This is a genomic window from Burkholderia sp. SIMBA_051 (assembly GCF_046534915.1).
Taxonomy (GTDB): Bacteria; Pseudomonadota; Gammaproteobacteria; order Burkholderiales; family Burkholderiaceae; genus Burkholderia; species Burkholderia ambifaria.
Genome location: NZ_JAWRXS010000001.1, coordinates 284,823 through 515,508, shown reverse-complemented (window position 1 = coordinate 515,508; position 230,686 = coordinate 284,823). Strand labels below are relative to the sequence as shown.

The 230,686-nt window shown below is 66.0% G+C and carries 197 protein-coding genes, 2 tRNA genes and 2 pseudogenes (2 of these 201 only partly in view); 118 read left to right on the top strand and 83 right to left on the bottom strand.

Annotation, left to right across the window (positions count from 1 at the left end):
- Together SB771_RS02250 and SB771_RS02245 are read left to right on the top strand one after the other, a co-directional pair.
- Positions 1–11: the end of a glycosyltransferase family 4 protein gene (locus SB771_RS02250; protein WP_175659608.1), read on the top strand. Its footprint begins 1,174 nt before the window's first position; the window shows 11 of its 1,185 coding nt (coding positions 1,175–1,185); its start codon lies off the left edge, out of view; its stop codon occupies positions 9–11.
- Positions 11–1,177 carry a glycosyltransferase family 4 protein gene (locus SB771_RS02245; protein ID WP_011660464.1) on the top strand — a complete coding sequence of 389 codons (1,167 nt, stop codon included), beginning with the start codon at positions 11–13 and terminating at the stop codon, positions 1,175–1,177. The genes SB771_RS02250 and SB771_RS02245 overlap by 1 nt, the downstream gene beginning before the upstream one ends.
- A 262-nt stretch (positions 1,178–1,439) precedes the next feature.
- On the opposite strand, the gene SB771_RS02240 is transcribed toward SB771_RS02245, so the two are convergent.
- Positions 1,440–2,675 (bottom strand): MFS transporter, encoded by a 1,236-nt coding sequence (locus SB771_RS02240; protein ID WP_175659607.1) that lies wholly within the window; start codon positions 2,673–2,675, stop codon positions 1,440–1,442.
- A gap of 150 nt (positions 2,676–2,825) precedes the next feature.
- Between SB771_RS02240 and SB771_RS02235 the strand changes: the two genes are divergently transcribed.
- Entirely contained in the window at positions 2,826–3,326 is a 501-nt protein-coding gene (locus tag SB771_RS02235; protein WP_175659606.1) for a winged helix-turn-helix transcriptional regulator, read from the top strand.
- A gap of 125 nt (positions 3,327–3,451) precedes the next feature.
- Complete coding sequence (locus SB771_RS02230; RefSeq protein ID WP_175659605.1) at positions 3,452–3,802, top strand: hypothetical protein; 351 nt, start codon at positions 3,452–3,454, stop codon at positions 3,800–3,802.
- Here SB771_RS02230 and SB771_RS02225 read toward each other — a convergent pair.
- Both SB771_RS02225 and SB771_RS02220 read right to left on the bottom strand, forming a co-directional pair.
- A complete protein-coding gene (locus SB771_RS02225) occupies positions 3,750–4,517 on the bottom strand; it encodes an AraC family transcriptional regulator (RefSeq protein ID WP_175659604.1) in 768 nt (255 codons plus the stop codon). The genes SB771_RS02230 and SB771_RS02225 overlap by 53 nt on opposite strands.
- Before the next feature lie 25 nt (positions 4,518–4,542).
- Positions 4,543–4,884, bottom strand: coding sequence for an FKBP-type peptidyl-prolyl cis-trans isomerase (locus tag SB771_RS02220; protein ID WP_006761935.1), 342 nt, complete (start codon positions 4,882–4,884; stop codon positions 4,543–4,545).
- A gap of 580 nt (positions 4,885–5,464) precedes the next feature.
- On the opposite strand from SB771_RS02220, the gene SB771_RS02215 reads away from it, so the two are divergent.
- Positions 5,465–6,388, top strand: a complete 924-nt coding sequence (locus SB771_RS02215; protein ID WP_175659603.1) for a metal-dependent hydrolase — start codon at positions 5,465–5,467, stop codon at positions 6,386–6,388.
- 435 nt (positions 6,389–6,823) lie between these two features.
- Positions 6,824–8,296, top strand: coding sequence for a sigma-54 dependent transcriptional regulator (locus tag SB771_RS02210; protein WP_175659602.1), 1,473 nt, complete (start codon positions 6,824–6,826; stop codon positions 8,294–8,296).
- A 989-nt stretch (positions 8,297–9,285) separates the two neighbouring features.
- On the opposite strand, the gene SB771_RS02205 is transcribed toward SB771_RS02210, so the two are convergent.
- A complete protein-coding gene (locus SB771_RS02205) occupies positions 9,286–10,068 on the bottom strand; it encodes an ABC transporter substrate-binding protein (RefSeq protein WP_012365606.1) in 783 nt (260 codons plus the stop codon).
- A gap of 234 nt (positions 10,069–10,302) precedes the next feature.
- Here SB771_RS02205 and SB771_RS02200 point away from each other — a divergent pair, with 234 nt between their 5' ends.
- Both SB771_RS02200 and SB771_RS02195 read left to right on the top strand, forming a co-directional pair.
- Complete coding sequence (locus SB771_RS02200) at positions 10,303–10,722, top strand: MbcA/ParS/Xre antitoxin family protein (RefSeq protein WP_006754054.1); 420 nt, start codon at positions 10,303–10,305, stop codon at positions 10,720–10,722.
- 2 nt (positions 10,723–10,724) lie between these two features.
- Positions 10,725–11,420, top strand: coding sequence for an RES family NAD+ phosphorylase (locus tag SB771_RS02195; protein ID WP_175659776.1), 696 nt, complete (start codon positions 10,725–10,727; stop codon positions 11,418–11,420).
- Between the two features lie 57 nt (positions 11,421–11,477).
- Here SB771_RS02195 and SB771_RS02190 read toward each other — a convergent pair whose 3' ends face one another.
- Positions 11,478–12,203 carry a metallophosphoesterase gene (locus SB771_RS02190; protein ID WP_175659601.1) on the bottom strand — a complete coding sequence of 242 codons (726 nt, stop codon included), beginning with the start codon at positions 12,201–12,203 and terminating at the stop codon, positions 11,478–11,480.
- Positions 12,204–12,337: 134 nt separating this feature from the next.
- Here SB771_RS02190 and SB771_RS02185 point away from each other — a divergent pair, with 134 nt between their 5' ends.
- The gene (locus SB771_RS02185; RefSeq protein WP_011660476.1) at positions 12,338–12,991 is read left to right on the top strand and encodes a DUF1345 domain-containing protein; all 654 of its coding nucleotides are present in this window, start codon (positions 12,338–12,340) and stop codon (positions 12,989–12,991) included.
- Positions 12,992–12,997: 6 nt separating this feature from the next.
- On the opposite strand, the gene SB771_RS02180 is transcribed toward SB771_RS02185, so the two are convergent.
- Together SB771_RS02180 and SB771_RS02175 are read right to left on the bottom strand one after the other, a co-directional pair.
- Positions 12,998–13,666, bottom strand: a complete 669-nt coding sequence (locus SB771_RS02180; protein WP_175659600.1) for a glutathione S-transferase — start codon at positions 13,664–13,666, stop codon at positions 12,998–13,000.
- A gap of 122 nt (positions 13,667–13,788) precedes the next feature.
- The gene (locus SB771_RS02175) at positions 13,789–14,499 is read right to left on the bottom strand and encodes a class I SAM-dependent methyltransferase (protein WP_175659599.1); all 711 of its coding nucleotides are present in this window, start codon (positions 14,497–14,499) and stop codon (positions 13,789–13,791) included.
- A gap of 302 nt (positions 14,500–14,801) precedes the next feature.
- On the opposite strand from SB771_RS02175, the gene SB771_RS02170 reads away from it, so the two are divergent.
- The gene (locus SB771_RS02170) at positions 14,802–16,445 is read left to right on the top strand and encodes a DUF3459 domain-containing protein (RefSeq protein WP_175659775.1); all 1,644 of its coding nucleotides are present in this window, start codon (positions 14,802–14,804) and stop codon (positions 16,443–16,445) included.
- Positions 16,446–16,495: 50 nt separating this feature from the next.
- Here the strand turns inward: SB771_RS02170 and SB771_RS02165 are convergent, their stop codons facing one another.
- From SB771_RS02165 to SB771_RS02145, 5 genes are all read right to left on the bottom strand, one after another.
- Positions 16,496–17,080 (bottom strand): thiamine phosphate synthase, encoded by a 585-nt coding sequence (locus tag SB771_RS02165; RefSeq protein WP_175659598.1) that lies wholly within the window; start codon positions 17,078–17,080, stop codon positions 16,496–16,498.
- Between the two features lie 46 nt (positions 17,081–17,126).
- Positions 17,127–18,470: a hemolysin family protein gene (locus SB771_RS02160; protein ID WP_012365614.1), complete on the bottom strand. Its 1,344-nt coding sequence runs from the start codon at positions 18,468–18,470 to the stop codon at positions 17,127–17,129.
- A gap of 76 nt (positions 18,471–18,546) precedes the next feature.
- The gene (locus SB771_RS02155) at positions 18,547–19,326 is read right to left on the bottom strand and encodes a sensor histidine kinase (RefSeq protein WP_175659597.1); all 780 of its coding nucleotides are present in this window, start codon (positions 19,324–19,326) and stop codon (positions 18,547–18,549) included.
- A 67-nt stretch (positions 19,327–19,393) separates the two neighbouring features.
- The gene (locus SB771_RS02150) at positions 19,394–20,317 is read right to left on the bottom strand and encodes a DMT family transporter (RefSeq protein ID WP_175659596.1); all 924 of its coding nucleotides are present in this window, start codon (positions 20,315–20,317) and stop codon (positions 19,394–19,396) included.
- A gap of 39 nt (positions 20,318–20,356) precedes the next feature.
- Positions 20,357–21,214 carry a LysR family transcriptional regulator gene (locus SB771_RS02145; RefSeq protein WP_012365617.1) on the bottom strand — a complete coding sequence of 286 codons (858 nt, stop codon included), beginning with the start codon at positions 21,212–21,214 and terminating at the stop codon, positions 20,357–20,359.
- A 109-nt stretch (positions 21,215–21,323) separates the two neighbouring features.
- Here SB771_RS02145 and SB771_RS02140 point away from each other — a divergent pair, with 109 nt between their 5' ends.
- The 3 genes from SB771_RS02140 (at position 21,324) to SB771_RS02130 (ending at position 24,353) form a co-directional block, all read left to right on the top strand.
- Complete coding sequence (locus SB771_RS02140; RefSeq protein WP_011658272.1) at positions 21,324–21,707, top strand: tautomerase family protein; 384 nt, start codon at positions 21,324–21,326, stop codon at positions 21,705–21,707.
- A 126-nt stretch (positions 21,708–21,833) separates the two neighbouring features.
- Positions 21,834–23,465: a CHAD domain-containing protein gene (locus SB771_RS02135; protein WP_175659595.1), complete on the top strand. Its 1,632-nt coding sequence runs from the start codon at positions 21,834–21,836 to the stop codon at positions 23,463–23,465.
- Positions 23,466–23,513: 48 nt separating this feature from the next.
- Entirely contained in the window at positions 23,514–24,353 is an 840-nt protein-coding gene (locus SB771_RS02130; protein WP_175659594.1) for a TOBE domain-containing protein, read from the top strand.
- A gap of 123 nt (positions 24,354–24,476) precedes the next feature.
- Here the strand turns inward: SB771_RS02130 and SB771_RS02125 are convergent, their stop codons facing one another.
- The 4 genes from SB771_RS02125 to SB771_RS02110 all read right to left on the bottom strand — a co-directional run bounded on the left by SB771_RS02125 (position 24,477) and on the right by SB771_RS02110 (position 27,635).
- Positions 24,477–25,220 (bottom strand): ATP-binding cassette domain-containing protein, encoded by a 744-nt coding sequence (locus SB771_RS02125; RefSeq protein ID WP_138848534.1) that lies wholly within the window; start codon positions 25,218–25,220, stop codon positions 24,477–24,479.
- 94 nt (positions 25,221–25,314) lie between these two features.
- On the bottom strand, positions 25,315–25,992 hold the full coding sequence (modB, locus tag SB771_RS02120) for a molybdate ABC transporter permease subunit (RefSeq protein ID WP_034177091.1): 678 nt from the start codon (positions 25,990–25,992) through the stop codon (positions 25,315–25,317).
- 10 nt (positions 25,993–26,002) lie between these two features.
- Positions 26,003–26,800, bottom strand: coding sequence for a molybdate ABC transporter substrate-binding protein (gene modA / locus SB771_RS02115; RefSeq protein WP_175659593.1), 798 nt, complete (start codon positions 26,798–26,800; stop codon positions 26,003–26,005).
- 136 nt (positions 26,801–26,936) lie between these two features.
- Positions 26,937–27,635: a phosphatase PAP2 family protein gene (locus SB771_RS02110; RefSeq protein WP_175659592.1), complete on the bottom strand. Its 699-nt coding sequence runs from the start codon at positions 27,633–27,635 to the stop codon at positions 26,937–26,939.
- 247 nt (positions 27,636–27,882) lie between these two features.
- On the opposite strand from SB771_RS02110, the gene SB771_RS02105 reads away from it, so the two are divergent.
- The gene (locus tag SB771_RS02105) at positions 27,883–28,992 is read left to right on the top strand and encodes a PHB depolymerase family esterase (protein ID WP_175659591.1); all 1,110 of its coding nucleotides are present in this window, start codon (positions 27,883–27,885) and stop codon (positions 28,990–28,992) included.
- An 81-nt stretch (positions 28,993–29,073) separates the two neighbouring features.
- Positions 29,074–29,250 carry a DUF3563 family protein gene (locus SB771_RS02100; RefSeq protein ID WP_006753395.1) on the top strand — a complete coding sequence of 59 codons (177 nt, stop codon included), beginning with the start codon at positions 29,074–29,076 and terminating at the stop codon, positions 29,248–29,250.
- 108 nt (positions 29,251–29,358) lie between these two features.
- Here the strand turns inward: SB771_RS02100 and SB771_RS02095 are convergent, their stop codons facing one another.
- The 5 genes from SB771_RS02095 to SB771_RS02075 form a co-directional block, all read right to left on the bottom strand.
- The gene (locus tag SB771_RS02095) at positions 29,359–29,778 is read right to left on the bottom strand and encodes an organic hydroperoxide resistance protein (RefSeq protein WP_175659590.1); all 420 of its coding nucleotides are present in this window, start codon (positions 29,776–29,778) and stop codon (positions 29,359–29,361) included.
- 152 nt (positions 29,779–29,930) lie between these two features.
- Complete coding sequence (locus SB771_RS02090; RefSeq protein ID WP_165752729.1) at positions 29,931–30,383, bottom strand: MarR family winged helix-turn-helix transcriptional regulator; 453 nt, start codon at positions 30,381–30,383, stop codon at positions 29,931–29,933.
- A gap of 178 nt (positions 30,384–30,561) precedes the next feature.
- Positions 30,562–31,371, bottom strand: coding sequence for a BPSS1780 family membrane protein (locus SB771_RS02085; RefSeq protein WP_175659589.1), 810 nt, complete (start codon positions 31,369–31,371; stop codon positions 30,562–30,564).
- A complete protein-coding gene (locus tag SB771_RS02080; RefSeq protein WP_175659588.1) occupies positions 31,362–32,360 on the bottom strand; it encodes a homoserine kinase in 999 nt (332 codons plus the stop codon). Before SB771_RS02080 ends, SB771_RS02085 begins: the two co-directional genes overlap by 10 nt.
- Before the next feature lie 107 nt (positions 32,361–32,467).
- Positions 32,468–32,875 (bottom strand): hypothetical protein, encoded by a 408-nt coding sequence (locus SB771_RS02075; protein WP_006753400.1) that lies wholly within the window; start codon positions 32,873–32,875, stop codon positions 32,468–32,470.
- A 140-nt stretch (positions 32,876–33,015) separates the two neighbouring features.
- Here SB771_RS02075 and SB771_RS02070 point away from each other — a divergent pair, with 140 nt between their 5' ends.
- Positions 33,016–34,542, top strand: coding sequence for an AMP nucleosidase (locus SB771_RS02070; protein WP_012365626.1), 1,527 nt, complete (start codon positions 33,016–33,018; stop codon positions 34,540–34,542).
- Between the two features lie 110 nt (positions 34,543–34,652).
- Here SB771_RS02070 and SB771_RS02065 read toward each other — a convergent pair whose 3' ends face one another.
- A complete protein-coding gene (locus SB771_RS02065) occupies positions 34,653–34,931 on the bottom strand; it encodes a hypothetical protein (RefSeq protein WP_011658287.1) in 279 nt (92 codons plus the stop codon).
- Positions 34,932–35,331: 400 nt separating this feature from the next.
- Positions 35,332–36,090: a TIGR00730 family Rossman fold protein gene (locus SB771_RS02060; RefSeq protein WP_011658288.1), complete on the bottom strand. Its 759-nt coding sequence runs from the start codon at positions 36,088–36,090 to the stop codon at positions 35,332–35,334.
- Between the two features lies 1 nt (position 36,091).
- Here SB771_RS02060 and polA point away from each other — a divergent pair, with 1 nt between their 5' ends.
- The 3 genes from polA (at position 36,092) to SB771_RS02045 (ending at position 41,740) form a co-directional block, all read left to right on the top strand.
- Entirely contained in the window at positions 36,092–38,845 is a 2,754-nt protein-coding gene (gene polA / locus SB771_RS02055) for a DNA polymerase I (RefSeq protein WP_175659587.1), read from the top strand.
- 278 nt (positions 38,846–39,123) lie between these two features.
- Positions 39,124–40,458: an NAD(P)/FAD-dependent oxidoreductase gene (locus tag SB771_RS02050; RefSeq protein WP_011658290.1), complete on the top strand. Its 1,335-nt coding sequence runs from the start codon at positions 39,124–39,126 to the stop codon at positions 40,456–40,458.
- Between the two features lie 406 nt (positions 40,459–40,864).
- Positions 40,865–41,740, top strand: coding sequence for a dienelactone hydrolase family protein (locus SB771_RS02045; RefSeq protein ID WP_175659586.1), 876 nt, complete (start codon positions 40,865–40,867; stop codon positions 41,738–41,740).
- Between the two features lie 50 nt (positions 41,741–41,790).
- Here SB771_RS02045 and SB771_RS02040 read toward each other — a convergent pair whose 3' ends face one another.
- Both SB771_RS02040 and SB771_RS02035 read right to left on the bottom strand, forming a co-directional pair.
- Positions 41,791–42,660 (bottom strand): sulfurtransferase, encoded by an 870-nt coding sequence (locus tag SB771_RS02040; protein ID WP_175659585.1) that lies wholly within the window; start codon positions 42,658–42,660, stop codon positions 41,791–41,793.
- 117 nt (positions 42,661–42,777) lie between these two features.
- Positions 42,778–43,884 (bottom strand): aromatic ring-hydroxylating oxygenase subunit alpha, encoded by a 1,107-nt coding sequence (locus SB771_RS02035; RefSeq protein ID WP_006751736.1) that lies wholly within the window; start codon positions 43,882–43,884, stop codon positions 42,778–42,780.
- A gap of 270 nt (positions 43,885–44,154) precedes the next feature.
- Here SB771_RS02035 and SB771_RS02030 point away from each other — a divergent pair, with 270 nt between their 5' ends.
- The 4 genes from SB771_RS02030 to folE2 all read left to right on the top strand — a co-directional run bounded on the left by SB771_RS02030 (position 44,155) and on the right by folE2 (position 48,279).
- Complete coding sequence (locus tag SB771_RS02030; RefSeq protein WP_006760428.1) at positions 44,155–44,448, top strand: exodeoxyribonuclease VII small subunit; 294 nt, start codon at positions 44,155–44,157, stop codon at positions 44,446–44,448.
- Entirely contained in the window at positions 44,445–45,329 is an 885-nt protein-coding gene (locus SB771_RS02025) for a polyprenyl synthetase family protein (RefSeq protein ID WP_175659584.1), read from the top strand. The genes SB771_RS02030 and SB771_RS02025 overlap by 4 nt, the downstream gene beginning before the upstream one ends.
- A gap of 81 nt (positions 45,330–45,410) precedes the next feature.
- On the top strand, positions 45,411–47,315 hold the full coding sequence (gene dxs / locus SB771_RS02020) for a 1-deoxy-D-xylulose-5-phosphate synthase (RefSeq protein WP_175659583.1): 1,905 nt from the start codon (positions 45,411–45,413) through the stop codon (positions 47,313–47,315).
- A 154-nt stretch (positions 47,316–47,469) separates the two neighbouring features.
- The gene (folE2, locus tag SB771_RS02015) at positions 47,470–48,279 is read left to right on the top strand and encodes a GTP cyclohydrolase FolE2 (protein WP_175659582.1); all 810 of its coding nucleotides are present in this window, start codon (positions 47,470–47,472) and stop codon (positions 48,277–48,279) included.
- A 100-nt stretch (positions 48,280–48,379) separates the two neighbouring features.
- Here folE2 and tsaD read toward each other — a convergent pair whose 3' ends face one another.
- Positions 48,380–49,420, bottom strand: coding sequence for a tRNA (adenosine(37)-N6)-threonylcarbamoyltransferase complex transferase subunit TsaD (tsaD, locus tag SB771_RS02010; protein WP_175659581.1), 1,041 nt, complete (start codon positions 49,418–49,420; stop codon positions 48,380–48,382).
- Between the two features lie 122 nt (positions 49,421–49,542).
- Between tsaD and SB771_RS02005 the strand changes: the two genes are divergently transcribed.
- The 6 genes from SB771_RS02005 to SB771_RS01980 all read left to right on the top strand — a co-directional run bounded on the left by SB771_RS02005 (position 49,543) and on the right by SB771_RS01980 (position 56,377).
- On the top strand, positions 49,543–50,769 hold the full coding sequence (locus tag SB771_RS02005) for an NAD(P)/FAD-dependent oxidoreductase (RefSeq protein WP_279607305.1): 1,227 nt from the start codon (positions 49,543–49,545) through the stop codon (positions 50,767–50,769).
- A gap of 106 nt (positions 50,770–50,875) precedes the next feature.
- A complete protein-coding gene (rpsU, locus tag SB771_RS02000; RefSeq protein ID WP_006751743.1) occupies positions 50,876–51,088 on the top strand; it encodes a 30S ribosomal protein S21 in 213 nt (70 codons plus the stop codon).
- A gap of 186 nt (positions 51,089–51,274) precedes the next feature.
- A complete protein-coding gene (locus tag SB771_RS01995; protein ID WP_006751744.1) occupies positions 51,275–51,721 on the top strand; it encodes a GatB/YqeY domain-containing protein in 447 nt (148 codons plus the stop codon).
- A 64-nt stretch (positions 51,722–51,785) separates the two neighbouring features.
- Complete coding sequence (gene dnaG / locus SB771_RS01990) at positions 51,786–53,654, top strand: DNA primase (RefSeq protein WP_175655118.1); 1,869 nt, start codon at positions 51,786–51,788, stop codon at positions 53,652–53,654.
- 88 nt (positions 53,655–53,742) lie between these two features.
- Positions 53,743–56,160 carry an RNA polymerase sigma factor RpoD gene (gene rpoD, locus SB771_RS01985; RefSeq protein ID WP_105831367.1) on the top strand — a complete coding sequence of 806 codons (2,418 nt, stop codon included), beginning with the start codon at positions 53,743–53,745 and terminating at the stop codon, positions 56,158–56,160.
- Positions 56,161–56,298: 138 nt separating this feature from the next.
- Positions 56,299–56,377, top strand: a tRNA-Ile gene (locus SB771_RS01980).
- Between the two features lie 123 nt (positions 56,378–56,500).
- Here the strand turns inward: SB771_RS01980 and SB771_RS01975 are convergent.
- Genes SB771_RS01975 through SB771_RS01965 form a run of 3 tightly spaced genes read right to left on the bottom strand, consistent with a single transcriptional unit; the run spans position 56,501 to position 58,555 of the window.
- A complete protein-coding gene (locus SB771_RS01975) occupies positions 56,501–57,289 on the bottom strand; it encodes a carboxymuconolactone decarboxylase family protein (RefSeq protein WP_244096731.1) in 789 nt (262 codons plus the stop codon).
- Positions 57,267–57,770 carry a cupin domain-containing protein gene (locus SB771_RS01970; RefSeq protein WP_175659579.1) on the bottom strand — a complete coding sequence of 168 codons (504 nt, stop codon included), beginning with the start codon at positions 57,768–57,770 and terminating at the stop codon, positions 57,267–57,269. The genes SB771_RS01975 and SB771_RS01970 overlap by 23 nt, the downstream gene beginning before the upstream one ends.
- Before the next feature lie 17 nt (positions 57,771–57,787).
- Positions 57,788–58,555: a glucose 1-dehydrogenase gene (locus tag SB771_RS01965; RefSeq protein ID WP_175659578.1), complete on the bottom strand. Its 768-nt coding sequence runs from the start codon at positions 58,553–58,555 to the stop codon at positions 57,788–57,790.
- A 251-nt stretch (positions 58,556–58,806) separates the two neighbouring features.
- On the opposite strand from SB771_RS01965, the pseudogene SB771_RS01960 reads away from it, so the two are divergent.
- Positions 58,807–59,010 (top strand): annotated as a pseudogene (locus SB771_RS01960) (LysR family transcriptional regulator); the annotation flags it as partial.
- Positions 59,011–59,316: 306 nt separating this feature from the next.
- Here SB771_RS01960 and SB771_RS01955 read toward each other — a convergent pair.
- Together SB771_RS01955 and SB771_RS01950 are read right to left on the bottom strand one after the other, a co-directional pair.
- Positions 59,317–60,066: a creatininase family protein gene (locus tag SB771_RS01955; protein ID WP_175659577.1), complete on the bottom strand. Its 750-nt coding sequence runs from the start codon at positions 60,064–60,066 to the stop codon at positions 59,317–59,319.
- A 12-nt stretch (positions 60,067–60,078) separates the two neighbouring features.
- Positions 60,079–61,365 carry an MFS transporter gene (locus tag SB771_RS01950; protein ID WP_175659576.1) on the bottom strand — a complete coding sequence of 429 codons (1,287 nt, stop codon included), beginning with the start codon at positions 61,363–61,365 and terminating at the stop codon, positions 60,079–60,081.
- Positions 61,366–61,534: 169 nt separating this feature from the next.
- Between SB771_RS01950 and SB771_RS01945 the strand changes: the two genes are divergently transcribed.
- Positions 61,535–62,458: a LysR family transcriptional regulator gene (locus tag SB771_RS01945; RefSeq protein WP_175659575.1), complete on the top strand. Its 924-nt coding sequence runs from the start codon at positions 61,535–61,537 to the stop codon at positions 62,456–62,458.
- A gap of 342 nt (positions 62,459–62,800) precedes the next feature.
- Positions 62,801–63,685, top strand: coding sequence for a formylglycine-generating enzyme family protein (locus SB771_RS01940; protein WP_244096730.1), 885 nt, complete (start codon positions 62,801–62,803; stop codon positions 63,683–63,685).
- Between the two features lie 42 nt (positions 63,686–63,727).
- Here SB771_RS01940 and SB771_RS01935 read toward each other — a convergent pair whose 3' ends face one another.
- Positions 63,728–64,348 carry a TetR/AcrR family transcriptional regulator gene (locus SB771_RS01935; RefSeq protein ID WP_175659573.1) on the bottom strand — a complete coding sequence of 207 codons (621 nt, stop codon included), beginning with the start codon at positions 64,346–64,348 and terminating at the stop codon, positions 63,728–63,730.
- 230 nt (positions 64,349–64,578) lie between these two features.
- Between SB771_RS01935 and SB771_RS01930 the strand changes: the two genes are divergently transcribed.
- The 6 genes from SB771_RS01930 to SB771_RS01905 all read left to right on the top strand — a co-directional run bounded on the left by SB771_RS01930 (position 64,579) and on the right by SB771_RS01905 (position 72,960).
- Complete coding sequence (locus SB771_RS01930; RefSeq protein WP_208446585.1) at positions 64,579–66,759, top strand: beta-glucosidase family protein; 2,181 nt, start codon at positions 64,579–64,581, stop codon at positions 66,757–66,759.
- Positions 66,760–66,904: 145 nt separating this feature from the next.
- Positions 66,905–68,152, top strand: a complete 1,248-nt coding sequence (locus SB771_RS01925) for an MFS transporter (RefSeq protein WP_175659572.1) — start codon at positions 66,905–66,907, stop codon at positions 68,150–68,152.
- A gap of 31 nt (positions 68,153–68,183) precedes the next feature.
- Positions 68,184–69,671: a sulfatase-like hydrolase/transferase gene (locus tag SB771_RS01920; RefSeq protein ID WP_175659571.1), complete on the top strand. Its 1,488-nt coding sequence runs from the start codon at positions 68,184–68,186 to the stop codon at positions 69,669–69,671.
- Positions 69,672–69,813: 142 nt separating this feature from the next.
- Positions 69,814–70,872: a porin gene (locus tag SB771_RS01915; protein WP_279607302.1), complete on the top strand. Its 1,059-nt coding sequence runs from the start codon at positions 69,814–69,816 to the stop codon at positions 70,870–70,872.
- A gap of 72 nt (positions 70,873–70,944) precedes the next feature.
- A complete protein-coding gene (locus tag SB771_RS01910) occupies positions 70,945–71,304 on the top strand; it encodes a BON domain-containing protein (protein WP_045554954.1) in 360 nt (119 codons plus the stop codon).
- 33 nt (positions 71,305–71,337) lie between these two features.
- Positions 71,338–72,960 (top strand): sulfatase, encoded by a 1,623-nt coding sequence (locus SB771_RS01905; protein ID WP_175659569.1) that lies wholly within the window; start codon positions 71,338–71,340, stop codon positions 72,958–72,960.
- Positions 72,961–73,149: 189 nt separating this feature from the next.
- Here the strand turns inward: SB771_RS01905 and SB771_RS01900 are convergent, their stop codons facing one another.
- From SB771_RS01900 to SB771_RS01885, 4 genes are all read right to left on the bottom strand, one after another.
- A complete protein-coding gene (locus SB771_RS01900) occupies positions 73,150–74,985 on the bottom strand; it encodes a protease pro-enzyme activation domain-containing protein (protein WP_410721759.1) in 1,836 nt (611 codons plus the stop codon).
- A 704-nt stretch (positions 74,986–75,689) separates the two neighbouring features.
- Entirely contained in the window at positions 75,690–77,177 is a 1,488-nt protein-coding gene (locus SB771_RS01895; protein WP_175659567.1) for an efflux transporter outer membrane subunit, read from the bottom strand.
- A 13-nt stretch (positions 77,178–77,190) separates the two neighbouring features.
- Positions 77,191–78,777 (bottom strand): MDR family MFS transporter, encoded by a 1,587-nt coding sequence (locus SB771_RS01890; RefSeq protein ID WP_175659566.1) that lies wholly within the window; start codon positions 78,775–78,777, stop codon positions 77,191–77,193.
- Positions 78,770–79,888 (bottom strand): HlyD family secretion protein, encoded by a 1,119-nt coding sequence (locus SB771_RS01885; RefSeq protein ID WP_175659565.1) that lies wholly within the window; start codon positions 79,886–79,888, stop codon positions 78,770–78,772. The genes SB771_RS01890 and SB771_RS01885 overlap by 8 nt, the downstream gene beginning before the upstream one ends.
- Before the next feature lie 92 nt (positions 79,889–79,980).
- Between SB771_RS01885 and SB771_RS01880 the strand changes: the two genes are divergently transcribed.
- A complete protein-coding gene (locus tag SB771_RS01880) occupies positions 79,981–80,808 on the top strand; it encodes a CerR family C-terminal domain-containing protein (RefSeq protein WP_175659564.1) in 828 nt (275 codons plus the stop codon).
- A 13-nt stretch (positions 80,809–80,821) separates the two neighbouring features.
- Here SB771_RS01880 and SB771_RS01875 read toward each other — a convergent pair whose 3' ends face one another.
- Both SB771_RS01875 and SB771_RS01870 read right to left on the bottom strand, forming a co-directional pair.
- Positions 80,822–83,299: a mechanosensitive ion channel domain-containing protein gene (locus tag SB771_RS01875; RefSeq protein WP_175659771.1), complete on the bottom strand. Its 2,478-nt coding sequence runs from the start codon at positions 83,297–83,299 to the stop codon at positions 80,822–80,824.
- A 154-nt stretch (positions 83,300–83,453) separates the two neighbouring features.
- Entirely contained in the window at positions 83,454–84,413 is a 960-nt protein-coding gene (locus tag SB771_RS01870) for an LLM class oxidoreductase (RefSeq protein WP_175659563.1), read from the bottom strand.
- 1,101 nt (positions 84,414–85,514) lie between these two features.
- Between SB771_RS01870 and SB771_RS01865 the strand changes: the two genes are divergently transcribed.
- From SB771_RS01865 to SB771_RS01850, 4 genes are all read left to right on the top strand, one after another.
- Positions 85,515–86,411: an NAD-dependent protein deacetylase gene (locus tag SB771_RS01865; protein WP_175659562.1), complete on the top strand. Its 897-nt coding sequence runs from the start codon at positions 85,515–85,517 to the stop codon at positions 86,409–86,411.
- Positions 86,408–87,049, top strand: coding sequence for a DUF938 domain-containing protein (locus tag SB771_RS01860; RefSeq protein ID WP_175659561.1), 642 nt, complete (start codon positions 86,408–86,410; stop codon positions 87,047–87,049). Before SB771_RS01865 ends, SB771_RS01860 begins: the two co-directional genes overlap by 4 nt.
- Positions 87,050–87,146: 97 nt before the next feature.
- Positions 87,147–88,559, top strand: a complete 1,413-nt coding sequence (gene gndA / locus SB771_RS01855; RefSeq protein WP_006760524.1) for an NADP-dependent phosphogluconate dehydrogenase — start codon at positions 87,147–87,149, stop codon at positions 88,557–88,559.
- 198 nt (positions 88,560–88,757) lie between these two features.
- Complete coding sequence (locus SB771_RS01850) at positions 88,758–89,102, top strand: DUF4148 domain-containing protein (RefSeq protein ID WP_006754857.1); 345 nt, start codon at positions 88,758–88,760, stop codon at positions 89,100–89,102.
- A 111-nt stretch (positions 89,103–89,213) separates the two neighbouring features.
- Here SB771_RS01850 and SB771_RS01845 read toward each other — a convergent pair whose 3' ends face one another.
- Positions 89,214–89,534, bottom strand: coding sequence for a hypothetical protein (locus tag SB771_RS01845; protein ID WP_011658328.1), 321 nt, complete (start codon positions 89,532–89,534; stop codon positions 89,214–89,216).
- A gap of 413 nt (positions 89,535–89,947) precedes the next feature.
- On the opposite strand from SB771_RS01845, the gene SB771_RS01840 reads away from it, so the two are divergent.
- Positions 89,948–90,679, top strand: coding sequence for a peptidoglycan DD-metalloendopeptidase family protein (locus SB771_RS01840; protein WP_011658329.1), 732 nt, complete (start codon positions 89,948–89,950; stop codon positions 90,677–90,679).
- 48 nt (positions 90,680–90,727) lie between these two features.
- Here SB771_RS01840 and SB771_RS01835 read toward each other — a convergent pair whose 3' ends face one another.
- Positions 90,728–91,366 (bottom strand): Pr6Pr family membrane protein, encoded by a 639-nt coding sequence (locus SB771_RS01835; protein WP_175655095.1) that lies wholly within the window; start codon positions 91,364–91,366, stop codon positions 90,728–90,730.
- Between the two features lie 231 nt (positions 91,367–91,597).
- Here SB771_RS01835 and SB771_RS01830 point away from each other — a divergent pair, with 231 nt between their 5' ends.
- The 5 genes from SB771_RS01830 (at position 91,598) to SB771_RS01810 (ending at position 97,234) form a co-directional block, all read left to right on the top strand.
- The gene (locus SB771_RS01830) at positions 91,598–92,134 is read left to right on the top strand and encodes a cytochrome b (RefSeq protein WP_105831388.1); all 537 of its coding nucleotides are present in this window, start codon (positions 91,598–91,600) and stop codon (positions 92,132–92,134) included.
- 156 nt (positions 92,135–92,290) lie between these two features.
- On the top strand, positions 92,291–92,659 hold the full coding sequence (locus SB771_RS01825; protein WP_138848560.1) for a DUF2946 domain-containing protein: 369 nt from the start codon (positions 92,291–92,293) through the stop codon (positions 92,657–92,659).
- A gap of 83 nt (positions 92,660–92,742) precedes the next feature.
- A complete protein-coding gene (locus SB771_RS01820; RefSeq protein WP_175659560.1) occupies positions 92,743–94,872 on the top strand; it encodes a TonB-dependent copper receptor in 2,130 nt (709 codons plus the stop codon).
- A 229-nt stretch (positions 94,873–95,101) separates the two neighbouring features.
- Complete coding sequence (locus tag SB771_RS01815) at positions 95,102–96,196, top strand: esterase/lipase family protein (protein WP_175659559.1); 1,095 nt, start codon at positions 95,102–95,104, stop codon at positions 96,194–96,196.
- Positions 96,197–96,199: 3 nt separating this feature from the next.
- Complete coding sequence (locus SB771_RS01810) at positions 96,200–97,234, top strand: lipase secretion chaperone (RefSeq protein ID WP_175659558.1); 1,035 nt, start codon at positions 96,200–96,202, stop codon at positions 97,232–97,234.
- A 53-nt stretch (positions 97,235–97,287) separates the two neighbouring features.
- On the opposite strand, the gene SB771_RS01805 is transcribed toward SB771_RS01810, so the two are convergent.
- A complete protein-coding gene (locus SB771_RS01805; RefSeq protein ID WP_138848564.1) occupies positions 97,288–98,811 on the bottom strand; it encodes a PLP-dependent aminotransferase family protein in 1,524 nt (507 codons plus the stop codon).
- A gap of 108 nt (positions 98,812–98,919) precedes the next feature.
- Here SB771_RS01805 and SB771_RS01800 point away from each other — a divergent pair, with 108 nt between their 5' ends.
- From SB771_RS01800 to SB771_RS01780, 5 genes are all read left to right on the top strand, one after another.
- Complete coding sequence (locus SB771_RS01800; protein ID WP_175659557.1) at positions 98,920–100,017, top strand: ABC transporter ATP-binding protein; 1,098 nt, start codon at positions 98,920–98,922, stop codon at positions 100,015–100,017.
- Positions 100,018–100,094: 77 nt separating this feature from the next.
- Positions 100,095–101,141 carry an ABC transporter substrate-binding protein gene (locus SB771_RS01795; RefSeq protein ID WP_006753702.1) on the top strand — a complete coding sequence of 349 codons (1,047 nt, stop codon included), beginning with the start codon at positions 100,095–100,097 and terminating at the stop codon, positions 101,139–101,141.
- Positions 101,142–101,243: 102 nt separating this feature from the next.
- Positions 101,244–102,506: an ABC transporter permease gene (locus tag SB771_RS01790; protein WP_175659770.1), complete on the top strand. Its 1,263-nt coding sequence runs from the start codon at positions 101,244–101,246 to the stop codon at positions 102,504–102,506.
- A gap of 37 nt (positions 102,507–102,543) precedes the next feature.
- Positions 102,544–103,380, top strand: a complete 837-nt coding sequence (locus SB771_RS01785; RefSeq protein ID WP_165752767.1) for an ABC transporter permease — start codon at positions 102,544–102,546, stop codon at positions 103,378–103,380.
- A 213-nt stretch (positions 103,381–103,593) separates the two neighbouring features.
- The gene (locus SB771_RS01780) at positions 103,594–105,003 is read left to right on the top strand and encodes an MFS transporter (RefSeq protein ID WP_175659556.1); all 1,410 of its coding nucleotides are present in this window, start codon (positions 103,594–103,596) and stop codon (positions 105,001–105,003) included.
- Positions 105,004–105,075: 72 nt separating this feature from the next.
- On the opposite strand, the gene SB771_RS01775 is transcribed toward SB771_RS01780, so the two are convergent.
- Positions 105,076–106,815, bottom strand: coding sequence for a protease pro-enzyme activation domain-containing protein (locus tag SB771_RS01775; protein ID WP_175659555.1), 1,740 nt, complete (start codon positions 106,813–106,815; stop codon positions 105,076–105,078).
- Positions 106,816–107,505: 690 nt separating this feature from the next.
- Between SB771_RS01775 and SB771_RS01770 the strand changes: the two genes are divergently transcribed.
- From SB771_RS01770 to SB771_RS01760, 3 genes are read left to right on the top strand one after another with little or no spacing between them, the layout of a single operon-like run.
- Positions 107,506–107,829 carry an ArsR/SmtB family transcription factor gene (locus SB771_RS01770; RefSeq protein WP_175659554.1) on the top strand — a complete coding sequence of 108 codons (324 nt, stop codon included), beginning with the start codon at positions 107,506–107,508 and terminating at the stop codon, positions 107,827–107,829.
- The gene (locus SB771_RS01765) at positions 107,826–108,257 is read left to right on the top strand and encodes an SRPBCC domain-containing protein (protein ID WP_175659553.1); all 432 of its coding nucleotides are present in this window, start codon (positions 107,826–107,828) and stop codon (positions 108,255–108,257) included. The genes SB771_RS01770 and SB771_RS01765 overlap by 4 nt, the downstream gene beginning before the upstream one ends.
- Positions 108,254–108,694, top strand: coding sequence for a DUF1801 domain-containing protein (locus SB771_RS01760; protein WP_175659552.1), 441 nt, complete (start codon positions 108,254–108,256; stop codon positions 108,692–108,694). The genes SB771_RS01765 and SB771_RS01760 overlap by 4 nt, the downstream gene beginning before the upstream one ends.
- A 142-nt stretch (positions 108,695–108,836) precedes the next feature.
- Here the strand turns inward: SB771_RS01760 and acnA are convergent, their stop codons facing one another.
- The 5 genes from acnA to SB771_RS01735 form a co-directional block, all read right to left on the bottom strand.
- Complete coding sequence (gene acnA / locus SB771_RS01755; RefSeq protein ID WP_175659551.1) at positions 108,837–111,554, bottom strand: aconitate hydratase AcnA; 2,718 nt, start codon at positions 111,552–111,554, stop codon at positions 108,837–108,839.
- A 45-nt stretch (positions 111,555–111,599) separates the two neighbouring features.
- Positions 111,600–113,051: a bifunctional 2-methylcitrate dehydratase/aconitate hydratase gene (locus SB771_RS01750; RefSeq protein ID WP_175659550.1), complete on the bottom strand. Its 1,452-nt coding sequence runs from the start codon at positions 113,049–113,051 to the stop codon at positions 111,600–111,602.
- A gap of 31 nt (positions 113,052–113,082) precedes the next feature.
- Complete coding sequence (locus tag SB771_RS01745; protein ID WP_012365675.1) at positions 113,083–113,592, bottom strand: hypothetical protein; 510 nt, start codon at positions 113,590–113,592, stop codon at positions 113,083–113,085.
- A gap of 224 nt (positions 113,593–113,816) precedes the next feature.
- Positions 113,817–114,821: an HpcH/HpaI aldolase/citrate lyase family protein gene (locus SB771_RS01740; RefSeq protein ID WP_011658349.1), complete on the bottom strand. Its 1,005-nt coding sequence runs from the start codon at positions 114,819–114,821 to the stop codon at positions 113,817–113,819.
- Positions 114,822–115,007: 186 nt separating this feature from the next.
- Positions 115,008–115,994: a malate dehydrogenase gene (locus SB771_RS01735; protein ID WP_006754984.1), complete on the bottom strand. Its 987-nt coding sequence runs from the start codon at positions 115,992–115,994 to the stop codon at positions 115,008–115,010.
- A 288-nt stretch (positions 115,995–116,282) separates the two neighbouring features.
- Here SB771_RS01735 and SB771_RS01730 point away from each other — a divergent pair, with 288 nt between their 5' ends.
- The 7 genes from SB771_RS01730 (at position 116,283) to gltA (ending at position 122,293) form a co-directional block, all read left to right on the top strand.
- Positions 116,283–117,107, top strand: coding sequence for a GntR family transcriptional regulator (locus SB771_RS01730; protein ID WP_011658350.1), 825 nt, complete (start codon positions 116,283–116,285; stop codon positions 117,105–117,107).
- Positions 117,108–117,276: 169 nt separating this feature from the next.
- Entirely contained in the window at positions 117,277–117,693 is a 417-nt protein-coding gene (sdhC, locus tag SB771_RS01725) for a succinate dehydrogenase, cytochrome b556 subunit (protein ID WP_012365678.1), read from the top strand.
- 4 nt (positions 117,694–117,697) lie between these two features.
- The gene (sdhD, locus tag SB771_RS01720; protein ID WP_006756688.1) at positions 117,698–118,066 is read left to right on the top strand and encodes a succinate dehydrogenase, hydrophobic membrane anchor protein; all 369 of its coding nucleotides are present in this window, start codon (positions 117,698–117,700) and stop codon (positions 118,064–118,066) included.
- A 3-nt stretch (positions 118,067–118,069) separates the two neighbouring features.
- Positions 118,070–119,845: a succinate dehydrogenase flavoprotein subunit gene (gene sdhA, locus SB771_RS01715; RefSeq protein WP_006754980.1), complete on the top strand. Its 1,776-nt coding sequence runs from the start codon at positions 118,070–118,072 to the stop codon at positions 119,843–119,845.
- A gap of 21 nt (positions 119,846–119,866) precedes the next feature.
- Positions 119,867–120,568, top strand: coding sequence for a succinate dehydrogenase iron-sulfur subunit (locus tag SB771_RS01710; RefSeq protein WP_006479352.1), 702 nt, complete (start codon positions 119,867–119,869; stop codon positions 120,566–120,568).
- A gap of 84 nt (positions 120,569–120,652) precedes the next feature.
- Positions 120,653–120,925, top strand: coding sequence for a succinate dehydrogenase assembly factor 2 (locus SB771_RS01705; RefSeq protein WP_011658353.1), 273 nt, complete (start codon positions 120,653–120,655; stop codon positions 120,923–120,925).
- A gap of 66 nt (positions 120,926–120,991) precedes the next feature.
- On the top strand, positions 120,992–122,293 hold the full coding sequence (gltA, locus tag SB771_RS01700; RefSeq protein ID WP_011658354.1) for a citrate synthase: 1,302 nt from the start codon (positions 120,992–120,994) through the stop codon (positions 122,291–122,293).
- A 90-nt stretch (positions 122,294–122,383) separates the two neighbouring features.
- Here the strand turns inward: gltA and SB771_RS01695 are convergent, their stop codons facing one another.
- On the bottom strand, positions 122,384–123,367 hold the full coding sequence (locus SB771_RS01695) for a helix-turn-helix domain-containing protein (RefSeq protein ID WP_175659549.1): 984 nt from the start codon (positions 123,365–123,367) through the stop codon (positions 122,384–122,386).
- A gap of 71 nt (positions 123,368–123,438) precedes the next feature.
- Between SB771_RS01695 and SB771_RS01690 the strand changes: the two genes are divergently transcribed.
- The 5 genes from SB771_RS01690 to SB771_RS01670 all read left to right on the top strand — a co-directional run bounded on the left by SB771_RS01690 (position 123,439) and on the right by SB771_RS01670 (position 128,427).
- Positions 123,439–123,828, top strand: a complete 390-nt coding sequence (locus tag SB771_RS01690) for a VOC family protein (RefSeq protein WP_126225104.1) — start codon at positions 123,439–123,441, stop codon at positions 123,826–123,828.
- 106 nt (positions 123,829–123,934) lie between these two features.
- Entirely contained in the window at positions 123,935–125,188 is a 1,254-nt protein-coding gene (locus SB771_RS01685) for a DUF1479 domain-containing protein (RefSeq protein ID WP_175659548.1), read from the top strand.
- A gap of 232 nt (positions 125,189–125,420) precedes the next feature.
- Positions 125,421–126,179, top strand: a complete 759-nt coding sequence (locus SB771_RS01680) for a dimethylarginine dimethylaminohydrolase family protein (RefSeq protein ID WP_175659547.1) — start codon at positions 125,421–125,423, stop codon at positions 126,177–126,179.
- A gap of 101 nt (positions 126,180–126,280) precedes the next feature.
- On the top strand, positions 126,281–126,745 hold the full coding sequence (locus tag SB771_RS01675; protein ID WP_165752777.1) for an Lrp/AsnC family transcriptional regulator: 465 nt from the start codon (positions 126,281–126,283) through the stop codon (positions 126,743–126,745).
- A 140-nt stretch (positions 126,746–126,885) separates the two neighbouring features.
- Positions 126,886–128,427, top strand: a complete 1,542-nt coding sequence (locus SB771_RS01670) for an amino acid permease (protein ID WP_175659546.1) — start codon at positions 126,886–126,888, stop codon at positions 128,425–128,427.
- Between the two features lie 190 nt (positions 128,428–128,617).
- On the opposite strand, the gene SB771_RS01665 is transcribed toward SB771_RS01670, so the two are convergent.
- Together SB771_RS01665 and SB771_RS01660 are read right to left on the bottom strand one after the other, a co-directional pair.
- Positions 128,618–129,343 carry a glutathione S-transferase gene (locus tag SB771_RS01665; RefSeq protein WP_175659545.1) on the bottom strand — a complete coding sequence of 242 codons (726 nt, stop codon included), beginning with the start codon at positions 129,341–129,343 and terminating at the stop codon, positions 128,618–128,620.
- Between the two features lie 127 nt (positions 129,344–129,470).
- Positions 129,471–129,803, bottom strand: a complete 333-nt coding sequence (locus tag SB771_RS01660; protein ID WP_175659544.1) for a cupin domain-containing protein — start codon at positions 129,801–129,803, stop codon at positions 129,471–129,473.
- A gap of 246 nt (positions 129,804–130,049) precedes the next feature.
- Between SB771_RS01660 and leuC the strand changes: the two genes are divergently transcribed.
- The 18 genes from leuC (at position 130,050) to SB771_RS01570 (ending at position 148,517) form a co-directional block, all read left to right on the top strand.
- The gene (gene leuC / locus SB771_RS01655; protein ID WP_011658378.1) at positions 130,050–131,459 is read left to right on the top strand and encodes a 3-isopropylmalate dehydratase large subunit; all 1,410 of its coding nucleotides are present in this window, start codon (positions 130,050–130,052) and stop codon (positions 131,457–131,459) included.
- Between the two features lie 3 nt (positions 131,460–131,462).
- Entirely contained in the window at positions 131,463–131,609 is a 147-nt protein-coding gene (locus SB771_RS01650) for an entericidin A/B family lipoprotein (protein WP_011658379.1), read from the top strand.
- Between the two features lie 65 nt (positions 131,610–131,674).
- The gene (gene leuD / locus SB771_RS01645; RefSeq protein WP_006754088.1) at positions 131,675–132,325 is read left to right on the top strand and encodes a 3-isopropylmalate dehydratase small subunit; all 651 of its coding nucleotides are present in this window, start codon (positions 131,675–131,677) and stop codon (positions 132,323–132,325) included.
- 75 nt (positions 132,326–132,400) lie between these two features.
- Complete coding sequence (leuB, locus tag SB771_RS01640) at positions 132,401–133,468, top strand: 3-isopropylmalate dehydrogenase (protein ID WP_175659543.1); 1,068 nt, start codon at positions 132,401–132,403, stop codon at positions 133,466–133,468.
- 119 nt (positions 133,469–133,587) lie between these two features.
- On the top strand, positions 133,588–133,707 hold the full coding sequence (locus SB771_RS01635) for a hypothetical protein (protein WP_006754086.1): 120 nt from the start codon (positions 133,588–133,590) through the stop codon (positions 133,705–133,707).
- A gap of 82 nt (positions 133,708–133,789) precedes the next feature.
- The gene (gene asd / locus SB771_RS01630; protein ID WP_006756674.1) at positions 133,790–134,911 is read left to right on the top strand and encodes an aspartate-semialdehyde dehydrogenase; all 1,122 of its coding nucleotides are present in this window, start codon (positions 133,790–133,792) and stop codon (positions 134,909–134,911) included.
- Positions 134,912–135,177: 266 nt separating this feature from the next.
- A complete protein-coding gene (locus SB771_RS01625; RefSeq protein WP_175659542.1) occupies positions 135,178–137,265 on the top strand; it encodes a FimV/HubP family polar landmark protein in 2,088 nt (695 codons plus the stop codon).
- Positions 137,265–138,077: a tRNA pseudouridine(38-40) synthase TruA gene (gene truA / locus SB771_RS01620; protein ID WP_175659541.1), complete on the top strand. Its 813-nt coding sequence runs from the start codon at positions 137,265–137,267 to the stop codon at positions 138,075–138,077. Before SB771_RS01625 ends, truA begins: the two co-directional genes overlap by 1 nt.
- Positions 138,074–138,775 (top strand): phosphoribosylanthranilate isomerase, encoded by a 702-nt coding sequence (locus tag SB771_RS01615; protein WP_175659540.1) that lies wholly within the window; start codon positions 138,074–138,076, stop codon positions 138,773–138,775. Before truA ends, SB771_RS01615 begins: the two co-directional genes overlap by 4 nt.
- Before the next feature lie 56 nt (positions 138,776–138,831).
- Positions 138,832–140,025 carry a tryptophan synthase subunit beta gene (trpB, locus tag SB771_RS01610; protein ID WP_126225115.1) on the top strand — a complete coding sequence of 398 codons (1,194 nt, stop codon included), beginning with the start codon at positions 138,832–138,834 and terminating at the stop codon, positions 140,023–140,025.
- A 7-nt stretch (positions 140,026–140,032) separates the two neighbouring features.
- Positions 140,033–140,884, top strand: a complete 852-nt coding sequence (locus SB771_RS01605) for a DNA-methyltransferase (protein WP_175659539.1) — start codon at positions 140,033–140,035, stop codon at positions 140,882–140,884.
- 41 nt (positions 140,885–140,925) lie between these two features.
- Positions 140,926–141,744, top strand: coding sequence for a tryptophan synthase subunit alpha (trpA, locus tag SB771_RS01600; protein ID WP_175659769.1), 819 nt, complete (start codon positions 140,926–140,928; stop codon positions 141,742–141,744).
- Positions 141,745–141,810: 66 nt separating this feature from the next.
- Complete coding sequence (gene accD, locus SB771_RS01595; RefSeq protein ID WP_006755101.1) at positions 141,811–142,683, top strand: acetyl-CoA carboxylase, carboxyltransferase subunit beta; 873 nt, start codon at positions 141,811–141,813, stop codon at positions 142,681–142,683.
- 100 nt (positions 142,684–142,783) lie between these two features.
- Positions 142,784–144,094, top strand: coding sequence for a bifunctional tetrahydrofolate synthase/dihydrofolate synthase (folC, locus tag SB771_RS01590; RefSeq protein ID WP_126225118.1), 1,311 nt, complete (start codon positions 142,784–142,786; stop codon positions 144,092–144,094).
- A 29-nt stretch (positions 144,095–144,123) separates the two neighbouring features.
- Positions 144,124–144,981 (top strand): SPOR domain-containing protein, encoded by an 858-nt coding sequence (locus SB771_RS01585; RefSeq protein WP_175659538.1) that lies wholly within the window; start codon positions 144,124–144,126, stop codon positions 144,979–144,981.
- 6 nt (positions 144,982–144,987) lie between these two features.
- Positions 144,988–145,482: a CvpA family protein gene (locus SB771_RS01580; RefSeq protein ID WP_006755189.1), complete on the top strand. Its 495-nt coding sequence runs from the start codon at positions 144,988–144,990 to the stop codon at positions 145,480–145,482.
- A 51-nt stretch (positions 145,483–145,533) separates the two neighbouring features.
- Complete coding sequence (gene purF / locus SB771_RS01575; RefSeq protein WP_011658389.1) at positions 145,534–147,066, top strand: amidophosphoribosyltransferase; 1,533 nt, start codon at positions 145,534–145,536, stop codon at positions 147,064–147,066.
- Between the two features lie 257 nt (positions 147,067–147,323).
- Positions 147,324–148,517, top strand: coding sequence for an O-succinylhomoserine sulfhydrylase (locus SB771_RS01570; protein ID WP_041490157.1), 1,194 nt, complete (start codon positions 147,324–147,326; stop codon positions 148,515–148,517).
- Between the two features lie 95 nt (positions 148,518–148,612).
- Here the strand turns inward: SB771_RS01570 and SB771_RS01565 are convergent, their stop codons facing one another.
- Genes SB771_RS01565 through SB771_RS01555 form a run of 3 tightly spaced genes read right to left on the bottom strand, consistent with a single transcriptional unit; the run spans position 148,613 to position 151,714 of the window.
- Entirely contained in the window at positions 148,613–149,581 is a 969-nt protein-coding gene (locus SB771_RS01565) for an NAD-dependent epimerase/dehydratase family protein (protein WP_175659537.1), read from the bottom strand.
- Positions 149,568–150,614 (bottom strand): GDP-mannose 4,6-dehydratase, encoded by a 1,047-nt coding sequence (gmd, locus tag SB771_RS01560; protein ID WP_006755185.1) that lies wholly within the window; start codon positions 150,612–150,614, stop codon positions 149,568–149,570. The genes SB771_RS01565 and gmd overlap by 14 nt, the downstream gene beginning before the upstream one ends.
- Positions 150,615–150,649: 35 nt before the next feature.
- Positions 150,650–151,714 carry an acyltransferase family protein gene (locus SB771_RS01555; RefSeq protein ID WP_175659536.1) on the bottom strand — a complete coding sequence of 355 codons (1,065 nt, stop codon included), beginning with the start codon at positions 151,712–151,714 and terminating at the stop codon, positions 150,650–150,652.
- Positions 151,715–151,899: 185 nt separating this feature from the next.
- Between SB771_RS01555 and SB771_RS01550 the strand changes: the two genes are divergently transcribed.
- The 4 genes from SB771_RS01550 (at position 151,900) to SB771_RS01535 (ending at position 158,367) form a co-directional block, all read left to right on the top strand.
- A complete protein-coding gene (locus SB771_RS01550) occupies positions 151,900–152,103 on the top strand; it encodes a hypothetical protein (RefSeq protein WP_175659535.1) in 204 nt (67 codons plus the stop codon).
- 104 nt (positions 152,104–152,207) lie between these two features.
- Positions 152,208–154,400 (top strand): hypothetical protein, encoded by a 2,193-nt coding sequence (locus SB771_RS01545; RefSeq protein WP_175659768.1) that lies wholly within the window; start codon positions 152,208–152,210, stop codon positions 154,398–154,400.
- A 41-nt stretch (positions 154,401–154,441) separates the two neighbouring features.
- Positions 154,442–155,908, top strand: a complete 1,467-nt coding sequence (locus SB771_RS01540; RefSeq protein WP_175659534.1) for an oligosaccharide flippase family protein — start codon at positions 154,442–154,444, stop codon at positions 155,906–155,908.
- On the top strand, positions 155,905–158,367 hold the full coding sequence (locus SB771_RS01535; protein WP_175659533.1) for a glycosyltransferase family 4 protein: 2,463 nt from the start codon (positions 155,905–155,907) through the stop codon (positions 158,365–158,367). The genes SB771_RS01540 and SB771_RS01535 overlap by 4 nt, the downstream gene beginning before the upstream one ends.
- A gap of 415 nt (positions 158,368–158,782) precedes the next feature.
- On the opposite strand, the gene SB771_RS01530 is transcribed toward SB771_RS01535, so the two are convergent.
- Entirely contained in the window at positions 158,783–159,958 is a 1,176-nt protein-coding gene (locus tag SB771_RS01530; RefSeq protein ID WP_175659532.1) for an acyltransferase family protein, read from the bottom strand.
- Between the two features lie 45 nt (positions 159,959–160,003).
- On the opposite strand from SB771_RS01530, the gene SB771_RS01525 reads away from it, so the two are divergent.
- Together SB771_RS01525 and galU are read left to right on the top strand one after the other, a co-directional pair.
- Complete coding sequence (locus SB771_RS01525) at positions 160,004–160,315, top strand: hypothetical protein (RefSeq protein ID WP_175658692.1); 312 nt, start codon at positions 160,004–160,006, stop codon at positions 160,313–160,315.
- Between the two features lie 229 nt (positions 160,316–160,544).
- A complete protein-coding gene (gene galU / locus SB771_RS01520; RefSeq protein ID WP_006754479.1) occupies positions 160,545–161,432 on the top strand; it encodes a UTP--glucose-1-phosphate uridylyltransferase GalU in 888 nt (295 codons plus the stop codon).
- Positions 161,433–161,454: 22 nt separating this feature from the next.
- Here the strand turns inward: galU and SB771_RS01515 are convergent, their stop codons facing one another.
- The 3 genes and pseudogenes from SB771_RS01515 to SB771_RS01505 form a co-directional block, all read right to left on the bottom strand.
- Complete coding sequence (locus SB771_RS01515) at positions 161,455–161,811, bottom strand: hypothetical protein (protein ID WP_175659531.1); 357 nt, start codon at positions 161,809–161,811, stop codon at positions 161,455–161,457.
- Between the two features lie 123 nt (positions 161,812–161,934).
- Entirely contained in the window at positions 161,935–163,053 is a 1,119-nt protein-coding gene (locus tag SB771_RS01510) for an acyltransferase family protein (RefSeq protein WP_175659530.1), read from the bottom strand.
- 245 nt (positions 163,054–163,298) lie between these two features.
- Positions 163,299–163,580 (bottom strand): annotated as a pseudogene (locus SB771_RS01505) (hypothetical protein); the annotation flags it as partial.
- A 16-nt stretch (positions 163,581–163,596) separates the two neighbouring features.
- Between SB771_RS01505 and SB771_RS01500 the strand changes: the two are divergent.
- Positions 163,597–164,046, top strand: coding sequence for an HU family DNA-binding protein (locus tag SB771_RS01500; RefSeq protein ID WP_006754477.1), 450 nt, complete (start codon positions 163,597–163,599; stop codon positions 164,044–164,046).
- Positions 164,047–164,673: 627 nt separating this feature from the next.
- On the opposite strand, the gene SB771_RS01495 is transcribed toward SB771_RS01500, so the two are convergent.
- From SB771_RS01495 to SB771_RS01480, 4 genes are all read right to left on the bottom strand, one after another.
- Positions 164,674–164,847, bottom strand: a complete 174-nt coding sequence (locus SB771_RS01495) for a hypothetical protein (protein ID WP_208449631.1) — start codon at positions 164,845–164,847, stop codon at positions 164,674–164,676.
- Between the two features lie 567 nt (positions 164,848–165,414).
- The gene (locus SB771_RS01490) at positions 165,415–165,888 is read right to left on the bottom strand and encodes a VOC family protein (protein WP_105831430.1); all 474 of its coding nucleotides are present in this window, start codon (positions 165,886–165,888) and stop codon (positions 165,415–165,417) included.
- 388 nt (positions 165,889–166,276) lie between these two features.
- On the bottom strand, positions 166,277–167,434 hold the full coding sequence (locus SB771_RS01485; protein WP_175659529.1) for a porin: 1,158 nt from the start codon (positions 167,432–167,434) through the stop codon (positions 166,277–166,279).
- Positions 167,435–167,868: 434 nt separating this feature from the next.
- The gene (locus SB771_RS01480; protein ID WP_011658406.1) at positions 167,869–168,801 is read right to left on the bottom strand and encodes a YihY/virulence factor BrkB family protein; all 933 of its coding nucleotides are present in this window, start codon (positions 168,799–168,801) and stop codon (positions 167,869–167,871) included.
- 139 nt (positions 168,802–168,940) lie between these two features.
- On the opposite strand from SB771_RS01480, the gene fdnG reads away from it, so the two are divergent.
- From fdnG to SB771_RS01445, 7 genes are all read left to right on the top strand, one after another.
- Positions 168,941–172,012, top strand: coding sequence for a formate dehydrogenase-N subunit alpha (gene fdnG / locus SB771_RS01475; protein ID WP_175659528.1), 3,072 nt, complete (start codon positions 168,941–168,943; stop codon positions 172,010–172,012).
- 10 nt (positions 172,013–172,022) lie between these two features.
- On the top strand, positions 172,023–172,937 hold the full coding sequence (gene fdxH / locus SB771_RS01470; protein WP_011658409.1) for a formate dehydrogenase subunit beta: 915 nt from the start codon (positions 172,023–172,025) through the stop codon (positions 172,935–172,937).
- Complete coding sequence (locus SB771_RS01465) at positions 172,934–173,560, top strand: formate dehydrogenase subunit gamma (RefSeq protein ID WP_175659527.1); 627 nt, start codon at positions 172,934–172,936, stop codon at positions 173,558–173,560. Before fdxH ends, SB771_RS01465 begins: the two co-directional genes overlap by 4 nt.
- A gap of 389 nt (positions 173,561–173,949) precedes the next feature.
- Positions 173,950–174,885 (top strand): formate dehydrogenase accessory protein FdhE, encoded by a 936-nt coding sequence (gene fdhE / locus SB771_RS01460; protein ID WP_175659526.1) that lies wholly within the window; start codon positions 173,950–173,952, stop codon positions 174,883–174,885.
- A 76-nt stretch (positions 174,886–174,961) separates the two neighbouring features.
- Entirely contained in the window at positions 174,962–176,398 is a 1,437-nt protein-coding gene (gene selA / locus SB771_RS01455; RefSeq protein ID WP_175659525.1) for an L-seryl-tRNA(Sec) selenium transferase, read from the top strand.
- Complete coding sequence (selB, locus tag SB771_RS01450; protein WP_175659524.1) at positions 176,399–178,324, top strand: selenocysteine-specific translation elongation factor; 1,926 nt, start codon at positions 176,399–176,401, stop codon at positions 178,322–178,324.
- Positions 178,325–178,375: 51 nt separating this feature from the next.
- Positions 178,376–178,471 (top strand) — tRNA-Sec (locus tag SB771_RS01445).
- Positions 178,472–178,581: 110 nt separating this feature from the next.
- Here SB771_RS01445 and SB771_RS01440 read toward each other — a convergent pair.
- Genes SB771_RS01440 through SB771_RS01425 form a run of 4 tightly spaced genes read right to left on the bottom strand, consistent with a single transcriptional unit; the run spans position 178,582 to position 184,667 of the window.
- Positions 178,582–178,896, bottom strand: coding sequence for a hypothetical protein (locus tag SB771_RS01440; RefSeq protein ID WP_175659523.1), 315 nt, complete (start codon positions 178,894–178,896; stop codon positions 178,582–178,584).
- Positions 178,897–178,899: 3 nt separating this feature from the next.
- Positions 178,900–180,342: an efflux transporter outer membrane subunit gene (locus SB771_RS01435; protein ID WP_175659522.1), complete on the bottom strand. Its 1,443-nt coding sequence runs from the start codon at positions 180,340–180,342 to the stop codon at positions 178,900–178,902.
- 4 nt (positions 180,343–180,346) lie between these two features.
- Positions 180,347–183,490 (bottom strand): efflux RND transporter permease subunit, encoded by a 3,144-nt coding sequence (locus SB771_RS01430; protein ID WP_175659521.1) that lies wholly within the window; start codon positions 183,488–183,490, stop codon positions 180,347–180,349.
- Positions 183,491–183,509: 19 nt separating this feature from the next.
- Positions 183,510–184,667, bottom strand: a complete 1,158-nt coding sequence (locus SB771_RS01425; RefSeq protein WP_175659520.1) for an efflux RND transporter periplasmic adaptor subunit — start codon at positions 184,665–184,667, stop codon at positions 183,510–183,512.
- 287 nt (positions 184,668–184,954) lie between these two features.
- Between SB771_RS01425 and SB771_RS01420 the strand changes: the two genes are divergently transcribed.
- The 7 genes from SB771_RS01420 to SB771_RS01390 all read left to right on the top strand — a co-directional run bounded on the left by SB771_RS01420 (position 184,955) and on the right by SB771_RS01390 (position 195,096).
- On the top strand, positions 184,955–186,121 hold the full coding sequence (locus SB771_RS01420; protein WP_175659519.1) for an iron-containing alcohol dehydrogenase: 1,167 nt from the start codon (positions 184,955–184,957) through the stop codon (positions 186,119–186,121).
- Between the two features lie 52 nt (positions 186,122–186,173).
- Complete coding sequence (locus SB771_RS01415) at positions 186,174–187,637, top strand: flavin-containing monooxygenase (protein WP_175659518.1); 1,464 nt, start codon at positions 186,174–186,176, stop codon at positions 187,635–187,637.
- Between the two features lie 13 nt (positions 187,638–187,650).
- On the top strand, positions 187,651–188,634 hold the full coding sequence (locus tag SB771_RS01410) for an alpha/beta hydrolase (RefSeq protein WP_175659517.1): 984 nt from the start codon (positions 187,651–187,653) through the stop codon (positions 188,632–188,634).
- A 160-nt stretch (positions 188,635–188,794) separates the two neighbouring features.
- Positions 188,795–190,417 carry an AMP-binding protein gene (locus SB771_RS01405; RefSeq protein ID WP_175659516.1) on the top strand — a complete coding sequence of 541 codons (1,623 nt, stop codon included), beginning with the start codon at positions 188,795–188,797 and terminating at the stop codon, positions 190,415–190,417.
- A 340-nt stretch (positions 190,418–190,757) separates the two neighbouring features.
- Positions 190,758–192,248, top strand: coding sequence for a flavin-containing monooxygenase (locus SB771_RS01400; protein WP_175659515.1), 1,491 nt, complete (start codon positions 190,758–190,760; stop codon positions 192,246–192,248).
- 45 nt (positions 192,249–192,293) lie between these two features.
- Positions 192,294–193,232, top strand: a complete 939-nt coding sequence (locus SB771_RS01395; protein WP_244096729.1) for an alpha/beta hydrolase — start codon at positions 192,294–192,296, stop codon at positions 193,230–193,232.
- Positions 193,233–193,455: 223 nt separating this feature from the next.
- Complete coding sequence (locus SB771_RS01390; RefSeq protein ID WP_175659513.1) at positions 193,456–195,096, top strand: GMC family oxidoreductase; 1,641 nt, start codon at positions 193,456–193,458, stop codon at positions 195,094–195,096.
- A 545-nt stretch (positions 195,097–195,641) separates the two neighbouring features.
- On the opposite strand, the gene SB771_RS01385 is transcribed toward SB771_RS01390, so the two are convergent.
- The 5 genes from SB771_RS01385 to SB771_RS01365 all read right to left on the bottom strand — a co-directional run bounded on the left by SB771_RS01385 (position 195,642) and on the right by SB771_RS01365 (position 203,442).
- Positions 195,642–196,610: a WD40/YVTN/BNR-like repeat-containing protein gene (locus SB771_RS01385; protein WP_244096728.1), complete on the bottom strand. Its 969-nt coding sequence runs from the start codon at positions 196,608–196,610 to the stop codon at positions 195,642–195,644.
- Positions 196,611–196,629: 19 nt separating this feature from the next.
- Positions 196,630–199,029 (bottom strand): MMPL family transporter, encoded by a 2,400-nt coding sequence (locus SB771_RS01380; protein WP_208446584.1) that lies wholly within the window; start codon positions 199,027–199,029, stop codon positions 196,630–196,632.
- Positions 199,030–199,036: 7 nt separating this feature from the next.
- Positions 199,037–200,743, bottom strand: coding sequence for a DUF1302 domain-containing protein (locus tag SB771_RS01375; RefSeq protein ID WP_175659511.1), 1,707 nt, complete (start codon positions 200,741–200,743; stop codon positions 199,037–199,039).
- A gap of 16 nt (positions 200,744–200,759) precedes the next feature.
- Entirely contained in the window at positions 200,760–202,079 is a 1,320-nt protein-coding gene (locus tag SB771_RS01370; RefSeq protein ID WP_244096727.1) for a DUF1329 domain-containing protein, read from the bottom strand.
- A gap of 382 nt (positions 202,080–202,461) precedes the next feature.
- Complete coding sequence (locus SB771_RS01365) at positions 202,462–203,442, bottom strand: aminotransferase class IV (RefSeq protein ID WP_175659510.1); 981 nt, start codon at positions 203,440–203,442, stop codon at positions 202,462–202,464.
- Between the two features lie 412 nt (positions 203,443–203,854).
- On the opposite strand from SB771_RS01365, the gene SB771_RS01360 reads away from it, so the two are divergent.
- Positions 203,855–205,315, top strand: a complete 1,461-nt coding sequence (locus tag SB771_RS01360) for an aldehyde dehydrogenase family protein (protein WP_175659509.1) — start codon at positions 203,855–203,857, stop codon at positions 205,313–205,315.
- 175 nt (positions 205,316–205,490) lie between these two features.
- On the opposite strand, the gene SB771_RS01355 is transcribed toward SB771_RS01360, so the two are convergent.
- Positions 205,491–206,090 carry a TetR/AcrR family transcriptional regulator gene (locus tag SB771_RS01355; RefSeq protein WP_175659508.1) on the bottom strand — a complete coding sequence of 200 codons (600 nt, stop codon included), beginning with the start codon at positions 206,088–206,090 and terminating at the stop codon, positions 205,491–205,493.
- A gap of 574 nt (positions 206,091–206,664) precedes the next feature.
- Positions 206,665–207,294, bottom strand: a complete 630-nt coding sequence (locus tag SB771_RS01350) for a TetR/AcrR family transcriptional regulator (RefSeq protein ID WP_175659507.1) — start codon at positions 207,292–207,294, stop codon at positions 206,665–206,667.
- A 434-nt stretch (positions 207,295–207,728) separates the two neighbouring features.
- Here SB771_RS01350 and SB771_RS01345 point away from each other — a divergent pair, with 434 nt between their 5' ends.
- The 3 genes from SB771_RS01345 to SB771_RS01335 all read left to right on the top strand — a co-directional run bounded on the left by SB771_RS01345 (position 207,729) and on the right by SB771_RS01335 (position 210,824).
- Positions 207,729–208,586 carry an NAD(P)-dependent oxidoreductase gene (locus SB771_RS01345; protein WP_244096726.1) on the top strand — a complete coding sequence of 286 codons (858 nt, stop codon included), beginning with the start codon at positions 207,729–207,731 and terminating at the stop codon, positions 208,584–208,586.
- Positions 208,587–208,607: 21 nt separating this feature from the next.
- Positions 208,608–209,486, top strand: coding sequence for a phytanoyl-CoA dioxygenase family protein (locus SB771_RS01340; protein WP_175659505.1), 879 nt, complete (start codon positions 208,608–208,610; stop codon positions 209,484–209,486).
- A 189-nt stretch (positions 209,487–209,675) separates the two neighbouring features.
- The gene (locus tag SB771_RS01335) at positions 209,676–210,824 is read left to right on the top strand and encodes an MFS transporter (protein ID WP_175659504.1); all 1,149 of its coding nucleotides are present in this window, start codon (positions 209,676–209,678) and stop codon (positions 210,822–210,824) included.
- A gap of 344 nt (positions 210,825–211,168) precedes the next feature.
- Here the strand turns inward: SB771_RS01335 and SB771_RS01330 are convergent, their stop codons facing one another.
- From SB771_RS01330 to SB771_RS01310, 5 genes are all read right to left on the bottom strand, one after another.
- Positions 211,169–212,437, bottom strand: coding sequence for an aminotransferase class III-fold pyridoxal phosphate-dependent enzyme (locus SB771_RS01330; RefSeq protein ID WP_175659503.1), 1,269 nt, complete (start codon positions 212,435–212,437; stop codon positions 211,169–211,171).
- Positions 212,438–212,738: 301 nt separating this feature from the next.
- Positions 212,739–213,923 carry an acetyl-CoA C-acyltransferase gene (locus tag SB771_RS01325; RefSeq protein WP_175659502.1) on the bottom strand — a complete coding sequence of 395 codons (1,185 nt, stop codon included), beginning with the start codon at positions 213,921–213,923 and terminating at the stop codon, positions 212,739–212,741.
- Between the two features lie 54 nt (positions 213,924–213,977).
- Positions 213,978–215,801 (bottom strand): acyl-CoA dehydrogenase, encoded by a 1,824-nt coding sequence (locus SB771_RS01320; protein ID WP_175659766.1) that lies wholly within the window; start codon positions 215,799–215,801, stop codon positions 213,978–213,980.
- 280 nt (positions 215,802–216,081) lie between these two features.
- Positions 216,082–216,990 carry a phytanoyl-CoA dioxygenase family protein gene (locus tag SB771_RS01315; protein WP_244096725.1) on the bottom strand — a complete coding sequence of 303 codons (909 nt, stop codon included), beginning with the start codon at positions 216,988–216,990 and terminating at the stop codon, positions 216,082–216,084.
- Between the two features lie 641 nt (positions 216,991–217,631).
- A complete protein-coding gene (locus tag SB771_RS01310; protein ID WP_175705233.1) occupies positions 217,632–220,820 on the bottom strand; it encodes a cytochrome P450 in 3,189 nt (1,062 codons plus the stop codon).
- Between the two features lie 165 nt (positions 220,821–220,985).
- On the opposite strand from SB771_RS01310, the gene SB771_RS01305 reads away from it, so the two are divergent.
- Positions 220,986–221,543: a TetR/AcrR family transcriptional regulator gene (locus SB771_RS01305; RefSeq protein ID WP_229082086.1), complete on the top strand. Its 558-nt coding sequence runs from the start codon at positions 220,986–220,988 to the stop codon at positions 221,541–221,543.
- A 313-nt stretch (positions 221,544–221,856) separates the two neighbouring features.
- Positions 221,857–222,618, top strand: coding sequence for a Fic family protein (locus SB771_RS01300; RefSeq protein ID WP_175659764.1), 762 nt, complete (start codon positions 221,857–221,859; stop codon positions 222,616–222,618).
- A 119-nt stretch (positions 222,619–222,737) separates the two neighbouring features.
- On the opposite strand, the gene SB771_RS01295 is transcribed toward SB771_RS01300, so the two are convergent.
- Together SB771_RS01295 and SB771_RS01290 are read right to left on the bottom strand one after the other, a co-directional pair.
- Complete coding sequence (locus SB771_RS01295) at positions 222,738–222,899, bottom strand: hypothetical protein (RefSeq protein ID WP_006753550.1); 162 nt, start codon at positions 222,897–222,899, stop codon at positions 222,738–222,740.
- A gap of 65 nt (positions 222,900–222,964) precedes the next feature.
- A complete protein-coding gene (locus tag SB771_RS01290; protein ID WP_175655040.1) occupies positions 222,965–224,122 on the bottom strand; it encodes a DUF4382 domain-containing protein in 1,158 nt (385 codons plus the stop codon).
- Between the two features lie 369 nt (positions 224,123–224,491).
- Between SB771_RS01290 and SB771_RS01285 the strand changes: the two genes are divergently transcribed.
- On the top strand, positions 224,492–224,704 hold the full coding sequence (locus tag SB771_RS01285) for a hypothetical protein (protein ID WP_175655039.1): 213 nt from the start codon (positions 224,492–224,494) through the stop codon (positions 224,702–224,704).
- A 51-nt stretch (positions 224,705–224,755) separates the two neighbouring features.
- On the opposite strand, the gene SB771_RS01280 is transcribed toward SB771_RS01285, so the two are convergent.
- The 4 genes from SB771_RS01280 to SB771_RS01265 all read right to left on the bottom strand — a co-directional run bounded on the left by SB771_RS01280 (position 224,756) and on the right by SB771_RS01265 (position 228,226).
- Complete coding sequence (locus tag SB771_RS01280; protein ID WP_165752829.1) at positions 224,756–225,058, bottom strand: hydrogenase maturation factor; 303 nt, start codon at positions 225,056–225,058, stop codon at positions 224,756–224,758.
- 86 nt (positions 225,059–225,144) lie between these two features.
- Positions 225,145–225,567: an NUDIX hydrolase gene (locus SB771_RS01275; RefSeq protein WP_105831456.1), complete on the bottom strand. Its 423-nt coding sequence runs from the start codon at positions 225,565–225,567 to the stop codon at positions 225,145–225,147.
- Between the two features lie 97 nt (positions 225,568–225,664).
- Positions 225,665–227,053 (bottom strand): nucleobase:cation symporter-2 family protein, encoded by a 1,389-nt coding sequence (locus SB771_RS01270; RefSeq protein ID WP_175659499.1) that lies wholly within the window; start codon positions 227,051–227,053, stop codon positions 225,665–225,667.
- A gap of 195 nt (positions 227,054–227,248) precedes the next feature.
- Positions 227,249–228,226, bottom strand: coding sequence for a LysR family transcriptional regulator (locus SB771_RS01265; RefSeq protein ID WP_175659763.1), 978 nt, complete (start codon positions 228,224–228,226; stop codon positions 227,249–227,251).
- 133 nt (positions 228,227–228,359) lie between these two features.
- Here SB771_RS01265 and SB771_RS01260 point away from each other — a divergent pair, with 133 nt between their 5' ends.
- The 3 genes from SB771_RS01260 to SB771_RS01250 all read left to right on the top strand — a co-directional run.
- Positions 228,360–229,076: an SDR family oxidoreductase gene (locus SB771_RS01260; protein WP_175659498.1), complete on the top strand. Its 717-nt coding sequence runs from the start codon at positions 228,360–228,362 to the stop codon at positions 229,074–229,076.
- Positions 229,077–229,245: 169 nt separating this feature from the next.
- The gene (locus SB771_RS01255; RefSeq protein ID WP_011658438.1) at positions 229,246–229,581 is read left to right on the top strand and encodes a putative quinol monooxygenase; all 336 of its coding nucleotides are present in this window, start codon (positions 229,246–229,248) and stop codon (positions 229,579–229,581) included.
- Positions 229,578–230,686 carry the 5' portion of an iron-containing alcohol dehydrogenase gene (locus SB771_RS01250; RefSeq protein ID WP_175659497.1) on the top strand. It continues 49 nt past the right edge of the window, so the window shows 1,109 of its 1,158 coding nt (coding positions 1–1,109); its start codon is at positions 229,578–229,580; its stop codon lies off the right edge, out of view. Before SB771_RS01255 ends, SB771_RS01250 begins: the two co-directional genes overlap by 4 nt.

The following is a 230,686-nucleotide window of genomic DNA, read 5'->3' as shown; positions in this document are numbered from 1 at the left end:
AGCAATCGTGATGTCCCAATCTTCCCGGCCGATCAAATCGTTGCAGATCGGCATGCACTGGTTCCCCGAACGTGCGGGCGGCCTCGACCGGATGTACTACTCGCTCGTCGGCGCGCTGCCCGGGGCGGGCGTCGAGGTGCGCGGGCTCGTCGCCGGCTCGCCGAAAGTCGCCGACGACACGGGCGGTGCGATCCAGGGCTTCGGGCCCGCGTCGCAGCCGCTCGCGCGCCGCATGCTCGCCGCGCGCCGCGCGTTGCGCGACGAGATTCGCACTGAGCGGCCGGACGTGATTTCGTCGCACTTCGCGCTGTACACGTTCCCCGGCCTCGACGTGACGCGCGGGATTCCGCAGGTGTCGCACTTCCAGGGGCCGTGGGCCGACGAAAGCCAGGTCGAGGGCGCCGCGTCGCTCGGGCAGCGCGCGAAGCGCTATCTCGAACAGGCCGTCTATACGCGCTCGTCGCGGCTGATCGTGCTGTCGCAGGCATTCGGCCAGATCCTGACGAACCGCTACGGGATCGAACCGTCGCGCGTGCGCGTGATTCCCGGCTGTGTCGATACCGCGCAGTTCGACACGCCGCTCACGCCCAGCGAGGCGCGGCACAAGCTGCAACTGCCGCAGGACCGGCCGATCGTGCTGGCCGTGCGCCGGCTCGTGCGGCGCATGGGGCTGGAGGATCTGATCGACGCGATCGGTGTCGTCAAGCAACGGCATCCGGACGTGCTGCTGCTGATCGCCGGCAAGGGCAAGATCGGCGAGGAATTGCAGCAGCGCATCGATGCGGCGGGGCTGCAGGACAACGTGAAGCTGCTCGGCTTCGTGCCCGACAACCATCTCGCGGCGCTGTACCGCGCGGCAACGGTCAGCGTCGTGCCGACAGTCGCGCTCGAGGGCTTCGGGCTGATCACCGTCGAATCGCTGGCGTCCGGCACGCCGGTGCTGGTTACGCCGGTCGGCGGGTTGCCCGAGGCAGTCGCCGGGCTGTCCGACGATCTGGTGCTGCCGTCGACCGGCGCGGATGCGATCGCGGAAGGGCTCGGCGCGGCGCTATCGGGCGCGATCAAGCTGCCGGACGAAGCCGCGTGCAAGCGCTATGCACGTGAGCACTTCGATAACGCGGTGATCGCGCGGCGGGTCGCCGGTGTGTATGAGGAGGCGATTCGGGCGGCGGGGTAAGCGAACGCGGTGCGCCGCCGGCGGATTGCGGGCGGCGCGTGCGTAGGCGGTCGGGTCGCGAGCCGGGCGCCTGCGCCGGGCATCCAAGCTGGACACCCAAGCTGGACACCCAAGCCGGACACCCAAGCCGGACACCCAAGCCGGACACCCAAGCCGGACACCCAAGCCGGACACCCAAGCCGGCTCGCCCGAATCGGGCGAGCCGGCTTTTTGTCGTTCGCTGCCTAACTCGCCGTGATGAGCACGCCGTTTTCGCCAGGCGTCACGCCAGCTTGCGCGTCACGGCCCAAACAGCGAATGCGACGACGCTGACCGCCGCGCCGAGCCCGCAGACGCCGATCCATCCGGCATGCGCATACATCATCGTCGACGCAATCGCGCCGAGCCCGCTGCCGACCGAATAGAACAGCATGTAGCAGCCGACGAGGCGTGCATGCGCGTCGGGCCGCGCGCTGAGGATCATGCTCTGGTTCACGACGTGGACAGCCTGCCCGCCGACGTCGAGCAGCACGATGCCGACGACCAGCAGCGCGATCGACGTGCCGGCGAACGCGAGCGGCAGCCACGAGAGCGCAAGGAGCGCCAGCGCGACGCCGGTGGCCGCTTCACCGAGCCCGCGATCGGCGAGCCGGCCCGCGCGCGCGGCGGCGGCCGCCCCCAGTGCGCCAACGAGCCCGAACGCGCCGATCTGCGTATGCGACATCGCATGCGGCGGCGCGCTCAACGGCAGGACGAGCGCGCTCCAGAAGATGCTGAACGCCGCGAACATCAGCAGCGCGATCGCCCCGCGCACGCGCAGTACGCGCTCGGTGCGCAGCAGCGTGACCATCGACCCGAGCAGCGCCGCATAGCCGATGCGTTCGCGCGGCGCATCGGTATCGGGCAACAGCCGCGCCAGCGCGACGAGCATCGCGATCGCGAGCGCGCCCGACACCAGATAAACGGCACGCCAGCCGGCGATGTCCGTGACGACACCCGCGAGCGAGCGCGCGGCCAGCAGGCCGATCACGACGCCGCCCTGTGCCGCGCCCACCACGCGGCCGCGCTCGCCGGCACCCGCAAGCGCGGCCGAGCAGGCGATCAGCCCTTGCGTCATCGCGGTGCCGAGCAACCCGACCGCGACCATGCCCGCGAGCAACGCGATGCGCGTCGACGATGCAGCCACGCCGATGCACGCTGCCGTCAGCAGCAGGAGCTGAACGGTGATCAGGCGCTTGCGGTTCAGCAGGTCGCCGAGCGGCACGACGAACAGCAGCGCGAGCGCGCAGCCGAGCTGCGTCGCGGTGATCACGCCGCCGACCGCCCCCTGCGATACGCCGAAGTCGCGGGCGATCGAGTCGAGCAGCGGTTGCGCGTAGTACACGTTCGCGACGCTCGCGGCACAGCAGACGGCCAGCAGCGCGACGCGCGCCGTGGACACGCGTGTGTCATCGGCCGGGCGAGCGGCACGCGATGCCGCGTTCGACGCGACGGTTCCTGAACGACAAGACGATTCCATCAGTTGCCTCACGCAAGTAGTTGCAAATTGAAACTAGTGTGAGTGTAGGAAAAGTAGTTTTAAAATGCAACTTCATGAGGCGGCGGGCGACGGGCCCGCGCACGAATGGCCGGCGCCGGGAAGGCGGCCGGCACGACAGCGGAGAGCAATATGGCCAGGCAGAGAAGTCTTGCGGATTCGCCGTGCCCGGTGGCGCGGGCGACCGATATCGTCGGCGATCGCTGGGCGTTGCTGATCGTGCGCGACGCGTTCGACGGCGTGCGCCGGTTCGGCGATTTTCGCGCGAGCCTCGGCGTCGCGAGCAACATCCTGTCCGACCGGCTCAGGATGCTGGTGGAGGCCGGCGTGTTCGAGGTCGTGCCCGCGTCGGACGGCAGCGCGTATCAGGAATACGCGTTGACGAAGAAGGGCGAGGGGCTGTTTCCGGTGATCGTGATGCTGCGGCAGTGGGGCGAGGCGAACCTGTTCGCGCGCGGCGAGCCACATTCGGTGCTGGTCGAGCGCAAGACGGGCCGCGCGATCCGCAAGCTCGCGCTGCGGCACGACGACGGCCGGCCGCTGAAGGCGGCGGAGACGGTCGTGCGGAAGGTGGGTGACGACGAGGGCGGGACGCGGGGTGAAGGCCAGTCGTGCCGTTCAATCGACGGATGACGCTGCCCGACGCGCAGCCGATGCACCGCGATGCGCATCCGGCCTGATCAGCGTCGCGAGCAACCCCGCTGCGACGAGTAGCGCCGACCGACGCGAGCAGCAGCCGCAGCGACGTCGACGCATCGATGAAATGCAGCGATCCGCAGCCGAACGCGGCGGCGGTTCGTGCGGCCGCGAGCATCGGCATCGTCGGCGAGCCGCGCACAGCGCTGGAACGCATTGCGCTCGAATACCGCGTGATAGTCGGCCCAGCCCGCGATCTCGGAGAAGTACGCGTCGTGCGGCCGAGGTTTCAGGAAGGCATGATGCGTCGATACGGTCGCCGGCTGCGATCCAATGCGATCGATTTGCGCGCGGAAAAGGGGCGGCTTGCCACACCAGGCGACTGCATTACGGCAGGCAGGAACCGTCCGGCGAAATCGCTCAGTGACGTTCGCCGCGCCAGCGCCCCGGCGCGACGCCGAAGCGCTTCGTGAACGCGTGCGTGAAAGTGCTCTGGTCGGCGAAGCCGACCATGCCTGCGATGTCGACGAGCGGATGGCGGCCGTCGGCGAGCAGCACGACGGCGGCGTCGAGCCGCAGCCGCTGCAAATAACGATGCGGAGTTTCGCCGAACGCGTCGACGAACAATTGATGAAACCGCCGCATGCCATAGCCGCAGTGTGCGGCAAGATCGGCGATGCGCAGCGGCTCCGCGAGCCGGGCGCGTAGCCAGCGGTCGATGCGCGCGAAATCGAGGCCCGCCGTAGGCGCGGCGAGGCCGGTGTCGCCGAGCAGCGCATCGCACAGACGCGCGGCGGCCTGCCACTGGAAGCGATGCGCGTGTCGCGCGTCGCCGGCCGGCCCGTCGAGTTGCGCGGCGGCCGCCGCGACCTGCGCGACGAGCGACGTCAGCGCCGGGTCGATCGACACCGCACGCGCGCTGTCGAACAGCCGCTGCGGCACCGCGAGCGACGCGGCGGGCAGGTCGAGCACGAGCTGGCGATTGTCGCCGAGGCCCGCGTAATCGTGGCGCGCGCCGGCCGGAATCAGCCAGGCCGCGTGCCGGTCGATGCGCTGGCCGACGCCGTCCACCGCCATCACCATCTCGCCATCGACGCCGAGCACGACCTGATGAAAGTCGTGCACGTCGGACGCTTCGCACGTGTCGTAACGGCGCAGCGCGATGGCGGGTGACGGGATGCGTTCCATCGGAGGGAGCCGGCCGGCGTCTTCGTCAGACGGCGAGCAGTTCGACTTCGAACACGAGCGTCGCGTTCGGCGGAATCACGCCGCCTGCGCCGCGCGGGCCGTACGCGAGTTGCGGCGGGATCGTCAGGCGACGCACGCCGCCGACCTTCATGCCCTGCACGCCTTCGTCCCAGCCCTTGATGACCATGCCGCCGCCGAGCACGAACGCGAACGGGTCGTTGCGATCCTTGCTCGAGTCGAATTTCTGACCGTCGGTCAGCCAGCCCGTGTAATGGACGCTGACGGTCTGGCCGGCTTGCGCTTCCGCGCCGGTGCCTTCGGTCAGCTCTTCGATTTTGAGGCCCGATGCGGTCGTGGTGACAGACATGACTTCTCCTGAAAGGGGTTGGGTAAAACCGCTATTGTAGGCGAGCGCGCTGCGGGCCGCCCCTGCGCGGCGAAGGCCAATCCGCGTGTCGATCGCGGGTCGCTGGCGAGGCGGCCACGCATCTGGCGAGAAATGCGAATGGAACGCGCGTTTGAATTTTTCGCGAACCGGATCGACGCGGTTGCACCGCGCGAACGGCGCGTGCGTATGAATCGTTGCGACGCGGCAAGCCGGCGTCGCGTTGAACACCACCGTCCCTTCGCGCGAGACGCCCGTCGCACGGCGCTTTCAAGCCGATTACGGCTCGCGTATTGAGCGCCCGCCTGTCGGTCCTACGCCGCCGTGCGCGTTCGAATCGCGGCACGCGCGAACGCCTTCCAAACGTCGTTTTTTCCGCGCTGCCGAGCGCGTCCTGTTTGGAAGCGCGCGTCTACCACGCGGCTTGCGCGCGGCGTCGCCCGGAGCCTATCTTTACAGTTATCGATGGCAAGATTTCGGCGTTGCGCGATGCGCCGCCCGGGCCCGCGCCGGCAAGGCCGCGGCAGTTGCCGGGCCGCCCGAAAACAAGGAGAACGACAACATGAAGTCAGCCGCTTCCGCCACCGCAGCCGAGGTGATGCCGGTGCGCCGCGACCTGCGCTTCGACCTGCCGGTCGAGCGCGCGAAGGACTGGCACGGGCTCGGCCCGCACGTGACGCACTTCTTCAATGCGCTGTCGCTGCTGTTTCCGGCCGGCGAACGCTTTTTCATGGATTCGGTGCGCAACTATCGCGACCGGATCGACGATCCCGTGCTGAAGCGTCAGGTGCTCGGTTTCATTGGCCAGGAGGCGATGCATACGCGCGAGCACGTCGAATACAACGAACTGATGCAGGCGAACCGGCTGCCCGCGCGCAAGCTCGACAAGCGCGTGTGGACGGTGCTCGGCTTCGCGAAGCGCGTGCTGCCGCATTCGGTCCAGCTCGCGCATACGGTCGCGGCGGAGCACTACACGGCGATGCTCGCGGATTGGCTCCTGCGCGACCCGACGCGTCTCGCCGGCTCTGTCGAAGGCTACCGGCAGATGTGGGTATGGCATGCGCTGGAGGAAACCGAGCACAAGGCGGTGTCCTACGACGTGTGGAACGCCGTGATGAAGCCGGGCCTGCGCCGCTACCTGATCCGCGTCGGCGTCTACCTGCTGACGACGCTGACGTTCTGGCCGACCGTGTTCCTGATCCACGTGACGCTGTTGTCGCGCGATCGCGATATCAGGCATCGCGTGCGCGGCATGCTGCGGATGATCGCGTTCCTGTACGGGCCGCGCCGCGGGCTGTTTCCTCGCATCGCGGGTGAGTGGCTGAGCTTTTTGCGGCCCGGCTTCCATCCGTGGGACCACGACAACCGTCATCACCTTTCCCGTGTCGACGGCCTGGTCGCCGCATACGGCGAACACGATGACGCCGCGGCCGGCCGTGGTCGCTCTCATGCCCACGCGCCCGCACCACTCGCATCGGGGCGCTAATCCGCCCGCCGCGCGATGCGGCGCGTGTTGCGTTCGTGCATCAACCCCGTTTAATTGACGATTGACCGGCATCAACCGGAAACGATTGCGCACGCGTTCGCCGGGACGGCCGACCAGCCACGCCGGCGCATGCGGCCGATTCGATTCCGCCTGCCCGGCATCGCATGCCGCCCGGTGCGCCAGCACCGGCGCGGTTCCCCGCGTTCGTGATCTCCGCGGCTTTCTTCCGGGTTCACCCCGCCACCGGGAAAACACCCATCTAGCCGCGCGTCCGCGGCATCGATATACCGTTCATGAAAGGATTCGTTCGGCGCACGATTATCGCCCGGGGGGATTTTATTCGTACGGAAATACGGCCAATATGTCGGTTCGATCGAGGTCCTTCGTACGCGCGGCGAGCCGGCGCACGATACCAACGCCAAGCGGGGAATAACGATGGTTGCAAGGTCACCCGACGCAAACGGGACGGCGGCGCCCGAGATGCCGCTCGTATCCGTTACCGCCCCCGAGGCCGGACGCAAGCTGTTCGTGATCATGCGTTCGCCGGATGAGCCGTTGCTGGCGCAACTGCGCGGGCTCGGCTGGGATATCTCGATCGCCAAGACAGCCGGCGCCGCGCAGAACATGACATCCGGCGTCAACGTCGCCGCCGGGCTCATCGATTTTTCTGGATTCACGTCGCGCGACTATCCCGCGCTGAAGGCGTGCCTGAGCCAGGCGGCGATCGGCTGGATTTCCGTCGCGCAGGCTGGTGTCACGATCAGCCCCGCCGTGCGCGAACTGATCCGCAGCTACTGTTTCGATTACGTGACGCTGCCGTTGCCGCACGAATGGATTTCGCACGTGCTCGGCCATGCACGCGGGATGGCCGCGCTCGATCGCGTCGACGGCGCGGCCTACGCGGCGTCGATCGGCGAGCACGGAATGATCGGCAACTGCGAAGCGATGCAACAGTTGTTCAGCACGATTCGCAAGGTCGCGAAAACCGACGCGAGCGTGTTCATCTCCGGCGAGTCGGGCACCGGCAAGGAGCTGACGGCGCTCGCGATCCACGAGCGCTCGGCGCGCGGCAAGGGCCCGTTCGTCGCGATCAACTGCGGCGCGATTCCGCATCACCTGCTGCAGTCGGAACTGTTCGGCTACGAGCGCGGCGCATTCACCGGGGCGAACCAGCGGCGCGCGGGCCGGATCGAATCCGCGAACGGCGGCACGCTGTTTCTCGACGAAATCGGCGACATGCCGGTCGAAAGCCAGGCGAGCCTGCTGCGCTTCCTGCAGGAAGGGAAGATCGAGCGGCTCGGCGGCCAGGAATCGATTCCGGTCGATGTGCGGATCATCTCGGCGACGCACGTGGATCTCGACGGCGCGGTCGAAGCCGCGCGCTTTCGCGCGGACCTCTATCACCGGCTCTGCGTGCTGCGCATTCACGAGCCGCCGCTGCGCGCGCGCGGCAAGGACATCGACATCCTCGCGCATTACGTGCTGCAGAAATACAAGGCCGACAGCGGCCGCAAGATCAGCGGCTTCACGTCGGCCGCGCTCGACGCGATGCGCCGCTACGAGTGGCCCGGCAACGTGCGCGAGCTGATCAACCGGGTGCGCCGCGCGATCGTGATGGCGGAAAGCCGGCTGCTGACGCCGAACGATCTCGGGCTCGAGACGCCGGGTGAAACGGAGCCCGTCACGCTCGAACAGGCGCGTTCGCTCGCCGAGCGCACCGCGATCGAGAACGCGCTGCTGCGCAACGATCACCGGATCAACAAGGCCGCCGCCGAACTCGGCATCTCGCGCGTCACGCTCTACCGGATGATGATCGAGCACGGGCTCAACGACCACGACAACAACGGCGACAACGGCGGGAAGGACGGTTCGCCGCCCGGCGACGCCGACCACCAGCGCGTCGGCTGAACGGCGGCAGGGAAGCGTTCGCGGTGGGTCCGGGCGCGCGTCCGGCGGCATGTAAAGGGCATGAAACGTTTCCTGTCGGCAGCCACCCGAATAAGCCGGCAAACGCGGCCGGCGGCGTGCCGCCCGCGCCGGCAAAACTTTCCTGATCGTCCGCGCGCCTTGTCCGGCAAGGCAGTGCCGCAGCGCACCCGCGGCCGCCCGCGCGCGACATGTTTCAGTTTCGTAACTTCCTGCGTGTCCCGCCCGGTCCGGCCGCGAGCTTGTCCGACGAAAGCCTTGTGCGGCCGGCTTCATCCGAAGCTGGCCCGCTCCTTGCGCTGATCGAGGTGCGAGAGACGATGATGTGGCGTCCGGCCGGTTCGGCAGCGAACCCAAGAGCCGACAAGGACGCAGCCCACGGGGATGACCGGCGGGACGGGCAGCAAGCACTGCCCGGGTCCGACCGGCAGGGCCGTCGTCGTCGGATCGTCGGGGCACCGGCGAAGTCCGGTTGCCGGCACAAGCAACGGCACGAATACGGGGTAGAAAAATGATGAACGATCGCCAAACGACGCGGCCGGCCAGCCGCGAACGCAATGATTCGACCCATCGCCGGGCGTCCGCGCATCTTGCCGCCGGCCGGCATGCGTCGACAGGCCATCTCTGCGCGCCCGGTGCGAGGCGGATCCGGCTGATACCCGGTCATCCGCGCCGGGCCGGTACTTTTTCGCTGGCCAACCGGATCCGCCAGGGTATGTGCACCCGCGCGCCGGTTCGGCTGCGCCCGCTCTTCGCGTATTGACGTCGCACGCGGGCCATCGCCCGCGGAAGTCAGCGGTTTGCAATCCGAATGAAGCGCGGGATCAGGCGGTGCGGTATCAGGCGGTACGGCGCGGTCGATGAAACCGGCGCGACGGCAAACGTCAGGGAGGCGTTGCCGTCCGGCGCTTGGGGGAGGGGCGGTCCGGCCGCGCGCGACGGGCATCACACCCGTCGCGCGCGACGCCGCTTCAACCGCCGTAGATATCGAAGTCGAAGTACTTCGACGCGAGCCGCTTGTAGGTGCCGTCCTTGACCATGTCGAGGATCGCGCGGTCGATCTTCGCCTTCAGGTCGGTGTCTTCCTTGCGCAGGCCGATGCCGGCGCCGATGCCGAGCACCTTCTCGTCGATGAGTTCGGGCCCGACGAACTGGTAGCCCGCGCCGCGCGGCGACTTCAGGAACCCGATCGCGGCCTGCACCTCGTCCTGCAGCGCGGCGTCGAGGCGGCCCGACGTGAGGTCGGCATACACGCCGTCCTGGTTCTGGTACGACACGACGTTCGCGCCTTGCTTCGCCCAGTACGCCTTCGCATACGCTTCCTGCGTCGTGCCCTGCTCGACGCCGATCGACTTGCCCTTCAGCGATTCGGCCGTCGGCAGCAGCGATGAACCCTTCTTCACGACGAGCCGCGTCGGCTGGTTGTAGATCTTCGTCGTGAAGCCGATCTGCTCCGCGCGCTGCGGCGTGATCGACATCGACGACAGCACCGCGTCGAACTTCTTCGCCTTCAGCGCCGGGATCATTCCGTCGAAATCGTTCTCGAGCCACACGCACTTCGCCTTCAGCCGCGCGCAGATTTCGTTGCCGAGATCGATGTCGAAGCCGACGAGCTTGCCGTCGGGCGCCTTCGATTCGAACGGTGCATAGCTGGCGTCGGTGCCGAAGCGCAGCGTGGTCCAGTCCTTCGCGACGGCGGGGCCCGCCGATACCGCGAGCAGGGCGATCGAAACGGCGGCAATCAGTCTCTTCATGATGGTTCCTTGGCGTGGTCTATCCGGTTCTCGGCGACTCGGTTGCTGTAGACACGCACCGCGTGGCGATGCGCTGTCTGTCCGCACGGCCATTAACGCAGAAAATAAAATATTCGTCCAGAATGGACAAAAAATATCTCTTATCGAAGGAAATGCCGATGTCGGGGGACGACCCTTGCAAAAATACCGAAATGGACTAATCTTGTTAGTGAATTCATTTCGAGACTAACGCTCATGACACAGCCCGCCTTCGATCCGTATTCCGCCCCGCGGCAGGCTTCGGTCGCGCAGATGTCGGCGGCCGGCCTGCGTGCGTTCTTCAACATCGCGCGCGACTGGGAGCTGACGATCGACGAACAGATCGTGCTGCTCGGGTCGCCCGGCCGTTCGACGTTCTTCAAGTGGAAGGCAGCGCCGGAATCGGCGCGCCTGCCGCGCGACACGCTCGAGCGACTATCGCTGCTGCTCGGCATCTACAAGGCGCTGCAGATCCTGTTGCCGCAGCCGGCTGCCGCCGATACCTGGGTCAAGCGGCCCAACGACGCCGCGCCGTTCGGCGGCAAGCGCGCGCTCGACCGGATGCTCGCCGGCAACGTTGGCGATCTGGTCGCCGTCCGGCAATATCTCGACGCGATGCGAGGTGGCTGGGCGTGACGATGCCGATCGAAGCGCAAGCCTGGCCCACGACCGTCGTCGACTGGGCGCCTGCCTATCGCGTGATTCCCACCCGTTTTCCCGCCATCAACCTGTTCGACCGCGTCGCGTCCGCGGAGGATTTCGATGCGCTCTATGCGCTCGAATCGCTGACGAACGACCGCATCCGCAACGAAGTCGGCACGCTCGAACTCGTGCCGCCGGCCGAGCGTCGCTACGGCCAGGGCTGGGGGCCGATCATGGCCGCGTTCACGCACCTGAATCCGCAGGGCAGCCGCTTTTCCGACGGCAGCTACGGCGTGTTCTACTGCGGGCGGTCGCGCGATACGGCGATCGCCGAAACGCGCTATCACAGCGGGCTGTTCATGTCCGCGACGAAGGAGCCGCCGATGCGCCAGCAGATGCGGCTCTACACGGTGTACGCGCACGGCGAGGTCGCCGACGTGCGCACGTGGCCGCAGCGCAGCCCGGCGCTGCTCGATCCGCTCGATTACAGCGCGGGGCAGGCGCTCGGGCGCGCGGTGCGCCATTCGGGCGGCGCGGGAATCGTCTATCCGTCGGTGCGCGACGCAGGCGGCGAATGTCTCGCGGCGTTTCGCACGACGCTGCTGCGCGACTGTCATCACGCGGCGTATCTCGAATACAACTGGAACGGTTCCGCGATCGATGCGGTGTTCGAGTTGAATCAGGTGGGCTAGCGGGGGAGGCTCGCGCGGGCAAACGCGTGCGCGTGCTTCCGCCAAGCCGTTGCCGGCCTACGGCAGCGGCAACTCGCCCGCGTGACGGGCGCGCGCGTCGGCCTGGGTGAGCGACCACATGTCGCCCGTGCGCGGTTCGACGATCGTCAGCCGTCCGGACGGCGCGAAAGCGCCGGTATCGATGAACCATTGCGCGCCGATGCGCTGCGGCGCGCGCACCGGCGTATGACCGGTGCAGGTCAGCGACAGGCCGGCCTGCAGCGCCGGGTCGGCGAGCCCCTGGACCAGGTCGCGCCCCCACATCAGCCGCTCGCGCACGTCGTGCGAATAGTTGCCGGTGTCGAGTTCCGCGTCCGGACCGAAGAACTCCGCATGCAGCACGTTGAAGCGCGCGGCGCCGTCGCCGACCACGCGCACGAGCGGCAGCGCGTCGACGCGCGCCGCATGCGCATGCAGCCGCTCCGGCGGGAGATCGGCGCCCCAGTCGCCGCCGATCCCGCGCCATGCATCGGGCGGCAGCTTGCCGCGCGACACGAGGCTCAGCACTTCTTCGTGATTGCCGCGCACCACATGGCACCACGGGCGGTCGAGCAGCGTGAGCGTGGTTTCGGACGCGGGGCCGCGATCGACGAGATCGCCGACCGAGAACAGCCGGTCGCAAGCCGGATCGAAGCCGATGTCGTGCAGCAGCGCGCGCAGCACATCCACGCAGCCATGCAGATCGCCGACGACGAAGTCGCGGCCGGCCGCGTTCGCGGGATGGTGGCAGAGGGCGGGTGTCATCCCGATATCTTAGGCGCTTGCGGCCATCGCAACGACATGCCGGAATGGCGATAATCGGGGCGCTACCCGCCGGCGACGCGCAGCGGCCCTTTGCGCGCCGGCGGGACCTTTCCATCCGCTTTCGGAATCACACGATGACGCTTTATCCGCAGGTATTACGCAACCGGCCGCGCATGGTCGCCGCCTTCGTCGCGGGCGTGGCGTGCGCGGTGCTGCTGCCGCTCCAGTTGCGGCCGACCGCGCGCGTGCTGATCGGCTGGGATTGCACGGTCTGGCTGTATCTCGTGCTGATGTGGGTGCGCATGGTCACCGCGCATCATCACAAGGTGCGCGAAGTCGCGATCCGCGAGGACGAGAACGCGACGACCGTGCTGACCGTCATCTGCCTCGCGACGGTCGCGAGCGTCGCCGCGATCGCGATCGAGCTCGCGACCGCGAAGAGCGTCGGCTTTCGCGCGGGGCTCGGCCATTACGCGATCACGGCCGCGACGCTGTTCGGCGCGTGGTTCCTGATTCCGACGATCTTCACGTTGCACTACGCGCGGCTCTATTACGGCTCGCCGACCGGCGATCGCTGGCTGCGCTTTCCCGACCGCAACCCCGAGCCCGACTACTGGGATTTCCTGTATTTCTCGTTCACGATCGCGGTCGCGTCGCAGACGGCCGACGTGTCGCTCGCGAACCGCTCCGCGCGCCGCGCGGTGCTCGCGCAGTCGATCCTGTCGTTCTACTTCAACATGGCCGTGCTCGGGCTGTCGATCAACGTCGCGGCGGGGCTGCTGAGCTGACGCGGGTTATTTCAGGAGTTCGTACGGACCGCCGCGCTCGAGCGCGCGGCGGTACGCGGGCCGCGCGTGGATCGTTTCGAGAAAGCGTGCGATCGCCGGATACCTGCCGCCGTCGCCGCGCGCCATCGCGGCTTCGAGCGGGAAGCTCATCTGGATGTCGGCCGCGCTGAAGCTGTCGCCGACGAACCAGCCCGTGCGCGTCAGCGCGCCGTCGATATGATCGAGATGCAGCGCGATCTGCGGATCGACGAAGCCCGCTTGCAGCGTCGCGGCGATCTTGCGCGCGATCGGCCGCGCGAAGAACGGCATCGGCGCATGCGCGATGCGCAACGCGACGAGCTTCAGCAGCAGCGGCGGCATCGCCGATCCTTCCGCGTAGTGCAGCCAGTACGTGTAGTCGTGCCGCTCGGGCGTGCCGCCGGGCGGCGCGAGGCGGCCGTTGCCGTGGCGTTCGACCAGGTACTCGATGATCGCGCCCGATTCGGCGATCGTGCGGCCGTCGTCGGTGACGACGGGCGACTTGCCGAGCGGATGGATCGCGCGCAGCGCGGGCGGCGCGAGCATCGTCTTCGGATCGCGCGCGTAGCGCACGAGCTCGTACGGCACATCCAGTTCTTCGAGCAGCCAGAGCACGCGATGCGAACGCGAGTTGTTCAGGTGATGGACGGTCAGCATGTCGAGGCCGGAAGAGGGGCGGGAACGACATCATACCGAGCGCGGGTGACGCCCGGCACGTCGGGCTGCCGCGCGATGGTCCAGTGCGTCGAGCGGCGCGCGTCACCCGTCGTTGCGCCTCGTCACGAGGCGCGGCGCAACGCGATCCACGCGCCCCAGAACAGGCTCGAGAAAAAGCGCAGCGGCGCATCGAAACCCGCATCGTCCAGCAGGTCGAACACGGCTTCCTCGGAAGCCGGCGGATCGGCGCCCTGCAGGATTTTGGCCAACTGCGCACGCACCGCGTCGGGCGTCGCGCCCTTCATGCGCCAGCGCTGCTGCCACGCATCGAGCAGCCGAGGGTGGTCCGCGTAGCGGCGATGGTTGCCCGCGATCACCAGCGGCGCGCCGGGCTTCAGGCGGCGCGCGATCGCGTCCAGCAGCGCGGCCTTCGCCGTGTCGCCGGGCACGTGATGCAGCACGCCGATCAGCGTCGCGCCGTCGAAGGCCGGCGCGTCGGACAGCGCGTCGATGCCGGCCTCGATGAAGTGCGTGCGGCCGGCGAAACCCGCCGCTTCGACGTTGGCGCGCGCGAGCGCGAGCATCGGCGCGGACGGATCGACGGCCGTGAACCGCCAGCCCGGTTCGAGCGCGGCGGGCACGCAGATTTCCTGCCCCGTGCCGCCTGCACCCACGACGAGGATCCGCGCATCGGCCGCGCCGATCGACGACGCAAGCATGCACGCGGCGAGTTCGTGGCATGCGTCGTAGCCGGCGAGTGCGATGCGGGCCTGTTCGGCGTATTCGTGCGCGCGTGCCGGATCGAACTTCGCGGCGCTGGCGGGGAGTGACATGGCGGATGCCTCGGGTTCGGGCGCGGACGGGGGTGTCCACGCGCATCGCACCGAGCGCAAGCAGCGGTCGGCGGCGCAACAAGGCGAGCGGCCATTCCGGTATGCGGACTACCCGACTCGATGCGCGTCGCACGCAAACGTTGTCGGGGTCGATTCGCATTTAAAAATGTGAGGAATCAATACGTTTCAGAACTGAAACAGGTGCATACTTTTCTTCCCCCCTGCCTGGCCGTCGCATGCCGGGCCCGCTGCGCCGCGCCGTTCGCGCGGCCATGCTGCTCGGCACGCATGAGGAGCGCATGATGTCAGATTGTTCGCACGATCCGTATGCGCAGCACTACATTCACTGCCTGCCGTTCGGCGCGCAGCCCTGCGGCGCGCTCGGCAAGTCGCCGCGCACGCATTTCCGCGTGTGGGCGCCGGCCAGCATGCACGTTCAGCTCGAACTCGATACCGGTAATGGCACGACGCTCGTCCCGATGACGGCCGCCGGTCGGAACTGGTTCGAAGCGTTCGTCGAATGCGGTGCGGGCGCGCGTTACCGTTACCGGCTCGACGATGTCGTGTCGATTCCCGATCCCGCGTCGCGTTCGCAGCCCGACGGGCTCAACGGCCCGAGCGAGGTCATCGATCCGCGCGCGTTCACGTGGCGCAACACGTTCTGGCGCGGACGTCCGTGGGAAGACATCGCGCTGTACGCGATTCGTCCGCACGCGGTGGGCGGCTTCGACGGCGTGCGCCGCCGGCTGCCGCAGCTTGCGCGTCTCGGCGTGACCGCGCTGGAGTTGCTCGCGTCGCCGCACGACAGCCTGCCTTTCGCGCCGCTCGCGGCCGAGGGTGGCCCCGATGCGCTGAAGGCGCTGATCGACGACGCGCACGGCTACGGTCTCGCGGTGCTGCTGGAGCTCGATTACGCACGCTTCGGCAGCGGCACCGACGCACTGCGCCATTACGCGGTGCCGTTCTTCCATACGCGCGACGATCCGCTGCAGGCGCCGCCGCTCGCGCTCGATCATCCGGAAGTCTGCGACTTCTTCTGCGACAACGCGATGTACTGGATCGACGAATACCGTTGCGACGGGCTGCGGCTGCGCGAGGCCGACCGGATCGGCGCGTCGTGGCTGCGCGAGATCGCCGACCGCGTGCGCGCGGCCGTGCCGGCCGACCGGCTGATCCACCTCGTGCTAGGCAGCGAGCGTCATCCGGTGCATCTGGCCGATACCCATTTCGATGCCCAGTGGAACGGTTGCGGCGAACGCGCGCTGCATCGGTTGACGGACCGCGGCACGACAGCGCACGAAGGGATTTCGGCACACCAGTCGATCCATACGCTGGCCCGTGCATTGACCGCGGCCGGCGCGGCGTTCCAGCCGGCTACCACTGGCGACGGCCCCTGCGCCGAAGGGCTGGCGCTGACCTCGCTGGTGCTGTCCGACGGCGTATGGCGCGAGAGCGAGCATGGCGAGCTCGAGACGCCGGGGCTCGCCGCGCTCGCGCTGTCGCTGCTGACGCCGCAGATCCCGCTGATCTTCGACGAAACCGCGCGCGATGCCGATCGGGCGCATTTCGTGCAGTCGGCGCTTGCCGTGCGCGCGAAGCTGATTGCGCCGCGGCTGGCCGATTGTCGGCCGCGGGACGCGCACACGTTGAAGGCGGGCGGTGACGGCGATGCCGATGCGCTGGTGGCGTCGTGGCAGCTCGCCGACGACGAGACGCTGACCATCGCACTGAACCTGTCGCCCGACGCGTTGCCGTTCGATGCGCCGAGAGGGCAGGTCGTGTTCGAGACGCCGGCGCGCGCACGCGACCGGATCGACGAGGGGGATTTGCCGCCGTATTCGCTCGTTGCGTGGCTGACGGGGGACGTCAACCACTACGCGCTCACACACGACGTGCGCCGGCTCGACGACAGCACATGGCGCGGCATGCGCGCCGATCTGAACTGAACGCTTAACGCGCGGAAGGCTGGGCGCTGGCGCGCCCGGCCGCACTCCACTCACCAGAAGCTTCGAATGCCCGCGACGCCATACGCGCCGTGGCGGCGCGCGTCGTCGAGATGCGCGCGCGTCATGCCGCCGAGCGCATAGACCGGCATCACGGCTTGCGCGGCCAATGCCGCGAAGCGCGTCCAGCCGAGCGTCGGCGCGCCGGGATGGCTGAGCGTCGGCAACACGGGCGACAGCGTGACGAAATCCACGCCTGCGCGCGCGGCTAGCACGAGATCGTCGGCCGCATGGCAGGCGGCCGACACGCGGCGCGCGGCCGGCAGCGGCCGTTGTGCGACGGCGCGCAGCGCGGCGCTGTCGAGGTGCCAGCCCGCGCCGTCGAGCTGCATTACGCTGGCCGCGTCGATCGGCCCGTTGAGCATCAGTTGCGCGCCGGCCGCGGTGCAGCGCGCGAGCGCATCGGCGGCCAGCCGCGCGAACGCGGCCGCGTCGAACGATTTCACGCGCAATTGCACGAGCGTCTCGCCGCGCGCGAGCACGGCGGACAGTCGCTCGAGGAACGCCTGGCAATCGGCGGCCGACGCGGACGCCGGCTCCGGCGTGATCACGCAGCAGCGCGGCAGCGTCGCACTCATCGCATGCGGCGAGGGCGGGAAGGGCGTGAAGCGCGAGCGGTGGCCGTCATTCGTCGGCCTCCTTCGCGGTCTTCGGATAGACGCGCACCAGCACGATGCGCGGCCCGTTCATCTTCTTCACGACGACGTCGAAGCGATCGAACGACACGCGCTGCCCTTCGGTCGGCAAATCGCTCAATGCCTGGATCACGAGGCCGCCGACCGATTCCGCGCGGCCTTCGTCGATGTCGATGCCGAGCGCCTGCTCGAGCGACACGACGGGCAGGCTGCCCTTGCCCATCAGCGTGCCGTCGTCGAGGCGGGTCCAGTCCGAGTCGCCCTGGCGGAATTCGTCGTGGATCTGGCCGACCAGCGCGCCGAGCAGGTTGTCGAGCGTCAGGAAACCGATCGGCTTCTCGCCCTTGTTGCCGACCAGCGCGAAGTGCGGCGCGCCCTTGCGGAAGCGGCGGAACAGCTCCAGCGCCGGCGTGTCGGGCTTCACGTACTGCACCGGGCGCACGTAGTCGGACAGGTCCTCCAGCGCCGCGCCCGCATGACGCGCGAGCAGCAGGTCCTTCAGGTGGATCAGCCCGCTGACCTGTTCGCGCGACGCATTCTCGAACAGCGGATAGCGGCTGAAGCGGTGCCGCGCGACGATTTCCATGTTGTCGGGCAGCGGCAGGTCGCGGCGCAGGCCGATCATTTCATGCGCCGGCCGCATCAGGTCCGACACCGTCATCGACGAGAAATCGAGCGAATGCGCGAGCGTGTTCCACTCGTCGTTGGTGTACGTGCCGCGCGCGGGCTGCGCCGTATTGCCCGCGGCGCTGCGGCGGCCGCGCAGGATCAGCTTCAGTTCGTCGGTCGAGTAGTGCGCATCGCCGCCGTGGTCGGCCGACAGCCCCGCGAGCCTCAGCACCGCGTTCGCGCTGCTGTTGAGCACCCAGATCGCCGGATACATCGCCCAGTAGAACGCATAGAGCGGCAGCGCGACCCATAGGCCGACCTTCTCCGACTGGCGGATCGCCATCGATTTCGGCGCGAGCTCGCCGACCACGATGTGCAGGAACGAGATCAGCGAGAACGCGAACACGAGCGAGATCAGGTGCACGATGCGCTCGGACTCCACGCCGATCAGGTCGAGCAGCGGGCCGATCAGCTCCGCGAACGCCGGCTCGCCGACCCAGCCGAGGCCGAGCGACGCGAGCGTGATGCCGAGCTGGCACGCGGACAGATACGCATCGAGTCGACCGTGCACGACGGCGAGGATGCGCCCGCGCAGGCCGTGCTTGCGGGCGAGCGTCTTGACGCGCGTCGCGCGCAGTTTGACGAGGCCGAATTCGGCTGCGACGAAAAACCCGTTCAGGGCCACCAGGAACAACGCGCCGATGAGCGCGAAGATCTGTAACAAAGAATCGCTCCAGTCATGAAAGGCCCAACAGTATAGGGCCGGAAAGGAAGATGTAATGTGCCGGGCGGCCGATGGCTTAGCCCGCCGCCTCGCAGGGAACCGCGAGCGACAGCGTGACGACGGCGCCGTCGGCGAACGCGGCGTGCGTGAAGGTGCCGCCGTGCGCGAGCGCGACACGCTGGCATAGTGCGAGCACCCACGCGACGCGCTTCGCGTCGCGCGAGCGCAGCATCTCGCGACGTGCGAACGCGTCGAACGCGTGCGGCAGCGCCTGATCGGCGAGCGCCGCGGCGCTCACGCCGCAGGTGACATGCGCGACGCACTGCGCACCGTCGCGCGTGCACGCGAACGTCACGCGGTTGCCGGCGGCACTGGCTTCGACGGCCGTCGTCAGCATCGTCCAGAGCGCCTGCGCGAGGCGTTCGCGATCGGCGCTCAGTGACGGCTCGCCGTCGGGCAGCGTCGCATCGATGCTCACCTGCCGGGCGTCAGCGAGCGCGAAGCGCACCAGCGCGAGCGTGTCGTCGAGCAGCGGGCGCAGCGCGAACGGCTGCGCGGTGATCGCGAGCGTGCGCGTTTCCGCGCGCGGCGCGTCGAGCACGTCGTCGATCAGCGCAACCTGCTGATCGATCCCGGTGCGGATGCCCGCGAGCGCGCGCTGCAGGCTCGGATCGGCGTTCGCGAGCTGGCGCTCGAGCACATATGCCCAGCTGTGCATTGCATTCAGCGGGCTGCGCAGGTCGTGCGACGCGGTGGAAAGCGCCTGGTCGCGCAGGAACAGCGCGGCCTCGGCGGCATAGTGCGCTGCGCGTTCGCGCAGCAGGTCGGCGGCGGGATCGACGGGAATGGACGTCACGGAGCTGGTTTGTTGGATGCGGTTGTGATGAAAAACACGCGAATCGTCATTATAGGGATCGCGCGTGTCACGCCGGCAGCGCGTCCTCGTCCTTTTTCCGGGCGTCGCCGTTCGGCAGCAACTGGCACGCGAGCAGCCCGGCCAGCATCAGCGCGCAGCCGACCAGCGCGCGCAGCGTCAGCGTCTCGCCGAGCGCGGCCCAGCCGGCGATCGCCGCGAACACGCCTTCCATGCTGAAGATCACGGCCGCGTGCGCGGGCGCCGCGTCGCGCTGCGCGACGACCTGCAGCGTATAGCCGACGCCCACCGACAGCAGCCCGCCGTACAGCAGCGTCGGCAGCGCGCTGCGCAGCATCGCGACGCTGACCGGCTCGATCACGAGGCCGGCCGCGAGACACACCACGCCGCACGTGACGAACTGCAGGAAGGCGAGCACGAGCGGATCGTGCCGTTTCGCGAAATGGCCGACGGCCATCACGTGCGCGGCGATGATGACCGCGCCCGCGAGCTGGAACCAGTCGCCGTAGAGCACCGAGAAATGCTCGTCGATGCTGAGGAAATACAGGCCGATCGCTGCGAGCAGCGCGCCGAACCACGTGCCGGCGCCGATCCGGTGGCGGACGAACACGCCGATCAGCGGCACGATCACGACGTACAGCGAGCTGATGAAGCCCGCGTTCGCGATGCGCGTGTACTGCAGGCCGAACTGCTGCAGCGAGATCGACACGGCGAGCAGCGCGCCGAGCGCGAGCCCCGGCACCAGCAGCGCTGGTTCGCGGCGAATCGCCGCCAGTTGCGCGCGCGACGCCGGGTTGAACGTCAGCAGCGGGATCAGCACCAGGCCGCCGAGCAGAAAGCGCAGCCCCGTGAACAGGAACGGCCCGATCACGTCGAGGCTCAGCCGTTGCGCGACGAACGCCGAGCCCCAGATCGCGGCGGCGCCGAGCATCAGCAGGTTGGCGCGGAGGTGCTTGCGGGCTTCGGGCTTCATCGAATTCGTCAGAGGATTGCGGGCGGCGAAGCGCGTAGTTTACGCCGAGATTGCAAGACTGTCGGCAAACCTCCGCAAGGCGGCGGCCGCGCGGGTGTCGCGCACCCGCGAATACAGCACGACCTGCGAGTGCGGCAGCGGCGGCAAGCCGAATTTCGCGCCGACGTCGACCAGCGTGCGCGGCGCGACGCGCCGGGCCAGCGGGCAGACCGCGAGCCCGGCCGCGGCGGCCGCCGCGACCGCCGCGACGCCGCCGCCCGTGAAGCGCTCGCGCCACGGCCGCCCCGCGTGCTCCAGCGCGCGCAGCGCGGCGGCTCGCACGCCGCATGGCCCGGCCAGCACCGCGAGCGGCAGCGGCTCGCCCGCGCGCGGCGCCCAGTCGGGCGCGGCAAGCCATGCGAGCGGTTCGGTAAACAGCAGCGTGCCGTCGTCGCGCGGCGGGTCCTCGCCCGGCTCGTGCCGCACGATCGCCGCGTCGAGCCGGCGTTCGTCGTATTGCGCGAGCAGGTTCGACGACGTCCCCAGATGCATTTCCAGCGACAGCCCGGGATCCTGCCGGTGCAGGCTCGTCAGCACGGCCGGCAGGTCGGGCACCGCGACGTGCTCGCTGACGCCGAGCGACAGCCGGTGCACGCCGGCCGAAATCGCGCCGAGCGCATGGTCGTGCGCGTCGAGCAGCGCGCGGGCGGCGGGCAGGAAGTTTTCGCCGTCCGCCGCCAGCTTGACGACGCGCGGCGTGCGCGCGAGCAGCGGCTTGCCGAGGTGCGCTTCGAGCCGCTTCAGCTTCAGGCTGACGGCCGACTGCGTGGTGCCGAGCGCGTCGGCGGCGCGCGTGAAGCTCGCGAGATCGGCGACCAGCACGAACGCGCGCACCGCATCGAGGTCGAGTACTTTCATTTCAGATGTAAATGAATGAAATATGGATAGATGACTGTTCATTATAGTTCTGCGCGCCTAACCTGACGTTGCGTTCCCGATTTTCAACGTCATCGAAAGGAGCAGGACCATGCCATTCACCCGAATCGCAGTGCGCGAAGGCAAACCGGCCGCCTACCGCGCGGCGCTCGTCGACGGCGTGCATCGCGCGCTGATGCACACGTTCAACGTGCCCGAGGACGACATCTTCATGGTCGTGACCGAGCACTCGGCCGAGAACTTCGTGTTCGGCCGCCACTACTTCGACATCGAACGCAGCGACGATCTCGTGATGATCCAGATCACCGCGAACAACACGCGCACGCTCGAGCAGAAACGGGCGCTGTACCGGACCATCACCGAGAACCTCGCGCGGCAGCCCGGCGTGCGGCAGCAGGACGTGTTCATCAGTCTCGTGGAAGTGCTGAAGGAGGACTGGTCGTTCGGCAACGGCATCGCGCAATACGCCGTTTGATGCGCGACAGGGCGGCAGGGCCGGATCGTCGCCCGCGCGTTTTCGCGCCGTGTACTATGGAAGCCGATTCGCGGACGACGCCGGCACGCAGGATGAGCCGGCGCTTCTTCATGTGCGGGAGCCTCCATGTCGCGTGTGCTGGAAATCGTGTTGTGCCTGTCGCTGGATGCCTGGCAAGTCAAGTCGGGAAGCCGGGCCCGTGGCGAGCCGCGCGACTTCGGCGCCGAACTCGTCCGTGCGTGGCGCATCTGTCCGCAGGTGCGGATGCGGCGCGGCCACGAGCGCGTGACGATCGAGCCGTGCCAGGTCGAGGAGGCCGAGCCGAGTCCCGGCGAGTGCTGGTGGACGTGGATCGAGTCGAACGCGCAGGGGCGGCGTGTCGTCGCATCCCGCACGAAGGCATTTGCGCCCGGCGTCATGGCGCGCGAGCGGTTCGACGCCGAGCATGCCGGCATTGCCGTGGCCACGCCGCCCTCAGCGCCGGCGCCGCGCACCGATCCGGAATCGGCGTCGGCCACGGGCGCGGATACGACACCCGGCCCCGTTGACCAAGCGGCCGTCGCCGCATCGTCCGGGCCGGCGCCGTTGCGGCTCGTCGCCGAGCGGCGGCGCGGGCGATGGGCGGACGACAGCGGCGTGGTGGTCGAGATGACGCTCGACGACGTCACGCTGCACGGGGGCGCCGAGCTGCCGCGCCGCCATGTCGAGCTGCGCCTGGCGGCGCCCGACTGGGAAACCGTCCCCGCCCGCACGGCCGCGCTGCGCGCGCTGTTCGCCGCCGCGCGCGAGCTCAGCGGCGCATGGCCCGCGTTCATGCAGCTGACCAGCGTGATCGATCGCGCGTGCGCGGGCGAGCCGGGTGTCACCGGGCCGGTCAAGGCGAAACTCGTCGACCTGACCGGCATCCGCACGCAACGAACCGCGCTGTTCGCGCTGTCCGGCGACATCGCCGCGCAATGGCTCGGCAACGAGGGCGGCGTGCTCGATCGCGACGATCCCGAATTCGTGCACCAGATGCGCGTCGCGCTGCGCCGGCTGCGCACGCTGATGCGCTTCTTTCCGCGCTTCGCGGACGATCAGTGGCAGGAAACCTTCGGTGTCGACCTGCGCTGGCTCGCGTCGCTCCTCGGCACGGTGCGCGACTGGGACGTGTTTTCGACCGAAAGCCTGCCCGCGCTGATCGCGGCCGATGGCGGCAGCGCCGACTGGAACGGCACGCTCGACGCCGCGCGTGCGCAGGCGACGGCGGCGCGCATCGAACTGCGCCAGGCGCTGCATTCGGCACGCTATGCGCGGCTGACGCTCGGCTGGCTCGAATGGCTGAGCACGCTCGCGCTGCCGCCGGCTGCCGGCGACCACGACGCGCCGTCGCTGCGGCGACACGCGACCAAGCGCGTGCGGCGGCTGTTCGGCCATCTGTATGCATCGCCGTCGCTCACGTCGCTCGATACGGCCGCGCGGCACCAGGTGCGGATCGACGCGAAGCGGCTGCGCTATGCGCTCGAATTCTTCGCGTCGCTCGCGTCGCGCCGCACGCGCAACGAAACAGTCAAGACGCTCGCGCGCGTGCAGAGCGTGCTCGGCGAAGCGAACGACACGATTGTCGCTCAGCATCATCTCGAGCAACTGGCGGCACCCACGTATCAGCTCGGTTTCGTACGCGGCTACGGTGCCGCGCTCGAGCAACGCGCGGCGCACGACGCCGAGGCGCTGCTCGCGAGCCTGCGTCCGCCGAGACTCGACGGCAAGCCGCGTTGAGCGGCGCGCGCTCCCTATAATGGCCCCCCGTTTTCTGCAGACCCACCCATGAGCGACACGTCGCCTCCTTCCTCCTCCGCCGGACCGCTCGGACTGGGCGGCGAACTATGGCTGCGCGCCGGCCCGCAGACGCTCGGCGGCGCGACCCGCATCGCGCTGCTCGCGGCGATCGGCGACACCGGCTCGATCACGCGCGCGGCGAAGGCCGTCGGCCTCAGCTACAAGGCCGCGTGGGATGCGATCGATACGATGAACAACCTGGCCGGTGAGCCGCTCGTCACGCGTTCGACGGGCGGCAAGGGCGGCGGGGGCACGACGCTGACGCCGCGCGCGACGTCGCTGATCGCCGCGTTTCGCACGATCGAGCGCGAGCATCGCCGCTTCATCGACGCGGCGAGCGCGGCGGTGTCCGGCTTCGACGTCGATTGGGCGCTGATCGGCCGGATCGGCATGAAGACGAGCGCGCGCAACCAGCTGTTCGGCAAGGTCGAGACGATCGTGCGCGGCACCGTGAACGACGAAGTGACGCTCGTGCTGCCCGGCGGGCAGGTGATCGTCGCGGTGCTCACGCACGAAAGCGCAGACACGCTCGGCCTGGCGCCGGGCACGGATGCGTGCGCGCTCGTGAAGGCGTCGTGGGTCGTGCTGGCGGTCGCCGATGAAGCCGAAGCCACATTGAAGGTGTCCGCGCGCAATCAGTTGCACGGGACGGTCGAAACCGTCGCGGCGGGCGCGGTGAACAGCGAGGTGACGTTGGCGCTCGACGGCGGCGGCACGCTGACGGCCGTCATCACGAACGACAGCGTCGGAGCGTTGCAACTCGACGTTGGCCGGCGCGCGATCGCGCTGTTCAAGGCATCGAGCGTGATTCTCGCGGTGACGGGCTGATCGCGCGCGCGGTTTTCGCTTTCGACGACTGTGGGACGACGACGCGAAACCGGCGCCGCCCGACGTGCACGACGCGCCGCTTTCGATCCCGTTGTTCCAACTTATGCCGCCGTGCGGCTTCCGTCAGGCCCCCGCGTGGCCGCCCGGGCCACGGCCGTCGTGCGCGCCGACGACGCGCGTCGGCCACTCGGCGTGCGGCGTTGCGGCCAGCACGCGCCCTTCGCTCAATTGCACGACCTGGTCGCCGAACGCGGCGACGTCGTCGGGATCGTGCGAGATGAGCACCATCGGGATATCGAGGCGCGCCTGCAGTTCGGCGAGCTCGTGGCGCATGCGCTGGCGCATCGCGCCGTCGATTGCCGCGAACGGTTCGTCGAGCAGCAGCACGTGCGGCTGCGCGACCAGCGCGCGGGCCAGCGCGACGCGCTGCTTCTGTCCGCCCGACAACTGCGATGGAAACTGGCCGGCGAGCGCGTCGAGCTCGAACGCCTGCAGCCAGTACGCGACTTCGGGCGGCACCGTCTTCGCGCGCGGGTTGCGCAGGCCGGGCGTGAGCCCGAACGCGATGTTCTGGCGTACGTTCAGGTGCGGGAACAGCGCGTAGTCCTGGAACAGATACGCGACGCGGCGCGCGCGGGTCGGCACGTCGATGCCGCGCGCGGAATCGAACAGCGGTTCGCCGTTCAGCGTGATCGTGCCTTCGTCCGGCGACAGCAGGCCGGCGATCGCCTGCAGCGTCATGCTCTTGCCCGCGCCGGACGGCCCGAACAGCACGACGCGCTGCGTGGTGGCCGCGAACGACACGTCGAGCGTAAAGCGTCGCTCGGCGCTCGCGTAGGTCTTGCGGATGTCGACGACGACGCTCATGCGGGCCTCCGTCGTGCCGCGCCGCCCGCGCCGCCAACCGCGCGCACAACGGGCACGCGTGTCGCCGCGAAGCGATAACGATGCGATCGGCGCGTCATGTCGGCTGGCTCCGCCCGGCGCGCGACGGCACGAGCCAGCCGGTCGCGAGCAGCACGAGCACGCAGGTGATCGACGTCACCAGCACGAGGAAGTTGGCCGTGCTGTCGTCGCCGGCCTGCACCGCCGCATAGATCGCGACCGACAGCGTCTGCGTGCGGCCGGGCAGGTTGCCGGCGATCATCAGCGTCGCGCCGAATTCGCCGAGCGCGCGTGCGAAGGCGAGCAGGGCGCCGGCCAGGATGCCGCGCGTGGCGAGCGGCAGCGTCACGCGGAAGAACACCGCGGCTTCGCCGAGCCCGAGCGTGCGGGCCGCGCGTTCGAGGTGCGGATCGACACTTTCGAACGCGGTGCGCGCCGATTTGAGGATCAGCGGAAACGCGACGACCATCGACGCGATCACCGCGCCCTGCCACGTGAAGACGAGTTCGATACCGAGCTTGTCGAGCCACGCACCGAACACGCCGCGCCGGCCGAGCAGCACGAGCAGGTAATAGCCGAGCACCGTCGGCGGCAGGACGAGGGGCAGCGTCAGCAGCGAATCGACCACGTCGCGCATCGGCGAGCGCCAGCGCGCGAGCACGAAGGCGGCGGCGACGCCGAGCACGACGTCGAGCGCGGTCGCCCAGCCGGCGACCTTCAGCGACAACAGCAGCGGTACCCACGCGTCCTGCATCATCCCGTGCTCACTTGCCCGCGGGCTTGAAGCCGAACGTCGACAGCACGGCCTGGCCCTGCGGCGACGCGACGAAGTCGATGAACGACTGCGCCTGCGCGGCATGGCGGCTGTCCTTGACCACCGCGATCGGATAGGTGATGGCCGTCTGCGTCGGCACGGTCAGGGCGATCTTCACGCGGCCCGGCATGATCGCCGCGTCGGTGCCGAACACGAAGCCCGCGTCGACTTCGCCGCGCGCGACGTAATCGAGGCTTTGGCGCACGTTCGCGGCCAGCACGCCCTTGGCGCTGACGGCGTCCCACACCCCTGCCGCGCGCAGCGCGCCTTCGGTATAGCGGCCGACCGGCACCGATGCCGGGTCGCCGTACGCGATACGCCTCACGCCGGGCGCCGTCAGGTCGTTCAGCGACGTCGGCGCGGCCGCGTGGCTGTCCGCCGGCACGATCAGCACGAGCGAATTCGCCGCGAAATCGCGGCGTGTGCCGGGCACGATGACCTTTTCGGTGACGGCGCGATCCATCGCCTTCTGGTCGGCCGAAGCGAACACGTCCGCCGGCGCGCCCTTGGCGATCTGCTGCATCAGCACGTCCGACGCGCCGAAATTGAACAGCACCTTGGTGTCCGGATGCTGCTTGTGGTACGCATCGCCGACTGCCTTGAACGCGTTCGTCAGGCTCGCGGCTGCCGACACGACCAGCTCGTCGGCAGCGGAAGCCGGCGCGCTGAACGCGATGCCCGCGGCAAGCGTGGCGAGCGGCAACAGGCGCAGCAGGGTGCGGCGAAGCGGGCGGACGGTTGAGCGCATGGTCGGGTCGTTCGAATGGTTGAAAACCGTAATCGTAATATAGGGGAGGTTATAACGCTCGACATACCGTTCACGCGCCGGGACGCATGAAACCTTCAGACGTGAAACGCGGCGGGAGTGGCGTGCGCGCGGCCCGTCACGCGTGCAGCGACGGCAGTGACAACCCCGTGCGGTGCAGCGACGACGGCTGCGATGCCGGCCGATAGTTCGGATTGGCTTTCCAGCGGGCGCGGACGAACGGCCGCTCGTGCCCCGACAGCTCCAGCGCGACCTTGGTGACCCACTGGTGCGACGGCACCGTGATGCCATGCAGCGCGATCGTGACGAGCGCGAGGCTCGCGATGACCGCCGGCACCGACCAGCGGTGCGGCACCGCCTGCCACGAGCCGGCGATGAACACCAGTGCGGCGATCGCGCCGATGATGCAGCCGGTGATCGATTCGGACGGCGAATGGGCGGCGAGCGCGACGCGCGACACGCCGACCGCGATGCCGGCCGCGAGCCCGAGCGCGATGCCGGCGATCCGCACCGGCGTGCGCGTGCGGATCAGCGCGAGGAACATCGCGACGGGGTAGACCGACGTCGACAGCATCGCGTGGCCGCTGAATCCGGTGAAGTCCCACGCGCGGATCCCGATGCCCCAGCCGAGGAACGCGATCTTGGTGAGCGCGACAACCCCGATCGCGGCCGCGAGCACGCCGAGCCACGCGGCGGCGCGCTGCCACGAGTAGCCGAGCGCGAGCCATACGGCGATCGTGATCGCGAGCGGCAAGGTCAGGCCAGCGCCACCGAACGCGGTGATCGTGATCCACAGGTGAGACGGCAGGTCGAACATCGGGAAGGAACGGGCAGAGGCGGGACAAATGCTTAAATCAACGCGCGAGCCGGGCGGAACGACTACAACGGATACAAGCGGTTAAACCCCAGTATAGCGCCGCGGCCGGTCGAGGCCCGTTTTTTGCGCCGCCGGGAACTATCCGCGCGCAGGAAAAATCCCAGAAACAATGTTATGGTGCATTGCACAAAGTCGAACGATGCATCGAGTATCGTGCCCCTATTTTTCCTGACTGCGAGCCCGATTGATGACCAAAAGTCTGACGAAGGTATGGCTGGGCGGCGTGAAACGCATGCTGTCCCCGGCCGCCAAACGTGGGGCGCGCGATGCACAGCGGATCGCGCGCGATACGCTCGAGGCCGCGGCCTCGAGCGCCGCCACCGATCTGTCCCCGCCGCGCGAGTCGCGCGTGCGGCCGCGCGCGGCTGCATGGGCGGCAGGCGAGTGGACGCGTGGCGAGCATCCAATGGCGCCCGCGCTCGGCCGCCTCGTCCAGCAGCTCGCATACGGGCTTTATGTCCCGCCCGGCCGGCGGCGCGGGGCGATGCCGCTCGTCGTGATGCTGCACGGCTGCCAGCAATCGGTCGACGAGTTTGCGCAGGGCACGCGGATGAACCTGCTGGCCGACAAGCACGGCTTCGCGGTGCTGTATCCGGAGCAGTCGCAGCGTGCGCACGCGCATGGCTGCTGGCACTGGTATGAGGATACCGATCGCGCGGGTCGTGGCGAAGCGGATACGGTCGCGTCGCTCATCGATGCACTGGTCGACGAGCACGGTTTCGACGCATCGCGCGTCTACGTCGCGGGGTTGTCGGCCGGCGCGGGGCTGGCGGCGCTGCTCGCACTGCACCATCCGGATCACTTCGCGGCGGTCGCGCTGCACTCGGGCCCGGCGCTCGGCGAGGCGAATTCCGGCATCAGTGCGATGGACGTGATGCGGCGCGGGCTCCGAGAGAACCCGGCGGCCGTGCTCGACGCGCTGATCGACGCCAGTGCGTATCCGGGCATGCCGGCCCTGATCGTGCAGGGTGACGCCGACCACGTCGTCGCGCCGAAGAATGCGGACCAGCTCACGGTGCAGTTCATGCGCCTGAACGGGCTCGCGGACAGCCGGGGCGCGCTGCGCGGCGGCGAGCGCGTGGAGACGCGCGAGGCGGGCGCGCACATCACCGACGTGCGCCGCGACGGGGAGCCGGTCGTGCGGCTTTGTCACGTCAAGGGGCTCGATCATGCGTGGGCCGGCGGCGACGAAGCCGTACCGTTTCATGCGGCGATTGGCCCCGATGCGAGCGCGATGATCTGGTCCTTTTTCGAACAGAATCGTCGGACTGTGGCGACCGAACGACGCACCGTCTGATCGACGCTAGCCAAGGACTAGGGTTTTCCCTATAATTCGGGAAAACCCTAGTCAAAGAACCCTTGGATTGCGAGATCGACCATGTACCTGCTGAGCCACCTCTTCCTGATGCTGACCAAGAACGCTGAAAAGGCCGCAAAAGAGCGCGCCGACGCGTACCTGTCCGAAGCCACCGACATCTATGACCTCGAATTCCGCATGCGCAAGATCGATCGCGAAGCGGCGATGAACCGTCCGTTCTCGTTCGGCTCGCGTTAAGCAGCGCAGCGCGGGCCGGCTCGTCAGCCGGTCCGGCGAATCACGCAAAAGGGCGTGTGCGGCAAGTAGCCGCACACGCCCTTTTTGCATTCGGCGTCGCGTGGCGCGTCAGATGACCGTCAGGCGTACCGGCACGTTGTTGCGGGTCGCGTTCGAGTACGGGCACACGTGGTGCGCCTTGTCGACCAGCGCCTGTGCGTCGGCCTTGTCGAGCCCCGGCAGCGACATGCGCAATTCGATGTCGAGCCCGAAGCCGCCTGCGTCGTTCGGGCCGATGCCCACTTCCGCGGTGACTTGCGTGTCGGCCGGCAGCGTCTGCTTGTTCTGGCCGGCGACGAATTTCATCGCGCTCAGGAAACAGGCCGAGTAACCTGCGGCAAACAGCTGCTCCGGGTTCGTGCCTTCCGCACCCGTGCCGCCGAGTTCACGCGGCGCGGCCAGCTTCACTTCCAGCTTGTTGTCGGCGGAAACCGCGCGGCCGTCGCGGCCGCCCGTGCTCGTGGCGCTGGTCTTGTACAGAATGTTCATCGTGCAGCTCCTGTCGGAAAAGGGGGAAAGCGGTCCGGTCGAACTGGGATGTCGCCGGCCACGAGATAAATATAGAACACAAATGATTTGTGTGCAAATGAAATTTTGAAGAAAAGGCTGACGCACCGGCCGGCTCGCGACCGGTCGGCTCGTCAGCCTTCGTTGGCGGCCGCCAGCGCGTTGCGCAGCTGCTGGAGATCCGCGCGCAGCCTGACCAGAAACTCGGGGGTTTGCTGCATCGCGCAAAAGAGATCGCCGGGCACCGAGCGCGCCTTGACCTTCAGCGCGCGGCCTTCCGCAGTCAAGCGCACGTTCACGACGCGCTCATCCGTCGCGCTGCGCACGCGCTCGACATAGCCAAGCGCCTCGAGCCGCTTCAGCAGTGGCGTGACGGTGGCCGGGTCGAGGTCGAGGCGGGCGGCGATGTCCTTCACCGCGATGTCGTCGCGTTCCCACAGCACGAGCATGGCCAGATATTGGGGATAGGTCAGCGACAGCTTGTCGAGCAACGGCTTGTACGCCTTCGTCATCGCATGCGAAGTCGAGTAGAGCGCGAAGCAGAGTTGCTCGTCGAGCGTCTGGGGCAGCGGGGGGAGGCGGTCCATGATTCGGGCGGCGCGGCGAACGCGCTAACGATTTGTACGCAAATTATTTTGCGCGCAAAAGATTCGATTGAACAGGGGCAACGCGTAGGGACCGGGTGGCAGCCGGAACCCGCGAAACCGGGGTCGGGCTGGCCGGGAAGGGATGGACGGCCGGCTGCGTGCGCCGGCCGGGTTGGCATCAGCGGCCGGCCGTGGGCGTCGGGGCGCCCGGTTCCTGCACGCCGAAGCAGCCGCGATAGGTCGCGTAGAACGAGCAGTACATCATCGTGACGATGATGATCGTCACCGGCATCATGATCGTCAGCACATAGGCACCGGCGCCGAGCGCCTGCAGCAGCAGCGACAGGCCGAACGACGAGCCGAGCGCGACGCCGAACCACAGCAGCCCGTATACGACGAATGCGCCGCGATTGCGCCAGCAGCTGACGACGCTGAAGAACAGCGCCTTGGCGGGCGGGATGTCGTGCCACGCGGTGAGCACCGGCGCGAACCAGAACAGCATCGCGACCGGCGCGTAGAGCAGGGTGGCAAGCAGCAGCGCGCCGACCGTGCCCTGCGCGGCAAGCGCTTCCGGCGTCGGACTCGTGTCGTTCGTCGCGCCCAGCATCATGTGGAGCAGCCCGCCGCCGTCCACGATGGACGACGCGGCGAACACCGCCACCATCAGCGCGACATAGACGAGGCCGAGGACGAGCAGCCGCTGCGTCGTCGCGGTGCCATACGAGCGGAAGCCGTCGATGAGGATCGTCGGCATCACCGGCTTGCCGGCGACCGTGTCGCGGCACGCGGCCATGAAGCCGACGGCGATGCCGGGGATGAACAGCAGCGGCAGCGCCGCGCCGATCACCGGCACCATCGACACCAGCGTGATGGCCAGCAGGTACGTGAAAAACAGCGTGATGAACGCGAGGGGGTTCCGGCGGAACAGCCAGATGCCTTGGCGGAACCAGACATAGCCCGCTTTCGCGGGTACTTCGATCAGTTGCATGCGGTATGGGTCTCGGGAAGCGCGGGCGTGTGGGCGATACGCTCACGCAGGATGCGTTCGAAATGACCGGGGTCGTGCGGTTTGAGCATTTGGGCCGCGCGCGGCAGGTAGAAGTCGTACAGGCGCGACACCCAGAAGCGGTACGCGCCCGCGCGCAGCATGTCGCTCCAGTGGCGGCGCTCCGCTGCCGTGAACGGCCGGACCGTCTGGTACGCACGCAGCAGCGCGTCCGCGCGCGCGACGTCGAGCACGCCCGTCGCGAGGTCGACGCACCAGTCGTTGACGGTCACTGCGACGTCGAACAGCCATTTGTCGCAGCCCGCGAAATAGAAATCGAAGAAGCCGCCGAGCCGTACGTCATGACCGGTGCCGGGCGCCGCGTGCGCGAACAGCACGTTGTCGCGGAACAGGTCGCAGTGGCATGGGCCGCTCGGCAGCGACGCATAGTCGTCGGACGCGAAGAACGCGGCCTGGTGCGCGAGTTCGCCCTCGAGCAGCGTGCGTTGCGCATCGGAGATGAACGGAACGATCGCCGGGACGTTTTCCTGCCACCACGGCAGGCTGCGCAGGTTCGGCTGGTAGCGCGCATAGTCGCGCCCCGCCAGGTGCAGGCGCGCGAGCATCTGTCCGACCTCGATACAGTGTTCGATCCCCGGCGCGAGTTCGGCGGCGCCGTCGAGCTTCGTGACGATCGCGGCCGGCTTGCCGTGCAGCAGGCCGAACAGCGCGCCGTCGTCGCGCGGGATCGGATCCGGCACCGGCACGCCGTGGCTTGCCAGATGGCGCATCAGGTCGAGGTAGAACGGCAGCTGTTCGGCCGTCAGCTTTTCGAAGATCGTCAGGACGTACTCGCCGCGCGTCGTCGTCAGGAAGAAGTTGCTGTTTTCGATACCGGACGGAATGCCGCGGAACGCCAGCACGTCGCCCAGTTCGTAGTGGCGCATCCATTGCGCGAGATCGGAGTCGGAAACAGCGGTGAAAACGGCCATGCGAGATGCGTCAGGTCAGTTGTCGGCACGCGCGCGGCGTGCGGCGCGACAGGAGGTGAAGGGAGCGCCGGTGCGCCGCGTGGCGACCGACGCGGCGCGGCGGGAAATCAGTAGCGCAGGTTCACCGACGGCAGGCGCGTGATCGGGACGCCCGCGTCGTGCGGCTTCGGCGACGTGTCGGGCGTCGAACTCATCTGGTAGCGCGTGCCGAAGTTCGACTTCACGTTGATCTCGACCGGTTTGCCGCGATCGCGATACTCGGTGACCTCGGTGCCGTTCCTGCTCTTTTCATGGAAGCTCGGCGTGCGGCGAATGTCGGCGAAGTCGACTTTCGACGTGACTTCGGCGCCGGGCCGGTTGATCTTGCGGAGATCGGGCAGGCCGGCGGCTTCGTTGGCCTCGGCCCGCGCCTGCGCGTCGGCGTCGGGCGTGCTGCCTGCGGCGTAAGCGGTGCCGACGGCGGCAAACATGCCAGCAAATGCGGCAGCAGCGGCGACGAGAATGAGCGGCTTCATGATGAGTCTCCAGTGAACCCACCGATTTTAGCAAATACTGGGCGCTGCCCGGCCCTCATGTGCAAGCGACTTGCAAGCAGGCGGCCATGAGCGTGACCGGGTTCCGTGGTAATGTCGTTCGATCAGATGAGGTATCGAAAATGAAGAACGATTTGAGCCGCCGGCACCGGATGCTAATGCCCGAGAGCCCGCCTGTCGAAGCATTCGACGATTCCGTCGCCGCCGTCGCGCGGCTGTCGGCCATCTACGACACCAATACGGGCTTCCTGCGCGACGCGTTCGCGCGTTATCGCCGCCACGAACCGATCACCGAGCACGTGCGCGCGTGCTATCCGTTCGTGCGGATTCGTACCGAGGTCAATACCCACGTCGATTCGCGCCGCTCGTACGGCTTCGTCGCGGGCCCGGGCGTGTTCGAGACGACGGTCACGCGTCCCGACCTGTTCGCGAATTACTATCGCGAGCAGCTGCGCCTGTTGGCGAAGAACCACCATGTGAAGATCGAGATCGGCGTGTCGTCGCAGCCGATTCCGGTTCACTTCGCGTTCCCCGAAGGCATCCATCTCGAAGGCGAACTCGACCGCGACCGCCTGCTCGCGATGCGTGACATCTTTGATACGCCCGACCTGTCGTACCTCGACGACCGCATCGTCAACGGCACGTTCGAGCCGCAGCACGGCGAGCCGCATCCGCTCGCGCTGTTCACCGCCGCGCGCGTCGACTTCTCGCTGCACCGGCTGCGTCACTACACGGCCACGTCGCCCACGCACTTCCAGAACTACGTGCTGTACACGAACTACCAGTTCTACATCGACGAATTCGTGAAGCTCGGCCGCACGATGATGACCGAGAGCGACGATCCCGAAGTGCGCGAGTACCGCAGCCAGTACAGCGCGTTCGTCGAGCCGGGCGATGTCGTCACGTACAACGCGAACCTCGGCAGCGAGCCCGTCGAGGGCGTCGCGCCGCCGCGGCTGCCGCAGATGCCCGCGTATCACCTGAAGCGCGCGGACGGCAGCGGGATCACGATGGTCAACATCGGCGTCGGTCCGTCGAACGCGAAGACGATCACCGATCACATCGCGGTGCTGCGTCCGCATGCGTGGGTGATGCTCGGCCACTGCGCGGGCCTGCGCAACACGCAGCGCCTGGGCGACTACGTGCTCGCCCACGGTTACGTGCGTGAGGATCACGTGCTGGATGCCGACCTGCCGCTGTGGGTGCCGATCCCGGCGCTCGCCGAAGTGCAGCTCGCGCTCGAGCGCGGGGTGGCCGAGGTCACCCGGCTCGAGGGCGCCGAACTGAAGCGCGTGATGCGCACGGGGACGGTCGCGAGCGTCGACAACCGCAACTGGGAGTTGCGCGATCACCGCGAGCCCGTGCAGCGGTTGTCGCAGAGCCGCGCGATCGCGCTCGACATGGAAAGCGCGACGATCGCCGCGAACGGTTTCCGCTTCCGCGTGCCGTACGGCACGCTGCTGTGCGTGTCGGACAAGCCGCTGCACGGCGAGCTGAAGCTGCCGGGCATGGCCGACACGTTCTATCGCGGGCAGGTCGACCAGCATCTGCAGATCGGCGTGAAGGCGATGGAGATCCTGCGCACGAACGGGCTCGACAAGCTGCATAGCCGCAAGCTGCGGAGTTTTGCGGAAGTGGCGTTTCAATAACGCCGCACGCCGCCGCGCCCCAACGACAAAGGCCACACGCGAACCTTCGTTCGCGTGTGGCCTTGTTCGTTGCGCTTCAGTGCGGGCGTACCGGCCCGATGTTCAGTTGCTTAGCACTCGCCTTTCTTCGCGTGTCCCGGCGGGCAGTGATAGCCGCCGCGGCCTTCGTGACCACGATGGCGCTGGTGATCTTCCCACTCGCGGCGTTCCCAGTAGCGACGGCCGTCCCAATAGCGGTCGCCGTGCCAGCCGACGATCACCACGGGCGCAGGCGCGACGACGACCGGTGCGGGCGTGCCGATGTTGACGTCGACGTTGACGGCGTGGGCGAGGCCGGACAGTGAAAGACCGAGGCCGGCGAAGGCAAGGGCAATCAGCGAGCGTTGCATGTTGTTTTCCGTGATGTCGTTGTAAAAGGCCGGCGCGACGCGATGGACGCGAGGGGGGATCGTGCCCACCGGGGGGACGCCACGCCGACGAGATGCAGTGTGCGGGCATCGCGCGAAAAAGGCGAGGCGTGTTTGTTACGGTGGATTCCAGGCCGGCGGCCCGACCCGGATCAATGGCCGGCCGCACGATTTGACAATGACGGGCGCAGGCGCGGAACGGGGCATTCGCGTTGCGCGGCACAGGCTGCCCCGATTTGACATTCGGCGGTGCGTAAACGTGCAGCGGGATTAACGCGGCGTTACAAAATGACACGCGGCAGGTGGCGAAATCGCCATGCCTGCCGCGCGGGGTGCGGATGCGCGATGCCGGCCGTGAGGCCGGCCATCGACATCGATCGAATTACAGATAGAACATGCGGTCTTCTTCAGGCCGCGGCGGCTGGCCGTCGCCGTCCGAGCCTTCTTCCTCGCCGCTGTCCTCGTAGAACGCGAGCACGGCGTCGAGCACCTGGTCGGGATCGTCGATCACCTGCATCAGATTCATGTCTTCCGGATTGATGAGGCCCATCGGAATCAGCTGGTCGCGGAACCATTGCAGCAGCCCCTGCCAGAACGCGCTGCCGACGAGGATGATCGGCACGAGGCGTGACTTCTTCGTCTGGATCAGCGTGAGCACTTCGGACAGTTCGTCGAGCGTGCCGAAGCCGCCCGGCATCACGATCACCGCGTCGGAGTTCTTCACGAACGTGACCTTGCGCGTGAAGAAATGACGGAAGCGCAGCGAGATATCCTGGAAGTGGTTGCCCGCCTGCTCGTGCGGCAGCTCGATGTTCAGGCCGACCGACGGCGCCTTGCCGGCGTGCGCGCCTTTGTTCGCCGCTTCCATGATGCCGGGGCCGCCGCCGGAGATCACCGCGAAGCCGGCGTCGGACAGCTTGCGCGCGATCTGCACCGCGAGCTTGTAGTGCGGCGTGTCGGGTTTGAGACGGGCAGAACCGTAGATGCTGACAGCCGGGCGGATCTCCGACAGGTACTCGGTCGCCTCGATAAACTCTGCCATAATCGTGAACATCTGCCACGATGCGCGCGCCTTCTTGGCCGTCGCGCGTTCTTGATCTGCGAGCGAACGCAGACTCGGAATCACTTTTCTCTTGTTCATAATGCCTGAAGAACGAAATCTGGAAGGTAAGACCCTGCTATTGGTTGACGGTTCGAGCTATCTGTATCGGGCTTACCATGCGATGCCTGATCTGCGTGGCCCTGGCGGGGAGCCGACCGGAGCGCTCTACGGAATCATCAACATGCTGCGCCGTATGCGCAAGGAAGTCAGTGCAGAGTATAGCGCTTGCGTGTTCGATGCAAAGGGCAAGACGTTCCGCGACGACCTTTATGCCGACTATAAGGCAAACCGTCCGTCGATGCCGCCCGACCTCGCGTTGCAGGTCGAGCAGATCCACGGCGCGGTGCGCGCGCTCGGCTGGCCGCTGCTGATGGTCGAGGGCGTCGAGGCCGACGACGTGATCGGCACGCTCGCGCGCGAAGCCGAGCGGCACGGGATGAACGTGATCGTGTCGACCGGCGACAAGGATCTCGCGCAGCTCGTGTCCGACCGCGTCACGCTCGTCAACACGATGACCAACGAGACGCTCGACCGCGACGGCGTGATCGCGAAGTTCGGCGTGCCGCCCGAGCGGATCATCGACTACCTCGCGCTGATCGGCGACACCGTCGACAACGTGCCGGGCGTCGAGAAGTGCGGGCCGAAGACGGCCGTGAAGTGGCTGTCGCAATACGACAGCCTCGACGGCGTGATCGAACACGCGGGCGAGATCAAGGGCGTGGTCGGCGACAACCTGCGCCGCGCGCTCGACTTCCTGCCGCTCGGCCGCACGCTCGTGACCGTCGAGACGGCCTGCGATCTCGCGCCGCATCTCGAATCGATCGAGGCGTCGCTGAAGACGGACGGCGAAGCACGCGACCTGCTGCGCGACATCTTCGCGCGCTATGGCTTCAAGACGTGGTTGCGCGAAGTCGAGAGCGCGCCCGCCGAAGGCGGCGGCGCCGATGCACCGGAGGGCGACCCTGCGCCGGTGATCGCGGCGGACATCGTCCGCGAATACGACACGATCCAGACCTGGGCGCAATTCGACGCGTGGTTCGCGAAGATCGATGCGGCCGAACTCACCGCGTTCGACACCGAAACCACCGCGCTCGACCCGATGACCGCCCGCCTCGTCGGCCTGTCGTTCTCTATCGAGCCGGGCAAGGCCGCGTATCTTCCGGTCGCGCATCGCGGCCCCGACATGCCCGAGCAATTGCCGATCGACGACGTGCTCGCGCGCCTGAAGCCATGGCTCGAATCGGCCGATCGCAAGAAGGTCGGCCAGCACCTGAAGTACGACGCGCAGGTGCTCGCGAACTACGGCATCGCGCTGAACGGCATCGAGCACGACACGCTGCTCGAATCGTACGTGCTCGAATCGCACCGCACGCACGACATGGACAGCCTCGCGCTGCGTCATCTGGGCGTCAAGACGATCAAGTACGAAGACGTGGCCGGCAAGGGCGCGAAGCAGATCGGTTTCGACGAAGTGGCGCTCGAGCAGGCCGCCGCGTATGCGGCCGAGGATGCGGACATCACGCTGCAGCTTCACCAGGCGCTGTATCCGCAGGTCGCGCGTGAAGCGGGCCTCGAGCGCGTGTATCGCGACATCGAGATGCCGGTATCGCTCGTGCTGCGCAAGATGGAGCGCACCGGCGTGCTGATCGACGACGCGCTTCTGCAGGCGCAAAGCACCGAGATCGCGACGCGCCTCATCGAGCTCGAAGGGCAGGCGTACGAACTGGCCGGCGGCGAGTTCAATCTCGGCTCGCCGAAGCAGATCGGCCAGATCTTCTTCGAGAAGCTGCAGTTGCCGGTCGTGAAGAAAACGCCGAGCGGCGCACCGTCGACCGACGAAGAAGTGTTGCAGAAGCTGGCCGAGGATTATCCGCTGCCGAAGCTGCTGCTCGAGCATCGCGGGCTGTCGAAGCTGAAGTCGACCTACACCGACAAGCTGCCGCGCATGGTGAATCCGGCAACGGGCCGCGTGCACACGAACTATGCGCAGGCCGTCGCGGTCACGGGCCGGCTCGCATCGAACGATCCCAATCTTCAGAACATTCCGGTGCGCACGGCCGAAGGCCGGCGGATCCGCGAAGCGTTCATCGCATCGCCCGGCCACCGGATCGTGTCGGCCGACTATTCGCAGATCGAACTGCGGATCATGGCCCACATCTCCGGCGACGCGTCGCTGTTGCGCGCGTTCGCGCAAGGCGAGGACATCCACCGCGCGACCGCGGCCGAAGTGTTCGGCGTGACGCCGCTGGAGGTCAACTCCGACCAGCGCCGGATCGCGAAGGTGATCAACTTCGGGCTCATCTACGGGATGAGCGCGTTCGGCCTCGCGTCGAACCTCGGCATCACGCGCGATGCGGCGAAGCTCTATATCGACCGCTACTTCACGCGCTACCCGGGCGTGGCGCAGTACATGGAAGACACGCGCACGGCGGCGAAGGACAAGGGCTACGTCGAAACCGTTTTCGGCCGTCGCCTGTGGCTGCCGGAGATCAACGGCGGCAACGGCCCGCGCCGTCAGGCCGCCGAGCGCGCGGCCATCAATGCACCGATGCAGGGCACGGCGGCCGACCTGATCAAGCTGTCGATGATCGCGGTGGACGACTGGCTCACGCGCGACCGGCTCGCGTCGCGGATGATCATGCAGGTGCACGATGAACTGGTGCTCGAGGTGCCCGACGACGAACTGTCGCTCGTGCGCGAGAAACTGCCGGAAATGATGTGCGGTGTGGCGAAGCTGAAGGTGCCGCTGGTCGCCGAAGTGGGCGCCGGCGCGAACTGGGAAGAGGCACACTGACGCACCCCCGTGCGATTCCCGCTTCCCGCGGCATATTGTTGCAGGGATGCTGAATATCGAGATGGTTTGCTTGTGGTCAACGCGCAAGCTCCCGGACAATGCAAGTGAGTCAGATCATTGTCGCGGGGGCGGCGCGGCCCGCGTTCCGGAATCGGCGCATCGAAGTGTTTCGAACTGCACATCGATGATGTCCGAACCGGTTAATCCAACGGGCGGCGCGAATGGATGCGTGTGCATCGTCCGGCGGCAGCAGTTTCGAATCGCAAAGGGGGAATCAGATGCATCGGATCATCATCGTAGGCGGAGGCGCGGGCGGCCTGGAACTGGCGACGCGGCTCGGCGACCGTTACGGCGCGCGCGCCAATCGTCCCGCGCGTGCGCTCGTCACGCTCGTCGACCGCAATCCGACCCACATCTGGAAGCCGTTGCTGCACGAAGTCGCGGCCGGCAGCATGGACCCGTTCACGCAGGAACTCGAATACGCGGCGCAGGCGCGCTGGCATGGCTTCGAGTTTCAGCAGGGCGAACTGACCGCGCTTGACCGCACGGCGAAGCGCATCACGCTGTCGCCCGTCAACGACAGCGATGGCGAGGAACTGCTGCCCGCGCGCGATCTGGAATACGACACGCTGGTGATCGCGATCGGCAGCACGACGCACTTCTTCGGCGTGCAGGGTGCGGCCCAGAACGCGATCGCGCTCGATACGGTCGGTGAGGCCGAGCGCTTTCGCAAGCGTTTGATCGCCGCATGCATGCGCGCCGAGCACCAGGCGCCGGCGCAGCCCGCGCCGGGCGCCGCGGCTGAGCCGCGCATCCAGGTCGTGATCGTCGGCGGCGGCGCCACGGGCGTCGAGTTGTCCGCCGAGCTGCGCAATACCGCGCAGGTGCTGTCGGTGTACGGGCTGCACAAGCTCGACCCGCGACACGACGTCGGCATCGTGCTGATCGAATCGGGGCCGCGAATTCTCCCGGCGCTGCAGGAGCGCGTGTCGACCGCGACGGCCGAACTGCTCGAAAAGCTCGGCGTGCGACTGATGCTGGCCGAGCGCGTGACCGAAGTCGCGCCCGGCGTCGTGCACACCGCGAGCGGCAAGGCGGTGCGTGCGGATCTCACGGTCTGGGCGGCCGGCATCAAGGCGCCGTCCGTGCTGTCGAATCTCGATGGCCTGCAGGTCAACAAGCTCGGCCAGCTCGACGTGCGCCGCACGCTGCAGACCTTCACCGACGACAACATCTTTGCGCTCGGCGACTGCGCGGCATGCGCATGGCCCGGCAACGAACGCAACGTGCCGCCGCGCGCGCAGGCCGCGCATCAGCAGGCGAGCTTCCTGCTGAAGGCGATCGGATGCCGGCTCGACGGGCGTCCGCTGCCCGAGTTCACGTATCGCGATTTCGGTTCGCTCGTGTCGCTCGGTCACTTCAGTGCGGTCGGCAACCTGATGGGCGGGCTGATCGGCGGCAACATGCTGATCGAAGGGCTGTTCGCGCGGTTCATGTACATGTCGCTGTACCGGCTGCATATCGCGGCGCTGCACGGCTATCCGCGCATGATGCTCGATACGGTCGCGCACTGGCTGCGCCGCACGACACTGCCGCGCGTCAAGCTGCACTGACCGCGGTTCGTGCACCGGGCGGGCAGGGAATGCGCATCGAGCGCGTTTCCTGCCCGTTGTCTTTTTCGGGCGCAGAATGACTGCCCATGCGCCGCACGTCTTTTCGTTTCAATCCGAAAGCATTCGATCGCGTAGCGGCGCTCGTTGCCCGCATCCCGCACATGGGCGGGGAAGGGCCGGTGGGCGGGCCACCGACACCACGATCGATATGACGGGATCGCACCGTCGTAATCGAGTCTTACACATCTGACAGTTGACGCGACAACGGATTATTGGGCATCTTGTGCGGGTTTCCGCTTGCGGCGGTGTGCCAACCGCCGCGACATCCGCGCCGTCCGCCGGCGCGATGCCCCGTCAGGCCGGATCCGTGGCCGTGACGGCGGCGCCCCATTCGAGGAGTGCATTCATGTTGAAACCCGAAGTCGACAGCCTGGTTCCCCACGTTCCGTTCTCGCGCCGCAAGTTCATGCAGGCCGCGCTGGGCGGCACCTTCGCGGCGGCCGTGCTGCCCGTGTCGGCGCAGACCATCACGACCGACAGCGCCGGGCTGGACGTCGACACCATCGAGATCCGCTCGGGCGACGCGAGCATCCCCGCGTATCGCGCGCAGCCGGTCGACAAGACGAACCTGCCGGTCATCATCGTGATCCACGAGAGCTTTGCCGTGCACGAGCATATCGCCGACGTTTGCCGTCGCTTCGCGAAACTCGGCTATCTCGCGATCGCGCCGGACTTGTTCGCGCGCCAGGGCAATGCGTCGAAGTACCCGACGATCCAGGCGCTCGTCGACAACATCGTCAGCAAGGTGCCGGACCGCCAGGTCACCGAGGATCTCGATGCGACCGTCGCGTGGGCCGGCAAGAACGGCGGCGACCTGTCGCGTCTTGGTGTGACGGGGTTCTGCTGGGGCGGTCGCCAGGCGTGGCTGTATGCGGAGCACAATCCGCACGTGCGCGCGGCCGTGGCGTGGTATGGGTTCGTCGAGGGCAAGACCGACGAGATGACGCCGTTCAATCCGGTCGATCATGCGGCGTTGCTGAAGGTGCCGGTGCTCGGGCTGTACGGCGAGAAGGACACGAACATCACGCAGGCGTCGCTGGCCGACATGCGCAAGGCAATCCAGACCAGCGACTCGAAGCTCGCGCGCCAATCCGAGATCGTCGTATATCCGGATGCCGGTCACGCATTCTTCGCCGATTACCGGCCGAGTTACGTGAAGGGCGATGCCGAGGACGGCTGGAAGCGCGCGATCGAGTGGTTCCACAAGTACGGCGTGATGTAAACGACACGCGGCGGCAAATGCCGCCGCGTCGTCTTGCGCAGTGCCGGTGTTTACGGCGTCGGGCCGGTCGCGATCGGCCGCGACGGATCGGCGCTCCATTCGCTCCACGAGCCCGGATACAGCGATGCGCCATGCAGGCCCGCGACTTCGAGCGCGAGTGCGTTGTGGCATGCGGTCACGCCGGAACCGCATTGCAGGATCACGCTGTTCGGTTCGGTGCCGGCCAGCAGCGTGGTGAACGTCTCGCGCAGTTCGTGGCCGGTCTTGAAGCGGCCGTCGGCGTTCAGGTTGTCCTTGAAGAACCGGTTGCGTGCGCCGGGGATATGGCCGCCGACACGATCGATCGTTTCGTTTTCTCCGCGATAGCGATCGGGCGCGCGCGCATCGATCACGACGCGCTGGGCCGACGTCACGTTCGCGAGCACGGCTGCCGCGTCGACCGTCGATTCGAGCGGCGCTGCCGCCCGGAAGTCGCCGGCGGCCGGGTGCGGCACGTCGGTCGTCAACGGCTGACCAGCCGCTTCCCATGCCTGCAGGCCGCCGTCGAGCACCGCGATCGAGTCGTGCCCGAGCCAGCGCAGCAGCCACCACAGGCGCGCCGCATAGGCGCCGCCGTGCGCGTCATACGCGACCACCTGCTGGCCCTGCTTGACGCCGCGGCTGGCCATCAGCGTCGCGAATGCGTCGCGGGTCGGCAGCGGATGGCGGCCGTTGGTGCCGGTCTTGCGGCCGGACAGGTCGCGGTCGAGATGAAGATATTGCGCACCGGGGATGTGCCCGGCCGCATAGGCGGCTTCGCCCGCGGCCGGATCGGCGAGATCGAAGCGGCAGTCGAATACGGCGACGCTGCCCGGCGCCGCGGCCAGACGTTCGGCGAGATTGGCTGCGGAGATGAGCGTGGTGTAGTGGGTGTGTGGCATGACGGCTCCCTGGAGTGCGAACTGGCCTGATACTCCAAGTCTAAACAAAAAAAGACGGGCCGAAACCCGTCTTTTCATATGCCGAATGCGATGCGGCGCTGAACGCGCCGCGCGCGTTCAAAGATCGCCGAGATGGCGGCGCAGGAACTCGTGGAAGTGCTGCATGCCGTCTTCCATCGGGCTCTGGTACGGGCCGACCTGCGATTCGCCGCGTGCCATCAGTGCACGGCGGCCGGCGTCCATCCGCATCGCGATTTCGTCGTCCTCGACGGCCGTCTCCATGTAGGCGGCGCGCTCGGCTTCGACGAACTCGCGCTCGAACAGCGCGATTTCCTCGGGGTAGTAGAACTCGACGATGTTGGTCGTCTTCTGCGGGCCGCGTGGAATCAGCCACGACACGACGAGCACGTGCGGATACCACTCGATCATCAGGCCCGGGTAATAGACCATCCAGATCGCGCCGAATTCCGGCGGCACGCCGTTGCGGAACTTGAGCACCTGCTCGTGCCACTTCTGGTAGGTCGCGCTGCCCGGTTTCGCGAGGGCGTTGTGCACGCCGACCGTCTGCACGCTGTACCAGTCGCCGAACTCCCACTTGAGATCGTCGCACGACACGAAACTGCCGAGGCCCGGGTGGAACGGGGCGACGTGGTAATCCTCGAGGTACACCTCGATGAACGTCTTCCAGTTGTAATCGCACTCGTGCACTTCGACGTGATCGAACTGATATTCGGAGAAGTCGAAGTGATGCTTCGTGCCGAGGTTCGCGAGATCGCGCGCGACGTTGCGGCCTTCGGCCTCGAACAGCAGCCCCTGCCAGTTCTGCAGCGGGCTCTTGCCGAGATTCAGGCACGGTTTGTCGGGGAAGTGCGGGGCGCCGAGCAGCTCGCCTTCCAGATCGTACGTCCAGCGGTGCAGCGGGCACACGATGTTCTGCGCGTGGCCACGCCCGTTGAGCATGATCGCCTGCCGGTGGCGGCACACGTTCGACAGCAGTTCGATCTGGTTCGTCTGGTTGCGGACCAGCACGCGGCCTTCCTGCTCGGACGGCAGCGCGAAATAATCCCCCGCCTCGGGCACCATCAACTCGTGCCCGACGTAACGAGGTCCTTTCTTGAAGAGGGTTTCGATCTCGCGCTCGAGTAGCGCCTCATCGAAATATGCAGTGACTGGAAGCTGGCTGTGAGCCGACTTCAACTGAAGCGCGTCGCTCAGATTGGACATTCCCACTCCCGGTGTTAGCGTGAAAGCAGTGAACAACCCAACCATCGAAAAATCGATTTAGGGAAACGGGCAATTATACCCGGTTCGCCCCGCAAGGCTAGGATTAAGTGCCTGATTTGTGTCAATTTTTTGTCGGGAGGCACTCGGAAGGCGCACACTGTGCGTCGAAGATGGGGCCGGAATTGTGCCGGGCCCGCCAAGTCGGCAGGTCGGAGAATTCTCTTTTGCCGTAGAATGTCCGACTTGTTTTGAAATTTGACACCCTCGTCCATGGCGAAAACCGCATCCCCAGGCGCCACGCCGCCCGACAATGGCACCGAACCGTTGCCGGACAATTACGAAATGGCGCTCGCGGAACTCGAGACGCTGGTTGCCCGGATGGAAGGCGGCGCGTTGAGCCTCGAGGATTCGCTCGCCGCGTATCGTCGCGGCGCGAACCTCGTTGCGTTTTGCCAACAGCAGCTCGAGAAAGTGGAGCAACAGGTTCGCGTGCTGGACGGCGCGACGCTGAAGCCGCTTTCGTCCGGAACGGCCGCCACGGACGGCGAAGACGACGATCTATGACATTCGAACAATGGATGCGGTCCGTGCTTGACCGTGTCGAGGACGCACTCGGCCACTATTTGCCGGCCGAAAACGTGGTGCCCACGCAACTCCACGAAGCGATGCGCTACGCGGTCCTCGGCGGCGGCAAGCGCGTTCGCCCGCTGCTGTGCCATGCAGCAGGCGAACTGACCGGTGCGACGGAAGCGGCGCGCAACGCGGCGGCGGCGGCGCTGGAGATGATCCACGTCTATTCGCTCGTGCACGACGACATGCCGTGCATGGACGACGACGCGCTGCGTCGCGGCAAGCCGACCGTGCACGTGCAGTACGACGAGCCGACGGCGTTGCTGGTCGGCGACGCGCTGCAGTCGCAGGCATTCGTCGCGCTGACCGACGTCGACGCGCTGTCGCCGGTGCAGCAGGCCGCGCTCGTGCGCGAGCTGGCGCTGGCGAGCGGCTCGATCGGCATGGCCGGCGGGCAGGCGATCGACCTGGCGAGCGTCGGCCTGAAGCTGACGCGCGAGCAGCTCGAGAAGATGCACCGGATGAAGACGGGTGCGCTGCTGCGCGCGGCCGTGCGGATGGGCGCGCTGGCCGGCGAGACGCCGTCGGCGGAAACGCTGGCCGCGCTCGACGTCTACGCGGCGGCCGTGGGCCTGGCCTTCCAGGTCGTCGACGACATTCTCGACGTCACGACCGATTCGGCGACGCTCGGCAAGACGGCCGGCAAGGATGCGGCAAACGACAAGCCGACCTACGTATCGATCCTCGGCCTCGACGCATCGCGCGAGCTCGCAGCCCAGCTGCGCGCGGAAGCACACGATGCGTTGAAACCGTTCGGCGCACGCGCACAGCGTCTCGCCGAACTTGCCGACCTGGTGGTGAACCGGGTCAGCTGACGCGAAGCCCGCCGCTGCGCACACGCTTACGGTGCGTGCAATAGAATGCGGGCGCGTTTGATTTCCTACAATGGAACGACGATGTACGACTTGCTGAAAACCATCGACGACCCGGCGGATCTGCGCCGCCTCGATCGTCGCCAACTCCAACCGCTCGCGGATGAACTGCGCGCGTTCGTGCTCGACAGCGTGTCGAAGACGGGCGGCCATTTGTCGTCCAACCTCGGGACGGTCGAGCTGACGATCGCGTTGCACTACGTGTTCAACACGCCGAACGACCGGATCGTCTGGGACGTGGGCCACCAGACCTACCCGCACAAGATCCTGACGGGTCGCCGCGACCAGATGCATTCGCTGCGCCAGTACGACGGCATCTCGGGTTTCCCGCGCCGCAGCGAGTCCGAATACGACACGTTCGGCACCGCGCATTCGAGCACGTCGATCTCGGCGGCGCTCGGGATGGCGATCGGCAGCCAGCTGAACGGCGACGACCGCTTCTCGATCGCGGTGATCGGCGACGGCGCGATGACGGCCGGCATGGCGTTCGAGGCGATGAACAACGCGGGCGTGTCGGAGGATGCGAAACTGCTCGTGATCCTCAACGACAACGACATGTCGATTTCGCCGCCGGTGGGCGCGCTGAACCGCCATCTCGCGCGCCTGATGTCGGGCCGCTTCTATGCGGCCGCGCGTGCGGGCGTCGAGCGCGTGCTGAGCGTGGCGCCGCCGGTGCTCGAACTCGCGCGCAAGCTCGAGGAGCATGCGAAGGGCATGGTCGTGCCGGCGACGCTGTTCGAAGAGTTCGGCTTCAACTACATCGGCCCGATCGACGGTCACGATCTCGATTCGCTGATCCCGACGCTGCAGAACATCCGCGAGCTGCGCGGCCCGCAATTCCTGCACGTGGTGACGAAGAAAGGCCAGGGCTACAAGCTCGCCGAAGCGGATCCCGTGCTCTATCACGGCCCCGGCAAGTTCAACCCGGCCGAAGGCATCAAGCCGTCGCCCACGCCCGCGAAGAAGACGTACACGCAGGTGTTCGGCGAATGGCTGTGCGATGAAGCCGAGCGCGATTCGCGCGTCGTCGGCATCACGCCCGCAATGCGCGAAGGCTCGGGCATGGTCGAGTTCGAGAAGCGCTTCAAGGATCGCTACTACGACGTCGGTATCGCCGAGCAGCACGCGGTGACGTTCGCGGGCGGCCTCGCGACCGAAGGGCTGAAGCCCGTCGTCGCGATCTACTCGACGTTCCTGCAGCGTGCGTACGACCAGCTGATCCACGACGTCGCGCTGCAGAACCTGCCGGTCGTGTTCGCGATCGACCGCGCGGGCCTCGTCGGCGCCGACGGTGCAACGCACGCGGGCGCGTACGATCTCGCGTTCATGCGCTGCATCCCGAACATGACGATCATGGCCGCGTCCGACGAGAACGAGTGCCGCCAGATGCTGCATACGGCGCTTCAGCAGCCGAACCCGACCGCGGTGCGTTATCCGCGCGGCGCGGGCACGGGCGTGGCGACGGTGAAGGAATTCACCGAGATCCCGCTCGGCAAGGGCGAAGTGCGTCGCCGTACGTCGCAGCCGGAAGGCAAGCGCGTCGCGATTCTCGCGTTCGGCACGATGGTCGCGCCGTCGCTCGCGGCGGGCGAGGAGCTCGACGCGACGGTCGCGAACATGCGCTTCGTGAAGCCGGTCGATGCAGCGCTCGTGCGTGAACTCGCCGAGACGCACGACTACCTCGTCACGGTCGAGGAAGGCTGCGTGATGGGCGGTGCGGGCTCGGCCTGCGTCGAAGCCCTGATGGAGAGTGGGGTTATCCGACCCGTAATACAATTGGGCCTCCCTGACCAGTTCATCGATCACGGCGACCCCGCTAAGCTGCTGGCGCAATGCGGCCTCGACGGCGCGGGCATCGCGAAATCGATTCGCGAACGCTTCCTGAGCCCGGCGGCCGACGTCGCCGGTCAGGCGAAGCGCGTCGCGTAAGCTGGCGCCGCCTGCGGGCGGCGTCGGTGCGACTGGCGCAACCGGTCTACATTGATGCGGAAAACATGGGCCTGCGGGCCCATGTTGCTTTTCCGGCTGCCGCGTGACGCGGCGTGCGCGTCGTCGAACGCGCGGCTTACAAGGATTGAACAAGATGAACCAGATGAATCCCGCCTTCGTGATGCCCGACGTGCAGAGCACGGTGGATACCCGCCAGATTCCGATTCAGCGCGTGGGCGTGAAGGCGGTTCGGCATCCGTTGACGGTGCGCACCGAAAGCGGCGACGTGCAGCCGACCGTCGGCGTCTGGAACCTCGACGTGCATCTGCCCGCCGATCAGAAGGGCACGCACATGTCGCGCTTCGTCGCGCTGCTCGAAGACAGCCGCGAGCCGCTGACGGTCGAGCGCTTCCGCGCGATGCTCGCGTCGATGCTCGTCAGGCTGGAAGCCGAGGCCGGCCGCATCGAGGTCACGTTCCCGTACTTCGTGAACAAGACGGCGCCGGTGTCGGGCGTGCAGAGCCTGCTCGACTATGAAGTGACGCTCGCGGGCGAAAGCCGCAACGGCGAAACGCGCCTGTTCCTGAAGGTGCTCGTGCCGGTGACGAGCCTGTGCCCGTGCTCGAAGAAGATCTCGCTGTACGGTGCGCACAACCAGCGCTCGCACGTAACGATCGACGCCGAGCTCGCGGCCGACCTGCCGGTCGAGGCGCTGATCCGCATCGCGGAAGAAGAGGCGTCGTGCGAGCTGTGGGGCTTGCTGAAGCGTCCGGACGAGAAGTTCGTCACGGAGCGTGCGTACGAAAACCCGAAGTTCGTCGAGGATCTGGTGCGCGACGTCGCGCAGCGTCTCGATGCGGACGAGCGCGTGGTTGCGTACGTGCTCGAAGCCGAGAACTTCGAGTCGATCCACAATCACAGCGCGTATGCGCTGATCGAGCGCGACAAGCGACACGCCGCGTAACGCTGCGTCGTTTTGCCGCTGCAATGAAAAATGGCCGCTCATCGAGCGGCCATTTTGTTTTCTGGCGTGTGCCGGCGCGTAGGGTATCGTGCTGCGCGAATCAGCGTGCGAGCGACGCGAGATCCCAGCGCGGCTTCACCGTGAACGCGTAGTCGGCGTTTGCCTGCTCGGGCCAGCGGCCGAGCCGCAATGCGCCGGCGAGCGCGATCATCGCGCCGTTGTCGGTGCAGAGCGCGAGATCGGGATAGTGCACGTCGAAGCCGCGCTTGGCCGCTGCGGCCGACAGCGCCGCGCGCAACTGGCGGTTCGCGCCGACGCCGCCCGCGACGACCAGGCGCTTGAGTTTCGTCTGCTTGAGCGCGGCGAGCGACTTCGCGACGAGCACATCGACGGCCGCATCGACGAAGCCGCGCGCGAGGTCGGCCTTCGCGCGCTCGAGCGCTTCGCCTTCCAGCTTCGCCGCCTCGAATTTCTTCATCTGCGTGAGCACGGCCGTCTTCAGGCCGCTGAAGCTGAAGTCGAGATCGCCCGAATGCAGCATCGGACGCGGCAGCACGACCGCACCCGGCGTGCCCGTTTCCGCGAGCTTCGACACTTCCGGGCCGCCCGGATAGCCGAGGCCGATCAGCTTCGCCGTTTTGTCGAACGCTTCGCCGGCCGCGTCGTCGAGCGTCTCGCCGAGCGTCTCGTACACGCCGACGTCGGTCACGCGCATCAGTTGCGTATGACCGCCCGACACCAGCAGCGCGCCGAACGGGAACGGCGGCGGCTCGTCGACGAGCAGCGGCGACAGCAGATGGCCTTCGAGGTGATGAATGCCGACGGTCGGCTTGTTCCAGGCGAGCGCGAGCGCATTCGCGATGCTCGCGCCGACCAGCAGCGCGCCGGCGAGGCCGGGGCCTTGCGTGAACGCGATCGCGTCGATGTCGTCGCGGTGCGTGCCGCTTTGCGCCATCACTTCCTCGAGCAGCGGCAGCGCGCGGCGGATGTGATCGCGCGACGCGAGCTCCGGCACGACGCCACCGTATTCGCGATGCATCGCGATCTGCGAATGAAGCGCGTGCGCGAGCAGGCCGCGCTGCGTGTCGTAGAGCGCGAGGCCGGTTTCATCGCAGGAGCTTTCGATGCCGAGGACGAGCATGGGTAAGGGCGGGGGCGCGCGTTGTCGAGCGCGCCGCAGGTAGGTCGACGTAACCGGAAATTATAGCAGGCGGGAGCCTGTCGCCGCCGCGGGCGGCCCGAGCCGGAGGCCGGGCAGGTACAATCCGCGCCATGGAAACTTATGACATCGCCGTGATCGGCGCGGGCGCCGCCGGGATGATGAGCGCCGCGGTCGCCGGGCAACTCGGCCGCCGCGTCGTGCTGATCGACCACGCGCCGCGGCTTGCCGAGAAAATCCGCATCTCGGGTGGCGGCCGCTGCAACTTCACGAATCTCTACGCAGGCCCCGACAACTACCTGTCGTCGAATCCGCATTTCGCGCGCTCGGCGCTCGCCCGTTACACGCCGCGCGACTTCCTCGGGCTGCTCAAGCGCCATCACGTCACCTGGCACGAAAAGCACAAGGGGCAACTCTTCTGCGACCACGGCAGCGACGCGATCATCGACATGCTGAAGCACGAATGCGACGCGGGCGGCATCGCCTGGCGCCGCCCGGTGGTCGTCGACGCGGTGCGCCACGCGGCCGACGGCTTCACGCTCGACACGCAGCAGGCAGGGCCGATCCGCGCACGCGCGCTGATCGTCGCGACGGGCGGCCTGTCGATTCCGAAGATCGGCGCGACCGATTTCGGCTATCGGGTCGCGAAGCAGTTTGGCCACAAGCTCATCGATACGCGGCCCGCGCTCGTGCCGCTCACGTTCGCGCAGCAGGACTGGGAGCCGTTCGCGGCGCTGTCCGGCGTGTCGCTCGAAGTACGCGTGTCGACCGGTGACAAGAAACGCGGCGGCGAATTCGTCGAGGACCTGCTGCTGACCCATCGCGGGCTGTCGGGCCCCGGCATCCTGCAGATCTCCAGTTACTGGCAGTCCGGCGACCCGATTCGCATCGACCTGCTTCCGCAGCGCGACGCGGTGGCCGACCTGCTCGACGCGAAGCGTACGTCGAAGCGCCAGATCGGCTCGCTGCTCGCGGACTGGGTGCCGTCGCGACTCGCGCACGTCTGGCTCGACACGCATCGCGTCGCGGCCGATGCGCGGCTCGCGGACCTGCCCGACAAGACGCTGCGCCAGATCGGCGACGCGCTGTCCGGCTGGACGCTGACGCCGAACGGCACCGAGGGCTACAAGAAGGCCGAGGTGACGAAGGGCGGCGTCGATACGCGCGAACTGTCGTCGGCGACGATGATGAGCGCGCGGGTGCCGGGGCTGTTCTTCATCGGCGAGGCGGTGGACGTGACGGGCTGGCTCGGCGGCTACAACTTCCAGTGGGCGTGGGCGTCCGGCACGGCGGCCGGGCAGGCGGCGGCGGAGTTTGCGCACGACGTCTGAGAGGGCCGCGCAGGCCCGTCGTTGATGGGACCCGGCCCTTAGGCCTTTGTGCGACGCTCTGCTATACTCGTAAATCTTCCCTGCAAACCTTTATTCGTGTCGGATCATGACGATCATTCGCGTTAAAGAAAACGAGCCGTTCGAAGTCGCCATGCGTCGCTTCAAGCGCACGATCGAGAAGAACGGTCTGCTGACCGAGCTTCGTGCGCGGGAATTCTTCGAGAAACCGACCGCCGAGCGCAAGCGCAAGAAGGCTGCAGCAGTGAAGCGTCACTACAAGCGGATTCGCAGCCAGACGCTGCCGAAGAAGCTGTACTGAACGATTGAGCGCCGCGCGGTTCACTGAGCGGCGCACCGGCGACCTCCGCGCGATCGGTGTCGATCAGGGGGCTGCGAGTCGCCGATGCCGGATTCGAGCAACCCGCTTGAGACATAGTCCCAAGCGGGTTTTTGTGTTGACGTCCATTCACGGGCGTCGAAGTCACGTTTCCATCCCGGGTGCAAGATGAGTTTGAAAGAGCAGATCAGCGAAGACATGAAGGCCGCGATGCGCGCGAAGGAAAGCGAGCGTCTGGCGACGGTTCGCCTGCTGCTGGCCGCGATCAAGCAGCGCGAGATCGATGATCAGGTGACCCTCGACGACGCGGGCATCACCGCCGTGATCGACAAGATGATCAAGCAGCGCAAGGACTCGATCAGCCAGTTCCAGGCCGCCGGCCGCGACGATCTCGTCGCGAAGGAGCAGGCCGAACTGACCGTGCTGGGTGCTTACATGCCCGCGCAACTGTCGGACGCGGAAGTGGCCGCCGAAGTCCAGGCCGCGGTCGCGGCAACGGGCGCAGCCGGCCCGCAGGACATGGGCAAGGTGATGGGCGTGCTGAAGGGCAAGCTCGCCGGCCGTGCCGACATGACCGCTGTCTCCGCGCAGGTCAAGGCCGCGCTGTCGAAGTAAAACCCGCTTCCTGGCGCGGCGTGCGCCGGGGCATCGTATTGTCCTTTTTTCGCTCGATCCCACGGTGATTCCGCATTCGTTCCTGCAGGATTTACTGAACCGCGTCGATATCGTCGACGTGGTGGGCCGGTACGTGCAGCTCAAGAAGGGCGGCGCCAACTTCATGGGGCTGTGCCCGTTCCATAACGAGAAGAGCCCGTCGTTTACCGTTAGCCCGACCAAGCAGTTCTATCACTGCTTCGGCTGCGGCGCGCACGGCACGGCGATCGGCTTCCTGATGGAGCACGCGGGGCTCACGTTCCCGGAAGCCGTGCAGGAACTCGCGCAATCGGTCGGGCTGACCGTGCCGCACGAGCCGTCGATGCGCGGCGGCGGTGGGGGCGGCGGCGACTATCCGGCACCCGTGTCGAAATCGGTCGCGACGGCGCTGTCCGACGTGATGTCCGTCGCGTGCGACTACTATCGCAAGCAGTTGCGCGGCGCGACCGTCGCGATCCAGTACCTGAAGAACCGGGGCCTGACCGGCGAGATCGCCGCGCGCTTCGGCCTCGGCTATGCGCCGGACGGCTGGCAGAACCTCGAAACCGCGTTCCCCGACTATCGCGACGAGTCGCTCGTCGAATCGGGGCTCGTGATCGTCAGCGAAAAAACCGACGCGCAAGGCGTCGCGCGACGCTACGACCGGTTCCGCGAGCGGATCATGTTCCCGATTCGCAACGTGAAGGGGCAGGTGATCGGGTTCGGCGGCCGCGTGCTCGGCAGCGGCGAGCCGAAGTACCTGAATTCCCCCGAAACGCCGCTGTTCAACAAGGGCAGCGAACTGTACGGGCTGTTCGAGGCGCGTCTCGCGATCCGCGAGCGCAAGTACGTGCTGGTCGTCGAGGGCTACATGGACGTCGTCGCGCTCGCGCAGCTCGGCTTCCCGAACGCGGTCGCGACGCTCGGCACGGCGTGCACGCCGATCCACGTGCAGAAGCTGCTGCGCCAGACCGATACGGTCATTTTCAGCTTCGACGGCGACTCGGCCGGCCGGCGTGCGGCGCGCCGCGCGCTCGAGGCGTGCCTGCCGCATGCGGCGGACAACCGGACGATCCGATTCCTTTTCCTGCCGTCCGAACATGATCCGGACAGCTACGTACGCGAATTCGGCGCGGACGCGTTCTCCGAGCAGGTCGAACGCGCGATGCCGCTGTCGCAATTTCTGTTGAACGAAGCAATTGCCGGCAAGGCGCTCGATCAACCGGAAGGTCGCGCGAAGGCGCTGTTCGACGCGAAGCCGCTGCTGCAGGCGCTGCCTGCTAATGCGTTGCGCGCGCAGATCATGCACATGTTCGCCGACCGTCTCGATATCCCGTTCGAGGAAGTCGCGGCGCTGTCGGATGTCGATGCACGCATTGCCGCGCCGGCGCGCCACGCGCCCCCGCGCAGCGAGCGGCGACGCGTGACGGACAGCGAAAAGCGGGCGTTGCGTACGCTCGTGATGCATCCGCGGATCGCGTCGCAGCTCGACGACGAGCAACTTGCGACCCTGCGCGCGCTGCCGCGCATCGGCGAGCTGTTCGCCGAAGTCGTCGAGCATGCGCGTGCGCTGGGCGACGGCGCGGAGTTCCGGTTGCTGTCTGACGTGCTGCGCACCTCCTCGAACGGGGCGACTTACGAGGAAATCTTCCGCGAAATTCTGGACTATGATGAAAACGTCCGCGACTTGCTGTTACAGAATCCGGAAGACGAGACGGTGCCTGAGCGGCAGCGCGAACAGGAGCGGATCGCGGGCGAGGAGCTGCAGGCCGCGGTGCTCAAGATGCGTTACGACGCATGCTGCGACCGGCTCGATCGGCTGGCGCGGCAATCCACCTTCACACCCGAGGAACTGGCCGAATTGACGGAATTGAACCAGCAGCGAACCGACATGAAGCGTCGGCTCGGGCTGTAGGCGGCCGGGGCGCCAGGAGAGGGCTCCCCAGCGTGCTATAATATAAGGTTTCCAGCGGTTTGTTTTCCAAGCAGAGGCGAGAATCGCGATGGCAAAGACGACAGGCGGAAAGAAAGCAACGGGCAAGGGCTCGACGGAGCCGACCACGAAGGTCACTGCGGCCAAGTCTGCTTCTTCCACCAGGACAACGTCTTCGGCCACGTCAGCCCCTGCGGGAAAGAAAACCGCGGCCGGCACTGCTCAGGCTGCGCCGGCGTCGGCAGCCAGAACACGGGCTGCCGCCAGACCCGACTCCGGGCCGGCCAAGCCGGCGGCGAAGCGGGCAAGTGCGAAAAGCGCAAGGGACACGACTGCCGCCGCGGACGAAACGGCAGTACGTACTACTCATGCACCCACGGTTCAACCGGCTGTCGTCCAGCAGCCGCGAGTCGATATAGCCGGTACGGCGAACTCCATGACCAAAAAGCTGAACGAAGTATCCGTCGATGACGACGCAAATCAGAGCGACGAGCAGCCCGCACCCGCGGCTGCTCCGGGCAAATCCAAGGTGCGCGATCGTCGCGCCAAGGAAAAGGCGCTGCTGAAGGAAGCGTTCGCGACGAGCACGCCCGGCACGGCCGAGGAGCTCGAAGAGCGCCGCGTGAAGCTGCGCGCGCTGATCAAGCTCGGCAAGGAGCGCGGCTTCCTCACGTATGCCGAAATCAACGACCACCTGCCGGACAACTTCACCGAGACAGAAGCCCTCGAAGGCATCATCGGCACGTTCAACGACATGGGCGTGGCCGTATACGAGCAGGCACCGGACGCGGAAACGCTGCTCCTGAACGACAACGCGCCGGCCGCGTCGTCGGACGATGAAGTCGAGGAAGAAGCGGAAGTCGCGCTGTCGACCGTCGATTCGGAATTCGGTCGCACGACCGATCCGGTCCGGATGTACATGCGCGAGATGGGCACGGTCGAGCTGCTCACGCGCGAAGGCGAAATCGAGATCGCGAAGCGGATCGAGGACGGCCTGCGCCACATGGTGATGGCAATTTCCGCGTGCCCGACGACGATCGCCGACATCCTCGCGATGGCCGAGCGCGTTGCGAACGAAGAGATCCGCGTCGACGAACTCGTCGACGGCCTGCTCGATCCGAATGCTTCGGACTCCGCCGATACGGACGGTTTCTCCGCGAAGGAAGCCGAAGCGATCGAGAACGAGGACGAGGAAGCCGAAGAGGAAGAGGAAGAAGAGGAAGAGGAGGAGGACGACGGTGCCGCACAGGCGTCGGCCAACGCCGCCCAGCTCGAAGCCCTCAAGCGTGCATCGCTCGAAAAGTTCTCGCAGATCAGCGAGTGGTTCGACAAGATGCGCCGCGCGTTCGAGAAGGAAGGCTACAAGTCGAAGGCCTACCTGAAGGCGCAGGAAACGATCCAGACCGAGTTGATGACGATCCGCTTCACCGCGCGTACCGTCGAGCGTCTGTGCGACACGTTGCGTGCGCAAGTGGATGAAGTGCGTCAGGTCGAACGTCAGATCCTGCACATCGTCGTCGACAAGTGCGGCATGCCGCGTTCGGAATTCATCGCGCGCTTCCCGGGCAGCGAGACGGATCTCGACTGGGCCGAGAAGATCACGGCCGAAGGCCATTCGTACAGCGCGGTCCTGGCGCGCAACATCCCGGCGATCCGCGAACAGCAGCAGCGCCTGCTCGACCTGCAGGCGCGTGTCGTGCTGCCGCTGAAGGACCTGAAGGAAACCAACCGCCAGATGGCGGCCGGCGAACTGAAGGCGCGTCAGGCGAAGCGTGAAATGACCGAGGCGAACCTGCGTCTCGTGATCTCGATCGCGAAGAAGTACACGAACCGCGGTTTGCAGTTCCTCGACCTGATCCAGGAAGGCAACATCGGCCTGATGAAGGCGGTGGACAAGTTCGAATACCGTCGTGGCTACAAGTTCTCGACCTATGCGACGTGGTGGATCCGTCAGGCCATCACGCGTTCGATCGCGGACCAGGCGCGCACGATCCGTATTCCGGTTCACATGATCGAGACGATCAACAAGATGAACCGCATCTCGCGGCAGATCCTGCAGGAAACCGGTCTCGAGCCGGATCCGGCAACGCTCGCCGAGAAGATGGAGATGCCGGAAGACAAGATCCGCAAGATCATGAAGATCGCGAAGGAGCCGATCTCGATGGAAACGCCGATCGGTGACGACGACGATTCCCATCTCGGCGACTTCATCGAGGACAACAACACGGTCGCGCCGGCGGATGCCGCGCTGCATGCAAGCATGCGCGACGTCGTGAAGGACGTGCTCGATTCGCTGACGCCGCGTGAGGCGAAGGTGCTGCGGATGCGCTTCGGTATCGAGATGAGCACCGATCACACGCTCGAGGAAGTCGGCAAGCAGTTCGACGTCACGCGTGAGCGGATCCGTCAGATCGAGGCCAAGGCGCTGCGCAAGCTGCGTCACCCGAGCCGTTCCGACAAGCTGAAGTCGTTCCTCGAAGGGAACTGATTTCCAGCGTCTCACTTGCGAACGCCGCCGGTATCCACGTGATGCCGGTGGCGTTTGTCTCCTCTGTCGTCTTTGTTGTTACAATGCCGGCCCGGCTTCGTTGCCGGCGCGACAGGTAGCACGCCTTGCTTCTCATCTGGGCCCCTAGCTCATGCTTGGTTAGAGCAGCGAACTCATAATTCGTTGGTGCCGGGTTCGACTCCCGGGGGGCCCACCAGATTCTCTTCCAGATCATCCCGGGAAGTTGTGCCGTTAAGCATGAGTCGGCCACTCCACCCATCACATTCTGACGAACGGCGACGCCATACCGCGGATCCATGCCGTCGCCATCGGCGCCACATTAGCGTACGGATTTAGCGGCAACCTGCTTATCAAGCGCGTCGTGCGCGCGCGTCGCGCTATCGGCATCCACGCGGTCAGCCAAGACTTGTCCGAGTTGGCGCAGATGGCTTTCCGTGAGGCCGACATTCATGCTGATGCGCATGTGCGCTTGTAATTGCGGCTCCACCCCGGGCATGGCAGCCAACATTGCGACGGTCGCGATTTCGCGGCTCTGCCAATCGAGATTGTCGCGTTCGAAGATGTCGCCGAACAGGTGAGTCTTGAGGTATTCGTCAATCACCGGCGCGAAGTCGAATAGTGGCCCCTTGACCGCGCCACCCGCTAGCTTGGTCTGGTTGGCGGTGCCTGCGGAAAGTAGCGCATCCCCGGTCGGGATCGGACGACTGGGCGCGTGACCCGGTGCATCCTGGACACCACGCTGCCTGCGCGCCTCGAGCACCTTCATCAACTCTCCAAGCGCGTTGAGGCTGCGCGGGAAGCCGGCGTACGCGTAGAGCTGCACCAGGACTTCCCGCATGTCGGTGACGGTCAAGCCGGCGTCCAGCCCTTGATTCAACGCGCCATTCAGCCTGGCAAGATCGCCTTTGGCGGCGAATGCCGCGATCGGGACGATGGCCTGCTGGCGAGTCGACAGTGTTTCCGATGCTATCGATGTGCTTGTCACTTGTTGAGACTCCTGGGTAGTGGGAGCTGCGTGGCATCCTGCCACCAGCAATCCCAAAGACATAATCAAAGCAATGGCTCCATGGCGCCGAATGATTGACTTACCGGGCGTTGTATTGCTCATCCGTCACTTTCTCCAACCACTCGACGTTCTTGCCATCCGCCGTGCCTGTGACAGCGAGGTGCGTCATCGCGTTGGCGGGAGCCGCGCCGTGCCAGTGTTTGACACCTGGCGGGCACCACACGACATCACCGGGATAGAGCTCGCGGATGGGTTTTCCCCATTCCTGCGTATATCCGACGCCGGACACGACGACGAAGTACTGCCCCTTCGGATGGGTGTGCCAAGCCGAGCGCGCACCAGGCTCGAACGTCACCAAACCGCCCGATGCGTTGATGTCTCCGTTGGCCGGCCAAACCGGATCAATCCGTACCTTGCCGGTGAAGTAGGCCGCGGGGCCCGCTATTGAAGGCTGGCTGCCCGGGTGCATGACCTGTTGAGCCGCTGCCGATGCCGGGGCCGTTTGTGGCTCGGCAGCGTCGGTTGCGGCAACATGGCATGCTGCGACGTAAAGGATCGCTTTCAGGAGCGACGAGACTTTCATCTATTCAACCCCTTCGTTCAGCGTGCGGTGTAGCCGCCATCGACCGGCAGTGCGACGCCAACCACGAAGGTGGAGCCGGGACTACATAGCCACAGAACGGCGTCGGCGATCTCCTGTGCCGTGCCGAGTCGGCCAATCGGTACATCCTTCATCATTTCATTCATGACCGCTGCTTCCCCCTTCAGCATATCGACCACCATTGGCGTTTCCACGATACCGGGGCAGATAGCATTGATTCGGATTCCTTGAGATGCGTATTCGAGACTCGCGCTCTTGGTCAGTCCCAGCAATCCGTGCTTTGTCGCGTGGTAAGCCGCTCGACCCGGCACACCAACCAAGCCACCGAGAGACGAATTGTTGACGATCGCGCCATTGCCTTGCGCGCGCATCTGGAGCAGCTCGTATTTCATGCACAGCCACACGCCGCGCAGGTTGATCGCGTTGATGCGGTCGAACACGTCGCTCGAGACGTCAGCAGTTTCGACGGCCGGACTTTGAATGCCGGCATTGTTGAACGCCGCATCCAGGCGCCCGAACGTCTTCACCGTTTGTTCGACGAGCGACTTGACGTAGGCTTCGTCGGAAATGTCGCCGGCCAGGCCGATCACGCGATGGCCCGCCGCCGCAAGTTCTTGCGTCGCTGCATCGAGAACGTCGGCCCTGATGTCCGCGAGGGCGACTGAGGCGCCAGCGTTGGCAAATGCGCGTGCAGCCGCCAGGCCCATGCCGGAAGCGGCACCCGTCACGAGTGCCACCTGGCTGCTGAAGTCGTAGGTGATGGTCATAGTGTGGTTTTCGGAGATATGTGGAACAGGTATTGAGCGTATCGGCAGAGATAGTCGTCGCCGCTCACGTTCCTGATGCCGCTGGCGCCGCATAGCCGGAGCAGCAGACACAACACTGTCAGCGTCACCGGGCAGGACCGGTGAAGCTCATCAATGCCCAACTTGGCCGCCGGCCGAGTAACACGGGATCAGTGAACTTTATTGCTTACGAGACTGGTTCGGTAGATCGTGGAATCGGCATACACATGTGAATCTCTTTCATCAATGTGGAAAGAGATCCTCCGCGACGTGAGCGCAGCTTCGCGAGGGCTGCGGCTCAACGAGGTCCATCGCGCTCGGCACTGAGCCATGCGATGCTCGGTTTGGAAGCCCGCTTGCGCGTACGACTGCTCACGCGCACGACGCGTCGCGTCATCAGCACGGACGTGGGCATACGACTGTCGAACGCGATGGCCAATTGGTGCCGGGGCTTGAGGAATGGTGGCCGCTATTTCCGAACGATCACCTGTATTACGCCAGTCGCCGGCAATTGCCTCCGGCACTTGCATTGGCGATCGACACACTGTGCTGGCGCGAGGGACAGCCAAGCGGACCGAAGCCACCTAGGCGCGCTGGATATTCTGACGAGGCACGGTTCCCGCAATCGCCCAAGCTTCCCGCATCAGGCAATTGACCGTAGCAGGAAGGTTGCCTCGAAATGGTCAATGGCAGTGAAGGCAGCTGGCGCCAGAGAGAATCGAAATGGCGCCAGCGGGTCGGTTTCAGGCGGGCATCGGCTCGCGGCCGAAGGCTTCGAGTTCGCGCGCCAGTGACTGCGCGGCCAGTTCAACCAGTGCGCGGCCTTTTTCGCGCGTGGCCAGACCGGGATCGGAACCGATGCGTCCGTCAGGGAAGCGGGCGCGGAAGTCGAGGGCGTCGCGGATCGGGCCGGTGTTGGCGATCGGCGGCGCGTAGTCGGCCGACTTGATCGAATCGGGGAAGGCCCACTGGGTAATCGCAATCTCGGACGGGGTGGCGTGCGCGCCGTGGCCCGTCGGGAACTGCTCCCGCGCCAGTTCGCCCACGCCTTCAAGATCCCACCAGTTGCAAAGCTTCAGCGCGAAGCCCGCACGGCGACGCGCAAAGCTGGCTTCGGCATAAAGTTCGGAGAACGCAGCATCGATCGATGACACGTTGCCGCCGTGACCATTGAGGAACAGGATTTTCTCGAAACCGTGTGCCGCCAGCGAGCGGGTCCAGTCGCCGATCGCGGCAATGAATGTGGACGGGCGCAGCGAGATGGTGCCGGGAAAGCCGAGGTGATGCTGGGCCATACCGATATTGAACGTGGGTCCCACGAGGATATCGGCGGATTTTTCGGCTTCACGCGCGATGATCTCGGGACACAGCCAGTCCGTGCCAAGCAGTCCGGTGGGGCCGTGCTGTTCGTTGGAGCCGATCGGCACGACGATCGTGCGGCTGCGCGTGAGGAACTGCTCGATTTCGGACCAGGTGGAAAGATGTAGAAGCATGACGACTCCTTGTTACGACTTTGCGGGTAGCTTGTTGGCGAGAATGATCAGTGCAGCGATGATCGGCAGCGTGGCCAGGATCAGCATGCCGAGGTGAAGGTTGCCGGTGGCCGTCTTCGCCCATCCGATGATGGCCGGGCCCCAGAATCCGCCTGAAAGCCCGATCGTGTTGATCAGCGCGATGCCGCCTGCTGCCCCGGGGCCCTTGATGTATTCGGAGGGCATCGCCCAGAACACCGTGTAGGTCATCCACAGTGCGCAGGTACCGAGCGTGAGCAGCACCAGCGATGCGGCGAGATTGCCGTCGACGAGGGTGGACGCGGCCAGCAGCAGGCCCCCGATGGTTGCGGGCACCGCGCTATGGAAACGGCGTTCGCCTGCCCGGTCGGACCGGCGCCCCATGTAGTACATGCCGAACGCCGCTGCAATATAGGGGAGGGCCGAGTACCAGCCGAGTTGTACGGTGTCGCTCACGCCCTGGGCCTTGATGAGGGTCGGCAGCCAGAAGCTGATCGCATAGATGGCGGCGATGATGCAGAAGTACGCGAAGGCCAGCACATAGACCCGGACGTCACGCGCCACCGCCAGGAAAGAGTGATTGTGCCCCGCCGCGGATCCGATCTCGCTCGCGAGCAGGCGCTTTTCCTCCTCGGTCAGCCACGCCGCATCGGCCGGCCGGTTCGGCACGAAGAACAGGGCGAGCACGCCAAGCAGGATACAGGGCAGACCCTCGACCAGGAACATCCATTGCCAGCCGGCCAGTCCGCCGGCGCCCGACAGCGCTGTGATCAGCCACGCCGATACCGGTCCACCGACAATGCCGCCGAGCGGGCCGGCAAGGAACACGACGGCGATGGCGCGCGCCATGCGCTGCGGGCCATACCAGCACGAGAGGTAGTAGATCATGCCCGGGGCAAACCCCGCTTCGAAGATGCCGAGCACGAAGCGCATCGCGTAGAACATCGGCACGTTACGCACGAACAGCATGCAGGCCGAGGTAATGCCCCACAGCACCAGGATGCGGCTGAAGGTCTTGCGCGCGCCGATGCGCGGCAACATCAGGTTACTGGGTATCTCGAACAGTACGTAGCCGATGAAGAAGATTCCGGCGCCCACGCCGTACGCGGCATCGGAGAAGCCGAGGTCGCTTTGCATCTGGAGCTTCGCAAAGCCGATGTTGACGCGGTCGAGGTAGGCGAACAGGTAGCAGCTCAGCAGGAACGGCAGTAGCCGCCAGTTGATCTTGCTGTAGAGGTTTGAGGTGTCGCCTACCGCACTTTCGCTCGGGATTGCCAGCATGCCAGTCTCCAATGTCGTACGTGGTACCGCCCTGATGCATCGGATAGTGGCAGCGCGACGGGCAATCACCAACAGCAACCATGTGCACACTTCGTTGCCTGCAGGGCAACGCATCTGGTATGGTGGCGTCTGGCGATAGTGGCGGTAATCATCGGACGGATGGTTCGACATGCGTGAAATCAATCAGCAGCGGCTGCGCTACTTCCGCGCAGTGCTCGAGCAAGGGACCATCCGCGGCGCCGCCGAGAGCCTGAACACGTCGCCGTCAGTGATTACCCGGCAGATCCGGCTGCTCGAGGACGAGCTTGGCGCGACGCTGTTCGAGCGCCAGGCGCGCGGCGTCAGGCCGACCGAAGCCGCCGCGCACCTGCTCGAGTTCTGGCGCGGCTATCGCTCGCATCAGGAGCGGCTCGAGGATCAGCTCCACGCGCTCAAGGGCCTGAAGCAGGGGCAGGTCCAACTGGTCCTGAGCGAGGGCTATGTGGATGCGCTGGTCAACGAGGTGCTGGCGCCATTCTGTGCGCAGTACCCGTTGCTCGACATCGGCATGGAGATCCTCGGAGTCGATCAGGTGCTCGAAGCCGTGGCGGAAAGCCGCGCGCACCTCGGGCTTGCCTTCAACCCGCCGCCGCACCCCCGTATCGAGTATCTGGCGAGTTCGTCGCAGGCGGTCGGGCTGCTGGTGCGGTCCGACCATCCGCTGGCATTGCGCGGCGGCCCGGCCAGCGTCGAGGACATGTTGTCGTGGCCGCTGGCCATGATGCCGGCATCGTTCGGTGTCGGGCATGCGGCCAAGATGCTCGAATTCGCCGAGAACATTACGATACGGCCGAAGCTGGTCACCAATTCGCTCACGGCGCTCAAGCAGTTCGTCGCCTACGAAAACTACATGACGCTGATCGGCGGCGAATTCGCGGCGTATCGGGAGATCGCCGCCGGCACGCTCACGGTGGTGCCGATCGATCATCCGCTCTTCAAGGGCACCCAGGCGCGGTTGCTCGCGAAGGCAGGGCGGCCGTTACCGGCGGCCGCGCTCAAGCTCCTTGAACATATTCTGCGGGACATGCCGATGTTCGCGCGGGGCGGCGAGTAGGCGAATAAGCGGACAGGTCATCGCCCGGTCGGTTCGGGTGTCGATAGGTGATCGACCGGTCCTTGTCCATCGCTGCAAGCCGCTCGCCGGAATGAAGCAGGATGGGTTGCAGATGCGTTGCCATGCCTGGCAGCGTCATTTTTTACCCCCTTCATTTTTCAGCTTGACTCTCGGTATGCTTGCGTTAGATATTTATCCGATCGGATAAATATCTAACGATGGAGGAGAACGGATTTGAGCGAATCTGATCGATCGACCGCTGCTGGGCGCACGTGTTGTGCTCCTCGGCGCGCGAACTCATGCGAAGGTGTCGCGGCCTCGTCGTCCGAACCCGATCGGCTCGTGCATTCCGCATCGGCCACTGTTCGTCTCCCGCCAGAGAACATCGTCGAGTTCGACGGCGGACCCAGCTGGGTGGGCACCGATGCGCCGGTCATCAAGGCGGATGGCGAGGGGCCGCGTCGAAAGGTGCATCTGAAGCCGTTTGGTATCGAACGGTACGCGGTGACGAACGACCGATTCGCCGAGTTCGTGTCGGCGACCGGCTATCGCACGGATGCCGAGCGATTCGGATGGAGCTACGTGTTCGACGCCTTTCTCGAGCCCGACTGCGTCGCCGAGGCGCCGGCAAACGTACCGTGGTGGCGGTCGGTGCCGGGGGCGTACTGGGCTGCGCCGGAAGGACCGCTTTCGTCGCTCGACGGGCGCGGCATGCATCCCGTCATCCATATTTCCTGGAACGACGCGACCGCGTTTGCACGGTGGTGCGGCGGGCGATTGCCGACCGAGGCCGAATGGGAGCATGCGGCGCGGGGCGGTGCCGATGCCCGACGCTTTCCGTGGGGAGACGAGGAACCGGTGGAAGATGCGCTCTGCTGCAACATCTGGCAAGGCCGCTTTCCCGATCGCTACAGCGGCGGCGACAGAGCCTTCGGAACGGTGCGGGTCGATGCGTTTGCCGCGAATCCGGCGGGCCTCTACAACTGTAGCGGCAATGTCTGGGAGTGGTGTGTCGATGCGTTTCGCGTCAGATCGTTGTCGAGCGCCGGCAAGGCGAGAGATCGGCAGGCGGTCTCGGAGCGGGAGTACACGCTGAAAGGCGGCTCATACCTGTGTCATCGAAGCTATTGCTATCGCTATCGGATCGCGGCCCGAACCGGGCGGCCCACGGATACCTCCGCCGGGCACACGGGATTTCGCGTGGCTTATGATCTGACGCGGAAGTAAGGCCCGGCCCGACGATTTTCCGTCGGGCTCGAGGGCGGGTGGTCAGCGAAAGACGAACGCCAGCACGGCTTCGCAATGGGCTTCCACGGCCTTCTCCCGCAGCGCGTTGATGCCGTGCGCGTATTTGATTTCCGCGGTCAGCAGATACGGGATTTGCGCGATCGCGGTGATCATGTACAGGAGCGTAATGGGATCGATCTTTTCGAGCCCCTTCGTCTGTGCGCTCACGTGCTCGATCAGTGGAATGGTGAGGTTGTGGCGTGGCCGAATGAACGTCTGTGCCATCCACTTCAATCGTTCGGAATCGCGATTGGCTTCCTGCATCATCAGGCGCGCGTGCTCCGGATACTTCGCGCAATACCGGACGTAGTTCCGGATGTACTCCTTCACGACATCGAGCGAGATGCGTCCTACATCCAACCCCGGTGGCTTCGCTTCTTCCATGAAGCGGTCGAAGAGAAAGGTCACGCTTTCCCGCCACAGATTGTCCTTGCTGCCGAAGTAGTAACGAATCATCGCGTGATTGACGCCGGCCACGTCGGCGATATCGCGCACGCTCACCGCATCGAAGCCGCGAGTCGAAAACTGCTCGAGTGCAATGGCCAGAATTTCTGCTCGCGTCTGCCCGCTTCGTTCCTGCTGAGCCTGTCTGACAATCTGCATCGCAACGTTTCCTGAGTCGAGTCATCCGGATTGTGCCTTTCGTTCGAAGGGTTCGCAACGCTGTCACGTGTCCGCATGAATGGCGGCGCGCGTCGTCGGCCTCGCTCGGCGATGCATGCGACCGATGTCGGGGAAAGTCCCAGTGTCCCGGAGACGCATTGCGCTTGACGAGGGTACTGGCGTATCTATAAATTATCCAAGTGGATAGTTATTCAACGAAACGAGTTCTCATGACGCCTGTCGACCGTGATGCCGGTATCGAATTTTCGAATGCGGTGCTTCAACCCTCCTTGTCCTCGCCGATGGCGGAGATTGCCGATCCTGACGAACGCGCGCGGGAAGTCGAAGCCCGCATGACGGACGACGAGCGGTTTTCGATGCTGTACAGCCTGATGGTGCGCATTTTCGGCACGAACGCGCGCGAACCGCGCGTGCCGGCGCATGTCCCCGACATCGGGGGATACGTTCCTGGTGTGCCGCGACTCGGCATTCCGCCTCTGCTGCTGTCCGATGCCAGTCTGGGCGTGCGGGCGACCCATGACGTGAACGAGACGGCCACCGCGCTGCCGGCAGGCCTGGCGCTCGGGGCGACGTTCGATCCAATGCTAGCCACCGCGGCGGGTACGCTGATCGGCAAGGAAATGCGCGAGCGCGGCTTCAACGTCGCACTCGGCTGCGGCATCAATCTCGTGCGCGAGGTGCGCAATGGCAGGAATTTCGAATACCTGTCGGAAGACCCGCTCCTGTCGGGAAAGCTCGGTGCGGGCATGGTGTCCGGTACGCAGGCCGAGGGGGTCATCGCGTTGGTGAAACACGTCTCGCTCAACGCGAGCGAAACGAACAAGTTCTTTCTGGATGCGATCATCGACCCGGCCGCCCATCGGGAAAGCGATCTGCTCGCATTCCAGATCGCGATCGAGACCGGTCGGCCCGGCGCGTTGATGGGCGCATACAATCTGGTCAACGGCGAATATGCGTGCGGTAACAAACATCTCATTCAGGACACCATAAAGGATGCGATGGGGTTCGAGGGATGGGTGATGTCCGACTGGCGCGCGGTCAATAGCTGGGATTACGCGCTCAAGGGCCTGGACCAGCATTCCGGTGCGCAGCTCGACGAATGCGAGTGGTTCAACGAACCATTGCGCCGGGCCTTCGACGAAGGTCGTATCCCCCGGAAACGGATCAGCGAGATGGTGCGACGCATGTTGCGTTCGTACTTTGCGGTGGGCATCGACCGGCCGTCCGCCGCGGAGCCGGTCGACGCGGACGCGCATAACGACGTTGCGCTGGAGATTGCCCGTAAAGGCATCGTCTTGTTGCAGAACCGCGATGCGATGTTGCCGCTGGCCCGGACTGTGCGGCGGATCGCGCTGATCGGCGGCTTCGCGCAGGTTGGCGTCCTGTCGGGATCCGGTTCGAGCCAGGTTCGGCCGCGCGGCGGCTACACGGCGGAGATTCCGTTCAGAAGTCACCCGTTGCTCGGCGCGACGTCGATGTGTTTTTTCGGCCCATCGCCACTCGCGCAACTGCGTGCGCGCCTGCCGGGAGCGACGATCGATTTCGACAGCGGCGCGCATATTGCCGATGCGGTGGCGCTGGCTGAAAAAGCCGACGTCGTGATCGTGAACGCGATTCGACACGAGGGCGAGCGCTTCGATTGCCCCGACATGACGTTGCCGTATGGTCAGGATGACCTGATCGAAGCGGTGGCGCGCGTGAATCCGAATGTCGTCGTCGTACTGCAGACCGGCAACCCGATCGCGATGCCGTGGCGCGACAAGGTGCGGAGCATCGTCCAGGCGTGGTTCCCGGGGCAAGCCGGCGCACAGGCCATTGCCGAAGTGTTGACCGGCGAGGTCAATCCTTCGGGGCGTCTGCCTGTCACGTTCCCCGTCAGCGTCGATCAAACACCGCATCCGCGGTTGCCCGGCGCGGATGTGGAACTCGGCACACCGATTCAGGTGCGTTATCACGAGGGCGCCGAAGTCGGATATCGCTGGTTCGCGCAGCAAGGCGACACGCCGATGTTCGCGTTCGGTCACGGGATGAGCTATACGGACTTTGCGTACAGCGATTTTGCGGTGAGCGGCGGCGACACGGTAACGGCGAGCTTTACCGTCACCAACACCGGCCCGCGAGACGGGGACGACGTTCCGCAGCTTTACCTCACGCATGCGGCCGAAGCGACGCGCATGCGTCTGCTCGGTTTCGAGCGCGTGTGGTTGCGTGCGGGCGCGTCGGTGCGGGTGAGCATGGTTGCTGATCCGCGCTTGCTCGGTTGTTTCGACGCGACAGCGGGGCGGTGGCGCATCGTCGAAGGCGACTATCGGATCGTGCTCGCGCGCTCGGCTGCCCATCACGTCGTCGATGCGACGGTTCGGCTCGAGCATCGTGAATTCGGCAGGTAAGCAACCGGCGCATCGGCTGCGCTGTTTCGGTACGGCGTGCTCGCGTACCGCGCATGGCCGATGGGCGGGGAATTTTCGCATCAGAAATGTACAGGTCGAATGATTCAGGGTGGTTTTTTGCCCAATCGGCTGCAATGGAGACTCTATGGACGAACTCGTGCTTGCGGCGCCCGGCAGGCGCTCCCGCGGACATCTCGGCATTACCCTGACCCTGGCCTTTATCGGCGTCTGGCTTGCATTGATACCGTATCCGATGATGATCCTGCCGATGCTGGCCGAGCGCATCGCGCCAATGGACAAGGCGAATGTGCTTGCGCAGGCGATCGGCGTCGGCGCGATCGTCGGATCGATTGCGCAACCGATCTTCGGATTACTGAGCGATCACACGCGCGCCCGCTGGGGCATGCGCAAACCGTGGATCTTCGGTGGCGCGGTGGCCGGTATGGGCGCGATGGCGATCCTGGCAACGGCTGGATCGCCGGCTCAGCTTGCGCTGGGATGGGCACTGATGGCGCTGTCGTTCAATGCGACCTTGAGCGGGCTCAACGCGATTCTCCCGGATCAGGTGCCGCCCGCCCGGCTCGGATTCTTTTCCTCGATCGTCGGATTCACGCCGCCGATCGGCATTCTGCTGGGCGTGTGGATCGTGCGGCAACTGGCGCCCGATCTCGTGTCCGTCGCGATGTTGCAAGGTGCGATCGCGTTTACCGCCATCACGTGCTTTGTCGTGTTTGCGAATGACCGGAGACTCGAGGAAGGTCATTTCAAGCGGCTGCAATGGAAACGGCTGGCGGCATGTTTCTGGACGAATCCGATCAAGCATCCCGATTTCGCCATCGCGTGGCTATCGCGTGCGTTGGTGCTGTTCGGCGTGAGCTGCCTGCAACACTATCTGATGTTCTATCTGCGCGACCGGATCGGCCTGTCGCAACAGGAAACGCCGCACGCGATGTTCATGTGCCTGCTGGTCGCCACGGCGGCGATGACGGTCAGCGCGTTGCTGTTCGGGCGACTGTCGGACCGCCTGCAACGCCGGAAGGTATTCGTCTTCGTGGCAGGGGTGGGGATGGCGCTCGGTCTGCTGGCCTTGCTGGCCTGCACGACCCTCTCGCAACTGCTGGGCGTGATCGTGTGGATCGGTCTGGCGCAGGGCGCGTATCTGGCCGTCGATCTGGCGTTGGTGACCGAAGTGCTGCCCGATCCCGATACCGCGGCCAAGGACATGGGCGTGTTCCACCTTGCAAACGTGCTGCCGCAATTCGTGCTGTCGCTTTTCGTGACATGGCTGACATTGCCCGGCGGTGCGATCCGTTACGACACGTTGTTCGTGACGGCGAGTTGCGCGACGGCGCTCGGTGCGCTCGTCATCATCTTCATCAAAGCGGTTCGTTGACATCGAACGTCTCTTTATCATCGGATTTGAAATGACCAAGCAGCCCAATTTCATCGTCATCGTCGCGGATCAGCTACGTGCCGATTGCGTGCATGCCGTGCATCCGTCAACCCAGGTCCGGACACCGAATCTGGACCGGCTCGCAGCCGACGGCGTGGCCTTTACGCAAGCGTTCGGACAGCACAGCGTATGTTCCCCGTCGCGCGTATCGTTCCTGTCGGGCCGCTATCCGCATGTTGGCGGTCATCGGACGCTCGGCCACTTGCTCGGCCCGCATGAACCCAATTTCCTGCGCGTCTTCAAGGAAAGCGGCTACCACGTCGCGATGGCGGGTGGCCGTGGCGACTCGTTTGCCGCCGGTGCGACCGAGTTGTCGATGCATGAGCACGGCTTCCTGCCCGAGGAAACGCGGCGCAGCGCCGGCGAATTTCTGCGGAGCAAGACGCAGGGCGACCCGAGCGATCCGATGGTCCGCGCGTTCTATCGCGGGCAGCGCACGCAGGATCAGGCGAATGTCGAATATGACGAAGTAGTGGTCAAGACAGCGGAGCACTGGCTCAAGTCTCCGCCGCGGGAACCCTGGGTGCTGTATGTCCCGCTCTTTGCCCCGCATCCTCCGTTCGAGGCGGAAGAGCCATGGTTCTCGATGTACGACCGCGACACGGTGCCCGAACGTGTCGCCGGAAGCGGGCGCATGCCGGCCTACGTCGACGCGCTCATGAAGGCGCACGGCTGGGATCACATGACCGACGCGCAGTGGCGGGAATTGCGTGCGGTGTATTACGGGATGGTGTCGAGGCTCGACCATCACGTCGGGCGGATCGTGGATGCGGCCCGGCAGGCGACCGAGCCGGAGCGGCTGATCACCACCTTCTTCTCGGATCACGGCGAATATCTCGGCGATTTCGGTCTCGCCGAAAAGTGGCCCTCCGGTGTGCACGAATGCCTGCTGAGAAATCCGCTGATCGTGTCGGGCGGGCCGGCGCCCGGTGTGGCCGGCACCGTCTCCGACGCGTTGGTGGAAATGATCGACGTGTTTCCTACGTTGCTGGATCTGGCGGGTCTCGAGGCCACGCACGCGCACTACGGGCGCAGCTTCGTGCAGTGCCTGCGCGAGACCGGTGCGGCGCATCGCGAGAAGGTGTTCAGCGAAGGAGGATTTCTCGTCAGGGAAGCCGATCATTTCGAGAATGCCGGCTTCCCGTACGACATCAAGGGCACGCAGCAAAGGGAGCATCCCGAGTCGGTCGGAAAAGTGGCAGTCGTTCGCACGCTTGAATGGACTTACGTGTGGCGATTGTACGAAGGGCCGGAATTGTATCGACGGACGACCGATCCGAACGAGACGACGAATCTGGCCGGTATGCCGGAATACGCCGAGATCGAGGCCGATCTGCTCGCGTCCTTGTTGCGTTGGCAAGTCGAGACAGCGGATGTGCTGCCGGCCGGGAAAGGCGCCCGATTCCCGGTCGTCGATTTGCCGCGTCCCGGCGAGTGGCGCGAGCAGCAGGAACGTTGACGGCGCTCAGGTCGCGGGGTTGTCGAAGTCGACAGCTCGGCGACCTGATTTCCAGGTCGGGCGGTGGCATGTGCCAGGCAGTTTTCCGAGTGAATTTTCACGATAAATAATTAATATAACTAATTATTAAATGGAGGAGACAGTGCGGAAAGAAGCTGTAGCGGTGATCGCCATGGTGATGTCGGGGTATACGTATGCGCAATCGAGCGTAACACTGTTCGGAACGGTCGGGGGCGGCGTGCGTTGGACCGACGGGGTACAAGGCGGGCACCAGATCGGGTTCGACAGCAATTCCATTTCGGGCAACTCGTTCGGCATCCGCGGGGTGGAAGACCTGGGCGCGGGATGGCGTGCGATCTTCATGTTGCAAAGCGGTTTCATCACTGGCACGGGCGGCACGAAAGCGTCGAGTACATTCTTTTCCCAGCGCTCCTATGTCGGGCTGGAAGGGGGATTCGGCCGGCTCATGCTGGGGCGTCAACTCAACGCAGCGGAAGACATTGGGGTTCAGCTCGACCCGAATGAGGCCAACGGGCCTTCGCTGGCCACCGTGCCCGGCATTCTGTGGGGCGGGAATTTCTTCACGCTGGACGCGCGCTTCAACAATACGATCAAGTACGTCGGGCGCAGCGGCGGCTTCACGTTGCGGGCGAGCTATTCGCCGGGCGGGGTGGCCGGCAATACGCGGGCCGGGACCAACTTCGCCATCGGCACCAGCTATCAGTTTCGGACGCTGCTGCTGGCCGCCGCGTATCAGAAGACCTACAACGCCAGCGCCTCGCAACACGCGGAGACGGCGATGGGCGGGGCAACGTGGCAGCTCGGGCCGACCCGGATGTATTTGAGCTACAGCGCACTGAAGGTTTCCGCGGCGACCGCGGCCGGCGCGGAACGGCGCGATCACATTCCGTCGGTAGGGCTCGTCTATCGGGTAACGCCCACGCTGCAGTTCACCGGTGCGACCTATTACGACATCGCCAGCAACCTGAAAAATGTCGCGGGCGCCGACGGCCGAAAAATGACGACGTATGCGATGGTCGAATATTTTCTGTCGAAGCGCTCCGAACTCTATGTTGAATTCGACCGAAACGGGTTTTCCGGTGCTTACAAGAAAGATCCCACGAACGTGTCGGCATTGAATCTTCGTCCGGACGGGCGCGCGGTGACCGGTGTTTCGATCGGGATGATCACGCAGTTCTAGATACACATTCGATGGCAAGGTCGTGCTCGAACACGAGGCACGATCGGCGCATCGATTCGACGGGGAGGATGTATGCATGTACGAGTGATGGTGTGCCGGGCCGCTGTGGCAACGGCACTGACGGTGCTGGCCGCGAGCGCGGCGGCGCAGGAGCGGCAGGCGGAACCGGCGCTTTCTTCAATGCCCGCGGCGGCGCCCACCAAGGCGCAAAAGGCGGCGGATCGCCAATTGAGGAAGCGCGTTGCGCGTGCGCTCGGGCGAGCGAAGCGACTCGATGCGAGTCGCTTGCTGATCTTCGTGCGCGGCGATGTCGTGACGCTTTCCGGCGATGTAGCGGATTCGGAACAGAGCGCGTTGGCTATCGCTACCGCGCAGCGCGTGCCGGGCGTCGGCGAGGTGCGCAACCAGCTTCGTATCCGTACACGAAACTGACGAGCATTAATTCTGGAGTGAAATGAGCGAATCATGAAAGCAATTCTTGTGATGTACGACAGCCTCAATCGGCACATGCTCCCGCCTTATGGCAACGAGTGGGTCAAGGCGCCGAATTTCCAGCGGCTTGCCGAGCGGAGTGCGACGTTCGACAACTGCTATATCGGCAGCATGGCGTGCATCCCCGCCCGCAGGGAATTGCATACGGGGCGCTACAACTTCCTGCATCGAAGCTGGGGGCCGCTCGAGCCGTTCGACGATTCGATGCCGAACATGCTTCGACGCGAGGGCATCCATACGCATTTGGCCAGCGATCATCCGCACTATTGGGAAGATGGCGGTGCGACTTATCACACGCGGTACAGCAGTTGGGAGTTCTTTCGCGGGCAGGAGGGCGACCCGTGGAAGGGGCAAATCCGGCAGCCGCCGATTCCGGCGCGGCTCAAGGGGGCGCTGAACGAGAAGGCCGCGCGACAAGATTTCGTCAACCGCCAGTACTACCCGACCGAAGATCTCCATCCGCAAACGCTGACGTTCGACGCGGGCGAGGCGTTCATCCGGGAAAATCACGATGCGGATTCGTGGTTGCTTCAGATCGAGACGTTCGATCCGCATGAACCATTCGCCAGTTATCCGAAATATCGCGATCTCTATCCCCAAACGAATACGGACGCGCATTTCGACTGGCCGCCATACGGTCCGGTATCCGGCAACGAAACCGACGATGACATTCGGCACGCGCGATTCGAATATGCCGCGCTTGTATCCATGTGCGATCACTCGTTGGGGCGGATTCTCGATCTGATGGATGAACTGAATCTGTGGCAGGACACGATGCTCATCGTGTGCACGGATCATGGCTACATGCTCGGAGAGCACGGTTGGTGGGCCAAGACGGCGCAACCCTGGTTCGACGAGCTCGCGCATACGCCGCTTTTCATCTGGGACCCGCGTTCCCGCCGTGCGGGCGTTCGGCGCCAGTCGCTCGTGCAGATGATCGACATCGCGCCGACGCTGCTCGATTTCTTCGGCGTGCAAGCAACGCCGCGCATGCAGGGCGTGGCGCTCGCGAAAACCATCGACGAGGACCTGCCGGTTCGGGAGGCGGCGCTGTTCGGCATGCACGGCGAACACGTCAACGTGACGGACGGCCGTTACGTATATATGCGGTCAGGGCCGGACCCGGACCGCAACGCGCCACTGTATGAATATACGTTGATGCCCACGCACATGCGCGAGATGTTCAGCGTCGACGAACTGCAGGATATCGAGTTGGCACCGCCGTTTCCGTTTTCACAGGGCGTGAGCATGATGAAGATCGCGAGCCGGCCCATTGGATATTCGTATCGTGCCGGAACGCTGCTGTTCGACTTGCAGACGGATCCCGGACAGGCGCAACCGTTGTACGACGACGCCGTGGAGCAGCGCATGGCGACATTCGCTCGGGATCTGATGCGTGCCAGCGACGCACCGGCCGAGCAGTATGAGCGTTTGGGCTTGCCGGCCGCGGGCCCGATCGACCACGATCAACTGCTTGCCCGTGCCCACGCGGATCGATCGGAGGCGCTACGTCTGCATCTGGCCACGCGTGCGCAAGCGATGCGCGCTGAAGTGGAGGGCCGGCGCGTTCGCGCCGAAGCATCGCCGGACCATTGAGCTGTATGTATAGGCGTTGCCGTCCGCAAGAAAGTGCGGCGGTAGCGCGCAACGCACGGTCACCTGTCGCGGCCCGGCGTGGAATGCGAAAAACCCGCGAGGGCTTCACGGCCTTCGCGGGTTTTGTCTTTTCGCGCGGCAGCGCCAGGCTCCGCCGACAGGCGCGGAACCTCGCGCGTCATCCGGCCGTCAGCGCGCGAAATCCGACGTGCCCTGGATGAACGTGTTCAGCTTCGAGATGTTCACGCTGCCGAAGCCCGTCGTCGCATCCCAGCCGGCCTTTGCGTTGTAGCCGTACGATCCGCTGCCGTTGTTGCCGGACGTCACGTCGTGGAGCAGGGCCGCGTTGCTCGGAAAGTACTTGTAGATGCTCGACGCCGGGAAGCCGAGCGCGTTGTTGTTCGCCGATTGCAGCCGCGCCCAGATGCCGGTGAAGATCGGCGCGGCGAGGCTCGTGCCGCCTTCGTTGTTCAGGTAGCCCGAACCCCACAGCGTGTCGGACGTCTGGCCGTTCACCACGAGGATCGCGCCGGTGCGCAGGTCGGCGTCGAAGCCGACGTCCGGCAGCGCGCGCTTGGTCGACCCGGTGAGGCTCGACGATTGCCACGACGGCGCGGCTTCGTATTTGCTGTAGCCGCCGCCCGTCGACCACACGGTGCCCTGCTGCCAGCTCGGATCGTTCCACACGATTTCGCTGTTGTACGTGTTGGTCGACGTATTGGTGAACAGCGTCGTGCCGCCCACCGCGATCACGTAAGGCGACGTCGCGGGTTCGCTCACCGTGTAGGTCGAGCGCGATGGCTTGCCGCTCGCGCATTCGTATGCGCCGTGGTCGCCGGCCGACACCGAAAAGGTCTGCCCCTGCGCGACGGCCTGCTTGAAGATGGTGTCGTCGGTCGCCTGGGAGCCGGTGCTGTACGCGGACGATTCGCACACGCCGAGCGACACGTTGATGACCTTCGCGACGTTGTCGCTCACCGCCTTGTTGTACGCGGCGGTGATCGCCGTGAGCGTCATCGACGGCGCCACGTAGAACACGACCTGTTTCACGCTGCCGCCGGCAGTGCCGACGATCGACTGGCTGTCGAGGTTCCATTCGACGGTGCCGGATGTATCGGTGTACGAACTGCCTGACGGCCCTGTGTGGACGACGCTGCTGCTGATCGTGCCTAGGCCGTTGCTCGCGGCGAACGTGTTGAGGTCGCTGACCGTCTGCGACAGGTCGCCTTCGGAAATGATGCCGACCGTGGTTTGCGAGGCCGTCGGCGTACCGTCGCCGCCATAAAGCGACGAGAACTCGGTCGGATTGTGCGGCACCGCGGATGCGCCCGCCGGGATCGTCAGGTTGCTGGTGTTGCCTTGCGGCTTGCTGCCCGCGCCGGTATGCATGAGCTCGACGTTCTGCAGGCCGAGCACGGCGCCGACGATGCTGCCGATCGCGTTCGGCACCTGCGCGGCGTCGGTGTTTGCGTAGACGCTGCGGCCGTTGTGCGTGAAGCGCTTGAGCGTCGTGCGGAAGGCCGACTTGATCGTTGCCGCGGTGCCGGATGCGGACACGAGCAGGCGGTTCGGCGCGACCACGACGTTGACGAAGCCGGCCTTGCGCAGGTGCGCAACGACGGAGGCGACTTGCTGGTCGGTCGGCGCGTACTGCGCGGCGAACTGCGCCGGCGTGAGGAACTGCTTGTAGTGCGGCGAGCCGGGCGTATGCAGGTCGCGCAGGTATTGGTCGAGTTGCGCTTCGTTGCGCAGGTTCAAACCGAGCACGATGTCCACCGATTCGCCGGGCGCCATCTCGATGGCAGACGCGGCAGCGGCGGCGGTGCTGGCCGCCGGTGCGCCGGCGGTACTGCTGCTTTCACCTTGCTGGACGAGCGGCAGGAATCCCTTGGTGCGCGTTTCCGTCCAGCCGGCGGCCGGTGCGGCATGGACGGCCGTCATGCCGAACGAAGCGGCTGCCGCGGCGGCGAACGCTAGCTTGACGATGCGGATGTGCTTTTGTTTCTTGTCTGCAACCTGATTCATTTTGAATTACCCCTCCGGTTGAACATCGAACGGCATGAACAACAACAGTCGACGGCGGCGCGGATCGTGTGCCGCCGATATCCGCCGCGCTCGCGCGGATGGCGCGAGCACGACGGGGCCTTTCGCCCGAGCCGGAAAGGTGGTGACCTCCGGGAGCGAAATGCTGAATGCCAGGTAGTGGTGGCGCTGCGCCGCGTTGCGGGTCGGCCGCGCGAGCAGGCTTGATGCAGGCGGGATCGCTAGAGCAACAGTTTCGGTGTCCTGCTCATTCGGTTCGGTCCTTCGGCCCGCTGCCGGACGGCAGCTGCCCAATGAAATGCATCGGGATGTTGCATGCACCGACGAACGAGAGACTGTCGGCGGCGAGAACTTCGGTGCGGCGGAAGCGAAATGCGTCGAGCGGAATCGATTGCGTGGTTTGCAATGTGTCAGATTGCTTGCATCGGACGGTATCAAGAACGAAAGTTCGGTGTCAAACTTTTTCTGATTATATGAAACAAAATTAAATGAATTAAGCTGAAATGCTTTTGAAAAGATCGGGGGTGTTTTGTAATTTTCGAAACCCGATTTGGTTGCAATCGCAACTTAATCGACCGAATCATTCGCGGTTCGAATCGTAATGGGCGAACCGTTGTGGAAGAAACATTCGAATCGTCGGTGCCGGCGCCATCAACGAACTTTGCCGGGCGAGCGCCCGGCGCATGTCACCCCGCGTTCGTCTGCCACCCGAGCCCGAGGCTCTTCTGCAGCGATACGTAATCCTTGATGAGTTCGGCCTTTCCAGCGATCACGTTCTGCTGCGCGGCGAGCGCCTCGCGCTGCGTGTCGAGCAGATCGATCGTTGATGCGACGCCCGCGCGATAGCGCTGGTCCATCAACGTGGCCGAATGCGTGGCCGACGTCTGCACCTTGGTAAGCGCGACCACATGTTCGCGCTGGTGTCCGTAGCGCTGCAGCGCCGTGTTCGCGTCCTGCAATGCGCCGAGCACGGCTTTCCGGTAATTCGCCTCCGCTTCGTCGCGCGACGCTTCGGCCGCCCGTACCGCGCCGCGCGTGCGGCCGAAGTCGAGAATGTTCCATTGCAGGTACGGTGCGCCGACCCACGTGAAGTTCTGCTTGCGAAACAAATGGCCGGGGTCCGTCGCGCTGAAGCCGAGATCGCCGAGCAGCGTCACCTTCGGGAAATAGTCGGCGATGTGCTCGCCGATCTGCGCATTGCTCGACGCGAGCCGACGCTCGGCCGCGCGGATGTCGGGGCGCTGCTTGAGCAGCGCGGCCGGATCGCCGACCGGCACGCTGCCGGGTAGCGTCGGCAATGGCGCGCCCGATGCCGACAGCGCGGCATCGAGCGCACCGGGCGCGCGTCCGGTCAGGATCGCGAGCCGGTCGAGCGACTCCGTCACCTGCGCATCGAGCGGGATCAACGACGCGCGCGTGTTTTCGACCTGCGTCGTCAGGCGTTCGATGTCCACATCGGCCGCGACGCCGCGCGCGCGGCGCTGCTGCGTGAGTTCGAGCATGTGCTGTTGCAGTTCGGCCGTGCGCCGCGACAGCGCGAGCCGTTGCTGCTGGTCGCGCAGGTCGACGTACGCGGTCGCCACTTCGGCCGCGATCGACACCTGCGTGTCGGCGAGGTCGGCGTCAACGGCTTCCGCCTGCGCGGACGCGGCTTCGACCGCGCGGCGCGTGCCGCCGAACAGATCGATTTCCCAGGTCGCGTCGAAGCCGGCCGAATAGAGCTGCAGCGGGCCCGAACCGCCCAGCGGCGGCGATGAACCGCCCGACTGGTTCGAGTCGCCGGACGGCAGCAGCGAGCCGAGCGCGCTGAGGTCCGGTTCGCGCGCGCGGATCGCGGCGACGGTGGCCGACGATTTCGGCAACTGCGCGGCGCGCTGTTGCGACAGCTGCGCGCGCGACGCGCGCAACCGGGCCTGCGCGGCCTGCAGATCGGGGTTGTGCGCGAGCGCGGCGGCGATCAGGTCGTCGAGCTGGCGATCGCCGAGCGCATGCCACCACGCACTCGGCGCGGGCGCGGTGGAGTCGACGCCGGTGGCGGGCGCACGCACGAAGGTCGGCGCGTCGGGTGCCGCGGGTGCGCCGCGGTAGTCGGGGCCGACGGTACAGCCGGCGAGCAGGCAAGCGGCTGCGCACAGCGTGAGCGCGGGGCGGCGGGGCAGGGAGAAGAGCTTCATCGTGTAAGGCGGTTCAATGGCCGGACGACATCGGCTGCGGACCGCGCGGCGTCTTCAGCAGCAGCGCGAGCGGCACGCACGCGAGCAGCGCGAGACCCAGCAGGTAGAAGGTTTCGGAATAGGTCATCACGATGGCCTGGATCTGGATCTGCTGCGCGAGCTGGCCGAGCGCACGCAGATGCGAATACGCGAGGTCGCCCGTGTGCGCGAACCAGTTCGCCGCGTAGGCCGACAACCGTTCCTGCCCGATCAGCGAATTGGCGCTGACCGATTGGCGCAGCGCGTCCACGTGGAAGGTCGTGCGCCGGTCGATCACGGTGCCGATGATCGCGAGCCCGATCGAGCCGCCGAGGTTGCGCGCCATGTTGTAGAGCCCGGCCGCGTCGCCCGAGTCCTCGCGCGCGACGGCGGCCATCGACGCCTGGTTCAGCGGCATCATCGCGAGCATCTGCGCGACGCCGCGAATCAGCTGCGACCACACGAAATCATGGCCGACGCTCTGCGCGGTCAGGCCGATGTCGAGCATGCAGCTCAGGCAGAACAGCAGCAGCCCCGAGATCACGAGAACGCGGAAGTCGACCTTGCCGAGCAGGCGCGGCAGGATCGGCATCACGAGAAACGCGGGCAGGCCCGACAGCAGCATGATCGCGCCCGCCTGCTCGGCGTTGTAGCCCGCGACGATCGCGAGGAACTGCGGCAGCAGGTACGACACGCCGTACAGCCCGGCGCCCACGGCGGACACGATCACGATCACGCTCGCATAGCGCGGATTGCGCATCAGCGACAGGCGCATGATCGGCCGCTGCGCGAACCGCTGCGATAACGCGATCAGGATCATCCCGGCGAGCGACACGCAGCTGAGCGTGACGATCATCTGCGACTCGAACCAGCGTTCGCGCTGGCCTTCCTCGAGCACGACGGTCAGCGAGCTCAGCCCGATCGCGAGGCCCGCGATCCCGAGCCAGTCCGCGTTGAAGAACGTGTTCCATTGCGGACGGTCGGAAGGCAGCCCGAACACCAGCAGCGCCATCAGCAGCAGGCACACCGGCAGATTCAGGAAGAAGCACCAGCTCCAGCTGACGTTCTCCGCGAGCCAGCCGCCGAGCACGGGACCGAACAGCGGGCCGAGCAGCACGATCAGCCCGAACAGCGTCATCCCGACCGGCAGCTGCGACAGCGGCAGCCGCGTGCGGATGATGGTTTGCGCGGTGGGGATCAGCGCACCGCCCGTGAAGCCCTGGCCGATGCGCCCGGCGATCATCATCGCGAGTGAATTCGACCAGCCGCACATCATCGAGAACGCGATGAACAGCGCGGCATTCGTCAGCAGGAAGTTGCGCAGCCCGAACACGCGCGTGAGCCACGCGGCGAGCGGGATCATCACGATTTCCGACATCAGGTAGCCGGTCGAGATCCACGTGCCCTCGGTGCCGGTCGCGCCGATTTCGCCCTGGATCTGCGGCAGCGCGGAGTTCGTGATCGAGATGTCGAGCGTCGCCATCAGCGCGCCGAGCGCGCCGGCGGCGACCGCGATCCAGTCGGTGACGCTCGCGCGGCCTTCGTGCGGCGGCGCGGGCGGGGTGGCGGCGGTATCAGCCATGGCGGTTCTCGTTGCCGTCCGGGCGCGTGTCGACGTCGACGGTCACGGACAGCCCCGGCACCAGCATGCGTGGCGCGTGCGCGTTCGCGACGAGGCGGATGCGCACCGGCACGCGCTGCACGATCTTCGTGAAGTTGCCGGTCGCGTTTTCGGGCGGCAGCAGCGCGAATTGCGCGCCGGTGCCCGGTGCGAAGCTGTCGACGGTGCCGCTGAGCGTGTCGTCTGGCAGCGCGTCGACGTGCAGCTCGACAGGCTGGCCGATACGCATCCGGCCGATCTGCGTTTCCTTGAAGTTCGCGACGAGGTAGATCGCGTTCACCGGCACGACGGTCAGCAGGCGCGTGCCGGGCTGCACGTACTGGCCGACGCGCACCGTGCGGTCGCCGACGCGGCCGTCGAGCGTGCTGCGCACGATCGTGTTGTCGAGGTCGAGCCGTGCCTGCGCGGCGCTGGCCTGCGCGGCTTCGAGCTGCGCGCGCGCCTGCTGCAGCTGCGCGGTAAACGACGCGATCTGCGTGCGGGCGGCGGCGATCGACGCAGTGTTCGCGGCGAGCGTCGCGGCGGCCTGGTCGCGCGTGCTCTTCAGGTCGGCCACGCGCTCGTGCGTCTCGGCGCCGGTCGCCGCGAGCGGCGCGTAGCGTGCGTATTCGTCGCTCGCGTGCCGTGCGTTGATCTGCGCCACCTTCGCCTGTGCTTCGGCCTGCTCGAGGTTCGCGCGCTGCTGGCTGATGTCGGCTTCCGCGCGCGCGATGTCGGCGCGGCGCGCGTCGACGGTCGCGGTCGACTGCGCGAGCGCCACCTGGTACTGGCGGACGTCGAGCCGCACGAGCGGGTCGCCGGCCTTGACCACCTGGTTGTCGCGCACGTAGACGTCGGTCACGTAACCGGCGACCTTCGGCGCGGCCGTCATGTTGTCGGCCTGCAGATAGGCGTCGTCGGTGCTTTCGATGAAGCGGCCGACCGTCCACCAGCGGCCCAGCGACACGGCGGCGCCGATGGCCGCGACCACGGCGACGGCGGTCAGGATGCGCCGCCGCCTCGAACCGACGTTGCGTGGCGATGCGGTTCCCTGACGATTTTCTTTCAGTGACGGAGGTTGCGACGTCGACATGAGGTCATCCAATTTATTCCAGGCGGACGAATTATTCCAGTCGGTAAAAATCTGTCAAGTAGAATGTGGTTCGATCGAGTGACGAGGAAGGCATGAACGAAGCGAAGAAGCTGCGCCGTACGTCGACGGGCGGCTACGCGCGCGGCGACGAGACGCGTCGGCGAATCATCGATGCGGCGATCGAGCTGTTCGGCGAACACGGATTCGCGGGCGCATCGACGCGCGACATCGCAGCGAAGGCCGGCGTGAACGCGCCGGCGCTCCAGTACTACTTCGAAAACAAGGAAGGCGTGTACCGCGCGTGCGTCGAGGCGATTGCCGAGATCGGCTGGAGCGTGCTCGGGCCGGCGGTCGAGCATGCGCGTGCGGCGCTCGACGCGGAGGCGGACGTCGACGCGCTGATCGACGCGTTCATCGTCATCCTGCGCACGCTGGCCGACCGGATCTTCACGGTGCCGAAGACGCTGGGGCAACGGATGTTCTTCGCGCGCGAGCAGGTCGGGCAGGAGCCGGCAGGCGCGACCGACATTCTGATGAAGCGCGTGCGCAAACCGTTGAACGACGTGAGCGCCGAACTGGTCGGCCGGATCTCCGGGCGGCCGGCCGACGATCCCGTCACGCGGTTGCGCACGATGAGCCTGTTCGGGCAGTTGACGGTGTTCCACCTCGTGCAGCGCTCGGCACTGCAGTTGCTCGACTGGGACGGGTTCGACGGTGAAGGCGGCGCGCTGCTGATGGCGACGATCGCCGACCAGACGCGCGTGCTGCTCGAACACTGGCATGCGCAGCGCGGTGCCATTATCGACGAAGCGCCGGTCGGCTTACGGCGCGGTGCGGGCGCGAAACGCGCGGCGAAGCCTGCTGCATCGACCGGCGCCGCGAAGCGCGTGCCGCGTGCGAAGAAGCCGGCGGCACGCTGAGCGGCACGCGCGATCAGTTCGGCTTGCGCTCCGGTGGCGGCGCGGGATGCGTGTCGGCGGCAGGCATGTCGGCGGAATCGCCATCGTATTCGGGGCCCACGGGTCGCGAACCTTCGTCATACGCGACGAGGCTGCGCTGCGGATTCGCGATCCGGATCCCGCGTTCGCGGAACATCACCGCGATCCGCCGGTTGAACTCGCGCTGCACGCCCCAGCGCGCCGAGTCCTTGCACTGGATCTGTCCGGCCAGCGCGATCATCGCGCCGTCGACCTGGTCGATGCCCCAGTAGCTGAAATCCGACAGGATGCCGTCCTTGTAATTCGGGTCGTCGCGCAATGCGGCGCCGATCTCTTTCAGCGTCGCGATCGCGAGATCGATGTCCTGCCCGTAGGCGATGCTGACCTTGACGGCCGCGTTGCCGAGCCCGCGGTTCGTGTTGTTGACGGTCGTCACCGAGCTGAACGGGATCGTGTACAGCGAGCCGTCGCCCGCGCGCAGCCGCACGGTGCGGATCGACAGGTATTCGACCGTGCCCGACACGCCGGCGAGCGTGACCCAGTCGCCCACCTGCATCGCGTTCTCCATCAGCAGGAAGATCCCGGTGATGAAATCCTGCACGAGCTTCTGCGAGCCGAAGCCGAGCGCGACGCCAAAGATGCTGGCGCCGGCGAGCAGCGGGCCGATGTTCACGCCGATTTCGCTGAGGCCCGTCAGCACGACGACGAGCGCGATCAGGATGAACAGCAGCGAGCGCAGCATCGGCAGCAGCGTGCGCAACCGCGCCGCGCGCACGAGGTTGCCTTCGCGCGTCCATAGCTGCAGGCGCCGCTCGATCGCGATGTTCGCGGCTTCCCATACGAGCAGCGCGACGACGGCCGCGATCGCGATCGTGATCAGCGCCGACGCGAGCCGATGGCCGATCGTGCCGGTCCCGAACGCATGGAAGATCGGCACGCCCCAGGTCTGCAGCAGCAGCACGACGGTCACGACGGCGATCACCGCCGAAACGATCTGGCGCATCAGCGGGTAGTAGCGGTACGCGTGCAGGTGGACGAGCGTGCGATCGTCGTCGCGGCGCTGGAACAGCCGCGCGAGCGCGCCGAACACGACGATCGACACGATCCGCATGCCGACCATCACGGCGATCGAGCGGCCGCCGAGCGTGATCAGCACGCGGTAGCCGTTGTGAACATCGAGCGCCCACACGAACCACAACGCCATCACGACGAACACCGCCACGGGCGCCCACGCGTCGGCGAGCGCGTTGCCGATCACCGCGAAGGCCGGCCGCTCGTCGCCGGCCGCGCGAATGCGCGCGGCGACCGGCTGGCGGCACCGCAGGATCAGCGCCGAGATCATCAGGTGGCCGACGAGCGCGACGGCTTTCAGCAGCGCGACGTGACCGGCGTCGCTGAGGCCGAAGCTGCCGGCGAGCTCGACCGCGGCGGTGCAGGCGCCGAGGACGATCGCGATGCGCGCGATCGAGCGCTGCGCGAACGCGGCCCAGGCATCGCTGATGTGCAGCAGCCGCAGCTGCGGCGCATCGGGCTGGAAGAACAGCCGGCTGACGATCGTCACAAGGCGGCAGATCACGTAGATGTCGATCAGCGATTCGAGTGCGATTTCGGTCGGCGTGCCGGTGTCGTCGAGCAACGACATCGTCAGGCTCGCGACGCCGACGAACACCAGCAGCGGCACGACCCGCAGCGCGAGGCTGATCAGCGCGCGCGGCATCCGGCGCAGCAGCGTGGTGTTGCGCCGCGCATGGCCGCGGCCTTGCGACGACGTATCGGGCCTGCCGGTGCCGTCCGCCCGGGCGGCGGCGTCGATCGTGGAGGCTGGGGCCGTGTGGTCGTCCGGGGCGGGCGGCTCGGACCCGGCGGGCTCGGCTGGCCCGGCTGGCTCGTCTTCGGCCACGCGCGACGATTCGGCGCGACGCGCGCTCAGGGCGGCCAGCGCGCGCCGCAGGAGCCGCCTTGCGAACCATTCGATGACAAATGCGGGCACGAGCACGGCGAGGATGATCCCGATCGCGCGCGTGAGGTCCGCCCGTGCGTCGGCGCGGACCAGCCGCTCGTGCCACCAGTTGCCCACCGAGCCGACATCGAGCAGCGAGCTCAGCGATTCGCGCAGCGCGCCGCCGATTTGGGCGGCCCAGCGCGATCCCTGCCGGACGACCAGCGACGCGAGCCCGTTCGTCGTCAGCGCGGCGGGGGTGGCGGCAGCCGATGCCGCGCTGGCCGGCGCGGCGCCGCTCGCCGGCAGCGCGGGCGTGCTCAGCACGCCGACGGCCGCGATCGCGCGCAACGTGGTTTCGACCTGTTCGCGCTCGCGCGGATTTTGCAGGACGGAGAGCGCCTGCTGCGCCTGTTGCGGCGTCAGCGCGGGCACGGCGCCGGAGGCGGCCGATGCGGCGGCATGGGCGGGAGCGGCCGCGTGGGCGGCCGAGACGACGGCGGCGAGCAGCCAGCCGAGCAGGAAATGTCGCATGAGTAGGCGTGCGGGCGCGCGTCGAAGCGTGGCCCGCCGGTCTGGACGATGGACGGAAGTTAACATGATCGCGAGCGCCACCGAATAGTTCCGTCGATGAATATTCGATTCGGGCATACCGCACCGGGCATGCTGGATGCGGATTCCTGACGAATCAGCGTTCCTCATCGTGAAAGACCGGCAGCACGTGCTCGGCGATTTCTTCGATGACCTCGCGCACCGGCCGGTCCGAGCCGGGATTCAGCGTGACATGGTGCGTGCCGGCCGCGCGCATGTCCCGGAGAATGCCGATCAGCGCATTGCTTCCGGTTGCGTAACCGAGCGACAGCGCGGTGGCCGGCGCATCGCGATTCGCATCGAGATCGAGCCGCATCGACACGCCGAACGCGCGAAAGGCTGGTTGTGCAAGCCGCTCGACCGCCGCGCGCCACATCGAATGGCGCGCCCGCTGCGTGTCCGGATCGCGGTGGTAGGTCATCCAGCCGATCGCGTTCCGTGCGATCCAGTCGACGCTTTGTCCGCCGGAGCCGACCGCGAGCATCGGCACCGCGTCGTCGCCGCGCGGCAGCAGCGTGAACTCGGGTGCGTCGGGCGGCGTTTCGTCGGGCACCACGCGGGACGGCACGGCGAGCGCGGCCGCGACGATGTCCCAATGCCGGCGATACCGGTCGCGCCGCGTTTGCGCGTCGACGCCGAACGCCGCATATTCGGGCGGCCGGTCGCCGGAGCCGAGGCCGAGGATGAAGCGTCCGCCGGACAGCGTCGCGACCGACAGCGCGCCCTTCGCGACATGCAGCGGATGACGCAGCGGCAGCACGATCGCGCCGCTCGCCAGCACGATCCGGCGCGTGCGCGCCGCGAGCGCGCCGAGCAGCACCCACGGATCGAGATGCCCGACCGGGTCGGGATAGTCGGCGCTGTTCAGCGGCACGTCGCGAATCCACAGCGCGCGAAAACCGAGCGAATCGGCGAGCGTCGCGAGTTCGAGCTGCTCATTGAAATCCGCGACGGTGTGGCCGCTGCGCAGCAGCGGCAACGTCAGGCCGATCGACAGTCGCTCGGCCGAGAAGACGCGATGCGCGACGTCGGCGCGGTCGAAGGCGGGCAGGGGCATGTCGATTCCTTGAAGACGGGGCGACGCGCTCGCGCGCCGTACGGTGTCCGAATGCTAACGTGTTCGCGATGTTCGCGACGCGATCCGCAGCGTCGTGTTGCGCGGAGTGGGACCGAGGCGCTCCGCCACGCGCCGCTCGGTCCGGTGCCGACGACCGACCGCCGCGCGATGAACGAGGCCGGCGTCGGGCGATTGTAAGCAGACCGTCGGCATCGTGCGGGCGCGAGCGTACGGCCGGCGCACGCATCCCCACTCCTGCAACTTCGCCGTCGCTCTCCCGGGCCGTTTCCCGTCGTTTCACTTTCGAAACATTCACGCATTGCCATTGCCGTGCGATTTGCATCGGGGTCGTTTCATCGGCCTGCGCAGCCTTGCGCAGCCTTGCGCAGCGAAGCATGGTGCGCTCCTTGCATATCTGTATGTGCCGTGAGCGCGATCGCGGGCGCAGCAGGGGCCGGGCGATCGCTTCAGTGGGTCGGACGTACAGAAGACGGGGACAACAGAATGAAAACAGACCGAATCGCAACGCGCCGTGTTGCAAACATGAATCGCCGACCTGCCCGTGACTTCGCGTCGCCGTTGATTGCGGCGACGTGAGCGCGCGGCCTTCCATTCCATCCGAACCCACCAGATTCGTTCTGAACGACGACGTGCACGCGTGACGCGCGAGGCCGACGATTGCCGGTCGGTCGTCGGGGATGAACCGCCGGTGCATGCAGATGGCGACCATGACTTCCGGATCATCATGCCGACGCGCGAAACGCGGGCGCACCGCGCCCGACGCATGCGCGTGCGTGCCGCATGCGGTCCAGCGCGGCGATCCGCGCACCAAACAGGAAATAGAAGGTGTAGTTCCGGGGAAAGGTCCGCCGGCCGTGCCGCGGCGGATCCGATGACATTGTGCTGTCAGTTGATCCACTACCCCGATGGATCAATTGTTGAAGCGCCCGTCACCATGTGGTCGATGGGCGTCTTTTTTTGCGCGCCGGTCTCGCGCGCGGACCGCCGGCCCGATCGCGCGGCGTTCTGTATCATGTGCTGGCGCGCTGGCCGCCCGTGCGGTGCACGACCTGCCGCCGCACCCGAACACGCGCCGCCAACATGAACGACACCACCTTGCACGACCCCTCATCCGCCAGCGTCGATCCGGCCGCGCTCGATGCGCTGCACACGTTCGTCGAGCGCCATCCGCGGCTGCTCGTGCTGACCGGTGCGGGCATCAGCACGGATTCCGGCATTCCCGGCTATCGCGACCACAACGGTCAATGGATGCGCTCGCCGCCGATCCAGCTGCACGAATTCCTCGGTTCCGACGCGGCGCGCCGACGCTACTGGGCGCGCAGCATGATCGGCTGGCCGGTGGTCGGGCGCGCGCAGCCGAACCGCTCGCACGTCGCGCTCGCGCGGCTCGGCGGCGCGGGCCGGATCGAGCGCCTCGTCACACAGAACGTCGACGGCTTGCACCAGCGCGCGGGCAGCGGCGACGTGATCGAACTGCATGGCGGCATCAACCATGTCACGTGCCTCGATTGCGGCGCGCATCACGCGCGCGCGACGATCCAGACCGTGCTCGAAACGGACAACCCGGAACTGCTGGGCGCGCAGGCGGAGCCCGCCGCCGACGGCGACGCGCACCTCGAATGGGCCGCGCTCGACACGTTCCGCATTCCGGCCTGCCCGGCCTGCGGCGGGTTGCTGAAGCCGGCGGTGGTGTTCTTCGGCGAGAACGTGCCGCGCGAACGCGTCGTGCTGGCGTCGCAGGCGCTCGATGCGGCCGATGCGCTGCTCGTCGTCGGCTCGTCGCTGATGGTGTATTCCGGCTATCGGTTCTGCGTGTGGGCGCAGGCGCGGAACAAGCCCGTCGCCGCGCTGAACCTCGGCCGCACGCGCGCCGATCCGATGCTGACGCTGAAGGTCGAGGCGCGATGCGCGCCCGCGCTCGACGCGCTGAACGCGCGGCTCGGCGTGTGCGGCGGTGCACCGGAGCACGCATCGTGACCGGGTCGACGTCTTCGCCCGATCCGTCCGCGCGGCTGTCGGCGCCGGCCGCCGAGCGCAATCGCGGGCCGATCCTCGACGTGCTGCGCCGCGTGTTGCCGGCGAGCGGCAGTGTGCTCGAGATCGCGAGCGGTACCGGGCAGCATGCGGTCCATTTCGCGCAGGCGCTGCCGGGGTTGCGCTGGCAGCCGAGCGATCCCGACGCGCACGCGCGCCGCTCGATCGCCGCGTGGGTCGCGCATGCGGGCCTCGCGAACCTGGCCGAGCCGCTGGCGTTCGACGTGCGCGATGCGTCGTGGCCGGCCGCGGCGCTCGACGCGATCGTCTGCATCAACATGATCCATATCTCGCCGTGGGCGTGCACCGACGCGTTGTTCGACGGCGCGTCGCGCGCGCTGCGCCCGGGCGGCGTGCTGTTCCTGTACGGCCCGTATCGCCGCGAAGGCAGGCACACGGCGCCGTCCAACGCAGCCTTCGACCAACAGCTGCGCAGCCGCGACCCGTCGTGGGGCGTGCGCGATCTCGAGGCGGTCGTGGCGCTCGGGCTCGATCGCGGGCTCGACTGCACCGAGGTCATCGAGATGCCGGCGAACAACCTGAGTGTCGTGTTCCGCCGGCTGCCGCACGCGGAGCAATGACACGCCGGCGCGCATCGCGGCCGGGTTTCCACTATCCTTTCGCCTGTGCGCGCGGCCCGGTTCGGGTCGCGCCCCGTTTTTTCCGGAGAATTGAATAATGGGCAAACAAGCCATCGGTGTGATCGGGCTCGCGGTGATGGGCCGCAATCTCGCACTCAATATCGAGAGCCGCGGTCATGCGGTGTCGGTGTACAACCGCAGCCGCGCGAAAACCGACGAACTGATCGCCGAATTCCCCGGTCGCAATCTGGTACCGACCTATACGCTCGAGGAGTTCGTCGCGTCGCTCGAAACGCCGCGCCGGATCCTGATGATGGTGAAGGCCGGCGAAGCGACCGATGCAACGATCGCATCGCTCAAGCCGCTGCTCGAGAAGGGCGACGTGCTGATCGACGGCGGCAATACGCATTTCACCGACACGATCCGCCGCAACCAGGAACTCGCGCAATCGGGCCTGCACTTCATCGGCACCGGCGTGTCGGGCGGCGAAGAGGGCGCGCTGCGCGGCCCGTCGATCATGCCCGGCGGCCAGCGCGATGCATACGACCTGGTCGAGCCGATCCTCAAGCAGATCGCCGCGAAGGCACCGTCGGACGGCGAGCCGTGCGTCGCGTACATGGGCCCGGACGGTGCGGGCCACTACGTGAAGATGGTCCACAACGGGATCGAATACGGCGACATGCAGCTGATCGCCGAGAGCTATGCGGTGCTGAAGGACGTCGCGGGCCTGACCAACGACGAACTCGGCGCGGTGTACACCGAGTGGAACCAGGGCGAACTCGACAGCTACCTGATCGAGATCACGTCGAAGATCTTCGGCAAGAAGGACGACGCAACCGGCAAGCACCTCGTCGACGTGATCCTCGATCGCGCCGCGCAGAAGGGCACCGGCAAGTGGACGAGCCAGAACGCGCTGGATCTGGGCGTGCCGCTGCCGCTCATCACCGAGTCGGTGTTCGCACGCGTGCTGTCGTCGCTGAAGACGGAGCGCGTCGCGGCCAGCAAGATCCTGTCGGGCCCGGCCGCGGCACCGTTCGACGGCGACCGTGCGGCGTTCATCGAAGCGGTGCGCCGCGCGCTGTACCTGAGCAAGGTGATCTCGTACGCGCAGGGCTTCGCGCAGCTGCGCACGGCGTCCGAAGAGTACGGCTGGAGCCTCGACCTCGGGACGATCGCGAAGATCTTCCGCGCGGGCTGCATCATCCGCGCGCGCTTCCTGCAGAAGATCACGGACGCGTACGCGAAGGATCCGGCGCTCGCGAACCTGCTGCTCGACCCGTACTTCAAGGACATCGCCGCGAACTATCAGGCGTCGCTGCGCGACGTCGTGGTGGCCGCGGTGAAGGCCGGCGTGCCGGTGCCGGCGTTCGCGTCGGCGGTCGCGTACTTCGACAGCTACCGCTCCGAGCGGCTGCCGGCGAACCTTGTGCAGGCGCAGCGAGACTTCTTCGGCGCGCACACGTTCGAGCGCACCGACAAGCCGGGCAGCTTCCACGCGAACTGGTCGTAACGGGCTGCGAGGACAGTATTGTTGCGAAATTCTATTCTTTGAGTAGGGTTTTTCGTTCCCGGATCCCGGAATTGTTGGCTCCGCGGAAACAGTGTTTTCGTTCTTTCATGGTTTTCCCTAGGTGATCTCCGGACTAAACTTTGATCAATCGCTGCAGACATGGTGTGTGCGGCGAAGCAAAAAATACCGGAGGTAATCATGAAATCGCTGATCGCAACGTTCGCTGCAGCTGCTGTCCTCGCCGTTCCCGCCGTGTCGTTTGCCCAACAGAACGCGCCCGTCACCCGTGCGCAGGTCAAGGCCGAGCTGGCCGAGCTGCAACAGGCCGGCTACAAGCTGGGCAGCGACCGTACCGACTACCCGGCAGGCATCCAGGCAGCTGAAGCCCGTCTGAGCCCGCAACAAAACGTCGCCGCTGCCGATACGAGCGGCTATGGCGCGCAATCGGCCGCCCAGCAAGAGTCGGGCGCTCCGGCAGCCGCCAAGACCGGCTGGCAAGTGAAGCGCGTGTCGGATGGCGCACCGGTCTACAAGGGTCGTTAATCGCCTTCGATCGCCGGCCGCGTGCGCGGCCTGAGCTGATTCCGAGCAGTACACGCAGCCCGTCGTTCCGCATCACGGAACGACGGGCTGTTTTCATTGGCGTCCGCCGCGTCAGTGCAGCGGCCGCGGACCGCGGCCGATGTCCCGGAACAGCGCCTCGGCCGGTTCGAGCGCCTGCAGCCACGCTTCGTCGTAGCCGCTCAGCGTGTCGAGCGCCTCGCGCAGCCGCTCGATCGCGAGCACCGGCAGCTCGACGCTGTGCCGGGTCGCGCCGCTCAGGTGCGCGACGCTCGCCAGCTGGACGAGGGCGTCCGCGGCTTCGGCGACGTCCGTCGCGAACACCAGGTGCCGGTTGAGCAATTCGACGAGGCCGCTGGAACCGGCGAAATCCTCGGCGTTGAGCTGCACGGACAGAAATGTCGCATTGTTCATGTTGATCTCCTCTTTATTGGCGGATCGTGTGGTGCATCTCGGAGTATAGGAGGTGGCCGGCAACGGGGCATTGGTCGGCCGGCCGCCCCGGTCCAGCCGGCAGGAACCCGCCCGGACGCCCGCGCGGCGCGGCTTGCGGGCCGTCGGCGCGTGGCCGGGGCGATGCAAGATTGTTGCCGGGTCAGGCGCCTGTCGCTGTCCCGACCGCGACAAATGGTATCTTTCACGATCGGGACGACGTGCAAATGGCGCGAAAAGGGGGCCGGTGAGCCCCGTCGCGTCGGCGTCCCGCTGTGGAAACTGACGGCCGCGACAGCGGTCGGATACTGGTTGGTCCGGCCGTGCGGCCGGACATCGTGCGTCGCGTGCCGGAGGGCGGTGGGCGGCGCATCGACGCAAATCCGGGAGGACCCTTGAGAGAAACGATTCCGATCCACGAGGCGCTCGCGCGCTGGTTGCCGCAGGCGGCGCTCATCGTCGCGGCCGCCGCGCTGACGGGCTGTACGATGACGCCGTGGACCGACAGCTGGCAGCCGGTGCGGCCGTCGACGCCCATGTCGGCCGCCACGCCGGGCGTGATCGCCGGCTATTACCGCGTGAATCCGGGCGACACGCTCGCCGGCATCGCCGCCGCCTACGGGCAGCGCGTGCAGGACCTGGCCAGCTGGAACCGCATGTCGCCCAATGACGCCGTGTCGCCCGGCCAGGTGCTGCGCGTCGCGCCGCCGCCTGCCGCGACGTCGCTCGGGCAGCCGTCCACCGCGGCGCAACCGGGCTCGCTGGCATGGCCGGCGACGGGAAGCGTCGCCGCGCCGTTCTCGGCCGGCAGGACGCGCGGCATCACGATCGCCGCGTCGGGCCCCGACCATTCGGTGCGGGCCGCGGCAAACGGGCGGGTGGTCTACGCCGGCTCCGGCGTCAAGGCGTACGGCCCGCTCGTGATCCTGAAGCACGACAACGGGCTCATCACGGCCTACGGGCACAACGGCAGGCTGCTCGTCAACGAAGGCGACGCGGTGCGCGTGGGCCAGCCGATCGCCGAGATGGGCACCGACGCGAGCGGCCGCTCGACGTTCGAGTTCGAGGTCCGGCAGAACGGCAAGGTCGTCGATCCGATGAACTTCCTGCCGCGCAACGGCGGCTGACGCGCCGCATCACGACGTGTGCGCCTAGCGGCGCACACGTTCCCGCCTTCATCCTTCCTTAAGCTCCGTGGCGTCAGACTGTCTCGCATGATTGCCGAGCCAGCGAATGCCCACCGCGAGCCCCGTCGCGCCGAGCGCGATCAGCGAACACTGGATCGCGACCGGCAGATAGCCGTGCGGCCGCGGATCGACGAACGGATACGGATACCAGTTCTCCACCGAGCCGCGCACGAGCGTATAGCCGAGATAGACGATCGGAAAGGCGAGCCATGCGAGCGCGCTGCGCCACGGGATCGGCGAGCGCGGCTCGACGTACAGCCAGTCGCACAGCACCACGAGCGGCACGATCCGGTGCAGGACCCAGTTGTTCAGGGCTGGTGTGACGTGCAGCAGCGCATCGAGCCGGGCGAGCAGCAGCTCGTAGACGATCGCGGTGATCAGCATGTAGAGCACGGCGGCGCCGCGCATCGATTCATAGCGGGGCGAGCCCGGGCGCGTGACGCGCGACAGCCCCGCGATCAGCATGACCGCCGCATACAGGCTGCTCAGTTGGGTGAAGTAGCTGAGGTAGTTGCCGAGATGAAAGGTCGGCATGGCCCAGTAGTCGGCGACGCTGTGCAGCGTGGTCGACACCGCGAGCAACGCGGCGATCAGCCGGTAGGCCGCAACGAAGAACGCTTTGCTCATGATGCCCGCGCAACGTCGCACGAAAGCTTCATCGTGCCACAGCCATCGGCGCGCGCGATGCGGATTTTCCATATGACGGCGCGGTGACGCGTGGCTGCGCGAATTCTTCGGATATTTGATCGGGCCGGGCAACAGCGGCCGCACGCGGGGCTACAATCGGTGCAGCCGCCGGGTACCGCCTGGCGCTGCATCTGCCTGCCCCACATACAAACGAGAAACACGAGACCAAGCATGAGAAACATCCTCGCGAAACAGACGCGCTACAGCTCGCCTGCGATCTTCTTTCACTGGATCATCTTCCTGCTGGTGGCGCTGGCCTACCTCGCCATCGAGATTCGCGGACCGAAAGGCAGCGACAGTCGCGCGTTCTGGATGAACGTGCACTTGCTCGCGGGTACGTCCGTGCTCGTGCTCTCGGTGCTGCGCGTGTTGTGGCGCGTGGTCAGCCGCGTGCCGGAGCCCATCGTGCAGGCGCCGCTGCTCAAGTGGCTGTCGAAGCTCGCGCATGTCGCGCTGTACGTATTCATCATCGCCCAGCCGCTGCTCGGCATCATGATGATCAACATGGGCGGCAAGCCCGTGTCGCTCGACTGGATCGGCGTGTCGTTCACGCTGTTCGGCCCCGACAAGGCGCTGCGGCCGACGATCAAGGAGGTGCACGAACTGCTCGGCAATGCGTTCTACTTCGTGATCGGCCTGCATGCGCTGGCCGCGCTTTATCACCATTTCGTGCGGCGCGACGACGTGCTGCGACGCATGGCGCCGTGATCGCCGCGTGCTGAAGCCGCGCGGCGGCCGGGGGCGCATGGTTGTGTTGACAACCATGCGCCCCCGGTTCGTTTACCGCGATGCGCGGCTGGCCTTCGCGGCGAACCTTCGGTAACATCTCGGCTGTTTTTACATTCCGCTTACGCGTCGCCGCGCATGCTGCATCGACATCGTCATCTGACCGCCTGGCTCGGCGTGTTCGCGATCTGGCTCGCGATCGCGGCGCCGCTGGTGTCGCAGTGGCGCCTCGCACGGGTGGCAACACCCGACGCGATTGTCTGCGGTAGCGAGCATGGCGCGCACCGCGCGCCCGATGCAGGCCACGCGCACGATCCCGCGCGCCATCTCGATGCGTGCGGCTATTGCGGCTTCTTCGCGCACAGTCCCGCGATCGGCGGCGCGGCCGCCGTATCGTTCGCTTTCGTCCCCACCCAGGTCGTTTCCGCCGTCGCGCCGCATGCCGTCGCGTCGCGCGCCACCCCCTATCCGCGCGCGTATCCACGCGCACCGCCCGAGCGCGCCTGACGCGCTGTCTTCCGTTCCATTCATCGCCGACATCCGTGCGGTCCGTCGAGGCCGCGTGGAGGGCGTCACTCGGGCTTTCGATCATGACCATTCCTTCCTTGCGCGCGCCCAGGGCGTCGCGCCATTCCCGTGCGCGGTGCGTGCCGCGCATGCTGAAACTCACCATTCCCGCGCTGGCCGTCGGCGCGATGACCGCGGCGGCCGCCGCTGAAGCCGCACGTGCGGCCGGTGCGCCGACGGACGACGCGGCCGTGCTGCTGCCCCCCGTCGAAGTCGTCGCGTCGCCGCTGACGACACCGCTCGTCATCGTCACGGATCCGAAGACGCCGCGCCAGCCGCTGCCGGCCAGCGACGGCGCCGACTACCTGAAGACGATTCCCGGCTTCACGTCGATCCGCAGCGGCGGGACGAACGGCGACCCCGTGCTGCGCGGGATGTTCGGTTCGCGGCTGAACATTCTGGCGAACGGGATGCCGACGCTCGGTGCGTGTCCGAACCGGATGGACGCGCCGACTTCGTATATCGCGCCGGAAAGCTATGACAAGGTCACGGTCGTGAAGGGGCCGCAGACCGTGCTGTACGGCCCCGGCGCATCGGCCGGCACCGTGCTGTTCGAACGCGTGACGCCGCGCTTCGAGCGCCCCGGCATGCGCTTCGACGGCAGCGTGGTCGGCGGCTCGTTCGGCCGCAACGATCAGAACGTCGACGTGACGGCCGGCACGCCGGACGTCTATGGCCGCGTGAGCGCGAACCACGCGCACGCGCAGGATTACAAGGATGGCAACGGCAACACCGTGCCGTCGCAATGGGACAAATGGAACGCGGATGCGGCGCTCGGCTGGACACCCGACGATCACACGCGCGTCGAACTGACGGCCGGCACCGGTGACGGTTATGCGCGCTATGCGGGGCGCGGGATGGACGGCGCGCATTTCCGCCGCGAGACGTTCGGCCTGTCGTTCGACAAGCGGCATCTCGGCGACGTGCTCGACCGCATCGAGGCGCGCGTGTACTACAACGAAGCTGACCATGTGATGGACAACACCACGCTGCGGCAGCCCGACCCGACCAGCAGCATGCCGATGCGGATGGCATCCGAAGTGCGGCGCCGCACGCTCGGCGCGCGGGCGGCGGCGACGTTTCGTTTCGGCGACGACTTCAAGCTCGTGACCGGCGTCGACGCACAGTCGAACCGGCTCGACGCGCGCTCGGCGATGGGGCGGCAGAACTACGGCGACCAGCCGTGGGATGCGCAGGCGACAATGTGGAATGCGGGCGCGTTCGGCGAGCTGACGTGGTATGCGAGCGATGCGTCGCGCGTGATCGGCGGCGCGCGGGTCGACTACGCGAGCGCCCGGGACAAGCGGGCGACGACGAGCGGGATGATGGCGAGCAAGCCGAACCCGACCTTCGACGACGATCGCGCACGCGTGCTGCCGAGCGGCTTCGTGCGCTACGAGCGCGATCTCGCGTCGCTGCCGGTCACGTGGTATGCGGGAGTCGGTCATGCGGAACGCTATCCGGACTACTGGGAGCTGTTCTCCGCGAAGCGCGGGCCGGCCGGTTCGGTCAACGCATTCTCGGCGGTGCAGCCGGAGAAGACCACGCAGCTCGACATCGGCGCGCAGTACAAGAGCGAGCGGGTCGATGCGTGGGTGTCGGCGTACGCGGGCTATGTGCAGGACTACATCCTGTTCAATTACGCGGCCGGGATGATGGGCCCGACCACGCAGGCGACCAACGTCAACGCGCAGATCTTCGGTGGCGAAGCCGGCGTGTCGTGGCGGCCGGTCGCACCGCTGCGCGTCGAGACGTCGCTTGCTTACGCATGGGGGCGCAACGCGACGAGCGGCGATCCGTTGCCGCAGATGCCGCCGCTCGAGGCGCGCGTCGGGCTCGAATACACGCGCGGCGCATGGTCGGCCGGCGGCTTGTGGCGGATCGTTGCGCCGCAGCATCGCTATGCGTTGAACGAGGGCAACGTGGTCGGCAAGGACTTCGGTCCGAGCGCCGGGTTCGGCGTGCTGTCGCTGCATGCGCAGTACAACGTCAGCAAGAAGGTGCAGATTTCGGTCGGCGTCGACAACGTGCTGGACAAGGCCTATGCGGAACACCTGAACCTCGCCGGCAATGCGGGCTTCGGCTATCCGGCGAATGCGCCGGTGATGGAGCCGGGGCGTACGGCATGGGTGCGCGTGAGCGCGAAGCTCTGATCCACGACGCGTGTGCGATGCAGCATGCACGCGCATCGACGCGACCCCGCCCGAACGGGCGGGGCACGTCAACCGATTAGAGAACCGTATCTAGTCAGGGCGCAAACGTTGGCGACTCGTGATTCACTCCCGCATTCGACGCACACGATGGCCGCGACTGTCGGCAACGTGCCGTGCGCGTCGATCCGATCTCATTCGCACCGGCAGCACAATAATCAGGAGAACAAGCATGGCCAGATCGATGCGTTCCAGGGTGGTGGCAGGGGCAGTGGCATGCGCGATGAGCGTCGCGCCGTTCGCGGGGACGACCGCGATGATGACGCTCGCGACGACGCACGCGGCGATGGCGGCCACCGCGCCGTCGGACGACTACGCGACGACGCGTTATCCGATCATCCTCGTGCACGGGCTCACCGGCACCGACAAGTACGCGGGCGTGCTCGAGTACTGGTATGGCATCCAGGACGACCTGCAGCAGCACGGCGCGACTGTCTACGTCGCGAACCTGTCCGGATTTCAGAGTGACGACGGCCCGAACGGACGCGGCGAACAGTTGCTCGCTTACGTGAAGACGGTGCTCGCCGCGACCGGTGCGACCAAGGTCAACCTGGTCGGTCACAGCCAGGGCGGTCTCACGTCGCGCTATGTGGCGGCCGTTGCGCCCGATCTCGTCGCGTCGGTGACGACGATCGGCACGCCGCATCGCGGCTCCGAGTTCGCCGACTTCGTGCAGGGCGTGCTCGCCTACGATCCGACCGGGCTGTCGTCGTCGGTGATCGCCGCGTTCGTCAATGTGTTCGGAATCCTGACGAGCAGCAACAACAACACGAACCAGGACGCGCTCGCCGCGCTGAAGACGCTGACGACCGCCCAGGCCGCCACGTACAACCAGAACTATCCGAGCGCGGGCCTCGGCGCGCGGGGCAGTTGCCAGACGGGTGCGCCGACGGAGAGCGTCGGCGGCAATACGCACCTGCTGTATTCGTGGGCCGGCACGGCGATCCAGCCGACCGTTTCCGCGTTGGGCGTCACGGGCGCGGCCGACACCAGCACGATTCCGCTGGTCGATCCGGCGAACGCGCTCGACCTGTCGACGCTTGCGTTGCTCGGCACGGGCACGGTGATGATCAATCGCGCGTCGGGCCAGAACGACGGGCTGGTGTCGAAGTGCAGCGCGTTGTACGGGAAGGTGCTGAGCACGAACTACAAGTGGAACCATGTCGACGAGATCAACCAGTTGCTCGGCGTGCGCGGTGCGTATGCGGAAGATCCGGTCGCGGTGATCCGCACGCATGCGAACCGGTTGAAGCTCGCGGGCGTGTGATCGATGACGGCACGTGAAGGACGCGCGCCGCTGGCGCGGCGCGTGGTGGTTTACGGTGCGGTCGGGATGGCGGCGATCGCCGGCGTCGCGATCTGGAGCGGCGCGGCGTCGCATCGCGGTGCCGACATGGCGCACCTGTCGGCCGATGCGGCGGCGCGCGACGGCGGCAGCGCCGCACCGCTGCCGCCCGCACTGCCGGCAAGCGCGGGCCTGCCGTCGCCGCTTGCCGGTTCCAGCGCGCCGCGGCTGCCGCTCGATGCCGGCGGCCATCTCGCGAGGTCGCGCGCGGTTCGCGATTTCTTCGACTATTGCCTGAGCGCGCGGAGCGACCTGAGCGCGACCGCGCTCGATGCGCTCGTCGTGCGCGAAATCGCCGCGCAGCTCGACGGCACGATCGCGCAGCCCGAGGCGCTCGACGTCTGGCATCGATATCGTGCGTATCTCGACGCGCTCGCGAAGCTGCCGGACGCCGGCGCGGTCGACAAGTCGGATCTCGGTGCGCTGCAGCTCGCGCTCGATCAGCGCGTGTCGATCGCGTACCGGACGCTCGGCGACTGGAGCCAGCCGTTCTTCGGCGCCGAGCAGTGGCGGCAGCGCTACGATCTCGCCCGCTTGAAGATTGCGCAGGACCGCACGCTGACGGATGCGCAGAAGGCGGAGCGGCTCGCGGCGCTCGCGCAGCAGATGCCGGCCGACGAACGCGCGGCACGGCAGAAGGCCGACCGGCAGCAGGCCGCGATCGACCAGATCGCGCACTTGCAGAAGAGCGGGGCGACGCCCGACGCGATGCGCGCGCAACTGACGCAGACGCTCGGGCCCGACGCCGCCGCACGCGTCGCGCAGATGCAGCAGGACGACGCGTCGTGGCAGAGCCGCTACGCCGACTATGCGGCGCAGCGCGCGCAGATCGAAGCGGCCGGGCTGTCGCCGCAGGATCGCGACGCGCAGATCACCGCGCTCAGGCAGCGCATGTTCTCGAAGCCCGGCGAAGCAGTGCGAGCGGCGTCGCTCGACCGCGGCGCGGCTGCCGCGCGATGACGAACGATGGCGCATGATGGCGCACGCCATCACGCCATCACGCCATCACGCCATCACGCCGCGCGCGTGAAGTGCCGCGGCAGGTGCTGTTCGATGGTCGCCGCGAGCGTGTCGAACGCGGGGCCGATGCCTTCGTGCGCGACGCATGCATAGCCGAGAAGCAGGCCGCGGCGTGCCGTGTCAAGCCGGCTGTAATAGCTGGTCAGCGGGCGCACGATCACGCCCGCGTCGAACGCGCTTTGCGTGACCGCGCGATCGTCGCAAGCGTCGGGCAGGCCGAGCACCAGATGCAGGCCGGCTTCGTCGCCCATCACCGGCAGCGCGTCGCCGAAGCGCGCATGGATCGCATCGATCAGCAATTGCCGGCGCTCGCCGTACAGCGTGCGCATTCGTCTGACGTGCGAAGTCAGGTGCCCGTCCATGATGAACTCGGCGAGCACGGCCTGCTGCATCAGCTGGCCCTCGCGATACAGCTCCGACAGCCCGGTGCGGAACGTGTCGACCAGATGCTCGGGCACGACCATGTAGCCCATCCGCAGGCCCGGGAACAGCATCTTGCCGAGGCTGCCGACGTAGATCACGCGGCCGCCGTCGTCGAGCCCCTGCAGCGACGCGAGCGGGCGGCTGCCGTAGCGGAATTCGCTGTCGTAGTCGTCCTCGATGATCCAGCAGCGGTGCCGGCGCGCGTATTCGAGCAGCATCCGGCGCCGCGCGAGGCTCATCACCATCCCGAGCGGATACTGGTGCGACGGCGTGACGAGCACGAGCCGCGGCGGCTGCTGCATGTCGGCCGCGCTCGGATCGATGCCTTCCTGGTCGACCGGTACCGGCGTAAGCGTGAGGCCGGTCGCCTGCAGCACGCTGCGCACGCCCCAGTAGCACGGCTCCTCGACCCACGCGCGATCGCCGATGTCGGACAGCAGCCGCACCGCAAGGTCGATCGACTGGTGGATGCCGGTCGTGATGATCACCTGATCCGGCGAGCATTTGACCGAGCGCGCGACGCGCAGGTAGTCGGCGAGCGCGCGGCGCAGCGGCCGGTAGCCGCCGCCCGGCGCATAGGTCAGCAGCTCGGGATTCGCTTCCTTCCACAGTCGCGCCTGCAGGCGGCTCCACGTGCGGCTCGGGAATTCCGATACGTCCGGCACGCCCGGCATGAACGCGCCCCATTGACGTCGCGACACGCCTGCGTGCTCGATCAGCTGCCGGCCGCGCATCGACAGGCCGCCGTGCGCGTCCGGCTGCGGCGGTTCGTCGGCGGCTGACGGCGGCGGCGCGGCGCCCGGCGCATGGATCACGGCGGCGTCCGGCCGCGTGTCGGCCACGTAGGTGCCGCTGCCGGTCGTCGTCAGCACGTAGCCTTCGGCGGTGAGCTGGTCGTACACGTGCAGCACGGTATTGCGCGCGATCGACAGGTCGGCCGCGAGCGTGCGCGAACTCGGCAGTTTTGTGCCCGGCCCCAATTCGCCGGTCAGGATGGCCTGCTGCATCAGCTGCAGCAGCTGCCGGTACATCGGTTCGGGCGAGCTGCGGTCGATCCGGCCCGATAGCCAGTCAGCGACGATGACGGTGTCCAAAGTGGTCCCACGCGGAATATTGAAATGGTTCCCTATTGTAGGACCGTGCGCGCCGTATAGTGAATCTCATCTCATAATCAATTGTCGCGCAGCAAGGGGACAGCCACGATGAAGTCCGATGATGTGATCGTCAGCTTTCGCGGCGTGCGGAAGACCTACGACGGGGAGACGCTGGTCGTCAAATCGCTCGACCTCGACATCCACCGAGGGGAATTCCTGACGCTGCTCGGGCCGTCCGGCTCGGGCAAGACCACCTGCCTGATGATGCTGGCGGGCTTCGAGTTTCCGACGGGCGGTGAAATCTGGCTCGACGGCGAACTGCTGAATACCGTGCCGCCGCACAAGCGCAACATCGGCATGGTGTTCCAGAACTACGCGCTGTTCCCCCACCTGACGGTCGAGCAGAACGTCGCGTATCCGCTGACGGTGCGCAAGCTGTCGGCCGCCGAGCGCGCGGAGCGCGTCGCGCATGCGCTGAAGATGGTGCAGATGGAACGCTTCGCGAAGCGCTATCCGGCGCAGTTGTCGGGCGGCCAGCAGCAGCGCATCGCGCTCGCGCGGGCCCTCGTGTTCGAGCCGAAGCTCGTGCTGATGGACGAGCCGCTCGGCGCGCTCGACAAGCAGTTGCGCGAACACATGCAATACGAACTGAAGGCGCTGCACGAGAAGCTCGGCGTGACCTTCGTCTACGTGACGCACGACCAGGGCGAGGCGCTGACGATGTCCGATCGCGTCGCCGTGTTCGACAAGGGCATCGTCCAGCAGCTCGATACCGTCGATTGCCTGTACGAATCGCCGTGCAACGAATTCGTCGCGAATTTCATCGGCGACAGCAACCGGCTGCGCGGCACCATCGCGCGCGTCGACGGCGAGTTCTGCGAATTCCGGCTCGACGACGGCACGCAGCTCGTCGGGCGTCGCATCGGCGATGCGGCCGCAGGCGCGCCGGCCGTCGCCTGCATCCGCCCCGAACGCATGAGCCTTGCGGCCAACGGTCACGCGAATGGTGCCACCGCCAACCGCGTGACCGGCGAGGCGCGCAGTCTCATCTATTTCGGCGATCACGTGCGCATGCGCTGCGCGCTGCCGGGCCAGGAGGAATGCTTCGTGAAGGTGCCGCTCGGCACGGATGCGCTCCACGCGTTCGCGCCCGGCGCACCGGTCGCGCTCGCCTTCGCGCCCGAGCACCTGCGCGTATTCGCGTGACACCGGGTTTCACCGTTTTTCCGTAGCACGTCGTCAACAACAAAGCCCATTTCCACCACGAGAGGAGAGGAACCATCATGAACGGAGCAAGCTCAACCGCACGTCGCACCGCGCTCGCACTGGCACTGGCTGTCGTCGGCGCATCGGCCACGGCGGCCGAACTCACGGTCGTCAACTTCGGCGGCGCGAACGGCGACGCGCAGAAGGCCGCATTCAACCAGCCGTTCGAGAAGGCGACCGGCAACAAGGTCACGGCCGTCGAGTACAACGGCGAGCAGGCGAAAGTGAAGGCGATGGTCGAGGCGAAGCACGTCAACTGGGACGTGGTCGAAGTCGAATCGGGCGACCTGAACCGCGGCTGCGACGAAGGGCTGTACGAGAAGCTCGACTGGTCGAAGATCGCGAAGAAATCCGACCTGATTCCAGAAGCGCCGCAGGTGTGCGGCGTCGGCTTCTTCGTGTGGTCGACCGCGCTGTCCTACAACGCGGACAAGCTGAAGTCCGCGCCGACCGGCTGGGCCGATTTCTGGAACGTGAAGAAATTCCCCGGCAAGCGCGGCATGCGCAAGGGCGCGCGCTACAACCTCGAGTTCGCGCTGATGGCCGACGGCGTCGCGACGAAGGACGTGTACAAGGTGCTCGGCACGAAGGCCGGCCAGGACCGCGCGTTCAAGAAGCTCGACGAGCTGAAGCCGTACATCCAGTGGTGGGAAGCCGGCGCGCAGCCGCCGCAGTTCCTGGTGGCCGGCGACGTCGTGATGTCGACCGCGTACAACGGCCGTATCGATGCCGCGCAGAAGGAAGGCAAGAACCTGAAGGTCGTGTGGAACGGCAGCATCTACGACCTCGACTACTGGGCGATTCCGAAGGGTTCGCCGAACAAGGCGCTGGCCGAGAAATACATCGCGTACACGCTCACGCCGAAGCCGCAGCAAGGGTATGCGCAGCACATCGCGTACGGGCCGACGAACGTCGCGGCGATCAAGTCGCTCGACGCGAAGACGCTCGCGAACCTGCCGAACTCGCCGGCCAACGGCAAGAACGCGGTGCTGGAGGACATCGGCTTCTGGACCGACCACAGCGACGAGCTCGAGCAGCGCTTCAGCGCGTGGGCCACGAAGTAAGCGTCTTCAGGCTGTCCTGATGCAACCTGCCGCGCGACGCGCCGAACGCGTCGCGCGGCATTCCGCCGGATCGAGCCCGGCCGGAGAGAACCGTTGAACACGATGACGATCGCTCCTTCCTCGCCGTCGACAGCCGCGCTCAAGCGCGAACTGAAGGCCGCCGAGGCCCGCAAGCGCACGATGGCGCTGCTGCTGGTCGCGCCGCTCGCGATCTTCCTGCTGCTCATCTTCGTCGTGCCGATCGGCACGCTGCTCACGCGCGCGGTGCAGAACCCCGAGATCGCGACCGCGTTGCCGAAGACAGTCGCCGCGCTGTCGGGCTGGGACCGCAAGGCGCCGCCCGCCGACGCCGCGTACGTCGCGCTCGCGGCCGACATGACGAAGGTCGCCGACAGCGAGGCGATGGGCGCGCTCGCGCGGCGCCTGAACACCGAGATTCCCGGCTACCGCTCGCTCGTCGCGAAGACGGCGCGTGCGATGCCGCTGAAGGGCGACAACGATGCCGGCGCGGCGCTGACGCCCGCGCAAACGCGCGCGAAACTGCTCGACCTCGATGCGCGCTGGGGCGATGCCGCGTACTGGCAGGCGATCGCGAAGAACGGCAGCCAGGTGTCGCCGTTCTACCTGCTCGCCGCGCTCGACCACAAGGAGGACGGCTTCGGCCGGATCGTGCAGGCCGATCCCGACCAGTCGATCTATCTGTCGATCTTCGGCCGCACGTTCGTGATCGGCGTCGCGGTCACGCTGTTCGCGCTGCTGCTCGGCTATCCGCTCGCCTACTGGATCTCGACGCTGTCGGATCGGCGCGCGAACCTCGTGATGATCCTGGTGCTGATTCCATTCTGGACGTCGGTGCTGGTGCGCGTGGCCGCGTGGATCGTGCTGCTGCAAAGCGAGGGGCTGATCAACACGGCGCTGATCGGCAGCGGGCTGATCTCGCATCCGCTGGCGCTGCTGTTCAATCGCGTCGGCGTGTACATCTCGATGACGCACATCCTGCTGCCGTTCATGATCCTGCCGCTCTACAGCGTGATGAAGTCGATCCCGCCGACCTACCAGCGCGCGGCCGTATCGCTCGGCAGCCATCCGTTCGCGGCGTTCTGGCGCGTGTACGTGCCGCAGACCTATCCGGGCGTCGGCGCGGGCGCGCTGCTGGTGTTCATCCTCGCGATCGGCTACTACATCACGCCCGCGCTGCTCGGCGGGCCGAACGACCAGATGGTCAGCTACTACGTCGCGTACTTCACGAACGTGACGATCAACTGGGGCATGGCGTGCGCGCTCGGCGGGCTGCTGCTCGCGGCGACGCTGGTGCTGTATGCGGTGTACGGGCGCTTCACGCGCTCGAACGTAAGCCTCGGCTGAGCGCCGGGCACAGGGAAACGGGAAGGGGATGTCGACCATGAAACTCGCCAGGCCGCTGTTCGCGCCGCACATGTCGTTCGTCGAACGCGCGTGGTATGTCGCGCTGCGCGTACTCGTCGTGCTGACGCTGCTGTACCTGATCCTGCCGGTGCTCGCGATCGTGCCGCTGTCGTTCTCGTCGAGCACGTTCCTCGTCTATCCGATCCCCGGCTTCTCGACGCGCTGGTACGAGAACCTGATCGCATCCGACGAGTGGCGGATGGCCGCGAAGAACAGCTTCATCGTCGCGCCGTCGGCGACCGTCGTCGCGACCGTGCTCGGCACGCTCGCCGCAATCGGCCTCACGAAGGCGGACTTCCGCGGCAAGGGGCTGCTGATGGCCGTGCTGCTGTCGCCGATGATCGTGCCGGTCGTCGTGGTCGGCGTCGGCATGTACCTGTTCTTCGCGCCGCTCGGGCTCGCGAATACCTACACGGGGCTGATCGCCGCGCACGCGGCGCTCGGCGTGCCGTTCGTCGTGACGACGGTCGCCGCGACCCTGCAGGGCTTCAACCAGAATCTGGTGCGTGCGAGCCTGTCGCTCGGCGCGAATCCCGTCACGACGTTCTTTCGCGTGACGCTGCCGGTGATCGCGCCGGGCGTGATGTCGGGCGCGCTGTTCGCATTCGCGACGTCGTTCGACGAAGTCGTCGTCACGCTGTTCCTCGCCGGCGCGGACCAGACGACGCTGCCGCGCCAGATGTTCACCGGCATTCGCGAGAACATCAGCCCGACGATCGCTGCGCTCGCGACGATCCTGATCATCTTCTCGACGAGCCTGCTGCTCGCGCTCGAATGGCTGCGCGGACGCAACGCGCGACGTGCGGTGACGTAACACGATCGTTGTGCCCTCAACGATGCCGCGCGCCCGGCGCGGCATCCCGAAGCTTTCGTTTCGCTGACTGACGGCGCGCTTGCCTGCAGGTTCGATGCGGCTCTGTAACAATACGGGTCGCGACGGTACGTGAACCGGTTTCACCGCATGGCATGCGCCGCCGCGCCGCTCAATTTCGCGACGCCGCGCGTCGCTCGTCAGCCGAGCCTCATCTTGTCCGAATTCGCTTCCCCCGCCGGCGCCCGGGAGCCGGCCGTCAACTGGCGCGCGATGTCCGCCGTGCTGCTGGCCGTCGCGCTCGCGACGCTCGACACCGCGATCGCGAACACCGCGCTGCCCGCGATCGCCGCCGACCTGCATGCGTCGCCGGCCGCATCGGTGTGGATCATCAACGCCTACCAGCTCGCGATGGTCGCGACGCTGCTGCCGTTTGCGTCGCTCGGCGACATCGTCGGCCACAAGCGCGTGTATGTCGCGGGCCTCGCGGTGTTTACGCTCGCGTCGCTCGGCTGCTCGCTCGCGTCGACGCTGCCGCAGCTGACGGCGGCGCGGATCGTGCAGGGCTTCGGCGCGAGCGCGATCATGAGCGTGAACGTCGCGCTGATCCGCAACCTGTTTCCCGCGCACCGGCTCGGGCGCGGCGTCGGCTTCAATGCGCTCGTCGTCGGCGTGTCGTTCGCGGTGGGGCCGACGATCGCGTCGTTGATCCTGTCGGTGGCCGCCTGGCCGTGGCTGTTCGCGGTGAACGTGCCGCTCGGCGTGCTCGCGCTTGCCGTCGCGATTCCGTCGCTGCCGCAGTCGGCGCGCGGCAAGCATGTGTTCGATCCGCTCGCCGCGCTGTTCAACGTGATCACGTTCGCGTCGCTGATCTTCGCGCTCGGCGAATTCGCGCAGCGCGGGCCGCTGTCCGTCGTGCTCGCGGCGGCCGCGGTCGCGCTCACGTTCGGCTGGCTGCTGATCCGCCGCCAGGCCGGGCACCCGGCGCCGATGCTGCCGGTCGACCTGTTCCGCCGGCCGGTGTTCACGCTGTCCGCGCTGACGGCCGTATGCGCGTTTGCCGCGCAGGGGCTTGCGTTCGTATCGCTGCCGTTCTACTTCGAAACCGTCCTGCATCGCAGCGCGGTGGAGACCGGCTTTCTGATGACGCCGTGGTCGGCGGTCGTCGCGCTGGCCGCGCCGATCGCGGGCCGGCTGTCCGACCGTTATCCGCCCGGGTTGCTCGGCGCGATCGGGCTCGCGCTGCTGAGCGCGGGGATGGTGGCGCTCGCCGCGCTGCCGGCTGCGCCGAACGTCTTCGACATCGGCTGGCGGATGATGCTGTGCGGCGCGGGCTTCGGCTTTTTCCAGTCGCCGAACCTGAAGGCGCTGATGTCGAGCGCGCCGCCCGAGCGCAGCGGCGGCGCGAGCGGGACCACCGCGACCGCGCGGCTGATCGGGCAGGCGACCGGCGCGGCGCTCGTCGCGCTGTCGTTCGGCATCGCCGGACGCCACGGGCCGACGCTCGCGCTGATGCTTGGTGCGGGCTTTGCCGGCGCCGCGAGCGTCGCGAGCGGGTTGCGGCTCTTCGCGCCGTCGCATCGGGCCGGCGCGCCGGTGCCGGTGAAGGAGCGGGCGACGGAGTAGCACACCGAAGCCTGGAAATCCTTCGGCCGGCGCGCGCCGAACCTCCGCCGCGTGCCGGCCTTCGCGTCACGCTCAGAAGCCGCCCGTCTGGATCAGCTTGTTGAGGTTCGCGATGTTCAGGCTGCCGAAGCCGGTCGTCAGATCCCGGCCGCTGCCTGCGTTGTAGCCATACCCCTGATAGCCGTTGTTGCCCGATACGACGTCATAGCGCACGAGCGACGGGTTCGACGGAATGTCCGCATAGAAGTTGCCGGCCGGGAAGCCCAGGCCCGTGCCGTTTGCCGCGAGCAGACGCGCCCAGAAGCCGGTGAAGATCGGCGCGGCGAGGCTCGTGCCGCCGATCTGCTGCAACTGGCCGTAGTTGTAGATGTATGCGCCCGTGCCTTGCGCGGCGTCGAACGATACATCGGGCAACTGACGGTTGCTGCCCGACTGCCACGACGGCGCCGGCAGGATCGAGCTGACGCCGCCGCCCGTGGCCCACAGCTTGCCGTTACCGTCGAGCCCCTCGTTCCACACCGTCTCGTTCGAGAAGGCGCCCGCGGACGTCGTGTACAGCGTCGTGCCGCCGATCGCGAGCACGTGCGGCGACGCGGCCGGCCACGACACCGTGTAGTTCCCGCCGTCCGGATAGCCGCGGTTGTTGCACTCGTACACGCCTTCGTCGCCCGACGACACCGAGAACGTCTGCCCTTGCGCGGCGGCCGTCGTGAAGATCTGCTCTTCGGCGTCGAGCGTGCCGTCCGCGTTCGCGTCGGTCTCGCACCAGCCGAGCGACACGTTGATCACCTTCGCGGTGTTGTCCGACACCGCGCGGTTGAATGCCTGCGTGAGCCCCGTGTTGCCGGCGGCGTTCAGGTCCGCCATGTAGAACACGAGCTTGCCGACCTGGCCGCCGGCCGAGCCGACGATCGACTGACTGTCGAGATCCCATTCGCCCTGGCCGTCCTGGTCGTCGCTGTAGCTGCCGCTCGTGCCGGTGCCGTTGGTCTTGACGGTCTGGGTCGTGACCGTGCCGTAACCGTTGCTCGACGTGAACTGCCTGAGGTCCTGCAGCGTCTGCGACACGCCGCCGATCGTGATGATGCCGACGGTCACGCCGGCCGCGGTCGGCACGCCGGTCGCGTTGTAAAGGCCCGGGAATTCCTTCGGATAATGGCCGGTGGCCGTGCCGGCGGCGAGCGCCTGCGGCTTCGCGACGTTGCCGATGCGCAGCAGCGGCCGTGCGCGCGCGACGTTCTGCAGCCCGAGCACCGAGCCGACGACGTCGCCGAGCGCATGCGGCACCTGCGCGGTCGATGCGTTCGCGAAGCCGGAGCGGCCCGCGTACTCGAAATGCACGAGTGACGTGTTGAACGCGGTCTTCACCGTGCCGGCCGTGCCGTGCGCGGACACCAGCAGCCGGTTCGGCGCGACTTCGATGTTCACGAAGCCGCTCTTGCGCAGATAGTCGACGACCGACTTGACCTGGGCTTCGGTCGGCGCGTAGCCGGCGAGGAACTGTTCGTGCGTGAGGTACTGGCGGTAGTGCGCGTTGCCGGGCCGGTTCACGTCATGCGCGAGTTGCTTGAGCTGCGCGGCGTTGCGCAGCTTCAGGCTGACGACGATGTCCGTCGTCTCGCCGGCCGCGAGTTCGAGCGACGGCGCCGCGCTGCGCGCCATCAACTGCGGGCCGGTCAGAAAGGCTTTCGTATGGGTATCGACCCAATCCGTCGCCGCATGGGCCGCAGTGGCGGCGAACACGAGCGGTACCGTGCACGCGAGGTGGCGGGGCGACGGAAGGGGCAGCGCAAAGCAGGTGTTCCTTTTCATCGGGAGTCCTTTTGAGGAGGGACGACGTTGCTGGAACCCCCGGCCCTTGTGGGGCCGCGAGCGGTGACGAGCGTAGGGCGTCGGTGCCGTTCGGGTAGCTGCCAGTTTCCATAGCTGTCAGATCTGACATCGGCTTGCTCGCACGCACTCGCCACGTCGCTCGTGCAGGCGGCCGCAGCCCCGATGAAGGGAACCGGTTCGCGGCGCGCCCGCGCGACGGTCGACGACGTTTGAACGCACGCGTCGTTCGTTGCCGTGCCGGAATGCGCGCGATTGCGGAGCGCAGCGCCGCGCGAGCGTATTGGCCGCGATCAGGCCTGCTCGTGTCGTGTGTCGCACTATGTGGTCAAGTGCTGCCGCGGCACTCACGCGACGACGTCCGGATGCGCGGATGCACGAAAACGGGGCCGGTCGATCGCGCGCCTTTCCCGAACTGTGGAACAGCGCGTTGCCGAGTCTTGCAGCGTGCTTTCGGTTCTCGAGCCGGGTGAGCCGATTAGAGGAAGGGCTCGAATTCATGCGGCGACGCGCGCTCGAGGTTCCTCGCGCGCCGGTGCGTCGCCGTTCGGCCGGCTGCCCGCAGACGCATACCCGAAAGGATCCAACGACGCTCCCCGCGAAATTCCTCCTTGACGCGGACCATTGCGCGGCTATCCTTCAATCCATAACCATCGAGTTATTGATTGAAACATGCAAAACACTCACGACCTGCTGTTCAGGACGCTTGCCGATCCGACGCGCCGCGCGCTCTTCGAGCGGCTGTGCGAGGAGGGCGAGCTGACGGTGGCCGCGCTGACGGCCCATGCAGGCGTGTCGCAGCCGGCGGTATCGAAGCATCTGGGTGTACTGAAGCAGGCCGGGCTCGTCAGCGACCGTCACGCGGGCCGGCAGACGCACTACAGCGCGCAGCCGCAGGCGCTGACTCCGTTGATCGACTGGACCAGCCAGATGGCAGGCTTCTGGCAGAACCGGTTCGACGCTCTTGAAGATCTGCTCAACAGGATGGATCAATGAACCAGCCCACTTCCGAAACACGCACCGTCGTCGTCGAACGGGAACTGTCGCATTCGCCGGAGAAGATCTGGCGCGCGCTCACGCAGCCGCACCTGATCGAGGCGTGGCTGATGAAGAGCGATTTCGAGCCCGTCGCGGGTCGCACGTTCAGCTTTCACGCGGACTGGGGTTCGGTCGACTGCACGTTGCTGACGATCGAACCGGAGCGTGTGCTGTCCTACACGTGGGCCGCGTATGGCCTGGAAAGCGTCGTCACATGGACGCTCACGCCGACGCCGGGCGGCACGCTGTTGCGCATGGAGCAGGCCGGATTCCGCGCCGATCAGGAACAGGCATACCGCGGTGCGCAGCATGGCTGGGTGCGGTTCTTCGACTCGCTCGAACAGGTGGTTGCGCGTGCCGATGAAGACGAGGAGGGCCGGGCATGAGCGCATCCGACCCGGGCCTGCCGCCGTCGGCCCGCATCGACGCACTGATCGCGGGGATCGCCGACTGGCGCGGCAAGACGTTCGCCGAGGTGCGCGAGACGATCCTCGCCGTCGACGACGGCATCGTCGAGGAATGGAAATGGATGGGCAGCCCCGTGTGGGAATGCGACGGGATGATCGCGGTCGCGAACGCGCACAAGGGCAAGGTGAAGCTGACCTTCATGCACGGCGCGCACCTGCCCGATCCCGACGGGCTGTTCAATGGGGGCCTCGACGGCAATGCGCGCCGCTCGATCGATTGGCTCGAAGGCGACAAGCTCGACAAGCGGGGGCTGAAGCGCCTCGTTCGCGCGGCGATCGACTACAACCGCGCGCACCTGAAGAAGAACGCGCGCGGCGGCGCCGGCGCGAAGGCGCGAGCCGACAAGGCCGCCTGACGCACCGGCGCACCGGCGCACGGCCCGGCCGCCGCCTTCCCGGCGCCGGCCAGCAGACGAAAAAAAGCCCGACACGAGGTCGGGCATTCAAATCGGCCGCAACCGCCGCGAGGCGGCTGCGGCACCTGCAAAAGCAGGACGCTTACGCTGCCAGCAGCGAGCGCAGCACGAACGGCAGGATACCGCCGTGCTTGTAGTAGTCGACTTCGATCGGCGTATCGATGCGCAGCAGCACCGGCACGCGCTGCGTTTCGCCGTTCTTGCGGTGGATCACGAGCGTGACGTCCTGCTGCGGCTTGAAGTCGTCGCCGAGACCTTCGATGTCGTAGGTCTCTTCGCCGGTGATGCCGAGCGACTGGACGCTGTCCGCACCCTTGAACTGCAGCGGCAGCACGCCCATGCCGACCAGGTTCGAGCGGTGGATGCGCTCGAAGCTGCGTGCGATCACGGCCTTCACGCCGAGCAGTTGCGTGCCCTTCGCGGCCCAGTCGCGCGACGAGCCCGTGCCGTACTCCTCGCCCGCGAACACGACGGTCGGCGTATCGGCGTCGACGTAGCGCATCGCGGCGTCGTAGATCGACAGCTGGTCGCCGCTCGGCTGGTGGATCGTCAGGCCGCCTTCGACGCGCGAGCCGTCTGCCTTCACCGGGATCATCAGGTTCTTGATCCGGACGTTCGCGAACGTGCCGCGCATCATCACGTCGTGGTTGCCGCGGCGCGAGCCGTAGCTGTTGAAGTCGGCCTTCTGCACGCCGTTCTCCTTCAGCCACTTGCCTGCCGGCGAGTCTTCCTTGATCGAGCCTGCCGGGCTGATGTGGTCGGTCGTGACCGAGTCACCGAAGATGCCCAGTGCGCGCGCGCCCTTGACCGTCGGGATCGAATCGGCCGGCTCCATCGAGAAGTCGTTGCCGAAGAACGGCGGCTCCGCGATGTAGGTCGACTTCGGCCAGTCGTAGACCTGGCCCGTTTCGCCCTCGATCTTGCTCCACAGGTCGCCCTTCTTGGTCAGCTTCGAGTAGTTGTCCTCGAACTTCTTCGGGTCGAGCGCGAACTTGAGCAGCGCGTGGATTTCCTCGCTCGTCGGCCAGATGTCGCCGAGGTAGATGTCGTAACCGTCCTTGCCCTTGCCGACCGGCTCGGTCATCAGGTCGCGCGTGATGTTGCCGGCGATCGCGTAGGCGACGACGAGCGGCGGCGACGCGAGGAAGTTCGCGCGGATGTTCGGGTGGATACGCGCTTCGAAGTTACGGTTGCCCGACAGCACGGCCGCCGCGACGATGTCGTTCTTCGTGATCGCTTCGTTCAGCTCCGGCGTCAGGTCGCCCGCGTTGCCGATACAGGTCGTGCAGCCATAGGCCGCGACTTCGAAGCCGAGCTTCGACAGGTAGGGCAGCAGGCCCGTCTTCGTCAGGTACTCGGTGACGATGCGCGATCCCGGCGCGAGCGAGGTCTTGATCTTCGGGTCGACAGTGAGGCCGGCCTCGACGGCCTTCTTCGCGAGCAGGCCGGCGGCCAGCAGCACGCTCGGGTTCGACGTGTTCGTGCACGACGTGATCGCGGCGATCAGCACGTCGCCGTTCTTCACGTCGACGCCGTTGCTCGTCGTGTACTGCGTGTTGAGTTCTTCCGCCTTCTTCGCGAAGCCGTTTTCCGCGACCGGCTTCGAGAACAGGTCGGTGAACGTCGACTTGACGTTGCCGATCTCGATGCGGTCCTGCGGGCGCTTCGGGCCGGCCAGCGACGGGGCGACCGTCGCCAGGTCGAGCGTCACCGTCTTCGTGTAGTCGATGTCGCCGGCCTGCGGAATGCCGAACAGGTTCTGAGCCTTGAAGTAGTTCTCGAACGCGGCGATTTCCGCCTTCGTGCGGCCCGTGCCTTCGAAGTAGTCGATGGTCTTTTCGTCGACCGGGAAGAAGCCCATCGTCGCGCCGTATTCCGGCGCCATGTTGCCGATCGTCGCGCGGTCCGGCAGCGACAGCGACTTCGTGCCTTCGCCGAAGAACTCGACGAACTTGCCGACGACCTTCTCCTTGCGCAGCATTTCGGTGATCGTCAGCACCAGGTCGGTGGCCGTCACGCCTTCGCGCAGTTTGCCCTTCAGCTCGACGCCGACGACGTCCGGCGTCAGGAAGTACACCGGCTGGCCGAGCATGCCGGCTTCGGCCTCGATGCCGCCCACGCCCCAGCCGACCACGCCGATGCCGTTGATCATCGTCGTGTGGCTGTCCGTGCCGACGAGGGTGTCCGGGTAGTACACGGTGTCGCCGCCGTTCGCCTTCTTGTGGACGCCGCGCGCGAGATACTCGAGGTTCACCTGGTGGACGATGCCGACGCCCGGCGGCACGACCTTGAACGTGTCGAACGCCTGCATGCCCCACTTCATGAACTGGTAGCGTTCGTTGTTGCGCTGGAATTCCAGCTTCATGTTCAGGTCGAGCGCGTCCTTCTGGCGGAAGTAGTCGATCTGGACCGAGTGGTCGACGACGAGATCGACCGGCACCAGCGGCTCGATCTTCTTCGGGTTCTTGCCCGAACGCTCGGCGACGCCGCGCATGGCCGCGATGTCGGCGAGCAGCGGGACGCCCGTGAAGTCCTGCAGCACGACGCGCGACACCACGAACGGAATCTCGTCGACGCGCTTCGCGGTCGGCTTCCAGTTCGCCAGCTGCTCGATGTGTTCCTCGGTGATCTTCTTGCCGTCGTAGTTGCGCAGCACGGACTCGAGCACGATACGGATCGACACCGGCAGGCGCTCGATCTTCGTCTTCAGTTCCTTGCCGAGCTGCGGCAGCGAGTAGAACTTGCCTTTGCCGGAACCGCTGTCGAATTCCTTGAGGGTCTTGTGGAGATTGTGGGCCATGGTGATTTTCCTGGGTTTAAGGCTAGGAAACAAAGAGTCCTGCGGCTATATCACATACAAGTCGACGTATTCATCGACCGGCATTGCTTCGAGCGTTGCCTGGTCCAGCGACACGTCGAGAATCGCTTGTTGCTGCTTGGCCGGAAAGCGGCGGGCGAGGTTGGTCCTGAACTTCTCGACCAGCAGCGGGATGCCGTCCGTGCGGCGCCGCCGATGGCCGAGCGGATATTCGATCGCCACTTCGGCAAGCTTCGACCCGTCCGCGAATTCGATCGTCAGCGCATTCGCGATCGATCGCTTGGCCGGGTCATGGTAATCCTTCGTGAACTGCGGATCCTCGACGCACACGGTTTTCGCGCGCAGCGCGTCGATGCGCGGATCGGCGGCGACCGCGTCTTCGTAATCGGCCGCGGTCAGCCGGCCGAACAGCAGCGGCACGGCGACCATGTACTGGATGCAGTGATCGCGATCGGCCGGATTGGCGAGCGGGCCCTGCTTGTCGATGATGCGCAGCGCGGCCGCGTGCGTGCGGATCGTGATCCGGCTGATGTCGTCGGTCGTGCGGCCCGTCGCGGCGAGCTGGGCGTGCAACTGCAGCGCGGCCTCGGCGGCCGTCTGCGCGTGGAATTCGGCCGGAAACGCGATCTTGAACAGCACGTTCTCCATCACGTACGTGCCGTACGGGCGCTGGAAGCGGAACGGCTGCCCGTCGAACAGCACGTCGTAGAAGCCCCACGTTTTTGCGGTGAGCGCCGACGGGTAGCCCATTTCACCCGTTTTCGCGATCAGCGCGAGGCGCACCGCGCGGGACGTCGCGTCGCCTGCCGCCCATGACTTGCGCGAACCGGTGTTCGGCGCGTGGCGGTAGGTGCGCAGCGATTGGCCGTCGACGAATGCGTTGGATACCGCGTTGATCAGCTCGTCGCGCGTGAGCCCGAGCAGGCGGCCCACGACGGCCGTCGACGCGACCTTCACGAGCAGCACGTGGTCGAGCCCGACGGCGTTGAACGAATTCTCGAGGGCGAGGCAGCCCTGGATCTCGTGGGCCTGGATCATCGCGACGAGCACGTCGCGCATCGCAAGCGGCTGCCTGCCGGCCGCGACGGCCGTGCGGGACAGCCAGTCGGCCGTCGCCAGGATCCCGCCGAGATTGTCGGACGGATGACCCCATTCGGCGGCGAGCCAGGTGTCGTTGAAGTCCAGCCAGCGGATCATCGCGCCGATGTCGAACGCGGCCTGGACGGGATCGAGCTGGAAGGACGTGCCGGGCACCTTCGCGCCGTTCGGCACGATCGTGCCGGGCACGACGGGACCGAGCAGCTTGGTGCAGGCGGGATAGGACAGCGCCTCGAGTCCGCATCCGAGCGTGTCGATCAGGCAATGACGCGCCGTCTCCAGCGCGAGCGCGCTGTCGATGCCGGTGTTCAGCACGTAGTCGACGATATCGACGAGTACCGTATCCGGAGCAGGGCGGACGTTGGAGACCGGGGCGGACATCGAGGGGCCGGGAGCGGAAAAACGCGCGCGCTTAGTTCGTTGCCGGCTTCAGCTCGTTCGACTGCGTCGGTGCCGCGGTGCCTTGCGCCATTTCCGGCGTCACGCATTCGTCCGCGAGGCGCTCGCCGCCGTTTGCGTCGGAGAACAGCATCGCCTTGGTCGGGATCACGACCAGCTTGAGGCCGGCTGCCGGATCGTAGAACGTGTCGGCGCCCGTCGTCGTGGCTTCGCGCGGCAGCTTGTAGTTCCGCTTCGCCCAGTGAACCGTGACGAGCTGGTCGCGCTTCATGTCGCCGGCGAGGTCGAACGACAGACCTTCCTTACAGGACCACTTGACCGCGCCTTCCGGTACCGAGTCGACCTTGGCAGCCGCGCGTGCCTGCGCCTTCTTGCTGCGCGGGATGATGCGCTTGGCCGGCGCCGGGCGCTTGGCCGTCTTCTTCGCGGTCGTCGCCGTACCCTGGGCGAACGCGCTCGGAGCCGACACCAGCATCGTGGCGGACAACGCGCCGATGGCGGTAGCGATCAGGAGTTTCTTCATGGAGTCAGAACCTTTCGATTATCAGTTGACAAGGGCCGGCAATCGGAAACCGCCGGCCGGTTTGAAACTGCACGCGCCCCGGAAGCGCGCAGCGGCCGCTATTTTCACCTATTTGGCCGCGCAAATTTCAGGTTTTCGGGCTCCGTTACGTTTTTTGTCGTTTCGCAAACCTGTGTCGGGTTCACGCCCCGGCGATTCGATGAAATGCGTGTGTCGGCGCGCGCTCACCGCGCGTCTCCGGCGGCCGGGCCGAACAGCGGCGCGGCCTCGGCCGGCACCGGCTGGCCGGTCGCCCGCGCGCGGCGCAGCACCGACCAGTAATAGCGGTAGCTCGCGCGGTCGTGCAGCGTATCGCCGTGGCGCGTCGGGCCCCAGTCGGCGGCCTGCGCGGCCAGCAGGATCTCGGCGGCCAGTGCGACTTCATCGGTGCGCGGCGCGAATGCGTCGACGATCGGGCGGATCTGCGCGGGGTGGATGCTCCACATCCGCGTGAACGCGAACTCGTCGCGTGCGCGGAGGGCGTCGCCGGCGACGATCGCCATGTCGCGCACCTCGGTTGTGACATTGTGTGACGGTGTCTTGCCGTGCGCGTGGCAGGCCGCGGCGATTTCCAGTTTCGCGCGGCGCACGAGCGGGTGGTCGAACTGGCCGGGCGAGCGCATCGCCGCATCGGGAATCGCGCCGTGATGGGCGGACACGAAGTCCATCAGCCCGAAGCTCAGCGTGCCGACGAGCGGCAGCGCGGCGAGGGCGGCCGCCTGCGCGAGCGCGCCGTGCGTCTCGACCAGCACGTCGACGGGAATCGGCTGCGCGAGGCCGAGCTCGCGGCGCGTGCCTTCGATGAACGCGACCATCTCGGCCGCGTCGGCGGCGCTCGCGATCTTCGGCAGCGTGACGTAGGCCGGTGCGCGCGCGGCGCGCAGCACGATGCGCACGTCGTCGCGCCAATGGGGATGGGAAAAGTCGTGGATGCGGACGCCGACCCGCCCGAAGCGGTTCTCGGCGCTGCCGAGGAGCTCGGCGACGAGCTGCGCGTGCGCGGCTTCCTGGCCGACGGCCGCGCCGTCCTCGCAGTCGAGCGTGATGTCGAACACGGGGCCGAGTTCGGCCTGGAGCGCGAGCGACTTGCGCATCAGCTTCTCGCTGCCCGCGTAGTGATCGCAGCAGGGCAGGATCGCGGGCGGCGACGCCCCGTCGTACAGCACTTGTGCAGGAGTGAGCGCGGACATCTCTTCTACGTCAAGGAAGCGGGCAACGTGGAGAAAATCGGATTCGGGCACGTTCTGGGCCGGCGCGCGGGGCGCGTGAGCGGCAAAACGTGCGCGGATCGGATCGGGCGGCGGGGCCGGCTGCCGGCCCGCCGCCCGTGCCGTGACCAGCCCGCCCGGAGGCGGCCCGGCCATCATGCAGCCTGCTTAGTTCTTCAGCAGGTGGGCGACGCCGTCGCGCTCTTCGAGCAGCTCGGCCAGCGTGCCGTCCATCTTCTCGCGCGAGAACGCGTCGATTTCCAGGCCTTCGACGCGCTTGTACTCGCCGTTTTCGCATACGACCGGCACACCGTAGATGATGTCTTCGGGGATGCCGTACGAGCCGTCCGACGGGATGCCCATCGTGACCCACTTGCCGTTCGTGCCGAGGACCCAGTCACGCACGTGGTCGATCGCCGCGTTGGCTGCCGACGCTGCCGACGACAGGCCGCGCGCTTCGATGATCGCCGCGCCGCGCTTGCCGACGGTCGGGATGAACGTGTCGCGGTTCCACACGTCGTCGTTGATCAGCTTCAGCAGCGACTCGCCTTCGGCGGTCGCGAAGCGGAAGTCGGGGTACATCGTCGGCGAGTGGTTGCCCCACACGGCGAGCTTCTCGATCGATGCGACCGGCTTGCCCGACTTCGCGGCGAGCTGCGACAGCGCGCGGTTGTGGTCGAGGCGCAGCATGGCCGTGAAGTTCTTCTTCGGCAGATCCGGCGCCGACTTCATGGCGATGTACGCGTTGGTGTTCGCCGGGTTGCCGACGACCAGCACCTTCACGTCGCGGCTCGCGACTTCGTTCAGCGCGGCGCCCTGGACCGTGAAGATCTCGGCGTTCGCCGACAGCAGGTCCTTGCGCTCCATGCCCTTCGAGCGCGGACGTGCGCCGACCAGCAGAGCGACGTCTGCATCCTTGAATGCAACCTTCGGATCGTCGGTGATCACGACGCCCGCGAGCAGCGGGAACGCGCAATCGTCGAGCTCCATCACGACGCCTTTGACGGCGGCTTGGGCTTGCGGGAGGTCGAGCAGTTGCAGGATGACCGGCTGGTCCTTGCCGAGCAGGTCGCCGTTCGCGATGCGGAACAGCAGGGAGTATGCGATTTGACCTGCGGCGCCGGTGACGGCAACGCGCTTTGCGGGCTTAGCCATTGAAAATCTCCAGGACGGGTGAAGCGGTGGACGCTAGGCAAAACGCCATTCTATGCGCGTTACGCGTAGCGTTGCATTGAAGCAGGGCGGAGGACTCGCGAATGGCACACGCGGTGAACCTGGAGACGGCCGTGGCACGTAGCCGGGGACGCATTTTGCACCCGCGAACCCTTGCTCGCCCCGGAGTGTAGGAGCCGGCTGGCCCAAAGTCAAACGGTATCATATGTCTTATATAAGACAGATGTTTTGCGGAATTTGAGTGGACGAAAAAGCGCGGTTTGTGATGAAATGCGCGCCATGACATCGAACCAGGCGAACAACGCGAATCCAACCGGCGCAGGCGGCCCAGGGCAGCCGGGCGCGGGCGATTCCGCGCCGGCGCCTGCCGCTTCGCCGTCCCCGACCTTCAGCCCGTTATACCAGCAGATCAAGTCATTGATCACGCAGAGTCTCGAATCCGGTGAATGGAAGCCGGGCGAGATCATCCCGAGCGAAGTGGAGCTCGCGGCCCGCTATAAGGTCAGCCAGGGCACCGTTCGCAAGGCGATCGACGAATTGGCCGCCGAAAACCTCGTGGTCCGGCGGCAGGGCAAGGGGACGTTTGTTGCGACGCACAACGAGGATCGCGCGCAGTTCCGCTTCCTGCGGCTGCTGGCCGACGACGGTGCCGAGCATCCGCACGTGAGCCGGCTGCTCGAGTGCCGGCGCCTGCGCGCGCCGGCCGAGATCGCGCGGCAGCTCGACCTGAAGCCGGCCGACCCGGTCGTGCAGGTGCGGCGCCTGCTGGAGTTCGATAGCGAAGTGACGGTGCTCGACGAGATCTGGCTGCCGGGCACGATGTTCCGCGGGCTCACGTTCGAGCGGTTGAGCGAATACAAGGGGCCGCTCTACGCGATGTTCGAGACGGAGTTCGGCACGCGGATGATCCGCGCGACGGAGAAGATCCGCGCGGTCGCGGCGGAGCCGGCGGTGGCCGACCTGCTGCACGTGCCGGCGGGTTTTCCGTTGCTGTCGGTCGAGCGCGTGTCCTATACGTACGGTGACCGGCCAGTGGAAGTGCGGCGCGGCTGGTATGTCACAACCGGGTACTACTATCAGAATGACTTGAGTTGACGGTGTTCGGCTCGGGCCGGGTGCATTCGCGTTCCACACGCGCGCGAAGCACGTTTTGGGCCGCCTTTGTTCGTGTTCGCGCAACTATCCAGAGCAGACTTTCGCTGCAGCGCGATATAAAAAGGCGCTAAAATCGCGGATTAGTGTGACAACATAGTAGGGGTCTAGCATGACTGACGCAGTAAGAAAGCCGAGGCCGGAATACCGGAACATCGGAATCGGCGACATCACGTTGAAATACCGCATGCCTCTGGCTGCGATATTGTCGATTCTCCACCGAGTCAGCGGCGCGCTGCTGTTCCTGTTCCTGCCGTTCCTGCTGTTCCTCTTCGACCAGAGCCTCACCTCCGAGCTCAGCTTCGAAGTCTTCAAGGCTTTCCTCTCCAACATCGTCGTCAAGCTGATCGTCCTCGCGTTGTCGTGGGCGTTCCTCCACCATTTCTGCGCCGGCATTCGCCACCTGCTGATGGACGTCAACCACGACGCCGTCTCGAAGGAAGGCGGCAAGCGGACGGCAGTCGTCGTCTTTGTCGTCTCGATCGCGCTGACGATCGCCATGGCACTCAAACTGTTCGGAGCGTTCTAAGAAAATGGCAGCCAATAACCGAATCGGCTCGAAGCGCCTCGTCGTCGGCGCTCACTACGGCCTGCGCGACTGGCTCGCGCAACGCGTCACCGCCACGATCATGGCAGTCTACACGGTCATTCTGCTCGCGCTGTTCTTCGGCGCGCATGACTTCTCGTACGAAGGCTGGGCGTCGATCTTCTCCGCGCAATGGATGAAGCTCGCGACCTTCGTGACGCTGCTTTCCCTCTTCTACCACGCATGGGTCGGCGTGCGCGACATCTGGATGGACTACGTGAAGCCCGTCGGTGTGCGCCTGCTGCTGCAATCGCTGACCATCGTCTGGCTGCTCGCATGTGCGGGCTACGCCGCGCAGATTCTCTGGAGAGTGTAAAGAATGGCTGCAATCAAAACTTCCCTGCCGCGCCGCAAGTTCGACGTGGTGATCGTCGGCGCGGGCGGCTCGGGCTTGCGCGCAGCGCTGCAACTGTCGCGCGCGGGCCTGTCGGTCGGCGTGCTGTCGAAGGTGTTCCCGACCCGTTCGCACACGGTGGCCGCACAGGGCGGCATCGGCGCGTCGCTCGGCAACATGAGCGAAGACAACTGGCACTTCCACTTCTACGACACGATCAAGGGTTCCGACTGGCTCGGCGACCAGGACGCGATCGAGTTCATGTGCCGCGAAGCACCGAACGTCGTGTACGAACTGGAACACTTCGGCATGCCGTTCGACCGTAACGCGGACGGCACGATCTACCAGCGTCCGTTCGGCGGCCATACCGCGAACTACGGCGAGAAGCCGGTCCAGCGCGCTTGCGCGGCCGCCGACCGTACCGGTCACGCGCTGCTGCACACGCTGTACCAGCAGAACGTCGAAGCGAAGACGCAGTTCTTCGTCGAATGGATGGCGCTCGACCTGATCCGCGATGCGGACGGCGACGTGCTCGGCGTGACGGCCCTCGAGATGGAGACGGGCGACGTCTACATCATGGAAGGCAAGACGACGCTGTTCGCGACGGGCGGCGCAGGCCGGATCTTCGCGGCATCGACCAACGCGTTCATCAACACCGGCGACGGCCTCGGCATGGCCGCGCGTTCGGGCATCGCGCTGCAGGACATGGAGTTCTGGCAGTTCCACCCGACCGGCGTGGCCGGCGCGGGCGTGCTGATCACCGAAGGCGTGCGCGGCGAAGGCGGTATCCTGCGCAACGCGAACGGCGAGCGCTTCATGGAACGCTACGCACCGACGCTGAAGGATCTGGCGCCGCGTGACTTCGTGTCGCGTTCGATGGACCAGGAAATCAAGGAAGGCCGCGGCGTCGGTCCGAACAAGGACCACGTGCTGCTCGACCTGTCGCACATCGGCGCCGAGACGATCATGAAGCGTCTGCCGTCGATCCGCGAAATCGCGCTGAAGTTCGCGAACGTCGACGCGATCAAGGAACCGATCCCGGTCGTCCCGACGATCCACTACCAGATGGGCGGCATCCCGACCAACATCCACGGTCAGGTCGTCGGCACGTCGCGCGATCACAAGGAACCGGTCAACGGCTTCTACGCAGTGGGCGAATGCTCGTGCGTGTCCGTGCACGGCGCGAACCGCCTCGGCACGAACTCGCTGCTGGACCTCGTGGTGTTCGGCCGTGCGGCCGGCAACCACATCGTCGAGCACGTGAAGAACCAGAAGGAACACAAGCCGCTGCCGGCCGATGCAGGCGAGTTCTCGCTGGCACGTCTGAACAAGCTCGACAAGTCGTCGTCGGGCGAATACACGCAGGACGTCGCGAACGACATCCGCGCGACGATGCAGAAGCACGCGGGCGTGTTCCGCACGTCGGCGCTGCTGAAGGAAGGCGTCGAGCAGATGGCCGGCCTCGCGGCACGCGTGGAAAGCATCCATCTGAAGGACAAGTCGAAAGTGTTCAACACCGCGCGCGTCGAAGCGCTCGAGCTGGAGAACCTGATCGAAGTGGCCCGCGCGACGATGGTGTCGGCGGAAGCGCGCAAGGAAAGCCGTGGCGCACATGCCCACAGCGACTACGAACACCGCGACGACGACAACTGGCTGCGCCACACGCTGTGGTACAGCGAAGGCGATCGCCTCGACTACAAGCCGGTTCAAATGAAGCCGCTGACGGTCGAATCCGTGCCGCCGAAGCCGCGCACGTTCTAAGCCGAGTCAAAGGAATCCGAAATGGCAAAACGCATTTTTGAAGTCTACCGCTACGATCCGGACAAGGACGCGGCGCCGCGCATGCAGACGTACGAGCTCGAGATCCAGCATGAGCGCATGCTGCTCGACGCACTGGTCAAGCTGAAGGCACTGGACGAGACGCTGTCGTTCCGCCGTTCGTGCCGTGAAGGCGTGTGCGGTTCGGACGCGATGAACATCAACGGCAAGAACGGTCTCGCGTGCCTGACGAACCTGAACGACCTGCCGCAGAAGATCGTGCTGCGTCCGCTGCCGGGCCTGCCCGTCGTGCGCGACCTGATCGTCGACATGACGCACTTCTTCAACCAGTATCACTCGATCAAGCCGTACCTGATCAACGACGCGCCGCCGCCGGAGAAGGAACGCCTCCAGTCGCCGGAAGAGCGCGACGAGCTCGACGGCGTGTACGAGTGCATTCTGTGCGCGAGCTGCTCGACGTCGTGCCCGAGCTTCTGGTGGAACCCGGACAAGTTCGTCGGCCCGGCCGGCCTGCTGCAGGCTTACCGCTTCATCGCGGATAGTCGCGACACGGCCACCGGCGAGCGTCTCGACAACCTGGAAGACCCGTACCGTCTGTTCCGTTGCCATACGATCATGAACTGCGTCGACGTTTGCCCGAAGGGCCTGAACCCGACGAAGGCGATCGGCAAGATCAAGGAACTGATGGTTCGCCGCGCGGTTTAACATGATGACCCCCAAGCTCACTTTGTTCGCCGCCCCCCGAGGGGGCGTCGACACCCTTGGGGCGGCCCGGCGGGTGTCTTTGTGATGAGCGACGATTCGCATCAATCCGACCCGCACCGTCGCGCGCGCCTTCGCTGGCGCGCGCGGCGGGGTCTGCTGGAAAACGACATCATCTTCGAGCGTTTCTTCAGCAGATACGAGCATGACCTCACCGATGCAGACGTAGGCGCGTTGTCGCGCCTGCTCGATCTGAGCGACAACGACCTGATGGACTTGCTCCTCGCGCGCAAGGAACCAGAGGGCGACCTAGACAGCCCGGAAATTCACAGGCTGTTGGAGATGCTGCGCAACGTGTAACGCCAAGGTGTAGCGCGTTGTGCCCGTTATCGAATCCCGTTTCTTTATTTCGATTGAGGATGTGCCATGACTCCGTCTGATGTTAAAGCCACGCTATCGTTCAGCGACAACTCGCCGAGCGTCGAAATGCCGATCTACAAGGGGACGATGGGCCCGGACGTAATCGACATCCGCAAGCTGTACGGCCAGACCGGCAAGTTCACTTACGACCCGGGTTTCATGTCGACGGCAGCTTGTAATTCGGCGATCACGTACATCGACGGCGACAAGGGCGAACTGCTGTACCGCGGCTACCCGATCGACAACCTCGCGCAGAACGCCGACTTCCTTGAGACCTGCTACCTGCTGCTGAAGGGCGAGCTGCCGAACGCGGCGCAGAAGAAGGAATTCGTCGACACCGTCACGAAGCACACGATGGTGCACGAGCAGATGCACTTCTTCTTCCGTGGCTTCCGTCGCGACGCGCACCCGATGGCGGTGCTGGTGGCGGCCGTCGGCGCGCTGTCGGCGTTCTATCACGACTCGCTCGACATCAACGATCCGCGTCACCGTGAAGTATCGGCGATCCGCATGATCGCGAAGCTGCCGACGCTCGTCGCGATGGCGTACAAGTTCAGCATCGGCCAGCCGTTCGTTTATCCGAAGAATGAACTGTCGTACAGCGCGAACTTCATGCACATGATGTTCTCGAATCCGTGCGAAGAGTACAAGGTCAACGACGTGCTCGTGCGCGCACTCGACCGTATCCTGATCCTGCACGCCGATCACGAACAGAACGCATCGACGTCGACGGTCCGCCTGGCCGGTTCGTCGGGCGCGAACCCGTTCGCGTGTATCGCTGCCGGTATCGCGTGTCTGTGGGGCCCGGCGCACGGTGGTGCGAACGAAGCCGCGCTGAACATGCTCGAGCAGATCGGTTCGCCGGACAACATCCCCGAATTCATCAAGCAGGTGAAGGACAAGAATTCGGGCGTGAAGCTGATGGGCTTCGGCCACCGCGTGTACAAGAACTACGACCCGCGTGCGAAGCTGATGCGCGAAACGTGCTACGAAGTGCTGAACGAACTGGGCCTGCACGACGACCCGCTGTTCAAGCTCGCGATGCAGCTCGAGAAGATCGCGCTGGAAGACGAATACTTCGTGTCGCGCAAGCTGTACCCGAACGTCGACTTCTACTCGGGCATCGTTCAGCGCGCGCTGGGCATCCCGACGTCGATGTTCACGTGTATCTTCGCGATGGCACGTACGGTCGGCTGGATCGCACAGTGGAACGAAATGATTGCGGATCCGGAGCAGAAGATCGGCCGTCCGCGTCAGCTGTTCATCGGCGACGCGCCGCGCGAAGCGAAGCCGATCAACGCACGTTAAGTCGTGCGCGGCGCGAACGGCCGTCAGGCCGCTCGCGTCCGGCAATCGCAACGCCCCGACACCCCGGTGGGTCATCCCGCCGGGGTGTTTTCATTTGTGCGGCCGGCGTTGGCCATGGCCCGGTCCGGTCCCGCGTTCCAGCGACGGCGGCCGCGTGTCGAGCGGCGGCGTGTCGGCATCGGGCGCGTGGCCGTGCTGCGCGAAGAATTGCCGGTACGCGCCGGGCGTCATCCCGCGCGCGGCGAGGAACTGGCGGTTGAAGTTCGCGGCATTCGGAATGCCGCAGCGTGCGGCCACCGTCGCAATCGGCCAGTCAGTGCCGACCAGGTGGCGGCACGCATGCGCGAGCCGCAACCGCTGCACGTAGCGGCCGACGCTTTCGCCGAGGTGTCGCACGAACAGCCGCTGCAGCGTGCGCTCGGACATGTGTGCGACGGCGGCGAGCGCGTCGATGCGCAGCGGCTCGTGGAAGTGCCGGTCGATCGCGTCGAGCACGCGATCGAGGCGCTCGGCTTCGGGCGCGGCCGAGTCGGCCGATGACGTGGCCGTGTCGGCCCGCTCGTAGGCCTGCGCGGTGGCGAGCGGCTCGCCGCCGGCTTCCGCAAGGTCGGCGAGCGTGTCGAGTGCGGCCGCGAGGCGCACGCGCGGCGAAGGGTCGAGCAACCGCGGCAGTCGCTCGCGCATCGCGCGGGCCGTCACGGCGTCGAAGGCGAGGCCGGGCGCCGCGCGCCGCAGCAGCGAGCGCAGCGGCGCGTACTCGGGACAGCAATCGGCCACGCGCCGCGCCCAGTCGCCGTCGAACCAGACGACGAGCGCGACTTCCGGCGCGTCGCGATCGATGCGCGCGTTCGACGACCACGTATGCGGCAGGTTGGGCGGCACGAGCACCAGGTCGTCGTCCGTGTAGCGGGCGACGTGATCGCCGACGAAGCGTCGGCCGCGACTGTTCAGTGTCAGCGTCAGTTCGTACTCGGGATGGCGATGCCATTCGAACGGAATGCGCACGAGCTGGCGGTGGTACACGCGGATCGAACAGCCGGGGGCGAACGCCACATGCTCGTACTGCGGTTTCAACGCGACCTCCGGTCGAGCGCGGCACCGCGCCGTGGCATGATCGTGATCGATCTTCACGACGGAGCGATGCCATGTTTTCACATGTTTGCGTGGGCGTGCGCGATACCGCGCGCGCTTACGACTTCTACGCGCCGCTGTTCGCGGAACTCGGCCTGCGTCTGAAGTTCAGCGAACCGGACGGCTGGTCGGGCTGGATGCCGGCCGACGTCGACCGGCCGCTGTTCTTCTTCGGTAGGCCGCTCGACGGCCGCGCGCCGGAACCGGGCAATGGCCATACGATCGCGTTCGACGCGCAAACGCGGGCGCAGGTCGACCGCTGCCATGCGCTTGCGCTGCAGCACGGCGGCACCTGCGAAGGGCCGCCGGGCCTGCGGCCGCACTATCACCGCGACTACTACGGCGCGTATTTCCGCGACCCGGACGGCAACAAGCTGTGCGTGGTCTGCCATCGTCCCGAGTAGCGGTTGTCAGGATTGTATCGATTGTTGGCTGGATAGTGTCGATCGCAACCGTGCGCCGGCCGTACGCTGAGCACTCGTCACGACACGATTCCATGAGGAGACAGCGATGCACCTGACGATCGACGATTTGCCGGCCGCGATCCGCGCGGCGAAAAGGGCGCTGCGCGCCGACCTGCCCGGATACGCGGCCACGTTCCGCGAACTGGAGGGCGATATCGCGCGGCAGGTCGACGCGATCCGCCGTGCGCACGCGCACGGCCATGACGTGATTCCGGTGCTGCGGTTCGCGGATATCGCGAACGGCACCGTCGATCCGCAGGCGATCGCCGCGATCCGCACGCACGGTGCGGCGGTGATTCGCGGCGTGTTCGACGCGGCGCAGGCGCGTGACTGGAATGACGAGATCGGCGCGTACCTGGATGCGAACCGCTTCGCCGAGCGGCTGGCGGCGCGTGCCGAGGATCGCTACTTCGGCAACCTCGCGTCGGGCAAGCCGCAGATCTACGGCGTCTACTGGTCGAAGCCGCAGGTGGCCGCGCGCCAGTCGCCGGCGCTCACGCAGGCACGCGTGTTCATGAACCGCCTGTGGCGGCATGCGGACGGCCAGCGCACGCACTTCGATCCCGACCGGGTGCCGGCCTACGCGGACCGGATTCGCCGCCGGCCGCCGGGCTCCACGTCGCTCGGGCTGTCGCCGCATGTCGACGGCGGCTCGGTCGAACGGTGGCTCGGCGCGAATTTCCGGCAGGTCTATCGCCACGTACTGCGCGGCAAGTGGCGCGATTACGATCCGTTCGACGCCGCGTTTCGCCCCGATGTCGAGGAGATTCCGTCGCCGGCCGTATGCTCGATGTTCCGTACGTTCCAGGGCTGGACCGCGCTGACGCCGCAGGGGCCCGGCGACGGCACGCTGCAGCTGATTCCGGTGGCGAACGCGATGGCGTACGTCGTGCTGCGCGCGCTGCAGGACGACGTCGCCGACGACGATCTGTGCGGCGCGCGTCCGGGCCGCGCGCTGTCGATCCTGCCCGAATGGCATGCGCTGCTGCTCGACGCGCTGGTGCCGATTCCGCACATGGAGCCCGGCGATGCCGTGTTCTGGCACGGCGACGTCGTGCACGCGGTCGAGGATGCGCATCGCGGCAGCGGCGACAGCAACGTGATGTACATCGCGGCCGCCCCCGATTGCGCGAAGAACGACGCGTACCTGCAGCGCCAGCGGCTCGCGTTCCTGCGCGGCGAAAGCCCGCCGGATTTCCCGGCCGATCATTTCGAGGTCGAATTCGACGGACGGGGCGGCGAGGGCGACCTTACGGCGCTTGGACGCGCGCAAATGGGGTTCGAGCCGATCGCTGCATGACGGATGCGGCGGACGCAGTGGACGCGACGCTCCGGCACGCGGCATCAGTCGATCGCGCCGCTTGCGCCGGCCGTCTGCCGAATCCGCTGCGTTCCGCGTTCAATTCGACGCGATCGGCTGCGGGCGTGCCCGAAATCGACGCGAATTGCGCAAATTGGCTTCCGATAATGGTCCGGACACAACGCAGCCGCCCCGTGCACCGCACGGGGGCAGCGTGACCATGGAGGAGTCGATGCAATTCACGCAAGCGATCGTTCGCCGTCCCGCGCCGTCCTGTGGCGCGGGTCTTACCACCGCCACGCTCGGCGCGCCCGACTACGACAAGACGCTCACGCAGTTCCATGCATACTGCGACGCGCTGCGCGGGCTCGGCGTCGAGCTGACCGAGTTGCCGCCGCTCGACGCGTTCCCTGATGCGCATTTCGTCGAGGACGTCGCCGTCGTGACGCCCGAATTCGCGGTGATCACGCGCCCCGGCGCGCCTGCGCGGCGCGGTGAGACGGTGCACATCGAAGCCGCGCTCGGCGCGCATCGCGACCTGCTGCCGATGCAGGCAGGCCGTCTCGACGGCGGCGACGTGATGCTGGTCGGCAAGCGCTTCTACATCGGCCTCACGGGCCGCACCGACGCCGAAGGCATCGCCGCGTTCGAAGCGCTGGTGTCGCGCTACGGCTATTCGGTCGTCGCGGTGCCGGTCGCCGCGGGCCTGCATCTGAAGTCGGTCGTCAACGCGCTCGGCGACGACACGCTGCTCGTGACCGAGGCACTGGCCGCACATCCGGCGTTCGCCGACTATCGCCGGATCGCGATCTCGGCCGCCGACGAATACGCGGGCAATACGCTGCGCGTGAACGGCACGCTGATCACGCCGGCCGGCTATCCGCGCGTGCACGACGCGATCGGCTCGCTCGGGCTGCCGCTGCACGTGATCGACACGAGCGAGTTCCGCAAGATGGACGGCGGCCTGACCTGCCTGTCGCTGCGGTTCTAGCCGATTGGCGCGCGGCCGCTTCGGCCGGATAATGTGGCCCCCGCGCGGAAACGGAGGAGACGTTCCGCGCACCAGCCACGACCCGACCGGAGCGAACGCGGATGACCGACAAGAAGATGCAGCTCGACAAGATCGACCTCCGGATCCTCGACATCCTGCGTACCGACGGACGGATTTCGTACCGCAAGCTGTCGGAGCTTGTGAACCTCACGCCGCGTCCGTGTCAGGCGCGCGTGGAGCGGCTCGAGGCGCTCGGCGTGATCGAAGGCTACCGCGCGGTGATCAAGGCGCCGCGCGCGACCAAGCCGATCGTCGTGATCGCGCAGATCGTGCTCGCCGATCACGGGCGTTCGCAGGCCCCGTTCGAGGACGAAATGCGGACCAATCCGGCTGTGCTCGACTGCTGGCTCGTCAGCGGCACGTTCGATTTTCTCGTGCGGCTCGCATGCGAGGATCTCGACGAATACCGGCGGATCGCGAACGTGTGGCTGGAAAGCCCGCGGTTCCGGATCGAGAAGATCGTGACGACCGCCGAGCTGCAGGCGATCAAGCGCAGCATCGTCTGACGCGTCAGTGCGCGTCGGGGGCCGCCGGCATCGGACGCGCGGCCCTGCGGACAGAACCGGTTCTCGAAGCGAATAACCGGGCCGATCGATTGGTATTCCGAATCAATTCGAGCGGCCCGATTCCAACCAGGGTGAATACTATGGATGCTTTGCAAGCGGCAGCGCAGACGGCCGCGCCGTCCGGGACGGCGCTCAAACGCCGGCTGCAGGGCCGCCACATCGCGATGATCGCGATCGGCGGCTCGATCGGCACGGGGCTGTTCGTCGCGTCGGGCGCGTCGGTCGCGCAGGCGGGGCCGGGCGGCGCGATCGCCGCGTATGTCGCGATCGGGCTGATGGTCTATTTCGTCGTCACGGGGCTCGGCGAGATGGCCGCGCTGATGCCGGTGTCGGGCTCGTTCGCGATCTACGGCGAGAAATACGTCGACGAAGGCTTCGGCGTCGCGCTCGGCTGGACCTACTGGTACAGCTGGGCCGTGACGATCGCGATCGAGCTGGTCGCCGCGCAGATCGTGATGCGCTACTGGTTTCCCGCGATACCGGGCGTATGGTGGGGCGCCGGGTTCCTGGTGCTGATCTTCCTGCTGAACACGCTGTCCGTGCGCGGCTTCGGCGAATCGGAATACTGGTTCTCGCTGATCAAGGTCGTCACCGTGATCGCGTTCATCGCGGCCGGGTTGCTGATCGCGGCCGGGCTGCTCGGCAACGGGCAGCCGGTCGGCTGGCGCAACTTCAGGACCGGCGACGCGCCGTTCGTCGGCGGCATGCACGCGATGATGAGCGTCGCGCTGATCGCGGGCTTCTCGTTTCTCGGCACCGAGCTGGTCGGCATCACGGCCGGCGAATCGGAAAACCCGCGCAAGACGATCCCGCGCGCGGTGAAGCAGATCTTCTGGCGGATCATGCTGTTCTACGTGTTCGCGATCTTCGTGATCGGCCTGCTGGTGCCGTACACCGATCCGAACCTGCTGAAGAGCGACGTGACCGATATCGGCGTGAGCCCGTTCACGCTCGTGTTCAGCCACGCGGGCTTTCCGCTCGCGGCCGGCGCGATGAACCTCGTGATTCTGACGGCCGTGCTGTCTGCCGGCAATTCCGGCACGTATGCGGCCACGCGGATGCTGTACAACCTCGCGGCGGAGGGCCGTGCGCCCGCGATGTTCGCGACGCTGTCGCCGGGCGGCGTGCCGCGCAACGCGCTGTACGCGACGATGGCGGTGGGCGGGCTGTGCTTTCTCACGTCGCTGACCAACAACCAGAGCATCTATCTGTGGCTGCTCAATACGGTCGGCATCACCGGCTTCATCGCGTGGCTCGGCATCGCGGTCTGCCATTACCGGTTCCGCAAGGGCTTCCTGAAGCAGGGATACCGGCTCGAGCAACTGCCGTATCGCGCGAAGTGGTTTCCGTTCGGGCCGCTGTTCGCGATCGCGATCTGCATCGTGATCTCGCTCGGGCAGGACTACCAGGCGTTCTTCGCGGCCCGCATCGACTGGCTGGAAGTGCTGTCGATCTATGTGTGGATCCCGTTGTTCGTCGCGATCTGGTGGGCGTATCGCCGCGTGCGCAAGAGCCGGCTCGTGCGGTACGAGGAGATGGATATCGGGCCGTGGCTCACGCGCTCGGTGGAGGCCGTCGACGCGGCGCTCACGCAGCACGGGCAGCACGGGCAGTCGCGCTGATGCGGCGGGCGTGCGCCGCCGTTGCGCGAGCATTACGCACGCGCCGGCCTCGCGATCGCGGTCCACGAATGGCGCGGGACGCGGGCCGACGGTGAAGGGCGGCGCTCGACGGCCATGTTCCTGCGTGAAGCGGCTGGCCTGACCGTGCGGCGTCATCGTCACGAGACGCCGGTCCGCGCGTGCATCGACGCTACTTGTCCAGCTCCGGATAGTGCCGGAAGATCCCCATGTCGTTGAACGGGATGCGGCGCTTGGACTCGAGATAACGCACGACGGGCGGATGCTGCGCGACGCGATCGTGCAGGCCGACGAGTCCCTCGACCTTGCGCTCCGCGCGCTTCATCGCCTTCGGAAACGCGTAGCGCAGGCCTTCGATCAGCTGGAATATCGACAGGTCCGCGTAACTCAGCGCGCTGCCGGCGAGATAGCCGCCCTTGTGCGGATTCTGCTCGCGCACGCGATCGAAGTAGCCGAGGTATTTCGGCAGCCGGTGCGCGAGGAAGTCGGCCGCGCGTTCGGCGGCCTCGGCCTTCTGGTCCTCGTAGTACAGGCCGCTGCCGATCGGGTGATGCGTGTCATGGATCTCGGTGACGAAATCGGCGACGGTCAGCTGGAGCTGATGCACCCACAGTCGCCCGGCTTCGTCATCGGGCGCGAGCCCGAGCCGCGCGCCGAGAAACAGCAGGATGTTCGCGACCTGCCCGACGACCACGTCGCCAGCCTTCAGGAACGGCGGCGCGAACGGCACGCATTCGTCCTTCGTGCTGTCCATCATGCGCATCATTGCAGACACGCCCATGCCGCGCCCCGATTCGCGCGCGACGTCGACATAGTCGGCCTCGGCCGCCTCGAGCGCGAGCCGCACGTATTCGCCGCGGCCCTGGATTTCGGGCCAGTAATAGAGTTCATATCGCATGCATTGCTCCTGTCCGGTCGATGCGGCGGGGGTGCGCGCATCGTGGTTGGCGGGGCGGGCGGCCGTGCGCCGCCCGTTGCGAATAGACAGTCTAGGAGATCGAGCGGGAAGTGCCGCGCGCGTCGCGTCACGCGCCGCGCTCGCCGCTTTCGCCGCCTTCCGGGCCATGGAAGAACACCCAGGTCGAGAAGTCGTCGGAGAAGCCGGCGAAGCGGTGCGCCGCGAACGCGGGCACGAACAGCACGTCGCCGGCCGCGACGCCGCATTCGCGTCCGTCGAGGACGAACCGCGACGTGCCCGCGGCAATCACGTAGACCTCGTCGCGCGTATGCGGCGTTTGCAGGTCCTCCCCGCGCGGCCGGTACAACTCGATGTCGAGCGTGCCGTGGCGAAACAGTGTCGTGAACAGCGTGCCTTCAGCGTCGAGGCGGGCGAGCGAGTCATGGATGCCGAGCTTCATCGTCTTGGGCTCCGGGTCCGGATCGTGGTCGTGGGGACGTTCACACGTGCGTCGTCCCATCGTATGCCGGAATCCGGCCCGGGGTGAACGCCGTTTGCCGGGTAATGCCGATACAGGTATTGGCACTACCAGCCAAACCACTGTTTTTAATGGGTTTTTTCGCGTCGCGCCTGCGCCGCGGCCCGTTCTGCGTGGCATAATCGACCGCATCCGCAAGGCTTGTAGTCACAACGACCCCGCATACCCATGGCACAGACTCTCTACGACAAACTGTGGAATACCCACGTCGTCCACACCGAGGACGACGGCACGGCATTGCTCTATATCGACCGTCAACTGCTGCACGAAGTCACGAGCCCGCAGGCATTCGAAGGGCTGAACGTCGCGCATCGCCCGGTGTGGCGCATCAGCGCGAACCTGGCCGTGTCGGACCACAACGTCCCCACCACGGATCGCAGCCACGGCATCGCCGATCCGGTCTCGAAGCTGCAGGTCGACACGCTCGACGCGAACTGCGACGCGTTCGGCATCACGCAGTTCAAGATGAACGACGTACGCCAGGGCATCGTGCACATCATCGGGCCGGAGCAGGGCGCGACGCTGCCGGGCATGACGATCGTCTGCGGCGATTCGCACACGTCGACGCACGGCGCGTTCGGCGCGCTCGCGCACGGCATCGGCACGTCGGAAGTCGAGCACGTGCTCGCCACGCAAACGCTGCTGCAGAAAAAGAGCAAGAACATGCTCGTGAAGGTCGAGGGCGCACTGCCGCGCGGCTGTACCGCGAAGGACATCGTGCTCGCGATCATCGGCAGGATCGGCACGGCCGGCGGCACGGGCTACGCGATCGAATTCGGCGGCTCGACGATCCGCGCGCTGACGATGGAAGGCCGGATGACCGTCTGCAACATGGCGATCGAAGCCGGCGCGCGCGCGGGCATGGTCGCGGTCGACGACACGACGATCGACTACCTGAAGGGCCGTCCGTTCGTGCCGACCGGCGCGGAATGGGACCAGGCCGTCGAGTACTGGCGCGAATTCAAGTCCGACGAAGGCGCGCAGTTCGACCGCGTCGTCGAGCTGAACGCGGCCGAGATCGTCCCGCAGGTCACGTGGGGCACGTCGCCGGAGATGGTCACGTCGATCGACGGTCGCGTGCCCGATCCCGAGCGCGAGAAGGATCCGGTCAAGCGCGACGCGATGGAGCGCGCGCTGGCCTACATGGCGCTCGAGCCGAACACGCCGATGGAGTCGATCAAGGTCGACAAGATCTTCATCGGTTCGTGCACGAACGCGCGCATCGAGGACATCCGCGCGGCCGCGTATGTCGTGAAGAAGCTGAACCGCCGCATCGCATCGAACGTGCGGCTCGCGATGGTCGTGCCGGGCTCGGGCCTCGTGAAGGCGCAGGCCGAGCGCGAAGGGCTCGACAAGGTGTTCACCGATGCGGGTTTCGAATGGCGCGAGCCGGGCTGCTCGATGTGCCTCGCGATGAACGCCGACCGGCTCGATCCGGGCGAGCGCTGCGCATCGACGTCGAACCGCAACTTCGAAGGCCGGCAGGGCGCGGGCGGTCGCACGCACCTCGTGAGCCCCGCGATGGCGGCGGCGGCGGCGATCGAAGGCCACTTCGTCGACATTCGCCAGCTGGGGTAACGCGTGACGGCATCGAAGCTCATCGCGCGGCTGGTTGCCGCGCTGGCGCTCGCGGGGCTGGGCTTCGGCCTCGCGGGCTGCAATACCGTCCGAGGCTTCGGCCAGGACGTCAATGCCGCCGGCAACGCGCTGCAGCGCGCCGCGGACTGACGCCCGCCAGGAATTTGTCGATGTGCGCCGGCTGAATGCCGGCCCTTCAACCGGATAGACGGATCATGGAAAAATTCACAGTGCATACCGGCGTCGTGGCGCCGCTCGATCGCGAGAACGTCGACACCGACGCGATCATCCCGAAGCAGTTCCTGAAGTCGATCAAGCGCACGGGCTTCGGTCCGAATGCGTTCGACGAATGGCGTTACCTCGACCACGGCGAGCCGGGCCAGGACAACTCGAAGCGCCCGCTGAACCCGGACTTCGTGCTGAACCAGCCGCGCTACCAGGGCGCATCGGTGCTGCTCGCACGCAAGAACTTCGGCTGCGGCAGCTCGCGCGAGCACGCGCCGTGGGCGCTGCAGCAGTACGGCTTCCGCGCGATCATCGCGCCGAGCTTCGCCGACATCTTCTTCAACAACTGCTACAAGAACGGGCTGCTGCCGATCGTGCTGACCGAGCAGCAGGTCGATCATCTGTTCAACGACACGTATGCGTTCAACGGCTATCAGCTGACGGTCGACCTCGACGCGCAGGTCGTGCGCACGGGCGACGGCCGCGAGTATCCGTTCGAGATCGCCGCGTTCCGCAAGTACTGCCTGCTGAACGGCTTCGACGACATCGGCCTGACGCTGCGTCACGCGGACAAGATCCGCCAGTTCGAAGCCGAGCGGCTCGCGAAGCAGCCTTGGCTCAACAACAAGCTGGTCGGCTGAGATTGCCTCCGGGCGGGCGCGCATGACGCGCGCTCGCCGACCCGCCACCACCACCTACCCAGTCAGGAATAACGCATGAAGATTGCAGTGCTGCCCGGCGACGGCATCGGTCCGGAAATCGTCAATGAAGCCGTCAAGGTGCTGAACGCCCTCGACGAACAGTTCGAACTCGAGCAGGCGCCGGTCGGCGGCGCGGGCTACGAGGCGAGCGGTCATCCGCTGCCGGACGCGACGCTGAAACTCGCGAAGGAAGCGGACGCAATCCTGTTCGGCGCGGTCGGCGACTGGAAGTACGACTCGCTCGAGCGCGCGTTGCGCCCCGAGCAGGCGATCCTCGGGCTGCGCAAGCACCTCGAGCTGTTCGCGAACTTCCGCCCGGCGATCTGCTATCCGCAGCTCGTCGATGCGTCGCCGCTGAAGCCGGAACTGGTCGCGGGCCTCGACATCCTGATCGTGCGCGAACTGAACGGCGACATCTATTTCGGCCAGCCGCGCGGCGTGCGCGCAGCGCCGGACGGCCCGTTCGCCGGCGCGCGCGAAGGCTTCGACACGATGCGCTACTCGGAGCCGGAAGTGCGCCGCATCGCGCACGTCGCGTTCCAGGCCGCGCAAAAGCGCGCGAAGAAGCTGCTGTCGGTGGACAAGTCGAACGTGCTCGAAACGTCGCAGTTCTGGCGCGACGTCATGATCGACGTGTCGAAGGAATACGCGGACGTCGAGCTGTCGCACATGTACGTCGACAACGCGGCGATGCAGCTCGCGAAGGCGCCGAAACAGTTCGACGTGATCGTGACCGGCAACATGTTCGGCGACATCCTGTCGGATGAAGCGTCGATGCTGACGGGCTCGATCGGCATGCTGCCGTCGGCGTCGCTCGACAAGAACAACAAGGGTCTGTACGAGCCGTCGCACGGTTCGGCACCGGACATCGCGGGCAAGGGCATCGCGAACCCGCTGGCGACGATCCTGTCGGCCGCGATGATGCTGCGCTACTCGCTGAATCGCGCCGAGCAGGCCGATCGCATCGAGCACGCGGTGAAAACGGTGCTCGAACAAGGCTATCGCACGGGCGACATCGCGACGCCGGGCTGCAAGCAGGTCGGCACGGCGGCGATGGGCGATGCGGTTGTCGCCGCGCTGTAACGCGCATGGCAATGACGTACGGCAGTTAATGTAGAAAGGGCGCGAACGGGCCATGAAATCGGCCGGTTCGCGCAGGGTTGGCCGTTGTGCGGCCAACCGGCTTTGTGTAGACTCGAACGATGGCGCTGATTTCCCTGATCTCCCCGGTCCTGAAACTCCACGGCAACATTGCCCGTGCGGGTACGCGCGCCATCGTCATCACGAAAACCATTACCACGAAAACGATCATTAAACGCTGATCGTCCGTCGTGCCCGCCTGTTTCCCCGCGCGGTCACGCCGGGGGCGGAAATGGCGGGGAAGCTCCATTCAAAGGGTTAGTCATGAACGTAGGTCTCGTAGGTTGGCGCGGCATGGTCGGCAGCGTGCTGATGCAACGCATGCAGGAAGAAGGTGATTTCGACCTGATCGAACCGGTGTTTTTCAGCACCAGCAATACGGGCGGCAAGGCGCCGTCGTTCGCGAAAAACGAGACTACGCTCAAGGACGCGACCAACGTCGACGAGCTGAAGAAGTGCGACGTGATCATCACGTGCCAAGGCGGCGACTACACGAACGACGTGTTCCCGAAGCTGCGCGCGGCCGGCTGGAACGGCTACTGGATCGACGCGGCGTCGTCGCTGCGGATGAAGGACGACGCGGTCATCATCCTCGATCCGGTCAACCTCGACGTGATCAAGGACGCGCTCGTCAAGGGCACGAAGAACTTCGTCGGCGGTAACTGCACGGTCAGCCTGATGCTGATGGCGCTGGGCGGCCTGTTCCGCGAGAACCTGGTCGACTGGATGACGGCGATGACCTACCAGGCCGCATCGGGCGCGGGCGCGCAGAACATGCGCGAACTGCTGTCGCAGATGGGCGCGCTGCACGGCGCGGTGCAGGAACAGCTCGCCGATCCCGCTTCCGCGATTCTCGACATCGATCGCCGCGTGCTCGCGACGATGAACAGCGATGCGATGCCGACGAGCCACTTCGGCGTGCCGCTCGCCGGTTCGCTGATTCCGTGGATCGACAAGGATCTCGGCAACGGGATGTCGAAGGAAGAGTGGAAGGGCGGCGCGGAAACCAACAAGATCCTCGGCAAGCCGGCGATGGGCGAGCCGGGCTCGATCCCGGTCGACGGGCTGTGCGTGCGGATCGGCGCGATGCGCTGCCACTCGCAGGCGCTGACGATCAAGCTGAAGAAGGATGTCCCGCTCGACGAAATCAACGGCATCCTCGCGTCGGCGAACGACTGGGTGAAGGTCGTGCCGAACGAGCGTGAAGCGTCGATGCGCGATCTGTCGCCGGCGAAGATCACCGGCACGCTGACGGTGCCGGTCGGTCGCCTGCGCAAGCTCGCGATGGGCGGCGAATACCTGTCGGCGTTCACGGTCGGCGATCAGCTGCTGTGGGGCGCGGCCGAGCCGCTGCGCCGCATGCTGCGTATCCTGCTCGACAAGTAAGGATTCGCGCGTGAAGCGAGACGCCTGCCAGCCCCTTGCGGGGCGGCAGGCGTTTTTCATTGGTCGGCGCCGGGCATGAGCGGCCGCATTCGTCGGCGATGAATTCGGCCGGAACGCGATCCTGTGAAGTAAACTATGCGGTTACGACGCGCAGAGTCGCCGAAAGCGTCGCGTTCTGCGCGACGCTTTTGCATTTCTGCGGCGACTTTATTGACGCTTCCCTACGCGAATCCGAGCCGCGCCCGCGCGCGGCGATTGAGCCTACGATGTCCCGAATTTCCTTGTTTCCGCGTCAGTCCCGTCTGTCGCGCGCCGTACGTGGCGCGCTGGCGATCCTGGCGCTCGGCACGGCCGTGTCGGCCTGGGCGGCCGACACCGGCGAGCTGGCGGCGTCCGCCGCCGGCGGCCCCGCGCCGCTCAATGTGACGGTCCAGCCGGGCCAGTCGTTGAACGACCTCGCGAAAGCGGCCACGCAGTCGCACGACCCGGCCGTGCTCGCGCGCGCCGGCCGTGCGCTGTTCGACGCCAATCCGCAGGCATTCATGAAGCGCGACCCGAGCCGCCTGAAAGTCGGCGCGACGCTGACGGTGCCGGCGCTCGATGCGACGGGCGCGGCGCTCGCGCCGGCTGGTGCGTCGAGTGCGTCCGGTGCATCGGCGGTGTCGGCGCCAGCGTCGGCGGCAGTAGCCGCGTCAGGTACGGCTGCGGCCGCAGTCGCGCAGCATGGTGCGTCCGCACCGCGCTCGGGCTCGGCCGTGCAAGGCGCACCGGCCGCATCGGCTGCGCACGCGGCGCCGGTCAGCAGTGCGAGCGTCGCGGTGGCGGCAGGGGCGTCGGCGCCGATCGGCGCATCCGCCGCGCATGGCGCATCGACGGTTGAATCCGTTCAGCCGGCAGCGCCTGCGGCCGGCGCAAGCGGGCCGCACGTGTGGAGCGGCGCGATCCAGTCCGCACCGTCGTCCGCGAGCGACGCCGCTGCGCAGGTCGCACCGGGCGGCGCGGCGCAAGGCATGCACGAACCGTCCGCGGCGGCACCCATCGCGGGCGCGTCGCAGCCACGGCCGTCGAGCCTCCAGCAACTGCTCGCGCTGAAGAACCGCGTGCTGATGGAACTGCAGAAGCACGGGATCGGCAAGCCGGCCGACACGAACAACGTTGCACCGGCGCGCGCGCCGGCTCCGGCGCCCGCCGCGCCGCGCCCCGCCGCGAATGACGCAGGCGCATCCGCTGCCGCGTCCGCATCGGCCGCGAGCGAAGCGGCATCCGGTGTGGTCGCCAGCGCGGTGCAGCCGGCATCGGCGCCCGTGCAGCCGGCTGTGCCGGTTACGCCCGCCGCACCCGCGCGCGGTGCGGCACAGATCGACTGGCGTCCGACAGCAATGGCCGGTGGGGCCGTGCTCGTTCTCGCGGCCTGGTTCGCGTGGCGCAAGCGCCGCAAAGCGCGGCCTGCCGATGCGATCGCCCCGGAATCCGGCGGAGCGGCTGTCGTCGATGCCGGCGCATCGTCGTCGCCTGTCGAACCGTTGCCGCCGATCCTTCCCGAGACGCCGCTCGCACGCGACGCCGCGGCCGATGTGAACCTGATCGCGGCTACCGCGGCAGCGGCGGGGGCCGTCGACACGCATGAAGCCGAGGTCGCGTCGCCGCCGGAAACCGCGAAGCCGCACGACGATCAACCGGAAGCACCGTCCGCGCACGCCGCGCTCGAGCGCGACGCAGCGCCGGCCTCGCACGACGTGAAGCCCGTCGCGGAAGCTGCCGCGGACGAGCCGCTGAAAACGCCTGCGGCGCCGTCGACGAACGACGCGCAGCACGCGGCGCTGATGCAGAACGCGATCAGCGCGCTCAACAGCCTCGACATGCCGTTGCCGCCGCGTCAGACGGACGAGCCGGCCGCACGGGAAGGGCAAGCCGAAAGCGAAAGCGAGAAAATCGCAACTAACGGTCAATCCGCGTCACACCCGCCGGTTGGCGCGAGCGATCTGTCACCGGAACACCCGGCCGACCAGGACGACGAGTTCGATTGGGATCCGGATGCGGCGACGCCCGCACCGCACGCGGGCGGTGCATCCGCGCCGTCGTCGCTGCCGCCGCTCGGCGGCGCGCAGTTCGGCGCGTTGAAACTGGATTTCGATCTCGACCTGCCGTCCGCGCCGGGTGCCGCGTTGCCCGCGCTGACGCCGGAAGAGCTCGCGCGCATCGCGCGCAACAAGCTGGATCTCGCGTCGGAGTACGTCGAACTGGGCGACCTGTCGGGTGCGCGCACGCTGCTGCAGGAAGTGATCGACGCGAACGACGCCGCCACGCGCGACGAGGCGCGTGCGCTGCTCGCGAAACTGGCGGACGAGGCGTAATGCGGATCGCGCTGGGAGTTCAGTACGACGGCGCAGCGTTCTGTGGCTGGCAGGCGCAGCCGCACGGCAAGACCGTGCAGGACGCGCTCGAGCGCGCGCTCGGCGAATTCGCGTGCGTGCCGTTGCACACGACGGTCGCGGGGCGCACCGATACGGGCGTGCACGGGCTCGGGCAGGTCGTGCACTTCGACACGGACCTCGACCGCACGGATTTCTCGTGGGTGCGCGGCACCAACGCGTTCCTGCCGTCGACCGTTTCCGTGCAGTGGGCGAAGCCGATGCCGGACACGTTCCATGCGCGTTTCGCGGCATTCGAACGCACCTATTACTACGTGCTGTACGTGCATCCCGTGCGCTCGCCGATGCTGGCCAGCCGTGCGGGATGGATCCACACGCCGCTCGACGACGACGCGATGCGCGCCGCCGCCGCGCACCTGATCGGCGAGCATGACTTCTCGTCGTTCCGGTCGTCGGAATGCCAGTCGAAGACGCCGGTCAAACACCTGTATCAGATCGATGTGCGGCGCGCCGGCCACTTCATTCATTTCCGGTTCCGCGCGAACGCGTTCCTGCACCACATGGTGCGCAACCTGATGGGCTGCCTCGTCGCGGTCGGGCGCGGCCGCTATCCGGCGGACTGGCTCGCCGACGTGCTGGCCGGGCGCGACCGCAAGCTCGCCGCGCCCACGTTCATGGCCGACGGGCTGTATCTTGCCCATGTCGGCTACCCGGCGGAATTCGCCGTCCCGCCCGCGCAACTCGGCAGCGTGCCGTGGAGCAGCGTCTGGGCCGATCTGGACCTACCATCATGACGGATCACGCCGTGCCTTCTCCGACCTTCGCCGCGACCGGCCTCGCGCCGCGCACGCGCATCAAGCTGTGCGGCCTGTCGCGCCCCGAGGACGTGCTGCACGCCGCGGCACTCGGCGCCGACGCGATCGGCCTGGTGTTCTACCCGAAGAGCCCGCGCGCGGTGTCGATCGCGCAGGCGGCCGAACTGGCGCGCCTCGCGCCGCCGTTCGTGTCGGTGGTCGGGCTGTTCGTGAACGCGACCGAAGCCGAGATCGGCGCAGTCGTGCGCGAGGTGCCGCTCACGGTGCTGCAATTCCACGGCGACGAGACGCCCGAGCAGTGCGACGCGCTCGGCCGCGCGGCCCGCCTGCCGTGGTTGCGCGCGGTGCGCGTCGGCCCCTCGACTCAGCCGTCCGATTTGGTAGAATCGGCACTTCATTATTCGAAAGCGCGCGGCCTCCTGTTCGACACCCTGGTGCCGGACTACGGCGGTAGCGGCAAGGTCTTCGATTGGTCTCTTATTCCCGCAGAGCTCGCGCATCGGGCCGTTTTGAGTGGTGGCTTGAGCGCGCAAAACGTCGGTGATGCGATCCGCCAGTTGCGCCCGTTTGCTGTCGATGTCTCGAGTGGCATCGAAGTGGAGGGCGCGAAGGGCGTGAAGGATCACGCCCGGATGGCGGCGTTCGTACGCGCGGTGCGCGAAGCGGACGCCCGGTGATGCAAGAAGGTGCGCCCCCCGAACGCGGGGCGCGCCGACCAATCGAGAGTGACACCATGTACAACCTTCCTGATGATCACGGCCATTTCGGCCCGTATGGCGGCGTGTTCGTCGCCGAGACGCTGATTCACGCGCTGGACGAACTGCGCGCCGCGTATGAAAAATTCCGGAACGACCCCGATTTTGTCGCCGAATACGAGCGCGAACTGAAGCACTTCGTCGGCCGTCCGTCGCCGATCTATCACGCGCAGCGCTGGAGCGAGACGCTCGGCGGCGCGCAGATCTACCTGAAGCGCGAAGACCTGAACCACACCGGCGCGCACAAGATCAACAACGTGATCGGCCAGGCGCTGCTCGCGAAGCGCATGGGCAAGAAGCGCGTGATCGCCGAGACGGGCGCCGGCCAGCACGGCGTCGCGACGGCCACGATCTGCGCGCGCTTCGGGATGGAGTGCATCGTCTACATGGGCGCCGAGGACGTGCGCCGCCAGGCCGCGAACGTCTACCGGATGAAGCTGCTCGGCGCGACGGTCGTGCCGGTCGAATCGGGTTCGCGCACGCTGAAGGACGCGCTGAACGAAGCGATGCGCGACTGGGTCACGAACATCGAAAGCACGTTCTACATCATCGGCACGGTCGCGGGCCCGCACCCGTATCCGGCGATGGTGCGCGACTTCCAGCGCGTGATCGGCGACGAGTGCAAGGTGCAGATGCCGGAACTCGCCGGCCGGCAGCCGGACGCGGTGATTGCGTGCGTCGGCGGCGGCTCGAACGCGATGGGCATCTTCTACCCGTATATCGACGACACGTCGGTGCAGCTGATCGGCGTCGAAGCGGCCGGCGACGGCCTCGACACCGGCCGTCACGCGGCGTCGCTGATCGCCGGCAGCCCCGGCGTGCTGCACGGCAACCGCACGTACCTGCTGCAGGACGACAACGGCCAGATCATCGAGACGCATTCGGTGTCGGCCGGCCTCGACTATCCGGGTGTCGGCCCCGAGCACGCATGGCTGAAGGACAGCGGCCGCGCGCAATACGTGCCGATCACCGACGAAGAGGCGCTGAAGGCGTTCCACGACTGCTGCCGGATCGAGGGGATCATCCCCGCGCTCGAGTCGAGCCACGCGATCGCGTATGGCGTGAAGCTCGCGCCGACGTTGCCGAAGGACAAGATCCTGCTCGTCAACCTGTCGGGCCGCGGCGACAAGGACATGCACACGGTCGCCGAGCGATCGGGCATCGCGCTCTGACCGACCGATGCGTGACCTGATCGAAGAACCGGGCGGCGGCGCCGCGAGCGAAGCGGAGGCGGGGCAGCCCGCCGTCGCCGTGCCGTGCGCACTGCCGTCCGGGATCGAACTGCACAACCGCGATTTCATGACCGAAGCCGCGCGCCTGCCGGATGCGTCGATCGACCTGATCGTCGCCGATCCGCCGTACGGGCTCGGCAAGGACTACGGCAACGACTCGGACAAGCGTTCGGGCGACGACTTTCTCGCGTGGACGCGCGAGTGGCTCGAGCTCGCGATTCCGAAGCTCAAGCCGAGCGGGTCGATGTACATCTTCTGCACGTGGCAGTACGCGCCGGAAATCTTCAGCTTCCTGAAGACGCAACTCACGATGGTCAACGAGATCATCTGGGACCGGCGCGTGCCGAGCATGGGCGGCACGACGCGCCGTTTCACGTCGGTGCACGACAACATCGGCTTTTTCGCGGTTTCCAAAGCGTATTACTTCGATCTCGATCCGGTCCGCATCCCGTACGACGCCGACACGAAGAAGGCCCGCTCGCGCAAGCTGTTCGAAGGCAGCAAGTGGCTGGAGATGGGCTACAACCCGAAGGACGTCTGGTCGGTCTCGCGCCTGCATCGGCAGCACGCGGAGCGCGTCGATCATCCGACCCAGAAGCCGCTGGAAATCATCGAGCGGATGGTGCTCGCAAGCTGCCCGCCGGGCGGCCGCGTGCTCGATCCGTTCATGGGCAGTGGCACGACCGCGGTGGCCTGCGCACGGCAGGGGCGCGACTTCGTCGGCTACGAGATCAACGAAAGTTATTGCGCGATCGCGCACGAGCGCGTGAACGCGCTCGCCGTGCAGGTGTGCGCGTGAGTCGCGCCGCCGCAATGCCGATCGCAACTAGGAAAATTGCCATGTCCACCCGTATCCAGCAGACCTTCGCCGCACTCGCCGAACAAGGCCGCAAGGGCCTGATCCCGTTCATCACGGCCGGCGACCCCGATCCCGCAAAGACGGTCGAGTTCATGCACGCGCTCGCCGAAGGCGGCGCCGACGTGATCGAGCTCGGCGTGCCGTTCTCGGACCCGATGGCCGACGGCCCGGTGATCCAGCGCTCGTCGGAGCGCGCGCTCGCGCGCGGCGTCACGCTCAAGAGCGTGCTCGCCGACGTGAAGCGCTTCCGCGACACCAACCAGAACACCCCCGTCGTGCTGATGGGCTATGCGAACCCGATCGAGCGGATGGGCGTCGACGCGTTCGCGGCGCAAGCGCAGGCAGCCGGCGTCGACGGCGTGCTCGTGGTCGACTATCCGCCCGAGGAAGCCGGCGTGTTCGCCGAGAAAATGCGTGCCGCGCAGATCGATCCGATCTTCCTGCTCGCCCCGACGTCGACCGACGAGCGCATCGCCGACGTGGGCAAGATCGCGAGCGGCTACGTGTATTACGTGTCGCTCAAGGGCGTGACCGGCGCCGGAAATCTGGATGTTTCGAGCATTGCGGGTAAAATCCCGGCCATCAAGTCGCGCGTGCCGGTTCCGGTGGGCGTCGGCTTCGGCATCCGCGACGCCGAAACGGCGCGCGCGGTGGCCGAAGTGTCGGACGCCGTCGTGATCGGCAGCCGCCTGGTGCAGCTGCTCGAGAGCGCCGCGCCGGAAGGCGCCGCCGCCGCGCTGAAGACATTCATCGCCGAGCTGCGCGCCGCCCTGGACGGCGCCGGCAAGACGGCGCGATAAACACAACACAGGCGGCGGGAACGGGCCGGTCGGCCCGCCCCGCCACGGAACAGGAAACCATACACGATGAGCTGGCTCGACAAACTGTTGCCGCCGAAGATCAAGCAGACCGACCCGAAAAGCCGCAAGGGCATTCCGGAAGGCCTGTGGGTCAAATGCCCGTCCTGCGAGGCCGTGCTGTACCGCAACGACGTGGACGCGAACCTGCATGTGTGCCCGAAGTGCGACCACCACATGCGCATCGGCGCGCGCGAGCGCCTCGACGGGCTGCTCGATCCGGAAGGCCGCTATGAAATCGGCCAGGAAATCGTGCCGGTCGACTCGCTGAAGTTCAAGGACAGCCGCAAGTACCCCGATCGTCTGAAGGAAGCGATGGACGAGACGGGCGAGACCGACGCGATGGTCGTGATGGGCGGGGCGATCCACACGCTGCCCGTGGTCGCGGCCTGTTTCGAGTTCTCGTTCATGGGCGGCTCGATGGGTTCGGTCGTCGGCGAGCGCTTCGCGCGCGGCGCGCAGAACGCGCTGGAACAGCACGTGCCGTTCATCTGCTTCACGGCGTCGGGCGGCGCACGGATGCAGGAAAGCCTGCTGTCGCTGATGCAGATGGCGAAGACCACCGCGATGCTGACCAAGCTGGCCGAAGCCAAGCTGCCGTTCATCTCGGTGCTGACCGACCCGACGATGGGCGGCGTGTCGGCGAGCTTCGCGTTCCTCGGCGACGTCGTGATCGCGGAGCCGAAGGCGCTGATCGGCTTCGCCGGCCCGCGCGTGATCGAGCAGACGGTTCGCGAGAAGCTGCCGGAAGGCTTCCAGCGCGCGGAATTCCTGCTGACGACGGGCGCGATCGACATGATCGTCGACCGCCGCAAGATGCGCGACGAGATCGCGCAGCTGCTCGCGCTGCTGCAGCGACAGCCGGCCGACGCGCTGGCCTGATCGGCGCGGCGTTGTGACCTGCGCGCGTCGCCCGGCTGAACCGCCGGGCGGCGCGTTTCGTTTTTTGGCGTAGTGGCGGTACCGATTCAGATTTGATCCGATGAGCACTTTTCCCACTCTCGACGCGTGGCTTTCGCATCTCGAACGCGCGCACCCGGTCGGCATCGACATGGGCCTCACCCGCATCGGGCAGGTCAAGGCCGCGCTGCAGCTCGAATTCGCGTGCCCCGTGATCACGGTCGGCGGCACGAACGGCAAGGGCTCGACCTGCGCGTTCCTCGAGGCGATCCTCGTTCACGCGGGCTACAAGGTCGGTTGCCACACGTCGCCGCACCTGCTCGAATTCGCCGAGCGCGCGCGCGTGAATGGCCAGCAGGTCAGCGATGCCGACCTGCTGCCGCACTTCGAGGCCGTCGAAGCGGCGCGCACGTCGCTGCCCGAGCCGGTGTCGCTCACGTACTTCGAATTCACGACGCTCGCGATCCTGCATCTGTTTGCGTCGCGCGGGCTCGACGTCGTGATCCTCGAAGTCGGCCTCGGCGGCCGACTCGACGCGGTCAACATCATCGATACCGACTGCGCGATCGTCACGAGCATCGACATCGACCACACCGAATACCTCGGCGACACGCGCGAGAAGATCGCGTTCGAGAAGGCGGGCATCTTCCGCGCGGGCAAGCCGGCGATCTGCGGCGATCCTGCCGTGCCGAACACGCTGATCGACCATGCCGCCGCGATCGGTGCGGACCTGTGGCTGGTCGGTCGCGATTTTCGCTATGAAGCGCAGCCGGGCGCGGAGCGCCAGCAATGGAGCTACCTCGGCCGCGACAAGCGCTATCCGGCGCTCGCGTACCCGGCGCTGCGCGGCGCGAATCAGCTGATCAATGCGTCGGCCGCGCTGGCCGCGCTCGAGGCGCTGCGCCCGGTGCTGCCGGTGTCCGCGCAGGACATTCGGCTCGGGCTCGCGAACGTCGAGCTGCCGGGGCGCTTCCAGGTGCTGCCCGGCAAGCCGGCGATCGTGCTGGACGTCGCGCACAACCCGCATGCGGCGGCCGTGCTCGAGCAGAACCTCGGCAACATGGGCTTCTTCCCGTACACGTACGCGGTGTTCGGCGCGATGCACGACAAGGACATCGACGGCGTGCTGCGGCACCTGGCGGGGGAGGTCGACCACTGGTGCGTGACCGACCTGCCGCTGCCGCGTGCGGCGCGCGCGGAGCAGCTCGAAGCCGCGCTGCGCAAGGCCGGCGTGGAAGACGGGCCCGATTCGAGCGTCACGCGGTTCGCGTCGCCGGCGGAAGCATTTCGAGATGCACTAAAAAGAGCATCCGAGAATGATAGAATCGTGGTTTTCGGCAGTTTCCATACGGTGGCCGGTGTGATGGCCTACCGGAAATCGCAGCAACACTGACTGTCGGGCAGTTTCGGACTCAGCCATTCATGGGAATTTTCTCGTTCGGCAAGAAAGACGACGACGCGCCCACCCGGCGCGGCGGTCGTACCGGGGCCTCCCGGAACGTGCGCACGGAGCGCACTGAACGCGTCGAGCGACGCACGCGCCGCACCGAGCGTCCGGAATCGGACGCACTGCTTCTCGATCCGACCCTTCCTGAAAAGCAACGCGCCCGCCGGCGTCTCGTCGGCGCAATCGCGCTCGTCGTCGGCGCGGTGATCGTGCTGCCGATGGTGCTCGATTCGCACCCGAAGCCGGTGACGGACGACATCGCGATCGATATTCCGAACCGGCCCGCGCATCAGGCGGTCGCGCCGCGTGACGACGATGCGGCCGACGTGCAGGCAGGCGTCGCGCACGACGAGCCGCCGGCTTCCGATGTCGCGGTGGCGGCCGCGCCCGCACCGGCGCCGAAGGATACGGCCAAGCCGGCCGCGAAACCCGCTGCCACGACCTCGACGACCCCGACGACCACCGCGAGCGTGACGCCGCCGAAGCCCGCTGCCAAGCCGGCCGCCCCTGCGGCGAAGCCGGTCGCGCCGAAGCCGGCGCCGGCACCCGCGACGGTCGCGAACGCCGACGCCGCGACCGACAGCGGCGACGCGTCGTCGCCGGCATCGCCGGCCGGTGCGCGCTTCGCGGTGCAGCTCGGTTCGTTCAAGGACGACACGACGGCCCGTTCGTGGGCCACCAAGTTGAAATCGGCGGGTGTGCCCGCATATGTCGAGCATCGCAAGCAGGCGGACGGCAGCACGGCTACACTGCTGCGTGCCGGCCCGTTTGCGGATCGCGCGGCGGCGTCAGCCGCGATCGCGAAGGTGCGCGAAGCCGGACTGACGCAGTAACGTGCGATGCTGACGGCTTTCGACTACGCTGTATTGGCGGTAATCGCGTTGTCTGCGCTGCGTGGCGCATGGCGCGGTTTCGTCTCGGAGATTTTCGGGTTGATCGGCTGGATCGTGGCGGTCGTGATCGCCGCACGCTACGTCGGGCTGGTGGTGCCGTACATTCCGGCGAACTGGCCGGGCGGCGCGCTCACCCAGTGGGTGCTCGCGTTCGCGCTGATCGTGATCGGCGTCGTGTTCGTCGCGGGTGTCGCGAACGCGCTGTTGTCGCGGATCGCGCAGGCGACGGGCCTCGGTGGAGTCGATCGCTCGCTGGGCATGATGTTCGGGCTCGTCCGCGGCTGCGTGCTGGTGGTGCTGCTGGTCGCGGCGGCCGGGCTGACCGAATTGCCCAAACAGGATTTCTGGCGCAATGCGCTCTTGCGTCCTTTCGCCGAACAGGGCGTGCACGAGCTGAAGCAGCTCCTGCCCGACGGCATGGCCCAGTACGTGCGCGTGTGACGCCGCGGCCGGGCAGGACGGAACCGATTTTGTCATCTTGAAGGACATGCCATGTGCGGCATCGTAGGTGTTATCTCCCAATCCCCCGTCAATCAGCTGATCTATGACAGCCTGCTGCTGCTGCAGCATCGCGGTCAGGACGCAGCGGGCATCGCGACGGCGGACGGCAGCAATTTCCACATGTACAAGGCGAACGGCATGGTGCGCGACGTGTTCCGCACGCGCAACATGCGCAGCCTGCCCGGCACCTTCGGCATCGGCCAGGTCCGCTATCCGACGGCCGGCTCGGCGTCGAGCGAAGCCGAGGCGCAGCCGTTCTACGTGAACGCGCCGTTCGGGATCATCCTCGCGCACAACGGCAACCTGACGAACTGGGAACAGCTGAAGGACGAGATGTTCCGGATCGATCGCCGGCACATCAACACCAATTCCGACAGCGAAGTGCTGCTCAACGTGTTCGCGCACGAGCTGCAACTGTCGACCACCGGCCTCGAGCTCGATCCGGCTGCCGTATTCAAGGCGGTCGCGGGCGTGCATCGCCGCCTGGAGGGTTCGTATGCGATCGTGTCGCTGATCGCCGGCTACGGCCTGCTCGCGTTCCGCGATCCGTTCGGCATCCGCCCGCTGTGCCTCGGCAAGCTCGAAACCGAACACGGCACCGAATGGATGGTCGCGTCGGAGTCGGTGGCGGTCGAAGGCATCGGTTTCGAATTCGTCCGCGACGTGCAGCCGGGCGAAGCGATCTTCATCGACAAGGCCGGCAACTTCCACAGCCAGCAATGCGCGGAGCAGCCGACGCTGAATCCGTGCATGTTCGAGTACGTGTATCTCGCCCGTCCGGATTCGTGCCTCGACGGCGTGCCCGTCTACAACGTGCGCCTGCGCATGGGCGACTACCTCGCCGAGAAGATCAAGCGCGAGCTGCCGAACGTGCCGATCGACGTCGTGATGCCGATTCCCGATTCGTCGCGTCCGGCTGCAATGCAGGTCGCCGCGAAGCTCGGCGTTGAGTATCGCGAAGGCTTCTTCAAGAACCGCTACGTCGGCCGCACCTTCATCATGCCGGGCCAGGCCGTGCGCAAGAAGTCGGTGCGCCAGAAGCTCAATGCGATGAGCATCGAGTTCAAGGACAAGAACGTGCTGATCGTCGACGATTCGATCGTGCGCGGCACCACCTCGCACGAGATCGTGCAGATGGCGCGCGATGCGGGCGCGAAGTCGGTGATCTTCGCGTCGGCGGCGCCGCCCGTGAAGTTCCCGAACGTGTACGGCATCGACATGCCGACGCGCGGCGAGCTGGTTGCACACGGCCGCACCGACGAAGAAGTCGCGAAGATCATCGGCGCCGACCACCTGATCTACCAGGACGTCGACGACCTGCGCCGCGCGGTGCGCGACATCAACCCGAAGCTCGAACGCTTCGAGGCGTCGTGCTTCGACGGCAACTACATCACCGGCGCCGTGACGCCCGAGTACCTCGATGCGATCGAGCGTGCACGCCTCGCCCCGGCGTCGCAGGCCGATCGCGACACGGCCGGCGACACCGCGCGTTCGCAGATGAACCTGCAGCTGTCGGTCGAGTGATGCCGGCGCATGCTTCCGACGAAGCGTGCTAGGATGTGGCCTTGCGTCGATTTGATTCAGCTTGCGGACGCGGGGCGACTTCCCAAAACAGCTAAAGCGAAGGCCGGCGAAAGCCGGCCCGAGTCGATCGCTGTCGTACCGCACCGAAGCCCGCTGATGCCGACGCATAGCGGGCTTTTTGTTTTGGCCTGGTTTTTGGCTGGGTTCGCGTCCGATGCATGATCCGCGGCGCGCCCCTCGAATACGGAAAACGGAACATGGACGACTCCCTCAATTTCGACACGCTCGCCGTGCGCGCGGGCACGCTGCGCAGCAGCGACTTCAACGAGCACTCGGAAGCGCTGTTCCTCACGTCGAGCTTCTGCTTCAAGAGCGCGGCCGAGGCCGCCGAGCGCTTCGCGAATTCGGAAGACTATTTCACCTATTCGCGCTTCACGAACCCGACCGTCACCATGTTCCAGGATCGTCTCGCCGCGCTCGAAGGCGGCGAGGCCTGCATCGCGACGGCGTCGGGCATGGCCGCGATCATGTCGGTCGTGATGTCCGCGCTGCAGGCGGGCGATCACCTCGTCAGCTCGCGCAGCCTGTTCGGCTCGACGCTCGGGATGTTCTCGCAGATCTTCAGCAAGTTCGGCATCACGACGACCTTCGTCGACCCGACCGACCTGAACGCATGGCAGGAAGCGGTGCGGCCCGAAACGAAGATGTTCTTTCTCGAAACGCCGTCGAACCCGCTGACCGAGCTCGCCGACATCGAGGCGATCGGCAAGATCGCGAAGGCGGCGAACGCGCTGTTCGTCGTCGACAACTGTTTCTGCAGCCCGGTGCTGCAGCAGCCGCTGAAGCTCGGCGCGGACGTCGTGATGCACTCCGCGACGAAGTTCCTCGACGGGCAGGGCCGCGTGCTCGGCGGCGCGCTGGTCGGCTCGAAGGCATTCATCATGGGCAAGGTGTTCCCGTTCGTGCGCAGCGCGGGCCCGACATTGTCGGCGTTCAACGCGTGGGTGCTGCTGAAGGGGATGGAGACGCTGTCGCTGCGCGTCGAGAAGCAGTCGGCGAACGCGCTGGAAATCGCGCGCTGGCTCGATTCGCATCCGGCCGTCGCGCGCGTGTTCTATCCGGGGCTCGAATCGCATCCGCAGCATGAGCTCGCGAAGCGCCAGCAGAAGGCGGGCGGCGCGATCGTCTCGTTCGAGCTGAAGGGCGACACGCCGGAGCAGCAGCGCGCGAACGCGTGGCGCGTGATCGACAGCACGAAGCTGATCTCGATCACCGGCAACCTCGGCGATACGCGCACGACGATCACGCATCCGGCGACGACGACGCACGCGCGCATCACGCCGGAAGCGCGTGCGGCCGCGGGCATCACCGAAGGGCTGATCCGCCTCGCGGTCGGCCTGGAGGATGCGGGCGACCTGCGCCGCGATCTCACGCGCGGCCTCGAGGGCTGAGCGCGGCGGCAGGTTTTTTCACGGCCGACATGACAACGGGCCGCTCGATAGAGCGGCCCGTTGTCTTTTGGGCGGTGACGCGTGCGTTGCCGGAATCAGCCGGCCTGCCCGGCGGGCTGCGGCACGTCGCGCATCGCTTCCATCATCCAGCGCAGCGTGTCGTCGAGCGGCGTGACGGGCAGTTCGCCCACCGCGCGCCGCAGCTTGTCGCGCGACCCGCTCAGGCGCTTGACTTCGTTGTGCCGCACGAAACGCGGATCGATCGTCACGTCGATCACGTAGCCGGCGATCCGCGACAGCATCGCCAGCACTTCCTTCAGCGAATACGCGCGCTCCGAGCAGACGTTGAACGTCTCGCCGGCCGGGGCCGCCTCGAGCAGCTTCAGATAGGCGGCCGTCACGTCGCGCACGTCGGAGAAATCGCGGCTCACGTCGAGATTGCCGAGCGAGATGCGCGGCGCATTGCGCGCATAGTGCGACACGAGCTTCGGCAGCAGATAGGCGTCGTCCTGGCCGACGCCGGTGTAGTTGAACGGCCGCGCGATCACGATCGGCAGCTGGTCGGCCCACAGCTTCGCCGCGTATTCCATCGCGAGCTTGCTGACCGCGTAGTCGTTCGCGGGCGCGGGCGGGGTCGCTTCGTCGAGCACGCCGGCCGTCGAATTGCCGTAGACGTTCGCGCTGCTGGCGAGCAGGACCGCCGACGGACGGTGGTCGAGGCCCGTGAGCGCGGCCAGCAGGTTGCGCGTGCCGACGATGTGGACCGCGTAGGTTTGCGACGGCTCGTCCTGCGCGACATGCGCACGCGCGGCGAGATGCACGACCGCATCGGGCCGCGCATCGGCGGCCGCCGCGCGCATCGCGTTCGCGTCGAGCAAGTCGACCGGCAGCAGCGTGCAGTTCGCGAACGCCGGATCGTCCGGCCGCGCCGCGCCGGGCGCCACGGTGCCCCACACGTCGTAGCCCGCGGCTTCGAGGCGCCGCGCCATGTAGCGGCCGGTGAAGCCCGTCAGGCCCGTGACGAACGCACGGCGTGACGGGCGTCCGGCTTCAGTACGTGTCATGGTGACGATTCCGCGTCAGATCGGCTTCGACCATCATCTGGCAGAGCTGCTCGAGCGTCGTCTCCGGCGCCCAGCCCAGCTTGCTTTTGGCCTTGTCGGCGCAGCCGATCAGCAGGTCGACTTCGGCGGGGCGGTAGAACTTCGGGTTCACTTCGACGAGCACGTTGCCGTTCGACGCGTCGATGCCGCGTTCCTGCTCACCCTTGCCGGTCCATTCGAGCTGGTAACCGGCGGCCGCGAACGCCATCCGCACGAAGTCGCGCACGGTCTCGGTGCGGTTGGTCGCCAGAACGTACGTATCGGGTTCGTCGACCTGCAGCATCCGCCACATCCCTTCGACATACTCGAGCGCGAAGCCCCAGTCGCGCTTCGCGTCGAGGTTGCCGAGCTCGAGCTTGGTCGCCTTGCCGAGCCGGATCTTCGCGACGGTGTCGGTGATCTTGCGCGTGACGAACTCGCGGCCGCGCAGCGGCGATTCGTGGTTGAACAGGATGCCGCTGCAGCCGAACAGATCGTAGGACTCGCGGTAGTTCACGGTCATCCAGTGCGCGTACAGCTTCGCGACGCCGTACGGGCTGCGCGGGTAGAACGCGGTCGTTTCCGTCTGCGGGATCGCCTGCACCTTGCCGAACATCTCGGACGTCGACGCCTGGTAGAAGCGCGTCTTCGGGCTCACCACGCGAATCGCCTCGAGCAGGTTCAGCGGGCCGATGCCGGTGACTTCGGCGGTCGTCGCCGGCTGGTCGAACGACACGCCGACGAAGCTCTGCGCGGCCAGGTTGTACAGCTCGTCCGGTTGCGTGCGTTCGAGCAATCGCAGGCTGGAGCCGGCATCCGTCAGGTCGTGCTCGACGAGCGACAGGTTCGGGTGCGTGTCGACGCCGAGTTCGGCGATGCGCCAGAAGTTCACCGAGCTGGTGCGGCGGTAGGTGCCCGTGACCTCGTAGCCCTTGTCGAGCAGCAGCTTGGTCAGATAGGCGCCGTCCTGCCCCGTGATCCCCGTGATGATGGCCTTCTTGCGGTTTTGGCTCATGGCAATGTCCTGGTCGAAACGATGGATTGAGAAAGTCAGGCGGTCGTGCGCGCGGCGGCGGGCAGCGTGTTGCGCGTCGGGCCGCGTGTCAGGCGTCGCTCGAAGCCGTACCAGCTGAGGGTGGCGTAGGCAAGCGTGATCGCGAGGGCGAGCGCGGCCGTGACGAAGCGGTTCAGGTGCAGCGGCCAGAGCGCGTACAGCACGCTCAGGTGAATCAGGTAGACGGTGTAGCTGACGGTGCCGACGTACACGAGCAGCGGGTTCGTCAGCACGCGTTGCACGAGGCCGCGTCCGCGCAGCGCGATCACGACGATCGACGTGCACAGCAGCAGCGAGATGCTGTAGAGCGCGGCATTCGAGATCGGCGTGTTCGCCGCGCGAAAACGCGGGAACGACAGGTGCAGCCAGCCGAGGATCGCGAGCGACACGAGCGCGCCGACGATCGCGAGCGGATAGAACGGGTCCAGCGCGCGCCGGTCGCGGCGCAGCACGATCGCGAGCAGCGCGCCCGCGGCGAGCAGGTCCATCCGGAACGGCGTCAGGTAGTAGATCGGCCAGAACGAATCGAACCACGGCGTCGCGATCGCGCGCAGCACGGGCGCCGCGACGATCAGCGCGGCGGCGATCCACAGCAGCGCGCGCTCCGAACACCACAGCACGACGAACGGCCAGAAGATGTAGAACTGCTCCTCGACGGCGAGCGACCACAGCACGTTCAGGCTGTCGTGCCCGATGCTGCCGAGCGACAGCCCGATGTTGGTCGAGAAGAACGCGAACCACGGCCAGTGCGGCAGCCAGCTCGCGCCGAACAGCAGCGTCGACACGACGAGCAGCAGCACGTACGGCGGCAGGATCCGGCGCACGCGGCGCGCGTAGAAGTGGCTGAAGTACGACTGCCCGCGCGCCTTGCGATCGAGCAGGATGCCCGTGATCAGCAGGCCGCTCAGCACGAAGAACAGGTCGACGCCCATCCAGAGCGGCGCCTTCAGCGCGTGTTGCAGGAACACGGCGCCGACGGCGATCGCGCGCAGCCCGTCGAGCTGCACGATGCGGCCGTGTTGCGGCGGGGCGAGGTCGGCGGTGCGCGAGATGCCCGTCATCGCGCCGCTCCTTCGCGACGCGCGGCCGGTGCCGTGGCGCGTCGTGCATCCGATGCGTGAACGTAATCCATGCGTTTGAATGAAATATTGAATCGAAATCGATTCTAGGGAAAAGAAATCGGCAAAAAAACGCATGTCATTTATCCGGCCGAAAACCTTCGAATACCGGTCATTTCAATCGCGGCATGAAAGGTTTGCAGTCCGGGCGCTCCGACGGGCGGGCCGGGGCGGCATTTTCTACGGATCGGCGCGTGAAAGGCGGTCGTTATTTCCGCTTTGTGGCGGCTATTTCGCGCTGTTCCGGTGCGATATTTCACGCGGAAACATCCCCAAATATTTCCAAATTTCTTGTGATTATTTTTGCTTGTAACCTGCATCGCGACGTTTGAAACCCATTTAGTGACAGGGCACCCGGGCACGCAGTCCGCCGTGGTGCCCCGTTGCTGTTGCATCGAGTCTGGAGAGCGCATTGCGACGTCTGATTCTGGTTGGCATGACGGTATGCGCGGCGCTGTCCGTGAGCGCCGCCCCGGCTGAAACCGTGTTGCCCGCGACCACGTCGTGGATCGGCAACACGTTCGGCTATGGCGACGGCAGCTGGACGCAGATCGACATTCGCGCGATCGCGGTGACGCCCGACGGCAAGGTGTATACGAACGCGCCGTGGGACGAGAGCGGCGCCGAGGCGAGCGTCTACCAGGACGGCAAGATGCTCGGCTTCGCCGGCGGCACGCACGGCTGGGGCAACCTCGGCGGCAACGCGGTCGCGGTGAACGGCAAGTACGCGTATGTCGCGATCGGCGTCGGCAACGAGCGCGGCCATCTGCAGTCGCCCGGCATCTGGCCGGACAAGGGCAAGCAGTGGTTCGGCATTTCGCGGCGCACGATCGGCGACATGAAACAGCCGGCGCCGTTCCGCGCGGCGCCGCAGGTCGCGCCGGGCGGGCGTGCCGATGCCGGCCGCGCGCGGATGGCCGCGAGCTTCATGGTGATGAACGAGGTGGCGGCCCCCGCCCGCTCGGAAGTGGGCGAGGCGAAGGCCGAAGTGGGCGGCCTCGCGGCGGACGACAAGACGCTGTTCGCGACGAACCCGTCGCATGACGAAGTCGACGTGTTCGACGCCGAGACGATGCAGAAGAAGGGCACGTGGAGCGCGCACGAGCCGGGCCGCATCGCGCTGGCCGGCGACGGCACGCTGTGGCTGCTCACCGACACCATCAGCGGGCCCGCGCGCCTCGTGCACGTGCGCGCGGACGGCCGCAAGCTCGACGACGCGCCTGCGCTGCCCGAAGGCACCGAAGCGATGGACGTGGCGGTCGATGCGAAAGGACGCGTGCTGGTGGCGGACAACGGTCCACGCCAGCAGGTGCTGATCTTCTCGAAAGGCGGCAAGGGCTATGCGCCGTCCGGCACGCTCGGCGAGCGCGGCGGGATCTTCGCGGGCCCGGTGCCGGGACGCCCGGGGCCGCAGCGCTTCAACGGGCTGACGGGCGTGGGCGTCGATCGCGCGGGCAACGTGTACGTGTCGATGAACGGCATCGGGCCGCGTCACGACACGATCGGCGCGGGGCTCGGCGCGGTGCTCGAGAGCTACACGCCGGACGGCAAGCTGCGCTGGCAGGTGCAGGGGCTGCTGTTCGTCGACGGCGCGTGGATCGATCCCGCCCGGCCGAACAGTGTGTATACGGGCAACAAGCGCTTCGAGCTCGACCTGTCGAAGCCGCCGGGCCAGGACTGGAAATACGCCGGATTCCTGTCGAACCGCTTCAAGTATCCGGACGATCCCGTGTTCCACACGGACCAGTATCCGGGCATGCCGTTCGCGCGGCGCGTCGACGGCCGCACGTTCCTGTACCTGACCGACATGTACGCCGACCACCTGAAGATCTACCGCTTCGACGCGAAGCGCGACGGCGAGGTCGCGATTCCGTCGGGCCTGATCGCGGGCCGCGCGCGGCCGGTCGACAAGGTGCCGAACAAGCCGCCGGGCGGCGACTGGCTGTGGCGCGACGCGAACGGCAACGGCCGGCTCGACGCCGACGAATTCACGATCAACACGACCGGCAAGGCAAAGGCGGGCGGCTGGGGCTGGTGGGTCGACACGAAGGGCGACATCTGGCGCACGAGCGACGTGCGCGGGATCCATCGCTTCAGCTACGGCGGCGTCGACAAGGCCGGCAACCCGATCTACTCGTACGACAAGGTCACGACCTATCCGATGCCGCAGCCGTTCACGCAGCTGCGCCGTTCGATCTACGAGCCGCAGACGGACACGCTGTACGTGACGGGCTACACGGCCGACGCGCCGCCGCAGCCGGGCATCAACAAGGAAGTCGGCCGCGTGCTGGTGCGCTTCGACAAGTGGTCGACCGGCTCGCCGGTCGTGCGCTACACGGTCGCGCTGCCGTGGCAGCTCGATGCGAAGCCGATCCTCGACCTGATCGGGATCACCGTCGAGGGCCGCTACATCTTCACGGTGGAGCCGGTCGGCAAGATCCACGTGTATGACAAGGAAACCGGCAAGGAAGTCGGCGTGATGAGCCCGGGCGCCGAGGTCGGCAAGGCGTCGGGCTGGGTCGACGTGCCGTTCGGCATCAGCGCGTTCCGGCGCGAGAACGGCGAATACCTGGTGTTCGTCGAGGAAGACGCGCGCGGCAAGGTGCTGATGTATCGCTGGAAACCGTGACGCGACGCACCGTCGTCGTCGCCGTCACACAAGGTAGAAGCATGGACAAAGGCATACTCAAGAACGTTTCGATCAACTTCATCGGGCTGATCCTGCCGACCTTCGTGTCGCTGGTGACGGTGCCCGCCTATATCCACGCGCTGGGTGTCGAACGCTACGGCGTCGTCAGCCTCGTGTGGACGCTGATCGGCTATTTCGGGATCCTCGATCTCGGGATGAGCATGGCCGCGCAGAACCACATCTCGAAGGCGCTCGCGAGCGGCAACGCGGACGAAAGCGCGCGGGTCTTCTGGAGCGCGTTCTGGCTGAACCTCGGCACCGGCATCGTCGGCGGCTTGCTGATCTATTTCGGCGCGTTCGTCTACACCGCGTATTTCACGAAGGCATCGGCGGCGATGCAGCACGAGGTGTATCTCGCGCTGCCGTGGCTCGCGCTCGCGATTCCGCTCGCGAACGTGTCGTGGGTGTTCGCCGGCGCGATCAACGGCGCCGAACGGTTCGGTGTGTTCAACACGAACCAGACGATCGGCACGTTCCTGTTCCAGCTGCTGCCGCTCGGCGCCGCATGGTGGATCGCACCGAACCTGCAGACGGTGCTGGCGGCCGCGGTCGTCGCGCGGCTCGTCGCGGCGGTGATGCTCGGTCACGCGAGCATCAAGGTGCTCGGGATCCGGCGCATCGACCCGCCGCAATGGGGCACCGCGAAAGGGCTGTTCAACTTCGGCGGCTGGATGCTGATCGCGAGCACGACGAGCATGATCGCCGACACGCTCGATCGCGTGATGCTCGGCGCCGGCATGGGCGCGAAGTTCGTCACCTACTACACGGTGCCGCAGAACCTCGTCACGCGCCTGAACATGCTGCCGAACGCGCTGGTGCGCACGCTGTTCCCGCGCCTGTCGGCGGTCGGCCGCGATCACGCCGACACGCTCGCGCGCCAGTCGCTCGAATTCCTGAACGGCGTGTTCACGCCGGTCGGCATCGTCGCGATCTTCGCGCTCGCGCCGTTCCTCACGCTGTGGGTCGGCGCCGATCTCGCCGCACATTCCGCGCCGGTCGGCCGCGTGCTGGTGATCAGCGTATGGCTCGTCGGCCAGGCGAGCGTCACGCGCATCCTGATCCAGTCGCAGGTCAACCCGGCCCGCGCGGCGTTCGCCGGGCTCGTCGAGATGCCGTTCTTCGTCGGCGGCCTGTGGTTCGGCATTCATCACTTCGGGCTGATCGGCGCGGCGGTGGTCGTTGCCGCCCGCGCGCTGGTCGATTACGGCGTGCTGCTTTACCTGTCGGCAATCCGGATGCGCGCGATCTTGCTCGACATGCTCGCGCATCTCGCCTTCCTGCTCGCGAGCCTGTTTCTCGCGCAAGCGTGGTCCGGGCTCGGCGAGTCGATCGGCCTTTGCGCGGTCGTGCTGCTGCTGAACCTTGCGTGGTCGCTCACGATGACGCCGGGGCTGCGCGCGCTCGTGCGCGACCTGTTCGTCCGTCTCAATGCGAGGAAAACGATATGAATCGCGATCTGGCGGAACACGCCATCCTGAACGTGGCCACGGCGGACGCCGCCGTGGCCGAAGCCGGCGGCGCCACCGCGCTGCGCCGGACCGAAGCGGCCGCGCCGGCGGGCGCACGCGATGCGTCGCGTCCGCTGCGCGTGGCGATCGTCCACGACTGGCTCGTCACGTACGCGGGCGCCGAGCGCGTGCTCGAACAGATCGTCGCGTGCTTTCCCGACGCGGACCTGTTCAGCCTCGTCGATTTTCTCGACGATCGCGCGTTCGTGCGCGGCAAGCCGGTGACGACCTCGTTCATCCAGAAACTGCCGTTCGCGCGCACCAAGTACCGCAGCTACCTGCCGCTGATGCCGCTCGCGATCGAGCAGCTCGACGTGTCGGACTACGACCTCGTGATCTCCAGCAGCCATGCGGTCGCGAAGGGCGTGCTGACCGGGCCGGACCAGATGCACATCAGCTACGTGCATTCGCCGATCCGCTATGCGTGGGATCTGCAGCACCAGTATCTGGAACAGTCGAACCTCACGCACGGGCCGAAATCGCTGCTCGCGCGGATGATCCTGCACTACATCCGCAACTGGGACACGCGCACCGCGAACGCGGTGGACGGGTTCGTCGCGAACTCCGCGTTCATCGCGCGACGCATCCGCAAGGTGTATCACCGCGACGCGGCGGTGATCTTCCCGCCGGTCGACGTCGACGGCTTCTCGCTGAACGAGGTGAAGGACGATTTCTACCTGACCGCGTCGCGGATGGTGCCGTACAAGAAGATCGACCTGATCGTCGAGGCCTTCTCGCGCACGCCGGAACGCAAGCTCGTCGTGATCGGCGACGGCCCGGAGATGCAGAAGATCCGCGCGAAGGCCGGCCCGAACGTCGAGATCATGGGCTACCAGCCGTTCGCAGTGCTGCACGACCGGATGCGCCGCGCGAAGGCATTCGTGTTCGCGGCCGAGGAGGATTTTGGGATTTCGGTGGTCGAGGCGCAGGCGTGCGGCACGCCCGTGATCGCGTACGGCAAGGGCGGCGCGCTCGAAACCGTGCTCGAGCCGCGCTCGCACGCGAACCCGACCGGCCTGTTCTTCGACGAGCAGACGCCGCACGCGATCGTCGCGGCGGTCGACGATTTCGAGCGCGCGCCGCAGCGTTTCACGCCGCACGCGTGCCGCGCGAATGCGGAGCGCTTCTCCGCCGACACGTTCCGCCGGCGTTTTCTCGACTATGTGGAGGCCGCGCTGCCCGGCGCGACCGCGCAGCGCGGCAGCGCCGCGCCGATGCCGGCCGCGCACGGTCCGGCGACGCTGGTGCTGGACCAGAGCGGCGTGCTCGGCGGCGCGGAGCTGTCGCTGCTGGAGATCATGAAGCACATGCGCGCGAACGCCGACGTGCTGCTGTTCGACGACGGCCCGTTCCGCGCGGCGCTCGACGAGATCGGCGCGCGCGTCGACGTGCTCGACCAGGGCGCGCTCGCCGGGGTGCGCAAGCAGGGTGGCGTGTCGGTCGGCGCGTTGAAGCGGCTCGCCGGGCTGGTGCGCGACGTCGCACGGCGCGCCCGCCGCGCCGAGGTGATCTACGCGAACACGCAGCGCGCGATGGTGGTCGCGGCGCTGGCCGGGCGGCTCGCGCGCAAGCCGGTGGTGTGGCACCTGCGCGACATCGTCAGCGGCGACCATTTCGGCAGCAAGCAGCTGATGGCGATCAAGTATTGCGCGCGGTTCGGCGTCACACGCGTGATCGCGAATTCGGATGCGTCCGCGCAGGCGTTCCGCGCGCTGACCGGCTTCACGCCGCAGCACGTCGACGTCGTGTTCAACGGCATTTCGGCCGAACCGTTCGATGCGCTGGAACAGGCCAGCCAGGCCGCGCTGCGCGCGCGCTTCGGGCTGCCGGAGCACGCATGGCTGGTCGGCTCGTTCAGCCGCCTCGCGCACTGGAAGGGGCAGCACCTGCTGCTGGAGGCGGCGGCACGCCATCCCGACATGCACGTGGTGCTGGTCGGCGCACCGCTGTTCGGCGAAGACGAATACGCGGCGCAGCTGCACGAGATCGTCGCGCGTCACGGGATGGGCGACCGCGTCCACTTCCTCGGGTTCCAGCGCGACGTGGCCGCGTGCATGAAGGCGGTCGACGTGGTCGCGCATACGTCGATCACGCCCGAACCGTTCGGGCGCGTGATCGTCGAGGGGATGCTCGCGCGGCGGCCGGTGGTCGCCGCGCGCGCGGGCGGGGTCGTCGAGATCATCGAGGACGAGGAAAACGGGCTGCTCTGCGAGCCGGGCAACGCGGCCGCGCTGGCCGATGCGCTGGGCAGGCTGAAGCACGACACCGCGCTGCGCGAGCGGCTCGTCGCGAGCGGGCGGGCGACTGCGGTGCGCCGGTTCGGCACCGAAACCTATGTGGAGCGGGTCGAGAAGATTCTCGCGGATACGGCGAAGGCCGCGAAGGCGAAGAAGCGGTAGGCGCGGTGCGCTCCGACGCGCGATGCGTCGGGAAACGAGCCCTCATGCGGTGTCGTGCTGCATGGGGGCTTTGCTTTTGGGGCGCGTGTCGCTCGGTTGGGCGATGGGGGTCTCGATGGGCCGATGCGGCGTTCGCGCACGGATCACCCGAACGCGGCTGTCGCCCGCGCCGTGATCGCTTGACGGAACGCCCTGAGCGGCGCCGTGCGGTCATGGCGCGTAGCTGGCGAGGGGTTGGCGACGCGACGGTAGTGCGGCCGCCCAGACGGCCGTCTGGCTCGATTGGGATGCTTGCGTACCGGGTGCCTGCCGTGACTCGGCGCGCGAATGGATGCCGGCGGTCCGTCCCGCCCATGAAAAAGCCCCCGCGCGGCCTGAGGCCGGGCGGGGGCGATGAGCGCGGGAGCGACGCCGCTCAGACGGCCCGTTCGGGAGCCGGCGCGACGACGCGAGCGCTGCGCGTCGGCTTCAGGCTCGCCGACCACATCATCGCCGGGCGTTCGAACAGCCGGTAGAACACGTAGGCGACCGGAATCGCGGCGGCCATGAACGCGAACGACGGCCAGATCGACAGTTGCAGTTCGGAATGGAACAGCACCGAGCCGAGGCACACGAACAGCGGCAGGTGGATGAGGTACAGCGAATAGCTGAAGTCGCCGAACCAGCCGAGCACGCGCAGCAGCGGCGTCGGGCGCGGCGGGCACGCGAGCGCGCGGTACAGGAAGCACGCGAAGCCGGCCGCCCACAGCTGGAATGCGCCGTACTGGCCGATATGGAACGCGCCGCAGCCCGCGGCCAGCAGTACGGCGGCCGCGACGTACCACGCGCGCGACGGCACCGCGGCCGGGCCATGTGCCGGCTGTGCGCGCACGTCGGCGATCCACGCGCCGATCGTCCAGGACAGCCAGTACGACGTGAAGAACTGCAGGTCGTGCCGTTCGAGCAGCCATGCCGACGCGACGTTGACGAGCGCGACGGTTGCCACGATGGCCGGCATCCCGATGCGCCGGCGCAGCGCGAACAGCAGCGGATAGATCGCATAGAACTGGACTTCGAGCGACAGCGTCCACAGTGCGCCGTTTGACCCGTACGTATAGCCGGCGACGCCCTGCAGCGAGAACAGGTTCACGAGGAACGCGGTGAGGCCGACGTCGCGGATCTTGTGGCTGACGGGCGCGATCTGCAGGCTGACCGCGTCCATCGCGAGCGTGAACAGCAGCGCGGCGAGCAGCACCGGGTAGATCCGCGCGAAGCGGCGCGCCCAGAAGTTCGTGGCGTCGAGCCGGTACGCGGGGTTGGCCGCGAGCTTGAGCGCCGCGTTGCGGTGGATGCAATAGCCGCTGATCACGAAGAAGATCGGCACGCCGGCGGATCCCCACGCGAACGGGAAGGTCAGGTAGCCGACGATCACGCTCGGGTCGAGCGCATGACCGTAAGCGCGATGGAAGCTCTGCATGCCGACCCAGACGACCTGGCGGCAATGGAAATAGGCGACGAGCAACGCCGCGAACCCGCGCATCGCGTCGATCACGTGTTCCTTGTGGTCGGCGACGGGCGGCGCGGTCAAAGGCGATCCGCTGGAAGCTTGCATGCGATTCGAGTCCTTGCGACGGATGAAGGGGATGGTCCAATCGTAATGCGCAAGAATTCGATCGAATCAATAAAAAAATCCGGCCGCGAAATAATGGTATTTCAGATAGTGGTTTTAGCCGGCTCTGAAAGCGGTTTGGCAGCCGCTACAATTATTTGCGGATTTTTTTCTGATAGTTTGAAGCTCCAGTTGATTGAAGCAAGGAGCGGCAAGATGGACATGCATTGGATCGCTAGCGCGGCTGTACTGCTGGTCATGGCCGTGCTGTCGGCGTACCGCGAGGCGCTGCAGAACGAGCCGATTCGCCCCGGTCTCGAGCGGGGCGGCGTCCCGTTTATCGAGGAATTCGATTCGTAAGAATTTGTATCCGGAAAATCGGTAATTTGTTTCTGCTTCGGCAATCGGGTCGGCAATATCGACCGAATCAGCGGATTATCTATTATTACGGAAACATGGGCAATCGTTCCATATCGAAAATGAGCGGAGTGGAATTGGCTGTACCGTCGATTCTCGATATGCCGTTCGGAAAACAATCGCGCCGGGTCGCAGGGCGACGCGGCGCAGTCAACGCAATCAGGATGCGAACATGTTGAAAGTTACCAGGGCCGTGTTTCCCGTTGCCGGTCTCGGCACGCGGTTCCTCCCGGCAACGAAGGCGAGCCCGAAGGAAATGCTGCCCGTCGTCGACAAGCCGCTGATCCAGTACGCGGTCGAGGAAGCGATCAACGCCGGTATTACCGAGATGATCTTCGTGACGGGGCGCAGCAAGCGCGCGATCGAGGATCACTTCGACAAGTCCTACGAGATCGAGGCCGAACTCGAGGCGCGCGGCAAGGAAAAGCTGCTCGAACTCGTGCGCGGCATCAAGCCGAGCCACGTGAACTGCTTCTACGTGCGCCAGCCGGAAGCGCTCGGTCTCGGCCATGCGGTGCTGTGCGCGGAAAAGCTCGTGCACGGCGAGCCGTTCGCGGTGATCCTCGCCGACGACCTGCTGCACGGCGAACAGCCGGTGCTCAAGCAGCTCGTCGACGTGTTCGACCACTATCACAGCTCGGTGATCGGGGTCGAGACGATCCCGCGCGAGGACAGCCGCTCGTACGGCGTCGTCGAAGGCCGCGAGTGGGAAGAGGACATCATCAAGCTGTCGGGCATCATCGAGAAGCCGGCGCCGGAAGACGCGCCGTCGAACCTCGGCGTGGTCGGCCGCTACGTATTCATGCCGACGATCTTCGATCATCTGCGCAAGCTCAAGCCGGGCGCCGGCGGCGAACTGCAGCTGACCGACGCGGTTCAGTCGCTGCTCGCCAACGAGCAGGTGCTCGCGTATCGCTACTTCGGCACGCGTTTCGATTGCGGCAGCAAGATCGGTTATCTCAAGGCGACTGTCGAGCTCGCGCTCCAGCATCCGGAAGTGAGCCGCGAATTCGAGGCGTACCTGCGTACCTGCCTGCCCGCGCTGGCTGCTGTCGCATAAGCAGCCACGCTGCTCCGCTGTTTCAGGTGGTGGTTGTTCCGTTGGCCCCGGCTGCCTTGTGCGCCGGGGCTTTTTTGCGTGTGGGCGAAGCGCGAGGGGCGCGCGGTGCGGAGTAGTCGGCGCGGTTGAAGGCGAGATCGAACCGGGGCGTGCGTGGCGATTCCGGTGTGCCGTAACGTGCGATCCGATTTTCGCGTGCGCGCTGCTTAGTGCGTTGGCTGCCGGACGCCGTGGCGATGAAACCGGCGCTGACGTGCCGCTTGCGCGCGGCTTCAGGGACGAAGATTGCGCGGGCGATAGCCGTCGTTGATGCTGGGTCGGTGTGTCGCTTCCCGGTGGATGTCGACGAAGCGCCACGTTGGCGCAGCGGCACTTTCATCCGCCGATGTGATGCGTGTTCCCGAAGGACGAACGTGGCTGGCGGCCGCACCGTTTCGGTGCCCGGCGTCGCGGGCCCCAAGCATGTTTTTCCGCTTGCGTCGCGCGCGGACGACTGTTCCGGTCAGCGCGGCGACGTGCTCGGCCGCGCGACGAAGTAGCGGGCCAGCATCGCAGCGATTGGCTTCTTGAAGTCGAGCAGGCGCCTTTCGAGATAGCGCCACGACAGATGGGCAAGCAGCACCGCGAGCGCGAACTGCAGCAGTTCGGGCAGCGCCTCCCGGACGATGCCGGGCATCGGCACGTGTGCGAACAGCGCGGGCATCTCGCCGAAACGTGTCGGAATCAGGTTGTGGAACAGGTAGAAGCCGTAGCTGATCGTGCCGAGATAGACGAGCGGCGCACGGTCGAGCAGCGCCACCGCCGGATGGTCGGGCTCGGTGACGATCCACAGCATCAGCGCGCCGAGCGACACGGACAGCCCGAGATCGACGAGCCCCGAGACGATGTCCGGCAGCGCCGTGAACGCGGGCAGCGTGAGGAAGAACACGACGCCGACGGCTGCGAGCCAGCCGGGCGGAATGCGGCGGACGACGGTCGGGCCGCGATCGGCGAGTGCCATCGCACCGACGCCGCCCAGCGCGATCAGCGCGAAATTCCACGGGGAAAACGCGTAGATCAGCACCGGCGACGCGTCGAGCGCGTACAGCGCGAGATGCGCGAGCGCGCACAGCGCGACGGCCGCGATGCCGAGCGCGACGTGGCGCGCGGCCGGCACCGCGAGCAGCGTGAGCGGCGCGATCAGATAGAACTGCTGCTCGACCGCGAGGCTCCAGAAGTGCGACGTGGAGCCCGGCCAGCCGTCCTTGACGACGCCGATCCAGTAGTTCGACAGGAACGCGGCGTGCCACGGTAGCCCGAGATTGACGCCGCGCTGGTAGAACAGCGCGTGCGCGATCGCGAGCGCGGCGAGCAGCAGGTAGTAGACGGGAAAGATCCGCAGCGCGCGCTTCGCGAGGAACAGCGCGAGCGCGTGGCGGCGACCCATCGTGCCGCATTCGATCGCCTGACGGTTGCGATGCAGTTCGCCGACGATCAGGAATCCGCTGATGAAGAAAAACGTCCACACACCGAGCTTGCCCACGTCGACAGCGAGGACGTGGCCCTTGTGGGACAGGAAAACGAGGATGACGGCGATGGCTCGCAGGCCGTCGAGTCCTTTGACGTATCTGACTTCGCGCATGAAGACATCCGGGGCACTGAGCGAGGTCAGTATAGGTGTGCAAATATCGAACGTAATTCGCGTTCGGGCGTATACGTAGAGCTGTTTTTCGATGTCAGGGTCTGTTTTCGCATGGAACGCACATGCGAATGCCCGAAATCGCTCGCAGGGCAAGAAGTGAGGAGCGCCGTTTGGCCGAGCCAAACAAGCGACGAGCGACGCCGCCATGCGGGCGATTTCGGGCATTCCCGTGGAGTGGATTTTTTACTTGGGGTTGCCGCGAGAACGGCCGCTCGCCGCGTTGCGATCCTTGCGAATACGTCCAGTATTCGCAGCGTCACGCGCCTCGCGAGCGGCCGTTCTCGTGGCAACGCATGTGCGTTCCATGCGAAAACAGACCCTGCAGCGTCGATGAAGTCGGTCGCGCGCAACAAAACCTGCGGGAAACCCCGCGAAAACGCATAAAAGTACTGCACGAAGCGTCGAGGCGCTTGTAGAATCCGGCGTTGAAGCGCGCGCGTTGCACGCTTCGTGTATCCAACGACCACACCTGGTAGGAGAAACATGGCGACTTCCGCAAAAAAGGTGGCCAAGAAGGCTGCCGCACCGGCCACCAAGAAAGTGGCTGCAAAAAAGGCTGCGCCCGCGAAGAAAGTAGTGGCCAAGAAGGCTGTCGCGAAGGCAGCACCGGCTGCTCCGACGCCGCTGAAGGACAAGTTCACGAAGGCATCGCTCGCAACGCACATCGCTGAGCGTGCAGCTGTCGAAGTGAAGGCGGTCAAGGCAGTGCTCACCGCACTCGAGAACGTCGTGCTGGGCTCGGTTCACAAGAAGGGCGCAGGCGAGTTCACGCTGCCGGGTCTGCTGAAGATCACGGCGCAAGTCGTGCCGGCGAAGAAGAAGCGCTTCGGCAAGGATCCGTTCACGGGCGAAGAGCGCTGGTTCCCGGCAAAGCCGGCCAGCGTGCGCGTGAAGGCACGTGCGCTGAAGAAGCTGAAGGACGCGGCTGCGTAATGCCGCGTAACGGCCGCCGAATGCAAGTCGGCGACCGTTGCGATGTCCGACGGTCCCCGTACGCGAAAGCGTGCGGGGATTTTTATTGCGCTGCGCAAAGCGCGCGGGGGTGAGGTTGGGGGGCGGGGATGCGGCATGACGTTGGTGCGTATCCCGTGCTGCGGGCCGTTCATGCGGACGGCAGGATCGCTGTGTGCGTCCATGCGTGCGTGCGTGCGTGCGTGCGCGCGGCGCACAGCTTTGCAGCGTTGCGCCTCGCGCAAGTCTCGCGTCATGAACGCGGCGAATCGTTCCCGTCGAGTTGCCGGCCAGCTGGCTGCCGCGTGCGCTGCGATCGAATGGCCTCTCGGCACGACGCTGCTGCCGATGCATCTGTTCGGCTAAGCGCTCGACGGCGGGTGAAACCGCGCAGCGAGATCGACCTGCTGATGACGATTGCCGCATCGCCGGGCGAAGCGGTATGGCGTGCGCTGGTCGAGTTGCTCGGTGTGTCGGCGTTGCCGGCGAGCACGCGCACATGCGCGCGCTGGAAGCGACGATCGTCATGCGCGGCGACGTGGCGACGTGGTGCCGTGGTGTCATCCGGCCCGACGCGCGCTCCACTTCGGCGCGTGGCTGCGCGGCGAGCTACGCGCGGGCATCGTCGAGTCGCCGTGCGTCGGTCACGATCTCGCGATCCTGTTGACGAAGATCCGGCGGCACGACGTTGCGCTGCTCGGGTCGCGCGCGGCCGCGTGGTTCGAGCCGGCGCCCGCGCGCGACTTCGTCGCCGCGCTGCTGGCCACCGTCGCGCAGTGGCAACCCGAGTGGGACTGGCGCGGCGGCGAATACGCGGGCGTGCTTGCGCACGCATCCAGTAAAGCGCCGCAACCGGCAGGATCGCGCCGAAGGACTTCGCCGCGGCGGAGGTACTGGCGCGCTTGCCCGGACGCGTGCCGACCCGTTCTGTCTCCGCGCGCACTGTCTATCAGCACGGTGACGGCGCAGATGAACTGCCGTCACCCGAACCGGTCGCCGCATTCGTGTGCGGGGCGTGACGGATCGTCGAAGCGATGCTGTCGACGTAGCGGTGTACGAACGGCCGCGACCTTGCGATTGCGTCGCGGCGCGATGCAATCCGTCGCAGGACGCGATCATTGCGCGGGCCGCACGCGCGCGATGAACGCACACCCCGAGCGCACACCCCGAGCGCACACCGCACACCCCGAACGCACACCCCGAGCGCATGCCCCGAGCGCATGCCCCGAACGCATGCCCCGAACGCATGCCCCGAACGCACGCCCCGAACGCACGCCCAACGCACGCCCGAACGCAGCGCCACAAACGCCCCAGCCCCCCGCGAACACCGGCGCGACACCCGTACCTTCGTCAGCCCGCCGTGCCCGCGTACGCGGCCTTCAGCGCGGCGACGTCGAACTTCGTCATCTGCATCATGGCCGCGGCCACACGTGCCGCCTTGACCGCGTCGCGGTCGGTCATCATCGGGATCAGTGCATCGGGCACGATCTGCCACGACACGCCGAAGCGGTCCCGCAGCCAGCCGCAGCCGTCGGCCGTGCCGCCGTTGTCGAGCAGCGCGCTCCAGTAACGGTCGAGTTCGGCCTGGTCGGCGCAACTGACCATCAGCGAAATCGCGTGGTTGAACGTCTCGGTGCGCGGGTGGCTCATCGCGGTGAACGGCTGTCCGAACAGTTCGAACTCGACCATCCGGGTGCCGCTGGTGCCGGGCACCGCCGTGACGCGCACGACGCGCGAGTTCGGGAAAATGTCCGTGTAGAAGGCCGCTGCTTCTTCGGCTTCCGTCGCGTACCAGAGGAACGGCGTGATCTTCTGAATCGTCATGGAGCGTCTCCTGTCTGCTGTCGGTGAGGGACGGCCAATCTGCATGCCGTCATCGATACGACGAATGAAGCGTGTCGAAATCGACATGTCGAAGCATACGTGCTTCACATCGGAGGATCAGGGAATCGGGAAGTCAGGAAAGCGGCGCATCCGAGTCGACAGCGCGAGGCGTCCGGCATGCATCCAAAGGGGCTTCCCGCGCGCGACAGGGGCCCCAGGCGCCGCTCGCGACCGGTTGCCGTATCCGAGGGCCCGGCAGCGGTCGTAGCCCGTCACGACGCCGCCGGCAATGGACGAAAAAAAAACCAGCCAGGGCCGAAGCCGATGACTGGTTTTGCAGTTCGGCGGCATGGCGTCGAAGACGCCATGCACACCGGAAACGTACTTCTTAGAACTTGTGACGAATGCCGAGTGCGACGAGTTCGGCCGAGCTCTTGCCGGCGAAGCCGTACGAAGCGATCGACGCTTGCGCGCTTTGCTGCACGCCGTCGACGAGCTGCGTACCGCTCGCGTGCTGGTATGCGCCAACCAGGTAGATGTCCGTGCGCTTCGACAGCGAGTAGTCCGCGCCGACACCGACTTGGTGGTACTTCGCCTTCGTGTCGCCGCTGGCTCGCGTGTACGAGTAGCCGAGGCCCAGCAGCAGCGGCGGCGTGACCTGGTACGTCACGAACGCGCGGCCCGTGTTGTACTTTTCGGTCGAACCGAAGCCCGAGAATGCATCCGGCTTGTACTGTGCGTTGCTGTAGCCGAGGCCGAACGTCACCGGGCCCAGTGCGTACTGACCTGCGACTTGCGCGATGGCGATCGACTTCGCCGTTGCGTAACCCGAGTTGATCGGGCCGTCGAAGATCGCGTCCGACGTCGTCGAACCCCAGCCTGCGCGGCCGACAGCCGTCGTCGGCGACGGGTTGGCTGCGTAGAAGTAGCCTGCTGCAACGCCGACCGGGCCGTTGTTGTAGGCAGCCGCGACCGACCACGTCTGGCCCGAACCCGTCTTGCCTGCAACGCCGCCGAGGGCGTACATGCCTTCGACCTGGAAGCCGCCCCAGACCGGCGACGTGTACTTGATTGCGTTGCTGACGCGCAGCGAGTTGTCGTTGTTGTCGACGTCGCCCGGCGTTGCCATCACGCTGCCGAAGTAGTTGTCAGCCGTGACTGCCTGGACCAGGTCGACCAGCGGGTCGTACTGGCGGCCGAGCGTCAGCGTACCGTACTGGTCGCTCTGGAGGCCGACGAATGCCTGGCGACCGAACATGCGACCGCCTTGGTTCAGGTGGCCCGTGCCCGGATCAAAACCGTTTTCCAACTGGAAGATCGCCTTCAGGCCGCCGCCGAGGTCTTCAGCACCTTTCAGGCCCCAACGGCTGCCTTGCAGGTTGCCCGACAGCATTTGCCACGAGTTGTTGGCTTGACCGTCGTTGCCGTGCACCCATGCGATCGACGTGTCGATCACGCCGTACAGCGTCACGCTCGACTGAGCATGAGCAGCGCCGGCGGCGCCCAGCAGGGCGAGCGAGAGGGTCGAGAGAGCGAGTTTCTTCATCGTTGAGTATCTCCACGCAAATGATTCGTCATTCGTTATTTGTTGCGGATTGGAGAATAGCTCAGTGCCAACCATGCAAGAAAGCTTAAAAAATAAAGTGTCTCGAAAAGGTAACAGCAGGAAAAAGTCTATATATATCAAGCACATCAAAGACCGTTCCTCTTTTTGAAACAGTTGACATTTGTTGCGGCGCGATTGTTGCAGTGGGCGATGCGCTCGGCAGCGGAAGGGCGAATTTCGTGGGGTGGCACGCAGAAATCGAGGAGAGCAAACGTTTGCCGTTGCAGCGGCCAAACCGGGCCGATGCAAAAATCGCATCAACACGCGTGAACGCGCGGCGCGGCCGGGTGATTGCGAAAAGGAACGCGGTGGCGTAGGGAGTCGATGCGGCGCGCGAGAGGCGCGGCCGCATGCGAGGCAAGCTGCGCTGAGTATCAGTCGTCGCGTGTGCGATCGGCGGTGGGATCCATCGGCGCGGGCACGCCGGCAGCATTGCGTGCGCCGCGATGCGCATCGCCGCGCGCGGCCGCGAATTCCGCGCCGAGCAGCAGCACGGCTGCCGAGAAGTACAGCCACATCAGCAGGACCGCGAACGATCCGGCCGCGCCGAATGCACTGGCCGTGCCGGCCCGCGCGAGATACAGCGCGAACAGCTTCTTGCCGCCGGAGAACAGGATCGCGGAGACGATCCCGCCGATCACCGCGTCGTGCCATGCGACGTGCGCGTCGGGCAGGAACTTCATCAGCACGGCGAACGCGCCCGCGAGCACCGCGACGCCGACGACGAGCTGCAGCACGTTGGTGATCGCGACGTATGGAGAATCGCCGAGCAGCCATGTGCCGATGAACGTGATCACGGTATCGAGCACGAGCGACACGATCAGCAGGAAGGCGACGCCGAGCACGAGCCCGAACGAGATGAGCCGCACCCGCACGAGCCCGAGCATGCTCGACCAGCGGTTTTCCGAGTTCGGCCAGATCACGCTCAGCGCCGTGTTCAGCGACGCGAAGGTCGCCGATGCGCCGATCGCGAGCGCCGCGAACGAGATCAGCGTCGCGATGCCGCCGCGCTCGCCCGCGCGATGCGCGTTCTGCACGATCGTCTGAATGCTGGCCGCCGCATCGTCGCCGATCAGTTGGTGGGCCTGCTCGAACACCTGGCCGCGCGCGGCCTCGTCGCCGTAGAACCAGCCGGCCACGGCGATCACCATCACGAGCGTCGGCGCGAGCGAGAACGCGGAAAAGAACGCGATGCTCGCGGCCATCGCCGAGCAGCGGTGGGAAGAGAAACGCTTGAATGCATTGAGCGCCCAGTTGGCCTGCTGTTGCGCGAGGCGGGTCGCTTCGGATGTGATCTGTCGTTTCATGACGGTTCGGTTGCGCGCTGATCGCCGGACATTGGTGGATCAGACAAATCGGTATTGATCCGAGGATTGCATCATAGTTGCGCTCAATGTCTATAATCCTTTCAGTTTCTCCTTACCCCACAAAGACGCCGAGACCATCATGCTACAAATGTCACGGCGCCAGTTCCTGAAGGTGACGGCCACGTCGCTTGCCGGATCGAGTCTTGCCCTGCTGGGCTTTTCTCCGACCGAAGCGCTTGCCGAAGTCCGACAGTACAAGCTGGCGCGCACCGTCGAAACCCGCAACACCTGTCCTTATTGTTCAGTGGGTTGCGGCATCCTGATGTACAGCCTCGGTGACGGCGCGAAGAACGCGCAGCCGAGCATCATTCATATCGAAGGCGATCCCGACCATCCCGTCAACCGCGGCACGCTGTGCCCGAAGGGTGCGAGCCTGATCGATTTTATCCACAGCCCGAGCCGCCTGACGCATCCCGAATACCGGGCGCCGGGCTCGGACAAGTGGGAGCGCATTTCGTGGGGCGATGCGCTCGACCGGATCGCGAAGCTGATGAAGGCCGATCGCGACGCCAACTTCGTCGAGACGGCGGAAGACGGCGCGAAGGTCAACCGCTGGCTGACCACCGGCATGCTGGCCGCGTCGGCGGGCAGCAACGAAGTCGGTTACCTGACGCACAAGGCTGTCCGCAGCCTCGGGATGCTCGTATTCGACAATCAGGCGCGTGTCTGACATGGCCCGACGGTGGCAGGTCTTGCCCCGACGTTTGGCCGTGGAGCGATGACGAACCATTGGGTCGACATCAAGAACGCGGACGTGATTCTCGTGATGGGCGGCAATGCAGCCGAGGCCCATCCGTGCGGTTTCAAGTGGGTAACGGAGGCGAAGGCGCACCGCAAGGCGCGGCTGATCGTCGTCGACCCGCGCTTTACGCGTACGGCCTCGGTGGCCGACTACTACGCGCCGATTCGCACCGGCACCGACATCGTCTTCCTGGGCGGCGTCATCAACTATCTGCTGACGAACGACAAGATCCAGCATGAGTACGTGAAGAACTACACGGACTTCTCGTTCATCGTGCGCGAGGATTTCGCGTTCAACGACGGCATCTATTCCGGCTATGACGCCGAGAAGCACGCGTATCCGGACAAATCGAGCTGGGACTACGAGCGCGGCGACGACGGCTTCGTGAAGGTCGACCCGACGCTGCAGCATCCGCGCTGCGTGTACAACCTGATGAAGCAGCATTACGCGCGCTATACGCCGGACATGGTCCAGCAGACGTGCGGCACGCCGAAGGAGAAATTCCTCAAGGTGTGCGAGATGCTCGCGACCACGGCCGTTCCCGGCCGCGCCGGCACGGTGCTGTACGCGCTCGGCTGGACCCACCACTCGATCGGTGCGCAGATGATCCGCACCGGCGCGATGGTGCAGCTGCTGCTCGGCAACATCGGCATCGCCGGCGGCGGGATGAACGCGCTGCGCGGCCACTCGAACATCCAGGGCTTGACTGACCTCGGGCTGATGTCGAACCTGCTGCCGGGTTACATGACGCTGCCGATGCAGTCCGAACAGGATTTCGACGGCTACCTCAAGAAGCGCACGCAGCAGCCGCTGCGGCCCAACCAGCTGAGCTACTGGAAGAACTACAAGGCCTTCCACGTCAGCTTCATGAAGTCGTGGTGGGGCGATGCGGCGACCGCCGAGAACAACTGGGGCTACGACTACTTGCCGAAGCTCGACAAGCAGTACGACCTGCTGCAGGCGATCGAGCTGATGAATGAAGGCAAGATGAACGGCTACATCTGCCAGGGCTTCAACCCGCTCGCGGCGGCGCCGTCTAAGGTGAAGACGGCCGCCGGGCTCGCGAAGCTGAAGTGGCTCGTCATCATGGATCCGCTCGCGACCGAGACGTCCGAGTTCTGGAAGCATCACGGCGACTACAACGACGTCGACTCGTCGAAGATCCAGACCGAGGTGTTCCGTCTGCCGACCACCTGCTTCGCGGAGGAAGACGGCTCGCTCGTGAGTTCGAGCCGCGTGCTGCAATGGCACTGGAAGGGCGCGGAGCCGCCGGGCGAGGCGAAGAGCGATCTCGAGATCATGTCGGGGCTGTTCCTGCGCATGCGCAAGATGTACCAGAAGGACGGCGGCAAGTATCCGGACCCGATCGTGAACCTCACGTGGCCGTATGCGAATCCGGAAAGCCCGACGCCTGCCGAGATCGCGATGGAGTTCAACGGGCGCGCGCTCGCCGATCTCCTCGATCCGAAGGATCCGACGAAGACGCTCGTGAAGAAGGGCGAGCAGCTCGCCGCGTTCGCGCAACTGAAGGACGACGGCACGACCGCGAGCGGCTGCTGGATCTTCTGCGGTGCGTGGACGCAAGCCGGCAACCAGATGGGTCGGCGCGACAACTCCGACCCGACCGGCATCGGCCAGACGCTGAACTGGGCGTGGGCGTGGCCCGCGAACCGCCGGATCCTGTACAACCGCGCATCGTGCGACGTGAGCGGCAAGCCGTTCGATCCGACCCGCACGCTGATCGGCTGGAACGGCAGCGCGTGGAAGGGCGCCGACGTGCCGGACTTCAAGGCGGACGAATCGCCCGAGACCGGGATGGGGCCGTTCATCATGAATCCGGAAGGCGTCGCGCGCTTCTTCGCCCGCGCGGGGATGAACGAAGGTCCGTTCCCCGAGCACTACGAGCCGTTCGAGACGCCGCTCGCGGCGAACCCGCTGCACCCGAACAACCCGCAGGCGCTGAACAATCCGGCCGCCCGCGTGTTCCCGGGCGACCGCGCGTCGTTCGGCAAGGTGTCCGAGTTCCCGCACGTCGCGACGACGTACCGGCTGACCGAGCATTTCCACTACTGGACCAAGCATGCGCGGCTGAACTCGATCATCCAGCCCGAGCAATTCGTCGAGATCGGCGAGGACCTCGCGAAGGAAGTCGGCGTCGCGCACGGCGACCGCGTGAAGGTGTCGTCCAAGCGCGGCTACATCGTCGCGGTCGCGCTCGTCACGAAGCGGATCAGGCCGCTGATGATCGAGGGCAAGAAGGTCCAGACGGTCGGCGTCCCGTTGCACTGGGGCTTCAAGGGTCTGACGAAGCCCGGCTATCTCGCCAATACCCTGACTCCGTCCGTAGGCGACGGCAACTCGTACACACCGGAATTCAAGTCGTTCCTGGTGAAGGTCGAAAAGGCGTAAGGGGAAAGAGATGGCATTGCAATCGCTGGATATCAAGCGCGTCTCGGCCACCACGACGCCGCCGCCCACGGCGCGCGAACCGGTGACCGGGAGCGTCGCGAAGCTGATCGACGTATCGAAGTGCATCGGCTGCAAGGCGTGCCAGACGGCATGCATGGAGTGGAACGACCTGCGCGACGAGGTCGGCACCAACGTCGGCGTGTACGACAACCCGGCCGACCTGACCGAGCACTCGTGGACGGTGATGCGGTTCTCCGAATACGAGAACCCGGCCGGCGACCTCGAATGGCTGATCCGCAAGGACGGCTGCATGCACTGCGAGGATCCGGGCTGCCTGAAGGCATGCCCGTCGCCGGGCGCGATCGTGCAGTACAACAACGGGATCGTCGATTTCCACGAGGAGAACTGCATCGGTTGCGGCTATTGCGTGACCGGCTGCCCGTTCAATGTTCCGAGGATTTCGAAGAAGGATCATCGCGCGTACAAGTGCACGCTCTGTTCCGACCGCGTCGCGGTCGGCCAGGAACCGGCCTGCGTGAAGACCTGCCCGACCGGCGCGATCGTGTTCGGCACCAAGGAGGACATGAAGCAGCACGCGGCCGAGCGGATCGAGGACCTGAAGGAGCGCGGCTTCGAGCATGCGGGGCTGTACGACCCGCAGGGCGTCGGCGGCACGCACGTGATGTACGTGCTGCACCACGCGGATAAACCGTCGCTGTACCACGGGCTGCCCGACGATCCGTCGATCAGCCCGATGGTGAGGCTGTGGAAGGGGATCGCGAAGCCGCTCGCGGTCGCCGGCATCGCGCTGACCGCGCTCGCCGGATTCTTCCACTACATCCGCGTCGGTCCGAACGAGGTCACCGCGGAAGACGAGGCCGCCGCCCGCGACGAGGCGCGACGCATCGAGGAGGACGCAAAATGAATCACGACGACCCCAACCTGATCGTCCGCTACACGGCGAACGAGCGCACGAACCACTGGATCACCGCGATCACCTTCGTGCTGCTCGCGTTGTCCGGGCTCGCGCTGTTTCATCCGTCGATGTTCTGGCTCACCGCGCTGTTCGGCGGCGGCCAGTGGACGCGGATCCTGCATCCGTTCGTCGGCCTCGTGATGTTCGTGTCGTTCGCGATTCTCGTGGTCCGCTTCTGGCACCACAACGTGCTCGACGCGGACGATCGGCAGTGGCTGAGGCAGATCGACGACGTGGTGACCAACCGGGAAGACAGGCTGCCGCCCGTCGGGCGCTATAACGCCGGACAGAAGCTGCTATTCTTCACGTTGGTGGCGTGCCTGCTGCTGCTCCTGCTGTCGGGGATCGTGATCTGGCGGCGCTACTTCTCGTTCTACTTCCCGATCGGGGTGATCCGCGCGGCCGCTGTCGTGCATGCCGTGGCGGCTTTCGTGCTGATCGTGAGCATCATCGTGCACATTTACGCGGCGTTGTGGGTGAAGGGTTCGATCGGCGCGATGGTGCGCGGCACCGTCACGCTGGGCTGGGCCCGCAAGCATCACCCGAAGTGGTTCCGTGAAAGCGTGAAATAACGCACCGGAGCGGAACGGTTCGCCGATTGCGGCGTACCGTTTCGCCACCCGCCGGAATCGCCAGAAGCGCCGATTCGTCGGCGCTTGTTTGGGGGCTGTTTGCGCATGGAACGCGCATGCGAATGCCCGAAATCGCTCGTAGGGCAAGAAGTGAGGAGCGCCGTTTGGCCGAGCCAAACAAGCGACGAGCGACGCCGCCCTATGAGCGATTTCGGGCATTCCCCTAAAATAGATTATTGGTCACGGGTTGCCACGAGAAGGGCCGCTCGCCACGTTGCACTCCTTGCGAATACGTCAGTATTCGCGGCGTCGCGCGCCTCGCGAGCGGCCCTTCTCGTGGCAACGCATGCGCGTTCCATGCGCAAACAGCCCCCTTGGAAGACATATTTGTGACACAACGCATTCTCGAACCGACCGAGATCTCGGCGCTCGATCATTCGGCCATTCCGCGCTTTCGCCTGCCAGAGCGCGCCACCGTGTTTTCGGCGCGCGCCGCGCGGCTGCGCAAGCTGGCCGACCTGAACCCGATCAGCGGCTACCTGCGGCTCATGGCCACGGTGGCCGATGCCCAGCATGCGACGCTGCAGACGCTCGAGCTGCCGCTGCCGTCGAAGGAAGCGATCGCACGTGCGCAGCAGCATTCGATGCCGCTCGTGCCCGCGCTCGGCGGCGAGCGCGATCCGCGCTGGCGCGCGGTGCTGTATGAGCTGCTCGACCGCGTCGAAGGCGCCGGGCTCGTCAACCCGCAGCTCGCGAAGCTGCTCGACCGGCTGCGCCTGATGGCGCCCGCCGAACTCGATGCGCAGGCCGAGGCGATCCTCGCGCTGCGCTTCGCCGAGGTCGACCCGGCTACCGCGCCGTTCCTGATGGCCGCGCTGCAGGTCGTCTGGACCGATCTCGCGAGCCGCATCGCGCCGGCCGAGATCCCGTATCTCGACCAGCCGGGGCTATGCCCCGTGTGCGGCACGCATCCGGTCGCGAGCGTCGTGCGCGTCGGCGGCCAGTTCCAGGGCTACCGTTTCCTGCAGTGCGGGCTGTGCACGACCGAGTGGCACATGGTGCGCACGAAATGCTCGCACTGTGACTCGACCAAGGGCATCGCTTACCACGGGATCGAGGGCGGCAGTGAAGCCATCAAGGCCGAATCGTGCGACGAATGCAAGACGTATCGCAAGATCGGCTACCAGGAAAAGGACTACGAGTTCGAGCCGCTCGCGGACGATCTCGCAAGCCTCACGCTCGACCTGCTGATGAACGAAGCCGGCTACCAGCGCAGTTCGCCGAACCCGCTGCTGTGGCCGGACATGTCGCGCGAAGCGGATTGACGGCAGGCAGCCGGGGCGGGCGCGCGAGCACCGGCGCCGGCGGCCGCCCCCCTCATGGAAATGGAGCCACCCCTACGTGAGCGAACCGGGTTTGAATGAACTGAATGCCGTCCTCGCGCGCGTACCGTCGGTCGAGCGCGTGCTGTCGTCGGCGCCGCTGCAGCCGCTGCTCGCCGACTATGGCCGCACGCGCGTGCTGAACGCGGTGCGCGCCGAACTCGAACGCTGGCGTACCGCCGCGCAGCAGGATCCGGCGGCGGCCGAGCCGCTCGACGAGCAGCGTATCGCGGCTGCCGTCGCCCGCACGCTGGCCGCGCGGAGCGCGGGTGCCGTGCGCGCGGTGTTCAACCTGACGGGCACCGTGCTGCACACCAATCTCGGGCGCGCGCTGTTGCCCGACGACGCGGTGCGCGCGGTGGTCGACGCGCTCACCCAGCCCGTGAACCTCGAATTCGATCTCGCCACCGGCCGCCGCGGCGACCGCGACGATCTGATCGACGATCTGCTGTGCGAACTGACCGGCGCGCAAGCCGCGACCGTCGTCAACAACAATGCCGCGGCCGTGCTGCTGACGCTGTCGGCGCTGGCAACGAAGAAGGAAGTCGTCGTGTCGCGCGGCGAACTGGTCGAGATCGGCGGCGCATTCCGCATTCCGGACATCATGAGCCGCGCCGGTGCGAAGCTGCATGAAGTCGGCACGACCAACCGTACCCATCTGCGCGACTACGCCGAGGCCATCGGCCCGCGCACGGCGATGCTGATGAAGGTGCACTGCAGCAATTACGCGATCAGCGGCTTCACGAAGGAAGTGACGCTGGCCGAACTCGCGCCGCTTGCGCGCGAGCACGGGCTGCCGGTGGCGGTCGATCTCGGCAGCGGCACGCTCGCCGATCTGTCGCAATGGGGCCTGCCGCACGAGACGACCGTGCAGGAAACCATCGCGGCCGGCGCGGACCTCGTCACGTTCAGCGGCGACAAGCTGCTCGGCGGGCCGCAGGCCGGCCTGATCGTCGGCGATCGCGCGCTCGTCGCAAAGATCAAGAAACATCCGCTCAAGCGCGCGCTGCGCGTCGGCAAGCTGACGCTCGCCGCGCTCGAACCCGTGCTGCGGCTCTACCAGGCACCGGAATTCCTGTGCGAGCGGCTCACGACGCTGCGGCTGCTGACGCGGCCCCAACGTGACATCGCCGAGGCCGCCGAACGCGTGCGGCCGGCGTTGCAGGCCGCGCTCGGCAGCGACTTCGACGTGCGCGTCGAGCCGATGTTCAGCCAGATCGGTAGCGGTGCGCTGCCGCTCGACCAGTTGCCGAGCGCCGGGCTCGTCGTGCGCACGCCGGACGGCAAGCGTGGCGGCCGTGCGCTCGCGCAGCTCGAGAAGCGGCTGCGCGAATGGCCGCGTCCGGTGATCGGCCGTGTGGCCGACAATGCGCTGCGACTCGATCTGCGTTGCCTCGAAGCTGCCGACGAAGCGACATTCGTCGCGCAATGCGTGCGGATCGAAAAGGCCCACTGAATGATCGTCGGGACTGCAGGACATATCGATCACGGCAAGACGACGCTCGTGCGGGCGCTGACGGGCGTCGACACCGACCGCTTGAAGGAAGAGAAGGCGCGCGGCATCTCGATCGAACTCGGCTATGCGTATACGCCGCTCGAGAACGGCGACGTGCTCGGCCTGATCGATGTGCCCGGCCACGAGAAGCTGGTTCATACGATGGCGGCCGGCGCGTGCGGAATCGACTTCGCGCTGCTCGTGATCGCCGCCGACGACGGCGTGATGCCGCAGACCCGCGAGCATCTCGCGATTTTGCAACTGCTCGGCGTGACGCATGGCGCGGTCGCGCTGACGAAGTGCGATCGCGCCGACGCCGCACGCGTGGCGGCGGTGCGCGACGAGATCGCCGCATGGCTGCACGGCTCGACGCTCGATGGCGCGCCGATCTTCGAAACCTGCGCGACGCGCGAGGACGATCCGGGCGTCGCCGCATTGAAGCGTTTCCTCGCCGATGCGGCGCTCGCGTGGCGCGCGCGCCGCGACGATGGCCTGTTCCGGCTCGCGGTCGATCGCGTGTTTACGCTCGCCGGGCAGGGCACCGTCGTGACGGGCACCGCGTTCGCGGGCCGCGTGGCGACCGGCGACACGCTTGCGGTCGTGCGCACCGGCGCGGCGGCGCGCGTGCGCAGCATTCATGCGCAGAACCGACCGGTCGACGCAGGCCGCGCGGGCGAGCGTTGCGCGCTGAACCTGGCCGGCGTCGACAAGGCGGACGTCGAACGCGGCGATACCGTCGCGGATGCGCGGCTCGTCGCGACGTCGCCGCGGCTTGACGTTGAACTGACGCTGCTGGCCGATGCGGGACTCACGCTGACGCACTGGGCGTCGCTGCACGTGCATCTCGGCACGCTGCATCGCGTCGCGCACGTCGCGCTGCTCGACGGCGATACGCTTGCGGCCGGCCAGAAGATGCGCGTGCAACTGGTGTTCGACGAACCCGTGTTCGCGCTGCCGGGCGATCGCTTCATCGTTCGCAATCCGCAAGCGACGCGCACCGTCGGCGGCGGCCGCGTGCTCGACCCGTTCGGTCCCGCGCGCAAGCGCCGCACGCCCGCGCGCCGCGCATGGCTCGACGCACTGGCGGCATGGCTCGACGAAGGGCGGCTCGATGCGCTGCTCGCGCAGGCGCCGCTCGGTATCGCCCGAACGATGCTCACGCACCTCACCGGGTATGCGCCCGACGTGCTCGCGTTGCCGGACGATGCGCTCGCGATTGGTCAGCGCGACGCCGCGTCGAACGACGGCACGGTGATGGCGCGGGCGCACTGGCTGGCGCTGCAGGCGCGCACGATCGACACGCTGCGCGCGTATCACGAGCGCGTGCCGGACGAGCAGGGGCTCGACGCGGCACGTCTGCGGCGGATGGTGGCGCCGCTCGTCGGCGATGCGCTGTGGCGTGCGCTCGTCGATGCGCTGGTGGACGGCGGGGAGGTCGCGCGTAGCGGGCCCTGGCTGCATCTGCCGTCGCATTCGGTGAGTTTCGATGCGCGCGAGGAAGCGCTGGCGCGGCAACTGCTGCCGCTGATCCACGCCGGGCGCTTCGATCCGCCGTGGGTCCGCGATCTGGCGCGCGACACGGGCACGGCGGAGGAGGCTGTGCGGGCGCTGCTGCGCAAGCTCGCGCGGCGCGGCGATGTGCAGCAGGTCGTGCGTGACCTGTTCTATCACGCGGATATCGTGCGCGAGCTGGCCGGCCTCGTTGCGGATCTCGCGCCGACGCGCGGCGGCGGGCTCGATGCAGCGACGTTTCGCGACGCGACAGGGCTTGGCCGCAAGCGTGCGATCCAGATTCTCGAATTCTTCGATCGGGTTGGGTATACTCGCTTCCACCGCGATCTCCACTTCCTGCGGCCTGACAGCGGTTGGGCGAGTATTCAGGCGTAACGCGCTCGGCGTTCTTCTCGTTCTTGTGGTTCTTGTGGTTCTTCTCTCGTCGGAAGGCATTCGTATCCGGTGGTACGGCTGGACTTCAAATCCAGTTGGGGGTGTCAGACACTCCCGGGTCGGTTCGACTCCGGCTGCCTTCCGCCATTTCGCACTTCCACCACTCTCCGATCGTCTGGTATTGCGACCTCCATGATTGATGTCGGCAAATGCGCTGTCTCCGACGCACGGGCGGCGGCGAATGCCGGACAAGCGGGCTACCCCTCCTCTTGGTGAGCCCGTTTGGCGAGCCCGATCACCGTCGAGACGAGTACGATCAGCAGCACGAAAGCAAGGACCAGATAGCTCGGCGCATCCCGGCTCACGCCCGCGAGTGCGTGGTCGGCGACCGCGGACGCGGTTACAACGTTCAGGCCATAGACGATGAACCATCCGTTCAGAATCGCCAGGGCGATGGTGACCGTCAGCAATACGAAGCGAGCGTGATCGGGCGGCGGCCCGGCGGCGTGGTGCCTGTGCCGCCGGACTCGATCGTGTTTTTGATCGTCGTGAATGAACGAGCGATGACGCAAGGCTCAGCTGTTCGGAACGCTGTTGCCAGAACGCACGTCGACGTCCGTCAGGCCGCCCCCGAGCGCCTTGTAGAGCGCGACCGCGTTGTCCAGTTCAGCGTTGCGCAGATCCAGCAATGCCTGACGCGCGGCATACAGCTGCCGCTGCGAGTCGAGCAGTTCCAGCCGATCCTCGATGCCGGCGCGATAGCGCAGGTTCACGAGATCGGTGCGGCGCTCGGCGCTCTTGACGACCCGGGATTGCGCGTCGATCTGGCGGCTGAAGGTCTCGCGCCCGGCGAGGCCGTCGGCCACTTCGCGGAACGCGGTCTGGATCGCGCGTTCGTACTCGACCACCGCGCTGGACTTGCGCACTTCCGCGAGATTCAGTTCGGAGCGCAGCCGGCCGCCCTGGAAGATCGGCAACGTGACCTGCGGCGCGAAGCTCCACACGCGCTGGCCGCCGTCGAACAGGCTGCCCAGCCCCGGGCTGAGGAAGCCGATCGACGAGGTCAGCGACAGGCGCGGGAAGAACGCCGCGCGCGCCGCGCCGATGTCGGCGTTGGCGGCGACGAGATTCTGCTCGGCCTGCTGGATGTCCGGCCGGCGGTACAGCAATTCCGACGGCAATCCGGCCGGCAGTTGCGTCATCACCGGCTGGCGTTCCAGCGACAGCGGGTCGGGCAGGGTCTTCGGCAGGTCGGTGCCGACCAGCAACCGTAGCGCGTTGCCCGCCTGCTCGACGGCGCGCGAGCGCGCTTCGAGATCGGCGCTGGCGCTCGCGACCTGGCCTTCGGCCTGCGCGATGTCGACGCCGCTCGCCTGGTCCGCGAGCTTGAGCCGGCGCGCGAGATCGAGCGACTGGCGCCAGTCGTTCAGCGTGCGTTCGGACAATGCGCGCTGTTCCTGCGCGAGGCGCTCGGCGAAATACGCGTTGGCCACGGAGCCGACGAGCGCGATCTGCACCGCGCGGCGGCCGTGATCGGTCGCGAGGTAGCGCGCGAACGCCGCATCGGACAGCGACTTCACGCGGCCGAACAGGTCGATCTCGAACGCGCTGACGCCGACGTTCACGCCGTACTGGTTCTGCGTGTTTTCGAGCAGCGGCGGGTTCGATTGCGAGTCGGCCGCCGTGCGCTGGCGCGTGAAGCTCGCGCCGGCGCCGATCGACGGCAGGCGCGCGGAACGCTGGATGCCGTACTGCGCTTCGGCAGCCTGGACGTTCAGCGCGGCCAGGCGCAGGTCGCGGTTGTTCTCGAGCGCGAGCTCGATCAGGCGCTGCAGGCGACGGTCGCCGAACATCGTGCGCCAGCCGAGATCGGCCGCGTTCGCGTGCTGGTCGGCCGCGGCAGCGGTCGTATAGGCGGTCGGCACCGGCATCCCGGGCTTGACCAGCTTCGGCGCCATCGAGCACGCCGACAGCGCGAGGGCGGTGGAAACCGCGGCGGAAAGAATAAGCAATCGCATGGCATCAACCTTCTTGTTCGTGGGTCACGGCGGCGGGCTTCTTGCGGGGTGCCAGCCATGCCGAGATGCGTTCCTGGATGCTCATCACGAACACGAAGAAAACCGGGACGAAGAAAATGGCCAGCACGGTGGCGGTGATCATGCCGCCCAGCACGCCGGTGCCGATCGCGTGTTGCGTCTCGGAGCTGGCGCCGGAGGCGATGACGAGCGGCACCACGCCGAGCCCGAACGCGAGCGACGTCATCAGGATCGGGCGCAGGCGCAGCTTCGACGACTGCACGGCAGCCTCGATCAGCCCCTTGCCTTCCTCGCGCAACTGCTTCGCGAATTCAACGATCAGGATCGCGTTCTTCGCCGACAGGCCGATCACGGTGATCATCCCGACCTTGAAGAACACGTCGTTCGGCAGTCCGCGGAGCATCACGGCACCGAGTGCACCGATCAGGCCGAGCGGCACCACCAGCATCACCGACAGCGGAATCGCCCAGCTCTCGTAGAGCGCCGCGAGCACGAGGAACACGACGACCATCGACAGCGCCATCAGCATCGGCGCCTGCGATGCCGACTCGCGCTCCTGCAGCGACTGGCCGGTCCAGGCGACCGAGAAGCCCGGCGGCAACTGCGCGGCCAGACGCTCCATCTCGGCCATCGCCGCGCCGCTGGAGTAGCCGGGCGCCGAACCGCCGGAGATGCGCGCGGACGGGTAACCCTGGAAGCGCACCATCTGGAGCGGGGCTTCCGACCAGACCGGACGCACCACTTCGGACAGCGGCACCATGCCGCCGGTCGCGTTGCGCACGTAGAGCTTCATCACGTTTTCGATCTGCATGCGTGCCGGCGCATCGGCCTGGATGATCACCTGCTGCATGCGGCCCGCGTTGGGAAAGTCGTTCACGTAGGTCGACCCCATCGCGGCCGACAGCGTGTCGCTGATGGTCGTGAACGACACGCCGAGCGCTTCGGCCTTCTCGCGGTCGATGTCGAGCTTCACGCTCGTACCAGTGGGCAGGCTGTCCGGATAGACGCCGGTCACCACCTTGCTTTGCGCGGCCAGTTCGAGCAGCCTGGTTTCAGCCGCCTTGAGCACCGCGTAGCCCTGGTTGGCGCGATCCTGCAGGCGCATCGTGAAGCCCGAGCTGGTGCCCAGCCCGTCGATCGCCGGCGGCAACAGGCTCATGACCGTGCCTTCGGTCACGCCGCCCATCGCTGCCTGCGCGCGCATCGCTTCGTCCAGCGTGGATGCACCGCCGCGCTTGTTCCAGTCCTTCAGCACCGCGTAATTCAGTGCCGCATTCGAGCCGAGGCCGGAGAAGCCGTAGCCGATGATGGAGATGCTCGACTCGATGGCCGGACGCGATGCGAGATGCTTCTCGAGCGCCTTGACCACGTCGCCGGTCCGCTCGACGGTCGAATCCGCCGGGAGCAGGAAGCCGGTCATGAAGTAGCCCTGGTCTTCCTCGGGCAGGAACGACGACGGCAGCATCCGGAAGCCGAACACCAGCGCGGCGGAAATCGCGACGAACAGCAGCATCACGCGCCCGGTGCGGCCGACCAGCCGGCCGACGCGTGTCTCGTACCATTGCGTGAGGCGGTCGAAACGGCGGTTGAACCAGCCGAAGAAGCCGCGCTTCTCGTGGTGCCCGTGTTCGACCGGCTTGAGCATCGTCGCGCACAGGGCCGGCGTCAGCGTCAGCGCGAGCAGGGCCGAGAACATGATCGACACGGCCATCGACAGCGTGAACTGCTGATAGATCACGCCGACCGAACCGCTCGACATCGCCATCGGCAGGAACACGGCCGTCAGCACCAGCGTGATGCCGATGATCGCGCCGGTGATTTCCTTCATCGCCTTGATCGTCGCGTCCTTCGGCGACAGGCCTTCTTCCACCATCAGGCGTTCGACGTTCTCGACGACGACGATCGCATCGTCGACGATGATGCCGATCGCGAGCACCATGCCGAACATGGTCAGCACGTTGATCGAGAAACCGGTCATCAGCATGACCGTGAAGGTGCCGAGCATCGCCACCGGCGCGACGATCGCCGGGATCAGCGTGTAGCGCACGTTCTGCAGGAACAGGTACATCACCAGGAACACGAGCACCATCGCCTCGAGCAGCGTGTGAACGACCTTCTCGATCGAGATCTTCACGAACGGCGCGGTATCGAACGGGATCGAGTAGGCCATGCCGGACGGCATCGTCCTGGCGATCATGTCCAGTTGCTCGCGCACGGCCTCCGCGGTCTTCACCGCGTTGGCGCCCGGCGCCAGCTGCACGCCCGCGAAGGTGGCGGGTTTGCCGTTCTCGCTGTTGACGAAGGTGAACGCTTGCGGGCCGAGTTCGACCCGTGCGACGTCGCCGAGCACGACCTTCGAGCCGTTCGCATTCGCGCGCAGCACGATCTTCGCGAACTGCTCCGGCGTCGTGAGCTGCCCTTGCGCGGTGAGCGGCACCGTGACGCGCTGCCCGGACAGCGCGGGCGCCGCGCCGAGGCTGCCCGGCGCGATCTGAACGTTCTGCTGGCTGACGGCCGTCGTCAGGTCGTTCATCGACAGGCCGTAGGTGATCAGCTTCTGCGGATCGACCCAGATGCGCATCGCCTGTTCGGAGCCGAACAACTGCACCTTGCCGACGCCTTCGACACGTCGCAGGTCCTCGACGACGTTGCGCGCCATGTAGTCGGCAAGCGCGTTTTCGTCGTAGCGGCCGCTGTCCGACTTGAGGCCGACGAACAACAGGAAGCCCGTGGCGGCCGACTGCACGATCACGCCGTTTTGCCGCACGACGGGAGGCAGGCGCGGTTCGACCGACTTGAGCTTGTTCTGTACTTCGACCTGCGCCATCGCCGAATCGGTACCGGGCTTGAAGGTCGCGGTGATCTGCGCCTGACCGGAGGTATCCGCCGACGATTCGAAATACAGCAGGTTTCGCACGCCGGACAGCTCGCGCTCGATGAGGCTCAGCACGCTGTCGCTCATCGTCTGCGGCGTGGCGCCCGGGTAGGTGGCGGTAATGGTGACGGTCGGCGGCGCGACCGACGGGTAGCGCGCAACCGGCAGTTCGGGAATGGCGATCAGGCCCAGCAGGATGATGAAGAGGGCGATCACCCATGCGAAGACCGGGCGCCGGATGAAGAATTGGGACATGACTTGAGGCTCCCGTGACTCAGTGCGCGGAAGCGGTTTTGACCGCCTCGGGCGCCTTCCATGCGGTCGCCGTCACGGTCGCGCCGTCGCTCAGGCGTTCCATGCCTTCGACGACGACCTTCTGGCCTGCCTGCAGGCCCGACTTGATGCGGTAGCTGCGGTTCGTCAGCTCGCCCACCTCGACGGCCTTCAGATGCGCCTGGCTCTTCGCGTCGAGCACCCAGACCTGCGGCTTGCCGCCTGCGCGGACGATCGCCTGTTGCGGCACGGTCAGCGCGTTGTCATAGTGCCCACGCGGGATGCGGGCACGCACGTACATGCCGGGCAGCAGCTCGCGCTTCGGGTTGTCGACCAGCACGCGCAGCAGCACGTCGCCGGTGCCCGGGTCGACGTTGACGCCCGAGAACAGCATGCGGCCCCTGACGTCGTAGCGCGAGTCGTCGCCGCGCAGCACGTCGACCGGCAGGCCATTGCCCGTCGCGTCCGGCTGGGCCGCGAGGGCGCCGCGCAGCGATTCGAGCGAGGCGGCCGGCTGGCGCACGTCGACGTATACCTGATCGATCTGCTGGATGCGTGCCATCGGCTGGCTGTCGCTGCTCGCGACCAGCGCGCCCTCGGTCACGAGCGCCTGGTCGATGCGGCCCGTGATCGGCGCTTCGACGGTCGCGAACTTCAGGTCGAGCTGGCGTCGTGCGAGCGTCGCGCGGGCCTGTGCGACGTCGGCGGCGGCCTGGTCGCGTTGGGACACCGAGTCGTCGTACACCTGCCGGCTGATCGCGTCGGCCTCGACCAGCGGTTTGAGCCGCGTCGTCTGCACCTTGGCCCGTTCGAGCGCGGCTTGCGCGCGTTGCAGGGCCGCCGCGGCCGTATCCATGTCGGCCTTGAACGGTGCCGGGTTGATCTGGAACAGCGGCTGGCCTGCCCGCACTTCCGTGCCTTGCTCGAACAGCCGTCGCTGCACGATGCCGTTGACCTGGGGTCGGATCTCGGCAATCCGGACCGCCGCGACACGGCCGGGCAGGTCTTCGGTCAGATCGAGGCGCGAGGCGGCCAGCGTCATCGCCGCAACCGGGGTGGCCGGCGCGGCGGCCTGCTGTTCGGCGGGCCCGCAGCCCGCCAGCATTGCCGCCGCCAGCGCGCATACGGCGCCGTAGCAGCGTCGTTTGTGATTTTTCATGTGGACTCCTTGGGACGCGGGCGACGATGGCCCGCATTGTCGGTTCGAGGACGGCGTCGACGGTGCCCGCGTCGCAGCCCCGTGCAACTACTGAGTTGCCGCAAGTTTTCGGTTGTGATCAAATGACCATGTCAATTGACCAAGGGCGCGTAGTCTATCCCAAAACCGGAAGTCTCGTTCTCAGGGGCATGTGCATGCCGGGAGTGTTCGGCGGAAGCGGAGGGGAGGCGACGACAGTACAGGTGTGCCCGGATCTAACCGCCAACGTCCGCATGAAGGAAACGTCAATGGAAATGTCCCCGCAGTCGATGCTCTTCGAAACCGTTCCGTCAATTCTTCAGGAGTGGGGCTGCGTGCGCCGCTTGGGTCAAGTAATGGCGGCATGGACGGAGCGCCGCAATGTCCTGATCGTTACCGACGCAGGGCTGCACAAGGCGGGCGTGCTGGAGCCGGCGAAAGCGTCGTTGGCGGCCGGGGGATTCCGTGTGGCCTTGTTCGACGAGGTCGTGGCCGACCCGCCCGAGATCGTGGTATCGCGCTGCGTCGCGTTCGCGCGCAGTGCAGAGGTAGACGTCGTCATTGGCTTGGGCGGTGGCTCGTCGATGGACATTGCAAAACTGGCTGCCGTCCTGATCGTCTCGCAGCAATCGCTCGCGGACATGTACGGAATCGGCAACGTTCGGGGCGCACGCCTGCCATTGGTGCAAATCCCCACGACGGCTGGCACCGGGTCGGAAGTCACCAACATTTCCATCGTTTCGGTAAGCGAAACAAACAAGATGGGGATCGTGTCACGTCAGCTGTATGCCGACCGAGTGATCCTGGACGCCGAACTGACTGTCGGTCTGCCGCGCAGTCATACGGCTGCGACCGGCATCGATGCGGTGGTCCACGCCATCGAGGCGTATACCAGCAAGCACAAGAAGAATGCGATTTCCGACGCGCTGGCGCGGGAAGCACTGCGTTTGCTGGCAAACAACCTGATCCCGGCTTGCGAGAACGGCGAAGATCAGCGTGCGAGGGAGGCCATGCTGCTCGGCGCCACCCTGGCGGGGCAAGCGTTCGCCAACGCGCCGGTGGCCGCGGTTCATGCACTGGCGTATCCGTTGGGCGGCCATTTCCACATCCCGCATGGTTTGTCGAACGCATTGATGCTGGCCCCCGTCCTGCGTTTCAACGCGGAAGCGGCCGCTCCGCAATATTCGGAACTGGCAGACGTCGTAGGGGCGGATGGAAACGGCGATGCCCACGCGCGCACGACCGCATTCATCGGATTCGTGACCGACCTGATCGAACGATCCGGCGCACCGCGACGCTTGCGCGACGTGGGCATCACGCGTTCGAGCCTGCCGACACTCGCGGCGGATGCGATGAAGCAGCAGCGCCTGCTGCAGAACAATCCGGTCGTTGTCACGGATGCCGATGCGTTGCGCCTGTATGAGCAGGCCTATTGAACCGACGCAGGCCGATCCGTCGTCGCCGTAACGTTAATGGAGAGAGTGCACCGTGAACACTGTAGAAAAGGTTGAGCATCACGAGGTCGTCATTCTGGGTGCCGGCTTCGGCGGCCTTGGAATGGCGGCCCGCATGAAAATCGCGGGTATCGACGACTTCGTCGTGTTGGAGAAGCGTCCCGAGCTCGGTGGCGTCTGGCTCGACAATTCGTATCCCGGCGCGGCATGCGATACCGAGTCGCACCTGTATTGCTACAGCTTCCATCCGCACTTGCGCGTCAGCGCGATGTATGCCGGCAGAAACGAACTGCTCAATTACCTGAAATCGCTCGCCGCGCGGTTCGGGCTGGCAGACCACCTGCGGTTCAATCGCGAGATTTGCCGCGCGCAATGGGATGCGGCTGCGCGCCTCTGGCGGTTCGAGCTGGACGACGGATCGCGGTTGACCGCTCGCTTCTTCGTGCCGGCGTGGGGACAACTGAACCGGCCGATGACGCCGGCGGTGCGCGGCCTGGCGAGTTTCAAGGGCGACACCTTCCACTCCGCGCAATGGCGGCACGATGTGGACCTGAGCGGCAAGCGCGTGGCGAGCATCGGCAACGCCGCGAGCGCGGTGCAATACGTGCCGGCGATTGCGCCGAAGGTCGCGCAGCTTACGGTGTTCCAGCGCAGCGCAAACTGGATCATGCCGCGCAACCAGATCATCTTCTCGAAAGAGCAGCTCGATTCGTACGAGCAGGAGCCTCGTCTCTTCGAGGAGAGCCGGAAATCGCTGCACGCGTTCCGCGAGTCGGGATTCGAGCGCACGCGGATGGGTTCCAATGCGCAGACGGAAGGCAAGAGCCTCGCGTTGGCGCATCTTCATCGGCAGGTGTCCGACCCGGTACTGCGCGAGAAGCTGAGGCCGGACTATGAATACGCATGCAAGCGGATCCTGCGGTCGGACGACTACTACCCGGCGCTCATGCGTGAGAACGTCGCGCTCGAAACGGCAGGTGTGGAGGCGTTCGTCGAAGACGGTATCGTGACGCGGGACGGCCGTGTTCTGCCGTTCAACGTGGTCATATTCGGCACGGGCTTCGAGAGCCAGGCATTCCAGGGCAGCCTGCAAGTGCGCGGCACGAGCGGCACGCTGGCGCAGGCGTGGGAACACGGGCCGGAGGCCTATCTTGGCATCACGGTGCCGGGCTTTCCCAACATGTTCATGCTGTACGGGCCGAACACGAACCTGAACCACAACTCCATCGTGTCGATGCTCGAGATCCAGCAGAACTACATCATCGATGCGATCGGCGGCATGGCCGCGGCGGGTATCGGCGCGGTCGACGTCGACAGGGCCGTGTTCGACGAATACAACGACAAGCTGCAAGCGGCGATGGCCGGCTCGGCGTTTTCCGCCGGCTGCTCGAGCTGGTACAAGAACGCGCAGGGCAAGGTGATCAACAACTGGCCCGGCACGGTGGACGAATACCGTGCCGCGACGCAGTGGGATCAAAGCGTGTTCGGTACGCTCTGAGCGGGGGATGCGCATGACATCGATGCCGTGGTTGCCGCTGACGGAAGTGGCCGACGATGCCCGGGACGCCGTGCGGACGTTCCGCGAACTGGGCGGACGGCACTACGGCAGCTTGCCCGTGGATCAATCGCGCGCGAACTTCGAGCGTGCGTGCGAACTGAACGGCCTCGTGGGTGACGACGCGGTGACTCATGACGACATCGCGGTTCCCGTCACGGGCGGCAGCATTCGGGTACGGCTCTATCGCCCGCGCAATGCGGCGGGTATCGGCTGCGATCCGCTCGTCGTGTTCATTCACGGCGGCGGGTGGGTGATCGGAAGCGTGGACACGCATGACGGCATTTGCCGTCATCTCGCACGGCATGGCGGGTGCCCGGTCGCGTCGGTGGAGTACCGGCGATCGCCGGAGCACCGGTGGCCGGTCCCGCTCGAGGACTGCGAACGGGCGTTGGACTATCTGATTACACACGCCCCGGCGCTCGCGATCGATGCGTCCCGGGTGGTGCTGGCCGGCGACAGCGCCGGCGGCAACATGGCGACGATCATCGCGAATGCGGGATCGGCGGCGCGCACCGCGATCGTCGGGCAGCTCCTTTTTTATCCGGTGACGGACCTGACCGCATCGCTGCCGTCATATCGACGGATTCAAGGCGGATTACCGCTGGTGTCCGAATCGATGCGCTGGTTCCGCGACCACTACGTGCCGGCCGGCACGCCGCTCGATCTTGCGCGCCTGTCTCCGCTGCTGCATGCGGAGGGCCGGCGGCAGCCGCCGATGTTCATTGCAACCGTGGGGCTCGACCCGCTGTGCGACGAGGGCGTGGCATATGCATCGTGCGCGGCGCGTGCCGGCAGCGAAGTCGAGCATCACCATCTGCCCGCGCATCATCACGGCATCGTGACCGCGGCCCGTCATATCGCGACAGCGCGCTATTTGCTGGAACGCGCCGCCGCCTTCGTTCGGCGGCTGGCCGAAAGGGGCAGTGTCGGCGTCTGACGCTTGGGTCCGCGCATTGCCGTGCGAACAATGCGGCTTGCGACGGATCGGCAGGACAGCGCAGCGCTCTCGCATCGTTCGACGCGCGCCGGCGTGCCCGACGTGCGTCCAAGCGCGAAGCATCGCGCGATCATTCAAAAGAGGACAGAGGAGATTCGGTATGGAAAAGATCTGGCTTGCTTCCTATCCGCCAGAAGTGCCGGCAGAGATCGACTGCAGCGCGTATCGATCCGTCAGCGAATTGATCGACGCAAGCTTCGACAAGTTTCGCGAAAGCCCCGCGTTCGCGTGTGACGGCACGCTGATCACGTATGGTGAACTCGACGCGATGTCGCGCTCACTGGCCGCGTGGCTGCAATCGCGAGGGCTCGAGCGCGGTGCGCGCGTCGCGATCATGATGCCGAACGTGCTGCCTTACCCGGTGTCGATCTGTGCAGTCCTGCGCGCCGGCTACGTCGTCGTCAACGTCAATCCGCTTTATACGCCCCGCGAGCTGGAACACCAGCTGAACGATAGCGGCGCCGAGGCGATTATCCTGCTCGACAGTTGTGTTGCGACGCTGGACGCCATCATCGCGCACACGCAGGTGAAGCATGTGCTGGTCGCCACGCAGGGCGGCCCCACCGCGACGACGCAGGCGCCGGGCGCGCATACGACATTCGACGACGCGATCGCGGAGGGCCGCGAGCGCCCGTTCGTGCCGGCTCGCCTGTCACCGGACGACATCGCGTTTCTCCAATATACGGGCGGGACGACCGGCGTGTCGAAAGGGGCGACGCTGTTGCATCGGAACATCGTCGCGAATGTATTGCAGGCGGACGTCTGGCTCGAGCCCGCGCGCAGTTGGCGCCCCGACGTGAAGCAGTTCATCACGGTGGCGGCCCTTCCGATCTATCACATCTTTGCGCTCAACATCTGCTGCCTGTCGACGATGTACACGGGCGGGATGTGCGTGCTCGTTCCGAACCCGCGCGACATCGGCGGGATGATCGCGTCGCTCGCCGGATACAAGATCACCACCTTCCCGGGCGTGAACACGCTGTATAACGCGATGCTCCATCATCCCGACTTCTCGCGTCTCGATTGCTCCAATCTGCTGCTGGCCAACGGCGGCGGGATGGCCACGCAGGAAGTCGTCGCAAAGCGCTGGAGGGAAATGACCGGCGCGCCGATCATCGAAGGATACGGGCTGTCCGAGACATCGCCGTGCGTGACGGTCAACCCCGTTGCACGCGGCGAGTTCAACGGCACGATCGGCCTGCCGTTGCCGTCCACCGACATATCGATCCGGGACGACGACGGCAACGAACTGCCGCCCGGACAAGCCGGCGAGCTGTGCATCCGCGGCCCCCAGGTGATGGCGGGTTACTGGCGGCGGCCGGACGAGACCGCGAAAGTGATGACCGCGGACGGCTTCTTCCGGTCGGGCGACATTGCGTCGATCTCGGCGGACGGCTTCGTGCGAATCGTCGACCGCAAGAAGGACATGATTCTCGTGTCCGGCTTCAACGTCTATCCGAACGAGATCGAAGAGGTCGTCGCCAAACACCCGGGCGTTTACGAAGTCGCGGCGATCGGCGTACCCGACGAGCACTCGGGAGAGGCCGTCAAGCTGTTCGTGGTCAGGAAAGCGCCCGAACTGACGGCCGAGGACCTGATGGCGTTCTGCAAGGGCCAGCTGACCGGCTACAAGCGTCCGAAAAGCATCGAGTTTCGCGACAGCCTGCCAAAAAGCAACGTCGGGAAAATCCTTCGGCGCGAGTTGCGGGTGACGAACGCCTGACGCGATGAGCCGCACCGATTCCCGTAGCTCGCGCTGCGGCTTGCTCGAACGATCGTGTAATGGAAAGCCCTGATTCAAATTGCTGTTCGACTGCATAGACTGGGAACCATTGAACTTGGTCAAGTGACCATGTTCGAGATGACGAAACAAATCGGAATACGTATCGCCGTGGCCCGCTTGCCCGTCGGTCGGGTGGTTCGGCGATCTTCCCGGGTTTGGCGCGTGATCGCTGGCATGCACTGGTGAGCGTCTTCGTGCCTTACGGTCAAATGACCAAGTCGTGTGATCTTGCCGCGCGGCGTGACGGATATCTTCAATAACTGGTCATCGGAGGGATCTCATGACTGAGAAACAAACAGCTGCGTGTTCGCATGAGCACGTAGATGTACTAATCATTGGAGCGGGAATCTCGGGGATCGATGCAGCATGCCATCTCCGCATGAACCTGCCGGGGCGCTCGTTCGCCATTCTGGAAGCCATGGACGGATTCGGCGGGACCTGGTGGACGCATCGTTACCCCGGCGCACGGTCCGACAGCGACCTGTACACGTACGCATTCGGATTCCGCCCGTGGCAGGGCCGCTCGATCGCGACGGCGGAGGAGATCCACGGCTATCTCGGCGAAGTCATCGACGAGTATGACCTCGGTTCGAAGATCCACTACGGGCATCGGGTTCAAACGGTGAACTGGTCGAGTGAACACAAGCGCTGGACGGTCGAGGTGTCGCGCAACGATACCGGCGAACGTTTCACGATGACCACCGGCTTCCTGTGGCTGGGCGCAGGGTACTACGACCATCGTCAGGGCTTTACCCCCAAGTGGAACGGGTTCGATCGTTTCAAGGGAACGGTCGTTCATCCGCAGCACTGGCCCGAAGACCTCGACTATGCCGGAAAGCGCGTGATCGTCATCGGCTCGGGCGCAACCGCCGCGACGCTGGTTCCGGCACTGGCCGGCACCGCGGCGCACGTGACGATGCTGCAACGGTCGCCGACGTTCTTCACGGCGGTGCCGTGGACCCACCAGCTGGACGCAACGCTTCGTGAACTCAACCTTCCCGACGAATGGCGCTCGGAGATTCTGCGGCGCGCGCACCTGAAGCAGACCTTCGACCTGATCAACCTGTCCACGGCGAACCCGGACGCGGTGCGCGACTGGCTGATCAACGAGACGCGGCAACAGCTGCCGGAAGGGTTCGACGTCGACAAGCATTTCAATCCGAGCTATCGCCCGTGGCAACAGCGCGTGGCTGCCGTCCCCGACGGCGATCTCTTCGCGGTCATCCGGGACGGGAAAGCATCGGTCGTGACCGACACCATCGAAGCGTTCGACGAAAGCGGCATCACGCTGGCATCGGGCGAACACCTCGACGCGGACATCGTCGTGACGGCCACCGGCTTCGACATGAGCGCTTTCGGCCAGATCGCATTCCGGCTCGATGGCGCTCCGGTCGACATGAGCAAGCGCGTGTCGTACCGCGGGATGATGATCGAAGGTATCCCGAACATGGCGTTCGTCTACGGCTACTACCGTTCGAGCTGGACGCTGCGTGCCGATCTCGTCTGCGAATTCACGTGCCGTGTACTCGCGCATATGGACAAGGTCGGCGCGAAGACGGTGGAGCCGCGCCTGCGTGACGAAGACGCCGACATGCAGCGGCTGCCCTGGACGGATCCGAACAACTTCAATGCCGGGTACGTGATGCGCTCGCAACACCAGATGCACATGCGCGGCGATCGCATGCCGTGGCAGCACCACTTCGAGTACGAGGAAGAGCGCAAGACCATTCCGGAGCTGAGCCCGGACGCCGAAGTCCTCGTGTATCGCTGATCCCCGCCCAACGTTCGATTACAAGGTGATGTCATGGCACTCGATTTGCATCTCGCGGGTTTTCTCGAATCCTTTGCCGGGTCCGGCGCGAAACCCTTGCCGCAGTCCACGCCGGAAGAAGCGCGCGGACTGATGCTGCATCTGGCGCGCGCCGTTCGCGCACCGGAAGCCGTGGTCGATCTTCACCGCGTGGAAGACCTGACCGTTCCCGGCGCGGCCGGCTCGCTGCGCGCACGGCTCTATCGTCCGAGCGCGGAGCGCCATCTGGCGACGGTCGTCTATCTCCACGGCGGCGGGTTCGTCATCGGCGATCTGGATACGCACGACAACATTTGCCGGGAGTTGGCCCGCGGCGCGAACGCGGTCGTGGTCTCGGTGGACTACCGCCTGGCGCCCGAGCACCGGTATCCGGCCGCGGCGGACGACGCGATCGCCGCGACCAGATGGGTGATCGCGAACGCGGGAGAGCTCGGCGGAAGCGACGTCGTGGCGGTGGCCGGCGATAGCGCCGGCGGCAATCTGGCGGCCGTCGTGACGCAGCAACTGCATGCCGACGGCATTTCGCTGGCCGCCCAGTTCCTGATCTATCCGGCGGTGGCGGGAGATCGCTCAGGCTTTCCGTCCTTCACGGAAAACGGTGAAGGCTATCTGCTCGACCGCGAGACGATCGCGTGGTTCGAACGGCATTACGTGGCCGACGGGACGAACCCGCAGGATGCACGGCTCGCGCCGATCCACGCGAAGGACCTCGCGGGGTTGCCGCCGGCGGTCATCGTGACCGCCGAATATGACCCGCTGCGCGACGAGGGCGAAGCATACGGCCGCTTGCTTCACGCCAGCGGCGTCAAGGTCGACACGATCCGGTCCGACGGCATGCTGCACGGCTTCTTCGACATGGGCGCAATCTCCCCCGGCGCGCAGACGTGGATCGACAAGGGCGTCGCAAGTTTCCGGAAGTTGCTCGACGGCGCGCAGCACCGTTGATACGTCGGCGGTCGCGATCTGAATCGCGCTTATCGCCATTCCGTGGCCGCATGCGGTTCGATGGGGGATCTCCATCGTTGCCGATGCGGCCACACAGTTCTGATGCGTGACGGAATGAAGCCGATCGCACACCGGCTCGAGGGAGTTGCGACGCGAGCGGCGGAATCGATGCATCAGATAGTTGCTTGTGAAGCGCTCAGGCATCTATCCAGGACACAGACCCGTGAAGAACTCATTCGATTATCTTGTTGTAGGCGGCGGCTCGGCAGGCAGTGTGCTGGCCTCGCGCCTGACCGAAGACCCCGATGCGACGCTCTGCCTCTTCGAAGCGGGCGGCACCGGCAACGGATGGCCGATCAACGTGCCGGCCGCCCTGGTGCTGATGATCCCGTCCCGGCTGAACAACTGGGCGTTCGAAACCGTGCCGCAGAAAGGGCTGCAGGGGCGGCGCGGCTATCAGCCGCGCGGCAAGGCATTGGGCGGATCGTCCGCGATCAATGCGATGGTGTACACGCGCGGCCATCATGCCGACTACGACGACTGGGCCGCGCTCGGCAACGAAGGCTGGGGCTGGAACGACGTCTTTCCGTACTTCAAGCGAAGCGAGCATAACGAGCGCCTCGGCAATGACTGGCATGGGCGCGGCGGCCCGCTCTGGGTGAGCGACCTGAGGACGGACAATCCGTTCCAGGCGCGTTGGCTGGAGGCCGGACGGCAGTGCGGCCTGCCCATCACGGACGACTTCAACGGTGCGGAGCAGGAAGGCGTCGGCATCTATCAGGTGACCCAGAAGAATGGCGAACGCTGGAGTGCCGCGCGTGCCTATCTGTTTCCGCACATGAACGCGCGCGGCAATCTGACGGTGGAAACCAATGCGCAGGTCCGGCGCATCGTGTTCGACGGCAACAGGGCCGTGGGCGTCGAAGTCACCCGCGCGGGGAATGTCGAGACGGTCTGGGCGAAAAAGGAGGTGATCCTTTCGGCGGGTGCATTTCAGTCGCCGCAGTTGCTGATGCTGTCCGGTATCGGTCCGAAGGACGAACTTCAGCGTCACGGGATCGACGTCGTGGCCGATCTCCCGGGTGTGGGGCAGAACCTGCAGGACCACCCGGACTTCGTCGTCAGCTACAAGACGAACAGCCTGGATGCGCTCGGCATATCGGTACGCGGTGGGCTCAAGACACTGGCCGACATCAGGCAATACCGGAAATCGCGCAGCGGTACGCTCACCACCAATTTTGCCGAAGGCGGCGCGTTCCTGAAGACGCGTCCCGATCTCGAGCGGCCGGACGTGCAGATGCACTTCGTCGTCGGCCCCGTCAGCGATCACGGACGCAAAATGCATCTGGGACACGGCATCTCCTGTCACGTATGCGTGCTGAGGCCGAAGAGCCGCGGATCGGTGAAGCTGCGCAGCGCGGATCCGCTGGATGCGCCGCTGATCGATCCGGCATTCCTCGATCACAGGGACGATCTCGACGTTCTCGTCGAGGGATACAAGCTGACGCGGCGCTTGATGGCGGCGCCGGCCATGTCGGCGTTCGTGACGGAAGATCTGTATGCGTCCCGGTCGCGCTCGGACGAAGACATACGCGCGCTGCTGCGCGAGCGGACCGACACCGTTTACCACCCGGTGGGAACGTGTCGCATGGGGAACGACGCGCTCGCCGTCGTCGACGCTCAATTGCGCGTGCGGGGCACGGAGGGCCTGCGTGTCGTCGATGCGTCGATCATGCCGACGCTGGTTGGGGCAAACACGAACGCGCCGACGATCATGATCGGAGAGAAGGCGTCGGACCTGATTCGGGGGATCTCGCGATTTTCCGGCGGCCATGCCGCAGTGAAAGCCGGAATTGGCGTTTGACGATCCTTTCTCGCGCCGGCATGCGTCGGCACGAAAGCCTCGATCGTGCACGGACGTTGCGGCAGCGTCGCATGCGCTGCAACGTCCGCTGTCGGAAGGCCCATCAACTCATCGCTCAGCCGATCAACCCCGATCGGCGTGCCCCGGCCCGGCTGACGACATGGGTTCGTCATCGGCTTCCATGCCCGAATGGCTTCAGCGCATCGTGCCGAGCGCCATCTTCAATTCGTCGTGTCATGTACTGGCGCCTGGAACGCTATCCGGCGCTTGAGCGCGGTCCGCAACACGGTCACGCGCCCGTAACGATGTGATATAGAGCACGGCTGACAGGAGGATGGGTCGTCGTTGGGCAATCAGCGGCAAGCTTCGCGGCACGCAGACAGCACTTCGTCCACATGCCGCTTCCGCATCGGGTTCTTCTCGTATCCGCGACACGCGCGCCCCGTCGCGCGATGACTACACCATCTGTCTCGGGCGGGACGACGTCGACGCAGCGAGCCGCGCTTTTCCATCGCGGCCCGCTGCGCCGATCGGACATCGAGTCGTTACCGCGAGATCGCCCCGTCGCGAGAGAAAACCAGCCATTTGTCGCCAGGCGACGGGAGTGCGGCCGTGTAGGTCGTCCCGGTGTCGGTATGCACGCGCTTGAATGTCTTTCCGTCATCGGCGCTTTGTGCCTGCACCCCGTCGACACCCACGGCCAGCACGGTCGAGCCGCTGGACGTGAGTGCGGTGATCGAGTTCCTGGTATCGAGCGCTGCGCGTGACCAGGTGTGGCCGTTGTCGTCGCTTCGCATCAACGTGCCGCGCAGTCCGCCGACTAGCAGCACACCGTCGGGCAGCGCGACGCCGCACCAGAACGAGCCCTTGTAACCGGTCTCGATCGTCTCCCACGTATTGCCCTTGTCCTTCGACACGAGGAGATGCCCTTTCTCGGCGGTCGCGAAAATATCGCCGTTGCCGTTCGAAAAAATACCGAACAGGTTCAGGTCGGACTTCTTGCCGTTCGGAAGAACGGGTTCCTTTTTCGTCCAGGTCTTGCCGCCGTCGTCGGTGACGAGGATCAGCGACCAGAGCCCGACGGCCACGCCGTGGTTCGCATCGACAAAGTGAACGCCGAAGAGGGGGCGATCCTCGGTCGCCGCGAGCCGCTGTAGCTGCCAGGTCTCGCCGCCGTCGGTGGTCTTCAGGATCGCGCCCCAGTGGCCGACGGCCCAGCCCGTGTTGGCGTCGATGAAGCTGACCGACGTCAGCGTCGAGCTCACGGGTACGGCCTTGGCCTGGCGGTACGTCGCGCCGCGGTTGTCGGACAGCAGGATGATGCCGTTCGCACCGACGCTCACGACCCGCGGCCCCGCCCACGTTGCATCCAGCACGGCCGACTGCGTCGCAATGCTCGACTGGACGGCCGGCACGGCTTTGAGTTCCGGTGCGGATACCGCGCATTGCATGCCGCCCAGCAGTGTTGCGCCGACGACGATAGCAGCCGAAATGGCGCGCATCTTGTGATTCATGATCGTGGAATCCTCTTCTTCAATGAGCGAGCAGGCCGGGGGCGCGCGCGGGCCGGCGCCTCGGGAAGAGGCGCTCGAGCCACACGGCGAAGGCGGGCAGCACGGTCATGGCCATGACCATATTGACGATGAACATGAATGCCAGCAGCTTGCCCATGTCCGCCTGAAACTTGAGCTCGGAGAACGACCAGGTGGCCACGCCGATCGCGAGCGTGATGGCCGTGAAGATGGTCGCCGTGCCGATCTCGAGGATCGATTGTTCGAGCGCCTTGACGATTCCCACGCCGTTGGCCAGATGCAGTTGCAGCCGGTTGTAGATATAGAACGCGTAATCGACACCGATGCCGACCGCGAGCACCATCACCGGCAACGTGGCGACGGTCAGGCCGATCTGCAGCTCCTTCATGAACCAGTACCCGATGAACGTGCCGATCGTCAGCGGCAGGCAGCAGGCGAGCACGGCGCGCAGGTCGCGGTACGTGACGAGCACGAGCAACACGATGGTCGCGTACACGTAAAGCATCATCGGCAGCTCGCTGCGCTCGATTTCGTCGTTGACCGCGGCGAGAACGCCGGCGTTTCCGGACGCGAGCCGGATCTTCACGCCAGGCAGCTTGTTCGTGTCGCGAAAATGCTTGGCGGCGGTGATCACCTGATTGATCGTCGTTGCCTTGTGGTCGGCCAGATAGATGTTCACCGCGGTCATGCTGCAGTCCTTGCGCATGACGCCCGGCGTGCGGGCCACCTCGCCGGCCAGCGACGAATAGTTGTCCGGATCGATCGGGATCGCCGACATCTTCGGGTTGCCTTCGTTGTACCCCTCGTTGTATTGACGCAGCAGCGAAGAAAACGACACGACCGACAATACGCCGGGAACGGCGCGCATCGACCACACGAAGCGATCCTGATACGCACCGATCTCCACGTTGTTGCACGACTGCGGCGGCGCCTCGAAGACGATGGACATCCAGTCGAGGCCGACGTCGTAGCTCGATGCGATCGACACCGAGTCCTGGTTGAAGCGGGCATCCGCGCGCAGCTCCGGCGCGCCTGCCTGCAGCGTGCCGACTACGCGGTCGCGGCTTTCCCACGCGGCCACGCAGAAGACCACGACGGCGGCCAGCAGGATGATCGCCGCGTTGCGGGGAACCGCGACTTTCGCGAGCACGCGCAGCACGCGGCCGCGGCGGGCGGCATGCAGCTCGGCGTTCTTCGCATAGCCGGGGTCGACCTTGAGCAGGGACGCGGCCAACGGAAGCATCACCAGATTCGTGACGATCTTGTACGCGACGCCGAGCGAAGCGGTGATCGCGAGCTCGCGGACCATCGGAATCGGGATCAGGATCAGCGTGACGAAGGACACGAACGCGGTCACCAGCGCGAGCGTTCCGGGAATCAGCAGCCCGCTGAAGCTGGATCGGGCGGCCTGCTCGACGGACTTCCCGTGCGAGATCTCGCGAACGATGAAGTTGATCTGCTGGACGCCGTGTGACACGCCGATCGCGAACACGAGGAACGGCACCAGCACGCCCAGCGGGTCGAGTCCGTAGCCGAGCAGATGCAGCGTGCCGAACTGCCAGACGAGCGAGACGAGCGAGCAGGTCAGCGGCAGAATCGTCAGGCGCACGGAGCGGCAGTACCAGTAGACAGCCAATGCGGTCAGCAGCAGCGCGATCGCGCAGAACTTCAGGACGGACGATGCGCCGTTCGCGATATCGCCGATCTGTTTCGCGAAACCGATGATCTGGATCTCGTAGTTCGCGTCTTCGAACTTCGATCGCAATTGCGATTCGAGCGCGCGGTCGAATGCGACGTAGTCGACCCGCTCGCCTTTCGCGTCCAGCTCGTTGAGGTCCGCGGTGACCATCGCGCTGGTCTGGTCGCGCGACACGAGATTGCCGACGAAACCGCCCTGCGCAGTCGAGCGCGAAATGGCGCTGACCGTGTTGCCGTCGAGTTGATCCGGCGTCACGGTGCCGGGAATGAGTGGGTCGGCCCGGAAGCCGTCTTCGGTGATCTCGTTGACGAATGAATTGGGCGTCCAGAGCGATTGAACGCTGCTGCGCGAGACGTTCGGCAAAAACGTGACCGCCTGCGTGACGTCGTAGAGCCGCTTCAACGCGGCGGGCGTCCAGATGCTGCCATGGCGCGCCTTGACGACGACGATCAGGCGATTGGCACCGAGCAGGTCGCCGCGATACTGGTTGAAGGTTTCCGTGTATTCGTGGCCGAGGGGAAGCTGCTTCTCGAATCCCGCATCCATGCGAAGCTTCACGGCGAAGCAGGCCATGACGACCGTGAACAGAACCAGAAGTGCCAGAACGAGCCGCCTGTGACCGAACAGCGCATTTTCCAGCGTATGAAGCATTCTCAGCAGCTTGCCGGGTCGGGCTGCGTCGGAAACAGGCGTTTGATTCATATTGACCTCAGAAATTGCGAGATGCGACGACAGCCACGAAGTCCCTGTCACGTAGCGGGTTGGCCAGCGGGTTGGTCGGGCCCATGAAGCGCGTGTAGTTCAACGCGACCTGCCAGTTCGCCGGGTTCTGTATGAAATTCACATACAGGTTCATCGCCGTCACGCCGCGCATGAACTGGGCGTTCACGTTCGGCGTATTGCCGAACAGGCCGTACCGGACGTATATCCCCGGATTGACCTGCCACCCGGGAATGACGGTGCCGTCGTAGACCCAGTTGAAATCGACGTCGATCCCGCCGGAGTATTTCGTGCCCTGTGCACTACCCGGCGAGTTGAGTGCGCCGGTCGCGAACAGATCGTTGAATTCGTTCCCCCACAGCAGCGCACCGGGAGAAATCGGCGAGCCGCCATAGTTCTTGTGAAGCCCCGGATAGGCAATGATCACCGTCTCGGTCGTCAGCGTGGCGGTCTGCGCGCCGAGCAGCTTGAGGAATGCGCCGGAATTGCCCGGTTGGAGCGAGTAGAGGGTAGTCAGGTGCCACTGGAAACGCTTCTCGTCGACCCAGCAGTTGCCGCCTTGCGCGACGCATCCACTGGCCGGATTCAGCGGAACGGCGTCGCGCGGACGGTACGAGAGCTCGGTGCCGATCGCCCAGTCGCCAACCGGGAAGTTCGCGCTGACACCGATCATGTGGCGGTCTTCAGGAAACCTGAAGACGGTCCCACCCGTCGAGCTCAGCGACACCTGCGGAAACTTGTCGTGGTACGCGATCGTATAGAAGCCGAGATTCAGATCCGTTCCCGCGGGCTGATAGCGGACGGAGAAACCGTACTGCCCGCCGTTCTTCGGATGCACGGTGGCCACGCCATATGCGTTGTTGCCGGGCCCGACGATCTGGTTGGACCAATAGCTGCCGACCGGGGGCAGATAGTTCTGGTTCCAGTTGCTCTGGACGTACCCTTCGACGTTCACGCCGTGGCCCAGGCCGGACGCGACGCTCAGTATCGGGGCCGGCAGGATGATTTCCTTGACCTGTGCGCCGGGCTGCGACGCGCGATTCACGTCGATCGCGTTCGTCGCGTTGATCCCGCCGACTTCCCAGATGCTTTCGCCCCAGCTGACGACCTGGTTACCGACGCGGATACGCGTGATCTGGTCGCCGACGTTGAACTGCTTGCTGACCCACAGGTCGAGCAGGCGCGGCTTGAAGCGGATGTTCTTCTCGGCATTGGACGGGAGTCCGCCGCTCAGGCTCGGCGCAGGATTGTAGAAGAGATCCTGCCCGCTGGTCGCGCCGGACGTGCGGGTGCCGGAGTAGTCGTATTGCCAGGTGCCGCGCGCCATGAACGTCAGCCCCTGCGACGGCATCTTCAGCAGCAGCTCGTGGTTGCCCTTGAGATAGCTGGTGAACGGATCGCCCTTCTTGTAGTTGATGTCGCCTTGATCGGAGAGCCCGCTCAGTTGACCGAGCCGGCCGCCACCGGTCGGTGCACCGGTGGCCGCGTCATAGGTCGGCGAGACGAGATTGCTGCTCGGCGACGCGGTTCGAATTCCGACGCCGGCCGACACCGTCGAATCGAAACTGCCTTCGACATTGCCGATCGTGAACGTGAAGGCGTGCGCGCTGCCGCACCCGAGGGCGACGAGCGCCGAGACCGCCGCGCGTACGAACGCCACACTGGAGCGGGGCTGAAATGAGGAGGGGGTAGCCATTTTGTGTCGGCACCTGTCAACGCTCGCTCAACGCGCGAAGATTGTCGGCGTTGTAGAAGCTCGGCTTGTAGTGTTGGTCCGCCGACGAATCGACCGACCATTTTGCGTCCCGCCCGGCCGCGAGCATCGAACCGTCCACGAGGTACCGGCCGTCGACGAGGTTGTATTGAGCGAACGCGAGCGTGTCGCAGCTTCCCGTCTCGTACACCGGAATGATGTAACCCTCGCGGACTTTCGAGATGTTGCCCTGCGCGTCGTAGTCCACCGCGCCGAGGTAGCTCCAGCTGTCTTCGTCGACGTAGAACAGGCGCTTCGGCGCGGTATGGCGCATGCCCTGCTTGACCGTGGCTTCCACGACCCACACGCGGTGGAGTTCGTAGCGGCGCTTCGACGGATTCACGAAGTCCGGGCCATACGCGTCTTCGAATTTGTCGGAGAAGTCGTACATGCCCAGGTCGTTGTAGGTCACGATCATTTCCTTCTTGCCGAGCAGCTTCCACGAGAAGCGGTCGGTCTGCCCGGAGAAGACCATCGCTTCGTCTATGTTGTACTGGTTGTCGAAGCCGATCTGCGGTGCGTCGTAGGCGTACGACGGCATGCGGCGGGTACGGCGCTGGCCGGGGAAGTAGTAGAAGACTTCGGTCGGCTTGCCGGCGTAGGTCGTGAAGATCGCGGCCTGGCCGGCAATGGCGGCCGGCGACTTGTACGCGTAGTACGCGTTGCCTTCGACCTGGTTGACCTTCGCGAACGTCGTGCCGGATTTGTCGCCCCACGGCTGGTAGATCCACGCGTCCGACACGTTCTTGATCCAGTCGGACGCACCCCTGCGCGGCGAGACGACGGTGATGATGTCGCGCATCTCGACGCCGCCGCCGCGGTAATGCAGCTTCGCGTTCCACATCACTTCCGCGCCGGTCTTGGGCGCGGGGAACGGGTAGCCGGGCAGGCGGGCATCGGCAAGTTCAGAGCCGTCCGCTGACATCTTCGCGAAGCCCACGTTGTTCTTCGTGTTCTCAGCGACGAAATCCGGGACGCCGCAGGTGCGCCGCGACGCATAGACCGGCATCGTGAAGCCCTTCAGGTTCTTCAACAATGCGATCTGGCCGGGATTGAGCTTGTCCGCGTATTTGTCGACATTGCTGGCGTCGATCGTGTACAGCGGCTTGTCGGACTTGTATTTGAAGAAATCCGCGCGGCGCTTGCCGAACGTCCAGCCAGACCCGACGTTGCCGACCGGCGCCCATGCGGGAATGCCGCTGGCGGTGCCGGTGATCTCGGCGCCGGACGGCGTATGAGACGAGTCCAACCCTTCCGCAAACGCGCTGGTCAAAGTCATCGCGACCGCGGAAGCGAGAAGCGACGATTTCGCTGCCGATCGAACGAGCGAAGCGGATTGTTTGAAAGAATGCGTCTTGACCACATCAATCTCCTTGACCTTGACCGGGTAACGTGCGCCCGTCAAAAGGGTTGGGCATACGCGAACGCATGCGAACGTAGCGATTTCCGTCGCAATTGATTCGTAACGTGTGTTTTACCGTCTTTTGCATGAATCAACCGGCCCGTTCATACGTGTTGCATCGGTGCCGGGTTGTCCGGCACACCTGATGGCGTGCCGGACGGTGTGTGCTGCATGCAGCTGGCTTTCGTTTACCGAAGCCGGGTACGGTCTGCTCGACCGGCGCGGCTCCGTACGCGTGCCACCGTCGGGTGGCGTCGGCTTATGCCGCGACCGACGACAAGTATTCGGCCGGCTGCGCGTGCCAGCCTGCCCAGCGCTTCTCCCAATACAGGTTGTGAATCTTCTCGGAGATCGGGCCGGGGCCGCTGCGATTGCCGAGCGGCTGATCGTCGATCGCGCTGACGGGCATGATCCCGCCCGCGGACGACGACGTGAACGCTTCATCGGCTTCGCGCAACTGGGTCGCGGTGTATGTGCCGATGTTCACCTTCAGGCCGAGCTCGGCGGCGATGTCGAACACGCTCTGGCGCGTGATACCCAGCAGGCAGCCTTCGGCAGGCGTATAGAGCTCGCCGTTCTTGATGAAGAAGATGTTCGCGCCGGCCGCTTCGGTGAGGTTGTCGTGTTCGTCGACGAGCACGGCCCAGTCTTTTTCCTGCGTCATCGCTTCGAACAGCGCGAGCTTCATGTCCATCCAGTGGAAGTTCTTGGCCGTCGGGTCGACCGCTTTCGCGGAGATTCGGTTGTATCGCTTGCTGACCAGCAGGTTCGAGCCGCGCGTGCGGATCTCGTCGTCCGCCTGGAAGAAGAACGGCACCGCGAACGCAAACATCGCGTTCTTCATCGCGCTGCGGTCGCGGCGATCGACACTCAGCGGGCCGCGGGTGACGCACCACCACACGTATGCGTCTTTCAGGCCGGCGTTGCGCACGAGGTTGTGCAGGATTTCCCTGACCTGGTCGCGATTGAACGGATTCTCGAGGAAGAACTTCGCGGCCGACTCTTCCATGCGGGTGAGGTGATCGTCGAGCCGGAAGAAGTTGCCTCGCGACACGGTGACCACATCGTAGGCGGCGTCGGCATGCAGGAAGCCGGCGTCGACGAGCGGGACGGTCGCTTCGGTGATGGGGACATAGTTGCCGTCGCAGAAGGCGCTGCCGTCCGCGTAGCGGGGTTCATGCGGTGCACGAGCATGCAACGGGTGCTCATGCATGATCTGCTGGACTTGGATGATTGCCATGGTAATTACCTTTCGCTCCCGTGGGAGAGTTGCCGTTCGGCGTTGATGTCAGAAAGCGACCGGGTCGCGGTGCGCTACTTTGCGGATGGCTTGCTGCCTGGCTATCCGGCTGAAAGTCTGCCACATGACTTGATCAAATGACCGTGTAGTAGAAAAGTATTGCTCGAAAAATGCGTTGTCGATGAAGGTTAACCCTCTGTGATGGGCGACCGACGCGCGAGCGGGGCAGCCTTCAGCCCGACGTTCGGCAAACGTGCAGCGAGCGTCTTACTCCGCGTCGCTTTTGGCAATGCTGATTATTACGTAGTCTAGTGACTTGGACAAATGATCAAAAAAGGCGATAGTATCGGTCGTCCCGGGCGATTCCGAAGACTGACGACATGCCCGAGATCAACTGACATGGAGCGAGCTGATGGCGATTTTTGAAGCAGATCATCTCCGCCGGGCGTTCATCGGCGGGCGATGGGTGGAGCCGGTGAACGGGGGGATCGAACAGGAAATCATCGATCCGGCGACGGGCGAAGTCTCGGGCGTTTTGCTGTTCTCCGACGAAGCGGACGTGGACCGGGCCGCGAAGGCGGCGAGCGACGCCTTCGCCACGTTCTCGAACACGCCGCTGGTCGAGCGGCTCGAGCTGCTCGAGGCCGTGATCGGTGTATACACCGAGCGGATGCAGGATATGGCGGATGCAATCACGCTCGAGATGGGTGCGCCGATGGATGCGATTTCCCGTCCGCTTCAGGCGGCGCTGGGGCTCTGGCATCTTCATACGACGCTGGAAGTCGCCCGGCAATACCCGTTCGATCGAATCCAGCGCACATCGCGTATCGTGAAGGAGCCGGTAGGGGTGTGCGGATTGATCACGCCGTGGAACTGGCCGATGAACCAGGTCATGTGCAAGGTCGCACCGGCGCTGGTGGCGGGTTGCACGATCGTGCTGAAGCCGAGCCAGAATGCACCGTATTCGGCCATCGTGCTCGCCGAGATCCTCGAGCAGGCAGGGGTGCCGGCCGGGGTCTTCAATCTCGTGCAAGGCTCGGGGCAGCGCCTCGGGCGGGCCATCGCTTCCAGTCCGCTCTTCGACATGGTGTCGCTGACGGGGTCGACGAGCGCGGGCGTGGAGGTGGCCCAGGCCGCGGCGACGACGATCAAGCGGGTGACGCTGGAGCTCGGCGGAAAATCGGCGAACATCATTCTGGACAGCGAAAACTTCGCGCACGGCGTCACGCATGGCGTGCTGCAAATGATGGCCAATTCCGGCCAGACCTGTACCGCGCCGTCGCGCATGCTGGTGCCGGCGCATCGCCTCGACGAGGCGGAAAGGATCGCAGCGGCCGCGTGTGCGCAGGTCGTGGTCGGCGATCCGCGCGACCCGCGCACGACGATGGGCCCCGTGGCGAACCGGCGTCAGCATCGCAAGGTGCAGGAGATGATCCAGGCGGGCATCGACGAGGGCGCACGGCTCCTGTCGGGCGGGCTAGGCAGTCCTGCGGGACTCGAAAGAGGCTACTACGTGAAGCCGACCATCTTCAGCCGCGTGAACAATCGCATGAGGATTGCGACGGAGGAGATTTTCGGTCCCGTCCTCGTCATCATTCCCTATCGGGACGAATCGGACGCCGTCGCCATCGCCAACGACTCGCCGTACGGTTTGTCCGGCTACGTCTATGGTGACTCGATCGAGCAGGCGGAGCGGGTCGCCAGACAATTGCGGACGGGGATGGTGCATTTGAACGGTGCGGCCGTCGACATCGCGGCGCCGTTCGGCGGTTACAAGCAGTCCGGCAACGGGCGCGAATGGGGCTACGCCGGCATCGAGGAGTTTCTCGAGACGAAGTCGATGTTCGGCGCGGCGCCGGATGCGGTCAACTGACGGGAATCGAAGACGGGCGCCCATGTCGGGTGGGTGCCCCGTGTCAAGCCGCCGCCCATCTACGAAGCCGCGACGATGTCGCGGGCTGCCTTCCGGCGCGGTGTTGTGCGGGCGGGCATCGTAGCGGCCTTGCCACGCTGTTGGCCTTCGGTGCACCGGCGCACCGTGCCGATTTTCAGGCGCGTTCCGTCGAGTTCACGAGGGAAGCGGCCAACGCTTCCAGGGCTGAACTCGCGCTATCCAGATTCGCGCGCAGCCTGCCGATATTCGGTTCGGCCTGCCAGCTATTCAGCAATCCGTCGACCAGGATGATGCTCATTCGGGCGACGGGTTCGATCACGTCAGGGCTGACGTGCGGGGCTTGCTTGCCGATATAGGCGACCATGCGTTCGACAGTCTGGATATAGGTCTTCAACGCGAAATCCGGACGATGGCGTTCTGCCCACTGGATCAGTTCAGATTGCGCTCGCGCGTACGATGGATGCTGAACGAGCCATTCGACGGTCTTGCGCAACTGCCATCCTGCGAGTTCGCCGAAAGACCGGAATTCACCATGAGCGGGCGTGTTCGTCGCGAGAAGATCGAACAGCGATTCGTACACCGCGTTGAACAGATCGTCCTTGGTATGAAAGACATAATGGAGGGAGGCGAGCGGGCAGCCTGCGGCTTCGGCAATGCGCCGCGTGGTGGCGCCAGCGACACCGTGCGCGGCGATGACCTCCACAGCAGCGTCAACAAAATCTTGTCGCCGCAACGCAGCGCGAATTCTTGCCATTGGTAAGCTCCGGTACCCGAAAATCCTCGTCAGTGATGTCTTGTGGGCGTGTAGCGCTCATTCGCGATACGTGGTCAAGTGACCATGACGCGGGTGAATTATGTCGGCTTCTTGAAAGTTTGTCCATGGGGCGGCCAGCTTCAGGTTCTGGTTCCGCGAATATCCCGCTCGCGTTGAATCACGGGCGAGAAGCGTATTCCGTTGACTTGATCATTTGACTAATAAAACGTTAGGCAGGCGGCCATTTGCTGTCGATGGAGGTAAACCCGTGCGCGAGGCTCGACGCTCGCCTGTGATGTCACGTTTCCGTGAGGATCGAAGCGAGAGAGGGGGAGCGATTTGTCTGGAATGCCTGCGGCGCCGATAACGCGCGTCGCGCTCACCACGCCGGGGGCGCGAGCGATGGTTCTTCAAGGCGCCCTTGAGCAGGGCTCGCGTGCGTGCGCGGCGGCGGCATGGGATGAAACTGTCGGCATCATGCGCCGCGCGTCGGGTGGAGGCGCCGAACAGATGATGCGAACGTCGCGGCAGCGAGGTTGTCGGGAAGCGAACGCGTTGGCGACGCGGCAGAAGCTTACTGCTTGCGCGCCGTCTTGCGAGCGGCCTTCGCAGCGGGCCGAGCTTCCGAAAGCGTTGCCGCATAGGCGGCCAGCATCTTGCTCGCGTGATCGACATCGGTCGCCAGGCGTTTCGAGTCTTCCTGAGCGAACCAGGAAAAAAGCAGCCCGTCGGCCAGGGCAATGGTCAGTCGCGCGACGGCATCCAGCGCTTTGGCATCGGGGCGCGGCTCGGCGGAGGACAGGTAGGCGCGCGCGCCTTCCAGCGAGATACGCAGGGCGCCGACGGCCACGTCGGGCTGATGCCGCAGCGCCCATGTATACAGTTCCGACTGGGTCTTCGCGTAGGCCGGGTTGGCTTCGAACCAGGCCATCACCGAGCGCAGATTGAATTCCGCGAGGTCGGCCAGGCTGCCATGCTCGGGCGCGTCCGGGCTGTCCGAGCGGATCAGATCGATCAGGGACTCGTAGACGGCGAGTAACAGCTCGTCCTTCGAGTGGAAGACGTAGTGCAACGAAGCAAGCGGGCACCCCGCCGCTTCGGCAATGCGACGGGTCGTGGCGCCCTTCACACCGTGCTCTGCAATCACCGCGACAGTCGCCGCCACGAGGTCCTGGCGGCGGACTTCAGCCCGTACTCGCTGCATAGGCCAGCGCTCCGTTTTATGTCTTCGTTCAAGGATGCTACCCGCGCCGGGTAGTCGAATCGCCCGATATTAGCATGACGATGGGCGGGCTTTGGAAAGCCACGGAACGCATCGTCCAGCACGGATGTTGCATCGGACGCGGCGTGGAAAACATGGTGCGCCGGTTCGTGACGGGCATGACTGTGGCGCTCCACGCAGGGAAGCGGCGCACGGCGCGACGATGCTGGCGCGGCGCTGCGCAGCGCCGCTGCGGGGGCCCGCTCGACGCGTTCATCGGGCAGCTAATGGAAACCCCGTATTCCCAATGTCATTTCGAAGCATAAGACTCGTGCCTGCTGATATGGTCATTTGATCAAGTCTAATGACCTTGTGGGTCGGGCTGAGTGAGGGCTGCCTCCCGGCAACGTGATAAACGACATCGAAAAGGTATGCGAATGAGCAATTTGATTGCCGTCCTCGGCCTGGGCGCGATGGGATCCGCGATCGCTGTCTCGCTGATTGGACAGGGCGAGGACGTCGTCGTCTGGAACAGGAAATCCGGAAAGGCTCAACTCATGGCCGAGCTGGGCGCACGGGTGGCCGACAGTGCGACGGCAGCCTGTGCGCAGGCGGACGTGATCGTCATCGTGACTGCAACGCCGGTCGACCTCGCGGCGGATTTCGACGAACTCGGCGAACGCCTGCAGGGAAAAACGATCGTCAATCTGGCAACGGGGCGTCCGTCCGAGGTCCTGACGCTGGATCGAATCGTAAGCCGCGCCGGCGCGAAATTCATCAGCGGAACCATCCAGTGCTTCCCGCCCGATATCGGCGGCGAGCGCGCATCCATCCTCCTGGGTGGCGACGAGGCTGTCTGGAACGAAGCCGAGTCCGTCGTTCGAAAGATCGCGCCGCAATCCGTCTACGTCGGCACACGGCCCGATGTACCGAATGTGCTCGACGCCGGGTTGACGGGCACGTTCGTTTTTGGCGCCGGCTCAGCCTTCCTGGAAGGTCTCCGGTTCGTCGTGGATTCAGGCATGTCGATCGACGAGATTCGCGGCCTGATTCCCACCTACATCGCCGGTCAGGTGCACTTCATCGAAGGCCTGTTCGAATCCGTGGCGGCTTCCGACTATCAGCCAAGGGGCGCGAGCCTGGACGTCTACGCGCGGGCGGTCGACCTGTTCCGGCAGGCACAGGAAGATGCAGGGTCGCCGCCACGCATCCTGACAGCATTACGCGAGCGCGTCCGGTCATCCATCGCGCAAGGCGATGGTGAACGCGGATACGCGGCACTTTTCAATCATTGATACTTGTTGGAGGAAATCATCATGTCGTTGCAACGCCTTTCGAGAGATAGCACTCCTGACGATCTGGCGAACGCGGTTCGCCAGGACGGCGGTGCGATCGTCAAGAATTTCACCGGTTCCGACTTGCTCGCGCGTATCCAGCGTACGCTCTTCGATACGCTCGAGTCGGCTCCGAACGGCGTAGACGAATACTTTGCCGGTACGCAGACGCGCCGCGTGTCGCGTCTGTTCGCGCGTACCGACTGGATGGCCGAGGTCGCGTTGCATCCGCTTTACCTGGGCGCCGCGCGCAGCATTCTGCAAACGCCGATCAAGATCTGGAGCGGCGAAAACCAGGTCGATATCGCACCCGATATCCAGGTGGGCGTGACGCAGGCCATTCAGATCCTGTCGGGCCAAGGCCAGCAGCCGTTGCACCGCGACGATTCCGTATGGCTGTGGCGACACCCGAACTATGGGCGTGAAGCACGCTTCCAGGTGATGGTCGCGGTATCCGACTTTACGGAGGAAAACGGCGCGACCCTGGTCATTCCGGGCAGCCACAAGTGGGATGACGAGCGCATGCCCAGGCAGGAGGAAGCGATTCCCGCAGTGATGTCCGCCGGCGATGCGCTTTTCTTCATCGGCTCGACTTATCACGGTGGCGGAAAGAACGTCAGCAATGCGCCGAGAACCGGCCTGACGATGTCGTATGACCTGGCGATCCTCCGGCAGGAAGAAAACCAGTATCTCACGCTGCCGATTGAACGCGTGAAGCGCTACCCGGAAGAACTGCAGCGGTTGCTCGGCTGGACGTACGGCACGACGTTTGCCGGCTTTGTCGAGCGTAACGGACAGATGTCGGACCCGAATGACCTGCTGAAAATGAAGGATTTCCTCGAGGTCGGGCATTTCGACTAACGAGGACGTGGCGGGGTGGGGTTCCCCCGGTAACCGGATGGCAACCGGGCGATTCCATCATGCGAGCGTCATGCGATTGTTTGGTGATGCGAATCAGTCCTCTGAACAATGCATTCATGAAGGCGAGCTGGAGAGCGATTCGACGCGTCGACGCGATTCCGCACTCGTGCAAGCGATAGGGAGTAGATCGTGAATTACGAAATCAACGGAATCCGGAAAATCGCGCTGCTCTATACCGGAGCCGTGGTCTGGACGCCAAGCTACCTGCTTCCGTTCAACATCGAAGAGTCGATGGCCCGGTTCGGGCTGTCCGAAAGCAGCGCCGGGTGGCTCGCGTCCGCGGTACTGCTCTGCCTTTCACTGTCCATCGTGATCTTCGGACGACAGATGGCGACGTTGAACAAGCGAACGGGCGCGCTCGTTGCGGCGACGCTCGCCGTGCTGTCGACCTGCGCGATGTTTTCGAATGATTTCCACCTATTCGTCGCGGCAAAGCTGGTGCTCGGCGTCGCGCTGGGCGTCAGTTGCGTTTGTGCATACGGCGTCATTTCACACGTCAGGCACCCGGAGAGGATCGCCGCGCAAGTGGCCGTGGCGATGGCCGTCATATTTTCCGCAGCGATGTACGTGGTACCGATCGCGATCGCGAAGATCGGCAATATCGGTGTCGATGCCGTCCAGTTCGCCATCGTCATCGCGGCGCTGTTTTTTGGCGCGTTCATGCATCCTGCGGTGAACGCAGCCGAGGAAAACGTCGCGAAGGATGCGATCAAATCCAACGACGTCCGCGCGATGCTGATCAGCGCATTTTTCATTTACGTGTCGCAGACGGCGCTGATGGGATTCGCCGCGGAAGTGGCCGCAACCCGGGGCGTTGCAGCGGAGCAGCTCGGCATCCTGTTCATGGTCAATGCCGCTGCGCAATTGCCGGTTGGGGTAGCGGTCAACTGGTTGGGCGACCGCTTCGGCTTGTTCAAGCCGATCGCCTTCGGACTCGCGCTGTTGATCGCATGCAGCCTGGGCATGTATTGCGTGGGCGGCCGATGGGCGTTTCTCGTGTCGACGGCGCTCATCAGCGCCGGTGCGACGCTGGTCGCCCCTTATATGGTGGCCGCGCTCTCGAAAATGGATGCCAGCGGAAGAAGCACCGCGACCTGCGCGTCGGCAATCAATCTTGGCTTGGCGGTCGGCCCCGCGATTGCCGGCACGGTGTTCGGCGTGGCAGGTTTGCGCGCGGTCGGCTGGCTTTCCGTCGGGCTGCTGCTCGTGCCGATTTTCCTGACCAGTGTTGCGATCCGGCAGCTCAAGTCGCGACATGCCCGGCCCGCGATCGCTTGACGCGACAGGCCAGGCAACCGCGTTGCCCGCCGAGCTCGCGCCGGCCGCTGCGCGCGTTGGTGCGGTACCGGCCGCCCGGCATAGTACTACGCGTATGGTGCGCTGGGGCGTGCGCAGGAACAGCAAATGAACCTCGATCGACGCCATAGCCTTGGCAGCCTGCGACGAAATCCGCTGTAGTCGGGGAGACCCCGCCGAAGTGCCGCTCGTCCTGCGTACGAGGCGAAGGGGCGACTACCGACGGTAGGGGTGGGCGGTCGATCGAGAGAGGCCGTGCGCGCCGGGCGAATCCGCCCGACAGTGCGGCCTTCAACCGTCGGTCGAAGGCCTGCGAAACATCAAGGTCAACGCTGCACGGTGTCCAGAATATCGAGACGATTCAATGCGACCGACTTCTGTTTGAGTGCGCCGAACGCCGCTTCGGTCGCCTCGAGCGTACGCGCGATGTCTTCGTCAGTGTGGCTCGCCGTGAAGAACATGTTGTGCCACGGGTGAAGATAAGCGCCGTTCTTGACGACTTCCGAAGCCCATGCCCGGCCGCGGGACACGAGCTCGTCGTCACCTGCGAAAAGCATCTGGGGCATCACGCTCGGGCCGGTCTGCTTGAGCTCGAAGCCATGCCGCTCCGCTTGTTCGGCGATGCCGGCGCGTAACGTGTCCGCCAGGCGCTTCGTGTGTTCGAGGTAGTCGGTCTCTCTGACCAGGCGCAGCGTTTCGATGGCAGCGGCCATCGGGACGGCGGACAGCCAGTAGGAGCCCGTGACGAAAATGTTCGTCGCGGCCTCCCGTGCCTTGTCGCAACCCAGGACCGCGGCGATCGCATAGCCGCCGCCAATGGCTTTGCCCCAGCAGCTGAGGTCCGGGTGCACGCCCCAGTCCGACCATGAACAATCGCGCGAGAGGCGCAGCCCAGTACGGACCTCGTCCACGACCAGAAGCGCTTCCTGTTCATCAGCGAGGCGGCGGCATGCGTGGGCATACTCGACCGACGGAAAGAACTGGTCGAAAAGCACTTCGTGACGGAACGGCGTTGCGTAGATGGCCGCCACGTCACCGTCCACGCTCTTGACGGCGGCGTCGAGACTCTCGATATCGTTGTACTCGAAGTAGGCGACGTGTGCGCGATCTTCCTTGGTAATGCCCGTCGTATACGGCACGTTCCACGGCGACGCGCCATGGTACGTGCCGCGCGCGACGAGAATCTTCCGCTTGCCGCGATAGGCTCGCGAGATCACCATGGCCATCGAAGTGGCATCCGAGCCGTTCTTGCAGAACATCGCCCAGTCGGCGTGGCTGACCTGTCGAGTGAGCGCCTCGGCGAGCTCGACCATCACCGCGCTCGGGCCCGTAGCCGTGTCGATGTTCTGCAACTGAAGGGCCGCCGCGCGCTCGATCTGCTCGTTGCCGTAGCCGAACAGATTCGTGCCGTAACCACACACGTAATCGATGTACTGGTTGCCGTCGACGTCCCAGAGATAGGTTCCCTTCGCTTTTGCAAAGTACAACGGGAAGTCTTCCGTCAAATACTTGACGCTCTGGTGACCATACATCCCGCCCGGGATGACTTTTTCGGCTCTTGCAAACCACTCGTCCTTCCTCGCCAGCCTGTCCATGCTCGACTCCTTGTGAAAGATTCGTTTCAGGCAATACCAGATTGACATTCGATCAATTGAATTGGTCGATTGACTTTCATAACGCGAACTACCGGGGCGAGTCGTAATGCTCGATGTGGTAAAGAACCATGAGTCCCGGGCTGAATACGAACAGTATCCCGGCGACAAGCGAGAGTAAGATGAGTAAGCGCTTCGCCATGATCAGCCTCCGCGGTTGATGAGCTGAGTTGGAAAATCGATTGTTCGCGAACATGCCGGGAGCGTGAGGCGATGCCCGTATTCGCGGGAAACGAGCATTGCGTCAGACCACTTCGAACAGGCCGGCGGCACCCATTCCGCCTCCCACGCACATCGATACGACGACGTAGCGTGCGCCGCGCCGTTTGCCTTCGATCAGTGCATGACCGACCATGCGCGCGCCGGTCATCCCGTACGGATGGCCGATGGAAATGCTGCCGCCGTTGACGTTGTATCGCTCGGGATCGATGCCGAGCTTCTCGCGGCAGTACAGCGCCTGGCACGCAAACGCCTCGTTGAGCTCCCACAAGCCGATGTCGTCGGTCTTCAGCCCATGAAGCTTCAGCAGCTTGGGAATCGCGTAGATCGGGCCGATGCCCATCTCCTCCGGCGCATTGCCGACGACGGTCATCCCGCGATAGATGCCGAGCGGCGCCGCGCCGATCTGCTGGGCGGTTTTCCCGTTCATCAGGACGCACGCGCTTGCACCGTCCGAAAGCTGGCTCGCGTTGCCTGCCGTCACGACGCCGCCGTCGACTACCGGTGCGAGAGACGCAAGCGATTCGAGCGTCGTGCCGGGACGATTGCCTTCGTCCTGCGTGAGCGTGACCTCATGCTGCGACGTCTTGCCGGTCGCTTTGTCGACGACCAGCTTTCGTGTCGTGATCGGGACGATTTCGCTTGAGAAGCGACCCGCGGCTTGTGCGGCGGCAGTGCGCAGCTGGGAGTCGACGGCGTACTGATCCTGGACGTCCCGGGAGATCCCGTACTTGCGGGAAACGAACTCGGCGGTCTCGAGCATCGGCATGTAGGCCGCCGGTTGCAGGGCCAGCACGTTGGGATCCTGGTCGGCGCGCGTCCACTCGAAGTAGCGCGTTTGCACCGCCGAGATATTTTCCTGGCCGCCCGCAACGACGACCTCCATCCCGTCGTACATGATCTGCTTGGCAGCCGTCGCGATCGCCATCAGGCCCGATGCACATTGCCGGTCGAGCGTTTGCGCAGCGACGCTGGGTGGCAATCCGGCTGCCAGCACACCATGTCGTGCGATATTGCCGCCGGCGGTGCCGGCGTTGAGGACCGAACCGATCACGGCGTCCTCGATGCGATCGGGCTCGATGCCGGCACGCAGCACCGCATGCCTGATCGCGTGCCCGAGCAGCGTGGGCGAGTGCGTGAGGTTGAACGCACCGCGATAGGCCTTGCCGATCGGCGTGCGCGCGGTGGAAACGATGACTGCATCACTCATTATGCATTCCTTATAAATCAGGCGGAGAAATGAAATGGAGACATTGCGTACGGGTCAGAACCAATGTTCCGGGATAGTGAGCGGGGTCGTTTCGACCGGATCGAGAACGGCGAGCCACGCGGCGACCTTGGGCATTTCCCATCCGAAGAAGTAGTCGCATGCGGCGAGTTTGCCGCGGTGGAAGTCGGTTCCCGTCGGGCCGCTTTCGAGCGCGCTGGCCACGATTGCCTGATCGAGCCAGAGCCAGCCGACCACGACATGCCCGAATGCTTCGAGATAGGCAGCGGCGTTCGCCAACTGGACATCGGGATCGTCGAGCCGGTGCAACGCATCGGTGACGGTACGGATGCGCTCCCAAGCGGCTTTGAGCGTACCGGCATGTCGCTGGAACGAACCGGCCGACTGCGCGCGCGATACCGTCGCGGCGATTTTTCTGTCGAGCGCCGCCATGGCGACACCGCCGTTTGCGCGTGTTTTGCGGCCCAGCAGGTCGAGCGCCTGAATGCCGAACGTGCCTTCGTGGATCGGATTGAGGCGGTTGTCGCGATAGAACTGCTCGACGTTGTACTCGCGCGTGTATCCATACCCGCCGTGAACCTGAATGGCGAGATCGTTGGCGACGAGGCCCCATTGCGATGGCCAGCTCTTGACGACGGGGGTGAGCAGGTCGAGCAGGCAATGGGCTTCTTCGCGGCCGTCGGCGTCTTCCACCGACTGGATATCGTCGCTCAGACGCGCCGCGTAAAGGCACAACGCAAGCGCGCCCGACACATACGCTTTCTGGGCCAGCAGCATGCGCCGGACGTCGGCATGACGGATGATCGGGATCTGCGCGGAGGCAGGCGATCGGTCGCCGCGCGGCCGCCCCTGCACGCGCGTCTTCGCATAATCGAGCGCGTGCAGATAGCCCGTATAACCGATCGCGGCGGCGCTGAGGCCGACGGAGATACGCGCCTCGTTCATCATGTGGAACATATACGCCAGCCCCTTGCCGGGCTCGCCGACGATCTCGCCGATCGCGCCTGCCTCGCCTTCCGGCAGGTAGCGACCCTCGCCGAAATTGAGCAGGCAGTTCACGGTGCCGCGATATCCCATCTTGTGATTGATGCCTGCCAGCGCGACATCGTTTCGCGGGCCCGGCAGGTCGTCCGGGCCGATCAACTTGCGCGGAACCGTGAAGAGCGAGATGCCCTGGGTGCCCGGCGGAAGCTGGCCGCGCTCATCAGGAATTTTTGCCAGCACCAGGTGAACGATATTCTCGGCAAGCTCGTGATCGCCGCCTGAAATCCACATCTTGTTGCCGAACAGGCGGTAGCGGCCGTCCTTGCTCGGGACCGCACGCGTGCGGATGTCGGCAAGGCTCGACCCGGCTTGCGGTTCCGACAGGCACATCGTGCCGAAGCACCGACCTTCCGACATGGCCTTCACGTAGTGCTCCACCCGCTCCCGTTCGCCGTGGGCCATGAGCAGATTGGCATTGGCGATCGTCAGAAACGCGTAGCCCGCGGTACCCGGATTGGCTGCGAGCAAATACGCCATACCGGCCCGCTCCACGGTGCTCGGCAGGCTCATGCCGTTCCACTCGCCGGGGAACGACGCGCTGATCAGGCCGGCGTCCGAAAATGCGCGCAAGGCGATGCCGACTTCCGGATTGATGGTGACGCGCTCCCCGTCGAATGCGGGTTCGTTGCTGTCGTTCTTCTTGTTATGCGGCTTGAAGAGATCCGTGGCGAGCGATTCGTAGACATCAAGCACGGATGTATAGTCAAAGCGGTCTTGCCCCGCATATCGTGGCCTGCCGGCAAGAGAATCGACCTGCAGCCAGTCGAAAAGAATGAACTCCACGTCGCGACGGGAGAGGGTGAGTTCGCTAGTCATGAAATAGAGCGGGTGGGTTTCGGTTGGCTTCGCAATCTGCAGGACAAAAACTTCGGGTTCCGAATAACTGTCACCGGAAATCGGCCCCCCGGCATGGCTGTGCGTGATGGTGTTCATTGCCACGACCGCGCTGCCGGACGGTACAGCACAACACGATTGGTCAGGTCAACGGTCATGGGTTGTCTCGTCGATGGTGACGGTGTAGTACGTCGCGCATCCGCGTGAAGAAAGTCGGAGCCGAACGGTCCGAACCCGTCCGTATGCACGTTGTGTGTGCGGCTCAAAGGCCGAGGTGCGTTGCAATATCGTCGTAGTTGACTTGCCACAGGCCCGGCGTGCCAGCCGGATATTGGGAGCGGAAGCCGATGATTCGCTGCACGCGTTTGGACAGGCTTCTCACGATGTCCATGTCGACGATGAACGGATACGCTTCCTCCGGCGTCAGGTAGGACGGTTGCATCGGCAGCGTGAGCCCGCGTCGGCGCTCGTTCTTCGTCACGTTGGCGCCGCCGCCGTGGATCACTTTTCCGCTGAACAGCAACGCGTCGCCGGCATCCATCTCGGCGGCAATGGTCATGTCGGGCGTGCCCCTGCTGTCGAAGTAGTCCTCGTCCCAGTTCTGGCTTCCGGGAATGATTCGGGTGGCGCCGTTTTCCTCGGTGAAGCGCGTGAGGGCAATCATCAGGTTCGTAAACACCGTCGGCCCGTTGACGCCGAGCGCGCATAGCGGCGGGAAGTTGCCGACATCGCGATGCAGCATTTGCGCGGTGTTGCCCGGGCCGATGTCGATCACCTGTGCAGTCGACAGCCACCAGTCGCCGGACTCTTCACGGTATAGCACCTCGCCGAGTTCATGGAAAAGGTCGTCGTCGAGCACGCCGCCGAAGGTCTTGCTGTGCGTGATCATGTTCGTCAGGCGCTTCGTATGCGCGCCGTGGAATGCCTTGATCAATTCATGGTCGTGCGACGACCCTTCGCGAAGCCCTTCGAGCGGGCCGTCGACTTCGCGATTGATGTTCGCGACTTGTTCTTCGGACAGGTAGCCCTTGATCCGGACGCCGCCGTATCGATTCATCAGCGACACGATTTCCTGCGCGCTGGTCGTCTTGGGGACGATGGGGAGCGTGTCTTTAATGTTGCGGCTATTTGCGCTCATTGTTTCCTCGACGTGGTGGGACGGGTCAGTCAAAGCAGCGTCGCTTTCCGAACCCGGCATTCGGGACTAAAGTTGAATGTTTGACTTGATCATTTGACATTGTATGTTTCGGCTTTGTGCGGCTGATTCCGTTCCCGATGGTCAACCGAGCGCACGCTCGTAACACCTCTGTCTCCACAGCCCCACGGTTCGACAGCCAGCACATCGTGCCGGATACGATGGGGCCGCCGGGTTATCCGATGCGTTGGGGTATTCGCATCAAACATGGTCGTATGATCAAGTCAAATGACGATGAAAAGTTATCATCATGTCCCACCAGGGTCGATCATGGTTAACCCGTTCGCTTTCCGAATGATTCGGCCGGTGTACGACACGAGCCGATGGATGTGTCGGAAAGAGGGACAAGGCCATCCGCTGAACGCGGTGCGAAGGATCGGTCGCGGCGGCCGGCGTGCATGTGCGACGGCGGCGCCGTGTCGAATGGAAAGGAAGGATTGCCCATCCGGTTCGGTCAGTGATCGACCGGAGCCGGATGGGAGGAGGCGAAGGCGAGGGGGGCCAGCCGGGGGGAATCGGGAGGCTAGTCGAGAGAACGGGGGAAAACCGGGGCGGAGTCGTTCAAGTGCGCGTCGGCTTCCGCCAGACAACCGCGATCCGCAGGGCCGTCGTGCGCATCAGGCGAACACATCGGCAACATACCGGCCATGCTCGCGCTCCATCGTGTCGATCCATGCGCCCGCGTTCTCGTCGTTCTCGCCGGTTGCATCCTGGTAGATCCGACCGAGCGTGGCCCGCACGGCCGGAGCCATGTTCTTGCCGTCCCCGCAGACATAGACGGTCGCGCCTTGAGCGAACAGCGCGGCGACTTTCTCGCGCTCGAGCCATACCTTGTCTTGAACGAAGCGAGCGCCTTGCTCCGGGCGGTTCGAATAGGCCGGCATCACGTCGACCACACCGCGGTTCGCCCACTCGTCGAGCTCGTCGCGATAGAGAAAGTCGACGTCCGGGTCGTCGATCCCGAAGAACAGCAACGACGGGCCGACGTTCTCTCCCCGCTCTTTCTGTAGCGCACGCTCTTGCAGAAAGCCGCGGAACGGGGCGATACCGGAACCCGCGCAAATCATGATCATCGGAAGACCCGGTTCGGCCGGTGGCCGAAAGCGCGCATTCGACGGCCGGACCGCAACGGACACACCGTCCCCCGCGTCGAGTCGCGCGAGATACGACGACGCGACCCCCTCGTGGCGGCCGTTGCCCGAGAGCGCGGGGGCATCGACCACGGCGACCGTCAGTGTCACGTGATCCGCTTTCCAGAGCGGCGACGACGAGATCGAATACTGGCGTGCTTTCAGCGCGGGCAGCATGTCGAGGAACTTGTCGAACGGCAAATCGACGGACCCGAAGCGTTCGAGCAGATCGATGACGGTGGTTCGCTTTTCCAGAATCTCGCATTCGAACGCGCCGGCCCCCAGGCGCTCGAGCTCGACTTTCTCTGGTGGGCAGCGCGTGGCGGCGGCCAGCGTCGATACCTGCGAGCGGGTGGCCGGCACGCCAAGTTCGACGTAGCTCGACAACAGCTCGCCGCAACCGATGGCCTGGCCGAGCGGCAGGCGGGGATTGCTCGATGCCCCTTCGATGACCACCTGCGTGTCCCAGCTCAACCGGAATCGGCGCAATACCCGATCGACGTTGCGTTTCGCGTTGCGGGGCAGAACGGCCAGGTAATCGCCGGCGCGATAGGTCATCGTTTCCGGCAGCTTCAGTTCGATGTGCTTCTTCGAGCGGCTTCCCGGCGCGCTAATATTTACCAGCTCTCGATTGTCGGTCACGATTGCGAGCGTCATGGCGTCAACGCTGAGCAATTTCTCGCGAACGTTATCGAGGAAGTTGACGCTGAGTGCGGGATGGCCATTTTGCGCAACCGGCGCTTCCTTCCCGAAGCTGATCGCAAAGCGGTTCCAGAGCTCGGCATACCATCGGTCGAACTCGCCAAAGAAGTCCCCGCCCGAATCGAGCTCGCCGCGGGCGTGAACGCGCGTGGCGCCCGCTTTCTCGAAGGCTTCGTCGACCCGCTTCGGAATCGCCTGATACGTTCTTGCCCACTGCTTGTTGCCGCATCCAAGCACGGCGAACTTGACGCCGTCCAGCGCGCCTGGGCCCATCGCCTCGATATATGGCAGAAACGCTCTCGCGTTGTCCGGCGGCTGGCCTTCGTAGGAAGCCGTGACGACAACGATGGCGGGGAACCCGTCGATTTTTCCCGCGAACGCATCGAGCGGGGCGCAGGTGGCATGAAAGCCGTGGCGGCCTGCGTCGCCTGCGATGCGCCGAGCAAACGACTCCGACGAACCCGTGTTCCCGCCAAACAGCACAAGCATCTTCGACGCGTCGTTGTCGGCGATCGACGTAGCGTGGTCGACGCTCGGGCGTTGGGCGCTCGCGTGGACGCGAAGCGTGTCGCTCGACACCTTGCGCGCACTTCGCGCGCGCGGCCGCACGTTGATACGCAGACCGGTGGGCTTGAGCGTGAGGGTTTCGGCGACTTTCAGCTCATAGTCCGGATCGGCAAAGGAGAAGTCGAATCGCTGAAGCAGCATGATCAGAACGAGGTGGGCTTCCTGCATCGCAAACGGCCGGCCGATGCAGGCGCGCGCACCATTGCCGAACGGTTTCCACGCGTTCGGCGGCAGCTTTTCCGCATGCTCCGGTGCAAATCGCTCCGGACGAAACGCCTCGACGTCGTCGCCCCAGACGCTGGTATCGCGATGCAGCATCGGCGTCAGGATCATGATGATGTCGTCAGGAGAAACGGCATATTTCCCGCCGAACGTGGTGTCGGCGAGCGGCGTGACGGCGAAGGCCGGGGCCGTCGGCCAGATCCGCAACGTTTCCATCAGGATCTGCTCGATGTAGCGCAGTCGCGCCAGATGCTCGATCCGCGGGGTGTCGTTGCCGACGACCTCGTCGACCATGCTCCGTGCTCGTTGCAGTACGTCCGGGTTCTTGAGGAGGAAATAGGTGGCAAAGGACAGGAGCCCGCTCGTCGTCTCGTGCCCCGCGATCAGGAACGTGATCATCTGGAAGACGATATTCTCGTCATCGAGCTTTTCTCCCGTCACGGGATCGACGCCGTTCAGCATCCGGTCCAGCAGGTCCATCGCTTCTTCGTTGTCGTGCGGATGCTTGCGCCGGTCTTCGATCATCCGGGTCGCGAGCGATCGCATGACCTCGATATCCGCGTCGAACTTCCGGCTCCGGTTAACCATCAGTTTCGACACCAGCTTCGGCCGCAACTCGCGCTTGCCGGCCTCGCTGAGCGTGTTGACCATGGCGTCCACGAACGGATGCTGGTCTTCGCGGTAGAAGCTGTTGAAACGGCAGTCGAACGCACACAGCGCGATCGTATCGAGTGTCAGGCGCGTCATGTGATCGGACACATCGACAGCCGTCTCGGGGCCGAATCGTTCCCAGTAGAGAAACATTTGATCGGCGATGTCGACCATCTTGTCGAACATCGACCAGATGCTGAGAGGCCCGAATGACTGCATCAGCACACGATGCGCCTTTGCCCAGTTCGGTTCATCGCCGAATGCCGTGAACAGCCCATCGCCGATCGCCGGTCTCAGTTCGAGCAGGGACTGGTGCACGGACTTCTGAAACCTGCTTTCGTCGCACACCTCATCGACGAGTGCTTGCCCGCTGACGACGTAGTAACCTTGTCCGAACACCTCGAACCAGTAGACCGGCCCGTACGTTCGCGCGAGGTCCATCATCTTGGCGAGCGGCGATGGCCCGATGACTTCCATCAGGTGACCGATGATGGGCTTCAGCGGCGGTTGCGGGACGAGGGCAGAGGATTTCATTTCAATAACCTTTCACGAGGACATGTCGAAGCGTCGCATCTCAATCTATTGAACGAATGTAAAATAGACAAAAGGACGTGTCCAGATTTTTTTATGCCACCTGACGTAAGCCCTAATCCCGCCGATCCTCGCTTTCAGCGCAGTTACGATGCCCTCGTCCGGGCCGTGACGGAACTGCTCGACGAGGCGCCGTTGAGCAAGCTCAGCATCGCTCAACTGGTGCAGCGTGCAGGCGTCGCTCGCCCCACTTTCTATCAGCACTTCCCGGACCTTCAGGCTGCCGCTCAGCGGGCGGCGCTGGTGAGGCTCGAGAACGCATTCGCGTTCGTCGAGGAGCAGGGCAAGCTGCTGAATCCGTCGAACGTCGCGTTCATCAAGTCGATGGAAGTGGAAACGGCGCTGATCCTCCAGCATTTGCAGGCCCATCAGTCTTTCTATCTGACCGTATTCAACGACGCGGCGACATCGGCTTTTTTCGATGATCTCGTGACGTTCGTCGCGGGCCGCATCCTTCCACCCTATGAAGGAATCCGAACGGAAGCGGAAGGGGATTGCCTGACCGTATTGGGCGGTGGCCTGGTCTGGACGGCGGTTCATTGGCTTCGCCAGGGCCCGACGCGCGAGCATCCGGAAGCAATGGCCAAGCGCATGGCCAGGACAGCGGCGACGATCCTCGACGCTTTCGATCTGACTCAAGGGTTCGCGCAGGCGGATTCAAATTAGCTGCGGCGGCGCGGGAAATCGACTCCACCGTTGGTTGAGCGCCGATTCGCCATGTGCGCGACGTGCAGCATCGTAGCTATCTGCAATTGGGGGGCTCACCTGGCGGGTGTCTGCGAGCGATGGTTGGCATCGGCTGCCTTCGGCCATTTGGTCTGCCAGTGGCCGACTTTCCAGCGATATCCCGCCATTTCCGATTCCGAACGACGGCCAGATCATGTCTGTCTGCCGTCTCGTTTCACGACCCGCATCGATGACCGCTTGATCGTCCCCATTGGGGATTAAAATGGCGCTTATCGATCGTAATGGTGACTTCATGGATTCATCGGTACCACGCCTGCTGGAAGTCGTCGATGCCGACAAGGCAACGCTGGACGCGGTTCGTCCGCTTCCGCCGCATACGCTTGCATCGCTACGCGAGAAGCTGATGCTGGAGTGGACGTATCATTCGAACGCGATCGAAGGCAACACGCTCACGCTGCGTGAAACGAAGGTCGTGCTCGAAGGCATCACCGTCGGCGGGAAGTCGCTGCGCGAGCATTTCGAGGTCACGAATCATCGCGACGCGATTTTCTATGTCGAGGAAATCGTCGCCAGGCAGGAGACGCTCTCCGAATGGCAGATCCGGAATATTCACGGGCTGGTGCTCAAAGGAATCGACGATGGCGAGGCCGGGCGTTATCGCCGCGAGAACGTCGTGATCGCCGGTGCAAGCACGACACCGCCGGATTTCCTGCATCTGCCGGCCGAGATGGCTGCACTCATCGAGTGGGATGCGCAGGCTGCGGCGATGCATCCTGTCGCGCGTGCCGCCGAATTGCACACGCGGTTCGTGAAGATCCATCCGTTCGTCGATGGAAACGGGCGAACGGGGCGGCTGTTGCTCAATTTCGAGTTGATGAAGTCCGGCTATCCGCCCGCGATCCTTCGGAAGGAAGATCGACTGGCTTACTACGACGCACTGGACGAAGCCTGTATGACCGGCGACTACAGCGGCATTACGCGCCTCGTGGCCGAGTCCGTCCTGCGTGCGCTCGATGTCTACCTCGCAGTACTCGGGCTGCGCACGCAAGGTTAGTTCGACTCCGGCTGCCTTCCGCCAACACGGAATCCAGTCAACCGCCGCATGCGCCATCCCGCTTCCCGCGCCAACGCACGCACCATGAAAAAGGCCCGCTTTCCGCGGGCCTCATGCAATCAGCAATTGCCTTTCTTCGCCTGTCCGGGCGGGCAGAACCCGTTGCCCGGGCCGCCCTGCGGCGCGACGACGACCGGCGGACCCGGAACGTATGCGACGCATCCACCGAGTGCGCCCACCACGCTCGCCGCGGCGAGCAGTGCGATCACCCCTTTCTTCACTTCGTTCTCCCGTTATTGAGGAAAGGGCCGCGAGGCCCTTTCGTTGAATGCTGCCGACGTGTCCGTCAGAAGCTGAAGTTGACGTTCGACTGGCTCGTCGTGGCGTTGACGTTCGTCGATTGCGTTGCGCCCGATGCCGCATCCGCCTCGATCGTATATTGTGCCGCGGCAGCCGGCGATGCAGCCAGCGCGACCGGCAGCGAGCCGGAGTACGTACCGACGATCGGTGCGGCCGTGGGCACGTTCAGCGCATAGGCGCCGGTGTCCATGTTCGCGTTGATCGACGTGATCTCGTACGCGCGGGCATCGACCGTCTGCAATGCCCGAACCAACGCGTCGGCGCTTGCCGTCACCGTGCCGCTGACCGAGCTCATCGTCGAGGCCGGCAGCGTGATCGGCGCGTTCGACGCCGACACGGCGGTGGTCGTGTTCACCACGACCGGCACCGTGCGCACGATGCCCGACGCGAAGTTGTTCTGCACGATCACGACGTCGTAGTTACCTTGCGTCGAACTCTGGATCAACGGCGACAGCACGAACTTCCCGGTGCTGTCGGCGACGGTGCCCCTCACCACCTTGCCACCCTGTTCCGCATACACGGTCGCGCCGGCTTCGGCTGGTGCGACATAGCCGGAGATCGCGCCGCTCACGACGGTCGGGATCGCGGTGACGACCGGCTTCAGCGCATACGTGCCGTTGCCGCGCTGAACGATCGACTTGCACGCGTTGAAGTCGAGCACGAGGTCGACGAGCGTGTTCGCTTGCACCGTGAATGGCTGGATGATCTTGTAGCCGCTTTGCGTCGCGCTCGGCGTTGCAAGCGCCTGCTCGGTGCCGCCGGTCGGAACGACCGAGTTCGCGAGGCTGTTGCCCTGGTTCGGCGCGAGAACGAGGCGGATCTGCTGATACTGGCCGGCCGGCAGCGCGGTCTGGCCGATATCGGCGAGGACGCCGTTGGTCAGCGACAGCAGGTCGATCTTGCGCGGTGTCGCCAGCGTGATCGTCGACCAGCCGGCATCGTTATCGGAAGCATTCGTATTCGCATTGACGCGAACCTGCGAGACGGTCACGTAGATATGGTCGAATCCGCATGACGGCGCATCGGTCATCGCGACATGCAGCGTGCCGGTCTGCGCGCCGCCATCGTCGCCGCCGCCGCAACCTGCCAGCGCAAACGGCACCATGGCCGCGCACAGTGCGGCCTTCCAGAAATGGTTGTTCATGATTTTGCCCCCTCCAATCTGATTGTGGATGCAACCAAGCATAGCGGCCGGGAATGCCCAAAGTGTGGACAGGTTTGAAACGAACCGTAAATTGTGCGTCGGAGCGTAAGGAGTGCTGCCGGCCGGTTGCGAATGGCGATGCAACAGGGGAAAGCTGCTTGGAGAGCAGCCGAATTTTCGCCATTCATCTGACGAAACGGAGCGAGCCGCGACGCCGCGCGACGCCGTCCGATTGCGTTCGCGAAAAACTTGATGGGGAAAAGCACCGAACCCGTTTGAATTTTTTCCTCGCTATAGTCTAGGCACGGACGGTAGGTGCACGTGCGATGCGCCGATACCGCTCAGGCAATAACCGTAGACGGGTGCTGTATGAAAAACACAATCGAAAAGACCACCGGACCGGTGTGGGGTGTGGCGGCAGGGGTATTCCTGGCTGCCGCAGGACTGAGTCTCGGCATCTTCCCGAAATCGCTGAACAGCGCGGGAACCGCAAACGACTTCATTGCATCCGGCGTCGCGATGATGGGTATCTTCCTCGTCGTCTATTCCACGCACGAACTGCGAAGAAAGCGCCTGCACTGAGTGCCGGCACGCCGGCCGATCCGTCCGGCACGTTCAAGGCCGACCACCGGCTCAGGAACGCGCGCGCCCGTCGGCGGAGCCGCGATCGACCAACAGATCGTCGACGATGATTTCGCCGGCCGCCCGGCCTGCGCGCAACGCATTGAGCGTGCTGCCGAACAGGCGGCCGCCATCGTCCGCGAGGCGGACCGGCGCGAGCAGACGCGGCGCGCTGCCGGCCGTGCGCACCTGCACGACCGCGACGAACCCGAACCGTAGCGTGTCGGGCGGTGGCGCGTGGTCGCGCGGTTTGTCGAGCCGGAATTCGCAGCGGACGTCGATGGTGTATCCGCGGTAGGTGTACGCACTGTTCATCTGCAGCTCGCTCGGAAGGGAACGCGACGACGGACCGTGGGCGCATCATATCGGCTCGTGCGAGCCGCTGGGGGTGGGGTGTCTACCTACTTGAGGAGTTCGTGCCGGTAGACGAGCTCGACGATGCGCTTCGTCGGAATGCTCGCGCGCACGCCATCGACGCTGTCGATGCGAAACCACTTGCACTTCTGGATCTCGTTGCTCGCTTGCGGCGTCTGGTCCGGGCCGACTTCGGCGAAGAACACGTGATGGACCTTCGCGAGCCCGGTGAACTGCATCGAGTAGACGAGATCCTGGCCGGTGATGCCCGTCTCTTCCTGCAATTCCCGATGCGCGGCTTCGAGCGGCGTTTCTCCGCGCTTGATCGTGCCGCCCGGCAGCGCCCAGCGCGATGTCGCGCGCGCCACGAGCAGGACCTGTTCATCGCGGTAGCAGACGATCGTCGCCCGTTCCTTGATCGGGACGGCACTGGCTTCCGGCGGCTTCGTGGAGAGGGGAGCTTGGGGCATGGACCGATTCTAGCGAGTGTCTAGCGCCCGGCCAAGCCGGAGCATCGAGCGCGACGCGGCCCGCCCGCCGGGTCGCGTCGTCATGGAGCCGCCAGCGTTACTTCTGTTCCGGCAAGAACCAGTTCATCACGAGCGCACAGATGCCGCCCGTGGCGACCCCCGATTCCAGCACGTTCTTCAGTGCATGCGGCAGGCTGTTCAGAATGTCCGGCACCTGCGACACGCCGAGGCCGAGCGCGAGCGACACCGCGATGATCAGCAGCGCGCGGCGATCGAGCTGGATGCCGGACAGGATGTTGATGCCCGACGCGGCCACCGCGCCGAACATCACCATCGCCGCACCGCCGAGCACGGGCTCCGGCACGGCCTGCAGCGCGCCCGCGACGACCGGGAACAGGCCGAGCACCACGAGCATGCCGGCGATCCAGATGCCGACGTGGCGGCTCGCGACGCCGGTGATCTGGATCACGCCGTTGTTCTGCGCGAAGACCGAGCTCGGGAACGTGTTGAACACGCCGGCCAGCAGCGAGTTCGCGCCGTTCACGAGCACGCCGCCCTTGATTCGCCGCATCCACACCGGCCCTTCGACCGGCTCCTTCGAGATCTTGCTGGTGGCGGTGACGTCACCGATCGCTTCGAGCGACGTGACGAGGTAGATGATCAGCATCGGCACGAACAGCGACCATGAGAAGCCAATGCCGAAGTGCAGCGGCGTCGGGACCTGGAACAGCGCGGCCTGATGCACGCCGGTGAAGTCGAGGCGGCCGAGCACGGCGGCCGCCGCATAGCCGATCACGAGGGCGATCACGAGCGCGGTGCTGCGCACCCACACGATCGGCACGCGGTTCAGCAGGATGATCGTGCCGAGCACGACACCCGACAGCGTCAGGTTCTGCGCGCTCGCGAACGTGCCGTTGGCCATCGCGCCGTAGCCGCCGCCCATGCTGATGAGGCCGACCTTGATCAGCGTGAGGCCGATCAGCAGCACGACGATGCCGGTGACGAGCGGCGTGATCAGGCGCTTCACGAACGGCAGGATGCGCGACACGGCCATCTCGACGAACGAACCGGCGATCACGACGCCGAAGATCGCGGCCATCACGGTCTCGACCGGCGTGCCCTGCTTGACCATCACGCTGCCGCCGGCGATCAGCGGGCCGACGAAGTTGAAGCTGGTGCCCTGCACGATCAGCAGGCCGGCGCCGAGCGGGCCGAAGCGCTTGCACTGCACGAAGGTGGCGATGCCGGAAATCACGAGCGACATCGACACGATGAGCGTGGTGTCCCGGCTCGATACGCCGAGCGCCTGGCAGATCAGCAGGCCGGGTGTGACGATCGGCACGATGATCGCCAGCAGGTGCTGCAGCGCGGCGACGAAGGCGACCATCGGCGCGGGCCGGTCATTGGGGCCATAGACGAGGTCGTGCGACGGATCGGCGTCGGCGGCGCCGGGGGAGGCGGATCGGGCGGGGGAAGCGGGTTGCATGGCGAGCGGGCCGGACAAGGTGGAAAGTGCGGCATTTTAGCCGATGGCCCCTGCTGCGCGGCCCGGGCGCGATGCAGGGGTCGGGAGGCGGGAAGGCGGCACCGGATGCGTGCCGCCAAGCACGCGGCGGCGAGCTTGTGGATCGTCGGCTGGCCGCTGCCTGCGTCGAGAGCGTTTCGCGCGGCTCGCGGCGCTTCAGCCGACGCCGCGCGGTTTCGTGCCGCGCGCCGGCGCGCGTGGGGCGCGGGCCGCCGGATACGCGCGCCGGCACACGTCGATGACGGCATCGCGCAGACGGCGATGGACGGGGTCGCCGTGCATGCGCGGATGCCATAGCGCGGAGATCAGAATTTCGGGCAGCCGGACCGGTATCGCGAAGCTGCGCAGCCCGAGTGCGTCCACGAGCCCCGGCGTGAACGCGTTGCCGAGGCTCGAGCGCGGCACGAGCGCAATCAGGTCGGTGCCGGCCGCGACGCGCATCGCATCGGGATAGCCGGGCACCACGACCTGCACGGTAGGGGCGACGGCGGGCGTGTCGGCCGCATCGTTCGTCGGGCCGCCGAAGTCGCCGAGTTGCGCGGAGATCACATGACGGCAGGCCGCGTAGCGCGCGGGCGTGATTCTGGCCGCCGCGAACAGCGGATGTCCGGCGCGTGCCACCGCGACGTGCGAGTCGTGAAAGAGCTCGCGCGTGTGCAGCTCGGGGGCGTCGTCGCCGCGCTTGCCGATTTCCAGGTCGACCGTGCCGTCGCGCAGCGGCCCCGGATCGCGGTCGGGCTTGGGGACGAAACGCACGCGCACGCCGGGGGCGATGTCGCCGATCGCGGCGACCACCGGGCCGGCGAGCATGTCCATGAACGATGCGGCCGCGCGGATGGTGAACGTGGACGACAGCGTCGTCATGTCGATGTCGGCCGTGGCCGGCCGAAGCACGGCACGCGCATCGACCGCGACGGCATGCACGCGATCGCGCAGTGCCGCCGCGTGCGGCGTCGGCACGAGCTTGCGTCCGGCGCGCACGAGCAGGGGATCGCCGGTCGCGGTGCGCAGCCGCGTGAGCGTGCGGCTCATCGCGGAGGTGCTCAGTCCGAGCCGGCGCGCGGCCCCGGTCACGCTCCCTTCGGTGAGCAGCACGTCGAGCGCGGTGACGAGATTCAGGTCGATGTCTTCCATCCGGACAGCATACGACATCGCGCGAAGTGACATGGCGTTTGATGCAACCATGGATTGAATTCGGTGCGTCTGGTGCATCCGATGGTGCGCGCCTATAGTGGCCGGATCACGGACTTCGGCAAAGGGGGAACCCATGCAATCGACTGAATCGAACTCCAGCGCACCCTCGATCCTGCTCGTCGCGGCCTCGCGCGGCCTCGGGCTCGCGATGGCGGAGCAATTCCTGAACAAGGGCTGGCATGTCACCGGCACCGTCCGCGCCGGATCGGGGCGCACGAAGCTGCATGCGCTCGCCGAGCGCTTCGGCGAACGGCTCGAGATCGACACGCTCGACATCTGCGAGCCGGACCAACTGGCTGCGTTGCGCGCGCGCCTGTCGGGCCGGCGCTTCGACATGCTGTTCGTGAATGCCGGCACGACCAACGATCCGAACGAAACGATCGGCGAAGTCACGACGGACGAGTTCGTGCGCGTGATGATCACGAACGCGCTCGCGCCGATGCGCGTGATCGAGGCGTTGCAGGATCTCGTGCCCGAAGGCGGCCTGATAGGCGCGATGTCGTCGGGGCAGGGCAGTGTCGCGAACAACGTGAGCGGCATGCGCGAGGTCTACCGCGGCAGCAAGGCCGCGCTGAACCAGTTCATGCGCAGCTTCGCGGCGCGCCAGGCCGCGACGCCGCGCGCGATGGTGCTGATGGCGCCGGGCTGGGTTCGGACGGAACTCGGCGGCCCCGATGCGCGACTGACGATCGACGAAAGCGTGCCGAGCCTCGTCAACGTGCTGATCGGCAAGCAGCGGCGCGCGGGGCTCGAGTACCTCGATTACCAGGGGCGCACGGTGCCGTGGTAGTGGCCGACGCGCTGCGCATGCCGCGCCGATTCAATACAATGCGACGTCGAGGTGCTGGCGCCGTGTCGGGCAGCCGGGCGCCCCGTTCGATGAGCGGTATCGACCGGCGACCGCGCATCGTGGAATGACGTCCCGCCCTGACGGGCCGCTGGCGAATACGGAGCGCAGCATGAACGAACCCTACCTGCAGGTCATCGCCCATTTCTTCGCGAAACCCGGCAACGGCGACCGCGTGATCGAACTGCTCGCGGAACTCGCGCCGCTCACGCGCGCCGAGCCGCAAAACCTCGACTACGCGTACTTCCGCTCGCCGGTCGAACCTGACCACATCGTGATCCTCGAGCGTTACCGCGAAGCCGACGGCCTCGACGTGCATCGGGAAACGCCGCATTTCCAGCGGATCGGTGTCGGCGCGATCATTCCGTTGCTCGATCGCCGCGACGTGACGTGCTACATGGTGCAGCCGGACACCGGCACGGCGACGCCACCGGGAGGCACCCGATGAACCCGTTTCAATTCCGTACCGTTCCGACGCAGATCGTCGAATTCGGCGCCGCGCGCCGGCTCGGCGCGGTGTTGCGCGAACGCTTTCCGACGCTCGCGCGACTGTGCGTCGTCACCGACGCGTTCCTGCATCGCAGCGGCGTGCTCGCGCCCGCACTGGCGAGCCTCGCCGCGCACGGCTGGCAGGTGACCGTGATCGACGACGTGATCGCCGATCCGCCCGAACACGTGGTGCTGGACGCGACCGCGCGGGCGGTGGCGGCCGACGCGGAGATCGTGCTCGGCCTCGGCGGCGGTTCGTCGATGGACGTCGCGAAACTGATCGCCGCGCTCGCACCGGGGCGGCAGGCGCTGGCCGACATGTACGGCGTCGACAAGGTCGCAACGTCGCGGCTGCCGCTCGTGCAGATGCCGACCACGGCCGGCACCGGCTCCGAAGTGACGGCGGTGTCGATCGTCACGGTCGGCGAGGCGCGCAAGATGGGCGTCGTGTCGCCGCACCTGTTCGCGGATGTCGCGATCCTCGACGCCGAGCTGACACTCGGGCTGCCGCGCGCCGCAACGGCCGCGACCGGCATCGACGCGATGGTGCATGCGATCGAGGCCTATACGTCGTCGCGGCTGAAGAATCCGGTGTCCGACATGCTGGCCGTGCAGGCGTTGACGCTGCTGTCGCGCAACCTGCTGAAGGCGTGCGACGACGGCGGCGATCGCCACGCGCGCGAAGCGATGCTGGTTGGCGCGATGTTTGCCGGCCAGGCCTTCGCGAATGCACCAGTCGCGGCCGTGCATGCGCTGGCCTATCCGGTCGGCGGCATTTTTCATGTGCCGCACGGGTTGTCGAACGCGCTCGTGCTGCCGCATGTGCTGCGCTTCAACGCATCGGCCGCCGCGTCGCTGTATGCGGAGCTCGCGGCGATCGTCGCGCCGTCGGCGACGGGCAGCGACGAAGCGAGGACGCACGCGCTGATCGACGAGATCGATCGGCTGATCGTCGCGACGGGCATCCCGCGCACGCTGCGCGAGGTCGGCATCGGCGAGAGCGACCTGCCGCGCATGGCGTCGGATGCGATGTTGCAGACGCGCCTGCTTGTGAACAATCCGCG

What these genes read in the sequence shown, in the direction of transcription:
- SB771_RS02245 (WP_011660464.1), top strand. Translation starts at nt 11, where the DNA reads ATGTCCCAATCTTCCCGGCCGATCAAATCGTTGCAGATCGGCATGCAC.
- SB771_RS02240 (WP_175659607.1), bottom strand. Translation starts at nt 2,675, where the DNA reads ATGGAATCGTCTTGTCGTTCAGGAACCGTCGCGTCGAACGCGGCATCG.
- SB771_RS02235 (WP_175659606.1), top strand. Translation starts at nt 2,826, where the DNA reads ATGGCCAGGCAGAGAAGTCTTGCGGATTCGCCGTGCCCGGTGGCGCGG.
- SB771_RS02230 (WP_175659605.1), top strand. Translation starts at nt 3,452, where the DNA reads ATGAAATGCAGCGATCCGCAGCCGAACGCGGCGGCGGTTCGTGCGGCC.
- SB771_RS02225 (WP_175659604.1), bottom strand. Translation starts at nt 4,517, where the DNA reads ATGGAACGCATCCCGTCACCCGCCATCGCGCTGCGCCGTTACGACACG.
- SB771_RS02220 (WP_006761935.1), bottom strand. Translation starts at nt 4,884, where the DNA reads ATGTCTGTCACCACGACCGCATCGGGCCTCAAAATCGAAGAGCTGACC.
- SB771_RS02215 (WP_175659603.1), top strand. Translation starts at nt 5,465, where the DNA reads ATGAAGTCAGCCGCTTCCGCCACCGCAGCCGAGGTGATGCCGGTGCGC.
- SB771_RS02210 (WP_175659602.1), top strand. Translation starts at nt 6,824, where the DNA reads ATGGTTGCAAGGTCACCCGACGCAAACGGGACGGCGGCGCCCGAGATG.
- SB771_RS02205 (WP_012365606.1), bottom strand. Translation starts at nt 10,068, where the DNA reads ATGAAGAGACTGATTGCCGCCGTTTCGATCGCCCTGCTCGCGGTATCG.
- SB771_RS02200 (WP_006754054.1), top strand. Translation starts at nt 10,303, where the DNA reads ATGACACAGCCCGCCTTCGATCCGTATTCCGCCCCGCGGCAGGCTTCG.
- SB771_RS02195 (WP_175659776.1), top strand. Translation starts at nt 10,725, where the DNA reads ATGCCGATCGAAGCGCAAGCCTGGCCCACGACCGTCGTCGACTGGGCG.
- SB771_RS02190 (WP_175659601.1), bottom strand. Translation starts at nt 12,203, where the DNA reads ATGACACCCGCCCTCTGCCACCATCCCGCGAACGCGGCCGGCCGCGAC.
- SB771_RS02185 (WP_011660476.1), top strand. Translation starts at nt 12,338, where the DNA reads ATGACGCTTTATCCGCAGGTATTACGCAACCGGCCGCGCATGGTCGCC.
- SB771_RS02180 (WP_175659600.1), bottom strand. Translation starts at nt 13,666, where the DNA reads ATGCTGACCGTCCATCACCTGAACAACTCGCGTTCGCATCGCGTGCTC.
- SB771_RS02175 (WP_175659599.1), bottom strand. Translation starts at nt 14,499, where the DNA reads ATGTCACTCCCCGCCAGCGCCGCGAAGTTCGATCCGGCACGCGCGCAC.
- SB771_RS02170 (WP_175659775.1), top strand. Translation starts at nt 14,802, where the DNA reads ATGTCAGATTGTTCGCACGATCCGTATGCGCAGCACTACATTCACTGC.
- SB771_RS02165 (WP_175659598.1), bottom strand. Translation starts at nt 17,080, where the DNA reads ATGAGTGCGACGCTGCCGCGCTGCTGCGTGATCACGCCGGAGCCGGCG.
- SB771_RS02150 (WP_175659596.1), bottom strand. Translation starts at nt 20,317, where the DNA reads ATGAAGCCCGAAGCCCGCAAGCACCTCCGCGCCAACCTGCTGATGCTC.
- SB771_RS02145 (WP_012365617.1), bottom strand. Translation starts at nt 21,214, where the DNA reads ATGAAAGTACTCGACCTCGATGCGGTGCGCGCGTTCGTGCTGGTCGCC.
- SB771_RS02140 (WP_011658272.1), top strand. Translation starts at nt 21,324, where the DNA reads ATGCCATTCACCCGAATCGCAGTGCGCGAAGGCAAACCGGCCGCCTAC.
- SB771_RS02135 (WP_175659595.1), top strand. Translation starts at nt 21,834, where the DNA reads ATGTCGCGTGTGCTGGAAATCGTGTTGTGCCTGTCGCTGGATGCCTGG.
- SB771_RS02130 (WP_175659594.1), top strand. Translation starts at nt 23,514, where the DNA reads ATGAGCGACACGTCGCCTCCTTCCTCCTCCGCCGGACCGCTCGGACTG.
- SB771_RS02125 (WP_138848534.1), bottom strand. Translation starts at nt 25,220, where the DNA reads ATGAGCGTCGTCGTCGACATCCGCAAGACCTACGCGAGCGCCGAGCGA.
- modB (WP_034177091.1), bottom strand. Translation starts at nt 25,992, where the DNA reads ATGCAGGACGCGTGGGTACCGCTGCTGTTGTCGCTGAAGGTCGCCGGC.
- modA (WP_175659593.1), bottom strand. Translation starts at nt 26,800, where the DNA reads ATGCGCTCAACCGTCCGCCCGCTTCGCCGCACCCTGCTGCGCCTGTTG.
- SB771_RS02110 (WP_175659592.1), bottom strand. Translation starts at nt 27,635, where the DNA reads ATGTTCGACCTGCCGTCTCACCTGTGGATCACGATCACCGCGTTCGGT.
- SB771_RS02105 (WP_175659591.1), top strand. Translation starts at nt 27,883, where the DNA reads ATGACCAAAAGTCTGACGAAGGTATGGCTGGGCGGCGTGAAACGCATG.
- SB771_RS02100 (WP_006753395.1), top strand. Translation starts at nt 29,074, where the DNA reads ATGTACCTGCTGAGCCACCTCTTCCTGATGCTGACCAAGAACGCTGAA.
- SB771_RS02095 (WP_175659590.1), bottom strand. Translation starts at nt 29,778, where the DNA reads ATGAACATTCTGTACAAGACCAGCGCCACGAGCACGGGCGGCCGCGAC.
- SB771_RS02090 (WP_165752729.1), bottom strand. Translation starts at nt 30,383, where the DNA reads ATGGACCGCCTCCCCCCGCTGCCCCAGACGCTCGACGAGCAACTCTGC.
- SB771_RS02085 (WP_175659589.1), bottom strand. Translation starts at nt 31,371, where the DNA reads ATGCAACTGATCGAAGTACCCGCGAAAGCGGGCTATGTCTGGTTCCGC.
- SB771_RS02080 (WP_175659588.1), bottom strand. Translation starts at nt 32,360, where the DNA reads ATGGCCGTTTTCACCGCTGTTTCCGACTCCGATCTCGCGCAATGGATG.
- SB771_RS02075 (WP_006753400.1), bottom strand. Translation starts at nt 32,875, where the DNA reads ATGAAGCCGCTCATTCTCGTCGCCGCTGCTGCCGCATTTGCTGGCATG.
- SB771_RS02070 (WP_012365626.1), top strand. Translation starts at nt 33,016, where the DNA reads ATGAAGAACGATTTGAGCCGCCGGCACCGGATGCTAATGCCCGAGAGC.
- SB771_RS02065 (WP_011658287.1), bottom strand. Translation starts at nt 34,931, where the DNA reads ATGCAACGCTCGCTGATTGCCCTTGCCTTCGCCGGCCTCGGTCTTTCA.
- SB771_RS02060 (WP_011658288.1), bottom strand. Translation starts at nt 36,090, where the DNA reads ATGAACAAGAGAAAAGTGATTCCGAGTCTGCGTTCGCTCGCAGATCAA.
- polA (WP_175659587.1), top strand. Translation starts at nt 36,092, where the DNA reads ATGCCTGAAGAACGAAATCTGGAAGGTAAGACCCTGCTATTGGTTGAC.
- SB771_RS02050 (WP_011658290.1), top strand. Translation starts at nt 39,124, where the DNA reads ATGCATCGGATCATCATCGTAGGCGGAGGCGCGGGCGGCCTGGAACTG.
- SB771_RS02045 (WP_175659586.1), top strand. Translation starts at nt 40,865, where the DNA reads ATGTTGAAACCCGAAGTCGACAGCCTGGTTCCCCACGTTCCGTTCTCG.
- SB771_RS02040 (WP_175659585.1), bottom strand. Translation starts at nt 42,660, where the DNA reads ATGCCACACACCCACTACACCACGCTCATCTCCGCAGCCAATCTCGCC.
- SB771_RS02035 (WP_006751736.1), bottom strand. Translation starts at nt 43,884, where the DNA reads ATGTCCAATCTGAGCGACGCGCTTCAGTTGAAGTCGGCTCACAGCCAG.
- SB771_RS02030 (WP_006760428.1), top strand. Translation starts at nt 44,155, where the DNA reads ATGGCGAAAACCGCATCCCCAGGCGCCACGCCGCCCGACAATGGCACC.
- SB771_RS02025 (WP_175659584.1), top strand. Translation starts at nt 44,445, where the DNA reads ATGACATTCGAACAATGGATGCGGTCCGTGCTTGACCGTGTCGAGGAC.
- dxs (WP_175659583.1), top strand. Translation starts at nt 45,411, where the DNA reads ATGTACGACTTGCTGAAAACCATCGACGACCCGGCGGATCTGCGCCGC.
- folE2 (WP_175659582.1), top strand. Translation starts at nt 47,470, where the DNA reads ATGAACCAGATGAATCCCGCCTTCGTGATGCCCGACGTGCAGAGCACG.
- tsaD (WP_175659581.1), bottom strand. Translation starts at nt 49,420, where the DNA reads ATGCTCGTCCTCGGCATCGAAAGCTCCTGCGATGAAACCGGCCTCGCG.
- rpsU (WP_006751743.1), top strand. Translation starts at nt 50,876, where the DNA reads ATGACGATCATTCGCGTTAAAGAAAACGAGCCGTTCGAAGTCGCCATG.
- SB771_RS01995 (WP_006751744.1), top strand. Translation starts at nt 51,275, where the DNA reads ATGAGTTTGAAAGAGCAGATCAGCGAAGACATGAAGGCCGCGATGCGC.
- rpoD (WP_105831367.1), top strand. Translation starts at nt 53,743, where the DNA reads ATGGCAAAGACGACAGGCGGAAAGAAAGCAACGGGCAAGGGCTCGACG.
- SB771_RS01975 (WP_244096731.1), bottom strand. Translation starts at nt 57,289, where the DNA reads ATGAGCAATACAACGCCCGGTAAGTCAATCATTCGGCGCCATGGAGCC.
- SB771_RS01970 (WP_175659579.1), bottom strand. Translation starts at nt 57,770, where the DNA reads ATGAAAGTCTCGTCGCTCCTGAAAGCGATCCTTTACGTCGCAGCATGC.
- SB771_RS01965 (WP_175659578.1), bottom strand. Translation starts at nt 58,555, where the DNA reads ATGACCATCACCTACGACTTCAGCAGCCAGGTGGCACTCGTGACGGGT.
- SB771_RS01955 (WP_175659577.1), bottom strand. Translation starts at nt 60,066, where the DNA reads ATGCTTCTACATCTTTCCACCTGGTCCGAAATCGAGCAGTTCCTCACG.
- SB771_RS01950 (WP_175659576.1), bottom strand. Translation starts at nt 61,365, where the DNA reads ATGCTGGCAATCCCGAGCGAAAGTGCGGTAGGCGACACCTCAAACCTC.
- SB771_RS01945 (WP_175659575.1), top strand. Translation starts at nt 61,535, where the DNA reads ATGCGTGAAATCAATCAGCAGCGGCTGCGCTACTTCCGCGCAGTGCTC.
- SB771_RS01935 (WP_175659573.1), bottom strand. Translation starts at nt 64,348, where the DNA reads ATGCAGATTGTCAGACAGGCTCAGCAGGAACGAAGCGGGCAGACGCGA.
- SB771_RS01930 (WP_208446585.1), top strand. Translation starts at nt 64,579, where the DNA reads ATGACGCCTGTCGACCGTGATGCCGGTATCGAATTTTCGAATGCGGTG.
- SB771_RS01925 (WP_175659572.1), top strand. Translation starts at nt 66,905, where the DNA reads ATGGACGAACTCGTGCTTGCGGCGCCCGGCAGGCGCTCCCGCGGACAT.
- SB771_RS01920 (WP_175659571.1), top strand. Translation starts at nt 68,184, where the DNA reads ATGACCAAGCAGCCCAATTTCATCGTCATCGTCGCGGATCAGCTACGT.
- SB771_RS01910 (WP_045554954.1), top strand. Translation starts at nt 70,945, where the DNA reads ATGCATGTACGAGTGATGGTGTGCCGGGCCGCTGTGGCAACGGCACTG.
- SB771_RS01905 (WP_175659569.1), top strand. Translation starts at nt 71,338, where the DNA reads ATGAAAGCAATTCTTGTGATGTACGACAGCCTCAATCGGCACATGCTC.
- SB771_RS01900 (WP_410721759.1), bottom strand. Translation starts at nt 74,985, where the DNA reads ATGAATCAGGTTGCAGACAAGAAACAAAAGCACATCCGCATCGTCAAG.
- SB771_RS01895 (WP_175659567.1), bottom strand. Translation starts at nt 77,177, where the DNA reads ATGAAGCTCTTCTCCCTGCCCCGCCGCCCCGCGCTCACGCTGTGCGCA.
- SB771_RS01890 (WP_175659566.1), bottom strand. Translation starts at nt 78,777, where the DNA reads ATGGCTGATACCGCCGCCACCCCGCCCGCGCCGCCGCACGAAGGCCGC.
- SB771_RS01885 (WP_175659565.1), bottom strand. Translation starts at nt 79,888, where the DNA reads ATGTCGACGTCGCAACCTCCGTCACTGAAAGAAAATCGTCAGGGAACC.
- SB771_RS01880 (WP_175659564.1), top strand. Translation starts at nt 79,981, where the DNA reads ATGAACGAAGCGAAGAAGCTGCGCCGTACGTCGACGGGCGGCTACGCG.
- SB771_RS01875 (WP_175659771.1), bottom strand. Translation starts at nt 83,299, where the DNA reads ATGCGACATTTCCTGCTCGGCTGGCTGCTCGCCGCCGTCGTCTCGGCC.
- SB771_RS01870 (WP_175659563.1), bottom strand. Translation starts at nt 84,413, where the DNA reads ATGCCCCTGCCCGCCTTCGACCGCGCCGACGTCGCGCATCGCGTCTTC.
- SB771_RS01865 (WP_175659562.1), top strand. Translation starts at nt 85,515, where the DNA reads ATGAACGACACCACCTTGCACGACCCCTCATCCGCCAGCGTCGATCCG.
- gndA (WP_006760524.1), top strand. Translation starts at nt 87,147, where the DNA reads ATGGGCAAACAAGCCATCGGTGTGATCGGGCTCGCGGTGATGGGCCGC.
- SB771_RS01850 (WP_006754857.1), top strand. Translation starts at nt 88,758, where the DNA reads ATGAAATCGCTGATCGCAACGTTCGCTGCAGCTGCTGTCCTCGCCGTT.
- SB771_RS01845 (WP_011658328.1), bottom strand. Translation starts at nt 89,534, where the DNA reads ATGAACAATGCGACATTTCTGTCCGTGCAGCTCAACGCCGAGGATTTC.
- SB771_RS01835 (WP_175655095.1), bottom strand. Translation starts at nt 91,366, where the DNA reads ATGAGCAAAGCGTTCTTCGTTGCGGCCTACCGGCTGATCGCCGCGTTG.
- SB771_RS01830 (WP_105831388.1), top strand. Translation starts at nt 91,598, where the DNA reads ATGAGAAACATCCTCGCGAAACAGACGCGCTACAGCTCGCCTGCGATC.
- SB771_RS01825 (WP_138848560.1), top strand. Translation starts at nt 92,291, where the DNA reads ATGCTGCATCGACATCGTCATCTGACCGCCTGGCTCGGCGTGTTCGCG.
- SB771_RS01820 (WP_175659560.1), top strand. Translation starts at nt 92,743, where the DNA reads ATGACCATTCCTTCCTTGCGCGCGCCCAGGGCGTCGCGCCATTCCCGT.
- SB771_RS01815 (WP_175659559.1), top strand. Translation starts at nt 95,102, where the DNA reads ATGGCCAGATCGATGCGTTCCAGGGTGGTGGCAGGGGCAGTGGCATGC.
- SB771_RS01810 (WP_175659558.1), top strand. Translation starts at nt 96,200, where the DNA reads ATGACGGCACGTGAAGGACGCGCGCCGCTGGCGCGGCGCGTGGTGGTT.
- SB771_RS01800 (WP_175659557.1), top strand. Translation starts at nt 98,920, where the DNA reads ATGAAGTCCGATGATGTGATCGTCAGCTTTCGCGGCGTGCGGAAGACC.
- SB771_RS01795 (WP_006753702.1), top strand. Translation starts at nt 100,095, where the DNA reads ATGAACGGAGCAAGCTCAACCGCACGTCGCACCGCGCTCGCACTGGCA.
- SB771_RS01790 (WP_175659770.1), top strand. Translation starts at nt 101,244, where the DNA reads ATGACGATCGCTCCTTCCTCGCCGTCGACAGCCGCGCTCAAGCGCGAA.
- SB771_RS01785 (WP_165752767.1), top strand. Translation starts at nt 102,544, where the DNA reads ATGAAACTCGCCAGGCCGCTGTTCGCGCCGCACATGTCGTTCGTCGAA.
- SB771_RS01775 (WP_175659555.1), bottom strand. Translation starts at nt 106,815, where the DNA reads ATGAAAAGGAACACCTGCTTTGCGCTGCCCCTTCCGTCGCCCCGCCAC.
- SB771_RS01770 (WP_175659554.1), top strand. Translation starts at nt 107,506, where the DNA reads ATGCAAAACACTCACGACCTGCTGTTCAGGACGCTTGCCGATCCGACG.
- SB771_RS01765 (WP_175659553.1), top strand. Translation starts at nt 107,826, where the DNA reads ATGAACCAGCCCACTTCCGAAACACGCACCGTCGTCGTCGAACGGGAA.
- SB771_RS01760 (WP_175659552.1), top strand. Translation starts at nt 108,254, where the DNA reads ATGAGCGCATCCGACCCGGGCCTGCCGCCGTCGGCCCGCATCGACGCA.
- acnA (WP_175659551.1), bottom strand. Translation starts at nt 111,554, where the DNA reads ATGGCCCACAATCTCCACAAGACCCTCAAGGAATTCGACAGCGGTTCC.
- SB771_RS01750 (WP_175659550.1), bottom strand. Translation starts at nt 113,051, where the DNA reads ATGTCCGCCCCGGTCTCCAACGTCCGCCCTGCTCCGGATACGGTACTC.
- SB771_RS01745 (WP_012365675.1), bottom strand. Translation starts at nt 113,592, where the DNA reads ATGAAGAAACTCCTGATCGCTACCGCCATCGGCGCGTTGTCCGCCACG.
- SB771_RS01740 (WP_011658349.1), bottom strand. Translation starts at nt 114,821, where the DNA reads ATGTCCGCGCTCACTCCTGCACAAGTGCTGTACGACGGGGCGTCGCCG.
- SB771_RS01735 (WP_006754984.1), bottom strand. Translation starts at nt 115,994, where the DNA reads ATGGCTAAGCCCGCAAAGCGCGTTGCCGTCACCGGCGCCGCAGGTCAA.
- SB771_RS01730 (WP_011658350.1), top strand. Translation starts at nt 116,283, where the DNA reads ATGCGCGCCATGACATCGAACCAGGCGAACAACGCGAATCCAACCGGC.
- sdhC (WP_012365678.1), top strand. Translation starts at nt 117,277, where the DNA reads ATGACTGACGCAGTAAGAAAGCCGAGGCCGGAATACCGGAACATCGGA.
- sdhD (WP_006756688.1), top strand. Translation starts at nt 117,698, where the DNA reads ATGGCAGCCAATAACCGAATCGGCTCGAAGCGCCTCGTCGTCGGCGCT.
- sdhA (WP_006754980.1), top strand. Translation starts at nt 118,070, where the DNA reads ATGGCTGCAATCAAAACTTCCCTGCCGCGCCGCAAGTTCGACGTGGTG.
- SB771_RS01710 (WP_006479352.1), top strand. Translation starts at nt 119,867, where the DNA reads ATGGCAAAACGCATTTTTGAAGTCTACCGCTACGATCCGGACAAGGAC.
- SB771_RS01705 (WP_011658353.1), top strand. Translation starts at nt 120,653, where the DNA reads ATGAGCGACGATTCGCATCAATCCGACCCGCACCGTCGCGCGCGCCTT.
- gltA (WP_011658354.1), top strand. Translation starts at nt 120,992, where the DNA reads ATGACTCCGTCTGATGTTAAAGCCACGCTATCGTTCAGCGACAACTCG.
- SB771_RS01690 (WP_126225104.1), top strand. Translation starts at nt 123,439, where the DNA reads ATGTTTTCACATGTTTGCGTGGGCGTGCGCGATACCGCGCGCGCTTAC.
- SB771_RS01685 (WP_175659548.1), top strand. Translation starts at nt 123,935, where the DNA reads ATGCACCTGACGATCGACGATTTGCCGGCCGCGATCCGCGCGGCGAAA.
- SB771_RS01680 (WP_175659547.1), top strand. Translation starts at nt 125,421, where the DNA reads ATGCAATTCACGCAAGCGATCGTTCGCCGTCCCGCGCCGTCCTGTGGC.
- SB771_RS01675 (WP_165752777.1), top strand. Translation starts at nt 126,281, where the DNA reads ATGACCGACAAGAAGATGCAGCTCGACAAGATCGACCTCCGGATCCTC.
- SB771_RS01670 (WP_175659546.1), top strand. Translation starts at nt 126,886, where the DNA reads ATGGATGCTTTGCAAGCGGCAGCGCAGACGGCCGCGCCGTCCGGGACG.
- SB771_RS01665 (WP_175659545.1), bottom strand. Translation starts at nt 129,343, where the DNA reads ATGCGATATGAACTCTATTACTGGCCCGAAATCCAGGGCCGCGGCGAA.
- SB771_RS01660 (WP_175659544.1), bottom strand. Translation starts at nt 129,803, where the DNA reads ATGAAGCTCGGCATCCATGACTCGCTCGCCCGCCTCGACGCTGAAGGC.
- leuC (WP_011658378.1), top strand. Translation starts at nt 130,050, where the DNA reads ATGGCACAGACTCTCTACGACAAACTGTGGAATACCCACGTCGTCCAC.
- leuD (WP_006754088.1), top strand. Translation starts at nt 131,675, where the DNA reads ATGGAAAAATTCACAGTGCATACCGGCGTCGTGGCGCCGCTCGATCGC.
- leuB (WP_175659543.1), top strand. Translation starts at nt 132,401, where the DNA reads ATGAAGATTGCAGTGCTGCCCGGCGACGGCATCGGTCCGGAAATCGTC.
- SB771_RS01635 (WP_006754086.1), top strand. Translation starts at nt 133,588, where the DNA reads ATGGCGCTGATTTCCCTGATCTCCCCGGTCCTGAAACTCCACGGCAAC.
- asd (WP_006756674.1), top strand. Translation starts at nt 133,790, where the DNA reads ATGAACGTAGGTCTCGTAGGTTGGCGCGGCATGGTCGGCAGCGTGCTG.
- SB771_RS01625 (WP_175659542.1), top strand. Translation starts at nt 135,178, where the DNA reads ATGTCCCGAATTTCCTTGTTTCCGCGTCAGTCCCGTCTGTCGCGCGCC.
- truA (WP_175659541.1), top strand. Translation starts at nt 137,265, where the DNA reads ATGCGGATCGCGCTGGGAGTTCAGTACGACGGCGCAGCGTTCTGTGGC.
- SB771_RS01615 (WP_175659540.1), top strand. Translation starts at nt 138,074, where the DNA reads ATGACGGATCACGCCGTGCCTTCTCCGACCTTCGCCGCGACCGGCCTC.
- trpB (WP_126225115.1), top strand. Translation starts at nt 138,832, where the DNA reads ATGTACAACCTTCCTGATGATCACGGCCATTTCGGCCCGTATGGCGGC.
- SB771_RS01605 (WP_175659539.1), top strand. Translation starts at nt 140,033, where the DNA reads ATGCGTGACCTGATCGAAGAACCGGGCGGCGGCGCCGCGAGCGAAGCG.
- trpA (WP_175659769.1), top strand. Translation starts at nt 140,926, where the DNA reads ATGTCCACCCGTATCCAGCAGACCTTCGCCGCACTCGCCGAACAAGGC.
- accD (WP_006755101.1), top strand. Translation starts at nt 141,811, where the DNA reads ATGAGCTGGCTCGACAAACTGTTGCCGCCGAAGATCAAGCAGACCGAC.
- folC (WP_126225118.1), top strand. Translation starts at nt 142,784, where the DNA reads ATGAGCACTTTTCCCACTCTCGACGCGTGGCTTTCGCATCTCGAACGC.
- SB771_RS01585 (WP_175659538.1), top strand. Translation starts at nt 144,124, where the DNA reads ATGGGAATTTTCTCGTTCGGCAAGAAAGACGACGACGCGCCCACCCGG.
- SB771_RS01580 (WP_006755189.1), top strand. Translation starts at nt 144,988, where the DNA reads ATGCTGACGGCTTTCGACTACGCTGTATTGGCGGTAATCGCGTTGTCT.
- purF (WP_011658389.1), top strand. Translation starts at nt 145,534, where the DNA reads ATGTGCGGCATCGTAGGTGTTATCTCCCAATCCCCCGTCAATCAGCTG.
- SB771_RS01570 (WP_041490157.1), top strand. Translation starts at nt 147,324, where the DNA reads ATGGACGACTCCCTCAATTTCGACACGCTCGCCGTGCGCGCGGGCACG.
- SB771_RS01565 (WP_175659537.1), bottom strand. Translation starts at nt 149,581, where the DNA reads ATGACACGTACTGAAGCCGGACGCCCGTCACGCCGTGCGTTCGTCACG.
- gmd (WP_006755185.1), bottom strand. Translation starts at nt 150,614, where the DNA reads ATGAGCCAAAACCGCAAGAAGGCCATCATCACGGGGATCACGGGGCAG.
- SB771_RS01555 (WP_175659536.1), bottom strand. Translation starts at nt 151,714, where the DNA reads ATGACGGGCATCTCGCGCACCGCCGACCTCGCCCCGCCGCAACACGGC.
- SB771_RS01550 (WP_175659535.1), top strand. Translation starts at nt 151,900, where the DNA reads ATGAAAGGTTTGCAGTCCGGGCGCTCCGACGGGCGGGCCGGGGCGGCA.
- SB771_RS01545 (WP_175659768.1), top strand. Translation starts at nt 152,208, where the DNA reads ATGACGGTATGCGCGGCGCTGTCCGTGAGCGCCGCCCCGGCTGAAACC.
- SB771_RS01540 (WP_175659534.1), top strand. Translation starts at nt 154,442, where the DNA reads ATGGACAAAGGCATACTCAAGAACGTTTCGATCAACTTCATCGGGCTG.
- SB771_RS01535 (WP_175659533.1), top strand. Translation starts at nt 155,905, where the DNA reads ATGAATCGCGATCTGGCGGAACACGCCATCCTGAACGTGGCCACGGCG.
- SB771_RS01530 (WP_175659532.1), bottom strand. Translation starts at nt 159,958, where the DNA reads ATGCAAGCTTCCAGCGGATCGCCTTTGACCGCGCCGCCCGTCGCCGAC.
- SB771_RS01525 (WP_175658692.1), top strand. Translation starts at nt 160,004, where the DNA reads ATGCGCAAGAATTCGATCGAATCAATAAAAAAATCCGGCCGCGAAATA.
- galU (WP_006754479.1), top strand. Translation starts at nt 160,545, where the DNA reads ATGTTGAAAGTTACCAGGGCCGTGTTTCCCGTTGCCGGTCTCGGCACG.
- SB771_RS01515 (WP_175659531.1), bottom strand. Translation starts at nt 161,811, where the DNA reads ATGAAAGTGCCGCTGCGCCAACGTGGCGCTTCGTCGACATCCACCGGG.
- SB771_RS01510 (WP_175659530.1), bottom strand. Translation starts at nt 163,053, where the DNA reads ATGCGCGAAGTCAGATACGTCAAAGGACTCGACGGCCTGCGAGCCATC.
- SB771_RS01500 (WP_006754477.1), top strand. Translation starts at nt 163,597, where the DNA reads ATGGCGACTTCCGCAAAAAAGGTGGCCAAGAAGGCTGCCGCACCGGCC.
- SB771_RS01490 (WP_105831430.1), bottom strand. Translation starts at nt 165,888, where the DNA reads ATGACGATTCAGAAGATCACGCCGTTCCTCTGGTACGCGACGGAAGCC.
- SB771_RS01485 (WP_175659529.1), bottom strand. Translation starts at nt 167,434, where the DNA reads ATGAAGAAACTCGCTCTCTCGACCCTCTCGCTCGCCCTGCTGGGCGCC.
- SB771_RS01480 (WP_011658406.1), bottom strand. Translation starts at nt 168,801, where the DNA reads ATGAAACGACAGATCACATCCGAAGCGACCCGCCTCGCGCAACAGCAG.
- fdxH (WP_011658409.1), top strand. Translation starts at nt 172,023, where the DNA reads ATGGCATTGCAATCGCTGGATATCAAGCGCGTCTCGGCCACCACGACG.
- SB771_RS01465 (WP_175659527.1), top strand. Translation starts at nt 172,934, where the DNA reads ATGAATCACGACGACCCCAACCTGATCGTCCGCTACACGGCGAACGAG.
- selB (WP_175659524.1), top strand. Translation starts at nt 176,399, where the DNA reads ATGATCGTCGGGACTGCAGGACATATCGATCACGGCAAGACGACGCTC.
- SB771_RS01435 (WP_175659522.1), bottom strand. Translation starts at nt 180,342, where the DNA reads ATGCGATTGCTTATTCTTTCCGCCGCGGTTTCCACCGCCCTCGCGCTG.
- SB771_RS01430 (WP_175659521.1), bottom strand. Translation starts at nt 183,490, where the DNA reads ATGTCCCAATTCTTCATCCGGCGCCCGGTCTTCGCATGGGTGATCGCC.
- SB771_RS01425 (WP_175659520.1), bottom strand. Translation starts at nt 184,667, where the DNA reads ATGAAAAATCACAAACGACGCTGCTACGGCGCCGTATGCGCGCTGGCG.
- SB771_RS01420 (WP_175659519.1), top strand. Translation starts at nt 184,955, where the DNA reads ATGGAAATGTCCCCGCAGTCGATGCTCTTCGAAACCGTTCCGTCAATT.
- SB771_RS01410 (WP_175659517.1), top strand. Translation starts at nt 187,651, where the DNA reads ATGACATCGATGCCGTGGTTGCCGCTGACGGAAGTGGCCGACGATGCC.
- SB771_RS01405 (WP_175659516.1), top strand. Translation starts at nt 188,795, where the DNA reads ATGGAAAAGATCTGGCTTGCTTCCTATCCGCCAGAAGTGCCGGCAGAG.
- SB771_RS01400 (WP_175659515.1), top strand. Translation starts at nt 190,758, where the DNA reads ATGACTGAGAAACAAACAGCTGCGTGTTCGCATGAGCACGTAGATGTA.
- SB771_RS01385 (WP_244096728.1), bottom strand. Translation starts at nt 196,610, where the DNA reads ATGAATCACAAGATGCGCGCCATTTCGGCTGCTATCGTCGTCGGCGCA.
- SB771_RS01380 (WP_208446584.1), bottom strand. Translation starts at nt 199,029, where the DNA reads ATGAATCAAACGCCTGTTTCCGACGCAGCCCGACCCGGCAAGCTGCTG.
- SB771_RS01375 (WP_175659511.1), bottom strand. Translation starts at nt 200,743, where the DNA reads ATGGCTACCCCCTCCTCATTTCAGCCCCGCTCCAGTGTGGCGTTCGTA.
- SB771_RS01370 (WP_244096727.1), bottom strand. Translation starts at nt 202,079, where the DNA reads ATGACTTTGACCAGCGCGTTTGCGGAAGGGTTGGACTCGTCTCATACG.
- SB771_RS01365 (WP_175659510.1), bottom strand. Translation starts at nt 203,442, where the DNA reads ATGGCAATCATCCAAGTCCAGCAGATCATGCATGAGCACCCGTTGCAT.
- SB771_RS01360 (WP_175659509.1), top strand. Translation starts at nt 203,855, where the DNA reads ATGGCGATTTTTGAAGCAGATCATCTCCGCCGGGCGTTCATCGGCGGG.
- SB771_RS01355 (WP_175659508.1), bottom strand. Translation starts at nt 206,090, where the DNA reads ATGGCAAGAATTCGCGCTGCGTTGCGGCGACAAGATTTTGTTGACGCT.
- SB771_RS01350 (WP_175659507.1), bottom strand. Translation starts at nt 207,294, where the DNA reads ATGCAGCGAGTACGGGCTGAAGTCCGCCGCCAGGACCTCGTGGCGGCG.
- SB771_RS01345 (WP_244096726.1), top strand. Translation starts at nt 207,729, where the DNA reads ATGAGCAATTTGATTGCCGTCCTCGGCCTGGGCGCGATGGGATCCGCG.
- SB771_RS01340 (WP_175659505.1), top strand. Translation starts at nt 208,608, where the DNA reads ATGTCGTTGCAACGCCTTTCGAGAGATAGCACTCCTGACGATCTGGCG.
- SB771_RS01330 (WP_175659503.1), bottom strand. Translation starts at nt 212,437, where the DNA reads ATGGACAGGCTGGCGAGGAAGGACGAGTGGTTTGCAAGAGCCGAAAAA.
- SB771_RS01325 (WP_175659502.1), bottom strand. Translation starts at nt 213,923, where the DNA reads ATGAGTGATGCAGTCATCGTTTCCACCGCGCGCACGCCGATCGGCAAG.
- SB771_RS01320 (WP_175659766.1), bottom strand. Translation starts at nt 215,801, where the DNA reads ATGACTAGCGAACTCACCCTCTCCCGTCGCGACGTGGAGTTCATTCTT.
- SB771_RS01310 (WP_175705233.1), bottom strand. Translation starts at nt 220,820, where the DNA reads ATGAAATCCTCTGCCCTCGTCCCGCAACCGCCGCTGAAGCCCATCATC.
- SB771_RS01300 (WP_175659764.1), top strand. Translation starts at nt 221,857, where the DNA reads ATGGATTCATCGGTACCACGCCTGCTGGAAGTCGTCGATGCCGACAAG.
- SB771_RS01290 (WP_175655040.1), bottom strand. Translation starts at nt 224,122, where the DNA reads ATGAACAACCATTTCTGGAAGGCCGCACTGTGCGCGGCCATGGTGCCG.
- SB771_RS01285 (WP_175655039.1), top strand. Translation starts at nt 224,492, where the DNA reads ATGAAAAACACAATCGAAAAGACCACCGGACCGGTGTGGGGTGTGGCG.
- SB771_RS01280 (WP_165752829.1), bottom strand. Translation starts at nt 225,058, where the DNA reads ATGAACAGTGCGTACACCTACCGCGGATACACCATCGACGTCCGCTGC.
- SB771_RS01275 (WP_105831456.1), bottom strand. Translation starts at nt 225,567, where the DNA reads ATGCCCCAAGCTCCCCTCTCCACGAAGCCGCCGGAAGCCAGTGCCGTC.
- SB771_RS01270 (WP_175659499.1), bottom strand. Translation starts at nt 227,053, where the DNA reads ATGCAACCCGCTTCCCCCGCCCGATCCGCCTCCCCCGGCGCCGCCGAC.
- SB771_RS01265 (WP_175659763.1), bottom strand. Translation starts at nt 228,226, where the DNA reads ATGGAAGACATCGACCTGAATCTCGTCACCGCGCTCGACGTGCTGCTC.
- SB771_RS01260 (WP_175659498.1), top strand. Translation starts at nt 228,360, where the DNA reads ATGCAATCGACTGAATCGAACTCCAGCGCACCCTCGATCCTGCTCGTC.
- SB771_RS01255 (WP_011658438.1), top strand. Translation starts at nt 229,246, where the DNA reads ATGAACGAACCCTACCTGCAGGTCATCGCCCATTTCTTCGCGAAACCC.